Source organism: Priestia sp. FSL P4-0332 (assembly GCF_038005845.1).
Taxonomy (GTDB): Bacteria; Bacillota; Bacilli; order Bacillales; family Bacillaceae_H; genus Priestia.
In genome coordinates, this window is sequence record NZ_JBBOUA010000001.1 from 1,171,716 (window position 1) to 1,402,401 (window position 230,686).

The 230,686-nt window shown below is 38.3% G+C and carries 236 protein-coding genes, 2 pseudogenes and 8 riboswitches (1 of these 246 running past the window's edge); of the genes and pseudogenes, 162 read left to right on the forward strand and 76 right to left on the reverse strand.

The features are described from left to right. Positions 1-50 precede the first annotated feature (50 nt). A complete protein-coding gene (locus MKY06_RS05955) occupies positions 51-521 on the forward strand; it encodes a MarR family winged helix-turn-helix transcriptional regulator (protein WP_029325046.1) in 471 nt (156 codons plus the stop codon). A gap of 15 nt (positions 522-536) precedes the next feature. After that, on the forward strand, positions 537-854 hold the full coding sequence (locus MKY06_RS05960; protein WP_013082157.1) for a hypothetical protein: 318 nt from the start codon (positions 537-539) through the stop codon (positions 852-854). A gap of 56 nt (positions 855-910) precedes the next feature. Here MKY06_RS05960 and MKY06_RS05965 read toward each other — a convergent pair whose 3' ends face one another. Further along, positions 911-1,228 carry an iron-sulfur cluster biosynthesis family protein gene (locus tag MKY06_RS05965; RefSeq protein WP_013055888.1) on the reverse strand — a complete coding sequence of 106 codons (318 nt, stop codon included), beginning with the start codon at positions 1,226-1,228 and terminating at the stop codon, positions 911-913. 517 nt (positions 1,229-1,745) lie between these two features. Between MKY06_RS05965 and MKY06_RS05970 the strand changes: the two genes are divergently transcribed. Genes MKY06_RS05970 through MKY06_RS05985 form a run of 4 tightly spaced genes read left to right on the forward strand, consistent with a single transcriptional unit; the run spans position 1,746 to position 6,524 of the window. Then, positions 1,746-3,440: a DUF6583 family protein gene (locus MKY06_RS05970; RefSeq protein WP_098322000.1), complete on the forward strand. Its 1,695-nt coding sequence runs from the start codon at positions 1,746-1,748 to the stop codon at positions 3,438-3,440. 14 nt (positions 3,441-3,454) lie between these two features. Further along, on the forward strand, positions 3,455-4,678 hold the full coding sequence (locus MKY06_RS05975) for an ABC transporter permease (protein ID WP_098476400.1): 1,224 nt from the start codon (positions 3,455-3,457) through the stop codon (positions 4,676-4,678). After that, positions 4,675-5,817, forward strand: a complete 1,143-nt coding sequence (locus MKY06_RS05980; RefSeq protein WP_078081587.1) for an ABC transporter permease — start codon at positions 4,675-4,677, stop codon at positions 5,815-5,817. The genes MKY06_RS05975 and MKY06_RS05980 overlap by 4 nt, the downstream gene beginning before the upstream one ends. After that, positions 5,814-6,524: an ABC transporter ATP-binding protein gene (locus tag MKY06_RS05985; RefSeq protein ID WP_013055892.1), complete on the forward strand. Its 711-nt coding sequence runs from the start codon at positions 5,814-5,816 to the stop codon at positions 6,522-6,524. The genes MKY06_RS05980 and MKY06_RS05985 overlap by 4 nt, the downstream gene beginning before the upstream one ends. A 52-nt stretch (positions 6,525-6,576) precedes the next feature. On the opposite strand, the gene MKY06_RS05990 is transcribed toward MKY06_RS05985, so the two are convergent. The 3 genes from MKY06_RS05990 to MKY06_RS06000 all read right to left on the reverse strand — a co-directional run bounded on the left by MKY06_RS05990 (position 6,577) and on the right by MKY06_RS06000 (position 8,785). Then, entirely contained in the window at positions 6,577-7,932 is a 1,356-nt protein-coding gene (locus MKY06_RS05990) for a hemolysin family protein (protein ID WP_029325050.1), read from the reverse strand. A gap of 59 nt (positions 7,933-7,991) precedes the next feature. After that, a complete protein-coding gene (locus tag MKY06_RS05995; RefSeq protein WP_013055894.1) occupies positions 7,992-8,357 on the reverse strand; it encodes a MerR family transcriptional regulator in 366 nt (121 codons plus the stop codon). A 227-nt stretch (positions 8,358-8,584) separates the two neighbouring features. Next, positions 8,585-8,785 (reverse strand): hypothetical protein, encoded by a 201-nt coding sequence (locus MKY06_RS06000; protein ID WP_029325051.1) that lies wholly within the window; start codon positions 8,783-8,785, stop codon positions 8,585-8,587. Between the two features lie 147 nt (positions 8,786-8,932). Between MKY06_RS06000 and gloA2 the strand changes: the two genes are divergently transcribed. Together gloA2 and MKY06_RS06010 are read left to right on the forward strand one after the other, a co-directional pair. Continuing rightward, positions 8,933-9,331: an SMU1112c/YaeR family gloxylase I-like metalloprotein gene (gloA2, locus tag MKY06_RS06005; protein ID WP_014461134.1), complete on the forward strand. Its 399-nt coding sequence runs from the start codon at positions 8,933-8,935 to the stop codon at positions 9,329-9,331. A 5-nt stretch (positions 9,332-9,336) separates the two neighbouring features. Beyond that, positions 9,337-10,203 (forward strand): gamma-glutamylcyclotransferase, encoded by an 867-nt coding sequence (locus MKY06_RS06010; protein ID WP_013082166.1) that lies wholly within the window; start codon positions 9,337-9,339, stop codon positions 10,201-10,203. Positions 10,204-10,347: 144 nt separating this feature from the next. On the opposite strand, the gene MKY06_RS06015 is transcribed toward MKY06_RS06010, so the two are convergent. Then, complete coding sequence (locus tag MKY06_RS06015; RefSeq protein ID WP_029325052.1) at positions 10,348-11,223, reverse strand: aldose 1-epimerase family protein; 876 nt, start codon at positions 11,221-11,223, stop codon at positions 10,348-10,350. A 140-nt stretch (positions 11,224-11,363) separates the two neighbouring features. Here MKY06_RS06015 and MKY06_RS06020 point away from each other — a divergent pair, with 140 nt between their 5' ends. Next, positions 11,364-11,810: a YndM family protein gene (locus MKY06_RS06020; RefSeq protein ID WP_016763336.1), complete on the forward strand. Its 447-nt coding sequence runs from the start codon at positions 11,364-11,366 to the stop codon at positions 11,808-11,810. Between the two features lie 36 nt (positions 11,811-11,846). Here the strand turns inward: MKY06_RS06020 and lepB are convergent, their stop codons facing one another. The 3 genes from lepB to MKY06_RS06035 form a co-directional block, all read right to left on the reverse strand. Then, on the reverse strand, positions 11,847-12,398 hold the full coding sequence (gene lepB / locus MKY06_RS06025) for a signal peptidase I (protein ID WP_013055900.1): 552 nt from the start codon (positions 12,396-12,398) through the stop codon (positions 11,847-11,849). A 190-nt stretch (positions 12,399-12,588) separates the two neighbouring features. Next, positions 12,589-12,924 (reverse strand): LapA family protein, encoded by a 336-nt coding sequence (locus MKY06_RS06030; protein ID WP_013055901.1) that lies wholly within the window; start codon positions 12,922-12,924, stop codon positions 12,589-12,591. 394 nt (positions 12,925-13,318) lie between these two features. Further along, positions 13,319-13,657: a YmaF family protein gene (locus MKY06_RS06035; protein WP_098278356.1), complete on the reverse strand. Its 339-nt coding sequence runs from the start codon at positions 13,655-13,657 to the stop codon at positions 13,319-13,321. A 255-nt stretch (positions 13,658-13,912) separates the two neighbouring features. Between MKY06_RS06035 and MKY06_RS06040 the strand changes: the two are divergent. Then, positions 13,913-14,337: pseudogene (locus tag MKY06_RS06040) on the forward strand (DUF1259 domain-containing protein). A gap of 212 nt (positions 14,338-14,549) precedes the next feature. On the opposite strand, the gene MKY06_RS06045 reads toward MKY06_RS06040, so the two are convergent. Beyond that, positions 14,550-15,302, reverse strand: coding sequence for a M48 family metallopeptidase (locus MKY06_RS06045; RefSeq protein ID WP_078081588.1), 753 nt, complete (start codon positions 15,300-15,302; stop codon positions 14,550-14,552). Positions 15,303-15,603: 301 nt separating this feature from the next. On the opposite strand from MKY06_RS06045, the gene MKY06_RS06050 reads away from it, so the two are divergent. From MKY06_RS06050 to MKY06_RS06070, 5 genes are all read left to right on the forward strand, one after another. After that, positions 15,604-15,798, forward strand: a complete 195-nt coding sequence (locus tag MKY06_RS06050) for a hypothetical protein (RefSeq protein WP_223272336.1) — start codon at positions 15,604-15,606, stop codon at positions 15,796-15,798. Between the two features lie 203 nt (positions 15,799-16,001). After that, positions 16,002-16,508: a GNAT family N-acetyltransferase gene (locus tag MKY06_RS06055; RefSeq protein ID WP_013055906.1), complete on the forward strand. Its 507-nt coding sequence runs from the start codon at positions 16,002-16,004 to the stop codon at positions 16,506-16,508. A gap of 47 nt (positions 16,509-16,555) precedes the next feature. Further along, the gene (locus tag MKY06_RS06060) at positions 16,556-17,710 is read left to right on the forward strand and encodes a M20 peptidase aminoacylase family protein (protein WP_098278357.1); all 1,155 of its coding nucleotides are present in this window, start codon (positions 16,556-16,558) and stop codon (positions 17,708-17,710) included. A gap of 63 nt (positions 17,711-17,773) precedes the next feature. Next, a riboswitch (SAM riboswitch) is annotated at positions 17,774-17,875 on the forward strand. A 67-nt stretch (positions 17,876-17,942) separates the two neighbouring features. After that, positions 17,943-18,185 carry a hypothetical protein gene (locus MKY06_RS06065; RefSeq protein WP_028414204.1) on the forward strand — a complete coding sequence of 81 codons (243 nt, stop codon included), beginning with the start codon at positions 17,943-17,945 and terminating at the stop codon, positions 18,183-18,185. A gap of 469 nt (positions 18,186-18,654) precedes the next feature. Beyond that, on the forward strand, positions 18,655-20,268 hold the full coding sequence (locus MKY06_RS06070) for a M20/M25/M40 family metallo-hydrolase (RefSeq protein WP_029325056.1): 1,614 nt from the start codon (positions 18,655-18,657) through the stop codon (positions 20,266-20,268). Positions 20,269-20,286: 18 nt separating this feature from the next. Here MKY06_RS06070 and MKY06_RS06075 read toward each other — a convergent pair whose 3' ends face one another. Together MKY06_RS06075 and MKY06_RS06080 are read right to left on the reverse strand one after the other, a co-directional pair. Beyond that, complete coding sequence (locus tag MKY06_RS06075) at positions 20,287-21,084, reverse strand: VOC family protein (RefSeq protein WP_029325057.1); 798 nt, start codon at positions 21,082-21,084, stop codon at positions 20,287-20,289. A gap of 147 nt (positions 21,085-21,231) precedes the next feature. After that, a complete protein-coding gene (locus MKY06_RS06080; protein WP_098476401.1) occupies positions 21,232-21,636 on the reverse strand; it encodes a CotG/ExsB N-terminal domain-containing protein in 405 nt (134 codons plus the stop codon). A 113-nt stretch (positions 21,637-21,749) separates the two neighbouring features. Between MKY06_RS06080 and MKY06_RS06085 the strand changes: the two genes are divergently transcribed. Continuing rightward, positions 21,750-22,196 (forward strand): GNAT family N-acetyltransferase, encoded by a 447-nt coding sequence (locus tag MKY06_RS06085; RefSeq protein WP_013055913.1) that lies wholly within the window; start codon positions 21,750-21,752, stop codon positions 22,194-22,196. On the opposite strand, the gene MKY06_RS06090 is transcribed toward MKY06_RS06085, so the two are convergent. Further along, positions 22,124-22,447, reverse strand: coding sequence for a hypothetical protein (locus MKY06_RS06090; RefSeq protein ID WP_116299042.1), 324 nt, complete (start codon positions 22,445-22,447; stop codon positions 22,124-22,126). The two genes, MKY06_RS06085 and MKY06_RS06090, sit on opposite strands and share 73 nt — an antisense overlap. A 23-nt stretch (positions 22,448-22,470) precedes the next feature. Then, positions 22,471-23,640 carry an MFS transporter gene (locus MKY06_RS06095; protein WP_013055914.1) on the reverse strand — a complete coding sequence of 390 codons (1,170 nt, stop codon included), beginning with the start codon at positions 23,638-23,640 and terminating at the stop codon, positions 22,471-22,473. A 174-nt stretch (positions 23,641-23,814) separates the two neighbouring features. Between MKY06_RS06095 and MKY06_RS06100 the strand changes: the two genes are divergently transcribed. Continuing rightward, on the forward strand, positions 23,815-24,009 hold the full coding sequence (locus tag MKY06_RS06100; protein WP_013082184.1) for a hypothetical protein: 195 nt from the start codon (positions 23,815-23,817) through the stop codon (positions 24,007-24,009). A 31-nt stretch (positions 24,010-24,040) separates the two neighbouring features. Here the strand turns inward: MKY06_RS06100 and MKY06_RS06105 are convergent, their stop codons facing one another. The 3 genes from MKY06_RS06105 to MKY06_RS06115 all read right to left on the reverse strand — a co-directional run bounded on the left by MKY06_RS06105 (position 24,041) and on the right by MKY06_RS06115 (position 27,228). Further along, positions 24,041-25,342 carry an NCS2 family permease gene (locus MKY06_RS06105; RefSeq protein ID WP_013055916.1) on the reverse strand — a complete coding sequence of 434 codons (1,302 nt, stop codon included), beginning with the start codon at positions 25,340-25,342 and terminating at the stop codon, positions 24,041-24,043. A 219-nt stretch (positions 25,343-25,561) separates the two neighbouring features. Continuing rightward, entirely contained in the window at positions 25,562-26,512 is a 951-nt protein-coding gene (locus tag MKY06_RS06110) for a sensor histidine kinase (RefSeq protein WP_340960445.1), read from the reverse strand. Between the two features lie 17 nt (positions 26,513-26,529). Continuing rightward, on the reverse strand, positions 26,530-27,228 hold the full coding sequence (locus MKY06_RS06115) for a LytR/AlgR family response regulator transcription factor (protein WP_029325060.1): 699 nt from the start codon (positions 27,226-27,228) through the stop codon (positions 26,530-26,532). 175 nt (positions 27,229-27,403) lie between these two features. Between MKY06_RS06115 and MKY06_RS06120 the strand changes: the two genes are divergently transcribed. From MKY06_RS06120 to msrA, 6 genes are all read left to right on the forward strand, one after another. Further along, on the forward strand, positions 27,404-28,141 hold the full coding sequence (locus tag MKY06_RS06120) for an ABC transporter ATP-binding protein (RefSeq protein ID WP_013055919.1): 738 nt from the start codon (positions 27,404-27,406) through the stop codon (positions 28,139-28,141). A gap of 1 nt (position 28,142) precedes the next feature. Next, positions 28,143-29,309 carry an ABC transporter permease gene (locus MKY06_RS06125; RefSeq protein WP_064471459.1) on the forward strand — a complete coding sequence of 389 codons (1,167 nt, stop codon included), beginning with the start codon at positions 28,143-28,145 and terminating at the stop codon, positions 29,307-29,309. Between the two features lie 370 nt (positions 29,310-29,679). Next, positions 29,680-30,477: a phosphotransferase family protein gene (locus MKY06_RS06130; protein ID WP_223272338.1), complete on the forward strand. Its 798-nt coding sequence runs from the start codon at positions 29,680-29,682 to the stop codon at positions 30,475-30,477. A gap of 137 nt (positions 30,478-30,614) precedes the next feature. After that, positions 30,615-31,115, forward strand: coding sequence for a MerR family transcriptional regulator (locus tag MKY06_RS06135; protein WP_289912326.1), 501 nt, complete (start codon positions 30,615-30,617; stop codon positions 31,113-31,115). Between the two features lie 201 nt (positions 31,116-31,316). Continuing rightward, on the forward strand, positions 31,317-31,745 hold the full coding sequence (locus MKY06_RS06140; protein ID WP_013055923.1) for a MarR family winged helix-turn-helix transcriptional regulator: 429 nt from the start codon (positions 31,317-31,319) through the stop codon (positions 31,743-31,745). A gap of 153 nt (positions 31,746-31,898) precedes the next feature. Then, positions 31,899-32,861, forward strand: a complete 963-nt coding sequence (gene msrA, locus MKY06_RS06145; protein ID WP_013055924.1) for a peptide-methionine (S)-S-oxide reductase MsrA — start codon at positions 31,899-31,901, stop codon at positions 32,859-32,861. A gap of 25 nt (positions 32,862-32,886) precedes the next feature. Here msrA and MKY06_RS06150 read toward each other — a convergent pair whose 3' ends face one another. Genes MKY06_RS06150 through MKY06_RS06160 form a run of 3 tightly spaced genes read right to left on the reverse strand, consistent with a single transcriptional unit; the run spans position 32,887 to position 36,644 of the window. After that, positions 32,887-34,011: a GerAB/ArcD/ProY family transporter gene (locus MKY06_RS06150; RefSeq protein WP_029325065.1), complete on the reverse strand. Its 1,125-nt coding sequence runs from the start codon at positions 34,009-34,011 to the stop codon at positions 32,887-32,889. A 12-nt stretch (positions 34,012-34,023) separates the two neighbouring features. Further along, a complete protein-coding gene (locus MKY06_RS06155; RefSeq protein WP_029325066.1) occupies positions 34,024-35,109 on the reverse strand; it encodes a Ger(x)C family spore germination protein in 1,086 nt (361 codons plus the stop codon). A gap of 14 nt (positions 35,110-35,123) precedes the next feature. Next, positions 35,124-36,644: a spore germination protein gene (locus tag MKY06_RS06160; RefSeq protein WP_098278361.1), complete on the reverse strand. Its 1,521-nt coding sequence runs from the start codon at positions 36,642-36,644 to the stop codon at positions 35,124-35,126. A gap of 202 nt (positions 36,645-36,846) precedes the next feature. Here MKY06_RS06160 and MKY06_RS06165 point away from each other — a divergent pair, with 202 nt between their 5' ends. The 5 genes from MKY06_RS06165 (at position 36,847) to sigI (ending at position 45,296) form a co-directional block, all read left to right on the forward strand. Beyond that, entirely contained in the window at positions 36,847-38,502 is a 1,656-nt protein-coding gene (locus MKY06_RS06165; protein ID WP_340960452.1) for an alkaline phosphatase, read from the forward strand. A gap of 702 nt (positions 38,503-39,204) precedes the next feature. After that, positions 39,205-39,948 (forward strand): LytR/AlgR family response regulator transcription factor, encoded by a 744-nt coding sequence (locus MKY06_RS06170; RefSeq protein ID WP_340960455.1) that lies wholly within the window; start codon positions 39,205-39,207, stop codon positions 39,946-39,948. Positions 39,949-40,092: 144 nt separating this feature from the next. Next, positions 40,093-43,131: a PAS domain S-box protein gene (locus MKY06_RS06175; protein WP_098287382.1), complete on the forward strand. Its 3,039-nt coding sequence runs from the start codon at positions 40,093-40,095 to the stop codon at positions 43,129-43,131. A 76-nt stretch (positions 43,132-43,207) separates the two neighbouring features. Further along, a riboswitch (yybP-ykoY riboswitch) is annotated at positions 43,208-43,303 on the forward strand. Positions 43,304-43,399: 96 nt separating this feature from the next. Next, a complete protein-coding gene (locus MKY06_RS06180; RefSeq protein WP_013055931.1) occupies positions 43,400-44,215 on the forward strand; it encodes a TerC family protein in 816 nt (271 codons plus the stop codon). A 361-nt stretch (positions 44,216-44,576) separates the two neighbouring features. Then, the gene (sigI, locus tag MKY06_RS06185; RefSeq protein WP_223268951.1) at positions 44,577-45,296 is read left to right on the forward strand and encodes an RNA polymerase sigma factor SigI; all 720 of its coding nucleotides are present in this window, start codon (positions 44,577-44,579) and stop codon (positions 45,294-45,296) included. Positions 45,297-45,346: 50 nt separating this feature from the next. Here sigI and MKY06_RS06190 read toward each other — a convergent pair whose 3' ends face one another. The 3 genes from MKY06_RS06190 to phaQ all read right to left on the reverse strand — a co-directional run bounded on the left by MKY06_RS06190 (position 45,347) and on the right by phaQ (position 46,809). Continuing rightward, positions 45,347-45,544, reverse strand: coding sequence for an alpha/beta-type small acid-soluble spore protein (locus tag MKY06_RS06190; RefSeq protein WP_013055933.1), 198 nt, complete (start codon positions 45,542-45,544; stop codon positions 45,347-45,349). A gap of 143 nt (positions 45,545-45,687) precedes the next feature. Next, positions 45,688-46,200 (reverse strand): polyhydroxyalkanoic acid inclusion protein PhaP, encoded by a 513-nt coding sequence (phaP, locus tag MKY06_RS06195; RefSeq protein WP_013055934.1) that lies wholly within the window; start codon positions 46,198-46,200, stop codon positions 45,688-45,690. Positions 46,201-46,368: 168 nt separating this feature from the next. Continuing rightward, positions 46,369-46,809, reverse strand: a complete 441-nt coding sequence (gene phaQ, locus MKY06_RS06200) for a poly-beta-hydroxybutyrate-responsive repressor (protein ID WP_013055935.1) — start codon at positions 46,807-46,809, stop codon at positions 46,369-46,371. 392 nt (positions 46,810-47,201) lie between these two features. On the opposite strand from phaQ, the gene phaR reads away from it, so the two are divergent. From phaR to MKY06_RS06235, 7 genes are all read left to right on the forward strand, one after another. Continuing rightward, a complete protein-coding gene (gene phaR, locus MKY06_RS06205; RefSeq protein ID WP_013055937.1) occupies positions 47,202-47,801 on the forward strand; it encodes a polyhydroxyalkanoic acid synthase subunit PhaR in 600 nt (199 codons plus the stop codon). Between the two features lie 81 nt (positions 47,802-47,882). Further along, positions 47,883-48,626: an acetoacetyl-CoA reductase gene (locus MKY06_RS06210; protein WP_013055938.1), complete on the forward strand. Its 744-nt coding sequence runs from the start codon at positions 47,883-47,885 to the stop codon at positions 48,624-48,626. Between the two features lie 76 nt (positions 48,627-48,702). Then, a complete protein-coding gene (locus MKY06_RS06215; protein WP_013055939.1) occupies positions 48,703-49,791 on the forward strand; it encodes a class III poly(R)-hydroxyalkanoic acid synthase subunit PhaC in 1,089 nt (362 codons plus the stop codon). 120 nt (positions 49,792-49,911) lie between these two features. Further along, on the forward strand, positions 49,912-50,091 hold the full coding sequence (locus tag MKY06_RS06220; RefSeq protein ID WP_098322007.1) for a hypothetical protein: 180 nt from the start codon (positions 49,912-49,914) through the stop codon (positions 50,089-50,091). A gap of 223 nt (positions 50,092-50,314) precedes the next feature. After that, positions 50,315-51,694 (forward strand): TrkH family potassium uptake protein, encoded by a 1,380-nt coding sequence (locus tag MKY06_RS06225; protein ID WP_255256020.1) that lies wholly within the window; start codon positions 50,315-50,317, stop codon positions 51,692-51,694. A gap of 290 nt (positions 51,695-51,984) precedes the next feature. Further along, on the forward strand, positions 51,985-52,143 hold the full coding sequence (locus MKY06_RS06230; protein ID WP_025749458.1) for a hypothetical protein: 159 nt from the start codon (positions 51,985-51,987) through the stop codon (positions 52,141-52,143). Positions 52,144-52,145: 2 nt separating this feature from the next. After that, complete coding sequence (locus tag MKY06_RS06235; RefSeq protein WP_013055943.1) at positions 52,146-52,319, forward strand: hypothetical protein; 174 nt, start codon at positions 52,146-52,148, stop codon at positions 52,317-52,319. A 27-nt stretch (positions 52,320-52,346) separates the two neighbouring features. On the opposite strand, the gene MKY06_RS06240 is transcribed toward MKY06_RS06235, so the two are convergent. Beyond that, on the reverse strand, positions 52,347-54,116 hold the full coding sequence (locus tag MKY06_RS06240; RefSeq protein WP_013055944.1) for a B12-binding domain-containing radical SAM protein: 1,770 nt from the start codon (positions 54,114-54,116) through the stop codon (positions 52,347-52,349). Positions 54,117-54,309: 193 nt separating this feature from the next. On the opposite strand from MKY06_RS06240, the gene MKY06_RS06245 reads away from it, so the two are divergent. From MKY06_RS06245 to MKY06_RS06280, 8 genes are all read left to right on the forward strand, one after another. Next, positions 54,310-55,029 (forward strand): FadR/GntR family transcriptional regulator, encoded by a 720-nt coding sequence (locus tag MKY06_RS06245; protein WP_013082207.1) that lies wholly within the window; start codon positions 54,310-54,312, stop codon positions 55,027-55,029. 138 nt (positions 55,030-55,167) lie between these two features. Then, positions 55,168-56,688: a nicotinate phosphoribosyltransferase gene (locus MKY06_RS06250; protein WP_013055946.1), complete on the forward strand. Its 1,521-nt coding sequence runs from the start codon at positions 55,168-55,170 to the stop codon at positions 56,686-56,688. Positions 56,689-56,723: 35 nt separating this feature from the next. Then, a complete protein-coding gene (nadE, locus tag MKY06_RS06255; RefSeq protein ID WP_013055947.1) occupies positions 56,724-57,554 on the forward strand; it encodes an ammonia-dependent NAD(+) synthetase in 831 nt (276 codons plus the stop codon). A 481-nt stretch (positions 57,555-58,035) separates the two neighbouring features. Beyond that, positions 58,036-58,755: a (Fe-S)-binding protein gene (locus tag MKY06_RS06260; RefSeq protein WP_029325071.1), complete on the forward strand. Its 720-nt coding sequence runs from the start codon at positions 58,036-58,038 to the stop codon at positions 58,753-58,755. Between the two features lie 17 nt (positions 58,756-58,772). Then, positions 58,773-60,212, forward strand: a complete 1,440-nt coding sequence (locus MKY06_RS06265; RefSeq protein WP_013055949.1) for a LutB/LldF family L-lactate oxidation iron-sulfur protein — start codon at positions 58,773-58,775, stop codon at positions 60,210-60,212. Beyond that, the gene (locus MKY06_RS06270; protein WP_029325073.1) at positions 60,187-60,903 is read left to right on the forward strand and encodes a LutC/YkgG family protein; all 717 of its coding nucleotides are present in this window, start codon (positions 60,187-60,189) and stop codon (positions 60,901-60,903) included. The genes MKY06_RS06265 and MKY06_RS06270 overlap by 26 nt, the downstream gene beginning before the upstream one ends. A 443-nt stretch (positions 60,904-61,346) precedes the next feature. Next, positions 61,347-63,503 carry a PAS domain S-box protein gene (locus MKY06_RS06275; RefSeq protein ID WP_213019893.1) on the forward strand — a complete coding sequence of 719 codons (2,157 nt, stop codon included), beginning with the start codon at positions 61,347-61,349 and terminating at the stop codon, positions 63,501-63,503. Positions 63,504-63,521: 18 nt separating this feature from the next. Then, positions 63,522-64,025, forward strand: coding sequence for a methylated-DNA--[protein]-cysteine S-methyltransferase (locus MKY06_RS06280; RefSeq protein WP_098278364.1), 504 nt, complete (start codon positions 63,522-63,524; stop codon positions 64,023-64,025). Here the strand turns inward: MKY06_RS06280 and MKY06_RS06285 are convergent, their stop codons facing one another. The 4 genes from MKY06_RS06285 to MKY06_RS06300 form a co-directional block, all read right to left on the reverse strand. Further along, positions 64,026-64,190, reverse strand: a complete 165-nt coding sequence (locus MKY06_RS06285) for a hypothetical protein (protein WP_013055953.1) — start codon at positions 64,188-64,190, stop codon at positions 64,026-64,028. It abuts the gene before it with no gap. A 133-nt stretch (positions 64,191-64,323) separates the two neighbouring features. After that, positions 64,324-65,382, reverse strand: a complete 1,059-nt coding sequence (gene mtnA / locus MKY06_RS06290; protein ID WP_013055954.1) for an S-methyl-5-thioribose-1-phosphate isomerase — start codon at positions 65,380-65,382, stop codon at positions 64,324-64,326. Positions 65,383-65,417: 35 nt separating this feature from the next. After that, positions 65,418-66,590 (reverse strand): S-methyl-5-thioribose kinase, encoded by a 1,173-nt coding sequence (mtnK, locus tag MKY06_RS06295; protein WP_029325077.1) that lies wholly within the window; start codon positions 66,588-66,590, stop codon positions 65,418-65,420. Between the two features lie 135 nt (positions 66,591-66,725). Beyond that, a riboswitch (SAM riboswitch) is annotated at positions 66,726-66,876 on the reverse strand. A 91-nt stretch (positions 66,877-66,967) separates the two neighbouring features. Further along, a complete protein-coding gene (locus tag MKY06_RS06300; protein ID WP_029325078.1) occupies positions 66,968-67,750 on the reverse strand; it encodes a carbon-nitrogen family hydrolase in 783 nt (260 codons plus the stop codon). A 112-nt stretch (positions 67,751-67,862) separates the two neighbouring features. Between MKY06_RS06300 and MKY06_RS06305 the strand changes: the two genes are divergently transcribed. The 10 genes from MKY06_RS06305 (at position 67,863) to MKY06_RS06350 (ending at position 78,273) form a co-directional block, all read left to right on the forward strand. Beyond that, on the forward strand, positions 67,863-69,035 hold the full coding sequence (locus MKY06_RS06305; protein ID WP_053487010.1) for a pyridoxal phosphate-dependent aminotransferase: 1,173 nt from the start codon (positions 67,863-67,865) through the stop codon (positions 69,033-69,035). 130 nt (positions 69,036-69,165) lie between these two features. Then, positions 69,166-69,272: riboswitch (SAM riboswitch) on the forward strand. Between the two features lie 79 nt (positions 69,273-69,351). Further along, a complete protein-coding gene (mtnW, locus tag MKY06_RS06310; protein ID WP_098278365.1) occupies positions 69,352-70,596 on the forward strand; it encodes a 2,3-diketo-5-methylthiopentyl-1-phosphate enolase in 1,245 nt (414 codons plus the stop codon). Beyond that, a complete protein-coding gene (locus MKY06_RS06315; RefSeq protein ID WP_013055959.1) occupies positions 70,593-71,258 on the forward strand; it encodes a 2-hydroxy-3-keto-5-methylthiopentenyl-1-phosphate phosphatase in 666 nt (221 codons plus the stop codon). Before mtnW ends, MKY06_RS06315 begins: the two co-directional genes overlap by 4 nt. Then, positions 71,255-71,893 (forward strand): methylthioribulose 1-phosphate dehydratase, encoded by a 639-nt coding sequence (locus MKY06_RS06320; protein ID WP_289912384.1) that lies wholly within the window; start codon positions 71,255-71,257, stop codon positions 71,891-71,893. Before MKY06_RS06315 ends, MKY06_RS06320 begins: the two co-directional genes overlap by 4 nt. A 15-nt stretch (positions 71,894-71,908) precedes the next feature. Beyond that, entirely contained in the window at positions 71,909-72,424 is a 516-nt protein-coding gene (locus MKY06_RS06325) for a 1,2-dihydroxy-3-keto-5-methylthiopentene dioxygenase (RefSeq protein WP_013055961.1), read from the forward strand. Positions 72,425-72,546: 122 nt separating this feature from the next. After that, positions 72,547-73,623, forward strand: coding sequence for a sugar ABC transporter substrate-binding protein (locus MKY06_RS06330; protein WP_098322008.1), 1,077 nt, complete (start codon positions 72,547-72,549; stop codon positions 73,621-73,623). 16 nt (positions 73,624-73,639) lie between these two features. Beyond that, on the forward strand, positions 73,640-75,145 hold the full coding sequence (locus MKY06_RS06335; RefSeq protein WP_029325083.1) for a sugar ABC transporter ATP-binding protein: 1,506 nt from the start codon (positions 73,640-73,642) through the stop codon (positions 75,143-75,145). Further along, positions 75,142-76,176, forward strand: a complete 1,035-nt coding sequence (locus MKY06_RS06340) for an ABC transporter permease (protein WP_063670934.1) — start codon at positions 75,142-75,144, stop codon at positions 76,174-76,176. Before MKY06_RS06335 ends, MKY06_RS06340 begins: the two co-directional genes overlap by 4 nt. Positions 76,177-76,262: 86 nt before the next feature. Beyond that, positions 76,263-77,603, forward strand: a complete 1,341-nt coding sequence (locus tag MKY06_RS06345) for a CoA-disulfide reductase (RefSeq protein WP_098278367.1) — start codon at positions 76,263-76,265, stop codon at positions 77,601-77,603. A 430-nt stretch (positions 77,604-78,033) separates the two neighbouring features. Beyond that, positions 78,034-78,273 carry an aspartyl-phosphate phosphatase Spo0E family protein gene (locus tag MKY06_RS06350; RefSeq protein WP_013055966.1) on the forward strand — a complete coding sequence of 80 codons (240 nt, stop codon included), beginning with the start codon at positions 78,034-78,036 and terminating at the stop codon, positions 78,271-78,273. A gap of 64 nt (positions 78,274-78,337) precedes the next feature. Here MKY06_RS06350 and MKY06_RS06355 read toward each other — a convergent pair whose 3' ends face one another. Both MKY06_RS06355 and MKY06_RS06360 read right to left on the reverse strand, forming a co-directional pair. Next, entirely contained in the window at positions 78,338-79,069 is a 732-nt protein-coding gene (locus tag MKY06_RS06355; RefSeq protein ID WP_029325085.1) for a ZIP family metal transporter, read from the reverse strand. A gap of 156 nt (positions 79,070-79,225) precedes the next feature. Further along, complete coding sequence (locus MKY06_RS06360; protein WP_063670938.1) at positions 79,226-79,993, reverse strand: DUF4931 domain-containing protein; 768 nt, start codon at positions 79,991-79,993, stop codon at positions 79,226-79,228. Between the two features lie 199 nt (positions 79,994-80,192). Between MKY06_RS06360 and MKY06_RS06365 the strand changes: the two genes are divergently transcribed. Together MKY06_RS06365 and MKY06_RS06370 are read left to right on the forward strand one after the other, a co-directional pair. Next, entirely contained in the window at positions 80,193-80,663 is a 471-nt protein-coding gene (locus tag MKY06_RS06365; RefSeq protein ID WP_013055969.1) for a MarR family winged helix-turn-helix transcriptional regulator, read from the forward strand. A 170-nt stretch (positions 80,664-80,833) separates the two neighbouring features. Further along, positions 80,834-82,528, forward strand: a complete 1,695-nt coding sequence (locus MKY06_RS06370; RefSeq protein WP_098239393.1) for a M3 family oligoendopeptidase — start codon at positions 80,834-80,836, stop codon at positions 82,526-82,528. Between the two features lie 23 nt (positions 82,529-82,551). On the opposite strand, the gene MKY06_RS06375 is transcribed toward MKY06_RS06370, so the two are convergent. Then, positions 82,552-84,135: a PAS domain S-box protein gene (locus MKY06_RS06375; RefSeq protein ID WP_098322010.1), complete on the reverse strand. Its 1,584-nt coding sequence runs from the start codon at positions 84,133-84,135 to the stop codon at positions 82,552-82,554. 340 nt (positions 84,136-84,475) lie between these two features. On the opposite strand from MKY06_RS06375, the gene MKY06_RS06380 reads away from it, so the two are divergent. After that, the gene (locus tag MKY06_RS06380; RefSeq protein ID WP_013055972.1) at positions 84,476-84,742 is read left to right on the forward strand and encodes a hypothetical protein; all 267 of its coding nucleotides are present in this window, start codon (positions 84,476-84,478) and stop codon (positions 84,740-84,742) included. Positions 84,743-84,793: 51 nt separating this feature from the next. Here MKY06_RS06380 and MKY06_RS06385 read toward each other — a convergent pair whose 3' ends face one another. Next, positions 84,794-86,908, reverse strand: a complete 2,115-nt coding sequence (locus tag MKY06_RS06385) for an ATP-dependent Clp protease ATP-binding subunit (protein ID WP_098322011.1) — start codon at positions 86,906-86,908, stop codon at positions 84,794-84,796. Positions 86,909-87,329: 421 nt separating this feature from the next. Here MKY06_RS06385 and nhaC point away from each other — a divergent pair, with 421 nt between their 5' ends. From nhaC to MKY06_RS06400, 3 genes are all read left to right on the forward strand, one after another. Beyond that, positions 87,330-88,712, forward strand: a complete 1,383-nt coding sequence (nhaC, locus tag MKY06_RS06390) for a Na+/H+ antiporter NhaC (RefSeq protein ID WP_029325088.1) — start codon at positions 87,330-87,332, stop codon at positions 88,710-88,712. A 293-nt stretch (positions 88,713-89,005) separates the two neighbouring features. Further along, positions 89,006-89,887, forward strand: coding sequence for an alpha/beta hydrolase family protein (locus tag MKY06_RS06395; protein WP_013055975.1), 882 nt, complete (start codon positions 89,006-89,008; stop codon positions 89,885-89,887). Between the two features lie 87 nt (positions 89,888-89,974). Further along, a complete protein-coding gene (locus MKY06_RS06400) occupies positions 89,975-90,100 on the forward strand; it encodes a DUF6254 family protein (RefSeq protein ID WP_013055976.1) in 126 nt (41 codons plus the stop codon). 65 nt (positions 90,101-90,165) lie between these two features. Here MKY06_RS06400 and MKY06_RS06405 read toward each other — a convergent pair whose 3' ends face one another. Further along, positions 90,166-90,885, reverse strand: coding sequence for a 3-ketoacyl-ACP reductase (locus MKY06_RS06405; RefSeq protein WP_098278371.1), 720 nt, complete (start codon positions 90,883-90,885; stop codon positions 90,166-90,168). 207 nt (positions 90,886-91,092) lie between these two features. Here MKY06_RS06405 and MKY06_RS06410 point away from each other — a divergent pair, with 207 nt between their 5' ends. The 9 genes from MKY06_RS06410 to MKY06_RS06450 all read left to right on the forward strand — a co-directional run bounded on the left by MKY06_RS06410 (position 91,093) and on the right by MKY06_RS06450 (position 98,851). After that, complete coding sequence (locus MKY06_RS06410; protein WP_013055978.1) at positions 91,093-92,691, forward strand: spore germination protein; 1,599 nt, start codon at positions 91,093-91,095, stop codon at positions 92,689-92,691. 24 nt (positions 92,692-92,715) lie between these two features. Beyond that, positions 92,716-93,915: a Ger(x)C family spore germination protein gene (locus tag MKY06_RS06415; protein WP_098278373.1), complete on the forward strand. Its 1,200-nt coding sequence runs from the start codon at positions 92,716-92,718 to the stop codon at positions 93,913-93,915. An 11-nt stretch (positions 93,916-93,926) separates the two neighbouring features. After that, a complete protein-coding gene (locus tag MKY06_RS06420; RefSeq protein ID WP_013055980.1) occupies positions 93,927-94,163 on the forward strand; it encodes a hypothetical protein in 237 nt (78 codons plus the stop codon). Positions 94,164-94,189: 26 nt separating this feature from the next. Beyond that, a complete protein-coding gene (locus tag MKY06_RS06425) occupies positions 94,190-95,311 on the forward strand; it encodes a GerAB/ArcD/ProY family transporter (protein WP_029325092.1) in 1,122 nt (373 codons plus the stop codon). Positions 95,312-95,381: 70 nt separating this feature from the next. Beyond that, positions 95,382-95,425: riboswitch (PreQ1 riboswitch) on the forward strand. Positions 95,426-95,655: 230 nt separating this feature from the next. Next, the gene (gene queC / locus MKY06_RS06430) at positions 95,656-96,321 is read left to right on the forward strand and encodes a 7-cyano-7-deazaguanine synthase QueC (protein WP_013082241.1); all 666 of its coding nucleotides are present in this window, start codon (positions 95,656-95,658) and stop codon (positions 96,319-96,321) included. Further along, positions 96,321-96,761: a 6-carboxytetrahydropterin synthase QueD gene (gene queD, locus MKY06_RS06435; protein WP_013055983.1), complete on the forward strand. Its 441-nt coding sequence runs from the start codon at positions 96,321-96,323 to the stop codon at positions 96,759-96,761. The genes queC and queD overlap by 1 nt, the downstream gene beginning before the upstream one ends. Further along, positions 96,754-97,485: a 7-carboxy-7-deazaguanine synthase QueE gene (queE, locus tag MKY06_RS06440; RefSeq protein WP_013055984.1), complete on the forward strand. Its 732-nt coding sequence runs from the start codon at positions 96,754-96,756 to the stop codon at positions 97,483-97,485. Before queD ends, queE begins: the two co-directional genes overlap by 8 nt. 98 nt (positions 97,486-97,583) lie before the next feature. Further along, positions 97,584-98,081 (forward strand): preQ(1) synthase, encoded by a 498-nt coding sequence (gene queF, locus MKY06_RS06445; RefSeq protein WP_013055985.1) that lies wholly within the window; start codon positions 97,584-97,586, stop codon positions 98,079-98,081. Between the two features lie 68 nt (positions 98,082-98,149). Next, entirely contained in the window at positions 98,150-98,851 is a 702-nt protein-coding gene (locus MKY06_RS06450) for an NAD(P)H-binding protein (RefSeq protein WP_013055986.1), read from the forward strand. A 33-nt stretch (positions 98,852-98,884) separates the two neighbouring features. On the opposite strand, the gene MKY06_RS06455 is transcribed toward MKY06_RS06450, so the two are convergent. Both MKY06_RS06455 and MKY06_RS06460 read right to left on the reverse strand, forming a co-directional pair. Then, positions 98,885-99,112 carry a hypothetical protein gene (locus tag MKY06_RS06455; RefSeq protein WP_063670951.1) on the reverse strand — a complete coding sequence of 76 codons (228 nt, stop codon included), beginning with the start codon at positions 99,110-99,112 and terminating at the stop codon, positions 98,885-98,887. Positions 99,113-99,428: 316 nt separating this feature from the next. Further along, a complete protein-coding gene (locus MKY06_RS06460; RefSeq protein WP_013055988.1) occupies positions 99,429-99,614 on the reverse strand; it encodes a YkvS family protein in 186 nt (61 codons plus the stop codon). A gap of 307 nt (positions 99,615-99,921) precedes the next feature. Between MKY06_RS06460 and MKY06_RS06465 the strand changes: the two genes are divergently transcribed. From MKY06_RS06465 to MKY06_RS06480, 4 genes are all read left to right on the forward strand, one after another. Next, positions 99,922-100,767: a patatin-like phospholipase family protein gene (locus tag MKY06_RS06465; protein WP_098278374.1), complete on the forward strand. Its 846-nt coding sequence runs from the start codon at positions 99,922-99,924 to the stop codon at positions 100,765-100,767. Positions 100,768-100,784: 17 nt separating this feature from the next. Further along, positions 100,785-100,979: a hypothetical protein gene (locus tag MKY06_RS06470; protein ID WP_013055990.1), complete on the forward strand. Its 195-nt coding sequence runs from the start codon at positions 100,785-100,787 to the stop codon at positions 100,977-100,979. 147 nt (positions 100,980-101,126) lie between these two features. Continuing rightward, positions 101,127-101,453, forward strand: a complete 327-nt coding sequence (locus MKY06_RS06475) for a hypothetical protein (protein ID WP_013055991.1) — start codon at positions 101,127-101,129, stop codon at positions 101,451-101,453. Positions 101,454-101,765: 312 nt separating this feature from the next. After that, on the forward strand, positions 101,766-102,467 hold the full coding sequence (locus tag MKY06_RS06480; protein ID WP_053487018.1) for a cell wall hydrolase: 702 nt from the start codon (positions 101,766-101,768) through the stop codon (positions 102,465-102,467). Between the two features lie 25 nt (positions 102,468-102,492). Here the strand turns inward: MKY06_RS06480 and MKY06_RS06485 are convergent, their stop codons facing one another. Then, positions 102,493-102,852 (reverse strand): YueI family protein, encoded by a 360-nt coding sequence (locus MKY06_RS06485; protein WP_014461047.1) that lies wholly within the window; start codon positions 102,850-102,852, stop codon positions 102,493-102,495. A gap of 675 nt (positions 102,853-103,527) precedes the next feature. Here MKY06_RS06485 and MKY06_RS06490 point away from each other — a divergent pair. The 5 genes from MKY06_RS06490 (at position 103,528) to MKY06_RS06510 (ending at position 106,604) form a co-directional block, all read left to right on the forward strand. Beyond that, a complete protein-coding gene (locus MKY06_RS06490; RefSeq protein ID WP_221780608.1) occupies positions 103,528-103,803 on the forward strand; it encodes a hypothetical protein in 276 nt (91 codons plus the stop codon). A gap of 230 nt (positions 103,804-104,033) precedes the next feature. Next, on the forward strand, positions 104,034-105,332 hold the full coding sequence (locus MKY06_RS06495; RefSeq protein ID WP_013055996.1) for an NCS2 family permease: 1,299 nt from the start codon (positions 104,034-104,036) through the stop codon (positions 105,330-105,332). A 240-nt stretch (positions 105,333-105,572) separates the two neighbouring features. Continuing rightward, a complete protein-coding gene (locus MKY06_RS06500; RefSeq protein ID WP_328098981.1) occupies positions 105,573-105,881 on the forward strand; it encodes a cbb3-type cytochrome c oxidase subunit I in 309 nt (102 codons plus the stop codon). A 204-nt stretch (positions 105,882-106,085) separates the two neighbouring features. Further along, entirely contained in the window at positions 106,086-106,349 is a 264-nt protein-coding gene (locus MKY06_RS06505; RefSeq protein WP_013055998.1) for a hypothetical protein, read from the forward strand. Positions 106,350-106,397: 48 nt separating this feature from the next. Beyond that, entirely contained in the window at positions 106,398-106,604 is a 207-nt protein-coding gene (locus tag MKY06_RS06510) for a hypothetical protein (protein WP_013055999.1), read from the forward strand. 57 nt (positions 106,605-106,661) lie between these two features. Here the strand turns inward: MKY06_RS06510 and MKY06_RS06515 are convergent, their stop codons facing one another. The 3 genes from MKY06_RS06515 to MKY06_RS06525 all read right to left on the reverse strand — a co-directional run bounded on the left by MKY06_RS06515 (position 106,662) and on the right by MKY06_RS06525 (position 113,122). Then, entirely contained in the window at positions 106,662-107,459 is a 798-nt protein-coding gene (locus MKY06_RS06515) for a Cof-type HAD-IIB family hydrolase (protein ID WP_013056000.1), read from the reverse strand. A 380-nt stretch (positions 107,460-107,839) separates the two neighbouring features. Further along, positions 107,840-111,283, reverse strand: coding sequence for a methionine synthase (gene metH / locus MKY06_RS06520; protein ID WP_013056001.1), 3,444 nt, complete (start codon positions 111,281-111,283; stop codon positions 107,840-107,842). After that, positions 111,284-113,122 (reverse strand): bifunctional homocysteine S-methyltransferase/methylenetetrahydrofolate reductase, encoded by a 1,839-nt coding sequence (locus tag MKY06_RS06525; protein ID WP_013082256.1) that lies wholly within the window; start codon positions 113,120-113,122, stop codon positions 111,284-111,286. 107 nt (positions 113,123-113,229) lie between these two features. Then, positions 113,230-113,336: riboswitch (SAM riboswitch) on the reverse strand. A gap of 344 nt (positions 113,337-113,680) precedes the next feature. Between MKY06_RS06525 and MKY06_RS06530 the strand changes: the two genes are divergently transcribed. From MKY06_RS06530 to ptsP, 9 genes are all read left to right on the forward strand, one after another. Further along, positions 113,681-114,715 carry a YkvI family membrane protein gene (locus tag MKY06_RS06530; protein WP_013056003.1) on the forward strand — a complete coding sequence of 345 codons (1,035 nt, stop codon included), beginning with the start codon at positions 113,681-113,683 and terminating at the stop codon, positions 114,713-114,715. A gap of 107 nt (positions 114,716-114,822) precedes the next feature. Continuing rightward, positions 114,823-114,973: riboswitch (FMN riboswitch) on the forward strand. 278 nt (positions 114,974-115,251) lie between these two features. Continuing rightward, complete coding sequence (gene ribE, locus MKY06_RS06535) at positions 115,252-115,911, forward strand: riboflavin synthase (RefSeq protein ID WP_013056005.1); 660 nt, start codon at positions 115,252-115,254, stop codon at positions 115,909-115,911. Between the two features lie 16 nt (positions 115,912-115,927). Then, entirely contained in the window at positions 115,928-117,121 is a 1,194-nt protein-coding gene (locus MKY06_RS06540; RefSeq protein WP_013082259.1) for a bifunctional 3,4-dihydroxy-2-butanone-4-phosphate synthase/GTP cyclohydrolase II, read from the forward strand. 91 nt (positions 117,122-117,212) lie between these two features. Next, positions 117,213-117,683: a 6,7-dimethyl-8-ribityllumazine synthase gene (gene ribH / locus MKY06_RS06545; protein WP_013056007.1), complete on the forward strand. Its 471-nt coding sequence runs from the start codon at positions 117,213-117,215 to the stop codon at positions 117,681-117,683. A gap of 436 nt (positions 117,684-118,119) precedes the next feature. Further along, positions 118,120-118,992 (forward strand): hypothetical protein, encoded by an 873-nt coding sequence (locus tag MKY06_RS06550; protein WP_029325101.1) that lies wholly within the window; start codon positions 118,120-118,122, stop codon positions 118,990-118,992. 131 nt (positions 118,993-119,123) lie between these two features. Further along, positions 119,124-119,972 carry a glucose PTS transporter transcription antiterminator GlcT gene (gene glcT, locus MKY06_RS06555; RefSeq protein WP_013056009.1) on the forward strand — a complete coding sequence of 283 codons (849 nt, stop codon included), beginning with the start codon at positions 119,124-119,126 and terminating at the stop codon, positions 119,970-119,972. A 270-nt stretch (positions 119,973-120,242) separates the two neighbouring features. Continuing rightward, entirely contained in the window at positions 120,243-122,297 is a 2,055-nt protein-coding gene (gene ptsG, locus MKY06_RS06560; protein ID WP_013056010.1) for a glucose-specific PTS transporter subunit IIBC, read from the forward strand. Positions 122,298-122,315: 18 nt separating this feature from the next. Next, positions 122,316-122,582, forward strand: coding sequence for a phosphocarrier protein HPr (locus tag MKY06_RS06565; protein ID WP_013056011.1), 267 nt, complete (start codon positions 122,316-122,318; stop codon positions 122,580-122,582). Then, complete coding sequence (ptsP, locus tag MKY06_RS06570) at positions 122,582-124,303, forward strand: phosphoenolpyruvate--protein phosphotransferase (RefSeq protein WP_013082261.1); 1,722 nt, start codon at positions 122,582-122,584, stop codon at positions 124,301-124,303. Before MKY06_RS06565 ends, ptsP begins: the two co-directional genes overlap by 1 nt. 41 nt (positions 124,304-124,344) lie before the next feature. On the opposite strand, the gene MKY06_RS06575 is transcribed toward ptsP, so the two are convergent. The 3 genes from MKY06_RS06575 to MKY06_RS06585 all read right to left on the reverse strand — a co-directional run bounded on the left by MKY06_RS06575 (position 124,345) and on the right by MKY06_RS06585 (position 126,913). Continuing rightward, entirely contained in the window at positions 124,345-125,031 is a 687-nt protein-coding gene (locus MKY06_RS06575; protein WP_013056013.1) for an LrgB family protein, read from the reverse strand. Beyond that, positions 125,028-125,396 carry a CidA/LrgA family protein gene (locus tag MKY06_RS06580; protein ID WP_013056014.1) on the reverse strand — a complete coding sequence of 123 codons (369 nt, stop codon included), beginning with the start codon at positions 125,394-125,396 and terminating at the stop codon, positions 125,028-125,030. The genes MKY06_RS06575 and MKY06_RS06580 overlap by 4 nt, the downstream gene beginning before the upstream one ends. Before the next feature lie 641 nt (positions 125,397-126,037). After that, the gene (locus MKY06_RS06585; protein ID WP_013056015.1) at positions 126,038-126,913 is read right to left on the reverse strand and encodes a LysR family transcriptional regulator; all 876 of its coding nucleotides are present in this window, start codon (positions 126,911-126,913) and stop codon (positions 126,038-126,040) included. 240 nt (positions 126,914-127,153) lie between these two features. Here MKY06_RS06585 and MKY06_RS06590 point away from each other — a divergent pair, with 240 nt between their 5' ends. Continuing rightward, a complete protein-coding gene (locus MKY06_RS06590; RefSeq protein ID WP_013056016.1) occupies positions 127,154-127,930 on the forward strand; it encodes a hypothetical protein in 777 nt (258 codons plus the stop codon). Positions 127,931-128,227: 297 nt separating this feature from the next. On the opposite strand, the gene MKY06_RS06595 is transcribed toward MKY06_RS06590, so the two are convergent. Then, a complete protein-coding gene (locus MKY06_RS06595; RefSeq protein WP_289912457.1) occupies positions 128,228-128,923 on the reverse strand; it encodes a GNAT family N-acetyltransferase in 696 nt (231 codons plus the stop codon). A 144-nt stretch (positions 128,924-129,067) separates the two neighbouring features. On the opposite strand from MKY06_RS06595, the gene MKY06_RS06600 reads away from it, so the two are divergent. Then, complete coding sequence (locus MKY06_RS06600) at positions 129,068-129,853, forward strand: SDR family oxidoreductase (protein ID WP_029325103.1); 786 nt, start codon at positions 129,068-129,070, stop codon at positions 129,851-129,853. Between the two features lie 36 nt (positions 129,854-129,889). Here the strand turns inward: MKY06_RS06600 and MKY06_RS06605 are convergent, their stop codons facing one another. From MKY06_RS06605 to MKY06_RS06625, 5 genes are all read right to left on the reverse strand, one after another. Further along, positions 129,890-130,501, reverse strand: a complete 612-nt coding sequence (locus MKY06_RS06605; protein WP_013056019.1) for a nitroreductase family protein — start codon at positions 130,499-130,501, stop codon at positions 129,890-129,892. 153 nt (positions 130,502-130,654) lie between these two features. Continuing rightward, a complete protein-coding gene (locus MKY06_RS06610) occupies positions 130,655-131,818 on the reverse strand; it encodes an aminotransferase A (RefSeq protein ID WP_078081607.1) in 1,164 nt (387 codons plus the stop codon). A gap of 96 nt (positions 131,819-131,914) precedes the next feature. Next, entirely contained in the window at positions 131,915-132,136 is a 222-nt protein-coding gene (locus MKY06_RS06615) for an IDEAL domain-containing protein (RefSeq protein WP_013056021.1), read from the reverse strand. A gap of 204 nt (positions 132,137-132,340) precedes the next feature. Beyond that, positions 132,341-132,535, reverse strand: coding sequence for a hypothetical protein (locus tag MKY06_RS06620; protein ID WP_013056022.1), 195 nt, complete (start codon positions 132,533-132,535; stop codon positions 132,341-132,343). A gap of 113 nt (positions 132,536-132,648) precedes the next feature. Further along, on the reverse strand, positions 132,649-133,248 hold the full coding sequence (locus MKY06_RS06625) for a TetR/AcrR family transcriptional regulator (RefSeq protein WP_029325105.1): 600 nt from the start codon (positions 133,246-133,248) through the stop codon (positions 132,649-132,651). A gap of 296 nt (positions 133,249-133,544) precedes the next feature. On the opposite strand from MKY06_RS06625, the gene MKY06_RS06630 reads away from it, so the two are divergent. Next, on the forward strand, positions 133,545-134,450 hold the full coding sequence (locus MKY06_RS06630) for a chemotaxis protein (RefSeq protein ID WP_013056024.1): 906 nt from the start codon (positions 133,545-133,547) through the stop codon (positions 134,448-134,450). 50 nt (positions 134,451-134,500) lie between these two features. On the opposite strand, the gene MKY06_RS06635 is transcribed toward MKY06_RS06630, so the two are convergent. Continuing rightward, positions 134,501-134,968, reverse strand: a complete 468-nt coding sequence (locus MKY06_RS06635) for a YkyB family protein (protein ID WP_013056025.1) — start codon at positions 134,966-134,968, stop codon at positions 134,501-134,503. Between the two features lie 255 nt (positions 134,969-135,223). Continuing rightward, on the reverse strand, positions 135,224-135,736 hold the full coding sequence (locus MKY06_RS06640) for a L,D-transpeptidase family protein (protein WP_013056026.1): 513 nt from the start codon (positions 135,734-135,736) through the stop codon (positions 135,224-135,226). A 109-nt stretch (positions 135,737-135,845) separates the two neighbouring features. Between MKY06_RS06640 and MKY06_RS06645 the strand changes: the two genes are divergently transcribed. Both MKY06_RS06645 and MKY06_RS06650 read left to right on the forward strand, forming a co-directional pair. After that, positions 135,846-137,372 (forward strand): Ppx/GppA family phosphatase, encoded by a 1,527-nt coding sequence (locus MKY06_RS06645; protein ID WP_098278378.1) that lies wholly within the window; start codon positions 135,846-135,848, stop codon positions 137,370-137,372. Positions 137,373-137,445: 73 nt separating this feature from the next. Beyond that, the gene (locus tag MKY06_RS06650; protein WP_098278379.1) at positions 137,446-139,569 is read left to right on the forward strand and encodes an RNA degradosome polyphosphate kinase; all 2,124 of its coding nucleotides are present in this window, start codon (positions 137,446-137,448) and stop codon (positions 139,567-139,569) included. A gap of 39 nt (positions 139,570-139,608) precedes the next feature. Here the strand turns inward: MKY06_RS06650 and MKY06_RS30705 are convergent, their stop codons facing one another. Both MKY06_RS30705 and MKY06_RS06660 read right to left on the reverse strand, forming a co-directional pair. Next, positions 139,609-139,947 (reverse strand): hypothetical protein, encoded by a 339-nt coding sequence (locus MKY06_RS30705; RefSeq protein ID WP_029325109.1) that lies wholly within the window; start codon positions 139,945-139,947, stop codon positions 139,609-139,611. 145 nt (positions 139,948-140,092) lie between these two features. After that, positions 140,093-140,959 (reverse strand): metallophosphoesterase, encoded by an 867-nt coding sequence (locus tag MKY06_RS06660; protein ID WP_013056030.1) that lies wholly within the window; start codon positions 140,957-140,959, stop codon positions 140,093-140,095. Between the two features lie 171 nt (positions 140,960-141,130). On the opposite strand from MKY06_RS06660, the gene fadH reads away from it, so the two are divergent. The 3 genes from fadH (at position 141,131) to MKY06_RS06675 (ending at position 143,842) form a co-directional block, all read left to right on the forward strand. Next, on the forward strand, positions 141,131-141,895 hold the full coding sequence (fadH, locus tag MKY06_RS06665) for a 2,4-dienoyl-CoA reductase (protein ID WP_013056031.1): 765 nt from the start codon (positions 141,131-141,133) through the stop codon (positions 141,893-141,895). A 105-nt stretch (positions 141,896-142,000) separates the two neighbouring features. Continuing rightward, on the forward strand, positions 142,001-143,212 hold the full coding sequence (locus tag MKY06_RS06670) for an EAL domain-containing protein (protein ID WP_013056032.1): 1,212 nt from the start codon (positions 142,001-142,003) through the stop codon (positions 143,210-143,212). 156 nt (positions 143,213-143,368) lie between these two features. Then, positions 143,369-143,842: a DUF3993 domain-containing protein gene (locus MKY06_RS06675; RefSeq protein WP_029325111.1), complete on the forward strand. Its 474-nt coding sequence runs from the start codon at positions 143,369-143,371 to the stop codon at positions 143,840-143,842. A 41-nt stretch (positions 143,843-143,883) separates the two neighbouring features. Here MKY06_RS06675 and MKY06_RS06680 read toward each other — a convergent pair whose 3' ends face one another. Continuing rightward, positions 143,884-144,120, reverse strand: coding sequence for a glutaredoxin domain-containing protein (locus tag MKY06_RS06680; protein WP_013056034.1), 237 nt, complete (start codon positions 144,118-144,120; stop codon positions 143,884-143,886). A 280-nt stretch (positions 144,121-144,400) separates the two neighbouring features. On the opposite strand from MKY06_RS06680, the gene MKY06_RS06685 reads away from it, so the two are divergent. The 6 genes from MKY06_RS06685 to MKY06_RS06710 all read left to right on the forward strand — a co-directional run bounded on the left by MKY06_RS06685 (position 144,401) and on the right by MKY06_RS06710 (position 148,876). Then, positions 144,401-144,637: a YkuJ family protein gene (locus MKY06_RS06685; RefSeq protein ID WP_013056035.1), complete on the forward strand. Its 237-nt coding sequence runs from the start codon at positions 144,401-144,403 to the stop codon at positions 144,635-144,637. Positions 144,638-145,019: 382 nt separating this feature from the next. After that, positions 145,020-145,475 carry a cyclic-di-AMP-binding protein CbpB gene (gene cbpB / locus MKY06_RS06690; RefSeq protein WP_013056036.1) on the forward strand — a complete coding sequence of 152 codons (456 nt, stop codon included), beginning with the start codon at positions 145,020-145,022 and terminating at the stop codon, positions 145,473-145,475. A gap of 99 nt (positions 145,476-145,574) precedes the next feature. Next, positions 145,575-146,453: a LysR family transcriptional regulator gene (locus tag MKY06_RS06695; RefSeq protein ID WP_013056037.1), complete on the forward strand. Its 879-nt coding sequence runs from the start codon at positions 145,575-145,577 to the stop codon at positions 146,451-146,453. 129 nt (positions 146,454-146,582) lie between these two features. Further along, complete coding sequence (gene dapD, locus MKY06_RS06700; protein ID WP_013082280.1) at positions 146,583-147,302, forward strand: 2,3,4,5-tetrahydropyridine-2,6-dicarboxylate N-acetyltransferase; 720 nt, start codon at positions 146,583-146,585, stop codon at positions 147,300-147,302. 144 nt (positions 147,303-147,446) lie between these two features. After that, complete coding sequence (locus MKY06_RS06705; protein ID WP_098278381.1) at positions 147,447-148,574, forward strand: N-acetyldiaminopimelate deacetylase; 1,128 nt, start codon at positions 147,447-147,449, stop codon at positions 148,572-148,574. Between the two features lie 56 nt (positions 148,575-148,630). Further along, a complete protein-coding gene (locus MKY06_RS06710; RefSeq protein WP_013056040.1) occupies positions 148,631-148,876 on the forward strand; it encodes a YkuS family protein in 246 nt (81 codons plus the stop codon). A 35-nt stretch (positions 148,877-148,911) separates the two neighbouring features. Here MKY06_RS06710 and MKY06_RS06715 read toward each other — a convergent pair whose 3' ends face one another. Next, positions 148,912-149,775 (reverse strand): mechanosensitive ion channel family protein, encoded by an 864-nt coding sequence (locus tag MKY06_RS06715; RefSeq protein ID WP_013056041.1) that lies wholly within the window; start codon positions 149,773-149,775, stop codon positions 148,912-148,914. A 356-nt stretch (positions 149,776-150,131) separates the two neighbouring features. Between MKY06_RS06715 and MKY06_RS06720 the strand changes: the two genes are divergently transcribed. From MKY06_RS06720 to MKY06_RS06745, 6 genes are all read left to right on the forward strand, one after another. After that, the gene (locus MKY06_RS06720) at positions 150,132-150,680 is read left to right on the forward strand and encodes a peroxiredoxin (protein WP_013082283.1); all 549 of its coding nucleotides are present in this window, start codon (positions 150,132-150,134) and stop codon (positions 150,678-150,680) included. Between the two features lie 102 nt (positions 150,681-150,782). Further along, positions 150,783-151,229: a redoxin domain-containing protein gene (locus MKY06_RS06725; RefSeq protein ID WP_013056043.1), complete on the forward strand. Its 447-nt coding sequence runs from the start codon at positions 150,783-150,785 to the stop codon at positions 151,227-151,229. A gap of 187 nt (positions 151,230-151,416) precedes the next feature. Beyond that, a complete protein-coding gene (gene gnd, locus MKY06_RS06730; RefSeq protein ID WP_013056044.1) occupies positions 151,417-152,313 on the forward strand; it encodes a phosphogluconate dehydrogenase (NAD(+)-dependent, decarboxylating) in 897 nt (298 codons plus the stop codon). A 385-nt stretch (positions 152,314-152,698) separates the two neighbouring features. Beyond that, the gene (locus MKY06_RS06735; protein WP_013056045.1) at positions 152,699-154,435 is read left to right on the forward strand and encodes an ABC transporter ATP-binding protein; all 1,737 of its coding nucleotides are present in this window, start codon (positions 152,699-152,701) and stop codon (positions 154,433-154,435) included. 15 nt (positions 154,436-154,450) lie between these two features. Continuing rightward, entirely contained in the window at positions 154,451-156,256 is a 1,806-nt protein-coding gene (locus MKY06_RS06740) for an ABC transporter ATP-binding protein (RefSeq protein WP_340960479.1), read from the forward strand. Between the two features lie 151 nt (positions 156,257-156,407). Continuing rightward, entirely contained in the window at positions 156,408-157,070 is a 663-nt protein-coding gene (locus MKY06_RS06745) for a potassium channel family protein (protein WP_340960481.1), read from the forward strand. Between the two features lie 42 nt (positions 157,071-157,112). Here the strand turns inward: MKY06_RS06745 and rnjA are convergent, their stop codons facing one another. Beyond that, the gene (rnjA, locus tag MKY06_RS06750; protein ID WP_013056048.1) at positions 157,113-158,780 is read right to left on the reverse strand and encodes a ribonuclease J1; all 1,668 of its coding nucleotides are present in this window, start codon (positions 158,778-158,780) and stop codon (positions 157,113-157,115) included. Between the two features lie 5 nt (positions 158,781-158,785). Next, positions 158,786-158,995 (reverse strand): DNA-dependent RNA polymerase subunit epsilon, encoded by a 210-nt coding sequence (locus MKY06_RS06755; RefSeq protein WP_013056049.1) that lies wholly within the window; start codon positions 158,993-158,995, stop codon positions 158,786-158,788. A 549-nt stretch (positions 158,996-159,544) separates the two neighbouring features. Here MKY06_RS06755 and MKY06_RS06760 point away from each other — a divergent pair. Then, entirely contained in the window at positions 159,545-160,327 is a 783-nt protein-coding gene (locus MKY06_RS06760) for a Cof-type HAD-IIB family hydrolase (RefSeq protein ID WP_013056050.1), read from the forward strand. A gap of 28 nt (positions 160,328-160,355) precedes the next feature. Here MKY06_RS06760 and def read toward each other — a convergent pair whose 3' ends face one another. Continuing rightward, positions 160,356-160,910: a peptide deformylase gene (def, locus tag MKY06_RS06765; RefSeq protein ID WP_013056051.1), complete on the reverse strand. Its 555-nt coding sequence runs from the start codon at positions 160,908-160,910 to the stop codon at positions 160,356-160,358. A 174-nt stretch (positions 160,911-161,084) separates the two neighbouring features. After that, positions 161,085-161,195 (reverse strand): YjcZ family sporulation protein, encoded by a 111-nt coding sequence (locus tag MKY06_RS06770; RefSeq protein WP_078081608.1) that lies wholly within the window; start codon positions 161,193-161,195, stop codon positions 161,085-161,087. Between the two features lie 169 nt (positions 161,196-161,364). Here MKY06_RS06770 and MKY06_RS06775 point away from each other — a divergent pair, with 169 nt between their 5' ends. The 6 genes from MKY06_RS06775 (at position 161,365) to MKY06_RS06800 (ending at position 168,017) form a co-directional block, all read left to right on the forward strand. Then, the gene (locus tag MKY06_RS06775; protein ID WP_289912512.1) at positions 161,365-162,030 is read left to right on the forward strand and encodes a YkyA family protein; all 666 of its coding nucleotides are present in this window, start codon (positions 161,365-161,367) and stop codon (positions 162,028-162,030) included. 580 nt (positions 162,031-162,610) lie between these two features. After that, positions 162,611-163,726, forward strand: a complete 1,116-nt coding sequence (gene pdhA, locus MKY06_RS06780) for a pyruvate dehydrogenase (acetyl-transferring) E1 component subunit alpha (RefSeq protein ID WP_013056054.1) — start codon at positions 162,611-162,613, stop codon at positions 163,724-163,726. A gap of 3 nt (positions 163,727-163,729) precedes the next feature. Continuing rightward, entirely contained in the window at positions 163,730-164,707 is a 978-nt protein-coding gene (locus MKY06_RS06785) for an alpha-ketoacid dehydrogenase subunit beta (protein ID WP_013056055.1), read from the forward strand. Between the two features lie 102 nt (positions 164,708-164,809). Continuing rightward, positions 164,810-166,108 carry a dihydrolipoamide acetyltransferase family protein gene (locus MKY06_RS06790; protein ID WP_013056056.1) on the forward strand — a complete coding sequence of 433 codons (1,299 nt, stop codon included), beginning with the start codon at positions 164,810-164,812 and terminating at the stop codon, positions 166,106-166,108. 3 nt (positions 166,109-166,111) lie between these two features. Beyond that, positions 166,112-167,524 (forward strand): dihydrolipoyl dehydrogenase, encoded by a 1,413-nt coding sequence (lpdA, locus tag MKY06_RS06795; RefSeq protein ID WP_013056057.1) that lies wholly within the window; start codon positions 166,112-166,114, stop codon positions 167,522-167,524. 250 nt (positions 167,525-167,774) lie between these two features. Beyond that, positions 167,775-168,017 carry a hypothetical protein gene (locus tag MKY06_RS06800; protein ID WP_016763437.1) on the forward strand — a complete coding sequence of 81 codons (243 nt, stop codon included), beginning with the start codon at positions 167,775-167,777 and terminating at the stop codon, positions 168,015-168,017. Between the two features lie 48 nt (positions 168,018-168,065). Here MKY06_RS06800 and MKY06_RS06805 read toward each other — a convergent pair. Next, positions 168,066-169,588 (reverse strand): annotated as a pseudogene (locus MKY06_RS06805) (glycine betaine uptake BCCT transporter). Between the two features lie 393 nt (positions 169,589-169,981). On the opposite strand from MKY06_RS06805, the gene MKY06_RS06810 reads away from it, so the two are divergent. After that, positions 169,982-170,107, forward strand: coding sequence for a GapA-binding peptide SR1P (locus tag MKY06_RS06810; protein ID WP_013056059.1), 126 nt, complete (start codon positions 169,982-169,984; stop codon positions 170,105-170,107). A 37-nt stretch (positions 170,108-170,144) separates the two neighbouring features. On the opposite strand, the gene MKY06_RS06815 is transcribed toward MKY06_RS06810, so the two are convergent. Next, positions 170,145-171,620: an aminotransferase class I/II-fold pyridoxal phosphate-dependent enzyme gene (locus MKY06_RS06815; protein ID WP_013056060.1), complete on the reverse strand. Its 1,476-nt coding sequence runs from the start codon at positions 171,618-171,620 to the stop codon at positions 170,145-170,147. 530 nt (positions 171,621-172,150) lie between these two features. On the opposite strand from MKY06_RS06815, the gene MKY06_RS06820 reads away from it, so the two are divergent. Next, entirely contained in the window at positions 172,151-172,420 is a 270-nt protein-coding gene (locus MKY06_RS06820; protein WP_013056061.1) for a UPF0223 family protein, read from the forward strand. A gap of 49 nt (positions 172,421-172,469) precedes the next feature. On the opposite strand, the gene MKY06_RS06825 is transcribed toward MKY06_RS06820, so the two are convergent. After that, a complete protein-coding gene (locus MKY06_RS06825; RefSeq protein WP_013056062.1) occupies positions 172,470-173,105 on the reverse strand; it encodes a YktB family protein in 636 nt (211 codons plus the stop codon). Positions 173,106-173,372: 267 nt separating this feature from the next. Between MKY06_RS06825 and MKY06_RS06830 the strand changes: the two genes are divergently transcribed. Both MKY06_RS06830 and MKY06_RS06835 read left to right on the forward strand, forming a co-directional pair. Continuing rightward, the gene (locus MKY06_RS06830; RefSeq protein WP_013056063.1) at positions 173,373-173,558 is read left to right on the forward strand and encodes a hypothetical protein; all 186 of its coding nucleotides are present in this window, start codon (positions 173,373-173,375) and stop codon (positions 173,556-173,558) included. A gap of 195 nt (positions 173,559-173,753) precedes the next feature. Beyond that, positions 173,754-174,560 carry an inositol monophosphatase family protein gene (locus MKY06_RS06835; RefSeq protein WP_013056064.1) on the forward strand — a complete coding sequence of 269 codons (807 nt, stop codon included), beginning with the start codon at positions 173,754-173,756 and terminating at the stop codon, positions 174,558-174,560. A 108-nt stretch (positions 174,561-174,668) separates the two neighbouring features. Here MKY06_RS06835 and MKY06_RS06840 read toward each other — a convergent pair whose 3' ends face one another. Beyond that, a complete protein-coding gene (locus tag MKY06_RS06840) occupies positions 174,669-174,854 on the reverse strand; it encodes a YlaF family protein (protein ID WP_016763441.1) in 186 nt (61 codons plus the stop codon). A 113-nt stretch (positions 174,855-174,967) separates the two neighbouring features. Here MKY06_RS06840 and typA point away from each other — a divergent pair, with 113 nt between their 5' ends. Together typA and MKY06_RS06850 are read left to right on the forward strand one after the other, a co-directional pair. After that, complete coding sequence (typA, locus tag MKY06_RS06845; RefSeq protein ID WP_013056066.1) at positions 174,968-176,806, forward strand: translational GTPase TypA; 1,839 nt, start codon at positions 174,968-174,970, stop codon at positions 176,804-176,806. 159 nt (positions 176,807-176,965) lie between these two features. Next, positions 176,966-177,283: a YlaH-like family protein gene (locus tag MKY06_RS06850; RefSeq protein ID WP_013056067.1), complete on the forward strand. Its 318-nt coding sequence runs from the start codon at positions 176,966-176,968 to the stop codon at positions 177,281-177,283. Between the two features lie 26 nt (positions 177,284-177,309). Here MKY06_RS06850 and MKY06_RS06855 read toward each other — a convergent pair whose 3' ends face one another. Beyond that, positions 177,310-177,744, reverse strand: a complete 435-nt coding sequence (locus tag MKY06_RS06855; protein WP_013056068.1) for a hypothetical protein — start codon at positions 177,742-177,744, stop codon at positions 177,310-177,312. Position 177,745: 1 nt separating this feature from the next. After that, entirely contained in the window at positions 177,746-177,946 is a 201-nt protein-coding gene (locus MKY06_RS06860) for a YlaI family protein (protein WP_013056069.1), read from the reverse strand. Positions 177,947-178,131: 185 nt separating this feature from the next. Between MKY06_RS06860 and MKY06_RS06865 the strand changes: the two genes are divergently transcribed. Next, positions 178,132-178,587, forward strand: a complete 456-nt coding sequence (locus MKY06_RS06865) for a pyridoxamine 5'-phosphate oxidase family protein (protein WP_098278384.1) — start codon at positions 178,132-178,134, stop codon at positions 178,585-178,587. 26 nt (positions 178,588-178,613) lie between these two features. On the opposite strand, the gene MKY06_RS06870 is transcribed toward MKY06_RS06865, so the two are convergent. After that, entirely contained in the window at positions 178,614-179,213 is a 600-nt protein-coding gene (locus tag MKY06_RS06870) for a YhcN/YlaJ family sporulation lipoprotein (RefSeq protein ID WP_013056071.1), read from the reverse strand. 216 nt (positions 179,214-179,429) lie between these two features. Between MKY06_RS06870 and MKY06_RS06875 the strand changes: the two genes are divergently transcribed. After that, entirely contained in the window at positions 179,430-180,758 is a 1,329-nt protein-coding gene (locus MKY06_RS06875; protein ID WP_098278385.1) for a PhoH family protein, read from the forward strand. Between the two features lie 37 nt (positions 180,759-180,795). Here the strand turns inward: MKY06_RS06875 and MKY06_RS06880 are convergent, their stop codons facing one another. Next, entirely contained in the window at positions 180,796-181,296 is a 501-nt protein-coding gene (locus MKY06_RS06880) for a hypothetical protein (protein WP_078081611.1), read from the reverse strand. Positions 181,297-181,577: 281 nt separating this feature from the next. Between MKY06_RS06880 and MKY06_RS06885 the strand changes: the two genes are divergently transcribed. From MKY06_RS06885 to pyc, 3 genes are all read left to right on the forward strand, one after another. Further along, complete coding sequence (locus MKY06_RS06885; RefSeq protein ID WP_370506486.1) at positions 181,578-181,844, forward strand: YlaN family protein; 267 nt, start codon at positions 181,578-181,580, stop codon at positions 181,842-181,844. A 143-nt stretch (positions 181,845-181,987) separates the two neighbouring features. Further along, the gene (locus MKY06_RS06890; RefSeq protein WP_029325117.1) at positions 181,988-183,178 is read left to right on the forward strand and encodes an FtsW/RodA/SpoVE family cell cycle protein; all 1,191 of its coding nucleotides are present in this window, start codon (positions 181,988-181,990) and stop codon (positions 183,176-183,178) included. Between the two features lie 133 nt (positions 183,179-183,311). After that, positions 183,312-186,761: a pyruvate carboxylase gene (pyc, locus tag MKY06_RS06895; RefSeq protein WP_013056076.1), complete on the forward strand. Its 3,450-nt coding sequence runs from the start codon at positions 183,312-183,314 to the stop codon at positions 186,759-186,761. Between the two features lie 39 nt (positions 186,762-186,800). Here pyc and MKY06_RS06900 read toward each other — a convergent pair whose 3' ends face one another. Then, positions 186,801-187,703 (reverse strand): COX15/CtaA family protein, encoded by a 903-nt coding sequence (locus MKY06_RS06900; protein ID WP_013056077.1) that lies wholly within the window; start codon positions 187,701-187,703, stop codon positions 186,801-186,803. 504 nt (positions 187,704-188,207) lie between these two features. On the opposite strand from MKY06_RS06900, the gene cyoE reads away from it, so the two are divergent. From cyoE to ctaG, 6 genes are all read left to right on the forward strand, one after another. Beyond that, the gene (gene cyoE, locus MKY06_RS06905; protein WP_057274571.1) at positions 188,208-189,146 is read left to right on the forward strand and encodes a heme o synthase; all 939 of its coding nucleotides are present in this window, start codon (positions 188,208-188,210) and stop codon (positions 189,144-189,146) included. A 137-nt stretch (positions 189,147-189,283) separates the two neighbouring features. Further along, positions 189,284-190,339: a cytochrome c oxidase subunit II gene (gene coxB, locus MKY06_RS06910; RefSeq protein WP_013056079.1), complete on the forward strand. Its 1,056-nt coding sequence runs from the start codon at positions 189,284-189,286 to the stop codon at positions 190,337-190,339. A gap of 34 nt (positions 190,340-190,373) precedes the next feature. After that, positions 190,374-192,239 carry a cytochrome c oxidase subunit I gene (gene ctaD / locus MKY06_RS06915; RefSeq protein WP_013056080.1) on the forward strand — a complete coding sequence of 622 codons (1,866 nt, stop codon included), beginning with the start codon at positions 190,374-190,376 and terminating at the stop codon, positions 192,237-192,239. Continuing rightward, a complete protein-coding gene (gene ctaE, locus MKY06_RS06920; RefSeq protein WP_013056081.1) occupies positions 192,239-192,859 on the forward strand; it encodes a cytochrome c oxidase subunit III in 621 nt (206 codons plus the stop codon). The genes ctaD and ctaE overlap by 1 nt, the downstream gene beginning before the upstream one ends. A gap of 4 nt (positions 192,860-192,863) precedes the next feature. Beyond that, positions 192,864-193,196: a cytochrome c oxidase subunit IVB gene (ctaF, locus tag MKY06_RS06925; RefSeq protein ID WP_013056082.1), complete on the forward strand. Its 333-nt coding sequence runs from the start codon at positions 192,864-192,866 to the stop codon at positions 193,194-193,196. A gap of 57 nt (positions 193,197-193,253) precedes the next feature. Further along, positions 193,254-194,192 (forward strand): cytochrome c oxidase assembly factor CtaG, encoded by a 939-nt coding sequence (ctaG, locus tag MKY06_RS06930; RefSeq protein ID WP_289912553.1) that lies wholly within the window; start codon positions 193,254-193,256, stop codon positions 194,190-194,192. Positions 194,193-194,228: 36 nt separating this feature from the next. Here ctaG and MKY06_RS06935 read toward each other — a convergent pair whose 3' ends face one another. Beyond that, positions 194,229-194,588 (reverse strand): YugN family protein, encoded by a 360-nt coding sequence (locus MKY06_RS06935; RefSeq protein WP_013056084.1) that lies wholly within the window; start codon positions 194,586-194,588, stop codon positions 194,229-194,231. Positions 194,589-194,773: 185 nt separating this feature from the next. Between MKY06_RS06935 and MKY06_RS06940 the strand changes: the two genes are divergently transcribed. From MKY06_RS06940 to MKY06_RS06955, 4 genes are all read left to right on the forward strand, one after another. Next, positions 194,774-195,193 carry a CBS domain-containing protein gene (locus MKY06_RS06940; RefSeq protein ID WP_013056085.1) on the forward strand — a complete coding sequence of 140 codons (420 nt, stop codon included), beginning with the start codon at positions 194,774-194,776 and terminating at the stop codon, positions 195,191-195,193. 190 nt (positions 195,194-195,383) lie between these two features. Beyond that, complete coding sequence (locus tag MKY06_RS06945) at positions 195,384-196,400, forward strand: CAP domain-containing protein (RefSeq protein WP_029325123.1); 1,017 nt, start codon at positions 195,384-195,386, stop codon at positions 196,398-196,400. An 84-nt stretch (positions 196,401-196,484) separates the two neighbouring features. After that, the gene (locus MKY06_RS06950) at positions 196,485-197,261 is read left to right on the forward strand and encodes a sporulation protein YpjB (RefSeq protein ID WP_013056087.1); all 777 of its coding nucleotides are present in this window, start codon (positions 196,485-196,487) and stop codon (positions 197,259-197,261) included. 64 nt (positions 197,262-197,325) lie between these two features. Continuing rightward, entirely contained in the window at positions 197,326-198,003 is a 678-nt protein-coding gene (locus MKY06_RS06955; protein ID WP_013056088.1) for a zinc metallopeptidase, read from the forward strand. Between the two features lie 30 nt (positions 198,004-198,033). Here the strand turns inward: MKY06_RS06955 and MKY06_RS06960 are convergent, their stop codons facing one another. After that, positions 198,034-198,900 (reverse strand): YitT family protein, encoded by an 867-nt coding sequence (locus MKY06_RS06960; protein WP_098399740.1) that lies wholly within the window; start codon positions 198,898-198,900, stop codon positions 198,034-198,036. Between the two features lie 312 nt (positions 198,901-199,212). Between MKY06_RS06960 and MKY06_RS06965 the strand changes: the two genes are divergently transcribed. The 19 genes from MKY06_RS06965 to MKY06_RS07055 all read left to right on the forward strand — a co-directional run bounded on the left by MKY06_RS06965 (position 199,213) and on the right by MKY06_RS07055 (position 216,998). Further along, complete coding sequence (locus tag MKY06_RS06965) at positions 199,213-199,542, forward strand: nucleotide pyrophosphohydrolase (protein ID WP_013056090.1); 330 nt, start codon at positions 199,213-199,215, stop codon at positions 199,540-199,542. 13 nt (positions 199,543-199,555) lie between these two features. After that, the gene (dapB, locus tag MKY06_RS06970; protein ID WP_013056091.1) at positions 199,556-200,356 is read left to right on the forward strand and encodes a 4-hydroxy-tetrahydrodipicolinate reductase; all 801 of its coding nucleotides are present in this window, start codon (positions 199,556-199,558) and stop codon (positions 200,354-200,356) included. 12 nt (positions 200,357-200,368) lie between these two features. Beyond that, on the forward strand, positions 200,369-200,767 hold the full coding sequence (mgsA, locus tag MKY06_RS06975; RefSeq protein WP_013056092.1) for a methylglyoxal synthase: 399 nt from the start codon (positions 200,369-200,371) through the stop codon (positions 200,765-200,767). A gap of 10 nt (positions 200,768-200,777) precedes the next feature. Continuing rightward, a complete protein-coding gene (gene bshB1, locus MKY06_RS06980) occupies positions 200,778-201,488 on the forward strand; it encodes a bacillithiol biosynthesis deacetylase BshB1 (RefSeq protein ID WP_053487028.1) in 711 nt (236 codons plus the stop codon). Then, a complete protein-coding gene (gene bshA, locus MKY06_RS06985; RefSeq protein ID WP_098278389.1) occupies positions 201,489-202,616 on the forward strand; it encodes an N-acetyl-alpha-D-glucosaminyl L-malate synthase BshA in 1,128 nt (375 codons plus the stop codon). 15 nt (positions 202,617-202,631) lie between these two features. Further along, entirely contained in the window at positions 202,632-203,825 is a 1,194-nt protein-coding gene (locus MKY06_RS06990) for a CCA tRNA nucleotidyltransferase (protein ID WP_289912573.1), read from the forward strand. Next, positions 203,810-204,799 (forward strand): bifunctional biotin--[acetyl-CoA-carboxylase] synthetase/biotin operon repressor, encoded by a 990-nt coding sequence (locus MKY06_RS06995; protein ID WP_013056096.1) that lies wholly within the window; start codon positions 203,810-203,812, stop codon positions 204,797-204,799. Before MKY06_RS06990 ends, MKY06_RS06995 begins: the two co-directional genes overlap by 16 nt. A gap of 272 nt (positions 204,800-205,071) precedes the next feature. Continuing rightward, entirely contained in the window at positions 205,072-205,905 is an 834-nt protein-coding gene (gene panB / locus MKY06_RS07000; RefSeq protein ID WP_028407963.1) for a 3-methyl-2-oxobutanoate hydroxymethyltransferase, read from the forward strand. A 1-nt stretch (position 205,906) separates the two neighbouring features. Then, positions 205,907-206,764: a pantoate--beta-alanine ligase gene (gene panC, locus MKY06_RS07005; protein WP_063670986.1), complete on the forward strand. Its 858-nt coding sequence runs from the start codon at positions 205,907-205,909 to the stop codon at positions 206,762-206,764. After that, positions 206,765-207,148, forward strand: a complete 384-nt coding sequence (panD, locus tag MKY06_RS07010) for an aspartate 1-decarboxylase (protein WP_013056099.1) — start codon at positions 206,765-206,767, stop codon at positions 207,146-207,148. A gap of 202 nt (positions 207,149-207,350) precedes the next feature. Further along, positions 207,351-210,152 carry an ATP-dependent DNA helicase DinG gene (gene dinG, locus MKY06_RS07015; protein WP_013056100.1) on the forward strand — a complete coding sequence of 934 codons (2,802 nt, stop codon included), beginning with the start codon at positions 207,351-207,353 and terminating at the stop codon, positions 210,150-210,152. An 89-nt stretch (positions 210,153-210,241) separates the two neighbouring features. After that, on the forward strand, positions 210,242-211,039 hold the full coding sequence (locus MKY06_RS07020; protein WP_098278390.1) for a hydrolase: 798 nt from the start codon (positions 210,242-210,244) through the stop codon (positions 211,037-211,039). A gap of 188 nt (positions 211,040-211,227) precedes the next feature. Further along, the gene (locus MKY06_RS07025) at positions 211,228-211,398 is read left to right on the forward strand and encodes a YpmA family protein (protein WP_013056102.1); all 171 of its coding nucleotides are present in this window, start codon (positions 211,228-211,230) and stop codon (positions 211,396-211,398) included. Between the two features lie 11 nt (positions 211,399-211,409). Then, positions 211,410-211,898: a cell wall elongation regulator TseB-like domain-containing protein gene (locus MKY06_RS07030; protein WP_013056103.1), complete on the forward strand. Its 489-nt coding sequence runs from the start codon at positions 211,410-211,412 to the stop codon at positions 211,896-211,898. 133 nt (positions 211,899-212,031) lie between these two features. Then, positions 212,032-213,216, forward strand: a complete 1,185-nt coding sequence (locus MKY06_RS07035; RefSeq protein WP_013056104.1) for a pyridoxal phosphate-dependent aminotransferase — start codon at positions 212,032-212,034, stop codon at positions 213,214-213,216. Between the two features lie 155 nt (positions 213,217-213,371). After that, the gene (gene asnS / locus MKY06_RS07040; protein ID WP_013056105.1) at positions 213,372-214,664 is read left to right on the forward strand and encodes an asparagine--tRNA ligase; all 1,293 of its coding nucleotides are present in this window, start codon (positions 213,372-213,374) and stop codon (positions 214,662-214,664) included. Between the two features lie 336 nt (positions 214,665-215,000). Beyond that, the gene (locus tag MKY06_RS07045) at positions 215,001-215,708 is read left to right on the forward strand and encodes a DnaD domain-containing protein (RefSeq protein ID WP_016763459.1); all 708 of its coding nucleotides are present in this window, start codon (positions 215,001-215,003) and stop codon (positions 215,706-215,708) included. A gap of 140 nt (positions 215,709-215,848) precedes the next feature. Further along, entirely contained in the window at positions 215,849-216,520 is a 672-nt protein-coding gene (gene nth, locus MKY06_RS07050) for an endonuclease III (RefSeq protein WP_098278391.1), read from the forward strand. Continuing rightward, on the forward strand, positions 216,507-216,998 hold the full coding sequence (locus MKY06_RS07055; protein ID WP_013056108.1) for a YpoC family protein: 492 nt from the start codon (positions 216,507-216,509) through the stop codon (positions 216,996-216,998). The genes nth and MKY06_RS07055 overlap by 14 nt, the downstream gene beginning before the upstream one ends. Before the next feature lie 35 nt (positions 216,999-217,033). On the opposite strand, the gene MKY06_RS07060 is transcribed toward MKY06_RS07055, so the two are convergent. Next, the gene (locus tag MKY06_RS07060) at positions 217,034-219,868 is read right to left on the reverse strand and encodes a transglycosylase domain-containing protein (RefSeq protein ID WP_098287400.1); all 2,835 of its coding nucleotides are present in this window, start codon (positions 219,866-219,868) and stop codon (positions 217,034-217,036) included. Between the two features lie 63 nt (positions 219,869-219,931). Then, entirely contained in the window at positions 219,932-220,531 is a 600-nt protein-coding gene (gene recU, locus MKY06_RS07065) for a Holliday junction resolvase RecU (protein ID WP_013056110.1), read from the reverse strand. A 73-nt stretch (positions 220,532-220,604) separates the two neighbouring features. Here recU and MKY06_RS07070 point away from each other — a divergent pair, with 73 nt between their 5' ends. After that, positions 220,605-221,600 (forward strand): DUF2515 family protein, encoded by a 996-nt coding sequence (locus MKY06_RS07070; protein WP_013056111.1) that lies wholly within the window; start codon positions 220,605-220,607, stop codon positions 221,598-221,600. An 11-nt stretch (positions 221,601-221,611) separates the two neighbouring features. Here MKY06_RS07070 and MKY06_RS30710 read toward each other — a convergent pair whose 3' ends face one another. Next, positions 221,612-221,713, reverse strand: a complete 102-nt coding sequence (locus tag MKY06_RS30710) for a hypothetical protein (protein ID WP_016763465.1) — start codon at positions 221,711-221,713, stop codon at positions 221,612-221,614. 227 nt (positions 221,714-221,940) lie between these two features. Between MKY06_RS30710 and MKY06_RS07075 the strand changes: the two genes are divergently transcribed. Beyond that, positions 221,941-222,195 carry a hypothetical protein gene (locus tag MKY06_RS07075; protein WP_013056112.1) on the forward strand — a complete coding sequence of 85 codons (255 nt, stop codon included), beginning with the start codon at positions 221,941-221,943 and terminating at the stop codon, positions 222,193-222,195. Between the two features lie 45 nt (positions 222,196-222,240). Continuing rightward, entirely contained in the window at positions 222,241-222,591 is a 351-nt protein-coding gene (locus tag MKY06_RS07080) for a YppE family protein (RefSeq protein WP_013056113.1), read from the forward strand. Positions 222,592-222,684: 93 nt separating this feature from the next. Here MKY06_RS07080 and MKY06_RS07085 read toward each other — a convergent pair whose 3' ends face one another. Both MKY06_RS07085 and MKY06_RS07090 read right to left on the reverse strand, forming a co-directional pair. After that, positions 222,685-222,855 carry a hypothetical protein gene (locus tag MKY06_RS07085; protein WP_013056114.1) on the reverse strand — a complete coding sequence of 57 codons (171 nt, stop codon included), beginning with the start codon at positions 222,853-222,855 and terminating at the stop codon, positions 222,685-222,687. 125 nt (positions 222,856-222,980) lie between these two features. Next, positions 222,981-223,175, reverse strand: coding sequence for a YppF family protein (locus MKY06_RS07090; RefSeq protein ID WP_013056115.1), 195 nt, complete (start codon positions 223,173-223,175; stop codon positions 222,981-222,983). A gap of 229 nt (positions 223,176-223,404) precedes the next feature. Between MKY06_RS07090 and MKY06_RS07095 the strand changes: the two genes are divergently transcribed. Beyond that, the gene (locus MKY06_RS07095; RefSeq protein WP_053487029.1) at positions 223,405-223,818 is read left to right on the forward strand and encodes a YppG family protein; all 414 of its coding nucleotides are present in this window, start codon (positions 223,405-223,407) and stop codon (positions 223,816-223,818) included. A gap of 31 nt (positions 223,819-223,849) precedes the next feature. Here the strand turns inward: MKY06_RS07095 and MKY06_RS07100 are convergent, their stop codons facing one another. Both MKY06_RS07100 and MKY06_RS07105 read right to left on the reverse strand, forming a co-directional pair. Beyond that, on the reverse strand, positions 223,850-223,996 hold the full coding sequence (locus tag MKY06_RS07100; protein ID WP_013056117.1) for a hypothetical protein: 147 nt from the start codon (positions 223,994-223,996) through the stop codon (positions 223,850-223,852). 144 nt (positions 223,997-224,140) lie between these two features. Further along, a complete protein-coding gene (locus tag MKY06_RS07105) occupies positions 224,141-224,647 on the reverse strand; it encodes a CotG/ExsB N-terminal domain-containing protein (RefSeq protein WP_340960498.1) in 507 nt (168 codons plus the stop codon). A 171-nt stretch (positions 224,648-224,818) separates the two neighbouring features. Between MKY06_RS07105 and MKY06_RS07110 the strand changes: the two genes are divergently transcribed. The 5 genes from MKY06_RS07110 to MKY06_RS07130 all read left to right on the forward strand — a co-directional run bounded on the left by MKY06_RS07110 (position 224,819) and on the right by MKY06_RS07130 (position 230,601). Beyond that, positions 224,819-225,904 (forward strand): CotH kinase family protein, encoded by a 1,086-nt coding sequence (locus MKY06_RS07110; RefSeq protein ID WP_098278403.1) that lies wholly within the window; start codon positions 224,819-224,821, stop codon positions 225,902-225,904. A 130-nt stretch (positions 225,905-226,034) separates the two neighbouring features. Beyond that, positions 226,035-227,207, forward strand: coding sequence for a spore coat protein (locus MKY06_RS07115; RefSeq protein WP_098399741.1), 1,173 nt, complete (start codon positions 226,035-226,037; stop codon positions 227,205-227,207). Positions 227,208-227,271: 64 nt separating this feature from the next. Beyond that, the gene (locus tag MKY06_RS07120; RefSeq protein ID WP_013056121.1) at positions 227,272-227,934 is read left to right on the forward strand and encodes a hypothetical protein; all 663 of its coding nucleotides are present in this window, start codon (positions 227,272-227,274) and stop codon (positions 227,932-227,934) included. A 167-nt stretch (positions 227,935-228,101) separates the two neighbouring features. Beyond that, a riboswitch (SAM riboswitch) is annotated at positions 228,102-228,219 on the forward strand. Between the two features lie 71 nt (positions 228,220-228,290). Further along, positions 228,291-229,436 carry a trans-sulfuration enzyme family protein gene (locus tag MKY06_RS07125; RefSeq protein WP_013056122.1) on the forward strand — a complete coding sequence of 382 codons (1,146 nt, stop codon included), beginning with the start codon at positions 228,291-228,293 and terminating at the stop codon, positions 229,434-229,436. Next, positions 229,420-230,601: a trans-sulfuration enzyme family protein gene (locus tag MKY06_RS07130; protein ID WP_013056123.1), complete on the forward strand. Its 1,182-nt coding sequence runs from the start codon at positions 229,420-229,422 to the stop codon at positions 230,599-230,601. Before MKY06_RS07125 ends, MKY06_RS07130 begins: the two co-directional genes overlap by 17 nt. Positions 230,602-230,636: 35 nt before the next feature. Here the strand turns inward: MKY06_RS07130 and MKY06_RS07135 are convergent, their stop codons facing one another. After that, on the reverse strand, positions 230,637-230,686 hold the final stretch of the coding sequence (locus MKY06_RS07135) for a hypothetical protein (protein WP_078081621.1). The gene runs 217 nt beyond the window's last position; the window shows 50 of its 267 coding nt (coding positions 218-267); its start codon lies beyond the right edge, outside the window — the gene reads right to left on this strand; the stop codon is at positions 230,637-230,639.

Genomic DNA, 230,686 nt, shown 5'->3' on the forward strand with positions numbered 1-230,686 from the left:
AGTATACTGATAAGAAGATACTCAGAGCGTAGAGAAAGCAGGTGACATAAATGGACGAAAATAAGAAGCAGCAAATGAATGATGTGCTGGCTTTATTTTATTTTGCCTATAAAACGTTTACGGAGGAGCCGGATCAAATTATTCAAAAGTATGGAATTCAGCGCGTTCATCATCGTATTTTATTTTTCATTGCGAGGTTTCCGGGACTTAGTGTGAACGAGCTGTTGGCATTGCTAGAAGTCACAAAACAAGCGCTGCACGGTCCAATGAAAAAATTGGTTGAAAAAGAATTAATGATTAGTGAAGAAGCAGCGCATGATCGTCGAGTAAAGCAGCTGTTTTTGACGGATGAAGGACGGGAATTAGAAAAAGAATTAAGTAATCGACAGCGTGAGCAGTTATCGGCTATTTTTTCTGAAGCTGGTGAAGGTCATGAACAAGCGTGGTTCGATATTATGGAAAAACTATCAAAAACTCGTTCCGGCTATGAAGCATGGAATATAAAAAAAGAAAATAAGTAAGGAGAAACTAGAGATATGAAAGACAATCAACAGATTACAGCTCTTATTGCTGCACAAGTGGAGAAGTTAGCACGTCAATTTGGCTATGACTTTTTATCTGAAAAACAAGGGAATCAAACGCTTTGTCAAATTCTTCAGCGAGATGAAGACGGATCTATTTTGGCAACGCCGCTCAGTTTTCATTTACATATGAATGAAGACAAAGGAACGGGAGATATTATTTACTATCATGAACAAGGAGAATTTAAGCGTCAGCAGGTGAATGTATATGAAGAAAATAGCCTTGTGAACGTGTTGTTATTTATCCAAGAGCGGTTAAAGGTCAATCGATAGAAGCGAGTTTACTAACATATGCAAGGAAAAAAAGCAGGGAAGTTCCCTGCTTTTTTCTATGAATTAATATAGCGCAATCCTACGCGGTTATTAAAGATTTGGTTGTGATTTTTGAAGACAAAAGCACCTGCTGCGTGATCAATCACCAGCTCATTGTCGTATACTTCTTCCATGTCATCATCAACAATAAATTCTAAGTCTTCAACCGTTACAACTTTTTCATAGGGTTGAAGGCTGCGCTTTGAGATGATCTTCATTTCATAAATTGTATTAACAATATCGCAGCTTCCTCGATCAAAAGAAAGCTGAATCATTTGATTTTGTTCTACGTTCTGCAACGCTTCTTTTGCAGAAGGAGTGACGCGTATATTCATAATGATATCCTCCTTTTTCTATCCTCAAATTAAATTGTGTAAAATATATTTAACAATACTTTATTCGATTTTTATATCACCGGCAAGAAAAAAGCTTTCTTATATTTATTATTTCCCTTTCGAACTAGAACAAAACGCTGCTTTTTTATCATCTTTTCATAAAGATGTACATAGATATCACCTGTATGTGATTAAAGGAAAAAGAGATCGACTATAGAAAAAACGCCGATTCGTAATTCTTAGGTGTAAATGCTTAAAAATAGGAATATATTGTAAAGAAATAAGAAGTTAAGTCATTTACCTATTTTAATAGTTATTGAGATAGTTTTGAATAATTGGTTTTATTTTCAATATATTGGGTACTTAAGTAGAGTACTTTGCACACGATATTGCACCGAAAGACATCGGTTTATCGGACTAATTATTGTCTTATTTTGTCGAAGTAGTAGAATTTATGGAAACCATTCCTTATCATGTACAAAGTGACTAACAAAATACATAGGAGGTTCTGGTGTAGATGAGTGAGAAAGATCAAAACAGAACAACAGACGAAACAGCGGCTTCGCTAGAAACAGCGCCCGCTCCCAAAAAAGCGCCGGCTAAATGGATTATCATTTTAGCAGCTTTAATTGTTATTATTGGAGGAGCAATTACATTTGCTACGGTATTTAAAAAATCTCCTAAGCAATTATACTTAATTTCTGAAGTAAATACGTATCAAAAAGCAGCTGATGAATTAGAAACAAAGTACAGTGAAACGATGGCTTATCAGGAAAAAGCGATGAAGCAGCCTTCTACTACAAATGCTACTATCAAAGGCGGCTTTAACATGGATTCACTTTCGTATGATCCAAGCTTTAAAATGATTCAAGATCTTATCAGTAAAGCTGAAATTAAAATTAAAGCGGAACAAGATCCGAAAAAAAGTGAAGGATACGGTTCACTGGCTCTTAATATCGGCGGTTCAAAAGCGCTTGACCTAGAAGGTTTTCAAACGAAAGAAAGAATAGGCTTTAAAGCCCCGATTCTAGCAAATGAATATTTCTATTTAAACCTAGACGAATATGGACAGGTAGCGCGTAAGTTCGATCCTTCTTATTCTGGTCCTGAAACGCTTGATATTAACACAAGCAACGTGAGTTTAGAAGACTTAAAGTTAACGGAAAAAGAAAAGACCTACATTGCAAAAGAGTACGGAACGTTCATTTATGATGAGTTAGACAGCGATTATTTTACAAAAGAAAAAAATGTGGATTATAAAACAAATGGCAAAACGCTTCAGTTAACAAGCGTGACGCTTAACATGTCTGATAAAGAAACAAAACAATTTATGGATAAGCTTATTGCGAAAGTAGCAAAAGATGACAAGCTTCATACCATCTATGCAAATCACGTATCTAAGCTGTTTAAATCTTCGGCAGCAACGAATCCAGAATTAAAAGATATGGCAGATCCAAAAGAATTGAAAAAATCAGTAAAAGAAAGTCTTCAAGACTTCCAAAAAGAAGCAAAAGATACGACTTACCCTGGCGGTGTGAAATCAACTGTGTACGTTCAAGATGATGTTGTGGTAGCTCGCGATATGAACATGGGCGTAAAAAATGCTTCTAACGATAAAGGCAAACTTAACGTGGTGACTAAAAATATTCCGTATGAAGATAACAAAACGGCTAAGCAGTTTAAAGCAGTTCTAGCGGATAGCACTACCGATGATGCGTTTACGTTTGATATGAAAAATGACGTAACAACGGAAAGTGAAAAACGAAAAGAAAACATGTCTATTCATTTGTTAACAAAAGATTCAAAAGATGAAGACACGAATATGACGTTTAAAATGAATTCGGTAATCAATGGTAAAACCGATGCGAAACAAACGGCTGACCGTACTTTCTCTTTAGACTTAGGTGATCAAGAAGATCTAGTAGTAAATGGGGAAGTAAAGCAGAATCAAGCAATCAGTGCTTCAAAAGGAAAAGCAGATTATTCGTTTGATATTCGTACAAAGATAGGACCAAAAGCAGATCCGGCAAACGTTACGTTAAAAATTGCCTCTGCTTCTCAATTAAAAAAATCAGCAACTATTCCAGAGCTTGACGCATCTAATGCAACAAACGTAAAAGATGTAACGCCTGAAGATATGCTGTCGATTCAAGAAAATTTCGCTAAAAATGTTCAAGGTCTCATGATGAATATGGGAACCGCTGGTTACTAAAAGGTGCAAAGCAGATGAAGATATATTTCTCTTTGACTCTTTTTACATGTAAAGCTCTATTGAAAAATATAAAATCTCTCATACTGCTAATAATGATCCCTGCTCTGTTTTTACTTGGAGCAGGGATCATTATTAGTCAGACCATGCAAGGTGAGGAGAGAGTAAATCGGTTCCCCGTGGCAATTGTGGATAAAGATGATACTGCACAAACGAAGTACGTCATCGAACAGCTGACTGAAGGTAAGCTTCGCAAGATCATGAAGCCTCTTTACACGAATGAACAGAAAGCTAAACAGCTGCTGCAGCAAAATAAAGTGGCAGCCATTGTGACGCTGCCAAAAGGTTTTAGTCACGATATTGCTCATGGAAAAAATCAGCCTTTACACGTCATTGGAAATAGCAATAAGCCGCTTCAGTCACAGCTGTTTCGCTACGTGATGGAAAGTGCAGCTGACTACACGTCAGCTGCTCAAAGCGGTATTAATACGGTTGATGCCTTTTTAGAAAAAGAAAATGTTTCCGATAAAAATAGACGCGCAGAATTTAAGAAGAGCTTGGTGACGTTTGGGCTTCACGTACTAGATAGAGGAAGTTTATTTGATGAACAAATAGAAACGAGTTTCTTTCAGCAGGATATGAAGCAATATTATGTCCTGTCTTTTGCTGCTTTGCTGCTTATGATTTGGAGCTACGGCGGATGGCTGCTTGCTAGTGAAACGCAGACTTTTCCCGTGCTGGCTCGAATGAAAACAAGAGGTGTATCGTTTGTTCACATTTATTTAGCACAGCTGACGGCTCTGTATGTTCTTTTGCTACCGGTCTCTGTCGTTTTGTTTGGAAGTCTCATTAAAGAACTGAAACTGCCTGTAACCGGTACGTACGGAGAGCTTTTTTTAGGGGTAAGCGGAAGTTTGTTTGCTTTTTTATGTTTGTTTTTACTGCTTCGGGTTCTTTTTTTATCACAAAAAGCTTATCAAATAACCGGTTTGCTGTTTATTTTGCTGAGTGCGATTTTAAGTGGACATGTTGTGCCGGTCGTCTATTTACCGGACTGGGCGAGTGGTTTTCAGAAATGGTCACTCAACACCAGAGTCTTGGAATTGTTATTTTATGAATTTGATGGATATAACACAAACGAAGCTTTTCTTTACCTTAAGCCTATTCTCATTACGGCAACAGGAAGTTTTGTTCTTGCTGTTGGCTACGTGATGACTTTGCAAAGGCGGTGGAGAAAATGATTAGTGAAAAAATAAAGCAGCTGCTGAAGCGCCCTATGCTTGTTATCATGATTTTCTTTTTACCTTTAATAGGAACGATTATTAGCAGCTCATTTTTAGCAAAAGTACAAAGTGATTCAAAAATACCCGTTGCTCTTGTCGATCAAGATCACAGCAACATGTCTAAACAAGTGATGGATCGACTACAGAAAACAACAGAAATTCAGTTTCTTTCTCTGAACGAAGAACAAGCGAGAAAGGAGCTGGCTAAAAATAAAATTGACAGCATTTTTATGTTTCCTAACGGATTTCAACAAGAAGTAGAAGAGGGGAATTATCAAGGAGTCATTGATTTGCTCACGCTGCCTTCTTCAGTTGCCACAGAAGCGGTTCGAGAAGTCGTGGCGAGTGAAGTGACAAGGTTAACGACAAATGTTAAAGCGGCAAATGAAGTGCGTTTTTTATATAAAGTTTATAACATTCATGCGGGACCGGATTTATGGAAAGAAGCGTATCGTTATACCGATAACCAGTGGAAGCCAAAGCCGCTGATGACAATTGATTACGAGGCGCAAGGAACGAAGCATACGAAGCAAGGGAACGTTCAAATGACCGGATACGTGCCGCTATGGGGATTCTTTACGCTTTTACTTTGCTGCATTACATCAGATTGGATGATTAAAGAGCGGAGGCACCTTTTCAAACGAATGAAAACGATGCAAAAAGGACTTTACGGTTATATTCGAAGCGTCAGCGCTGCTTATGCTGTGCTATACGTGCTTCAAGCTCTCATAAGCTTTGCTCTATTTAAATGGCTGTATGGAGTAGAGTCTTACGGTGTGCTGCTGTATATGTGTATCTATGTGATTGTGTGCGTTGCTTTTAGCACATGGCTTGCAAGTGAAAGTCAGCGAGTTGGATCTTATTATATGATCAGCGTTGTCATGGTCACAGGACTCAGTATAATAGGAGGGAGCTTTTTCCCGGTAGGAGAGCTTTCTGCAACGATTGAAAGAATAAGTCAGTGGCTTCCGCAGCATCTGCTTCTGTATCAGCATGCACTGCCGCTTACGTTCATTTGGAAAGAGATAGCTGTTTCCATTGCATGTATATGTTTGTGCGCATTTAAAATAGTGTGGAATGTGAGGAGCATCAAATGATTGAAATTAACAATGTTAGCAAAACATACGGAAAAAAACGTTCGTTAGCAAATGTTACGCTGACCGTAGAAAGTGGAGAAGTCATTGGTCTTTTAGGACCAAACGGCGCTGGTAAGTCGACGCTTCTGTCTATTTTGTCTACCATCACGGCTCCTTCAAGCGGGAATGTCACGATTGGAGGCTTATCGCTTAAGAAAAATCAAAAAGCGATTCGAGAAGTCATTGGCTACGTTCCACAAGACATAGCGCTGTGGGAAGAGCTTAGCGTAAAAGAAAACATGAAAATGTGGAGCAAAATGACTTCACGCTCTCTGTCGAATGAACAGCTTCAGTCTCTTTGCTCAGCTGTACAGCTCGAAGGAAGATGGAAGGAAAAAGTAAAAAATTTATCAGGAGGCATGAAGCGAAAGCTAAACATAGCCGTTTCACTTATTCATGAACCGTCCGTTTTGTTAATGGACGAGCCGACAGTCGGAATTGATTTGCAGTCCAAGCTTGAGATCATTCGTTATATTAAACAGCTGGCGGCAAAAGGAAAGACGATTATCTATATTACCCACGATTTGAATGAAATCTTAGACGTGTGTCATCGGTTTGCGGTCTTAAAGGAGGGAAAGCTGGAATTTGTCGGCACCATGGACCAGGCGAAGGAAAAGACTGGGGAAGAGGCAGAAGAGAACGTTGTGTATAAGCTGCTACATGATTAAGATAAAGCAATAATAAAAAAAGAGCCGGTTCATAAAGAAGCGGCTCTTTCTATTATGCTTGTGTAACTTCTTGTTCTGGTGAATGACTTTCAGACTGCACGCGTTCTTCTTCAGGAAGGGCACGTACTTCTACTTCTTTCATTTGGTGACCGTCCATTTCTTTTGCAATAAACTCGTATCCAAAAAGTTTGAACGATTCGCTTTCCTGGATATCGATATTTTGCATTAGCATCCAGCCGCCGATTGTATCGATATCGTCGTTTTCAATTTCGATATGAAGCACTTCGTTAACTTCTTCAAGCAGTACTTTTGAGTTAAAGACAAAATGCTGATCGCTGATTTTTTGAACAAGCGGCTTTTCATCTGTATCAAACTCATCTCGAATTTCTCCAACGATTTCTTCTAAAATATCTTCAACGGTAACGATACCAGCCGTACCGCCGTACTCGTCAATCAACACAGCCATATGCGTACGTTTCTTTTGCATCGAGCGCAATAGGTCTTGAATCGCTACAGTTTCAATTACTTGAATAATAGGATTCATATAAAGCTTCACGCTTTGCTTTTTTAACGCATCGTTAATTACGACATCGTTTAGAATCTCTTTGACGTTGACTAATCCAATAATGTTATCTTTGTCTCCGTCAACGGTAACAGGGTAACGGGTGTAGCGATCTTCTACAGCAAGCTTTAAGAAATCTTCAATGCTGTCGTCTTCAGAAACAGCTGAAATTTCTGTTCTTGGTACCATGATTTCGCGAGCAACACGGTTATCGAATTCGAAAATGTTGTTCACGTACTTATATTCAGACTGGTTAATTTCCCCGCCTTTAAAACTTTCTGATAAAATGATGCGCAGCTCTTCTTCACTGTGCGCAAGTTCATGCTCTGAAGCTGGCTTTAATCCAAACATTCCAGTTAATAAACGGGCAGAACCATTTAGTAACCAAATGAAGGGGAACATAATTTTATAGAATAAAATTAACGGACGAGCAAACAATAACGTAACTGTTTCAGCTTTTTGAATCGCAAATGTTTTTGGCGCTAATTCACCAACTACTACGTGAACAAACGTTACAAGCGCAAATGCGATAATGAATGAAAGAATATGTGTTAAAGATGCAGCAACACCCATTTTGTCAAACAGGGGTTCTAAAATCTTCGCAACAGTCGGTTCTCCTAACCAACCGAGTCCTAAAGCAGTAATCGTAATACCAAGCTGACACGCAGATAAATACTCATCTAAGTGTGTCGTCACGGTTTTAACCGCATTCGCTCCTTTTTTTCCTTCAGCAACAAGTTGATCTACCCGTGAACTACGAAGCTTCACAATTGCAAACTCTGAAGCAACGAAAAAAGCAGTGAGTACAATTAAAATCGCAAAAATAATTAAGTTAATGGTTATCAATGAATATACTTACTTTATAGTGCTATAAAGTAAGTAAACACCTCCTGTAAATAATAAATTTACGACAGCAGCAGCAGTAAAGAGTGCAAAAGAGTGACGCTTTCTGGTGAGAGCCGATTCATCATTACTTTTCGATCTTCTTCATTAAGCTTTTCCATAAGCGGTGCAACTTCTTTTAAACTGTCGTTTAGTACGTAAAATTTGGATGCTAATTCGTCTTTGGAGTGGCTATTCTCGGATTGCTCTATAGAAAATAGAGAAGAAATCTCTTCAAGAGAACGGCCTTCGCTTTTTAATTTTTCAATTAAGTAAAGACGTTTCAGCGCTTCTTCGTTATAAAAGCGATAGTTAGAAGCAGAGCGTTCTGCTTTTAACAACCCAATGTTGGTATAATAGTCAACAGTGCGTTTCGTTACATGTGCCATCTCTGCAAGTTCGCCAATTTTGTATGTCGCAACCCCATCAGAATACCACCTCCTTTAACTATGTCAACCATCACGTGATGGTTTTCATCTACGTAACTATTTATCTTTTATCCTATCGTAATTAAGTATACGCGCGTAAGATCAAAAAGTTTCATTTTTTTATTAGCATTCAGTATATCTTAAAATAAGGTAGTTTGACAAAGATTTTATAAAAAAACTCGCTTATATTAAGCGAGTTTTTTAGTAGGATGACGTACGATAATGTGCATGCGTTCATACACATATTGAATACGTTCAGTATATTCTATGAACTCAGGGCTCATTGGAGATAGCTGATCAGCAATACGGTGCATAATAGCAGCTTCTTCTTTTAACGAATCTAAATTTTGAGTTCGGTCAATTCTTGCTTTAAATGTTAACGAAATCATGTTATTCACCTCGTTGTTATGTTACTTGTTATGAGGCGCCATGTCCGTGACTTTTATCACTCTAGTCAAAGGTGATAACGTAATTATTTGATGTTTGCCGGCATTTTGTGTAGGATGATTAGAAAAGGGTTTTTATGGGAGAATGAAATGAATTTAAAACGAATGCACCACGTAGCCATTATAGGAAGTAATTATGAACGTTCAAAAGCTTTTTATGTAAATGTGTTAGGATGCAAGATTATAGAAGAAACATATAGAAAAGAAAGAGATTCATATAAGCTAGATTTAGAAGTAGCTCCTGGCTATCAAATTGAGTTGTTCTCGTTTCCAAATCCGCCACAACGTCCTTCAAGACCTGAAGCGTGCGGCTTACGCCATTTAGCTTTTGCGGTTGAAAGCGTAGAGGATTCCAAGCGTGAACTAGAGCAGCAAGGGATTGATGTGGAACCTATTAGGGTAGATGAACTAACGGGAAAAAAATTCACTTTTTTTGCTGATCCGGACGGGTTACCGCTAGAGCTTTATGAAGAGAAAGAGGGGGAATAAGGAGTATGTGCAATTATTTATTTGTATACGGAACGCTTCTTGAAGGAGAAGGTAATCACGGATTGCTGCATCATGCGCGCCCTATTGCCAAGCAGGCAAAAACGAAAGGGAAATTATATGACACAAAGCAAGGCTATCCTATGCTTGATATCGACAGTGAACATATTGTGTACGGAGAAGTATATGAAGTGACCGATCAGCTTATGTGGAAGGCTCTTGATGAATTAGAAGGATACATTCATGAAGGTCATAAAGACAATGAATATGATAAAGTTGTGCAAACGGTTGAAACGGACCAAGGTGAATTTGAAGCCGTTGTTTATGTGGCAAGCGATCGTTCGCTGCTGCACGAATTTATCCCGAGCGGAAACTGGCGCGTGTGGAAAGAAGATTTATTAGAAGGTATGCTGTATTTTGCTTACGGTTCATGTATGGATAACGATCGTTTTATTAAGCACGGGGTGGATCAGCATTTCCAAGACTGTCTCGGCAGAGCTGTTTTTAAAGGCTATACGCTTCGATATAACCACGTTATTCATGACGGAGGACGTGCAGACATGGTTGAAGAAGGCGGAGTCGTTGAAGGCAAACTATACCGCGTCCCGCCTGAAGCCATTACGTACCTGTATGGCAGAGAAGGCGTAGATAATAACGGTTATCGTCCTGCTATTATTTCTGTCGAGCATGAAGGTAAGATGGTGGATCATGTTCTTACTTTTTTTGTGTTAAATAAAGAAAAAGAAGTCGCACCTCCGGATCACTATTCGACTGAAATTATTCGAGGAGCAACAGGTGTACTCAGCGAAGAATACGTTCAGAAGCTAATAGAGCAAGTCCATGCGCTAAAAAATAGTGATGTTGTAAATAACTAATATAAAAAGAAGCAGAGACAAAAGTAGTTTAGTTTAAGAAAGCTCCGCACGAGTAATCGTTTGGAGCTTTTCATTATTATGGTGAACGAAGATCTATTTAACTGCTTCTAGCTGTTGATTGGATTGATTTTGTTATGTGTTGCATTAGCTAAAGGAAACAGAGAACTCTGTTTGAAATACACCGTCTTTTGATAAACGGTTGATGCCTAATTTTTCTTTAAAATTTCCGTTGTGATCATGCGTATCTGCAATTCCAAACCAAGGTTCGATGCAAAGAAAAGGAGCGATTGTATGATTTTCTGCATCATACTTTGACCAAATACCGACATACGGGAAATCATTGAACTGAACGTTAATTTGATTTTCATTAACCGTCGATTTAATCGTAATTCCGTCAATATCACTAAAAATTAACGCATCATTTGCAAATAAATCTGCGCTTAGCGGCAGCTGGTGCAAATTTTCTGCAGCCCCTTTTTCATGAATAAGAGCGTCTTTTAATACAAATTCCTTTGGCGTAGTTTCAGAAGGCTCTATTTCTAAAAAGTAATCAGAAATCTGCTCGTTTTCACGTAACGGAATACGAAAAGCAGGGTGGGCTCCAATTGAAAAATACATATCGCCTTTATCTTCATTTACTACTTTCCACTGAAACGTTAATCGGTTGTTTTCCAGACGATAGCTGATTTCAACTGAACATTCAAACGGATATACGTCTTTAAAGCGGCCATTTGTAGCAAATTGCAGCCGTGCTGTTTCGTTTGTTTGTTCGATCACGCTGAAAGTAGAATCACGTAAAAAACCGTGCTGAGGCAAAGAGTATACGCGCTGATCAACGGTATACTGATCATTCTTTAATCGGCCTACAATCGGAAACAATACGGGCGATACTCGTCCCCAATAAGCGGGGTCGCCGCTCCACATAAACTGCAGGTCTTTTTCTTTATGAAATACTTCTACAACTTCCGCCCCTTTTTCTTGAATGCTGACTTTCATTTCGTTGTTTTCTAGTACAATCATTACAACATCTCCTAAATTATTCTTGTACGCTAGAGCAGTCTCAAACGTACTGGCTTTGCTTATATTATACCCTTCTTGGCAAAAAAGGTATTAATTTCCCTATTTTTGTTCAAATTAAATAGAAAAAGGAGGGTTCAAATATGAATCATGCAACATTATTGCTCATTAAATTTGCAGCGGCACTTATTGCGTTTGGTATAGGCCTTGATTTGTTTTTTGATGCAACCATCGGAGACATTATTTCCTTTAGCTTGCTAACGACAGTTGTGACATATTTAGTAGTGGATCGAATTGTACTGCCTCGAGTGGGCAACCGTGATGCCATTATTGTTGAATTTGTTCTAACCTATATGAGCGTATGGATTTTTGGCACATTGTTATTAGACAGCTACGTTCAAATTGCTTGGGGAAGTATTATTTCTGCAGCTATTATTACATTCGCTGAGGTTTTTGTTCACCGCTACTTATTCAACCATATTGAAACGAAACATACAGCAAGAACGCGTCCCGCTTTTAAGCGAAAACTAGCATATGACACAGAATTTGCTGAAGAACAGCATGTAGAAAACAAGGAAAATCCAAAATAAAAAGAAAGCTCACTTTCGAGCTTTCTTTTTTTTGTGTTAATGCATAAAAGTCATTTCCTTTAAAGGCCAGTATTTCATATTGACTTCTCCCATGATCGAAGAAATCGGAGTGAGGCCGAAATGCCTGCCATCTCGGCTAATGCGTCTGTTGTCACCTAGCACTAATACGTATCCATCCGGTATCGTGCCGTCTGGAGACAGTTCGTAAGTTGAAAAGTTTTCAGTAAATCGCTCGTAAGCGGGTACTTTGGATAAATATTTATGAAGATGCGGCTCTTTTTTGACTTTGTTATTTATATACAGAACATCATCTTTGTATTCCACCGTTTCTCCTGGTAAGCCCACAATACGCTTTACTAGAAAATCACTGCTATAGGGAGCTTGTAAAACGACAATGTCAAAGCGCTCCAGCTTGCTGTGTTTGTTAATAATAATTCGATTGCCTTCGTGTAAAATAGGCTTCATCGAATCGCCTTTTACAGTGTAGGGCTGAAACCAATAGTGCTGAACAACAACAGAAAGCAAAACGGTGCCGAGGATGACGCTTGTGTATGTAAGAATTTCACGCTTTATTTTTTTATTGACCATAATGGATGAACACCTTCTTAACGGTAAGACTGTCAATTTAAGTTTTTCATAGAGATATAACAGTGTTGATTGTACCACTCAGAACTAAAGTTTTCCATATCTATCTGTTTATGCGTGTATGCCAAAAATATGCGTGAGGGAACAAAAAATGAAAAAAGCCGTTATTCTAGAGAATAACGGCTCTTCTTTATTATAACTGAGCGCGCTCAGTTCGAGTAGCTGGTTGATTTGGTTCTTCTTCCACAACAGGCTCAACAGGCTTATGCTGCTTGATGTCTTCTTCAAGTTCAGCAATTCGCTTGTTTTTCTGTTTCACTTGTCCTCTTAGTTGAACAATTTTTACAAAGCTCAATGAAGCAGCAACAACTCCTCCAAACACGGCCGTTGTTAAGATAATTAAAATAAGAGGCCATTTTTGTGAACCAAATACATAGTTAAATTGTACCGGATCGTTGTTAATTACAGCTAAAACAGCAATGATAAGAGCAAATATAAGTCCTAAAATAAAAAAGCTCTGTCCTTTCATAAGCTGCACTTCCTTTCTTTACATGGTCATTACAACTTTTATAGCGTAACCACCCATCTTAAGTGTTTGCTATCTTGCTTATAGGTATACGTATCCACATTTAAACAAAATCAAACATTTTCTTGATTATATATATCTTTCTTTTAAAACACAATATATCGATTGGTGTAGAAACTTTGACATGTGCAAAGACCTGGTATGTCGAATTTTTGGAATAAAGAGCTCGCGTATCCTTTTTTGCTTAAGCAGAGGGAGAGACTTGCATTTAACTCATATATGTACAAAGAGACCTTTATCTATTAAAGGTCTCACTTTTAATAAAGGGGTATATAAACACAAGATATAAATCAGTACAGAAGCTGAGACTTTGTCTTAAGTGCATTAAATTATTTCATTATCTATCGCCCGGAGCAGGGTGGTCTACACCTTTGACATGATGTCGATGCTGGTTGTCTTCGCTGGTATAAAAGTCATAATAGTGAACGTGCATACCGTTGCCAATGGGAATAGCGGGACCAGAGTAGGCTTTGTAATGATGTGTATGTCCGTCTTCAAAAACAACATAGCCTTCTGTATAGTGAATGTGGCTTCCATCCTCGCTTTGAATTGGAGGAGACGTTACATCGAGGCACTGATGGACATGTCCTGACGCAACAGAAGTGTAGTCCACTGAGCCATGATTATGATGAGGAACAAACCCTGAAATAAAATCATCTTTGCCTACTTTTTTCATTTTACTTCCCCCTACAAATTCAATTTAAAAAAACTGTTTAAGTAAATTCTTTAAATGAGCATCTGAATTTCTCTTTTTAGTTAAATTCAAAAATACATGCTATTGATATGAACAAAGAAAAATAAATATGACTTTTGATAATCCGGATTTATAAAATGGGTAGTTTTCCTGTGTGTGTTTGCCGTTTCTACTTGATAACTTTCACATATATTTATTAAGGAAGGACAAGTTATTATAAGAGAGGAAGTCAGCATAATGAGTTGGGAAAATAAAAAGAGTCTATGTCAGGAGTTTGCGAGAATTCTAGGTGGACAAGGCAGTTTAGATGAAAATGGCGTTTGTTTGGTACAAAAGTTTCGTACGATTCGTTTTAAAATTTTAGGGCGTCCAACACGCTCTCCATTAGTTACTCCTCAATTTTTCACTTTTAAAGATTTAGATAGCAAAGGAAGAGCGCTAAATCTAGGTGAAACCGTGCTTTTGCAAGAAGAGGTATTTTGCAAGAAGAGGTAAATCCATTATTAACGGAGCTTAGAAAAAGAGATATTAAGGTTACAGCCGTTCACAACCATTGGCTATTTGAAGAACCGAGAGCAATGTATATGCACTTTGAATCCGTAGAGCCACCGTTAGATTTTGCACGAAAAGTAAGAGAAGCGTTTAGAGTATTAAAAGGATAGAAAGCAGTTTTTAATAGAATAAGTTTAGTCTTACTTACTGCTTTTAAAATTAGGTTAATAAAACTTTAAACATGTATATTATATATTGGTTTATAAGATGCACTTGAATGAACCTATCAGGTTAACTAATTTTTGAGCAGTGAGATTATTCGAGTACTTCTATCAAAATAAAAAAAGCACGCGTTCGCCGCGTGCTTTTTTTATGTATAAACTTAAAATGCGTTTAGGGTGTTATCGCTTAACCACTGTTTGCGTTCAGCTGCATCTTCGAATAACTCATCTGCATTTGTAAATTGAGAAGCAATGACATATTCAATTGTTGCAAGAGGAGCTGTTAGCAAACGCCAGTTTAATACGATTGTATTATCTTGAGTCGTAGCGTATTCTTCACCTAACTCGTCCCACTTAACAGATTCAGGAGCATTGTCTGCTGCTTTTTTAACAGATTTCAAAGCTTCTTGGAATTTTTCACCTGCGCGGCCTTGGTACCATTCTGTTAATAGTTGTCCAATACCTTCATTTATTTGCTGCTCGTTCCAGCTCTCAGGTACTGTAGCAATGAATTTTGCACGGAATGTCATTTCAGCCTTTGCTACATCTCCACGAACGATGTTTAAGCGGTATTGACGTCCTAGGTAAGGGAATTTGTCTCCTTCTTCAAAAGAACCAGTTTTAGCTGCAGAAGCTGCTGCTTTAGGAGCCTCTTTTTTAGCTGTTTCTTTTTTTACTGCTTCTTTCTTTGGAGCAGCTGGCTTTTCCTCAGCTGGCTGTGAACCGTTTAGTTGTTTTAAAATCCATGTTGCTTTGCGTGCGATGATTGAACGCACATTATTTTCATTAAGACCTCTCGGGATAATAACTTTTACCCCTTCTTTGTCACAAATTTGCACCGTGATATCGGTTCTATTTGGAACGACTTCAATTTTGTAGTCAATTGTTTGATTGCCTGTTTGATACGTATACATAAAATTTTTCGTACTCCTTTCTACAAATCTTCATTTTATAAGCAAAGGTAGAGGTTGGTCAAATAAAAGAATAATCAGACAGTTATCAACTGCTGTTGCAGCGCCTTGCAGAATGATATGTATTCCAATATTTAGTGGAAAAGCGCCAATAATAATTGCTTCAATTTTTCTTTAGTTTTTACAAAAACATATAAAAATATGCCGATACTACTAATATAGATTAGACATTCTATTTCTTTAGATGGTATAGGAAATGAAAAATAAAAAAAGCGTTTCAAAGTTTACATGTGAAATGCTATATATGATGGTCATAACACTTACTGTAATTGAAGTGACAAATTATTATCTTATTATGAAACAAGAGCAAGCAGCCTCGATTATGCTAGTGATTACATTTCTGTTTGCTTTTCTTACAACTACCGTGTTCTATTTTATCATACGTCGCTCTATAATTGCGGTTGAAAATTTAACGAAAGTAATGAAAGGGGTTTCGTAAGGGGATTTATTGATATTTGTTCAGTATAAGAAACTGTAAGTATTGGTTTTTATGATAGCTTTCATAGAAAGAGATAATGAAAATTGACACGTTATAAAAGCAGTTGTATAGTGAGTACGCAAGGCGGCAGTCTGTCTTTTTTAATTCTTAGTAAACTTATAAGTTAAATAAAATATTTAAACACTGCATAAGGAGACGAAGAGATGAAGAATGAATTCCGTTTGGCAACAAATGACGACGCAGATAACTTATTGAACTTAACTCTACAAGCATATAAGCCTATTCGAGAGCGAGGCATTCCTTTCTTAGCAGCTACTGCTGATCTTGCCCTTGTTAAGAAAAATATTTCTCAAAACCTTTGCTATGTATATGAAGAAGATAAAAGAATCGCTGCAACTGTATCTATACGAATGCCTTGGGGAGAACATCCAGGTCCGTTTGCTGTTCCGCATCTTTGGTGGTTTGCAGTGGACCCGTCGTTTGCCAGGAAAGGCGTTGGTTCTAAGCTGCTGCATCTAGTAGAGGAAGAGGTAATAAAAAATACGTTTAAATCACCAGGTGTGTCTTTAGGAACAGCAAAAGAACATCCTTGGTTAGTTGAGATGTATGAACGAAAAGGATATGTTCAAGCTAAAGAAAAGCACCTTGCAGAAGGTTATACGACCGTATTTCTTTATAAAAAATTCAATGAGGTACACTATTTGTCGTAAAAGATAGAGAAGTGATCCAAATTAAGAAATGTGAAAGAGTGATAAATATGACCGATCAATTACTACTAAATAAACTAATAGACATACGCCGTGAGCTGCACCGGTTTCCAGAACTTTCAATGAAAGAATATGAAACAACTAAACGTATTAAAAAGTGGTTAAAACACTATGATATTTCTATAGCGGATGAATTCCAATTAGACGTAGGAGCAGTAGCAGAAATTGTGGGAGGAAAGCCGGGACCTATTATCGCTATTCGAGCTGATATTGATGCGCTGCCAATTGAAGAAAAAACCAATCTGCCATTTGCTTCTGAAGTGAACGGTGTTATGCACGCATGCGGCCATGATTTTCATACGGCTTCTATAATCGGAGCAGCTATCCTTCTTAAAGAGCGTCAGCAGGAGCTTTGCGGTACGGTTCGATTTATCTTTCAGCCAGCCGAAGAAACGGCTTCTGGGGCAAAAATGCTAGTTGAAAAAGGTGTGCTCGAAGGAGTGGAAGCGATATTTGGGATGCATAACAAACCGGATCTTCCTGTAGGGACCATTGGTATCAAACCGGGACCTTTAATGGCAAGTGTTGATCGTTTTGAAATTGACGTCAAAGGAGTAGGAGGTCACGCAGGTATCCCTGAAAAAACAATAGACCCAATTGCTGCTGCTGGTCAAATTGTTACTAGTTTACAAACCATTGTCAGCCGTAATCTCAGCCCCTTTCAAAATGTTGTTGTCAGCATAACTCAAATCCATGGAGGGAGCTCGTGGAACGTCATTCCTGACAAAGTAACGCTTGAAGGAACTGTGCGTACCTTTCAAGAAGAAGCGAGAGAAAAAATACCGGCTCTTATGAAACGAACTGCTGAAGGGATTGGCGCAGCTTTCGGGGCTTCAGTAGACGTTAAATGGTATCCATATCTTCCTGTAGTAAACAATGATGATACGCTGGAAAAACTAGTTACTAAAGCGGCAGAGGATCTTAGTTATCAAGTCGTAGAAGCTGAACAATCGCCTGGAGGAGAAGATTTTGCCGTATATCAGCAGCATGTACCAGGATTTTTTGTATGGATGGGTACAGCTGGAGAATATGAATGGCACCATCCTTCTTTTTCATTAAATGAAGAGGCATTACTTGTAGCAGCTTCTTATTTTGCTAATCTAAGCTTTCATTTTTTGAATTCATTCCATTACCAAAAAAATTAAAATATTTTTATTTTTCTATTTACGGGGATGGAATTGTTTGATAAAATAAATTTTAAATTAAAAAAGTTATCACGAGTGGACGAGAGATCTGGCTCTTTGACTCCACAGCAACCTACGAATGTAAGGTGCTCCTACCAGCAAAGCATGTGCTTTGGGTGATAAAACGGGTGAAAAACTCATTTTGCATCAAAGCAAAATGAGTTTTTTTATTTTTCTAAAAGGAGAGGGTTTTATGAGCCATACAGCAGTTGCAGCACATACAGGAGAGAAAGCATTAAAGGAAGCAGTGAAATTATTAGGAAAGCATTATCAAGTAGCTTATCGGGAATTAGAAACATTTTATGAAATTGTGGTCGAAAACCATGTTCGTACATATGCTGTAGGCATAGATATTAAAGATGTACAAAAAGCAAATGAACTAGAAATTTATTCATCATGCTGTTCCAAGCTTGAGCGAGTAGGCTGTCTTTTATAGAAGAAGTCTGCTCGCGCCTCTATTTTTTAAGTGTTTTTAAATAGAAAGCATGGTTTTTGACAAGCAAAGAATCTGGTGGGTATAATCAATACTCAACAGGTTTTAAAATTAATCATAAATTGTCGAAATTTTTACACAAATTAAAGGTTACATTCGAAATGAATTGTGGTATGTTATAAAACAAGAATATTTTATGAAAGGAGCATTGAAATGGAAATGTCTCTTGAACACGGAAACGATGCAGGAAGCGAACAGCTTATTGATCGTATCCTAGACTTTTTAGAAGATGACGAAAAGTAAAAAAAGAGTGTGCGGTGCTATCCCTAGCCGCACACTCTTTTTTTATCATGTGCGTAAAGGCAGCGCCATACTATGATACATAGGGATAGAATGAAAGAGTCTCTGTCAAAGGGATTGACGAATGGTTTTGTTTGATAGAAAATTTAGAAAAAGGAAAGAGATGAAGGTTATGTCGAACAAAACATCTTTGTATCAAACAAAAGAACAGTTAAAAAAACTTGTAAGCGAATTGGTTTCTATACCTAGCGTGACAGGAACGATGGCAGAAGTGGAAATGGCTGAATCGATAGCGTCTTATTTATTGAAGCTGCCTTACTTTCAAAAAAACGAGCAAGTCGAGCTTCATTCAACAGGAGACGGGCGATCGATTGTCACAGCTTTTGTTCAAGGGAAAAATACGAATAAAACAGTTGTACTAGTAAGTCATTACGATGTAGTGGATGTACAAGATTATGGACAGTGGAAAAAGGATGCTTTTCACGCTGATACATTAACGAGTACTTTTTATAACCATATGGAACAAGTTCCGGCGCACGTACAAAAGGATATGATAAAAGGAGACTGGCTTTTTGGCAGAGGAACGATGGATATGAAAGCAGGCATTGCTCTGCATATCAGTATGGTTGAACGAGCATGCAACGGAGAGTTTGACGGAAACATCCTGCTGCTGTCGGTGCCGGATGAAGAAGTAAATTCGCTTGGGATGAGAAAAGCAGTGCCTGTTCTTTTAGAACTTGCCCGCAAACATCAGCTGGATTTTTCTCTCATGCTAAATGCAGAACCAGTGTTCAGCCGCTATCCTGGAGATCAAACGAACTATGTGTACTCAGGATCGATTGGGAAGATCATGCCAAGCTTTTTGTGTTATGGAAAAGAAACTCATGTAGGGGAACCGCTAGCTGGTTTAAATGCTAATTTACTAGCTTCTTATTTAACAAAAGAAATAGAATTAAACGTTGATTTTTGCGAAAAAGTAAGAGAAGAAACGAGTCCACCTCCTACGGTGCTGATACAAAAAGATTTAAAAGAAGAGTATTCAGTTCAAGTTCCGCACTCTGCCGTTGTATTATTTAATTTATTTATGTTAAACCGCTCTCTTAAAGAAGTAACAGATCTGCTGTTGAAATCGGCTGACAAAGCGGCTTTGAATGTGAAAAAACACTATAATAAAGCCGCTAGGCAGTACGCTGCGGGAATGGAGGGTTCATCTCTTGACGTGAACGTATGGACGTATGAAGAACTTTATACTCATGCAGTCAAACAGCATGGTGAAAAATATGTGCAAGAAATGGAAGCAGCACTTTTGGCACAAGAGGATGATGATAGAAATAAAACCATTAAATTAGTAAACTCTTTAGCTGGTTTATGTAAAGAAGCAGCTCCGATGATGGTCTTATTTTTTACGCCGCCTCTTTATCCGGCCGTTTGTTCACATGATGATCCGTTTGTACAAGAGATTTTGTCAAACGTACAGGCAATTGCCAAAGAGCAATTCCAAGTGGAGCTAGTTGAACAAAGTTATTTTGGCGGAATTTCGGATTTAAGCTATGCCAGCCTGCAGCATCCGCTTCATACATTTAACACGTTGGTAGCAAATATGCCGCTATGGAATAAAGGGTATCATATCCCGCTAGAAGAGCTAGAGGAGCTGAAGATGCCGGTGCTGAACATTGGACCGCTGGGAAGAGATGCGCATCAATGGACCGAAAGATTAGACGTTCAGTATTCCTTTGAAATTTTGCCTCATTTCATTTATCAAGCTATAAAGGAAGCACACAAATAAACATCCGTCTGCGGATGTTTATTTGTTGAATTTAAAAGAAGCTCCTTGTACGGTAATTTGTTGCGGTGTTAGAGCGTGATCTAATTCAACCAAAAATGGACGCTCTCCAACTTTTTTTAATGTATCATGGACAACACCTTGTGTTCCGCTGCAAAAAATAAGGTTTCCTCCATTGACATATAGTTTTTGACAACGTGCATTAAGTAAAGAGTCTTTGTAGCTTTCGGCAGACTGAATGTCCAGCAGTTTCGTCCACTTGCTGATGGATTCTTCGAGGTTATGTACAGCACAGTAAATATTTTTTAGCTGCAGCTGACCAGCTTGGTGAGAAGAAAGAGCCGCTAGCTTTGGCTTGCGTTTTTCTTCTGGTTCACCCCATTCAATAAAAAAAGGAAGAGGCAGGGAATCGTGGTCAGCTTCAATAAAACACATTTTCCATTCAAGTCTTTCTCCATCATTGGTTTGACGAGAACCCGCTACAGGACCTTTTACAGTGACATTCTTGCTTTCCAACTCTTTTATTAGCAAATCCATATCATCTGTACGGAGTGCAAATCGACCAAAATGACCAACCGGTGTATGTTCGTTAACAAGCTGCTGAATAAGGTCATTATCTGTAACAGTTTGAGCTAACGCGATATCTCTAAGCCCAAGCCATTCAATATAGCTGAGGTTAAAATAAGCCAACGTGTTAAAAGTGCCCCATTTTTCATGGATGCCGCCTTTAACGACATTTATTCCGTATTCGTTTAGTTCTTTCTGAGCTTTAATAGGATCAGGTGAAAAATGAACAAGATGATCAAAAGATAAGTGCATGGATAGGCCTCCTTTTAAGAGAGATTCTTTCCCATTATTATACGTTGTTTTCTTTTTTTAGAAGAGTAAAACGAATGATTATGTAAAACAAAAATCTTAAAAAAAGCAAGCCGCGTATGTTTTAAACTCGACTTGCTTTAGATTTATTTAGCGACGACAGCCATGCCCTTTAAAGCAGCCAAATGATTTATTAAACCATGGATATGAGCAGCAAGGTGAACCGCAGCGACAGCGGCGACGGCTAGAACGACGAGTAGAACGACGAGTAGAACGACGAGTAGAACGACGAGTAGAACGGCGAGTAGAACGACGAGTAGAACGGCGAGTAGAACGGCGAGTAGAACGGCGGGTAGAACGGCGAGTAGAACGACGAGTAGAACGGCGGGTAGAACGGCGAGTAGAACGGCGAGTAGTGCGGCGAGTAGTGCGACGAGTAGAACGACGACGAGAGCGTCTGTGACGAGCAGTTGGCTCTTGGTACATAAATGTTTCAAGCTCAGTAGAAGCAATCGCTTCTGTTGCTTCTCTAATTCTTTCAGCATTGATATGCATATAAACACCTCCTGGCTAATTCGGTACATAATACAATATGTACAAGGAAGGCGTTTGGATATAGTGAAAACATGGAATTAGTCTAAATTTGTGAAAGAAATGGAGTGGTTTTCATGCTTCAAATCCTCGAACATCAAAGAGTGGATATCGCTCTTCAAATAGTAGCTGTGCAAGTAGAAGCTTATCAAGAAGAAGCAAGGCTCATTGGTTTTTCAGATATTCCTCAGCTTACAGAAAGCAAAGAAGATATTATGAAAAGCAAGGAAGTGTTTATCGGAGAAATGATTGAAGGTAAGCTAGCAGGAGTGCTGTCGTTTGAAAAAGAAAATGAGCGATTAACGATTTGCCGCCTCGTTGTGCGTCCTCGGGACTTTCGAAAGGGAATCGGAAGCCGTCTTTTAACACATGTACTTCAAAGATATTCTGAATGTGAATGTATCGTGTCTACAGCCGAAAAAAATACACCTGCGATTAAGCTATACGAAGCTCATCGGTTTTCAATTATAAAACGTACTGCAGCTGCTGATAATCTTGTGTTAGTAACGATGAAAAGAGATTGAGACATCGCTAAATTAATCCAAAGACCAACAAATGAGCTACATGCGCTAGTAGGAATCCGCTGCTGATTTCCGTGCAAGACTTCGCTTTCCTCGGGCGGCCGCTGAGCCTCCTCGTCGCTTCCGCTTATCCCGCAGGAGTCTCCGCCTTGCTCTCCAATCAACACAGCTAGTATACTCATAACAATAAAAAAATCCGAACGCGTTGGATTCTCCATCAAGAATCTCGATTCATCGTTCGGATCTTCTTTCAACTAAAATAATGTTTTCCCAGCCTCTACGATGAGAGTGTTTGCTCAGAATAATCTAGAGCTGTATGGCGCTGAATCAGCAGTAAAGCAGCTAAAGTGACAACTGCTCCGATAATAAAAGGCAGCGTCATATTGAGTTTAAAGGCAAATGCACCAAGCAGAGGGCCAAAAATACGCCCTAAGCTATCCATTGAGGCAGTTAGCCCTGAAGCAGAGCCATATCCTACTTTGGTTCTCATCGTAATTAATGAGAGGACACAAGGACGAATAAGGGCATTTCCTGCTGTAAATATGCACAAAAATAAGGTAGCATTAACGGCACTAGAAGATAACAAAATAGACGTAAATCCTATTGCTGAAACCAATAAGCCAATGGCCATCAGCTTTTTTTCATTTCCTTTTTTAAATCGCTGCAGCACACCGCCTTGAATCAGCGCTTGAGTTAAACCGCTCGCCATAAACATCCATCCGATTGTGGTAGGAGTAGCATTAATTTTCGCTATTTGAAAAAATTGAAAAGTAGCTTCTAAACCAGCGAGCGTAAAAGTCGCTAAAAATGAAAGAACATATAAATACTTCATAGCTCCTTGAAAATCTGACGTGAAGTCATGCCATCTCGATGTCTGTACTTTGGCAGCAGATTCTTTTCGTAAAGATTCTTTTAACGTAAAGAATGAGAACGCTGTCATAATCAGTGACAAGATACCAGAGATAACGAAGGGAACAAACAAGCCGAAAGATGAAAGGACGCCGCCTAATGCCGGTCCAAAAATAAAGCCTAAGCCAATCGACATTCCTAACAGTCCCATTGCTTTCGTGCGGTTTTCTTCATCTGTACTATCAGAAGCATATGCAAAAGCACAAGGAATAACAGCTCCTGCGAACAAACCTCCGATGATGCGCGACGTATACATTAAAGTCAGAGAGTTTTCTGCCACCGAAAAAAGAAAAAAGCTTGCGCTGAAGCCGAGTAAGCCCCAAAGTAATATGGGACGCCGGCCTTTTATATCGGAAAGCTTCCCCCAAAAAGGTGCAGTAATAAAAGATGCGATCGAATAGCTAGCCATTAGTATTCCTAAATTGACCGTGCTTGCACCCGTGGCACGAATAACTTCAGGTACGATGGGGATGATCACTCCAAAGCCGACAAATACCATAAAAATAACAAACATTAACGTTCCAAGCTGTTTGTTCATATGCAATTAAGCCCCTTTCTCTGTAGAACATGCTGTGAGTTTAGTATACCAAATACAAAGAAGTTTTTTACGTATATTTGGTAAAAAGCGTTTTATTTACAAATGGATAACTATGTTAATATTTACCTGTTGTGCTGAGAATGATACAATTAAAAGAAAAAGGACGTGAAGCGATTGCCAATATGGATTGTATTTGCTGGGATCATAGGCGGTCTTTTAGGGTTTGGGGCGCTAGTGGATTATATAGCTAAAAAGAGAAGTATCGAGTTAGATCCAGAAGAAGGAATAAAGAATGCTTCTGATGCAGAACAAATCTATGTGGAAAATTATCTTTATCAAACAAAAGAAAATAACAATCACTTTCAATAAAAAAAGCTTGGAGACGAATCTCCAAGCTTTTTTAATGCGGTAAAAAGATGAGCTGATAGAGAAATAAAACAGCAAAGACATACACAAGCGGATGGACTTGTTTGCCTTTTCCTTTTACCAGCTTCATTAACGGATAAGAAATGAAACCAAGCGCAATTCCTGTGGCAATACTTGATGTAAGAGGCATCGCTAGAACAACTAAAAAGGCAGGGAACGCTTCATCAAAGTCATTCCAATTAATTTTAGCTACAGCGCCCATCATCAAGCTTCCGACAATAATTAATGCAGGTGAAGTAATAGCTGCTACGCCAGAAACCGAGCTTACAACCGGACTAAAGAACGCTGCAACAATAAATAAAATGGCTACCGTCACACCCGTTAGACCTGTACGTCCGCCTGCTGCTACACCAGATGAAGATTCAACGTAAGCTGTTGTTGGGCTTGTACCAAATAAAGCTCCAATCGTTGTACCAAATGAGTCAGCAAGCAATGCTTGACGTACGCGAGGCATCTTATTACCTTTCATAAGACCGGCCTGTTGAGCTACTCCTACCATTGTACCTGTTGTATCAAAAATTGTAACAAGTAAGAAAGAAAAAACAACTGTGTACAAATCATGATGAATAACATCTCCAAAAGCAGCAAAAGGATTTGAAATCATTAAGCCGTCTGGAAGGTGAGGAGAAGCAAACAAACCTTTATCAAATGAAAGCTGTCCTCTAAAGAAAGCAATTAATCCCGTAATAATCATACCGAAGAATAAAGCGCCGTTTACATTTAGCGTATATAAAATGATTGTAATCGCAAGTCCAATCAGTGTTAAAACTACTTTTTCAGACTGCAAATCACCAAGTCCAATTAAATTTGATTTATTTGCAACAATAATACCGGCTGAACGAAGCCCGATAAAAGCAATAAATAAACCGATACCAGCACTAATCGCGTGCTTTAAATTGTTTGGAATAGCTTCAATTAATTTTTCACGAAACGATGTTAACGATAGGATGATAAAGATAATACCCGCTACGAATACAGCTGAAAAAGCAGTAGCATAGTCGATGCTTCCATTTGAACCAACAACTAAAGCAGCAAAGTATGCATTCATTCCCATACCGGGAGCAATAGCGATTGGATAGTTAGCTGCAAGAGCCATCCATAGCGTAGCTACGACTGCTGAAATAATAGTAGCTGTAAATACTTGATCAAAAGGAACGCCGGCGCTGGACAAAATAACTGGGTTCACAATGACGATATAAATCATGGTTAAAAACGTTGTAATACCAGCTAAAATCTCCGTTTTAGCATCCGTGTTATATTCTTTTAACTTAAACATAAGTAACCTCCAAAAATAACGAACATTAAAAGCAACATGATATATAATATTCGTTTTTTACTTGAAATGCAATAGATTTGCATATAAAAAATCAAAAACTAAAAAAGTGACGATAAAAGAGCTAAAACAAGTGTGAAATATTTCTTATTTTCGGTGCTTTTTATAGTGTGTGCGTATCGAAGAGGCTCATACGAAAAAAAGCCGCTTGGGCTACAGCGGCTATGTTGCTTGTTTTGAGGCAACGACTATCGGAAATTTTATTTTAATGGAAAGAGTTAAATCGTGATACGTATATTCCAAGCGTCCGTGGTAGTTGGAAACAAGTTCAGAAATGATCCACGTGCCAAGGCCTTCGTGGCGTTCTTTCTTTTCTGTAACATGAAAAGAAGTAAACAAGTGATCTTGACGCTCTCGTGATAAAGGAGCGGTAGAATTGCTGACTTCTAAAATGTAAATGCCACTTCGAATCATACTCGAAACAGTTATCTCTTTTTTCTCAGAAGAATGAGCGGCTTCTAAAGCATTATGCAGTAAATTCATGATGAGATTCATTTGGTCAAGGTGCTTTAAAGGCAGCTGTGATAACGGTGAATCTAATTGAACATTCATATGTATTCCCCACGTATGTGCTTGATTCTTGCATTGATGTACAACAGAAGCGACGTGCGAATGTTCACCTTGAATATATGAATGTGTATCATTCAAAGCTTCAACGTAATCTTGAATGTACTCTTGTGCCTGCTGTCTTTGATTTGTTTCTAGAAGATAGGATACGGCACTGACATGTTTGATAAAATCATGTTTTTCAGCCCTTAACGCTTGAAAAAGCTCATTGTTCTTTTGAATTTCACGCGAAGCACTGCTTTCCCGGTTGGTTACAAATATGTATTGTTGATAAGAAGAAAACATGTCGGTCATGTAACCAATCATTGCGATAACGGTTAGGCCAATACTAAAAGGTGAAGATAGGCTAAATAAAAGCAGGAAAAAAGACGTGATTACGATTGCTTTTTTTATATTTATTAAAGGAGCCGTTTGATATTTCTTTCTCCATATAAAAAATGAACCAATTATAAAAGAACTAAGTAGGAGATGTAAACTAACAGGCAGGTCTTTAAAAAAGAGGAGCACGAAAACAGTTAGTAAAACTAGTATGTAAAATAGTTTCATTTTAGATAGTCCCTCCTTTAAAAGTATTCTTTTTGCAAGATGTCTAAATTTGTTTTCGTGATTAAAGCTGTTTTTTCGGTGCTTTGAAACATCACTGAGTAGGAGTGCTTAGTATACAGGGAGAAATTTTGAATATAGGAAATGTTGACGATAAAAGCTCGATGAGACCTTAGAAAATGACTCCCTGTTAATTCTTTTTCAATTTCGTTTAATGATTGATAGGTACTAAACTCTCCATTTGTCGTTATGATTGTGGTAGAGCGACCCGTTCGTTCTGCAAATATAATATCTTGTTTGTTCAGCACCTGCATTTCGGTTTTTTGTTTTAAAATAAGCTTATCTCTTGTGTCAGTTGATTGTTTTTTTTGATGAAAACGCTGAATGCCTTTTAACAGACGCTCTTTAGAATAAGGCTTCATAATGTAGTCTAAAACGTTGAGTTCAAATGCATGAACGGCAAAGCCGCTGTGCCCAGTGACAAAGATGACTTGAATATCAAGTGCGTAAGCATTGATAAAGTCTGCAAGCTCATAACCTGATAGCTTTGGCATTTCAATATCTGTAATTAATAAATCAATTTCATTTTTTTTAATTTTGTTATAAGCTTCCTCTGCGCTGCTAGTCGAAAAAAGTATGTCTATATCATCTTCTCTTTCTAAAGAAATCCTCAATTTCTCTAAATCATATGAATGATCGTCCACTAATCCTACCTTCATAAATAAAAACCCTCTTTGTTTCATTCTATTGGATATTACCACACTATTTTACCATGATTTTCAAGATGGAAAGGACGTTTCGCGACATAAAAAACCCTCTTTATGACAAGATGGAAGATGCTGTATGAAAAATAAGCTAAGATATAGTCAATCACAGTAAAAGGGGAGAGCGGATATGATTGAAATCAAAGGTGTTACGAAATATTTTAAAGAGAAAAAGCAAACAATTGCAGCTGTTCAAGATATTCATGTAACCATCGCACAAGGAGAAATTGTAGGGCTATTAGGTGAAAATGGAGCGGGGAAAACAACTCTTTTACGTATGCTGTCGACTGTACTTGAACCATCGGAAGGTAATATGTTCATTCACGGAATTAACATTCATAAACAGCCCGATAAAATAAAACAAAGAATTGGCGTGCTTTTTGGCGGTGAAACAGGCTTATACGACCGTTTGACCGCTCGTGAAAACTTAGCTTATTTTGCCAAGTTTTATGGCATGAGCAAACATGAAACAAAGATAAGGGTTGAGGAACTGGCCAAACGTTTTGGAATGAAAGACTACTTGGATCGCCGCGTCGGAGGCTTTTCAAAAGGAATGCGTCAAAAAGTAGCCATTGCACGCACTATTCTCCATAACCCGGACGTTATCCTATTTGATGAGCCGACTACAGGATTAGATATTACATCGGCAAACATGTTTCGTGAGCTTATTAAAAGTCTGCAAAGAGAAGGGAAAACGATTATTTTTTCCAGTCACATTATGGAAGAAGTGGAGATGCTGTGTCAGTCTATCATCATGATTCATAAAGGGAAAATGATTTATCAAGGAACAAATGAACAGCTTTATAAAGAAGAGGAAAGCACAGATTTAAACTACATCTTTATGTCGCGTATCGTGAGGGGGGCTTAATATGATTTGGCATATTTATAAAAAAGAGTTAATTGATTGTTTGCGAGATCGCAAAACGATTATCTTTAGCGTGTTGATTCCGATTCTGTTAAATATAGGGATGCTGTTTTTTGTAGATAGAATGATGTCTAGTAATCAACCTGATGGTATGTCCATAGCTGTTGAGAAAGGCTCAGATACAAGTGTAGTGGAATGGTTAAAGGAAGATAGAAACCTTCAAGTTGTGGAAAGCGAAGATCCACTTCAAACAGTAGAAAAAGGCAAAGCATCAGTAGCTTTAAAGGTTGATAAGAAATTTTCTGATAAAATTCTCCATATGCAATCGCCGGACGTAATGATTTATACAAGTCCAGATAGCGTAGAATCTTCACATACAACAGAGTACGTTACAGCTATATTAAATAAACAGAGGGACGGCATTATAAAAGAACGTTTAACACAATTAAATATTAATGATCAAACGATTCAGCCCTTCTATGTCAAGGAACAAAGCCTTTCAAATAAAGATAATAGTTCATTAATTATGGTGGCAATTTATGCTCCTATGATTATTGCTATAGGGGTGTTAGGAGGTATTGTACCTTCCGCTAATGATATTTTTGCAGGAGAAAAAGAGCGAAAAACGATGGAAGCTCTACTCATGGCTCCTATTAAAAGACTACATTTACTAATAGGGAAGTGGTTCACTATTTCTACATTTGGGGTCTTAAGCGGAGTGCTTTCTACTATTTCATTTGTGCTTTTTGTACGCTACTTTACCGTGACGTTAAATGATGCCTTGAACCTAAATAATCATCTCATTGCTTTTAGCGCTTCATTACTAGTGGCTATCACTTTGTTTGCCTTATTAGCAGGGCTAATTCTTTGTATCTTTAGTCTCTTAGCAAGTTCCGTTAAAGAAGCGCAAAGCTATACATCGCAAATTGTTACAGTAGCGATACTGCCATGCTTTTTACTGATGGGAAAATCCGTAAACGAGCTGCAGTCCAATGTCTTTTTAATTCCTATTTATAACGTATTTGCACTCATGAAACAGCTTCTCTACGGCGTCTATGACATGCAAAGTCTTACTTATACAATAGGCAGCTTGTCGGTTTGCATTATTGTTTTATTTACGATTGGTTATACGATGTTTACGAAAAGCCGCTGGGTGCTTGGTAAAGGTTAAGAGACTGGGCAAAAGTAGTTTAGTTGAAGGAAGGTCCGAACGAGTAATCGTTCGGATTTTTTTATTGGAATGGTGAACGTATGTTTCAAGTATGTAGTTAGCTGCTTCTAGCTGTTGATTGGAGGGAAAGACGGAGACTCCTGCGGGAAAAGCGGAACAGGTGAGAACCCGCTGTAGCGGAAGCGACGAGGAGGCTCACCGGCCGCCCGCGGAAAGCGAAGTCTTGCACGGAAATCAACAGCGGCGTAACAAGCGCTTCATAACAGCTCATTTACCACATTTGTTTGTTTCTAGATTAAAGTGATTTCGTTATGTCTTATCCTTTTTGTAGGGAAAGAGCAATCAAAAGAGAATGTAGAAAGAAAGGAGAGTGAGACAGTTGCAGCCTATTCCTATTATAGTAGAAGAAATTCCTGACTCTATAAAAAAGTATGTGAAACAAATCGAAAAAGTGACGTTTCCAAAGCAGGGATGTACGTCGGATGTTGGTATCCTTCATACCGCTAAAGGAAGGTATGTTTTAAAGCGGACAAAAGGGGAAAAGTACAGAAAATGGTTATATAAGGAATATTGTGTATTAAAGAATATACAAGCACTGACAGATTTTCAAAGCCCGAGAGCTTACAAGTTTGTTCAAACAGCAGAACAAAGCTGGCTGCTGCTAGAATTTTTTGAAGGAAAGACGGTAAGAGAGTATTTAGAGAAAGAAGATAATGAAAAAAAGCGCGAGTACATTGTCTATGAAATGGGGCGTCTTCTTGCTCGTATTCACGATGCGAAGTGTCCAGAACAATTAGTGAGTAAGCAGCTGTGGATCCACCGAATGCTGCAAGAGGCAGAGTACAATTTAATCCACTATAAGGTAGACGGAAATCAACAGCTGCTAAAACAACTGCAGAAGCAAAACATGATATGCAAACAAGAGGTGCTTATTCACGGAGACTACACGATTGATAATGTACTTGTGCACGACGGTCGGATAACAGCTGTTATTGACTGGAGCGGAGGAACTTGGGGAGACGCTCGTTATGATATGGCGCTTGCTGTGCGCTTTGAAGACGGAATCTTTACAGGTAAAGAACGCTCGGCTTTTTTTAATGGATACGGCAAGGGGATTTCACAGCACGAATTTTGTTATTTTGCAGAAGGATTGTACGAGTTTTTCTAAGCAATAATGACATCATTTTCTTCATTTGTTGAACGTCCACTTTCTTTGACGAATTCATACTAGTTTTGTCACGTATGAAGGGATTTAAAAATTTCTCTCGAAATGGCTAGTAAATGAAAAAAATGGAGGGATGGAACATGACGATGAAAACGGTAGATGTGGCAAAGTCGCTGGGAATACATCCAAGTACGGTATTAAAATGGGTTAAAATAGCCGATATCGAGCTAGAGAGAAATGAGTCGGGACACTGTGAGTTTACAGAAGAAAATGTTGAAGCACTTAGAAAGTTTCAAAAAAACCGCAATCGTCAAGCCGTCGTCAAAGTGGTAGAAAAAGTAGTAGAAAAAGAGGGAGTCGTTATATCTGATGAACGTGCGCAAGACATGCAAAAGCAGCTTGATCAGCTTTTTTTAAGGCTGATTGAAAATGAAAAGCGTACAGAAGAAAAAGCAGGAGAAGTAGTGACGTTTCAAATTTTAGAGCATCGTTCAGAAATCGATCGATTAAATAAAGTTATTACGAAATTAGAAAATCGAGTAGTTGAACTTGAAAGTCAGTTAAAAAGTGAAGATAGCTTAAAAGCCAAAAAGCCTGTTCCTAGATGGAGAAGCTTTTTAACCGGTATTTTTAGCTACTAGCAGCGATTTACCATAACGGTAAATCGCTTTTTTATGGAATTTTATGAAAAATACATCAATTCGTACAGGTTTGTGGAAAAAAATCTCAATAATAGTTGACGAAACGCTTAGTAATTTGATAAAACTAATTAAGTTAAGAAAGTGAAATACTTTCGTAAATACATATTCGTTATCATGTGATAGCGTTAAGGAGAGTGACAAGTGAAAAAAAGAGAAGAGCTCGTTCAAGAAATGGAGACGCTGTTTCGCTTTGTGTTCAGACAGCTTCGCCAAGAAATTAATGAAGTATACAATTCAGAGCTATCAACAAATGAATTTATGGTGCTTCGTATGCTGGTTGATTCCGGCAGGCAGCGATCAACTGATTTATCAAAGTATCTTCAAGTGTCAGCAAGCCACATTACGGCAGTAACCGACTTGCTTTTATCAAAAGGCTACATTGCACGCAAACGGTCTGAAAACGATCGGCGTATTATTGATATTGAACTGACCGAGGAAGGACAGGATATTTTTAATGCTATTCAAGAGAAGAAACGAGCCTATTTCCTTGAGCGTTTTGAGCACTTTACAGATAAAGAAATTGAAACGGTAAATAAACTGTTTCACAAAATTAAAGGCGATCAAAAATAAAGCGCTTTAAATACGGAAGAATAATCAGTGAGTATGAGCTTCACTGATTATTTTTTTGTTTTAAAGCGCAAAGAGTATAAAAGGCAAGTTAGTTGGTGAGAACATAAAATCAGCGTATAATAATAGAAAGAACACATGAAGGAGGTCATCTTTTTGACAGAACAATATGAAGTAGCAACTTTTGCCGGAGGCTGTTTTTGGTGTATGGTGAAGCCATTTGACGAACAGCCAGGCATTATAAAAGTTGTATCTGGCTATACAGGCGGTCACAAAGAGAACCCGACGTACAAAGAAGTATGCTCAGAAACAACGGGCCATTATGAAGCGGTCCAAATTACATTTGACCCAGAAGTTTTTCCATATGAAAAGCTTTTAGAACTATACTGGCCTCAAATTGATCCAACGGATGCAGGCGGACAATTTGCGGATCGAGGAGATTCATATCGAACAGCTATTTTTTATCACAATGAACACCAAAAGACACTAGCTGAAGAATCTAAGCAACAATTAGAAGCAAGCGGCCGTTTTTCTGAGCCGATTGCTACACAAATTCTACCGGCAAAACCGTTTTATGAAGCGGAAGAATACCATCAAGGTTACTATAAGAAAAATAAATTCCGCTATGCTATGTATCGACGCGGGTCTGGACGTGATCGTTTTATTAAAGAAAACTGGAAAGACTTTGGACGCGACGAGCAGCTGAAAACGACATTAACGCCTATTCAATATGAAGTTACTCAAAATGACGCAACGGAACCTCCGTTTCGCAATGAATTTTGGGACCATACAGAAGATGGTATTTATGTAGATATCGTATCAGGAGAGCCGTTGTTTAGTTCAACTGATAAATATGATGCCGGATGCGGATGGCCGTCTTTCACAAAAGCGATTAATAAAGATGAAGTAAAAGAAAACATGGACGTTAGTCATAATATGGTTCGTACAGAAGTACGAAGCAAAACGGCTAACTCTCATTTAGGCCATTTATTTGATGATGGTCCACAAGATGCAGGCGGCTTGCGCTACTGCATCAACTCAGCGGCTCTTCGCTTTGTTCCGAAGGAAGATTTAGAAAAAGAAGGATACGGGGAATACGCTGTTTTATTTAACAAATAAAATAATATGAAAGAAAGAGCGTGATTCAACTTAAAGTTGGCTCACGCTCTTCTTTTTGTGCTTTCTTTTGTTTTATTTTGGCTCGAATAAGGCTATAGAGAAAAAGGAAAGGAATGTAGCCATAAATAAAGTAAAAGCCGGTCATGGATAATCGTGTATTAAGCTGATCGATGGTTTCTCTATCATCAAAGAAAATAGAAAAGCCAAGAAGAGCAATAAGAACTAATATGAGAAAAATCGTAGGCGGCTTATTAAATGTTTTACTAAATCCACGAATTGTACACCATACGCTGACAGCAATAGTAGGAAGAACGACTAAAAGCCACAGAGAAATTAAAATATATTCAAAACGCTGTAAAAATGGGATTTCAATAATTTTAGCCATTGTTAAAGTTGGCCAGATGGTATGGCCTAACTGTCCTTGACTAAAGTAAGCAAATGACACTAATGCTGTGCACAAATATAAAAAAGTACTGAACAAAACGCCATATTGCCCCCACTTCTGACTAGTAGCGCCATTTTTTATAAATGGATAGAAAAAAAGCACGGATTCAAATCCCAAATTCTCAAAGGTCATCATTTTAGTTGAAATTAAAAATTCCCATATTGTGTGGTCAAATAAAGGAAATAAATTATTAAGGTGCCCATACTTTAACGGATAGAGTAAGGCAAATACGAGCGGCAAGGGAAGCATGATTCCAAAAAAGGCAATTCCAGTAATCACACGAAATCCACCGGAAACTGTGTAGTAAATAATAGGCAGGTATACAAGTGATACCACCCATGTTTCTAACTGTGGAAACATCCATATTTGCAAAATCTCTACATATGTTCGGTAAATCGTTAATGCAAAGATAAAATAATAAATGGAAGCGGCAAGGGTTAAAGCCCCTCCAAGGTATTTTCCAAAATATAGCCGGTGAATATCAATAATATCGCTGTTTTCACGGGTTAAAATATTAAAAATCATTGCCAATAAAATACAGGTGCTGATCGCTGCAAGGATGATAGATATCCATGCTTCATATCCGGCACCTTTAATAATATAACGCTGAAATCCTAGTATTCCAACGCCAATCTGAGTAGAGTGAACTAAGAAAAAAAGAAAAGAAGGGGAAACTTGATTTTCTTCTTTAATTGTATTGTGCATCTTTTCTTCCTCCTAGTTGCTAATACCGGTTTGAATAAGATGAACGCGAGATTTTACTTCAATATTCATATCCGGATATTGCGATTTGAATTTTTCACTGTTAAACCCGCGTGTTTTACTTCGAACATAATCTGTAAAACAAATGGGATCGATTTTGTGCTGCTGAAGCTTCTTAATAAAGGCATCCCCATCTTTTTCAATATCTTTTTGAAGCATTTTTTCAACCATTTTAATACTAGCCGGGTCTGTTAAATCTATCCATCCGGGAAACTCTTTTACAAGGCCGTCGACAGTTAAGTGTGCAACAATACTTGGATGTTGATGATTTCCTTTAATTTCATACTTTGTTTTGGTGCGCAAGTTTTGAAGAATGATCTCGCCCTTACGGTCACTCTCTTTAATTTTTACTGAGTAGCGGCCGTGCTTTGTTCCGCTTGTTAGCAGCTTAAATAAAAACGTTTCTTTCATTCCGATAGTTGTAACGACTTTTTGTTCTTTAAATAGCGCCAGGCCCTTTAACTTAATGGCATCCTTTTCCTGAGCTAAAACAGGAAGGTACGGGTCGCGGTCGTCACTAAAAAAACTAAATAAAAAAATTTGTAAATTGGTGTTAGGTAAATTTTCTGTGCGGATATTTTGTTCAATTAAATTAGAAATAAACTGATAGTCCTTAATTTTCTTTTTGGTAACGGAACTCAATAATTCATGTGCGTTGCCATCTACAATGCTTAATTTAATATTACGTCCAAGGTCTGGATTTCTAGCAATTGTGTTTACTAATTCTTCCACGCCATGTGTTGCAAATTCTTTTCCCATGACGATGCTCCTTAACTGCCCAAAAGCGACCGGAAGAGATGATTTATTGTTTAAGCGAAGTGGAATATCAAACGATGAATTAGCAGTAGCCGCAATGATACTTGGCTCTTCCGTTGGGCCGTATTTATAGATAGGGTATAAAATGGTTCCTCTGACTTTATTGCTTTGAGGAATATAATCATATCCTATGGAGTTAACTACTTGAATTTCGTCAATCGTTTCACGGTCTGCACAGCTCGTTAAGAAAGTAAGGCAAGTGCATAAAATAAGTATTCTCTTCATAACGTTTCCCCGCTTTACTCATTATCTAAATTACTTTTTCGTCTAGTCTTATTCGCTTTATTAGGGTTATAGCGAAAGCGTTCTAAAGGACGCAAGTAACTTGGACGCTTTGCTGTATGACTATAGGGCAATCGCAGAAAGGTATCCCTATACTCTGTTGGACGAAACGGAAAAAGCGGAACAAGATAAGGCATGCCCAAAGATTTTAAACGAAGCAAGTGAACCAGCAAGAAGCAAAAGCCAAAGGTGATGCCGACTAAACCAAACGCAGTAGCAAACAAAATAAACGGAAAACGTAATAACCGGATGGTATTAGACATTTTAAAAATAGGCGTTGTAAAAGAAGCTAAAGCTGTCAGTGAAACAATAATAAGCAAAATATTGCTTGTTAACGCCGCTTCGACTGTTGCTTGCCCAATAACAATCCCGCCTACGATTCCCAGCGTTTGACCTACTTTTGTTGGAAGCCTGGCTCCAGCTTCTCGAAGCAGTTCAATGGTGATTTCTAAAAAAAGTACTTCGATGACCGGTGGAAAAGGAACGTTTGTCCTTGAAAAAATAATAGGACCCAGCAAATCTTTTGGAAGCATCTCATAATGATACGTAACAATGGCTACATAAAGAGGCGTAGCAAAAATAGAGAAAAAGACGCCCAAAATACGAATAACCCGGAAAAATGACCCTAGAATCCACGGTAAATAGTAGTCTTCAGGTGAAATAAAGAAGTCAAGCAATGTTGAAGGTCCCGTAACTGCGTAGGGTGAACCACTCGAAAAGAAGGCAACTTGCCCGTTTAACAGACTAAACAAGACTCGATCAATCCGCTCTGTTGTTAAAAAAAGCGGAAACGCCGTAGAAGAATTATCGGAAATTAATTGATCAAGCATTGTACTATCAAAAATGACATCGAAATCTATATCTTCAAGGCGCTGGGTCATGGTGTCTACGTGCTGAGGGTTCGTTACGCCTTCTAAGTAAACAAGCACCACGCGCGTTTTCGATTTATTTCCTACGGTGAGTTCTTTAAAAATAAGGTTTTCGGAAATGACTGTTTTTCTCATTAAATAGAGATTGACATCTAAATCCTCTACAAAACCAATTTTAGGACCAACGACGCTGAACTCATTTTCTGTTTCGTTTTCTTTTCGAAACCCCGTATCAAAGCTTTGAACTTTAATAAGAGCTACTAGCTTATCGTCTTTATGCAGTTGAAACATCACATAGCCGCGCAGCATCTTTTCTAAAATTTCTTTTGTATCTTTTGTGACTGAAATATCTTCAATCGGCAGAACATTTTCAACTTCATATATACTGCTTAACGTGAAGTCTAGTTTTTGAAAAGGCTCAAGTATTTTATCTTCAACACTTTGCATGTTTACGAGCTGTTTAAAATAAGTAATGATGTATTTTCGGTGCTGCGAGCCAATGGCTAATGTTGTAAAATCACTTGATTTTTTGAATTGGTTAATCAGTTCATCCAATGATTTTTTGGGCTGATCGTCTGCATTTTTTCTTTTAAATAAATGTTTAAACATAACCGTGCCCCTCGCTTGACTTTCTATTACTGGTAGTTTGTTCATGTACTTCCTTTTTATTCGACTATTTTTTCTTAAGAAGAAAGGAAGAATATAAAGACAAACTTTACACTCTTTTACAGCAGATAAACAGTGGGTTTACGTTTGAATGGTAACTTTAGACATGTCGAAGACAATTAAATAAAGGAGCGGGTACATTTATATGAAGAAAAAATTAGCAGGTATTACACTGGCAGGAGCAGTAGCATTGGCCTCGTTTGGTGTAGGAAACTCACTTATTCAAACGGAAGCAAAAGTGGAGCATAAGTCAGCTAAGAAACCTCAAAATGTCATTATGATGGTAATGGACGGGACGAGTTCAAATGCTACTACACTCGCAAGATGGTACAAGGGAAAACCGTTACATATGGATCAGCTGATGGCCGGGGGAGTACGTGCGTATTCGGCAGAATCTGCTATTACAGATTCCGCTCCGGCAGCTACTGCTTTAGCAACAGGAAATAAATCAAATTCAGGTTATGTAGGTGTGCTTCCTTCAGTAGTGAATACACCTGGGGTTAAATCCGTAGAAAAAGAAAATCAATTTCGTCCCGTAGCAAACGTTCTAGAAGGAGCAAAGCTTTCAGGGCGCGCGACAGGAATTGTGGCTACTTCTGAAATCCAGCACGCCACACCAGCTGGTTTTTCAGCCCACAACTATAGCCGTGATGATTTTCAAACGCTAGCGGAGCAGCAAGTGTATCAAAACATTGATGTAGTGCTTGGAGGAGGTAAGCAATCTCTTCTTCCAGGAAAAGAAGAAAAAAGCCGGAAAGACGGTGAAAACTTAGTCAATGTATTGAATAAAAGAGGATATGACTTTGTAGAAAATAAAAAGGAATTAGAGCAGTCACGCGCCAAAAAAATCTGGGGGAGCTTCGCCGACCGAGACTTAGCCTATGATATGGACCGACCGCAGACAAAAGCAGAACAGCCAAAGTTGTCCCAGATGACAAATAAAGCAATAACAACACTATCCAAAGATAAAGACGGTTTTTTCTTATTTGTTGAAGGAAGCAAAACCGATTGGGCAGCTCATGCAAATGATCCAATAGGAATGATTAGCGATGTACTAGCGTTTGATGAAGCAGTGGGCAAAGCAGTAGAGTTCGCTAAAAAAGATGGAAATACGATGGTTATTGCGATTGCCGATCACGGAAACAGCGGTCTTTCAATTGGTAATGCAAATACAACAAAAGGATACGATACCACACCTGTTTCTGCTTATATTGATCCATTAAAAAAAGCAAAAATGACGTTAGAAGGTGCTATGTCTAAATTAAAAGAAGATTTATCAAATAGAGAAGAAGTAGCTGCTTTGTATGGTTTATCAAATCTAACTTCAGAGGAAAAAGCGCAGCTGACTAAAACAAGAGATAAAAAAGAAATCAGTGCTACACTATCGAAGTTATTAGCCAACCGAGCAAACCTTGGATTCACAACAGGCGGTCATACGGGTGAGGATGTATTTCTGTATTCATACGGCGTAAATCGACCAACGGGGCACTTTGATAATACGGATATTGCCAAACATATGGCTAAATCAATGAATATTAACTTAAATGAGTTAACAAATGAATTATTTATTGAAGCGAATAAAGCTTTTAAAGGCTCAAAGGTAGCGGTTGACTCAAAAGACAAAAACAACCCTGTGCTGGTTGTTACAAACAATAAGCGAACGGTGCGTTTCCCAGTAAATAAAAATATTGCTATTGTAAATGGAAGAGAAATTCAAATGGACAGCGTAGTGGTACAGGATAAAAAGAATCGCTTCTTTGTATCGAAACAAGCACAGCAAATTGTAAAAAATGAAAAATAAGAAATGAATGCAAAACAGGCCGGGTTATAACTTTAGGCCTGTTTTTTTACAAATAATAGCTGGTTAATTAGGTTATGTAGCCGTTATAGAGGAATGAAGCTATTTATTTTACAAATAAATAGCTTGGAACACTTAAAGAAATGGAAAGTCTTCACGTTTAACTATATGTGATTTATACTATGAAATGGTATAATAATCATAGTTTTAAAGGGAACTAGTTCGGAATACATATGTAAGTTCATAACTTTGTATGCTAAAATTTTTATAATAAAATGAATAAAAAATACATAAATTCTTCTGGATGAAATCACAAAGTCAAGGTTATTAAGGACATTATGCAAGTAATTACCTTGAAAAAAAGTAAAAAATTAATAAAAGTATGAGTGAAAGAGCGTGCCGCCTTTATCGAAAATGTTAAATAAAGATTTTGGCATGCTGATTTACAGATTATAAAAAGGGTATTAAATCATTGTTAGGAAAATAAATGATAATAGATAAACGGTTTTTATGTCTTCTTCTAGAAAACCTACAATTATTGCAATATTCCCCATGAACAATCGTTGTGCGTTCCATTAACGATTAGCGTCCGTGTAGATCATTCATCTCAACATAAAAACACTATAACTATGTGTAGACATGCATAAACCAGAATGGGCAATAGTTCGTACTATACTTTAACATTGTATCCTAGGGGGAGTCAGGATGAACAAAATTAACTTAATTATTGCCGATGATAACGAAGATTCGGTTGAAATTTTAGATTATTTTATAGAACAGCTTCCGGAATTTGAAGTGATTAGCATCTGTAAAGACGGAGAGCAGCTTGTACAGGAAGTGATGGCTAAGAGTCCAGACCTTTTGCTCGTCGACATTAATATGCCTACGATTAACGGTGTAGATGCAATAAAAAAGTGCCTGCGCATTAAGCCGAATTTAAACTTCATTTTTATCACTGGTTATGATGAATTTGCGGTGAAGGCATTTGAGTTGTCAGCATTGGATTACATTGTAAAACCGATTGAAAAAACAAGGCTTTATATGGCGTTAGAGCGGGCAAAAAACTCCATTGGAATTGATAGAAATCAGTCAAAAAAGCCAGGTGAGCAATTAAAAAGACTGCCTGTAAAATTTAATGGATCTATTTACTACATTCCAATTGATCAAATTATTTTTATCGAAAAATCCGGAAAAAAATGCTTGATCTATACTCAATCACGTGTCTATGAGACATATGAAAATATTAGTGATATCTATACGTATTTGAACCCTTCTGTATTTAGTCAAACACACCGTTCTTATATCGTGAATTTACAGAAAGTTTCGCACATCACACCAAAAAACGAAACATATCTTGTTTATTTCTTAGAAATTGATGAATATGCTCATATCTCAAAATTAAAAATACAAGACGTTCAAAAACAGCTGCATCAGTTAATGATGAATTAAGAGATGCTGCTGCTTCTAAAATAGCTATGCTGATGAAAGGACGAAGCTTATGTAAGTTTCGTCTATTTCATGTGTCTGCTTTCGGAATAAATGATCGTAATATAGTTCTTATGAGGAGAGTTAGATAGAAGAAGTAACGTTGAAGTGAAAGGAAAGAAAATGATTTCAATTACTGGTCACTATAATGAATTTACCGTATTTCTTGCTGTCATTGTAGGAATTCTTGCCTCTTATACAGCACTTGATATTATGAGTAAAATGATGAAAAAACAGCGGAACAATTATTTATGGCTTACACTGTCAGCGGCTTCAATGGGAATTGGAGTGGGGGCGATGCACTATATTGCGATGCTTGCTTATTATGTGCCTGTTAGCTTTCATTTTAATGCTGTACTTTCTGTCATTGCTTTAATAATAGCGATTAGCGGATCACTAGGTGCGTTTTGGACATTTTGGAAATGGGGCACGTCGGTATGGTCAGGGCTCATTTTGGGAAGCAGTATTCTGGGTACACATTATATCGCCATGGCAGCAATCGAAACAGAAGCACACATCCATTATGCCGTGCTATCTGTTTTGCTTTCCATCATCATCGCCCTGGTCGTTGCATTTTATGCGATGCACTTGTTTTTTCGTTCGAAAAGCGTGAAAGCTAATCCGTTTCTCAAACTTGTTAGCTCTATTTTGCTGGGCATTGGAATTTCAGCTATGCATTTCATCAGTATGTATGGAATGAAGCTGCATATTGAACACTCAGTTGTCAGAAGATGGGGCCAGTGGCTGCCTTATCAAGCGCCATTTTCCAATATGATTGCAAGTATCACGATTACGCTACTCATTGTCTTTCTGCTCGTTGCTGCTTTTAAGCGCCAGGAAGAAGTGAGGGATAGTCAACTAAAAGAAGAGTATTATCAATCTCTTTTTAACTACAATCCCAATATTGTGTGTGCGGTTGATTTGTACGGCAATATTCAAACGATTAATCCAAAAGGAATAGAACTAACAGGATACACGTTGCATCAAATGGAGAAAATTCCGTTTCCCTATATGTTTAGAGAAGCTGAAAAAGCTGAAGAATATATGTGGAAATCCCTGAACGGAGACTCTGTTTATTATGAGGCAACGCTCATTCGCAAAGATAATCAGCCTGTATATGTTGAAGTAACGCAAATGCCTATTATTGTTCATGGTCAAATTAAAGGCAGTTACGTCATTGCCAAAGATGTGACAGACCGAAAAAAGGCGCAACAGCAGCTTCTGGATTTACAAGAAGATTTAAAACGCACGCTTTCACAGCAAGATGGCGCTATTTTTAAATTTGTGAAAAACGATGAAGGGTATATTCATACCATGTGCGAAGGCAAAATGATTCGTGAAATGGGATATGAGGAAATAGATGTTGTCGGTAAAACACTTGAAGAATTTTTACCTGAATCCTACGCAAAAGAAAATAAGGGGTACTATGAGAAAGCATGGGCGGGAGAGAAGGTATCGTATGAAGTACTTTTGAACGATTTTGCTTACTATACGAAGTTAATACCTCATATTTACAAAGGAGAAGTAAAAGAAGTTATTGGTTCTATAGTAGATGTTACCGATCTTCACGAAGCAAGAGAAAAGCTGGCTAAAAGTGAAAGCATGTATCGCTCCGTTCTTTCTACGATGTCAGAAGGGGTTGTGTTTCATGATCTTGAAGGAAACTTAATTGCTGCTAATGCGTACGCTGCCAAAATCTTACAAGTGCCCTATGATGAGATATTATTAGTTAATCCCTTTGGTTTAGACTGGGAAATCATTCATCCTGACGGCACACCTTTTGCACTGGAAGACATTCCATCTGTTCGATGTCTTCGTACAAAAGAGCCTGTGCGAAATACAGTTATGGGCATTTATTTAAATGAGAAAAAGTTGACTTGGCTTTCGGTGAATGCTGAACCTCTTCAAGAAAGCAAATATTATAAAGGCGTAGTTGTCACGTTTTATGATATTACAAAACAGCAGGAACAAGAACAAGATTTGCTTCATTCTAATCAGCAAATGATTATAGCAAAAGAAGAAGCTGAAAAAGCAAATCAAGCCAAGTCTGAATTTTTATCAAAAGTAAGCCATGAGCTTCGTACGCCTTTAAACAGTATTTTAGGTTATGCACAGATATTGGAAGAGCAAGGGGAAAAAGATTTAACAGAAAAACAATTGAATCGTATACGAAAAATTTTAAAAGCAGGTAATCATCTTCTTTATTTGATAAATGAAACGCTTGATTTATCGAAAATTGAATCAGGTCACTTAGCGATTAACCTTGAACCGGTGTCGGTAAAAGAGGCGATTGAAGACGCGCTTAAAATTATGAAACCATTAGCAAAAGATAAGCATAGTATACTTTATACTCGCTTTCATGCATACCAAGAAGTCTTTGTTGAAGTAGATGAACTTCGGTTTCAGCAGATCTTATTAAATCTGCTTACAAACGCCATTAAATATTCGCCCGCTTATCGCGATATCACTATCTATACCGAGATCACTCAGCATCACGTAACCATATTGATTGAAGATAGGGGCTTTGGAATTCCAGCTTCAGAATTGAATCGGATTTTTGAGCCTTTCTACCGTGTAAATAGACTAGAAAAAGACGGAACAGGGATTGGATTGGCGCTTGTAAAGCAGCTTGTTGTATTAATGAATGGTACGTGCGGAGTGCGAAGTGAAGAAGGAAAAGGCAGTACATTTTGGGTGCGTTTTCCCTTAGCACATCCACCTGTTCCTAAACGATTATCCAGTGAAGGAGAAGCCGAGCCGTTTTTAGGTTTTTCCATGCCGACATCAATTGTATATATTGAGGATAACGATACAAATATTGAGCTTATGCAATCGATTCTTTCTCCATATAAAAACGTTAAGCTTTTAGTTGCCAAAACAGGAGAAAACGGCATCGGGCTAATCAGGTCCATTTCACCAGATATGATCTTAATTGATATTGATCTGCCTGATATGAATGGTTTTGAGGTATGCACACAGCTGCAGCTAGAAAAAGAATTGAAGCATATTCCGCGAGTCGCCCTGAGTGCAAGCGCGATGCAAAGCGATATTGATCAAGCTTTTTTAGTCGGCTTTAGTGAATACGTAACAAAGCCTATTCATATTTCAACGTTTTTGAATGTATTAAAACGCTTAACAAAAGCTTAACAAAAGTTTAGAGGGCTTTTAATTGACTTATTAGTGAACCTTTTATAAAATAAAAACAACTTAATACATTTACTTCTTACGGAGTAAAGGGGAGTAGCGTCAGGGAAACCTGAAACAAAGTCGTCATTACATGGAGTATTCCATCGGCTTTGTTGGCATAATGATTATGCTTAGCAAGACCTTTGCCATATTTGGCAAAGGTCTTTTTGTGTTTTATTCCGGTAATGAGGATAAATAAACTTATATAAAGAAACGAGAGGGGATTTTTATGGATGCATCGCTTTTGTTAGAGTATGGATGGGTATTGCTAGTTCTGGTTGCATTAGAAGGAATTTTGGCGGCGGATAATGCTCTTGTGATGGCCATTATGGTCAAACATTTACCGGAAGAAAAACGCAAGAAGGCATTATTTTACGGACTAGCCGGTGCCTTTATTTTTAGATTTGGTTCATTGTTCTTGATTTCATTTTTAGTCGACGTATGGCAGCTTCAAGCTATAGGAGCCATTTACTTGTTGTTCATTTCCATTAATCATATTGTGAAGCGATATGTGAAAAAAGACGATCATGAAAAAGTGAAAGAAGCAGACGAGAAAAAGGGCTCAAGTTTCTGGATGACGGTTTTAAAAGTAGAAATAGCAGACATTGCTTTTGCCGTTGATTCAATTTTGGCCGCTGTGGCTCTCGCCGTTACATTGCCAACAACAGATCTTCCTCAAATTGGCGGACTCGATGGGGGACAATTCTTGGTGATTTTCGCCGGAGGAATTATGGGATTAATTATTATGCGTTTTGCTGCAACTTGGTTCGTCAAGCTATTAAATACGCGCCCAGGCCTAGAAACGGCGGCTTTTGCTATTGTAGGGTGGGTAGGGGTTAAGTTAGCGGTTTATACCCTTGCTCATCCGGAGTTAGGTATTATTAATGAACATTTCCCTGAATCAAAAGTGTGGAAAATTACGTTTTGGATTGTGTTACTTGCCATAGCAGCTTCAGGCTGGTTTCTATCTAAAAATAAAGAACAAACTGATCTTGAAGGCTCAGAGAAAGAAAAAGAATCGTTAAAAAAAATTGAAAATCAATAATAAAAAACGCGCCTTCAATGCTAATTGAAGGCGCGTTTTTTATTATTGAGACAAAATACCTAGTTTAGATTGTTTAGATAAAGGGTAAAAGAACTAACTACTGTTTAATTACTTTATATCCGAATGTTTTGCTTTTTCGTTCATATTCTGTAGAGAACAGAAGCAGCCGTGAGTAATTCAGTTCAATGAAGTTTATTTCAGTTTATAAACATATATTTCAAATGTATGTTAATTGGTAAAATTGAGCTATTATGGGTTATAATAAAGGGAAATTAAGAGGAGCAGAGCGCTTCTAAACCCTGTTCGTCATCAAAAGAATGGATATTAACAGGGTATAAAGTAATTGAGTATAGTAAAAGAGGTGAAGCCAGTGCTCACAAAAGTTCAAACGCCTCCATCGCTTGAAACGCTTGTACTGACGATTCAGCAAGGGGATAAACAATTACATAACGAAATGATTCAACAATATAAACCGTTTATTGCTAAAGTTGTTTCAGCTGTATGTAAACGTTATATAAGTGAAGCTGACGATGAATTTAGCATTGGTCTGATTGCATTTAATGAAGCCATTGAAAATTACACAATCCAAAAAGGCAGATCCCTTCTTGCATTTGCGGAACTTATTATTAAAAGAAGAGTAATTGACTATATTCGAAAAGAAAAGAGAAATCAAACGCTGCTCTATAACCGAATTGAAAATGAAGGTTTTATTCAAGGTAAGGTAGAAAGGGATATATCGCTTTCTAACTATAAAAGGCAAAGTGAAACTTCATATATTCAAGAGGAAATGACTTATTTTTGTCAGACGCTAGAATTGTTTAAATTAACTCTTGAAGACATTATTAACACGTCTCCTAAACATAAGGATGCAAGGGGAAATGCAGTGGAAGTTGCATCCTTTATCGTCAAGGAAAAAGAATTAAAAGATAAGCTGTTTTTAAAGCGGCAGCTTCCTATTCGCTTGATTGAAAAACATGTGAAAGTGAGCCGGAAAACAATTGAAAGAAACCGTAAATATATTATCGCGATGGTTATTATATTAGCGGGGGACTACGTGTATTTAAAAGACTATATTATGTAAGAAAAAGGCACACGCAGGTGCCTTTTTTAGCCATGTTATGAAATTATGTTTTATTTTTGTGTGCTGCCGCTTAAGTGAGCTTGAGCTTGTTGCACCAAGCGTTTTGTGATTTCTCCGCCTACTGAACCGTTGCTGCGTGCAGCAGTGTCAGAACCTAGAGTTACCCCAAATTCTTGAGCGATTTCATACTTATATTGATCTAAAAATTGTTCTACACCTGGTGTTAATAGTTTATTTGTTCTAGCCATGATTAGTCATCTCCTTTTTTAGTGGTACAGCAGTTTACTGCTGTACCTGTATTATTTGTTGTTTCCTATTTTGCATACTGGTAATGGTTTGCAAGAAAGTATAAAAAAGCCCAGCTTTCAAAGAAGCTGGGCTTTTTTATATATTATTTTACAACTGCATATTGCTCAAGAGACTGAGCAAATGACTTTTGAAGAGATTTTACTTGTTCTACGTATGCATCAGATACGTGTTGGAATTCTTGGCGCGTTTTCTTTTGCTCTTCTACTAATTGTGTTACTACTTGATGATATTGTTCTTGAGCTTGCTTTACTAAAGAATAGCTTGATTTGCTTTGGTTAAGAGAAAGCTCTTGTAATTTATTTAATGCTTCATGCGTGCGGTTTGTCCATTCTTCATAAGAATCGGCAACAGCGTTTCCAGCTGTTTTACGTAAGTTTTCAACTGTTTTTTGTTGAAGATCTTCTAATTCAGCTTTCCATTGTTTGTCTGTTGCTTGAAGTTGTTCAACTGCTTTTGTTACAAATTCTTGCTGTTGCTCAAGTGCTTTTAACGTCCATTGCTCAATTTGTTTGTTTCCTTCTGCAATGTTTTGTAACCCCTTTGTCCATTGTTCCCACATTGCATCAATTACTGTATCATACTTTACTGTTGACATAATCAAATTCCTCCTTGAATAATTTGGTCTGGCGAACAGTTATCGTAATGAACAAAACGTTAAAGAAGAAATTCGTAGTTGTGTGATAAACCTAACATTCCGCGCTCGCTGGTTGACCGTGAAATTTAACATTATATTAGGAAACGCAGATGTACTGCGTGAATCCCTTTAATCGTTTTCTTCCTCTTTTGATTCTTTTGACTTTTTAGAAGAAGAAGAGCTAAAAGGGAACAACATGTCGGTATACATGTGAAAAAATGAATCTAACATGTTTTGATACTGTTCAAGTGAATTAGCCCACATGCTTAAATATTGTTCGCCGGCATCTGTTAATGAATAAATCCGGCGTGCAGGTCCTTCAGCTGACGTATCCCATTGCGATGTAATCAAGTTGTCTTTTTCAAGCTGTCTCAGCGTGCGGTAGACATTTCCCTGATCAACTGATGTGAATCCAAAGCTCATTAGTTGCTGAATGAGCTTGTAACCATGTAGATTCCAACCTCTTAAACTTAAAAGAAGAAAAGGAACCATCAAGTTTTTTGGTGCACCGCTAATCGATTTTTCTAAGTTGTTTGAATTAGAGGTGTTATCTTTTTCACTTGATCCCAAGGTAATCACCCCTTCGAAAAAAGAGAATTTGTTTTCTATATGTGTAATTTACACCTAGATGAAAAAATTGTCAACACTTTAAAACAGGTCTTTCAAATACAGGAAAAAAGAACGATTTTTTGGATTTCGACAAAAAGCGTCAAAAAAATTCAAAAATAAACAAAGATTTAGAATTGTTTATTTTGGAAAACGAATTTATAATAGTACATGTAGGTAATTTTTATAACATTTATAATTTGTTGGTAAGTGAATTGTGAAAAGATTTACATTATCCAATAAATAAACGCAAAATTGGTTGCGTTTACTTAGAGCTTCTAATATGTCGCTTGTCACATTAAGTGTCCATATTGAAAGCCATCACTTTTAACGTACACAAGAAAGGAGATGGAGTTTTGGAACAGCAAAAAGTATTTGATCCGTTTCAAGCATGGAAAGACGTATATGACAAAACCGAATCTTACTGGGGTAAAGTTATTGGGGACAATATGAATCGTGAAGAATTTTCCCAGCTCATGGGAAATGTGCTAAATATGAACCTTCAATATCAACAAGCAGTAAATGAAGTAACGGGGCGCTATCTGCACCAAGTAAATGTACCAACAAAAGAAGATGTAGCAAACGTTGCGTCATTAGTCATCAATGTGGAAGAAAAAGTAGAATTATTAGAAGAGCAATTTGACGATCGTTTTGATGAATTAGAAGCACAGCAAGAAAGTGCATCTGCTTTGAAAAAAGATGTCACTAAGCTGAAATCTGATGTCAAATCGTTAGACAAAAAACTCGATAAAGTTTTATCTCTTCTTGAAGGGCAGCAAAAAACACAAGACGAGTTAAAAGAAACTATTCAAAAACAAATTAAAACTCAAGGTGAGCAGCTTCAGGCTCAGCTGTTAGAAAAACAAGAAAAATTAGCTGAAAAGCCAAAGGCAGAAGCTAAATCTGAAGCAAAACCATCAAATGCTCAAAAAACTGAGCAGCCGGCTCGCAAGTAAGGTATAGGGGATTTTATAACAACATTAACTGCTGTATTTACAGTAAAAATCATCGCTGAAGAAGCAAGGGGGAAATTTTTCATGACAACATTACAAGGTAAAGTAGCAATCGTAACAGGCGGATCTAAAGGTATCGGGGCAGCAATTACACGTGAGCTTGCTTCTAATGGAGTAAAAGTAGCAGTAAACTATAACAGCAGTAAAGAATCTGCAGAAGCAATCGTAAAAGAAATTAAAGACAACGGCGGAGAAGCTATTGCGGTTCAAGCTGACGTGTCTTATGTAGATCAAGCAAAACACCTAATCGAAGAAACAAAAGCTGCGTTTGGTCAATTAGACATTCTAGTAAACAATGCTGGAATTACGCGCGACCGTTCATTCAAGAAGTTAGGTGAAGAAGATTGGAAAAAAGTAATTGATGTAAACTTACATAGCGTATACAACACAACATCAGCTGCGCTAACGCACCTTTTAGAATCTGAAGGTGGTCGTGTTATCAATATTTCATCAATTATTGGTCAAGCGGGCGGATTTGGTCAAACAAACTACTCAGCTGCTAAAGCAGGTATGCTAGGATTCACTAAATCATTAGCTCTTGAACTAGCTAAGACAGGCGTAACAGTTAATGCAATTTGCCCAGGATTTATTGAAACGGAAATGGTGATGGCAATTCCTGAGGATGTTCGTGCAAAAATTGTTGCGAAAATTCCAACTCGTCGCTTAGGCCATGCTGAAGAAATTGCACGTGGAGTTGTTTATTTAGCAAAAGACGGCGCGTACATTACAGGACAACAGTTAAACATTAACGGCGGCTTATACATGTAATAAATGCTGGCCCTGACTTTTGTCGGGGCTGTGCTTGTTAACTAACTACTAATGGAATGAAAGGGTGTGTATATTCGTGGCAATTCCTTACGTGCAAGAGTGGGAAAAATTAATCAAATCAATGCCAAGTGAATATAAAAGTTCTGCAAGACGTTTTAAGCGTGCATATGAAATTATGACAACAGAAGCGGAACCGGAAGTTGGATTAACACCAAAAGAGGTTATTTGGAAAAAGAACAAAGCGAAATTATATCGCTATACGCCAGTAAAAGATAACCTGCATAAAACACCAATCTTACTCGTATATGCATTGATCAATAAACCGTATATTTTGGATTTAACACCTGGAAACAGCCTTGTTGAATACTTATTAAACCGCGGTTTTGACGTGTATTTGCTTGATTGGGGAACTCCTGGGCTTGAAGACAGCAATATGAAGCTAGATGATTATATTGTAGATTATATTCCAAAAGCGGCGAAAAAGGTGCTGCGCACTTCTAAATCTCCTGATTTGTCTGTTCTTGGTTACTGCATGGGCGGAACTATGACATCTATTTTTGCTGCATTAAATGAAGACTTGCCGATTAAAAACTTAATTTTTATGACAAGTCCATTTGATTTTTCCGATACAGGTTTATACGGAGCATTCCTAGACGATCGCTACTTTAATTTAGATAAAGCAGTAGATACATTCGGAAACATCCCTCCAGAGATGATTGACTTTGGAAACAAGATGTTAAAGCCAATCACGAATTTCTACGGCCCATATGTAACGTTGGTGGACCGTTCCGAAAATCAGCGGTTTGTTGAAAGCTGGAAGCTAATGCAAAAGTGGGTTGCTGACGGAATCCCATTTGCTGGTGAAGCTTATCGTCAGTGGATTCGTGACTTCTATCAACAAAATAAATTAATCAATGGTGAACTTGAAGTTCGCGGACGCAAAGTAGATTTGAAAAATATTAAAGCTAATATTTTAAACATTGCTGCTAGCCGTGATCATATTGCGATGCCGCATCAGGTGGCAGCTTTAATGGACGCTGTTTCAAGTGAAGATAAAGAGTATAAATTGTTGCAAACAGGTCACGTATCTGTTGTATTTGGTCCAAAAGCAGTGAAGGAAACATATCCTTCAATCGGCGATTGGCTAGAAAAACGCTCTAAATAAAATAAAGACGCGGCTGGTACAAAAGTATTTTAGCCGAAGTGAAAAACGAACCACTGATATCAGTGGTTCGTTTTTTGTTATGGTGAACGTAGGTTTCAAGTATGTCGTTGCTTCTAGCTGTTGATTGGAGGGCAAGACGAAGACTCCTGCGAGAAAAGCGGAACAGGTGAGACCCGGCAGGAGCGTCAGCGACGAGGAGGCTCACGGGCCGCCCGCGGAAAGCGAAGTCTTCCACGGAAATCAACAACGGTGTCACAAGCGGTTCAGCTCATGTATCCCATTTGTTCGTCTTTAGATTGATTCATTTAATTATGTCGCAACCTCGTTTTTTTGTGTAAACCGATAATATTGAGTGACGATCCTTTATGCGGGCTGCTGGGATTTATGATATCTAATGACAAGTGAGGTGACTTCTTTTATACTAATGTAGTCACCTTCTTGAACATGGGATTTTTTACATGGATATTGCAATCCGTGTAACAATGAGTATGCTTTGGGAAGAAAGAAGAAAACTATTAGTATTATAACAAAAAAGGAATGTCAGATTATGCCGCAACCATGGAAACGACGAGTAAGGCAGATGTCTTCAGCTCAAATTATTGTTACATTTTACATAGTGGCTGTTACGCTTGGATTTCTATTACTTAGTATCCCAGAAGCTTTAAAGCCGGGAGTGAAGTTAGCATTTATTGATCGCTTATTTATTGCCGTCAGTGCGGTAAGTGTAACAGGGCTGACACCTGTCTCTACTCCGGATACATTTAGTACGACGGGCTATTTTTTGCTCGCTTTTATTTTTCAAATCGGTGGTATTGGTGTAATGACACTCAGTACATTTATTTGGATGATTTTGGGTAAAAAAATCGGTTTAAAGGAACGTCAGCTCATTATGACAGACCATAACCAATCCCGTTTATCAGGATTAGTTGACTTGATGAGAAATATTTTATTTATTATTTTTGCCATTGAACTAGTTGGCGCCATTATTTTAGGATTACATTTTCTCCGTTATTACTCAAGCTGGACAGATGCTTTTCTGCATGGGTTCTTTGCTTCTGTCAGCGCTACAACAAATGCTGGCTTCGATATTACAGGATCTTCATTTATTCCGTATGCCCATGATTATTTTGTACAAGTGGTAACCGTTATTTTAATTACGCTTGGAGCGATTGGATTCCCTGTATTAATTGAAATTAAGCACTATTTTTTAACATTTAAAGATAAGCGTAAATTTCAATTTTCGCTATTTACGAAGCTAACGACCATCATGTTTTTTCTGCTGTTAGCAGGGGGAACAATCTTGATTCTTGTGCTAGAGCATTCAGGATTTCTAGCAGATAAGTCTTGGGATGAATCGTTTTTTTATGCGTTTTTCCAATCTGCTGCCACAAGGAGCGGAGGAGTGGCGACCATGAATATTAATGAGTTTTCGCTTCCTACGTTAATTATGATGAGTGCGATGATGTTTATCGGTGCTTCACCGAGCTCAGTAGGGGGAGGAATTCGTACGACGACGTTTGCATTAAATATTCTTTTCCTGTTTTATTACGTAAGAGGAAATAAGACGATTAAAATCTTTCGCCGCGAAATTCATGAAGATGACATTATTAAATCAGTAGCTGTATCGATGTTAGCCGTAATCATTTGCTCGATTTCGCTTCTTATTTTAAGTATTACAGAACATTTTTCTCTCATTGAGCTTATTTTTGAAGTGTGTTCAGCTTTTGGGACAACAGGTTTATCAATGGGAATTACAGGAGGGCTTTCTGATATCGGTAAATGCGTTATTATGATTTTAATGTTCATTGGCCGAATCGGCATGTTTTCATTTATTTTAATGCTTCGCCGTCCAACGTCTGGACCGGATTATCACTATCCGAAAGAACGTATTATTATTGGATAAAAGAGGCTGGGACACAAATATTTTAGTTGAAGGAAGATCCGAACGAGTTTGTTTCTTGATTAAGAATCAAACTCGTTCGGATTTTTTTATTATGATGGTGAACGCAGGTTTCATGTAGCTGGGTCACAAGAGGGTCAATCCATTTATCTCATTTGTTCGTATTTCGAGTAAAATGATTTCGTTATGTTTCAACCGCTTTTTTACAGCTTTTTCTGCTTATATTACGCATCAGAAAGTGCATTCTAAGAAAAGGAAGTTCAATGGACTTCCAAGCATAGGAGGGATATATGATGGCAAAGCGTAAAGTAGGGTACAAATCAGCACTGACTAACAATAATACACCAAAAGAGAGCCTTTCAGATGCAGAATTTGCTGCTGAATATGCTGGCGGCGAGGAGCCGGCTAAAGGCGCGAATCGCAATTCGAAAAAAGGAAAGCAAGGTAAATAACGATGAGCAAACATAAACAAAATAATAAGCATATCGCAAGCACTGAAGCAAAGCAAAAACAGTTACTGCAAGAAGAGTTCGGAGCGGAAATGGGCGATCCCAACGCAGCTAAAATATATGAATCCTTAGGAAAGACAAAGTCTGATAAAGAGCAAAAAAAGAAAAAAGAATGTTAAAGAAAAAAACCTCGGGTATCCGAGGTTTTAGCTTACAACTGGAAGGCCAAATGCCTCTACAGGTGCTGAATAAAGTTTTGTATCATTTGCTTTTTGATCATAATAAGCAAGAAGAACAGATGGTTGTTCATTTATTTTTCCTGTTTGTTTATAATACATATAGTCAAATGGAAGAATTTCTAAAACGGTGTGTTTGTATAATTCTTTTTCAGCAAGCTGTTCAGCTTCAAAAGCCTGTCCCATAATAGAAGGATTAGCAAGCATTTGCTGATAGTAATGAGAGCGGACTTGTTTTTCTACTTTATCGTCCCACCAAGGTTTACGAGGCTTATGCTTTTGGTTTTGTAAATAATCAATTTTCATAAACCCTTCAATCATTTCTTCATTTGAAAAATTCTCTGTTTCAATATACTGTCTAAGGCGTCTGAATAAATCTTCAAGCTGATGGCCGATTCGAACCCAGCCCATTTCATCCCAATACGTCCCGAAGTTTTGGAAGAAATCAAAAGGTGTATCGTAGCAGTGCTCTACTAAAAACTCTATTGTTTCATCCATTCGATGGTCATTCCAAAACTTTTCTAAAATATCTTCTACATGTTTGATACGTACGACATCTGAAAATGGCAAGACGTTATTGCTTAAAATTTCATAAGGCGATTGATCCATGTATTGATAATTATAGCGAGATGCACTTAAGCGTAAGCCGGTGCCGCGAAGCATTTTTAAAAAGCCCAGCTGAAGCTCTTCAGGACGAAGTGCAAATACATCATTAAACGTATTTTTAAATGAGTTATAATCTTCATCTGGAAGTCCCGCAATCAAATCTAAATGCTGGTCGATCTTTCCGCCTTCTTTTACCATCGTTACGGTACGGGTTAATTTTTTGAAATTTTGTTTGCGTTTAACTAATTCATTAACGGCATCATTTGTAGACTGCACGCCAATTTCAAAGCGGAATAATCCTTTTGGCGCATTGTCGTTTAAGAACTGAATGACTTCAGGGCGCATAATATCGGCCGTAATTTCAAACTGAAATACCGTACCTTCACGGTGTTCATCAATTAAAAATTGGAACATTTCCATGGCATAGCTGCGGCTGATGTTGAACGTGCGGTCTACGAACTTAATGGTGCGCGCTCCGTTATCCATCAAATAGCGAATATCCTCTTTTACTTTTTCTCTGTCGAAATAACGAACGCCTACTTCAATAGAAGAGAGACAGAACTGACAGCTAAACGGACAGCCGCGGCTTGTTTCAATATACACAACGCGTTTTGAAAGTTCTTGGCGGTCTTCTTCAAAACGGAAAGGAGAAGGCATTTCGCGCAGGTCAATTTTATTGCGCTGCGGGTTAACAACTGGTTTGCCGTCTTTTCGGAAAGCCACGCCGCTTACATTTTCAAACTGACGGTCTCCGTGAAGTTCATCTAAAAGCTGCTTGAATGTTTCTTCTCCTTCACCAATAGCGATAAAGTCAGCTTCAGGAATGCGCTCTAGCCAGTGAGTCACATCATAGGTTACTTCTGGTCCACCGAATATAATGATGAGCTCGGGGTTAATTTTTTTAAGCATTTGTGCGACTTTAATTGTTTCTTCAATGTTCCAAATGTAACAGCTGAAACCAATAATATCAGGGTTGCGTTTATATAAATCCGTGACAATGTTCATAGCAGGATCTTTAATCGTATATTCGGCCATATCCACTTTATAGTCAGGCTCGGCATAGGCTTTTAAACATCGAAGGGCTAAAGAAGTATGGATATACTTCGCATTCAATGTACTGACAACAATGTTCATTCAAAAAGCTCCTTTTAACTCGTAATATGAAATCAATTTACTATTTTAGCACATTTGAGAAATAAAGTATAAATACCTTGCCACTTTTGTTGTGGAGGGGAAAGGATTTCGGTAAAATGTAACAGAAACGTAAAAGAAGAAAAAGTCTCGGTTAATGTAAACCTTGGTGAACGAAAAAAATGAGGTGGAAAACGTGGAATATAAGCGAATTAAGCCAAAAAAAATATACGAAGAAGTAGCCGAAACGCTTCTTGAGAATATAAAAGAAGGCAGTTTAAAGCCTGGTGACCGTTTGGATTCAGTGCAGCAGCTGGCGGAAAACTTTCAGGTAGGGCGCTCAGCTATTCGTGAAGCTCTTAGTGCTTTGCGGGCGATGGGGCTGCTCGAGATGAAGCAGGGGGAAGGCACATTTGTACGAGAGTTTAACTCCGATATGCTGTCTTTGCCTGTAACTAGCGCTGTATTAATGAATAAAAATGATATTGAACATTTGCTTGAAGTGAGAAAGGTATTAGAAATTGGGGCTGTTCGTGCTGCAGCTCAAAAGAGAACAGATGCGGACCTCAAGCAGCTGTCCGATAGTCTGGAACAAATGAAAGGAGCGTTTGGCAATGAAGAGCTGGGAGAGAAAGCAGATTTTGCTTTTCATTTAGCCATTGCTAAAGCCTCGCAAAACCCTCTTTTAGTGAAGCTTATGAATAACGTATCAGAAATGATGATTGAAACGATGAAAGAGACAAGACGCATCTGGCTTTATGCAGAAGAGAAAACGGCTGAACGGATTTATAAAGAGCATCAGCAAATTTATGAAGCTATTCTTTCTCAGCATGCAGAAGACGCTCAGCATTTTATGATGAGTCATCTTGATAATGTTGAACATGTGTTAATGAAATACATACCCGAAGAGAAATAATGCCATTTCAGGTAGAAAAGTGTGCACCAAATAACAGAAAAACTAAAATTCAAGCACCTTCTGATAATTTATGCTTGCTCTATTGTGAAAAGATTTACATAATAGAAACTAGGATTGTCAAATGGAGGGTTACAAAGTATGAAAAAGCAATATAGAGATGATAGTTTAGCTTTGCATACAGATTTATATGAACTGAATATGGCACATACGTATTTTAAAGACCATATTCATAAACGCCGTTCTGTATTCGAAGCTTACTTTCGTCGGATGCCGTTTGAAAGCGGTTATGCTGTGTTTGCCGGGCTAGAAAGAGTAATTGATTTTATTGCTAATTTTAGGTTTAGCGAAACGGACTTAGATTATTTATATGAAGAATTGCATTATGAAGCGGAGTTTATCGACTATTTAAAGCAAGTTCGCTTTAGCGGTAATGTTCGTTCGGTTGTAGAAGGCGAAATGATTTTTGCTAACGAACCAATTCTGCAGATTGACGCTCCTTTAGCGGAAGCGCAGCTTATTGAAACGCCGCTTTTAAATATTTTAAATTTCCACCCGCTGATTGCGACAAAAGCATCGCGTATTCGCCTAGCCGCGGGAGAAGATAATTTATATGAGCATACGGGTACGAATCAGCTTATGGAATTTGGTTCAAGAAGAGCACACGAGATGGATGCTGCATTTTACGGGGCAAGAGCTGCTTATATTGGAGGCTTTGATGCAACCAGTAATGTAAGAGCGGGGAAAGTATTTGGAATTCCCGTGTCTGGTACTCATGCTCACGCGCTTGTTCAAGTCTATCGTGATGAATACAGCGCGTTTAAAAAGTATGCGGAATCACACCGTAACTGTATCTTTTTAGTAGATACATATAATACGTTAAAATCAGGTATTCCCAATGCTATTAAAGTAGCAAAAGAAATGGGAGATCGCATTAATTTTATCGGTATTCGATTAGATAGCGGAAGACTTCCATATCTTTCTCAAGAGGCAAGAAAAATGCTTGATGAAGCTGGCTATCATGATGTGAAAATTTTTGCTTCGAATGACCTTGATGAGTACAGCATTCTAGATTTGAAAGCGCAAGGTGCCAAAATTGATGGATGGGGAGTTGGAACAAAGCTCATGACCTCTTTTGATCAGCCTGCGCTAGGAGCTGTGTACAAGCTGGTTTCTATTGAAGATGATTATGGAAACATGGTGGATACGATTAAGCTGTCAGAAAATCCAGAGAAAATTTCAACTCCCGGCCTAAAAGAAGTATATCGAATTGTAAATCAAGTGAACCACAAATGGGAAGGCGATTATATTACGATGCAGGACGAAGTGCCGAACGAAGAGCAGCATTTAAAAATGTTTCATCCGATTCATACGCACGTCAGCAAGTTTGTAACGAACTTTAACGCACGTAAAATTCACCAGCCAATCTTTGCACAGGGAAAGCTTGTGTATGAGCAGCCTACCATTGAAGAAATGAGAGCCTACTGCTTACAAAACTTAAAGCATCTATGGGATGACTATAAAGTTATTACAAAGTCGAACGAAGATGTATTTCGTCCTACAGAGTATCCGGTAGACTTGAGTACGAGCTGCTGGGATAACAAAATGCAAAATATCGAAGAGACTAGAAGCAAGTTACTATCTGATACAGTGCTTGTGTAGATTCCATCAGCTAGTAATGAGAGGAGAGTTTTTTTATGAAAGAGCTACAAAAGCAAATTATTGAAGAAATGAACGTACAAAAAGAAATTAATCCCGTGGAAGAAATTCGCCGCAGCGTTGATTTTCTGAAATCCTACATGAACAAATATCCTTTTTTACGTTCGTTTGTACTAGGTATTTCCGGCGGCCAAGATTCTACGTTAACTGGAAAGCTGGCGCAGCTAGCGGTTAATGAGTTGAATGAAGAGGCCGGAGAAGAGCGCTATCAGTTTATTGCTGTTCGTCTTCCATACGGTGTGCAGGCAGATGAAGCAGACTGTCAAGATGCACTTGCTTTTATTCAACCAACAAAATCTATTTCTATTAACGTAAAACCAGCAGTAGATGCTATGCTTTCTGCTGTTGAAGAAGCGGCAGATGATAAAGTTTCCGACTTCAACAAAGGAAATGTAAAAGCACGTGAACGAATGATTGCGCAATATACGGTAGCGGGCATGTACAGTGGAGTCGTACTCGGAACGGATCACTCTGCTGAAGCTGTTACAGGATTTTATACAAAATTCGGTGACGGAGGAGCTGACTTAGTCCCTATCTTCCGTCTGAACAAGCGACAAGGAAAACAAATGCTAAAAGAATTAGGCTGTCCCGAGCATCTATATATGAAAAAACCAACGGCTGATTTGGAAGAAGATCGTCCACAGCTTCCGGATGAAGAAGCGCTTGGCGTAACGTATGAGCAAATCGACGATTATTTAGAAGGCAAAGATGTAGGTGAACATGCAAGTAACGTCATTGAAGGTCACTTCTTAAAAACGCAGCATAAACGCCAATTGCCAATCACAGTATTTGATGATTTTTGGAAATAAATAAGTAAGAAGCTAAGACAAAAGTAGTTTAGTTGAAGGAAGATCCGAACGGTGAAGATTCTTGATAGAGAATCTTCACCGTTCGGATTTTTTTAATGTTATGGCAAACGTAGGTTTCACGTGTTTCGTTTCTTCTAGCGGTTGATTGGAGGGCAAGACGAAGACTCCTGCGGAAAAAGCGGAAGGGATGAGACCCCGCAGGAGCGGAAGCGACGAGGAAAGCGAAGTCTTGCACGGAAATCAACCCCGGTGTAACAAGTAATTCACATTAAATCATTTATCCAATTTGTTCGTCTTTAGACTGAAATGATTTAGTTATGCCTCAATTTCCTAGTTTTTATGAAAAAAAGATAGCAAACAAAGAAAGGTATTTTTGAAAAACTAGTGAAATTAGAAAAACATAGGAGTATAATAGCATTAAGTCATCTGATGACCTGTTAACTAAAAAGAAGTAAAATGATCAGCTTGGAGGGAGCAAATGATGAAAGTATCTTTATTTGCCACATGTTTGATTGATATGTTTCAAACAAATGTAGGAAAAGCGACGGTAGAATTGTTAGAACGATTAGGCTGTGAAGTGGATTTTCCAAAGAGTCAAGTTTGCTGCGGGCAGCCTGCGTATAATAGCGGTTACGTAAAAGAATCAAAAGAAGCGATGAAAAACATGATAAAAGCGTTTGAGCATGCAGAGTACGTTGTATCTCCGTCTGGATCGTGTGTGACAATGTTCAAAGAGTATCCTCATCTTTTTGAAGGTGATGCTGCATGGCATGAACCTGCCGTGAAGCTTGCTGATAAAACGTATGAGCTAACAGATTTTATTGTAAACGTTTTAAAAGTGGAAGATGTAGGAGCCAGCTTAAATGGGAAAGCCACTTATCATTCTTCCTGTCATATGACGCGTTTGCTGAACGTAAAAAAAGAACCTTTTACACTATTAAACAATGTAAAGGGTCTTGAAATGGAGAACCTTGAAAACAGTCATAACTGCTGCGGATTCGGTGGGACGTTTTCGGTTAAAATGGGGCAAATCTCTGAACAAATGGTCGATGAAAAAGTAGGCTGTATAGCTAAGACAAACGCAGAGTACTTAATTGGAGCTGACTGCGGCTGTCTTATGAATATTGGAGGAAGAATTGAACGAAAAGGACAGCCTGTAAAAGTGATGCATATCGCTGAAGTATTAAATAGCAGAATGTAAAGAAAGGAGAATACCGAATGTCTATGAAAATAGGAAATGATCAGTTTAAAAAACGCGTCGATGATGGAGTCAATAATGCGTTTATGCGCTTTGCAGTTTCAAGTGCTCAAGAGCGCTTAAGAAGCCGCAGATTAGATGCGGCAGAAGAGCTAGGAAACTGGGAAGAATGGAGAGCGCTTGGCGAAGAAATTCGTCAGCATACGCTTGAAAATTTAGATTACTATTTAGAGCAGCTCACTGATAATGTAGCTAAACGCGGAGGCCACGTTTTTTTCGCTCAAACAGCTGAAGAAGCGAATGAGTACATAAAAAATGTAGCGAGGAAAAAACAGGCAAAGAAAGTGGTTAAATCCAAGTCAATGGTTACAGAAGAAATTCATATGAACGCTGCTTTAGAAGAACTAGGCTGTGAAGTTATTGAAACGGACTTAGGAGAATATATCCTGCAAGTAGATGATCACGATCCGCCTTCTCATATCGTAGCTCCTGCGCTTCATAAAAATAAAGAACAAATTAGAGATGTATTTCAGGAAAAGCTTTCTTATAAAAAGACAGAAAAACCTGAAGAACTAGCTCTTCATGCCCGGGAAATGCTGAGAAAAGAATTTTTATCAGCAGATATTGGCATCACAGGATGTAATTTTGCGATTGCAGAATCTGGATCTATTTCACTTGTTACCAATGAAGGAAATGCAAGGCTAACGACCGCCCTTCCTAAAACGCAAATTACGGTTATGGGAATGGAACGAATTGTGCCAACATTTGAAGAGTTTGAAGTGTTGGTAAGTCTGTTAACTAGAAGTGCAGTAGGTCAGCGGCTTACAAGCTACGTAACGGCACTTACGGGACCTAGACTTCCAGGGGAAGTAGACGGACCGGAAGAATTTCACCTAGTGATTGTAGATAACGGACGATCTGCGATTTTAGGAACTGAGTTTCAATCTGTTTTACAGTGTATTCGCTGTGCGGCATGTGTGAATGTATGTCCCGTGTATCGCCATATTGGAGGACATTCATATGGATCTATTTATTCAGGGCCGATTGGAGCTGTATTATCTCCTTTACTTGGAGGCTATGAAGACTACAAAGAGCTTCCATATGCCTCAACGCTATGCGCAGCCTGCACAGATGCCTGTCCGGTCAAAATTCCGCTGCATGAGCTATTGCACAAGCATCGTCAGCGAATTGTTGAAAAAGAAGGAAAAGCACCTATTTCGGAAAAGCTGGCGATGAAAGCATTTGGCTTGGGAGCAGCTTCTTCTTCTCTATATACAGTGGGCGCTAAAGTAGCACCGGCAGCTCTTACTCCTTTTATGTCAGGAAGTAGTATTTCCAAAGGGCCTGGTCCATTAAAAGCGTGGACGGAAAGCAGAGAGTTTCCAGCGCCTACAAAAGAGCGCTTACGAGATTGGTTTGATAAAAGGAGTGATGATGATGAACGGAAGCATTCAAAATAGAGACAGTTTTTTAGACAATGTTGCTGCTAATCTTAAGCGAAGCAGGCGAACAGGCGGTGTAGTAAAGCCACAATGGAGGCATGCTCCTCAGCATGAGGTCTACCGCAACTATTCGCCGGATCAATTAAAGAAAGAGCTTGAAAACCATTGCGAACGTATTCATACTCGCTATGTAGAAACCTCATCACAACACTTACCAGATGCCCTTGAGGAAGCCGTAGCGAACTATGGAAATGGTCTTGTCTGCACGTGGAATGATCCCAGGTTTTCTGAATATGGATTGAATCCGCTGATGGAGAAATGGGAAACAAACCGTAACCTTCACGTATGGAATTCAGTAAAAGGCGATGAGAATGTTAAACTAGCTGAACAAGCAAACGTCGGCATCACGTTCAGTGATTTGACGCTAGCGGAATCTGGAACAGTTGTTTTGTTCAGCAGTGCTGCAAAGGGACGAGCGGTAAGCTTGCTGCCCGCCACTTATATTGCAATCATACCTCAAAGCTCAATTGTCCCTCGCATGACACAAGCCGCTGAAATGATTCATGAAAAAGTAGAGCGAGGAGAAACGATTGCTTCTTGCATTAACTTTATTACGGGACCGAGTAATTCAGCTGATATTGAAATGAATTTAGTAGTTGGTGTGCATGGGCCTATTCAAGCAACTTATATTGTAGTGAATGATCGATGAGGCTGGGACAAAAGTATTTTAGCCCAAGTGAAAAACGAACCATTAATCAACGTGTTTGATTAATGGTTCGTTTTCTTTGTTATGTTGAGCGTAGGTTTTATCTGTTTCGTTCCTTCTAGTAGTTGATTGGAGGGCAAGCGACGAGGAGGCTCAGCCGCCGCCTGCGGAAAGAGAAGCCTTGCACAGAAATCAACGGCGGTGTAACAATTGATCTATACTAGGGCGCTTATCCAATTTGTTCGTTTTTAAATTAGATTGGTGTAGTTATGTCCCAGCCTCTTTTATTCATACTTTCTTTCTAAATAGCGGGATAATGTGAAGAAATGTCGCATTTTGAATAAACGTGCCTAATTTTAAAAAGGTAAAAAGCAAATCTTGTAGAATACTAAGTCTATAGATAAAAGGTGGGGAAATGGGAAGTGCAAAAGAAAGGAGCAATGAGCATGTCACCACATAGAGAATTAACATCTGAAGCTGCGCAAAAGCAGCAAGGTGAATTACAGCAGCTACGAGCTATTTTTAATGACGTATTAGATGCCATTGTCGTATTTGATGAGTATTTTCAAGTTATAAATGCAAATGAATCAGCCTGCGGGCTGTTTGAAAAAACAAAGGATGAGCTATTAACGCATCAAATGAAAGATTTTCTGATGTATTTTCCGTATGACATGATTGAAGCGTATTATCCTGCACTGTTAGAAGAAAGCTATTTCAAATATGAAGGCGCGATGACGCTTCGAAGCGGCATGATGAAACATGTTGAATTTACTTCACACAAACATAGTCACATGTCGGGCATTATTGTGTGTACATTTCGAGATATTACGCAGCACAAAATGATGGAAAATGAACGGTTTATTAGTCATCATATGTTTATGGATGTATTTAATGAAGCGGTAGACGGAATTGTCATTTTTGATCGAACGGGTCAGCTTATCGACGCGAACCCTTCATTTTGCGAACGATTAAATTATACAAGAGCACAGCTTCTAACCAAAACATTAGAAGAGCTTGTAGAACCTACTTATCATTATAAGGTGAAAAAATTATGGAGAACTCTGCATCAAGAAGGAAAGACAAGCGGTGAGCTACCGATCAGGCTCGAAAATGGAGACGTTACTTTTTTTGAATTTACCACAACGGCTAATATATACAGTCAATACTATATGTCCATTATGAGAGACGTGACGGAAAAACGGCTGATGGAGCAGCAGCTGTTGAGAAGCGAAAAAAATTTCAGGGCTATTTTTGAAAATGCGATTGAAGCGATCTTGATTTGGAGAGACGATGGTGAAATCTTGAACGCTAATCTTGCTTCTTCGCGTACATTTGAGCTGCCGTTAAACAAATTAATTGGAAGCAATTTGTATACGTTTATCGATACAAAAAGCTTTAGTGCGTTAAAGGTGCTCCAAACGTTTCAAACAAAAGGAGAAATTCGCAATCAGCTTCCTTTTTACATGCCAAATGGAGAAATCAAACAGTTGGAATTCACAGGGAAAAAAGGCATTATAGAAGGAGACCATTTAACGATTTTTCGAAACATCAGTGAACGTACAAAAATCGAACAGGAGCTTCGGAATAACGAAGAGAAATTCAGACAGATTTTTAATGGTTCGATCGATGGGTTAGTTTTATGGGACGGCAAGCGAAATATTATTGATGTAAATTCTTCTCTTTGTGATATTCTAGAACTCAGCAAAGAGGAGATTTGTGCGCACTCCATGGAGGATTTTATTTCTTCAGCGAATTTAGATGTGGTCATTGAGCATAAAGAAACGATTGAGCAAAAAGGGGAAGCTGAAGGAGAGATTACGTACGTTACGGGGAACGAAAAAGTTAAAAATATCGAATTTTCTACGAAAAAAGATATCTTGCCAGGTCTATATATGACGCTTTTAAGAGACGTAACGGAACGAAATCAAATGCAAGAGCAGATTCGGAAATCGGATACGCTTCAAGTAGTCGGACAGTTAGCAGCTGGGATTGCGCATGAAATCCGCAACCCGATGACGGCTTTAAAAGGGTTTGTTCAGCTGTTAGAAAGCAGCATTCAAGAAGATCACTCTCTTTATTTTGATATTATTAAATCTGAATTAAAAAGAATTGAAACCATTATTACAGAGTTTCTAGTACTCGCTAAGCCACAGGCCGTAAAGTTTGAAAAGAAAAATCTAGCTGCGGTTGTTAAAGAAACGATTGATTTATTAAATGCTCAAGCGCTTTTAGAAAATATTCAGTTTGAACTAAGTGTGTCTCCTCAGCTGCCAATGGTGTACTGCGAGCCGAACCAGATTAAGCAAGTACTAATAAATGTAATTAAAAATGCAATTGAAGTCACGTCAAACGGAGGAAGAATTATTGTTGAAGTTTACTCTACAGAGCCGCACTACGTGACGGTCTCCATTCGAGATCAAGGAGACGGAATGCCCGAAGAGCGCATCAAGCGCTTAGGAGAACCATTTTATACGACAAAAGAAAAAGGAACGGGACTCGGTTTGATGGTCTCATATAAAATTATCGAAGAACATAAAGGGCGAATTGAAGTGGAAAGCAAAATAGGAGAAGGCACAGCTTTTCATGTTATTCTTCCAGCTTAATTAGAAAGGATAAAAAATATGTACTACGGAGAAATGAATTTATTTTCTGATTTAAAAATTTATATTGTAGCCTCGGAAAAAGGGGTTCAACATATTTGGTTTGATAGCGATGATCATAGCGAGCAGCTTAAAAAACTTGTCCATGATGAGGATTATCACCATGTGAAAGAAGCAAAGAGACAGCTGCAGGATTATGCTACAGGGCGCACGCTAACATTTGATTTGCCTTTGGATGTAAAAGGAACAGACTTCCAAAAAGAAGTGTGGTTAACGCTTAAAGGTATACCTTATGGACAAACGTGGTCTTACAGTGAGGTAGCGGAGTCTGTTAATCGCTCTAAAGCCGTAAGGGCTGTGGGACAAGCGAATCGTCGAAATCCACTGCCTATTATTTTACCTTGTCACCGTGTGATTGGAAAAAATGGAGCATTAACAGGTTATGCAGGCTCCCAAACTCATATAAAAGAGAAACTATTAATGCTTGAAAGAAATGTAGCAAAAGGCGCTCTGGAGTTGAAATAACTATTCACCGTCTAATTTCCAGCCTTCTCCTTGCACAAAAACACCGTCAATTTGTTGAGGAGAAGGGAGGGAATTTAGTTCTTCATCTTTGGATAAATCGAATAGCTGATATTGCTGCTTACGATTCAGCGCTTTGTTTTTATCCGTTTTTTGCTCTGAACTCATATTTACTCCCCCTTATTCAAAAAGAATCCCCTATAATATATGTAGAAAAAGAAGAGAGTACTGTTACAATTGTGTTACAAATGCAGTTGGAAACCAGTGCTCAACAAAAAAAGCCGCATAGCAGCGGCTTTTTTTATTGAGCAGATTGCAGCAAAACTTTTTGAATGGATTCAAAAGACGGAGAATGGATAATTCCATGCTCTGTAATAATGGCCGTAATCAGTTCGCTTGGCGTCACATCAAAAGCTGGATTGTACACAGAGATTCCGTCTGGAGCAATTTGTGTATCTCCAATGTGCGTTACTTCTTTAGGTGAACGTTCTTCAATAGGGATGCTGCTGCCGTCTTGAATAGATAAATCAAATGTGGACTGCGGCGCTGCTACGTAAAATGGAATACCGAATGCTTTCGCTAAAAGAGCAAGTCCATATGTTCCAATTTTGTTAGCCGTATCGCCATTTGCTGCAATGCGGTCAGCACCTACAATAATCCCATTAATTCCTTTTGTTTTAATTGTATGAGCAGCCATATTATCCGTAATCAGCGTCACGTCCACTCCCGACTGCTGAAGTTCCCATGCTGTTAAGCGAGAACCTTGAAGAACGGGTCTTGTTTCACAGGCAAATACTTCAAGCGGAATATCGCGCTGCTTAGACAAGTGAAAAGGTGCTAATGCTGTTCCATAATAAGCTGTAGCAATTGAACCAGCATTACATATTGTCATGATTTTATCTTTCTTTTTAAATAAAGAAAGAGCATGATCTCCAATTCGGTAGCACGTTTCTTCATCTTCTACTTGAATTTGAATAGCTTCATGAACAACTTTTGTTTTAGCTTCATTAACGGACGAAGCGGATTCAGCGCTTTTCGCTACGCGCTCCAATGCCCAAAATAAATTGACGGCAGTAGGGCGTGAACTAGCTAAATACTGTTGATCAAGAGCTAGCTTTTTGTTAAATTCCTTGACTGAATCTGTGTCATAGCTAAGCGCAGAAAGAGCAAGACCAAAAGCCGCCGTAATGCCGATTGCAGGGGCTCCGCGTACTTTCAAGGTAGTGATAGCATCCCATACGTCTTTAATGGTTTGCAGCTTAATATATTCAACTTTGCCAGGAAGCTGCTGCTGATCTAATAAAGTAATATATGATTCATTCCATTCCACTGAGCGCGGAAGTGATAGTGTATTTGTCATGCTGATACCGATCCTTTCATTGTGTACATTATTCGTTATCGAAGTAAATGTTCAAATTCATTTGGTGAAACGTCTTGTTGGTGCAGAAGCAAATAACGTCCAATTTTTAACGCAGTACGTTTAGCGTTAATTTTTCTTTCCTCTGAAGAAATTTCGTCTAAGTCCGCCACGTGAGCTAAGCCAATCGTACGTCGAATGATTTCACATCCTGCATATCCAACAGCATCTTGCCACGTTTGCGTTAAAATTTCATGTAATAAGCGCTCATCTTTAGCGAAAGGTTCAGTGTTTTCAGAATGCCAAAGCGCAGTAAAGGTATCTTTGAATACGTTCCATGTGTTCGTAATGTGTGCAAATAACGGTTCACGATTTGTTTCTCGAGAAAGAGCATTTAAAAATAAATTCGCAACAAATTGCCCTAAATCGAATCCAAACGGACCGTAAAAAGCAAACTCTGGATCAATCACTTTCGTTTCTTGACTGCTAGCAAAGATGCTGCCTGTATGTAAATCACCGTGGATTAGCGTTTGCGCATTTGTTAAAAATTTATATTTTAATTTTGCTGCTTGTAGCTTTACATCACCATCATTCCACAATTCTTCTACATCAGGACGCAGCGCTTTTTCAAATTCATTTGTATCAATATCAAAAAAAGGATCTGTAAACACTAAATCTTCCGTAATATTGCATAAGTCCGGGTTGCTGTACTTAACAACTTCTTCTTTTTTATCCTGAGGCTTTAAGGCGAAATCAGACGTTTTGAACGCAATATGTCCTAAAAAAGAACCGATATGCTGTGAGAGCAGTGGATAACTTTCACCTTGAATAAGTCCGGCGCGAGAAATCGTTAAATGAGACAGATCTTCCATGACCGTAACAGCAAGCGTTTCATCGTGGTAATAAACAGCGGGCACAAGTTCTGGCGTAAATGCACCAAATTGCTTGAGCGCATTGCTTTCAATTGTGGCACGGTTCAATGATAGAGGCCAGCTTTCGCCTACAACTTTTGCATAGGGAAGTGCTTGTTTGACGATAATGGATTTATTCGTTTGATCATTTATGATGTGAAAGACGAGATTTAAGTTGCCGTCACCAATTTCACGGGCAGTCAGCGCTTCTGTGGCATCAAAAAGACCTAGCTTTTTCACAAGTTTGATTGCTGAAATTTCTGTTAAAGGCTGATACTTCTCTGTTTTTGTTGTTGACATCGGAATCCCTCCATAGTTTATTAAACTGATTTGTTTACTAAGTTAATAGGTTTAAGAATATATGGAGGCTTTTATAATTTTAGAAAATATAAAAGCCTCTTTCGTTGGAAAGAGGCTTGATTGTAGTGTTCAAACCTCTTATCTGCCAGAAAGAATTACTTTCTGTTGGAATTAGCACCGTGCCTTTGTAAAAGATGTTTTACGGGTGTGATCCATCTTAGGATGGAATGACGGTCGGTTGCTGGGCTTCACAGGGCCAAATCCCTCAGCCAACTCTTGATAAGAGTACGATTACTTATTCAATTTTGATTTGTTTGAATATTTTATAATATCTGGTGAAAATCGTATCATGCAAAAAAACGGCTGTCAATACATAATTAATAAAATTCTGTGCGGCGATCTGTAAAGACAGGAATTTGTTTACGAATTTCTTTTACAAGTTCCAGGTTAACGTCAGCACTTAAAAGTTCTTCGCTATCGCCAGCTTCAGCGATTATTTCTCCCCACGGATCGATAACTAAGGAATGTCCGGCAAATGTGTTATTAGGATCTTGGCCTACACGATTACACGCGATTACATAGCATTGATTTTCGATTGCACGGCTAATGAGCAGGGCTTTCCAGTGGGCAAGTCTTGGAGCCGGCCACTGAGCGACAACAAACAAGACTTCTGCTCCGCTGCTAGTATGAACCCGAATCCACTCTGGAAAACGAATATCGTAACAAATAACTCCTGCGCACAGTGACTGTTCAAGTGTAAAAAGATTTTTTGCTGTTCCTGCTTCGAGATAGAGGTGTTCATCCATTAATTTAAATAAGTGCAGTTTACTGTATTCTGATACTTCACGACCTTTTCGGTCAAAAATATACATCGTATTCGTGACGCCTTGCTCTGTTTTTTTTGCAATCGAACCTGCCACAATATTTACTTCGTTTGTTTTAGCAAACTGAGAGATTAATTGCTTGGCTTGCTGCCCTTCATCATCTGCAATTTCGTCTAGCCGCGTCAAATCATAAGCTGTATCCCATAGCTCCGGAAGCACAAGGATATCAGGGTTTTCTTTCAGGGCTTCCGTCATTTTTTGTTCGATATATTTTCGGTTTTTAGTTGGGTTTCCAAACGCAATATCAAGCTGCAAACACGTAATTTTTACACTCACTTTATCATCCGTCCTTTTTTTAGTAGTTGAAAAAAATGACTTTACAAGTTGAGTATTACAATATATTATTTGTGACTAGAATTTCAAGAATTTTTTGAGAAGGTGTGCGATGATGAAACAATTTGAGCAATCGGAACTATTAAAAAGTTTACCAAAACAATTTTTTGCATCACTTGTAGGCAAGGTAGGAAAAGTAATGGCCCAAGGGCACGACGTTATTAACTTAGGGCAGGGAAATCCTGATCAGCCTACTCCTTCACATATTGTAGAAACACTGCAAAAAGCAAGTGCTAATCCTATGCATCATAAATATTCTCCATTTCGGGGGCACCAGTTTTTAAAAGAGGCTGTGGCGACTTTTTATAAGCGAGAATATGGCGTCGATGTGGATCCTGAAAAAGAAGTAGCCATTTTATTTGGCGGAAAGGGTGGACTTGTTGAAATCCCGCAGTGCTTGTTAAACCCTGGAGATACGGTGCTGGTTCCGGATCCTGGATATCCTGATTACTGGTCTGGAGTAGAGCTTGCAAAGGCAAAGATGGAAGTGATGCCGCTCACGGCTGAAAATCATTTTCTACCCGTATACGAAGAGATAAGTGAAAGTGCTAAAGAACAGGCAAAACTCATGTTTTTAAACTATCCGAATAATCCTACTGGTGCAGTGGCAACGGCAGAATTTTTTGAAGACACCGTGGCATTTGCTGCCAAGCACGATATTTGTGTGGTACACGACTTTGCCTACGGAGCAATTGGATTTGATGGTAAAAAGCCAATCAGCTTTTTACAGACTTCCGGTGCAAAAGAGACGGGAATTGAAATTTATACTCTTTCTAAAACGTATAACATGGCGGGATGGCGAGTTGGATTTGCTGTAGGAAATGAAAGTGTAGTAGAAGCTATTAATCTTCTTCAAGATCATATGTATGTCAGTCTCTTTGGGGCGGTTCAAGAGGCAGCAGCCGCAGCTCTGTTGGAATCTCAACAATGTGTGAATGATTTAGTTAAGCGCTATGAATCTAGACGCAATACCTTTATTCAAGGGCTTCGAGAAATTGGTTGGGATGTTACATCTCCAGCAGGCTCCTTTTTTGCATGGCTAAAAGTTCCTAAAGGATATACTTCCGAACAGTTTTCAGATTTACTTCTTGAAAAAGCGCACGTTGTAGTTGCGCCTGGTGTAGGCTTTGGAACATATGGTGAAGGCTATGTGCGCGTAGGACTGCTGACGGATGAAGAGCGCATGAGAGAAGCTGTATCTCGAATAAAAAAATTAAATTTATTTTAAAAACGCATTGACAACTCTTTTTGAGTTGGCTTAATATGTAAGAAGTTAACGAGATTAATAACCTATAAATCCTAGCGGTATTTTTTATTTAGTATATAATCTACGAATTCAATTTAAATAAATAGCAACTTTCTTATTAAGAGTAGGTGGAGGGACTAGCCCGATGAAGCCCGGCAACCGACTTAACGCATGTTAAGCACGGTGCTAATTCTTGCAGCAGCAGCTGAGAGATAAGAAGAGCAACGAAAGCCTCTTCTTAATCACAGAAGAGGCTTTTTTATTAACGATATTAAACAGCAAGGGAGTTTTTAGCATAATGAGCGAAATCGTTGCAAGCTACTTACTACATGATAATAAAGGGAATTTTCATAAAAAAGCGGAAGGAATCGCTTTAGGACTAACCGTCGGCTCATGGACAGATCTGCCGCTTTTAGATCAACAGCAGCTTCAAAAGCATAAAGGGCGCGTCGTGTCAGTAACTGAGCTTCAAGATTGCGAACGTGTAAACGGATATTTAGGCGGAGAAATTAAGCAGGCTATTGTCAAAATTGCTTATCCAACTGCCAACTTTTCAAAAGATTTACCGGCTATTTTAGTTACGGTTTTCGGAAAACTATCACTTGATGGAAAAGTGAAATTATTAGACTTGGATTTTCCTGATGAATTATTAGCTGAATTCCCAGGACCGCGCTTTGGAATAGAAGGTATCCGAGAGAAATTAGGCGTTTATGACCGTCCGCTTGTGATGAGTATTTTTAAAGGCGTGATTGGAAGAGGTATGACGTACTTAACAACTCAGCTGCGTGAGCAAGCGCTTGGCGGAGTGGATTTGGTTAAAGACGACGAGATTTTGTTTGATAGTGAACGAACACCTTTTGAAGCTCGTGTTACAGAAGGGAAAAAAGTACTGAATGAAGTATACGAAAAAACGGGACACCGCACGCTGTATGCTGTTAATTTAACGGGACGAACGTTTGAATTAAAAGAAAAAGCGAGAAAAGCAGCTGAGCTAGGAGCCGATGCTCTTTTATTCAACGCATTTGCTTACGGGTTAGACGTACTGCAGGAACTTCGAGAAGATGATGAAATTAACTTGCCGATTATGGCACACCCAGCTGTTAGCGGAGCGCTTACGCCATCAGAATTTTACGGTTTTTCAAATTCATTACTGCTTGGAAAGCTATTGCGCTTAGCCGGAGCAGATTTTTCACTGTTTCCATCACCATACGGAAGCGTAGCGCTTTCTCTTGAAGATACGACAGGCATTGCCTACGAATTAACGCGTCCTGTATACAAATATAAGCAGTCTTTCCCGGTTCCTTCAGCAGGAATTCATCCTGGAATGGTACCGCAGCTTATGAAGGACTTTGGAATCGACAGCATTATTAATGCAGGAGGCGGAGTTCACGGTCATCCAGACGGAGCTATCGGAGGAGGAAAGGCATTCCGTGCGGCGATAGATGCAGTACTCTCTCATCAAACACTAGCCGAAAAAGCGGAAGAATCAAAAGAGTTGCAAAAAGCCTTAGAACTATGGGGAACAGTAGAGGTGAAAGCATGACATCGTTAAAAATCTTTTGTGACTTTGATGGAACAATCACAAATAGCGATAACATTATTGCTATTATGAAGCAATTTGCTCCTCCGGAGTGGGAAAGTATTAAAGACGACGTGTTGGCACAGCGCGTCTCCATTCAAGAAGGAGTAGGGCAAATGTTTGCCTTGCTCCCCGTGGAATTAAAGGAAGATATTATTTCTTATATTTTAGAGACGTCTGCTATTCGAGATGGATTTGATGATTTTATTGCCTATACAAAAGAGCACCATATTCCGCTTTATATTGTAAGCGGAGGAATTGACTTTTTTGTAAAACCACTTTTGGGAAATCGAGTTGCAGAGGAAATGCTCTACTGCAACGGATCTGATTTTTCCGGTGAGCGCATTTCCATTACGTGGCCTCATACATGTGATAAACAGTGTACAAATAACTGCGGCTGCTGTAAGCCAACGATTATTCGCCATCTTGCAGATGAAAGAGATCATACGGTTGTTATTGGCGATTCCATTACGGATTTGCAGGCTGCCAAATTAGCTGATACGGTCATTGCACGTGACTTTTTAATCAAAAAATGTGAAGAGCTATCTCTACCGTATCGTCCTTTTTCTACTTTTTATGATGTGATTCATCATTTACAAGAATTAACAGAAGAGGTGAAAGCATGAGTATCATGGCTCAGCAAAGATTGCATGAGCTTGCGGATATAAAAGATGAGCTGGCAGAGCGCGATTGGTTCTTCGGTACAAGCGGAAACTTAGCAATTAAAGTGGATCAAAATCCGACAACTTTCTTTGTATCAGCAAGTGGAAAAGACAAAAGAAAACGTACAAATGAAGATTTTTTATTAGTTGATCAATACGGAAAGCCTGCAGAAGACACGCATTTAAAGCCTTCTGCTGAAACGCTTTTGCACGTTAAGATTTACGATTTAACGAATGCTGGGTGCAGTCTTCATGTACATACAATCGACAACAACGTGATCTCTGAACTGTACGGAGATGAAGGCGTTATTTCATTCAAAGGTCAAGAAATTATTAAGGCGCTAGGCATTTGGGAAGAAGATGCGGAAATTACTGTTCCGATTATTCCGAATTACGCAGATATTCCGACACTAGCAGAAGAGTTTTCTCACCATATAAAAGGCGACCAAGGCGCGATTTTGATTCGTAACCACGGAATTACAGTATGGGGGAAAAATGCATTTGAAACAAAAAAAGTGCTAGAAGCCTATGAATTTTTATTTAGCTACCATATTAAACTACTGTCACTTAAAGGCCTTAAGCCAAAAGTGCATTTATAAAAGGAGGAAGCAACAATGGCGCAAATTCGCTTACATGTAAACAATAAAAGAATTGAAACTCAAGAGGAAGTATCAGCTTTTCTGGCAAACAATGAAGTTATTTATGAAAACTGGGATATTACAAAACTTCCAGAAAATCTTCGTGAAAAATATGATTTAACTGATGAAGAAAAAACAGAAATTTTAAACGCTTTTGGTGAGGATATAAAAGATATTTCTGAACGCCGCGGCTATAAAGCTCAAGATGTTATCTCGCTATCGGAATCTACACCAAATATTGATGAATTGTTAAAAAACTTTCAGCGCAAGCATATTCATACAGATGACGAAGTTCGCTTTATTGTAAGTGGTCATGGAATTTTTGTTATTCAAGGAAAAGACGGCGAATTTTTTGATGTTGAATTAGAGCCGGGTGATTTAATTTCAGTACCAGAAAACATTCTTCATTACTTTACACTAATGGAAGATCGTAAAGTAGTCGCTGTCCGAATTTTCGTGACAACTGAAGGATGGGTACCTATTTACGCATAACAATTACTTGTAAAGCATAGGTCATCATCACCCCGCTTTTACATCTAAAAGCGGGGTATTCTTTGGATTATTATAAAACTAACTATTTTTATGTGAATAATAAGTTTAATGGGAGGAACACCATGAAAAAGAGTAAAAAAATGCTGTGGCCACTTACTTTGCTCGTGCTTCTAGTCTTTGCGCTGGCTGCCTGCACGAAAGAACAGCCAAGTCTAAACGAGAAAGCACAGGCAACTCCAGCGCAGCAAGCGGCTTCTGCTAAGCCTGTACAGCAAGAAGGAAAAAAGGTTACGAAAGATACAAAAATTGCGCTTATTTCTGAATTTACGTCAGGCACTCATGCTGCTCAATATATAACAGGTGTGACAAAAGCGGCTAAAAAAGCAGGAGTACAGCTATCCGTTTCTGATTCAAACAATGATCAATCCAAAATGGCTGCTTATTTAGACACGGCTATTAACCAAAATGTTGACGGTATTATGATTGACCACGGCCGGGCTGAAACTCTTGAACCTGGTGTGAAGCGCGCGATTGCAAAAGGAATTCCCGTTATTGCAACAGACGTAGAATTAAAAGTAGAAGGCGTTACAACCATCGATCAAGACGATTATATGCTTGCGCTCCAGGGCTTGAAACAAATGATGCAGGACATTAACGGAAAAGGAAACATTGTATATGCGTTTGTTGGAGGCTTTGCGCCGATGGAAAAGCGCGACAGCATTTATAAAATTATGATGAATCGCTATCCAGATGTAAAACAAATTGCCACGTTCGGAAGCGCAACGGACAATACCTCATTAGACACACAAAATAAAATGGCAGCTGTGTTGAAGCAGTATCCAAATAAAGGAGACATTGCGGCCGTTTGGGCACCTTGGGACGAATTTGCAAAAGGAGTAACAAGAGCGATTAAAGAAGCAGGACGAGACGAGATTAAAGTGTACGGAGTAGACTTATCTGATGAAGATTTGCAAATGATGCAGGCAAAAAACAGCCCGTGGAAAGCGTCAGCTGCCGTAAATCCAGCTTCAGTAGGAGAAAAGCAAGTTGATCTGCTTCTTAAAAAGATTTCCGGTCAAGACATCCCTCGCTATTATTCCTTTGATCCGGTTTTAGTCAAACAAACAGACTTGCCTAATCAAACGATTAATATGGATCAGCTTAGTCAGTACGTAGAAGAATGGGGTAAAAAAGAATAGAAGTGGAGGGATAGAGATGACGAACGAGCTTTCAATGAAGAACATTATAAAAAACTTTGGTTCTTTTCAAGCCCTGAACAAAGTTGATTTTACTGTTCAAAAAGGGGAAATTCATGCTTTATTGGGAGCCAATGGTGCTGGTAAAAGTACGTTGATGAAAATATTGTGCGGAGCTTACGACGAATACGAAGGAAAGATCTATAAAGACGGAGGTGAAATCTCCATTTCTTCTCCTAAAGAAGCTAAGCGCCACGGCATTGGCATTGTGCATCAAGAAGTCGATGTAGCGCTGATTCCTTCGCTATCAGTAGCTGAAAACATCGTGCTAGATGTGCAGGCTTCTAAGAAAAGTAAGACATTTGTAAACTGGAAATCTATTTATAAAAAAGCGGAAGAAGCTCTTGCTTTACTTGGTTCTTCTCTATCCGTTAGAAAAAATGTTGTTGATTTAACTCTATCAGAGAAGCAGCAGGTGCTTATTGCACGTGCAATTGTACAGAACGTTGACTATTTAATTTTGGATGAACCAACCGCACCTCTTAGTGTGGAAGAGACGAAACAATTGTTCTCTGTGATGAGAGAGCTGAAGAAAAATGGAGTAGGTATTATTTACATTTCACATCGTCTTCAAGAAGTGGTAGATATTTGTGACCGCTTAACGGTTTTAAAAGACGGACGCTATGTAGCCACAAAAGAAACTTCACATACCTCGATCGAAGACGTGATTACACTTATGTTAGGAACGGCTTCTGTAAAGCAGTGGGTCAAAAAATCAGTAGAAGTTGGAAACCAACTTTTACACGTAGAAGCATTATCTCTTCCAGGGCGGCTTTCTAATATCTCTTTTCATGTAAAAGAAGGAGAAGTAGTCGGTATTGCAGGGCTTGTGGGAGCAGGGAAAACGGAGCTTTGCCGAAGTCTATTTGGATTGGAGCAATATGTCAGCGGCAGTGTTGAGTTAAAAGGCAAGAAATTAAAGTTGAATAAGCAGCCGTATTATTATATTGCACAAGGTCTTTCTCTTGTTCCTGAAGAACGAAGAAAAGAAGGGATTTTTGTCCATGAATCGATTGCGGATAACTTAGTTTTGCCAAGTCTGTCCCGCTTTACAAATTATTCGTTTCTAAAGCGAGGAAAGATCAAAGAAAAAGCGCAGAAAACGACTGGGCAAGTTGGAGTAAAGTCTCATTCTATCGAGCAGTCAGTTGGAACGTTAAGCGGTGGAAATCAGCAGAAAGTAGCAATCGGAAAATGGCTTGTTACGGACTCTGACGTACTGTTGTTCGATGAGCCAACTAAAGGGGTCGATGTAGGCTCCAAGCGAGAGATATTTGATTTAATTACAAATCTTGTGTCACAGCAAAAAGGAGTTGTTTATGCAACCTGTGAATTCGAGGAGCTGCTAGGGGTAGCGGATCGAATTTATGTTATGTACAACGGAAAAATCGTGAAAGAATTATCCAAAGAAGAAGCAACTAGTGAAAAATTATTTTATTATACAGCAGGAGGAGTAAAAGGATGAGTGCGGAGTATATAACAGAACCTGTAGCGAAACCAAAGAGAAAAATAAGCGTTTTCGACTTTTTTTATAAATATGGGACAGTCTTAATGATTTTTGTTATTATGATTATTTTTTCCATTGCCACACCTAACTTTTTAACAGGAGAAAACATTAGTGATATCCTGCGCTCTATTTCCATTGTTACCTTAATCGCGCTTGGTGTAACGATATCGTTAACCGTCAACGGACTCGATTTATCTGTAGGGTCTACGGCTGGATTAGCCACTATTTTATCAGCCTCTATGCTTGTTTTACACAGACAAGAAATTGCAGTCGCTATCATTGTTCCGATTATTGCATCGCTTCTTATCGGGTTAGTAAATGCTTTTTTAGTAGTGAAAGTAAAGATTCCTGATATTTTAGCTACTCTTTCAATGATGTTCATCGTACAGGGGATTTTATTAACGTATACAAAAGGCTCAGCTATTTATACCAATATGCCTTTACCAAGCGGAGACAGAGCTCCGGGAATTTTTATTCCATCTTTCCTTGCGCTAGGGCAAGGTCACTTTCTAGGTATTCCTGTTCCTGTTATCATTATGCTGCTGACTGTGCTGCTTGTTCATATCGTTTTTTCCTATACGAAGTTTGGGCGTTTTTTCTACGTAACAGGAGGGAACATAGAAGCTGCAAGACTTTCGGGTGTACCGGTTAACCGTTACCGTATGTATGCCTATATGTTTTCAGGTTTGCTTGCTGGAATTGGAGGAGTCGTTTTAGCTGCCCGTATTGGAGTAGGAGAAGTGAACGCCGGCTCACCATTTTTAATGGATGCCGTAGCTGCTACATACATTGGCTTTTCCGTATTTGGAGCAGGGAAACCAAATGTATTCGGGACGCTGATTGGCTCTATTTTAATTGGTGTGCTGTTAAATGGGTTAACAATGCTAAATGTTCCGTATTATATGCAAGACATTATTAAAGGAGCTGTATTAGCAGGAGCCTTGGCTTTGACGTATTACCGCTCGAAACAAACATCTACGGCTGTGTGAACAGCCGTTTTTTTTCGTTTGAAATCGGGAAGAATAAGGAAAAACAATAGTATAGCCTATTATTTATGTAGAAAGAGGGAGTATAGATGAAACGTGTCGTCATTATAGGAGGAGTAGCCGCCGGAATGAGCGCAGCTTCACAGCTTCGCCGGATGAAAGAAAAAGAAGAAGTGGAAATCCTTGTGTTTGAAAAAGGTGGAGATATCTCTTACAGCGCATGCGGCATGCCTTACTATCTGTCAGGTGTTGTAAAAGAAAAAGACGATTTGATTGCTCGGACGAAACAAGAATTTGAAGAGCGAAACATCTCCGTCCATCTTTTTCACGAAGTTAAAGAAGTAAATCATACAAAAAAATACATAGTAGTGCAAAATGTAAAGAGGCAAACGGAAAAAGAGATAACATATGATGAACTCATCATTGCAACTGGAACAACGGCTGTTAAACCCAATTTTATGAGTGATAACATGCCGAATGTATGCACATTAAAGTCATTAGAAGACAGCGAAAGAATCTATACATATCTACAGGCTCACTCCGTAGAGAAAGTCACCATTATCGGCGGAGGATATGTCGGAATGGAAGTAGCTGAAGCAATGAAGGCTTTGGGAAAAGAAGTACGGGTTATTGAACAGGGAAAGCAGATTCTATCTATTTTAGATCAAGAAATGGCAGAACATTTACAAAAGCAGTTAGATGACGATATTTTATTTCATTTCGAAGAAGAAGTGGAAGCATTGCTGCATTCAGATGGTTCCGTCACTCACGTTCAAACAAACCGTCAAACGTATCAAACAGATTTAGTGATTGTAAATGTAGGAGTTCGTCCGAATACGCAATTCTTAGAAAGAAACGGACTAAGGATGCTTGAAAATGGAGCTATTTTAGTAAACGAGAAGTTGGAAACCAACGTGCCTCATGTCTACGCAGCAGGAGATTGTGCAACGAGCTATCACCGCGTATTAAAAAAAGATGTTCATATTGCTCTTGGAACCATTGCCAATAAGCAGGGAAGGGTTCTTGGTTACCGATTAGGGGGAGAAAATAGAGAATTTCCGGGTGTTGTAGGTACAAGTATTGTCAAAGTGATGGATTATGAAATTGGGAAAACCGGCATTTCAGAAAGAGAAGCAAGAGAAAATTCTCTTTTATACAAAGCCATCACGGCCGAAGCTCCGAGTCATGCGTCTTACTATCCAGGAGCTGAAAAGATTGTAATAAAACTTGTTTATCATCCTGAAACAAAAGAGATTTTGGGGGTTCAAATGATTGGTAAAGAAGGAGTAGCAAAACGAATCGATGTATTTGCGACAGCTATTACTTGCCGCCTCACAACAGATGAAATAACCATGCTAGATCTTTCGTATGCTCCTCCTTTTGCTACGGTATGGGATGCTGTACAAATTGCTGCTCAGAAAGCTGAATAGAAAAAGATGGAGGGACAAAAGTATGAAGATCCGAACAAATTGATTCTTGATTAAGAATCAACTTCGTTCGGATTTTTTTGTGGTGATGGTGAACGCAGGCTTCATATATTTAGCTGTTGATTGGAGGGCAAGGCGAAAACTCCTGCGAGACAAGCGGTTCAGCTCATGTATCCCATTTGTTCGTTTTTAGATTGTATTGATTTCGTTATGTCTCAATCTTTTTTCTATTCGACAAGCAGCATCTTTTGTCGAAAAACAAGTTGTAAAAAAAAGATAAATGGTATTCCTATAGTAATGTAAGCGTTTTTAAATTCCGACAAAATAATTTTTTTGCAAAAAAAATGTCTATTATTGCGACTCTATTTACATATTTAGTAGAATTTGTAATAATGCGTTATAAGCTAATTTTTTTGTCATAGGAGAGGATTTTGTGTTTGGAGTGAGAAATAGAACGAAATCAGAGAGATTATTAGTAGAAATCGTCCAAAAAAGACAAAAGATGGTGCAGATCGGAGAAGAAAAAGGTTTGACTAATGAAGAAACCGTTACCTGTAGTCAAGAGCTTGATCAGCTCTTACTCGTTTATCAAAAGCAGCGTTTAAAAGAAGAGGAAGAAAAGACATCGTTTGCCACACTGATTAGCCGCTTTTTATCTTTTTCAAAGCTGTAATGCAGGACAAGCATTCGGGATCGGGCAGTAAAACAATTATGCTGCCCGTGGCCTCTCTTCACCTTTAAAAAATGTTAATTAAAAAGATCATAAACAAAATACCAAAAATAAACGAATAAGTAGCAAATCTTTCGTTTCCATCGCCGTGACTTTCTGGAATCAACTCTTTATAAATAATAAAAAGCATGGCTCCAGCAGCAAAAGCTAATCCATATGAAACGAGAGAATCAACAAAATTAGTTAAATAAAACCCGAGTAAAGACGTTACAATCTCAACGGAGCCTGTAAGGGTAGCAATTAAAAATGCTTTTATTTTATTGATATTTTGCTGAGCTAAAAATAGCGCGACCAACAGTCCTTCAGGCGCATTTTGAAGACCGATTGCAAGGGCGATTAAGTTCCCTGTATTTTCAACATTTGAAGCGTAGCTAACACCAACAGACAGTCCTTCAGGAAGGTTATGCAAAGTAATAGCGGAAACAATTAAAAGTGCTTTTTCGTCAAACTGAATGCCGGTTTTAGAATGCTCAAGGTCAATGTGAGGAATATTCTGCTCCAAGAGTGTTAATGTTACAACTCCAAGCAGTAAGCCAATGGCTAAGGGAAAAAATCCGCCGCTTTGAAGAGATTCTGGAATCAAGCTCATAGTAGAAGCAGCTGTCATAATACCTGCAGTGAGCGCAAGAAGTATATCTTTCCACCGATGAGTGAGTTCTTGATTCAAAAACAGAATAGGCAAAGCGCCTACTCCAGTCGATAGTGCAGAAAGAATGCTTCCAATTAGTACCTCAGTCATAAACCGTCTCCTTTTACGTATTCTTCTTTTTATCCTCAATTCACATCGTTCTTTTAGTGTATGTTTTTTGTTTTCTATGAGCATGACTATTTTAAAAATGAATAGCTTTATGCAATAACCTTACAAAAAAAGTTGAACCAGTGAAGGTTCAACTTTTTAGGTAAAGTACAGCTCCTGAACTTGGTTAGCAATGTGCTCAAGCTTATTGGAAACTTGAGGAATGCCATATCCTACATACAAAGGAGATGTGGCAAAGCGAGGAATGATTTTCGCCGCAATTTTGCCGTTTTTAAGATTATAAAAAAATAAGTTGTAGCTCGTGCAGCTACGATGAAAATGATTTAATAAATAGTGAGCAGCCGTTTGAAGATAATCTGCAAATGTGTGCAGCTCTTTGTCAAGCTTATCCGTTATCACGTTAAATTCAAAAAAGCCCATTCTAGGTTTTACAGATAAATTAAATGTGACGTGTTCATTTTTGGCAATTGTGACTCCTTCAAACTGTTCTAGCTTCACATTTTCATTTACATCCATCTCATTTAAACCAATAATTTGCATATGAGGATGCCGTAACGATCCTCCGGACATAGGTCCATGGTTTTTGAAGAAAAGAACAGAAGCATATTCACCGCTGTTCATCATAGATATCCATCGTTCAGTAGCGAAGCTCAGCAAGGTGTACAGATGTTCTTTTGGATAAACAGATAGTTCCGAGGAACATTCATCGGTCTCAATAATAACCGTCTGATAAGCATCTTGCAGAACAGGAAATTTATTCTTTAGCCAAATGATAGGTCCTTGTTTTTCAATGATGCCTGTGAGAGATTCAACGTCACAAAATGGACAGGGATTTTGCCGGTTAACGATTGTTTCAGGCTTTTGTGAACCAATCGCGGAATTAAATAATAAATGGGTTGGTTTCATAATCATTCACCTTTTTATGTAATGGTCATATGTTTATTGTATTAAAAGCATATGTATAAATCCACTTATATACATTTTTTATCAAAAAAATTGTACAAGCGGAGAGAATAACCGATGAAATAAGCCTGCTTTGATTGACTTTGAAGGGAAATTTTAGTATTATCTTGATATCAAGATAATATTAAAGGAACTGATTAAAATGACGAATGATGTAACTAGAGAAGAGTTAGACCAATCTCTTAAATTATTTATTGTACTATCTCGTGCCAATCGTTCAATTAATGATCATGTGCATAAATTTATTCAACAGCATGGAATGAATCCAACCGAATTTGCTGTCCTAGAGTTATTGTATCACAAAGGTCAACAGCCTCTGCAGCAAATTGGCGGAAAAATTCTACTCGCAAGCGGCAGTATTACTTATGTAGTAGACAAACTTGAGAAAAAAGGCTTCTTAGAGCGCGTTGCTTGTCCGAACGATCGCCGCGTAACCTACGCAGCGATCACTCCGCAAGGCAAGGAAATGATTGAAAGTATGTTTCCGAGTCATGAAAAAAGAATTCATGATATTCTATCCGTTTTATCTAGCGAAGAAAAGGAAGTTGCTATTTCGATGCTTAAGAAACTGGGGCACTATGCAGATGAATTTTTACCGGAATCGACTAATTAACTAAGGAAAGCTCGTTTGTTTCTGTTGAACAAACGAGTTTTTTCTATGACTTCTTTCATAACCAATCGACATAAAAAATAAAAAGTTACAAAAAATTGAAATTAACAGGAATACAGCTGGATAAAAACGAATTAGGTTACATACAGACAATAGAGGAAGGGGAACAAATGATGAAATTTGAGAATTATACATATACGCGACCTGATATGAATGAAATTGAAAAGCAGTTTGAAAAGGCCATTACACATTTTACGGAAGCAGCGTCAGTCAGTCAGCAAAACGAGGCAATTCGTCTAGCAAACGATGCGTATTCTCAGTACAGCACAATGGGGAACATCTGCTATATTCGTCATTCTATCGACACAGCGAATGAATTTTATAAAGAAGAACAAGACTATTTTGATGAAACACAGCCGCTTTTAGAAGGATATGTAGAGAAATTTTACAAAGCGTTAATCTCTTCGCCTTTTAAAGAGAAACTAGAAGAAAAGTGGGGCAAGCAGCTGTTTTCTCTTGCTGAAATGCAGTTGAAAACGTTCTCTCCTCAAATAGTAAAAGAGCTGCAGGAAGAAAATAAGCTATCGTCTCAATATACGAAACTAGTGGCGTCAGCCAAAATTTTATTTGAAGGAGAAGAAAGAACGTTAGCTCAGCTCGATCCGTTTATGGAGTCCCCTGATCGAGAAATGAGAAAAAAAGCAGCAGAAGCGAAGTTTCAATTTTTCACCGATCACCAAGAGGAATTTGATGATATTTACGACAAGCTTGTAAAAGTGCGGACCAAGCTTGCTGAAAAATTAGGCTATAAAAATTTCGTAGAAGTGGGCTATGCTCGTATGTCTAGAATAGGCTACGATGCTGAAATGGTTGCCGCTTTTCGCAAACAAGTAAAAGAGTATATTGTTCCCCTTACTGAAAAACTAAAAAAGCGTCAGCAGGAAAGAATTCAAGTAGAGAGCTTAACTTATTATGATGAACCGTTTCAGTTTGAAACAGGAAACGCAGTGCCAAAAGGTGATGAAAAGTGGATTATTGAAAATGGACGGGTAATGTATAAGGAGCTTTCTAAAGAGACGGACGAATTTTTTTCATTTATGCTTGAAAATAATTTGATGGATTTAGTCGCTAAAAAAGGCAAAGCAGGCGGAGGCTACTGTACGTTTATTGAAGAATACAAAGCGCCGTTTATTTTTTCAAATTTTAATGGAACATCAGGCGATATTGATGTGTTAACGCATGAAGCAGGGCATGCTTTTCAAGTGTATTCCAGCCGAGATATGGAAACCAATGAGTATCACTGGCCTACGCATGAAGGAGCTGAAATTCATTCGATGAGCATGGAGTATTTTACATGGCCTTGGATGGAGTTGTTCTTTAAAGAAGACAAAGATAAATACCAGTTTTCTCATTTAAGCTCAGGCTTAACTTTCTTGCCTTACGGGGTAGCGGTAGATGAATTTCAGCATGCTGTATACGAACGCCCTGAGATGACGCCTTCGGAACGAAAACAAACGTGGCGAGAAATCGAAAAGAAATATATGCCTTCTAAAAACTATGACGGCCATCACTATCTAGAAAGCGGGGGCTTCTGGCAGCGCCAGCTTCATATTTACACGTCTCCGTTTTATTATATTGATTACACGCTCGCTCAAATTTGTGCATTTCAATTTTGGAAAAAAGATCGAGAAAATCACGAACAAGCATGGCAAGATTACGTTCATTTGTGTAAGCTTGGCGGAAGTAAGCCGTTTTTAGAATTAGTAGAGGAAGCGAATTTGATCTCTCCATTCGAAGAGGGCTGCGTGCAGTCTGTAGTAGATGAAATTGAAAACTATCTAAATAGTATTGATGATAAAAAGCTATAAAAAAGCCGCGTTTGCGGCTTTTTTTATTGACATGTTCCTTCTTTCCATAGAGGAATCGTAAGGGTAACGCTGGTTCCTTTGCCAACAGTGCTTTTAATCTCAAATGTTCCTTTATGCTGATACAAAATGTTTTTAATCACAACAAGTCCAAGACCGGTACCTGAGGGCTTCGTGGTAAAAAAAGGCTTTTGAATGTGCGTAAGCAAATGTGAAGGAATGCCGACTCCTGTATCTTTAATGAAAATAGTAAGATCTTTAGTATGCTGAGTAACGTTTAAATGGATTTCTCCTCCGCTAGGCATAGCTTCGAGCGCATTTTTTAATAAATTAATGAGTACTTGCTTAATTTGATTTGCATCACAGCAGATGTATGTATGCGGGGCTTCCACCTGCGTTTTAACTACGACATTTTTTAATATACATTCTGATTCATACAGAAGAATAACGTCATTTAAAATAGTAGAGAATGCCTGCTTTTTCATAACCGTATCATGAGGTTTAGCGAGCAATAAAAATTCTCCAACGATTGAGTTAATACGATTCAGTTCGCTCAGCATGATGGTTGTATAAGAATGATAGCGGCTGCTGTCTTCATGAATAAGCTGAATAAACCCATTCAGAGAAGTAAGCGGGTTTCGAATTTCATGAGCGATTCCCGCTGCCATTTCGCCGGCTAAAGATAACTTATCGGTTTGGCGAAGAAATTTTTCTGTTTCCTTTTCTTCGGTAAGGTCCCGTGAAATACCAAAAAGCGCAACGACCTGTTTATCACGATTAAAAATAGGTGAAACAGTGATTTCTACATCAATTATTTTTCCGTCTTTTCGCTTATCTTGGGTTTCAAAGGCTACCAGCTTTTCTCCTTTTTTAACCCTTTCCAATCGGCTTTCAGCGCCGCCTTTTGAGCCAGCAGGAATAAATGGAATGGCTTTTCCGACAATTTCTTCCGCTTTCCATCCGTATATTTGCTCAAAAGCATCGTTTACTTTAATCACTTTGCCATCTAGGCTGAACACGGCAATGGCGTCGCGATTGTATGTAAAAAAAGATTGTAAATACTCTTGAGCTGAGTACAGTTCATCTTCGGTTTTGTTCATTTTGATCGTGGTAATAGCAATCAGCTTTTTAGAGAAATGAGCACAGTACAACAAAATAATCATTGTGATCAGCGTAAACAAAATAAAATAAACAATATCTAATTTTACGAAGGTCACAGATGTAAAAAGAGTGTTGCTTACATAAAAGTACAAAACAATCACAATAGACATCAATGTAGAAATTACAATAGCGATATAGCTATAATAAATAAAGCTAACAATAATTCCAAGAAACAAAAATAAATAATTAATAACAGCAGGTTCAATAGATGTCATGTACGCAATATAGGCATAATAGCATATAAAAAAAGAATACATAATGATGATAGGATGAAAACGAAAGTAATACATAGCCGTCACTACCAATAATAAAATTCCTCCGCTTATAAAAACAATCAAATGAGGGTCAGCTGCAATGAAGTGGTATAACACAATGTGGACAAAATATAGCAGCCAAAAAATAAGTAAAAGAATAAAATTCCGTTTTTTTATGAGGTTGTGTGATTCCATAAAAAATCCCTTTCTTAAATGGTGAATAATTTTATAGGAGAATAACTTTATAGTCAGCTAGTTGCACGATATAGTAATATATCACTCATATTAGCATAGTTACAACTGTGTGAATAGCCGAATTGAGCACTTAGACCAAGGAAGATAGATCTAGAATGTAGCTGGTCATAAACTATTAAGGAAATATGAGGGGAATATGGACGAAATGAAGGGGATGTAAAGCTTTTGTGATAACCTTGTAAAAGTGAACTTTTTTCTAATTGGATAGGCTATACTGCCAGTAGAGCCATATGAATGGTAACTACATAGAGGCTCAGATGATTCGAAAGGAGACGGTAAAATGAACAAAAGTTTATTAGTCAAGTTATTTGGATCACTTCTAGCAATTATGTTAATCACAGCATGCAACTCACAAACGGATGAAAAAGATGCCACAGAACAGCAAACAGAACAGTCGGATGATACTCAAGCGGAGGATACAACTACAGATGATTCACAGGAAACAATGAAGCAAGACGAAGCAGATGATTCATCTGGGGATGAAGCAGCTGATGATCAAGAAGAATCAACGGATAGTGCTGACGAAAAAACAGATGAAAGTAAATAAACGTAAGTATTTCTATAAAAAAAAGCGACTCAAGTAGAGTCGCTTTTTCTATTAGTTTTGCACGGTGATTTCGCTTGCTTCATTTAACGTTACGTTCACTGTAGATACGTCTGCGTCATCTAACAGTAAGTCTGTAATTCGATCTTCAAGCTGTTCTTGAATTGCTCGGCGGAGCGGTCTAGCACCGAATGCAGGGTGATAGCCAAGTTCAGCCAGTTTTTCTTTTACCTCATCTGCTACGCTCAGCGTGATGTTTTGTTCTTGTAATGTTTCTTTTAATTCAGCAAGCATAAGGTCAACGATTTTAATCAAGTTATCTTTTTCAAGGTGATTAAATTCAATGATTGTATCAAATCGATTTAAAAACTCTGGTTTGAAATAAGATGAAAGTGAATCTAAAACGGATGCCTGTTTAAGTGCGTCATTTTTTGCGTCAAATCCAACCGTAATTTTCTTTTCACCTACACCAGCGTTACTTGTCATAATGATAACTGTGTCTTTAAAGCTTACTGTGCGACCTTGACTATCTGTCAGACGTCCGTCTTCTAGAATTTGCAGAAACATATGCTGAACGTCTGGATGAGCTTTTTCAATTTCATCTAGTAAGATGATGGAATAAGGATTACGACGTACTTTCTCTGTTAATTGTCCTGCCTCTTCGTGACCTACGTAGCCAGGAGGTGAACCAATTAATTTAGACACCGCGTGTTTTTCCATGTATTCACTCATATCTAGACGAACCATAGCATCTTTTGAGCCAAATAGTTCTTCAGCTAATGTTTTGGTTAACTCTGTTTTACCGACACCTGTTGGACCGACAAATAAGAATGAACCAATTGGGCGATGCTTCGCTTTTAATCCAGCGCGAGAACGTCGAATCGCTTTTGCTACTTTTTCTACAGCTTCCTGCTGTCCGATTACTTTTTGAGCTAAGTGCTCTGCTAAATGCTTCATTTTTGCTGATTCATTTTCTTGAAGTTTACCAACAGGGATACCCGTTTTCTTTTCAATAATTGCTTGAATGTCAGCAATATCCACATTCATTTTTTGCTGTTCTTCGTTCAATTGTTTTTCAAGAGCAGCTTCTTCATCGCGCAGTTTTGCCGCTACTTCATATTTTTCATTCTTTAACGCCTGCTCTTTTTCTTTTGTAATTTCTTTTAAGCGAGCGGCCGCGTCGTCTTTATTTGTAATGCCTGCCTGTAAATTCATTTTTGAGCCTGCTTCATCTAGCAAGTCAATTGCTTTATCAGGCAAGAAGCGATCTTGAATGTAGCGGTGTGATAAATTTACACAAGCGCGGATCGCTTCATCTGTATAGCTAACGCCGTGATAATCTTCATATTTACTTTGAATTCCTTTTAGAATTTCAACGGCTTCTTCTACAGACGGTTCGTGAACCATAACCGGCTGGAAGCGTCGTTCAAGAGCCGCATCTTTTTCAATGGAACGGTACTCTTTTAAAGTTGTAGCTCCGACTACTTGAAGTTCGCCTCGTGCAAGAGCTGGTTTTAAAATATTGCTTGCGTCCATTGAACCTTCCGCTGAACCAGCTCCTACAAGAAGGTGAATTTCATCGATAAATAAAATCACGTTTTTTCGCTGTTGAAGCTCAGAAATTAACTGCTTCATGCGCTCTTCAAATTGACCGCGCACGCCCGTATTAGCTACGAGAGATGCTACATCTAATAGATATACATCTTTATTTAACAGCTTGGCAGGAACTTTTCCTTCCGCGATTTTTAAAGCTAACCCTTCGACTACAGCCGTTTTACCAACACCGGGTTCTCCGATTAGTACAGGGTTGTTTTTGTTTCGTCTATTTAAAATTTCAATGACGCGCTCTACTTCTTCTTCGCGGCCAATAACAGGGTCAATCAATCCCGTTTTCGCAATTTGAGTTAAGTTTCGACCGAACTGGTCTAAAAATCCGCTGCCGCCATTTCCTTGCTGCGGCTGTTCCGGTGCAGCTTGTTCTTGTGACATTTGCTTGAATAAATCATCGATGTTCATAAAGCCGCCACCTCCAAAACCTGATGGGATTTTATGTTCGTTCATTAGTGCTTGATAACATGTATGACATAAACGATATTGAGATTTTTGATTATTTGTTTGTACATTTAATTGAATAGATGCTTCACGTTTATTACAGTTTTGACAAATCATTTAATTAGCCTCCCTAAATGATTTTAATCGAAGATCAGCAGGTGTTTGACCTTTATTGACCTTTCGTAATCTCATTATACTTTGACCTTTTTTGACTTTCAAGTCTTTTGCTTAAAAAAATTTTTGAGGGAAGTTCCTCTCTTATGTACAAAAGGTAGTACATTAAAAAAACGTGTGTTTTGTGTGTACCCGTTTTATATATGTAAAAACATTAGAAGCATTTTGTACAATAATTTGCTTAGATAGAGAACAAATATTAATAAGAAGAAAAGTGGACAAAATGAGTGCAGAGCTTACCGTTGGATAAAATAAGTTATTGACAGCAAGAAGGATAAAAATTATACTCAAGAAGGTTTGCACTTAACTGCGTAAAAGCATAAAAGCGTTTAAGTGAAAAAGAAAGATAGAAAGGGAATACCTCATGAAAAAAGAAATTTCATTTATACAATCAATAGCGGTGGTTTTGGTGCTATTAGCTATTATTTTTGTTTCATTATTTACGTTAAAGCTGCCGCCTCATATTCCGCTGATATTTGGTGTAGCATTTATTAGTGTGATTGGCTTTTTGTTGAAATATAAGTGGACAGAAATGGAGAAAGGGATTTTAGACGGTGTTAGACTGGGCATTAAGCCTATCCTTATTTTAATGCTGATCGGGATGCTTATTGCGATTTGGATGGTAGGAGGAACGATACCGACGATTTTATCCTACGGCTTCCACTGGATTTCACCGCAGTACTTTTTAATTAGTGCTTTGGTTATTACCGTATTAGTTTCAACATTCACGGGAAGTTCATTAACAACCGTCAGTACGGTAGGGGTCGCTTTATTTGGGGTAGGAACTGCTATTGGTGTACACCCAGGGCTAGCAGCGGGGATGATTGTTTCAGGAGCTGTGTTTGGAGATAAGATGTCTCCCTTGTCTGATACAACAAATTTTGCTTCTGGTATCGTTGAAGTGCCGCTTCCTAAACATATTCAGCACATTACGTGGACGACGGTTCCAAGTATTGTTATTACCGCAATTATTGCATTGGTCATTGGGATGAACGGAAATCATGAAAGCGTCAATTACGGGGAAATCCAAGGAATTCAAGACGCATTAAAGCATACGTTTAATTTACACGTGTTAACGTTGCTTTCTCCACTTTTAGTTCTTATTTTTTCCATGAGAAGAGTCGATGTATTGCCAACGTTAGTTTTAGGGATTGTCACGGCCATTATTACAGGAATGATTACACAGCATGAATTTACGCTGAGTCAATTGCTAGGCGTTCTTCAAAGCGGGCCGGCAGTAGAGTCAGGAAATAAAGTAGTCGATGCGATTGTAAACAAAGGCGGATTACAGTCCATGATGTTTTCTATTTCTCTTATCATGATTGCCTTGTCGCTAGGTGGCTTGATGAGAGCGGTTGGAATTATTGATGCTTTATTAGAAGGATTAGCAAAACAAATCCGCCGCAGCGGAGACGTTATTTTTGCTACGCTTCTATCTTCAATTGGAGTGAACGTTATTACAGGCGAACAGTATTTATCGATTCTTCTGCCTGGGCAGACGTTTAAGCCACTGTATGAAAAGTGGAACTTAGACCCGAAAAACTTATCACGAACGCTTGAAGACGGTGGAACGGTTATTAATGCTATTATTCCGTGGGGTGTCAGCGGCGCTTTTATTTCAACTGCATTAAATATTCCCGCGGCTGACTATATTCCATTTACATTCTTTAGCATTCTCTGTCCGATCTTTTCAGTTATTTTAGCATATACAGGCATTGGTATTGCCAAGAAAAAAGCTCAGTCTTAACTGGGCTTTTTTCTTTTTGAAAAAGGACAGGTAAAAAACGACAAAAAAAGTATCATTCCACTTTTCAAATCTATAATTTAATAATACAATTTACTATACGTCTTTCTTGTTAATGTATTTGTATGAATTCTTATTTCTTTACAGATGAAGAAATTTGGGTTTTGCGGTATGATAAATAAGCTGTATTGGCGATGGGATGAATGCCCTTTTTAGCAAACATTTAAGAAGGGTAAAGCCAAATGAAAACACTCATTATAAAAGAGAAAAGATATTTATTGAGGAGAGGGTTTCTGTTGAAAAAATGGGGCATCATTGCATTAATCACTGTAGCTGTGCTCGGTGTGACAGCGGTTTTCAACCGAGCTGAAAGTGATGATGTAAATAAAGAAAAATTGAATTTATTATCGCCTTATTCAAATAAAGTAGATGTATATAGCATTACGTATCCTAGTGATAATTTAAAGATAAAAGGGTTTTTAGTACAGCCTAAAGACATTGCAGACAAACATTATCCGCTTTTAGTATATAATCGCGGAGGAAATCGCGAACATGGCATGATTCGCGCAAAAACACTTCAGTATTTGTCATACTGGGCAAGTAAAGGCTACGTCGTTGTTGCGACTCAATACAGGGGAAATGGCGGAAGTGAAGGAACAGAGACGTACGGCGGTAAAGATATTGACGACGTATTAAATCTTATTAAATGGGGAGAACAGCTTCCTTATGTAAATCACCAGCAAAAGGTAGCGCTAGGATATTCACGCGGCGGCATGATGACGTATTTAACGATGAAAAACGGCGTTAAATTTGATGCAGTTGTCGTACAATCAGGTATTACCGACATGTTTCAATTCTATGATCAAAGAGGGCCTGAAATGAAACAAGTGCTGCGGACAATTGTAGGAGATCCGGCGCAGTATCCAGAGAGGTATAAAAGTCGTTCTGTTGTCTATTGGAGCGATAAAGTAAATTCACCTCTTTTAATTTTACAGGGTGATCATGATCGTAAAGTTCACCACACTCAGGCTGAAAAGCTTGTGAAACAACTAGATGAGCAGGGAAAAGAATACAAATACGTACTGTACAAAAACGGAGACCATCCGCTAACTGCTTATTATGATCAATATAACGCGGAAATTGATAAATGGTTTAAAGTACATTTAGCTAAGCAGTAAAGAAATTGGAAGCAGTTTTGATGAATGGAAAAGAGCACCTTGTTTTATCCTACTACATGTAAGCATATAAAAAGGGGATGAAGCAAAATGACTCAGTCTAAAAGTCAAAAAGAGCGTCAGTGGAATGTACGAAAACAATCACAAAACCCATCGCATGGAAAAGTAAAATCTTTTGAAGAACTATCACAAGAAATCACGCCTAAACGTAAATAAGGTAACCATCATATAAAGGAAGACACAAAAAAGGAGAGCTGAAGCTCTCCTTTTTCTATGTTTGTTTATGGATTTGTGGACCACATGCCCGCAGATTTGATAAAAATACGCGGATGCAGTTTTAATTGTGCTACCATAATTTCTGCTAGGTCTTCAGGCTGCATCACTTTATCAGGATTGCCATCCGTTAAGTTTTCTTTATATGCTAATTCCGTTGCTACTGTACTAGGTGTTAGCGCTGTTACACGAATATTGTGTTTGCGCACTTCTAGCGCTAGAGATTCAGTTAAGCCGAGCACGCCAAATTTTGAAGCGCTGTAAGCACTTGTAACGGGAGCGCCTTTTTGACCAGCAGTGGAAGAAATATTGATGATGTCTCCACCATTTTTTTCGATTAATTGAGGTAGAACGGCGCGCGTTACGTAGTAAACGCCCATTAAATTCACATCAATGATTTGTTTCCACTCATCTGGGTCTAGCTCTAAAAAGCTTCCGAATTTACCGATTCCTGCATTGTTGATTAAGATATCCGTTGCCCCTAATTTTGTATGTAGATGCTCAACTGCTGCGTTTACTTCTTCCATAGAAGAAACATCTGCTGTTGCATAAGCAACCTGTACATCAAATGCTTCTAGTTCAGAAGCAACAGCCTTTAAATCTGACTCTGTACGAGCAATTAAACCGATATTTACGCCTTCTTTTGCTAATTCAATCGCAGTTGAACGACCGATACCTTTTCCTGCTCCTGTAATAAGAGCTACTTTGCCTTTAAGTGATTGTGCCATGTATAGACTCCTTTCAATGTTCCGCATAAACATTCTTCATAATAACAAAGAATTATCCATTACTATCCTATAGAAATGCACAAATGATGTCAAAAATAAAGATTATTAAAATGGCTTCAAGTATAAATTTCCTTTTCATACAAAAACTATAGAGACTAAAAAGAAGAAATTCGGTTTCTTTTCGTTCAATGTAGTGGAGGATGAACAATGCGTATAAAAAAACTATCTGAGTTAACGAATAAATCCAAGCAGCGGAAAGAAAAAGCTGATGAATCGAAGGACTCTAAGGAAACTAGTGCTTCTTCTACACAGGAAGAGCAGAAATTATCGGAGAGGGTGGGAGATAATTTATCCCGCATGAAAAAAGCACTGGGACAGAGCACGGATTTAGTTGTGCGAGAGTTTCGAATTTCGATTGAAGAAAAATTCACTTTAGGTGTTGCTTACATCGACGGATTAGTAAATAAAGACGAAGTTGAACACTATGCGCTGGACTCCATTATGCACTATCACGATGAACATTTAACACATGATGATGGCATCGTTAATATGTACGAATTGATTAAAAGCTATAGTTTGGCAGCGGGTGAAATCATGGAAGCAAAGACATTGGATGATGCTCTTCTTCATGTTTTATCAGGAGATACCGTACTGTTTTTAGAAGGGTATCAAACGTGTATTGTGGCAAGTACAAGAGGGTGGAGAGACAGGGCTGTTTCTGAACCACAATCTCAGACCGTTGTAAGAGGGCCTCGAGACAGTTTTACAGAAACACTGCGAACGAATACCGCATTGATTCGGCGCCGAATAAAATCTCCAAAACTTTGGATTGAATCTCAGCAAATAGGAGAGTTTACAAAAACGGATATTGCGCTCGTTTATATAGACGGCATTGCGGATGAACAGGTCATTCAAGAGGTAAAGGAGCGTCTTTCTAAAATTGATATAGACGGTATTTTGGAGAGCGGATATATCGAAGAGTTGATTCAAGATGAAGATTATACACCTTTTCCTACTATGCATAACACGGAGCGTCCAGACTCTGTGGCAGCAGGTCTTTTAGAGGGACGAATAGCCATTTTAGTAGACGGTACACCTTTTGTATTAATGGTTCCTGCCCTATTTATTCAATTTTTTCAAGCGGCCGAAGATTATTACCAGCGCGCAGATATTAGTACATTGATTCGCTTAATGCGCTACATGGCATTTTTCTTAGCCCTTTTAACACCTTCTGCTTATATTGCTTTAACTACTTTTCATCAAGAGATGCTTCCTTTTGCTTTGTTAATTAGTATTGCAGCTCAAAGGGAAGGTGTTCCTTTTCCTGCTATTATTGAAGCGTTTATTATGGAAATCACGTTTGAAATTTTGCGAGAAGCGGGAGTACGATTGCCTCGAGCAGTAGGTTCAGCTATTTCGATTGTGGGAGCACTCGTTTTAGGAGAAGCCGCCGTACAAGCGGGATTAGTTTCACCTGCAATGGTTATCGTTGTATCCATCACCGCTATTAGTAACTTTGTGTCACCTGTGTATGATATGGCTATTGCAGTAAGGATGCTGCGCTTTATTTTAATGGTTTTAGCAGCTACTTTTGGCTTGTTCGGTATTATCCTGGGGTTAATTTTAATGATTTTACATTTATGCAGTTTAAGGTCATTTGGAGTCCCTTATATGACACCTATGGCTCCATTTGTGAAGCGTGATCAAAAGGATGTTCTGATTAGACGTTCGATCAAAAAAATGAAAACAAGGCCAAAGCTGATTAACGAGAAGAATATTTCACGTCAAAAGACGCAAAAAAACTAAACTGTGTAAAGGTGGCCGTTTACTATGAAAGCATTTCTAATGTTATGTATCTGTTCATTGCTATTAAGCGGCTGCTGGAGCAGTCGAGAGTTGAATGAGCTAGCCATTACGGTTGCTGTCGGAATTGATAAAGCAGAAGATGGCATCATTGTTACAGTTCAGCTGATTAACCCTGGTGATATTCAGGCCAAAACCCCTACAAACGGGCCTTCTGTTACCACATTTTCTATTAAGGCTTCGTCTGTAATGGAAGGGCTAAGAAAAATAACGACGAAATCCCCGCGGAAAATTTATCTTTCTCATTTACGAATGCTAGTCATTAGCGAAAGCATGGCGGAAGAGGGTATTGCTGAAGTGCTTGATTTCTTTGCTCGGGATCATGAAGTGCGTACCGATTATTTTGTTGTTGTTGCTAAAAATACGAAAGCATCGAGCGTTCTGAACGTATTAACAACAATCGAAAAAATACCAGCTAACCATATGTTTGCTTCATTAGACGTGTCACAGCGTATTTGGGCACCTACTAGAGGAGTAAAGTTAAATGAACTGATCAGCAACTTAACCAGCGAGGGAAAGCAGGCGGTATTATCAGGGGTATTGGTGAAAGGCAATGTAAAAAATGCAGGAGATATGTCGAGCATTTCTCGCACCAATCTTTCCACACTGCTCAATTTCAAAGGATTAGGTGTCTTTCAAAATGATAAGCTTATCGGCTGGTTCAATGAAGACGAAAGTAAAGGATATAACTATATTACAGGAAATGTAAAAAGTACGTTGATTGTTATTCCATGCAAAAAAAAAGAAAAAAAGCATGATATTATCGGAGTAGAAATGCTTCGAACGAATGTCAAGGTGACAGCTACTATGAAAAATCATAAACCTCATATTCACGTTGATTTAAAAGGAGAAGCTAACGTAGCTGATGTAGAGTGTCAAGTAAATTTACAGGACCCAGCTGTAATCAATATGCTCGAACGAAAAACAGCAGCCGACGTAAAAGAAAAAATGAATGATGCAGTAGAAAAAGCTCAAAAAACCTATAAAAGCGATATCTTTGGTTTTGGCGAAGCGTTTTACAGACAAGATGTAAAGAGATGGTACAAAATGAAAAGAGACTGGAACAGAATTTACGCAGAGGATTTAACCGTCGATTTAGATGCAAAAGTTCAAATCCGTCGCTTAGGCACGTTAAATAACTCATATATGAAGCAAATGAAGCATTAAGGAGAAAGAAAATGGAGGGATTTATCGCCTTACTTGTACTGCTTGCTTATTTGACTAAAAAAATAATGATCAACTTCCGAAAGGAAAAGTATTATCGTGAAATAGTCGTCTACCTTTGTCTCATAGGTTTGGGTCTATTCTTTTGGGGAGCGATTACACTCCGTAAAGAAGTTCCTACGCCTCTGTACTTTTTAGAGGCACTAATTAAGCCTCTTACTAGAACCGTTCATCATCTGTTATTCACGTGAGCAAGCATGTAGGAGAGAAGGTGTGTATGATGCAAATAAAAGAATTTATTAGTCCAAAACAATTTCTTTTTCTAATTTATGTTTTTTGTATCGGAAGCGCCATCTTGGCAGTTCCGGCTACATTATTAGAGACGAATAGACAAAATGCGTGGTTTTGCGGTGTGCTTGCTATTGGCTTTGCACTTTTAATCGTTGCGGTGCTTTTATGGCTGATTCAGCGTTACCCTCAGCAAACATTCATTCAAATAGCTAAAAAGGCGCTAGGTCGTTATGCCGGAACGTGTATTTCTCTTATTTACATTTTCTTTATGTTCATTCAATCTACGTTTTCGCTTCGAGACATCAGTACATTTATGACGACTCAAATTGTCCCTGAAACGCTGCCTACGTGGATTCATGCGCTTGTTCTTTTAGCTGTTATATACGGAGGGTATCTAGGTATTGAAGTGGTAGGGAGAACCGCGGAAATCTTTTTGCCGTGGATTGTGGTCCCCTTTTTATTGTTAATTGTTTTAAATATTCCTCAAATGAAAATTGATCGTCTTTATCCTTTTTTTGAATTCAGCATGGGTGATTTAGTATTAGGGACCACTTATTTTTTAGGAAACCCGTTTATGGAATTGGTTTTTATTCTAATGATTACGCCTCATGTAAAAGGTGGAAAAAAGGTAAAAAGAATGTTTGTTATCGGCACTGTCGCATCGGGCTTGACGATTACGATTGCAGTTGCGGCTTGTATATTAGCTCTTGGCGCGAATATTGCATCGATGCACAGCTACCCAGTTTATTTATTAGGAAAAATGATTTCGTTAGGTGCAACGATTCAGCATGTCGAAGTATTAGTAGCTATTATTTGGATGTTATCTATCTTTTTTAAAGTTGTCATTGTGTTCTATGCTATTCAGTTAAGTATCGTCCAACTGTGTAATTTACGGGTGCGCAATTTTTTAAGCTTTCCTTTAGGTCTAATTATTACAGGCGTGGCGTATTACATTATTCCCAATACAGCGTACTTCAATTATTTTGAAAAATATTACTGGCCGTTTTATTTATTTGTACTAAGCGTCTGTTTTCCGTTGTTATTTATTGCGCTTTCTTATATAAAGAAAAATAAGGCAGCTAAAGGCGATAGAAGCCAACAAACATAGCATTATTTATACGCATGTGGTATAATACGAGGACAATTCAAGAAGAAACTCCGTGCACGTTTGTATATGTACGGGAGAGGTTCGAAAACTCCCTCTATAAAAAACTAAGATCATCGTTGATGACAAAAGACACGGTTTTAGCGTGTCTTCTTTCACGTGCTTTTCTATCAACGCGTCTTTTTGACGTGTATGCTGGCGAGGACGTGTATCTTAGTTGCTTTTTAGGGAGATTGCTGGAAAAGAGCAGTCTCTTTTTTGTGTTATAAAATTAGTCACAAAGGGAACGAACGGTTCAATAAAGTTTCTTCTTCTTTTGATTTCAATCAAAAAGGAGACGAACAATAATGATGAAAAATGAAAAAGCTATTGTTGTATTTAGCGGAGGTCAAGATAGTACAACATGTCTATTTTGGGCTTTGAAAAACTTTAAAGAAGTAGAAACGGTTACTTTTCAATACGGTCAGCGTCATAGTCAAGAGATAGAGGTAGCAAAAGCTATCGCAGCTGATTTAGGTGTGAAGCATACCGTACTAGATATGTCACTTTTAAATCAATTAGCACCAAATGCCTTAACGCGAGATGATATTGAGATCGAGCAAAAAGAAGGAGAGTTGCCTACAACGTTTGTGGACGGCCGCAATCTGTTATTTTTATCATTTGCAGCCGTACTGGCTAAAAACAGCGGAGGCCGTCATATCGTAACAGGCGTGTGTGAAACTGATTTTTCGGGATATCCAGACTGTCGAGATGTATTTGTAAAATCGTTAAACGTCACGCTTAATTTATCAATGGACTTTGAATTTGTGATTCATACGCCGCTTATGTGGATTGATAAAGCAGAAACGTGGGCGTTAGCGGATGAGCTAGGGGCGCTTGAGTATGTGCGTGAAAAAACATTAACATGCTACAACGGTATTGTTGCTGATGGATGCGGCGAATGTCCCGCATGTCAATTGCGAAAACGCGGGTTAGATCAATACATGCAAACAAAAGAAGGAGGAGAGGAATAATGCTGCAACAAATGTATCCTCAAGTATTTCATGACTATGAATATGAACTGAACAAAGATATGCAGTTTGCTGCGGCACACTTTGTTCCTCACACAGAAGCAGGAAAATGCCGTCAAGTCCATGGACATACGTATTTTGTAAACCTAACTGTTGCCGGAGATACATTAGACGAAGCGGGCTTTTTAGTAAACTTTGCGCTATTGAAAAAAATTGTTTCTGGTCAATTTGATCATACATTATTGAACGATCATTCTATCTTTAATGAAGAAAATCCAAATGATTTTCCTACAACTGAAGTTGTTGCTCGTAAAATTTATGAGTTGGTTCAAGAATATCTAGACACACTACCAAATAAGCCTTCTTGCGTACAAGTATTCGTGCGGGAAACGCCGACAAGTTACGTAGTTTACCGCCCAAAGAAGGTGAAAAAACGTGGCTAATACAATTCCAGTACTTGAAATATTCGGACCAACGATTCAAGGGGAAGGAATGGTTGTAGGACGTAAGACGATGTTTGTTCGTACCGCGGGCTGTGATTATTCCTGCAGCTGGTGTGATTCAGCTTTTACATGGGATGGATCTGCTAAAAACGATATTCGTCAGCTAACAGCAGAACAAATTTGGACGGAGCTAAAAGAAATTGGAGGAGAGTGCTTTGATCACGTCACCATTTCTGGAGGAAACCCTGCGCTTATCAAGGCGATTGGTTCACTTGTAGAGCTTTTGCACAGTCATGGGGTAAAAGCAGCTCTTGAAACACAGGGAAGCCGTTATCAGGATTGGTTCCTAAAAATCGATGATTTAACGATTTCTCCTAAGCCTCCAAGTTCATTAATGAAAACAAATTTCTCCGTATTAGACGATATTATAGAGACATTAATAAAGGAAAAACGCATGGCGCATATAAGCATAAAAGTCGTTGTATTTAATGATGATGACTTTGAGTATGCAGCCTCTGTTCATGAACGTTATCCTGAGGTTCCATTTTTTGTTCAGGTAGGCAACGAGGACTTAACGACGATCGATAATGCGTCGTTAACACAAGAATTGCTTAAAAAGTATGAGTGGTTAATCGATAAGGCAGTGGCAGCTAAAAACATGAACGATGTAAGAGTTCTGCCGCAGGTTCACGCCCTTGTTTGGGGAAATAAACGAGGCGTGTAAGCGCATAGCAAAAAATTTACAAAGAAAAATAAAAACAGATATATACAAAATAAAAAAACGCTGTTAGAATGACAATCGTAGAAAGAGAGGAAATGCAAATGAGCGGTCGAAAAGATGAAGAATTAGAAGGTGTATCACTCCTTGGAAATCAAGGAACAAACTATTTGTTTGAATATTCACCAGAGATTCTAGAAGCATTTGATAACAAACATCCAAATCGTGATTATTTTGTGAAATTCAACTGTCCAGAATTTACGAGCTTATGTCCAAAAACAGGTCAGCCGGATTTCGCAACCATTTATATTAGTTACATTCCAGATGAAAAAATGGTTGAAAGCAAGTCGTTAAAGCTTTATTTGTTCAGCTTCCGTAACCATGGAGATTTCCATGAAGACTGTATGAACATTATTATGAATGACTTAATTAAACTGATGAATCCAAGATATATTGAAGTATGGGGAAAATTCACACCACGCGGCGGGATTTCAATTGATCCATATACAAACTATGGGCGTCCCGGTACGAAGTATGAAGAAATGGCTAATTATCGCCTGATGAATCATGATTTATACCCAGAAACAATTGATAATCGTTAATTCGAACAAACAGGTTGTGTATGCAACCTGTTTTCCATTGCAAAAACAACAGGTGAGAAGGTGAAAGAATGTCACAGAGATCAGCATTAGTATTAGGTGCAAGCGGACTTGTTGGTCAAGAACTTTTAAAAATGTTATTAAGCAACAGCTTATATAACCATGTGACAGTGTTTGTTCGAAAAAAGCTACCAATCGAACACACAAAGCTACGTCAGCTTGAAATTGATTTTTCAGAGCTTGATAAGCACGAAGAATGCTTTGCAGTTGATGATGTATATTGCTGTTTAGGCACGACAATGAAAAAAGCAAAAACAAAAGCGAAATTCATTAAAGTGGACTACGAATTTCCTTTAAAAGCGGCTAAATGTGCAGAAAAATATCGCTGCAAAAACTTTTTAACGATTACAGCAATTGGTGCTGATCTTCGTTCGCCATTCTTTTACAGTAAAGTAAAGGGGCAAGTAGAAGAAGATATCGCAAGCTTGTATATCCGTTCTACTCACTTTTTCCGCCCATCGTTATTATTAGGAAAGCGCCAAGAGTTTCGCCTATTTGAAAAGATTGGGGGATACACGTTAAAGTCGTGTTCATTTTGCCTTGTAGGAAAGTGGAGAAAGTATCGTCCAATTAAAGCGTATAACGTAGCCAAATCGATGATGAAAGCTGCCCTTGAAGATAAATGTGGCGTTCATGTACATGAAAGCCAAGACATTTATACAGGTGAATGCTATTATTCGTTTACCAACGGTAAGCGAGTATTATCAAAATAAAGAAAAGCCTCTTCATAAGAAGGGGCTTTTTTTCTATCTTCCGTCACCATCCGCATCTCCACCGCCATCTCCATCGCCATCGTGATCGTGGTTAGAAGCAGATTCACTCCAGCTTGTGTAGGAGTTAGAATCTTCTTCGGCATAATTCATGGGTTCAACGGATGTTTTTTTATTTGAAGTTTGTTTGCGTTTAAAAACGAACTGCACGATGAAAAAAAGAATGACAATAAGAGCAACGATAAACAATACAGTATCAAACATGCTAGTAATTCCTTTCGGTAAGAAGATAGTAGTAGCTTGTTCTTATTGTCACACGAAAATAAGCCCCTTTCAAGAAAAAATGGGGCCTGTTTTTGTTTCTTTAAGGAAACTTTTTTTATCTCAGCCATATATTATTGTATAAAGAAACATTTTAGAAAAGAGGGAGTACAGTGAAAAAAAGTTCGAAGGATGTTAAGGTGCAACAGTATATTTACCTCATGTATAAGCTGGGGATTATTACAGAAGAACAAAAGAATCAATTCTTTCAAAATCAATAAAAAAGCAACCGCTTTTGCTTTCCGGCTGCTTTTTTCCTTTACATAGCTGGATTAATGATGGTGTAGTTTTTGTGGTTGACAACAGTTCGCTGTTCTAAGTCTAAATCGCGGTAGTTTGTCATGTAAGTCAAATCTACAATCACGGAGTTTTCATTTACTTTTTCGACAATGCCCTGTAAGCCATTTTTAAATTCTATCAAGTTTCCTACCTCTGCTATTTTCATGATTCATCGCTCCTTTGTTTTAAATTAGTTCATTATAAATTTTTTCAATAATTTTAATTTTAAAAATAGTAAAACTAGTTAGCGTTTTCTTTTTTACAATTTTGCCTTAAAACTGGGAATTAGTAAAGGGTTTTTTGAAAAAATATAAAATAAAATTGAAAAAATAAGTAAAATGTGCTGAGAAATAAAAGGAATTGGTAGCTTTAACGAAAGAGAGAAGCAGGACAGTTCCATCTTTGTTCATCTTTCGTTATAATAAACGAGGTATAATCTTGTCATAAATTATAAGAATTAGAAGGTGTAGAAATTGAAAGATACTGGACTCGTGCTCGAAGGAGGCGGTATGAGAGGCCTTTATACAACTGGAGTTTTAGATTACTTTATGGAAAGAAATCTGTATCTTCCGTATGTAATTGGCGTTTCAGCCGGCGCTTGTCATGCCACTTCTTATTTATCTAGACAAATAGGAAGAAGTCGCAAAGCTAATTTAGATTTTTTAGAGGATCCTCGCTACTTGTCGTGGAAAAATTATTTTAAAACAAAAGAGATATTTGGAATGGATTTCGTTTTTGATGAAATTCCTAATCAGCTTCTTCCATTTGACTTTGAGGCATTTGCTGAGCGTACAGAGAAGCTTGTAGTAGGAGCAACGGACTGCGTGACGGGAGAACCTGTTTATTTTGATGAGTATGACCGGGACATTTTGACAGCGGTTCGCGCTTCTAGTTCCCTTCCATTTTTAGCACCTGTCGTTACATATAAAGGAAAAAAGCTGTTAGACGGAGGAATCAGTGATCCGATTCCAATCAAAAAAGCAGTGCAGGATGGATATAGAAAAAATATTGTTGTGCTAACGCGAAACGAAGGATATCGAAAAAAGAAATCAAATATGCTTTGGTTATTGAAGCGCAAATACCGTCATTATGATGGGCTGACTCGTGCGCTTGAGAACCGCTATAAATTGTATAATGAAACATTGTCATATATTGAAGAACAGGAAAGACAGGGGAATATCTTTGTGATTCGTCCGCAAACCCCTCTTGTAGTAGGGCGAATTGAGAAGAATCGTGAGCGTCTCGACGCTCTTTACAACCAAGGATATAAAGAAGCTGAAGCTCAATTTGCATCTCTGCAAAATTGGCTGAACAGTTAAAAGCGAGGTGAAACTGAATGGATGAACAAACAGCAATAAACATGTTGAATGAGTTAAGTGAAGGAAAAGTAACCGAAATTAAAGTTAAAAAAGAAGACTTTCTTGCTTTTCGCCCTTTTTTAGTAAATCGCCCTGATTTCAAACATTTTCGTGGAATAGCTGGACGCGGTGGAGATTTCACCTATACGTATCTAGAAATTCCTAGGAGCTAAACGAAATGATGGCATTATTTGATTATGCCTTATATAATGGATGTATGAGCCTGTACAGTAGAGAATATACTGTTACAAGTGCTTGTGCGTTTATTTAGTAACGTACGGTAAGAGCGAATAAACGTGTTTAGTTATAGGAGGGATATTATGGATGAGTTTCGAAAAAGTACAGCACCTTTTTATTTTGCAGATCATATATGGAAAGATAAAAATGGAATGACGACTTATGGGATGCTGTTAACGAACCGGCCCGAAGATGACGGGGACTATGACCTCCATTCGTTATTAGAAGAAGCATATGTAGATCATAAAAAAATTCTAATTACTACTGTTTACGACAACAGTGAACAGCAGTTGAGCGGATACGTGATACATTTATCAGATGATCAAGACGTCTTTACGTTTATGGATGATACGGGTGCTAAGCTAGTGATTGATTTCTATGATGTTGTAGAAATTGAGATCGAAGATTAAAAAGAGCTGAATGTTGATTACAACATTCAGCTTTTTTGTGTAAAAGTAGATGAATTTAAATGTTTATCATAAGAATTATAAGGGAAAAACAAACGAAGAAATTTCTGATTAAACTGAAATAAAGCGGGAAAATATACCTGCATTTTAGAAAAATTACCGTGATTATGACAAAAAAAAAGGTACAATGTCATAATTGTGTTTCGAACGTAATTTTGTTCATCAAATTTAAAGAAATGTAACTGAATCGTTCGGTGAAACCCCTATATAGCTATGATAGAGTAATACCATACGAAATTTCAGGAGGTATTACCTATGAAACATAGTTATATGAAATCAATGGTAGTAGCTTGTTTAGCTACTCTTTCATTTATAGGTTTTAATGCAACAGCTACGGCTGCAACTAATTATAAAGTAGTCAAAGGCGATAGTCTTTGGAAGTTAGGTAAAAGATATAGTGTAACAATTGACGATATTAAAAAAATAAACAATCGTCAAGGAGATATGATTTATATTGGTGAAACATTAGCGATTCCGAGTGAGACAAAAGTGCTGGCTGCTGAAACAACGGAACCTTCAACGGCAGCACCGGCTAATACGGTTAAGCCAGAAGCAAAACCCGCAGAGCAGGAAACACCTGCAGTTTCGATCTCTGCAAGTGAAAAAGATTTATTAGCTCGCTTAGTAGAAGCTGAAGCAAAAGGCGAATCATATGAAGGAAAAGTAGGGGTAGCAACAGTGGTGTTAAACCGTGTAGATTCTCCGAAGTTTCCAGATACGGTAACAGGAGTTATTAAACAAGTTGTCGGAAAAGCATACGCTTTTTCACCGGTCCAAAACGGATCAATTAACAAACCTGCTTCAGAAGATTCGAAAAAAGCAGTAGAGCAAGCATTGACTAGAAAAGATCGTTTAGACGATTCCATTTACTTTTATAATCCAAAAACAGCTACCGATAACTGGATTCGTTCACGTGCTGTAATTAAAACAATTGATCATCATGTATTTGCCAAATAAAAAAGAGCCGTTCTGGCTCTTTTTTTTAGTCTAAAAAGATATCTCGTTCCAAACTGCCTTCAGAACCTGTTAAAACCAGACCAATATCGGTATCAGCTTCTAAGTTCTGAACGATAGTAAAAGGCACTTTATGTTGGTTAGCCGCTTGAATATAGGGGGAGAGGTATGAATAAGACAAGGAGCCATTTAAAAACAAATGACCGTCTTTCACTTTTTTTAAAAGAGGCTTTATTTTTGCTGCATCCTTTTTCATGACTTGCCCTTTTTTTAGTGCAATTTCAATATTTTCACGTAGAGCAGTTAGGAAATATCTTCTTTCGTCTCTTTTTGTTTCCTTTGCTCCGTACATTCCTCGTTCTAAGTATTCTTCTAGTTGATCAGACATTGCGTCACTTCCTTTCGTTATAAACTATAAACGATTATGGCTATAAGTAAAAGGCTTAGGAAAAAAGGAAAATCACTGTGCTATATCACCTGTTTTTTTGCTGAGTACAAAGAAAAACAAAAAATGTGTTGAAATTTAGCCTGAAATATTGTTTAATGTAAATAGATAGAAAATCATATCGGTTTTTTATTAAAGGTTTGTAAGCGATTACAGATATACATACATAGCAGCGTTTGGGGAGACGCTCCTATGATTTTATGTTCAAAGCGCATTGTATAAAAAGGGGATTATATAGCTTTAGGGCATATACGGTCAAGCAAAGGGTCAGATAAATTAATAAAAAATCGCTATGTATTTTCATAAGAAGAACGGTCAACATTTTTGTTGAGCGTTCTTTTTATGCGTTCATATTATGTTTATTCCTCATTGCAGCAGGTGCTGAAAATTGTAAAGGTGCATTCCTCGTTTCATCTCTCTTATTTTACATAAGTTACATGTAGTATGTTTCAAAGCCTTAAAAAATATATGTTTGTACGCTTGTTTAATCCTAATGAGGTAGTAGAAAAGGAATATTTTTTAAGAAATCACAAAAAAAGAGGCGATTGCCTATGCAAGAAGTAGGTGAATAACATATGTAATAAAGAGAATGAAATATAATTTGAGGAGGCATGTATCATGCAAGAATTTGATATTAATGACATAAGAAGACCATTCGGTGGTTTTGGAGGCTTTGGAGGCTTTGGTCGTCCAGGATTCGGTTTCGGTCGCCCAGGTTTTGGTTTCGGCCGTCCTGGTTTTGGTTTCGGCCGTCCGGGGTTCGGCTTTGGCTTTGGAGCTCCATTTCTTGGAGGATTAGTTCTTGGAAGTGCACTAGGAGGTCCAGGTTATTACGGTTATCCACCACCATATTATTATCCGCCGTACCCACCATATTACCCTTATTATTATTAAAACAATGAGCGCTGATAAAGCGCTCTTTTATTATGTCCAATCCAAGGTATATATAGAATGAATGGAAGACGTTACGTTTAGAAAATGATAACAGTTTTAAATAAGGAATGAACGCTTAAGCTAAAGGAGACAAGTTTTCCTTGCAACAATTGTTGATTTTGCTATAATAACTTCGGTGGCATTTTTGATCACTGGGTGGGCGAGGGATAGATGAAAAGAAGGAAATTAGATTGAACGCATTATTTGAAAAGTTGTTTCGTTTAAACGACCACCAAACAACTGTTGGAAAAGAAAGCTTAGCTGGGGTCATTTCATTTCTTTCCATCGTGTATATTATTGCTGTTAATTCAACCATTTTGTCTGATGCCGGTATTCCGCTTGAAGCAGGAATATTCGCAACAGTAGCTTCGGCTTTTGTAGGCTGTGTTATTATGGCTTTTTGGGCAAATGCGCCTCTCATCCTGGTGCCAGGTATGGGGATTAATGCATTGTTTACGTATACGATGGTTCAATCAATGGGGTTATCTTGGCAAGAAGGGTTATTAGCAGTAGTGATATCCGGCTTTCTTTTTATAGCATTAGCTTTTTCACGACTGTCTGCCAAAATTGTCTCTTCGATTCCGCATTCGCTAAAAGAAGCGATAACAGTCGGTGTTGGCTTATTTTTAACATTTATCGGTTTGCAAAAAGGGAAGCTTGTAGTTCCAAGCGAAAACACTTTTGTAGCACTTGGAGACTTGTCAGATCCGTTTGTGATCAGTACGCTGTTGACGTTAATTATCACAATCGTACTGTTTATCCGAAATGTGAAAGGTAACTTTTTGTTAAGCATGATTGCTGGATCAGTCCTTGCCTTCTTACTTGGTGTAAGAAGCGGTGCAGAAAAAGGACAGTCGGCTGGGAGCGTGAACGACTTCTTTAGCAGCTTTGGCACATTGTCTTTTGGAGCTATTGGAGACGTTGCGTTTTGGGCAGCTGTCTTTTCATTAACAATGGTATTGATTTTTGAAAATATCGGTTTGCTGCATGGTCAGCTAGGTATGATGAATCAAGATAGCAAATTTCCGCGGGCCTTTCAAGCAACAGCCGCCTCAGCTTTGCTAAGCGGCGTGTTTGGAACAAGTCCAACGGTGTCTTCTGTAGAAGGAGCATCTGGTATTGCAGCTGGAGGGCGAACGGGTTTAACATCGCTGATTACAGGAGTTTTATTTTTAAGTTCACTTCTGTTTATTCCATTTATCAAGCTGGTGCCAGATAGTGCTATTGCACCTATTCTTATTGTTATTGGAGCATTGATGATTCAAAATATCAAAAACATCAATTTACAGGACTTAACAGAAGGTTTCCCTGCATTTTTAATTATTGCGCTTATTCCTCTTACGTACAGCATTGCTGATGGAATTGCATTTGGGTTCATTGCGTATCCACTGCTTAAATTATTCCTTGGTAAAATGCGTGAAGTATCGATGTTTATGTATGTAAGCGCGCTGTTGTTTTTCTTGAATTTTGTGCTGCATTATATTGCTTAAAATAGACAGCTGAGTACTTTTGCTCAGCTGTTTTTTGTGTTTGCGGTAAAGAATCCTCTTTTTAGATATCATACTCCGTATTTCGTGTCCTTTGGCTAATCTGCCGCTTCTAAAATGACGTTTCCTGCGTAAAGTAGTACAGAAGTCGTAGGGGGATATAAGGGGGAGAAAACGATGGGAATTAAATTAATTAAAATATCAGCCGTTTATTTTTGAATTGGCATCATATTGGGGTATTATATGTCAATTGTTCACAGCTACGCTTTGACACCTGTTCACGTGCACATCAATTTATTAGGATGGACATCGCTTACGTTAGCGGGAATTATTTATTATTTGTTTCCTGCGTTTAGCGAAAGTAAATTAGCCAAACTGCACGTATGGTTGCATAATATAGGATTACCGGTCATGATGATTGGTTTATTTTTCATGATCGTACTAGAAAACCAAGCTTTTACACCCGTAGTGGCAGCAGGAGCAACATTTACGGCTATTGGCGTTTTAATTTTCGTATATCACATCCTTAAAAATTTGAAATCTGAACGATGAACGAAGAAGGTCGTTGACGATGGCTGCTAATTTCAAAAGGAAAAAGAACCAGCTATAGCGAATATACATGTAAACAAGGTGAAAGTGTGATTTACATAAAGATGTGCTAGGCATCTTTATAAGGAGGGGTAAGCTGCAGGGATTTCTAGCTCTTATAAAAGCCAATAAAAGGGCTGATTATAAGTTTCTTGCGGCGGAGATACTATGGGAGAACATCAACAATTAGTGCGTGTTAGGGAGCTAGCAAATGAAATTATTCGACTTCGTCTTCAAGACCGTACGACTTATGACGAATTAGAGTTGCAAAATAATGTAGAGTTGTTGTCTCGTTCTGTGGTTGACTTAGTAAACATTATGTTAGCCGAAGATGTGGATTCGTCTACGTCTTTAAAAGCTACAGCTTCTAAAATGAAAATGGTGTATAATAACATGCATCAAGCTGAGAAAAAAGATTATTTGCATTTCTAATTGCTAGGCTCCTTTTCGCCACAAACGAAATGGAGGTGTACGAGGCAGATGCTATCGTCACTAACGACTTCTGAAGCTATTGTAGCATCCGTTCTTGCACTGGTTGTCATTGCCGTTTCCATTATCTTTTTTGCCACTCTTATTATGGTTGTTGTTCGACGAGAAAGAATCAGCAGCTTGGTTAATCACGGAGAGCATGCAGATGGGAAGCAAAAAAGCTTAGGTGAATTTTTTCGTTCTTTACGAAAAAAATAACTACCGTTTTCTTATTAAATAGATAAAAGCGGTCAATTTAAACGTTGACCGCTTTTTTTAGGTTGTTTGCTTATTTTTTTCTAAAACAATACGCGCTGCTTCACTAACTGATGACACAACAGCAGAGGCGTGGCGCTGAACAGCTTCAGGAGCTGTAGCCATAGCGAAACTGTTCGGCGTTAATTGGAACATAGGAATATCATTAAATGAATCCCCCACACATGCAATTTCCTCTGGTTTTAGCTGAAGATGATTTAATAAAATTTCAATGGCATTTCCTTTGCTGATATGTTTAGGCATAATATCCAAACACTGCTTGGCAGAAATATATGTATCAATATAATCACCAAACTCTTCGTTCACTTCTTTTTGCAGAGCTACCATTTCATCATGATCTCCAAGAACCGTGATTTTAGATGGAGAAAGAGCGTGACCAAATGAATCTGTCATTTCAATTTGTTCTTCGATAGGGAAAAACATGTGAGTTTCAATTGCTTCAATAATTTCATTTCGCTGCTCTACATAATTGGTGTCGTTTGAACAGACAAGCGTAATACGGTTAGGATCTATCGTTTTTTTATAAAGTTGAACCGCTAAATCATCTTCAAACACTTTTCCATGAAGTTCTTGATTTTCTTTGGTCCACACAAATCCTCCGTTTTGGCTTATGCGATGAAATGTATTGTTAATATCAGTAGAAATTTTTAAAATTTCCGTATCCATTCGTCCAGAAGCAAGACAAACCTCTACTCCTTGGCGCTGAAGTTCACTAAGTGCGTCTGCATTATGCTGTTCTACGTATTTTTCTTCGTGTAAAAGAGTGCCATCTAAGTCGCTTACAAATAATTTGATCATTTCTTGAAAATTCCTTTCCCTGAAAAATTTGCTGTGATAAGAGTGTTACAAATTTATTACATTCCTTATTCTATCAGTGTTTCCCAAGAAACTCATAAAAAAAGCTCAAACCGGCGGTGAATTCAAAGAGATTGAGACATAACTACATCAATTTTTCCCGCAGGAGTCTTCGCCTTGCCCTTCAATCAACAGCTAGAAACAGCTACATGAAATCTAGTTCACCATCATAATGAAAAAATCCGAATGGAGTTGATTCTCAGTCAAGAATCTGAATTCACCGTTCGGATCTTTCTTCAGCTAAAATACATTTGTCGCAGCCTTTTTTTCAGATTTGTTCACTGTAAAAAAACAGCCGCGGTCTAAAAGACCGCGGCCATATTTTATAATACGTTAAAATATTTCGCTTCAGGATGTGCAAAAACAAGGGCTGTAACAGAAGCTTCTGGTTCCATCATGAAACCGTCTGTTAACTGAATGCCGATGTCTTCAGGTTTAAGTAATTTAAACAGTTTTGCTTGGTCCTCAAGGTCTGGACATGCAGGATATCCGAATGAAAAACGCTGACCTTGGTATTTGGCTGAAAAACGCTCCGCCATTGTAAAGTCAGGCGAATCGGGGAATCCCCAGCGGTCACGAATTTGCTGATGAACACGTTCTGCTAATCCTTCAGCTAGTTCAAGCGCAAGAGCTTGGAACACGTGACTCTTTAAAAACTCGCCGTTTTCTTTGAATTTCGCGGCGCGTTCGCGAATGCCTGTTCCTGCTGTTACAGAGAAGAAACATACATAGTCCATCTCTTTTTCTTTAGGTTTTGCAAAATCAGATAAGCACAGGAACTGTCCTTTTGCTTGTCGAGGGAAGGTAAAGCGTTCAATTTCTGTTTTTTCATCAGCAGGATCATAAATAATTAAATCATTTCCGTCTGCTTGAGCAGGGAAGAACTGATAAATAACCGCTGGCTTAATTAAATTTTCTTTTAGTGCCAGTTCGAGCAGGTCATCAACGGTTTCTTTTAATTGAACAGCACGCTCGTCTTTTTCAGCAAGCAGCTTATTCACTTTTCCTTTTAGTCCTAAGTGATGGCCTAAAAGCATCTGCCAGTTAATATACGGAAGAACCTGTGCCAAATCGTAGTGTTTGACAACGTGCCGCTTTAAATCAGCCGGTACAAAAACAGGAGCGTCCGTTGAAATGGCGGATCTTTCTAAAACAGCCGTAGCTGCTTGAGCGGTTTGAGGCTGGCGTTCTCGAACCGCTACTTTCTTTTCTTGCCGCGTTTTTAAATCTGCTAAAAGCTGAATAACTTCTTCTTTGTTCTGCAGCTTATTTGCTAACGCTAATCCGTCCATCGCATCTTTGGCGTAGAGGACCGCACCTTCATATTCCGGGGCAATTTTAAAGTCAGTAAATTTACGGGAAAGGGCAGCGCCTCCTACCATAATTGGAACATCAATGCTTGATTGTGTTAAATCTTGGGCAGTCAAAACCATTTGCTGAGCTGATTTTACTAGAAGACCTGACAGGCCAATGATGTCTGGCTTTTCTTCTTTTACTGCTTCAATCAGCTGCTGCGGCGTTACTTTAATCCCTAAATCAATTACTTTAAAACCATTGTTGCTTAAAATGATGTCTACTAAGTTTTTACCGATATCATGCACGTCGCCTTTAACCGTTGCAAGAATAACTTTGCCTTTTCCAGAATCATTTTCAGTTGCTTCCATATGAGGTTCTAAAAAGGCAACGGATGCTTTCATCACTTCCGCACTTTGAAGCACTTCTGCTACAATCAGCTGGTTGTCATTAAACAAACGTCCAACTTCCGCCATGCCCTTCATAAGCGGTCCGTTAATAATATCTAACGGATCATCATATTGAGCTAAAGCCTGTTCTAAATCAGGAAGCAATCCTTCTTTTGTACCTTCGACAATATACATTGCCAATCGTTCTTCGAGTGTTAACGTAGAAATTTCTACTTTTGCTTCTTTCTTTTTATCACGATAAAAGTCGGTAAACGTGCTTAACGTTTCATCAGTTGTGTTAAATAATAACGCATTAGCAAGCTCAATTTCAGCTTCTGGAATAGAAGCATAGCGCTCTAACTTTTCGGTATTGACAATGGCATAATCGAGTCCAGCCTGCGTACAGTGATAAAGGTAAACGGCATTTAGTACTTCACGTCCGACTGGAGGAAGACCGAATGACACGTTACTTACGCCAAGAATGGTCAGGCAATCAGGCAGGGCTTCTTTAATCATTTTAATTCCCTTAACTGTTTCTTCAGCAGAACCAATATATTGTTCATCACCAGTCCCTACAGGAAACACAAGAGGGTCAAAAATAATATCTTTTGGATTAAAGCCATGTTTTTCAACAAGCAAATCATGTGAGCGTTTAGCAATCTCTACTTTTCGTTCTGCAGTAACGGCCATGCCTGTTTCATCGATTGTACCGACAACCAGAGCTGCACCGAATTTTTTTACTAGCGGTAAGATTGCATCAAAACGCTCTTCACCATCTTCTAAGTTAATGGAGTTAATAATGACCTTACCTTGTGAGTACGTTAAAGCTTTTTCAATAACTTTCTCGTCCGTTGAATCGATTACAAGAGGAACCTTCACTTTTTTTACAACTTCTTGAATAAATTCCTCCATGTCTTCCATTTCTTCACGGTCTGGATCTGCTAAGCAAATATCAATAACGTGAGCACCATTTTTAACTTGAGCACGCGCAATTTCAGATGCTTCTTCAATTTTTCCTTCTGCAATCAGACGCTTGAACTTGCGAGAACCGATTACATTCGTACGTTCTCCCACAAAAAGAGGGCGCATAGAATCGTCATATACAAGTGGTTCAATACCGGTTACAGCATGGTTATGCTCGGAGCGATCGAGCGAACGAGGCGCAACCTCTTTTACCGCTTCAGCCAGTGCTTTAATATGAGCAGGCGTTGTACCACAGCATCCGCCTACAAAGTTCAGCCAGCCTTTATCAGCAAACCCTTTAATTTTTTGAGCAAGCAGCTCAGGGGATTCATGATAATTGCCTTCTTCATCCGGAAGTCCAGCGTTTGGATAACAGCTAACTGCTGAAGTGGCTAGGTCTGAAAGAGAGCGAATATGATCCGTCATAAATTCAGGGCCTGTCGCGCAGTTAAGTCCGACTGAAAGAGGCTTCATGTGTTCCAGTGATAAGTAAAAAGATTCGATATCTTGACCAGCGAGAGTTGTTCCCATAGGCTCAATTGTTCCTGAAATCATAATAGGAACTTCGGTTTTTAGTTTTTCAAACGCCGCTGTAATCCCTAGAAACGCGGCTTTTACGTTCAGCATGTCTTGACAGGTTTCGACTAAAAGTAAGTCAACGCCGCCGTCTAACAAACCCCGAACTTGCTCTTCGTACGATTCTACTAACTCAGGGAATGTAATGCCTCCGGTAACAGAGAGAGTTTTAGTGGTAGGACCGATAGCTCCAGCTACGAACCTAGGCCATTCGGGAGTTGAATATTTATCGCGGGCTGCACAAGCAAGCTTCACAGCTTCGATATTCAATTCATAAGCCAAGTGACCTAAATCGTATTCATCAAGTACGGTAGATGTTGAGCCAAACGTATTGGTTTCAATGATGTCGGCACCTGCTGCAAAGTACTCTTCATGAATGCGCTGAATCACATGAGGCGCTGTTCGAGTCAAATATTCGTTACAGCCTTCATATTCTTCGCCGCCAAAATCTTCAGCGGTTAAATCAGCATCTTGAATCATCGTTCCCATTGCTCCATCGATGACGAGTATTCGCTTCTTTAGTTGTTGTTCGATAAGTGAGCTCATTTATATCTTCCTTTCTGATGTAACAAGTTGCTTGTCATGAATATAGCGTGTTAGAATCTCGGTCATTTCATAGCGCATAAACGGCGTAATTAAGTAAATACCGTCAAATAACTCATATGCTGTATCAATTAAGTTCTTTGCAATCGCAAGACCTTCGACTTCACCGCGAATCCGGTCATTTCCCGTTGCATCCATGCGTTCTAGAATATCTTCTGATAATTTAATTCCAGGTACTTCATGGTGAATAAATCGAGCATTTCTTGCGCTTGTTAACGGCATGATCCCGATGTATACCGGTGTTGTTAAATGTTTGGTTGCTTCATATACCTCTTCAATTTGCTTAGTTGAATAGAGAGGCTGAGTAATGAAATAGTGAGCCCCGCAGTCGATTTTCTTTTCCAAACGCTGAACGGCTCGGTCTAAGTGACGCACGTTTGGATTAAAGGCAGCTGCGATGGAAAAATTGGTTTTTTGACCAAGCGGTTTACCGGAATAAGATAGTCCTTCATTAAACTGAGCGATTAAACTAATCAAGTCAAATGAAGATAAATCGTAGACCGAAGTGGCGCCAGGGAAATCGCCAACTTTTGACGGATCACCGGTAATTGCAAGCACTTGATTCATTCCTAGCGTATGAAGTCCCATTAAATGAGATTGAAGTCCAATTAAATTTCGGTCGCGACAGGTAATATGAATAAGCGGTCGTGCTTTTGTTTCTTGCTGCATCAGTGTTGCCATTGCCAAGTTGCTGATGCGAGGTGAGGCAAGAGAATTATCAGCTAATGTAATAGCATCTACGCCGACTTTATCAAGTGCTTTTGCGCCTTCTAAAAATTTCGTCGGACCAAGCTGTTTAGGCGGATCTAGCTCGACGATAACCGAGCGGCGCTTCTTCACAATTTCATGCATATGAGGTTTATCCTGCTGCTCACGCTCTTGAACCGTAACGGCTGGTCTCATTTTAACGACTTTGCTTGTAATCGGAGGCAGGTCTTTTAAGGCAGATGACATTGCGCGTACGTGAGCTGGTGTTGTACCGCAGCATCCTCCAATTAAGCGAACCCCTTGTTCGCGGAATAAACGCGCGCTTTCTACAAAGTAGTCTTCATTAGTTTCATATTCCAGCTTTCCTTCCACATACGCCGGAAGGCTGGCATTAGGGTAAGCAGATAAGAAAGCACGATCAGGAAGCGGTACTTCTTCAAGAGACTGAATCATATGATAAGGACCTAAGCGGCAGTTTAGCCCGACAACATCTGCTCCCAACGCTTCTAATTCTTTTAATGCATCTGCTAAAGGACGGCCATCTTGCAGCACGCCAATATCATGCAGGGAAACGTGGGTAATAATAGGCTTATCCGTTTCTTTTCTTGCCAGTGTAAGAACGGTCTTTAATTCTTCGAAATCATAGTATGTTTCAAATAAAAGGCCATCCACGCCTTCATTTAAAAGCCAAAACATTTGTTCACGAATGCTTCGCTTAACCTCTTCTAAACTAATAGCGTTTTTTTGGAAAGAACGAATTCCGCCGAGTGTACCAACCACGTAAGCCTGATCTTTTGCAGCTTGTTTCGCTAATTTTACACCAGCAACATTGATGTCTTTGACTGAATCTTCTAATCCATAACGGGCAAGTTTTTGATAATTAGCAGCGTACGTATTTGTTTGAATAACGTTTGCACCAGCTTCTACATAGGCTCTGTGAATACGAGAAACCTCTTCTGGTTTGGTGATGTTTAGTTCTTCAAAACAGCTGTCAATACCGTGTGAGTAAAGGAGGGTACCAGTGGCACCATCCCCAATTAAAATTTTAGACTTTAAATCTTCAAGTAACCCCATGTCAAAACCTCCTTAAATTGTTCCGCTTCTATTTCACGAGTGATTCGTTTTATGCAATATGCCGATAAAATAGAAAAAGTCTTCTTAAGAAGAAGACTTTTTTCGCCTTCTTATCTTCCAAGCAATAAATTGCTTGCTGGATTTAGCACCATGTCTCTAACGACTGGTTGCTGAGGTTTCAAAGGGCCAGTCCCTCCACCTCTCATGATAAGAATCAATTGTATATAATTGAAACATATTTTTTTAAATAGAAAGAATACTTATTTAATAATTTATCTGATTTTTAGAAATTATACAACAGTAAATTGTGAATTTCCAGCAAATATTGAGGGAAATTTAAAAGCTAAAGGGAAAATATCCGTATATTTTGTTTAAAAATGACTGTTATGTTAGGGGTTAAGGAGTTTTTTGTGAGAAATACAAAAAGAAAATGAAAAATAAAAAATAAACGAAAAGGCACAAGCGCTGGGATATGCGTAGATTTACACGTAAAAAGGCTCGTCTTTTTTTAATCGTTTCTACATATAGTGAACTATGAAGGGTAGAAGGGTGATGGGCATGAAAAGGTGGAAACTCACGCTGCAGGTTGCTGCTACGTATGTAGGCACCGTTGTAGGAGCCGGTTTTGCAACAGGCAAGGAAATCGTTCAATTTTTTACACAGTACGGGGAACTTGGAATGGTCGGAATTTTGGTCAGCGGCTTGTTTTTTATTTGGCTAGGTTCAAAAATGATGCTGCTTTCGCACGCAATTGGGGCTTCTTCTTATCAGCAGCTTAATACATATTTATTTGGTGATGTGCTTGGAAAAGCGGTAAACGGTGTAATGATTGTCATTTTATTTGGAGTAACTTCAGTCATGCTAGCGAGTACGGGGGCAATAGGAAAAGAACAGTTTGGACTGTGGCCTCCTGTTGGGATGATTTTTACAATTGTTTTAACTTATATATTTATCGCAAAAGGAATTAACGGTATTTTAATGGTTAATTCTCTTGTTGTGCCGATGATGCTTTCATTTGCTTTTATCATCTTTGTGCCAAATATCAGCTATTTCTCACTGATTCAAACGAAGCCGGATTTAACGCTCGTCACGCAGTGGAAGTGGGCGGTTAGTCCCTTTTTATATATTTCCCTAAATCTAGCTTTGGCTCAGGCCGTTTTGGTTCCATTAGGAAGCTCCGTGAAGGATAGGAGCGTGATTAAAAAAGGGGCCGTAATAGGAGGGTGTGTACTTACGTTTATGCTTGTTTCTACTCATCTTGCCCTTTCCAATTTGCCTTATTCATTTCAACTTGATATTCCGATGAGTGCCGTTGTTAAAAATATCTCAGCGTGGGTGAATGTTTTATTTACGGTAGTTGTGTTAGGCGAGATTTTTACTACATTGATTGGAAATGTATTTGGAATCGCTAAGCAGCTTCAGTCATTTCTTCCCCTGAATGACAAACAAGCTTTTGCGTTTATTATCTTGGCCTGCTTTATTATTGGGCAATTCGGATATGCCCAGCTTCTTGAGTTTTTGTATCCGATATTTGGCTATATTGGACTAGCTTTTGTATGGATGCTATGTATTAAAAAAGAAAAAATAAGCTAAAAGCTGGATTTTAAAGAATAGATGTGAAAAAACGAAGTTAAATGATGTGACAAGTCGATTTTACTTTGCTATAATGTAAAACAAATAAGACTATAGCAGTCGAATATATTATCCTTCGGGGTCGGGTGTAAGTCCCAACCGGCGGTGATAAAGCGTATGCTTTTAAGCCCGTGACCCGTTTTCATACGATGTATGTTAGCGGTGGATCTAGTTAAAATCTAGAGCCGACAGTAAAAGTCTGGATGGGAGAAGGATCAGGAAGCACAGTTGTTTTTTTGTGTTGAATTAATAAGGGACACGTTTGCCTTTTTTAAAGCTACCCTTGTTTTTGTACACAAAATATAACTGTTTATTTCGTATACAATTAGCGGAATTTTGCATAGATAAAACTGATTCAGCTCAGCCGACCCCTTGGACATTTGTTCAAGGGGCTTTTTTATTTTCAGTGGTTGGGGGAAAGATAAATATGAAAAAAAAGCAGCTGCTATTTCAAAACGGTATAAGAAGTTGGAATAGCGCCAAAGCAGGTGAAGAAAATGTTCACAGGTATCATTGAAGAGATTGGAAAAATAAAACGTATTCAAAAGGCCACAGAAGCAATTGTTCTTACGATTGATGCGAAGACCGTGTTAGAAGATGTGAACTTAGGGGACAGTATTTCAGTTAACGGCGTTTGTTTAACCGTAACGGCTTACTCTCAAAATGAATTTACGGTCGATGTCATGCCGGAGACGATTAAAGCAAGTACCCTTCAGCTTCTAACCGTTGGATCACGTGTTAACTTAGAGCGGGCGATGGCTGCAAATGGCCGGTTTGGAGGGCATTTCGTTAGCGGACACGTTGATGGAATTGGAACCATTGTAAGCAAAACACGTAAAGGAAATGCCTTTTATTATGAAATTCAAGTCGATCCCGAACTTCGTGAATTTATGATGTTAAAAGGGTCTGTTTCCGTAGACGGAACAAGTCTTACTATTTTTGATGTCAGCAACCAATCATTTACTATTTCTCTTATTCCTCATACGGTGCTTCACACAGTCGTTGGAGACAAACAGCGAGGAGACAAGGTGAATATTGAATGCGATATGTTAGCTAAATATATGCATCAGATGATGACAAATAAGTCAACCCCTGGCGCCTCGAATCGTTCAGGTAACATGAAGGATTTATTGCAGCAGCATGGTTTTACAAATTAACAGTGAGGTGAAAGAGATGTTTCATAAAGTAGAAGAAGCCATTGAAGAGTTAAAAAAGGGAAAAGTGGTTATTGTATGCGATGATGAAGATCGAGAAAACGAAGGAGATTTTATTGCATTAGCCGAAAAAACGACGCCTGAGGTTATTAACTTTATGGCTACTCATGGAAGAGGATTAATTTGTACACCTGTTAATGAAGAAATTGCGCATAAATTGAATCTTCACCCGATGGTAGCGAACAATACGGATGTACATGGAACAGCATTTACAGTAAGTATTGATCATATTTCAAGTACAACAGGTATCAGTGCATACGAACGCTCTGCTACGGTTATGGCTCTTGTAAATGAAGCGACGGTAGCAAGTGATTTTCAACGCCCAGGACATATTTTCCCATTGATTGCAAAAGACGGGGGCGTTCTGCAGCGTGCAGGTCATACAGAGGCTGCTGTTGATTTAGCAGTATTAGCAGGAGGAAAGCCTGCGGGTGTTATTTGTGAAATTATGAATGAAGATGGAACAATGGCACGTGTACCGGATTTAACAAAAATTGCAGAGCAATTTGATTTAAAAATGATTACAATAAAAGATTTGATTGCCTACCGCCGCAAACATGACCAGCTTATTAGCCGTGAAGTAGAAGTGAGCTTACCTACGGCATTTGGTGAGTTTAAAGCTGTAGGATATACAAATAAACTTGATAATAAAGAACATGTGGCTCTTATCAAAGGTGATATTGATCATAATAGCCCCGTTCTCGTTCGCGTTCACTCTGAGTGTTTGACTGGAGATGTGTTTGGTTCTGAACGCTGCGACTGCGGTCCTCAGCTTCACGCAGCTCTTACGCAAATTGAAGAAGAAGGACGCGGCATTCTGCTGTATATGCGTCAAGAGGGCAGAGGTATTGGCTTACTAAATAAGCTAAGAGCATATAAGCTGCAGGAAGAAGGATACGATACCGTAGAAGCGAATGAAAAACTCGGGTTTGCGGCGGATCTGCGAGAGTATGGAATCGGTGCTCAAATCTTAAAAGACCTTGGAGTCAAACAAATGAAGCTTTTAACGAATAACCCTCGTAAAATTACTGGGCTAAAAGGCTACGACCTTGAAGTGATCGAGCGAGTGCCTCTTCAAATGCCGGCAGTGGATGCCAATAAAAAATACTTAGATACAAAAGCTAAAAAATTAGGTCATTTATTACATTTATAATTTTACACTTTTTTTCGTTATAACAAATGAAGCTAATTCATGAAAAGAAATGTAAATAACTATATATTAATACTAGCAGGAGGAACAAAAGATGAATCATTTATATGAAGGAAATTTAGTAGGCACAGGATTAAAAATCGGAATCGTGGTAGGGCGTTTTAATGAATTTATTACAGGCCGTTTACTTAGTGGAGCAGAAGATGCGCTCAAACGTCACGGCGTAGCTGATGAAGACGTAGACGTGGCTTGGGTACCGGGCGCTTATGAAATCCCATTAATCGCCAAAAAATTAGCTGAATCTAAAAAATATGATGCAGTGATTACGCTAGGAACCGTTATTCGAGGAGCTACTCCACACTTTGATTTTGTATGTAATGAAGTAGCAAAAGGCGTTGCATCTCAAAGCTTACAAACAGGCGTGCCAATTATCTTTGGTGTATTAACAACTGAAACAATTGAGCAAGCAATTGAACGTGCAGGAACAAAAGCAGGAAATAAAGGATGGGAAGCTGCAGCATCAGCTATCGAAATGGCTAACCTTTCAAAAATGATTGAAGGATAATAGATACCATTCCAGTTTTTATAAGCTGAAGAGTTAAAAGAGGCTGAAACAAAAGTATGTTAGTTGAAAGAAGATCCGAACGATGAATCGTTCGGATTTTTTTCATTGGCATGGTGAACGTAGGTTTCGGGTATGTAGTGGCTTCTAACTAAAGGGTAAGGCAAAGACTTCTGCGGGAAAAGCGGAAGAAGTGTGACCCCGCAGAAGCGGAAGCGACGAGGAGGCTCAGCGGCCGCCCGTGGAAAGCGAAGTCTTGCACGGAAATCAACTGCAGTGTAGAAAGCGATCCAAACTATCTCATGTATCCCGTTTGTTCGCCTTTAGATTGGATTGATGTAGTTATGTCTCAAGCTCTTTTGAATAGAAGCTAGCTATGTATAATTTGGCTAAAACGTCTTACTCTAAGTAATAATTAGGTCGTAAAAGGGAGACGTCTATGCCTCATTATACTGCTTTTTTTGCATTGATTATTATCAGCACAGCCGTTTTGCTTACAGTATTCATACGTAAAAAAGATAAAAAGCTAGTCGTTTTGCTTTTTTTTATCATTGGAATGGCTTATGTACTAGAGTATGTTGTATTCGTGTTGTTTGAAAGTTACGATTACGATCCTGATTTTATGACCAATGAATATTTTGATAATTTGTTTGGTTCCTTAACTTCTCAAGCGTTTGCTTTTCCAATCATGGCTATGGTGGTAGCTGCTTATCAATTAAAATTCCGCTATATTTTATTCATTTCAGCTATATTTATGGGGATTGAAGAATTATTTTTACACTGGGATATTTATACACATCACTGGTGGAAAACAATTTATACAGGCGTTTTAATGACCATAGGCTTTAGCATTTCAAAGATTTGGTATGTATGGCTAACAGAACGGTATATGACATTTGTGCATTACGCTACATTTTTTCTCGGGATGCTCGCCATTACTTCTACTATTATGTTTATGCTGTTAGCATATTTTCATAATAATTGGTTTTATACGGGATGGTTTGCGTCGGCTACTCATGATTCCGTAAATGCCACGATGATTTACGTTTGTATTGTTACGATTCTCCTCGTTTGGAGTGTAGCCAAAGAATTTTTTGTTGGAGCTGGAATGATTATAGCGGGGCTGCGTATAGTAGATATTTTGCTGATTCACTATGGGATTTTGCTGGTATCTATTACCACTTCACTTGTTCTTTTTACGCTTTTACAAGCGGGTGCATTCATTCTGAGCGTTATGCTTCAAAACTTTATTATGAAAAATTGTTATGGGACGAGCAAAAAAGACGTTGCGTTTCCAGCGAAGAACTACTAAGATAATACGTAACTCAAATAGTTTAGTTCAATAATATTTGAAACAAAGAAAAATGAATTGACGGTTATGCGTATTATTTGTAAGATAGGAAAGCAAATAATAGAAAGCCGAAACAGGGGAGTGAAGGATTCGTGAAAGAGTCCTTTTTTGTAGAAAAGGTACTTAATAATAATGTATTAATTGCTAAACACCTTACCTATGATGAAGTTGTGCTAATTGGGAAAGGAATAGGGTTCAATAAGAAAAAAGGCGATGAAATCGATGCAAAAGCCGTGGAGAAAATGTTTTTGTTAAAGAGTGAAGAAGAGCAAGAACAGTACAAGCAGCTTTTAGCTCAGGTAGATGAAGACGTGATTGAAATGATGAATGATATTGTAACGCACATTCAAAAGCGTGTTAACATTCCTTTGAATGAGCATATACACATTTCATTGACGGATCATATCGCGTTTGCGATAAAACGTTTTCAGCAGGGAATGGGGCTTAAAAATCCATTTTTACTTGAAACAAAAGCTTTATATCCAGAGGAATATACGATCGCATCTGAAGTGGTAGAAATTATTAGTCGCAAAATAGGCGTGCAGCTTCCAGTAGGAGAGATTGGTTTTATTGCGCTTCATATCCACAGTGCGCTGACTGAAAAAAACCTGCTGGAAGTGAATCAAGACTCGCAGCTTATTCAAACGATTATTAATGTGATTGAAGAATCGCTTCATCTGCAGGTAGACAAAGAATCTGTGCACTATATGAGATTGATTCGTCATTTGCATTTTGCTATTGATCGAGTAAAAACAGGAGAAAAAATAGAAGAGCCAAAAAAAATTGCTTTGCTATTGAAAGAAGAATATCCCCTGTGTTACAATGTGTCTTGGAAAGTGATAAAAGTAATGCAGCAAGCCTTACATTTACCTGTATATGAAGCAGAAGCAGTTTACTTAACGATGCATCTGCAGCGACTTATAACAAAAACGGATTTATAAAATCATTTCAATACGTGTTACTGATACGATCAGGCATGAGTGAGAAATGAAGCGATGTGTAATTGGATGAGTGTATCCATTTATCGTTTCTTTTTCCTCATGCCTTTTTTGTTATAAGAAAGCGCAATCATTTAAAGCTTAGGCTTCAGGACACCAGGAGATGTAATGAGTTTTCTAGTTAAAGAAAGCGTTTTATGAAAGCGCGTTAATGATTCACGTATCAAATAAATAGCTTGTTGCACACTAAATATATAAAAGGAGGTAAGCGCCATGTTTAAAAAACTTTTTGGAGTATTACAAAAAGTCGGAAAAGCGCTTATGTTGCCGGTTGCGATTTTACCGGCAGCAGGGATTTTACTTGGAGTAGGGACAGCGCTTCAAAACCCTACATTGTTGGATGCAGTACCGGCACTTGGTGCAGACTGGGTTCAATTGGTTTCAAATGTTTTGTCGCAAGCGGGTCAAATTGTATTTGACAACTTATCGCTATTGTTTGCCGTTGGTGTTGCCGTTGGTTTAGCTGGTGGTGACGGTGTAGCAGGTATTGCTGCAATTGTAGGCTACTTAATTATGAACAAAACGATGAGCACAATCTTAGTTGCTACAGGACAACTAGATCCTGACAAAATGGGTGCCAATCCAGCTTACACTAGCATCTTAGGAATTCCTACGTTAGCTACAGGTGTATTCGGGGGTATCATAGTAGGTATTTTAGCTTCATCCATGTATAATCGTTATTTCAATATTGAATTACCATCTTATTTAGGGTTCTTTGCAGGAAAACGATTTGTACCAATCATTACTGGGGTATTTTCAATTGTTTTAGGTGTTATTATGATTTTCATTTGGCCGCCAATTCAAAGCGGATTAAATGCTTTCTCTACTAACATGATTGATGCAAACCCAACTTTATCAGCTTTTGTATTTGGATTGATTGAACGTTCATTAATTCCATTTGGACTTCATCACATATTCTACTCTCCGTTCTGGTTTGAGTTTGGTGATTACGTTAATAAAGCAGGTCAACATATTCACGGTGACCAAAAGATTTTCTTTGCTCAATTAGCAGATGGCGTGCCTTTAACAGCAGGAACATTCCAAGTTGGTAAATTCCCGTTCATGATGTTCGGATTGCCAGCAGCAGCTCTTGCGATTTATCACGAAGCTCGTCCTGAAAACAAAAAATATGTAGCTGGTATCATGGGTTCAGCTGCTTTAACATCTTTCTTAACGGGTATTACAGAGCCGCTTGAGTTCTCGTTCTTATTCGTAGCACCAGTACTATTTGCAATTCACGCAGTATTTGCTGGTTTATCATTTATGGTTATGCAATTATTAAATGTTAAAATCGGTATGACGTTCTCAGGTGGGGTTATCGATTACGTTCTATTTGGAGTTATGCAAAACCGTACAGCATGGTGGCTAGTTATTCCAGTAGGTTTAGTTCTAGCAGTTATTTACTACTTCGGTTTCCGCTTTGCAATCCGTAAATTTAACTTAAAAACACCGGGTCGTGAAGATAAAGAAGAAGGAGAAGAAGATGTAAAAGTAGAAGCAGCAGAGCTTCCAACAAATGTTTTAGCTGCACTTGGCGGTAAAGAAAACATTACACATTTAGATGCTTGTATTACGCGTTTGCGTGTATCAGTAGATGATGTAGGTAATGTTGATAAAAACCGCTTGAAAAAACTTGGAGCAGCTGGTGTTCTTGAAGTTGGTAACAATATTCAAGCTATTTTCGGTCCGAAATCTGACACGTTAAAAGGTCAAATTCAAGACATTATGAATGGCAAAACACCGGTTGTCACAAAAGAAGAGACAAAAACAATTGAAAAACCTGTTGCAACATCTGAAGTAGGAAGCGATAATGGTAATGATATTGTTTCACCGATTGAGGGAGAATTGGTACCTTTATCGGAAGTACCAGATCAGGTATTTTCACAAAAATTAATGGGTGACGGTTTTGCGATTATTCCGAAAACAGGCACAGTAGTTGCACCAGTGGACGGAAAAATAGTAAACTTATTCCCGACGAAACATGCTTTAGGTATTGAATCAACGACTGGACGTGAAATTTTAATTCACGTTGGTATTGATACAGTTAATTTAAAAGGCGAAGGTTTTGAAGCTTTAGTTGCCCAAGGCGATGAAGTGAAAAAAGGACAGCCTCTATTGAAAATTGATTTAGACTTTGTAAAAGAAAATGCGCCATCGACGATTACGCCGATCATTTTCACGAATTTACAAGCTGATGAAAAAATTGATATCTTAAAGCAGGGCCAAGTTTCTCAACAAGAAGCAAATATTATTAACATTTCAAAGTAAAAAGGAGATTGATTTAACATGGCACAAAAAACATTTACAGTAACAGCAGACTCAGGAATTCACGCACGTCCAGCAACAACTTTAGTACAAGCAGCAAGCAAATTTGATTCTGATATCAACTTAGAATTCAACGGTAAAACTGTAAACTTAAAATCAATCATGGGCGTTATGTCTTTAGGTATTCAAAAAGGCGCTACAATCACTATCTCTGCAGAAGGTTCTGACGAAGCAGATGCACTTGCTGCTCTTGAAGATACAATGAGCAAAGAAGGATTAGGCGAATAATGACAAAGGAAATTCAAGGCATTGCCGCTTCTAGCGGCATTGCTATTGCTAAAGCATTTCGTCTAGAAAATCCAGAATTAACCGTTGAAAAAAAATCAGTAACTGAAGTTGAAGCAGAAGTAGCACGTCTAGAAGCTGCGCTAGAAAAGTCAAAATCAGAACTTGAAATTATTAGAGAGCACGCTCGTAAAGAACTTGGAGATGACAAAGCAGAAATCTTTGAAGCTCACTTATTAGTTCTAAGCGATCCTGAACTTATTAATCCAATTAAAGATAAAATTACAAATGAAAATGTAAACGCTGAACATGCACTTGATGAAGTAGCGGCAATGTTTATTAATATGTTTGAGTCAATGGACAATGAATATATGAAAGAACGTGCTGCTGATATCCGTGACGTAACAAAACGTGTATTAGCTCATCTTTTAGGTGTAAACGTTTCAAATCCAAGCTTAATCTCAGAAGAAGTTGTCATTATCGCAGAAGATTTAACGCCGTCTGATACAGCACAGTTAAATCGTAAGTTCGTAAAAGGATTTACAACAGATATTGGCGGACGTACTTCTCACTCAGCAATTATGGCGCGTTCAATGGAGATCCCAGCTGTTGTAGGTACAAAAACAGTTATGGAAGACATTCAAAACGGTGTATTAGTAATTGTTGATGGTTTAGATGGCGAAGTTATCGTTGATCCAAGCGAAGAAACAGTAAAAGCTTACGAGAAAAAAGCTGCTGAGTATGCAGAACAAAAAGCTGAGTGGGCTAAGCTTGTGAATGAAAAAACGGTTTCAGCTGATGATCATCACGTTGAACTTGCAGCTAACATTGGTACACCAGAAGATGTAAAAGGCGTATTAGAAAACGGCGGCGAAGGCGTTGGCCTTTATCGTACAGAATTCTTATATATGGGCCGCGAAGATCTTCCGACGGAAGAAGAGCAGTTTACTTCTTATAAAACAGTTCTTGAACGTATGGAAGGCAAACCAGTGGTTGTTCGTACTCTTGACATTGGTGGAGACAAAGAGCTTCCTTATTTAAATCTACCAAAAGAAATGAACCCATTCTTAGGATTCCGTGCCATTCGCTTATGTCTAGAGATGCAAGACATGTTCCGTACACAGCTTCGTGCGCTTCTACGTGCAAGCGTATACGGTAATCTGAAAATTATGTTTCCTATGATTGCTACTGTTGATGAGTTCCGTCAAGCAAAAGCTATTCTTTTAGAAGAAAAAGCTAAACTTCAACAAGAAGGCGTACAAGTTTCAGAAGACATCGAAGTAGGGATGATGGTAGAGATTCCTTCCTCAGCGGTAATCGCAGATTTATTTGCTAAAGAAGTAGATTTCTTCTCTATCGGAACAAACGATTTAATTCAATACACGCTTGCTGCTGACCGCATGAATGAGCGCGTGTCTTATTTATACCAACCGTATAACCCAGCGATTCTTCGCTTGGTGAATATGGTAATCAAAGCGGCTCACAAAGAAGGTAAGTGGGTAGGCATGTGCGGAGAGATGGCAGGAGATGAGATTGCAATTCCAATTCTTTTAGGTTTAGGCTTAGATGAATTCTCAATGAGTGCAACATCTATTCTGAAAGCTCGTTCTCAAATCCGTCAATTATCAAAAGCTGATATCGAACCTCATTTAGATACAATTCTATCAATGTCTTCTACGGAAGAAGTTATTGAGTTCGTAAAATCAACTTTTCATATTGGATAATAAAAAGGTGTGATCATATATGATCACACCTTTTTTATCTTTTAAGCGAAAATAGTAGGCAGAAGCATATTCGCAAACAGCATTGTAAGAAGTGCTGCTACGATCATGCCAAGGCTAGAAAAAGTACCTTCAATTTTTCCAAATTCAAAAGCTCTTGCTGTACCTGTCCCATGAGAAGCTACTCCTAAAAGAAGACCTCTTGCTAGAGAAGAGTGCAGTGCGAGGAGCTTAATCAGTTTTGGAGCGACCATACATCCTACTACACCGGTTATAATCACAAACATAATGGTGATATTTGGATCTCCTCCTAGCGTCTGAGATACATTAACAGCAATAGGAATCGTAACCGATCTTGGAATCAAGCTATGAACCAGCGTTGATTGTAAATGAAACACTAATGCTAACAGCATGGAAGATATCATGGCAGCAAACGTGCCGAGCCCTACGCTTAAGCTGATTTCAACACGATGTTTTTTGAGTAAATCAAAATACTTAAACATAGGAACAGCAAAAGCAACGGTTGCTGGTCCAAGCATAAAGCTAATAGCACTGGCACCTTGCTTATAATGATCATAAGAGCCATTCGTTACTAATAAGATACCAATTAAAAGAATGGGGGCTAGTAAAATAGGGGAAACTAGCATAGACTTATATTTTTTATAGAGCACTTTTGTGCCGACATAAACGAGCAGTGTAAGCGGAAGAGCAATCCATGTGAGTAATGTCATTTTAGCGAACCTTCCTTTCTTCTTGAAATATGTTCTGCAATGATTCCCGTTATAGACATCACAATAATCGTACTGATTGTGATAATAATCACAATCTGGATTCCAAAATGCATCAATACATCTCCATAATTGATGAGTCCAACGACGGCTGGTATGAAAAATAGTAATAGTTCTCCCACTAACAGTGTTCCACCTTGTTCAACCCAGCTTAATTTAATTACTTTAAAGTACAGTAAGAAAAACAGTAAGAAAAATCCGATGATACTACCTGGCACTGGGAGGTCAAACCACTGTGAAATACTTTCTCCTATTAAAAACAGAGCCGTTAGTAATAAAATCTGTAAAATCACTATAATCAGTTTCATGATTAGCCTCCTTTATTTATGTTTTTATTCATTCATTCCTAGTTTGTTGAGACAATAATGGAGTCGTCTATGCTGAAAAGACGACTCCATCATGGGAAAAGAGAAACTATTTGGATTTTGCAAATGGGGATACAACTTAAGTAAATGAATGCTACACACATATCTTACAAAAAAACGACTATAATATGAAATATATAATAACTATGATAACTATTCTTTTTAGTTATAGTTAAAAGAAATCTCTTTACAAATGCGTTGGTAACCTTTTCAAAAAAAGAGTTTGTGAAATATAAGGTCTAATTATTTAATAAAAGGCAATTAAAAAAAAGAGATGGAGACATGCTTAAATCAATTCAATCTAAAGACGAACCAATGGGAAAAATGATTTAGTATGAATGACTTATTACACCGTTGTTGATTTCCGTGCAAGGCTTCGTTTTCCGCGGGCGGCCCCTGAGCCTCCTCGTCGCTTCCCCTTTTCCCGCAGGAGTCTTCCCCATGCTCTCCAATCAACAGCTAAAAGCCGCTACATATATGGAACCTACGTTCACCACCATAAAAAAAATCCGAACGAGTTTGATTTTCTATTAAGAATCAAACTCATTTGGATTTTTAATTAAACTACTTTTGTCTCAGCTTTGTTAAACTGTACTTTTAATATAATCAATAAAAGCCTGTGTAGCATAAGAGATATAGCGATCTTTTTTAACGATTAAAGCAATTTCCCATGGAATAGCATTCTCGAGATTAATTACTTTCACATGCTCCAAATCAAGCTTTTCACATAATGAATAAGGGAAAAGAGCAATGCCGAGATTAGCAGCTACCAACTCTCCAATGAAGTCCCACTGAGAGCTTTTAAAAGCAATATTAGGTGTAAATCCATTTTTTAAACATTCGTTATAGACCATTTCATGCATGGTGAAGTCTTCATGAAAGGAAATAAGCGTTTCGTCTTTTAACTCTTTTAATGAAATCGTAGAATGCTGAGCTAACGGATGAGATTTATGAACAACAAGCTGCAGTGTTTCTCGGGCTAAAGGAGTCGTAAAAAACATGTTTTCATCAACTGGAAGTAAAACTACGCCCACATCCACTTCTCCTTGTTCCACAAATTTTTGCATTCTTTTAGCGCCATATTCCACTAATTGAATATGAATCTCAGGGTATTGCTCTCGAAATGCTTTAATAATAGTAGGAAAAAACAATGTACCAATAATAGGGGGAATGCCTATTTTGATGGTTCCTCTTTTTAAATGCATTAAATCATAGAGGGAATCCGATAAATCTCGGAGAGAAGATAAAATGCTTTCTGCTTGCTCGTACACAATTATTCCTGCATCGGTAAGCTGAACTTGTTTGCCAGCGCGATCAAACAAAGGTGTGCCGAGCTCTTCTTCTAATGATTTAACCATTTTACTGAGAGAAGGTTGCGAAATATGCAGCGCTTCAGAAGCTCTTGTGAAATTTTTATGTTTAGCCACTTCTGTTAAGTAATGCAAATGGCGAACATCCATTTTGTATACCTCCGTGTTCATACATGCTAATTAATAAGATACACACATTCTACCACATTCACAATCAGCTCTATACCTTTCTTTCCTATCAAATAAAATGATCAGTAGAAGAGGAGTGAATACGAAAGAAATTGCCAACAATATATATTTACACATTGTTTATTTTAGAAGTATAATATATAAATCAGTAGAACGGTTACATATCGATCACAGAATCAATCAATAAGGTGGTTAGAACGGTTGAGTAAAGCAGATGAAATAAGAGATATCGTTTATATTAATGGCCATGTAAATAAAAAATGCTTTATTACATATGGAATTGAATTTAAAGAGTTTTATCATTCCCTTCCTACGCCGCTTGCAAATATATTATTGTTAAAGCACGGTTTTGAAGACAGTGATTACCATTACCAAACCCATATGGACTACGTAGAAGAAGAACAAATTCATCTTTTAGCAGAAGATGATGTTTATAATTATGGTGATTTTTGTTGGATTGATTTTGAGGATGTATCTTCGTTGGATTTGTTAGAACCTCAAGATATTGCAGCGCTGCTGTATTTAGGTCATTTAAAAAAACCGCTCAACTCGCCATTTAATAATAAACTCGGTAATCAATTTGTTTATTTAGCTCATGATGATGGATTTTACAACAAAATCTATTTTCGAGACGTGTATGATATGAAGCATATTTTAAGCCGAATCATTCCGTTGAAAATGTCAGAAATTAAGCAAAAAAGATTTGTATTTAGAAGGAAAAAGTTAGAATATCCAATATTGCCTCTAGTGTTAGCAAATACGCTTCTTACTTTAACGAATGACGGTTTGTTTATTGATTTTGAACACATGGTGCAATCCCGTAGAGATATTAAAATTCCTTTGTATACAATCGGTGACTTTGACGACATGAATGAAATGTATAATGATCGGTTTGAGCACAAAGAGATGAGTAAATTGCAGGCGCATCTTGTTCTCACTCATAAAGAGCTAGAGTGGAGCATTGAAGAAGTTCAATAATCTAAAAAGAGGTTGAGACATAACTAAATGAATCCAACCTAAAGACGAACACATGTGATACATGAGCTGGACTGCTTATTACACCGCAGTGGATTTCCATGCAAGGCGTCGCTTTCCGCGGGCGGCCGCTGAGCCTCGTCGCTTCCGCCCCTATAGGGTCTCACTTCCCGCAGGAGTCTTCGCCTTGCTCTCTAATCAACTGCTAGAAGGAACGAAACAGATAAAACTATATTCACAATCACAAAAAAACGAGCCGTTAATCAAACCTGTTGATTAACGGTTCGTTTTTCACTTGGGCTAAAATACCTTTGCTCCAGCCTCTTTTTGAATAGCCGTATAAAATGGATTTTTCCATTCCATTAGTACGGCGTAGTTGTGTGAATCTTCATCTTCAATATAGTTTGCTGCGAGACCAATAGGCGTTCTGCCACAGCGCATTAAAAAGGTCATAACCGGGTCGTAGAGAGTTCCGGCTGATACAAGGTTCATGTATTCAACGGGCGTGTACAAGGAAGACACTGATGCGTATCCAGGGATGCGGCACCCGCCGAGCAGCCTTTCTAACTTGTAATGAATCACGACTTCATATAAAGACTGCAAAAGCAGCTTCCCAAGCCCAATCGATCGATGCGAAGGAATGACGCATACGTCCACTACATAAAGCGTATTACCAGAAGGGTCGTGCGTATGAATATATCCGCTTCCTGTTACTTCATCCCATGTGTGAGCCTCATTTCCTTCCACTGAAACAATCGCGCTTGTGATAGATCCGCATATTGTCCCGTCTATCTCCACGCATAGCGCTCCATCCGGAAATAGGGAAACATGGTTATTTAACTGAGCTTTGCTCCATAATAATTCAGAAGGGAAAGGAGGGGGGAAACTTTCTTCTTGAATCCGAATCAGCTCATCGAAGTCATTTGATGTATATGATCGTACCGTACATGTTACAGGCTTATTTTGATGAAAGACAAAGCATTGCTTTTTATACACTGCTTTTTTGCCTCCTTTAAGAAATAATTTTCAGATAATTAAGTATACCATATGGAAAAAAGAAATTATTTCATATTTATTGAAGAATTTGACGAGAACGTGATAAAGTTAAAAAGATTCAAACTATTAGACGAGGTGAAAGAAATGGATGTTGAATTAAAAGGAAAAACAGCGCTTGTATTTGCGGCCAGCCAAGGGCTCGGCAAAGCGATTGCTGCCAGGCTCGCAGAAGAAGGCGCAAACGTTATGATTGCAAGTCGTTCAGAAGAGAAACTAATCCAAGTAGCGGAAGAGATTTCATATCTTGGAAGCGGACAAGTGTTACATAAAACGGCAGATGTCACGAAAACTCAAGACATTCAAGATGTTATTCAATATACAGTAGATACGTTTGGAACCATTGATATTTTAATTAATAATACAGGAGGTCCTAAAGCTGGGAACTTCCTTTCGTTAACAGATGATGATTGGAAGCATGCATTTGAGTTAAATCTCCTCAGCTATATTCGTATTATTCGTGAGGTAGTGCCCGTTATGAAAAAGAGCGGAGGACGTATCGTCAATATTGCTTCTTCTTCCATTAAAGAGCCAATTGCTGGACTTATTCTGTCAAATACTTTCCGTACAGGAATCGTGGGACTTACCAAAACACTTGCTTCAGAACTAGCAGAGGACGGTATCTTAATTAACACGGTTGCGCCAGGAAGAATTGCAACAGACCGAGTGAAAGAGCTAGATACCATTCGTGCTGAAAAACTGGGAGTAGACGTTTCAGAAATTGAAGAAGAGATGAGAAACCAAATTCCTCTTAAACGCTACGGTCAGCCTGAAGAGTTTGCTAAAGCCGTTGCTTTCTTTGTTTCGGGAGCGAATTCATATATGACAGGCCAGTCGTTTCTAATCGACGGAGGCATGGTGAAATCCATTTAGTTACATAGAAAAACCCTGCAGTTGCAGGGTTTTTTGTTAAATCCAAGTTGTAACTTGATCTAATGGTAAACGATCGCTAGCGTGAGCTTCTTTAGCCGCTTTTCCCACTGAGATAAGCATAACCGGAATGTATCGATCCTCAATTTTGAATTCTTCTACAAATTTTTGAGCGTTAAATCCGCCCATTGAGCAAGTGTCTAATCCTTTTGCTTTTGCTGCAAGCATGAATGTCATAGATGCAAGAGAAGCATTCGTAAACGCTGCATCCCGGGCAAAAGCACCGTTTTTATAAGCGCCGTTAATTTGTCCTGACAAAATATTTTTTACGTCTTCTGTCATGTGACCTGCTTCGACTAGTGGATTGTACACCTCATCTACATTTTTATTGGCTTCTAAATCACCTAAGACAGCTACTACAGCGCCTGCTTCTGTAATTTGTTTTTGGTTGTAAGCAATTGGAAGTAGACGTTCTTTCGCATCTTGGTCTGTAATAACAACGAAATGCCAGTGCTGTAAGTTCCAAGCTGATGGTGACTTCACTGTTGCTTCTAAAAGTTCCGTTAATTCTTCTTTGCTTAATTTAGCTGAAGAGTCATATTCTCGAATCGATGTACGTTCATTTACCACATCAAAAAAATCTTTTGTCATAATAAAAACCTCCGTTAAAAGTATGTATTTCTTTAGTGAATCGATGCACATTTTATAATGATACACTATTGAAGTCAATTTATATGCTTCTAGTATACCCGCTCTTATGTGCTATCACTCACAAAAAAAATGCATACACTTCTTACCATCGGCTTAACGTGATTGACGAGAGGTAAGATAAGCTTCAATTCGATCACAGGCTTCACGCAGCGTGTTCATGGAATACGCATACGACAGGCGTACATATCCTTCACCGTGGGAAGAAAAAGCGCTGCCGGGTACTAGTGCAACACCCGCTTCTTTTACTAACTCCAGGGCAAAATCAAATGAATTACTGTGGAAGTTCTGAATAGAAGGGAAGATATAAAAAGCACCCGTCGGCTTTTCTACGTCAAATCCCATGTTTACTAGCCGGTCATAAACATAATTCAGTCTTTGTTCGTATTCTTTTTTCATATCTACCGCATCATTTTTTCCTGCTGTCAGTGCCTCGAGTGCAGCTGCTTGAGAGACAGAAGAAGCACAGCTCACGTTGTATTGATGAACTTTTAAAATATGTTTGGCTAAATAAGAAGGAGCAAATAAAAGGCCAATTCGCCAGCCTGTCATGGAATGAGACTTTGATACTCCGTTAATAACAATTGTTTTCTCTTTCATAGATGAAATGGAGGCAATGGACTGATGTTTTTTATCAAAAACGAGCTCGCTGTATATTTCATCAGATAGTACAAAAATATTTTTATCGCTTAAAAGAGCAGCAATTTCTTCTAATTCTTGCTGTGACAACGTCACGCCTGTAGGATTAGACGGATAAGGTAAGATGACGCATCTTGTTTTAGACGTCAAATGTTGTTGGATTAAATCCGCTGTTAGTCGAAATCCTGTTTCGGTTGTATCAATATGTACAGGTTTAGCGCCGTTTAACCGGATAAGCGGTTCGTATCCTGGGTAAACAGGTCCAGGTAAAATAACTTCGGAGTCTTCTTCTAAAATGGTGCGAAGAGCAATATCAATTGCTTGACTAGCTCCAATGGTCACAATCACTTCATCAGCTGGGTTATAGTGCAAGTCATATTTTTCTTTGACAAATTGAGCTGCTGCCTCGCGCAGTTCTATCGTTCCAGCATTGTGGGTATAAGAAGTTTGGTTATCATCAATTGCAGATTTTGCCGCTTCTTTTACATGCTGTGGTGTTAAGAAGTCAGGTTGTCCAATTGTGAGGGATAAAACATCTTGATATTGTGAGACCATATTATAAAATGTACGTATTCCTGATAATTCAATTTCTTTGACACGTTTATTGATTAAGTGCTCCATAGTTTCAAATCCTTCCGCGTATTTTCAACTCATTTTATCACAATGAAAATAGGTAAAAAACCACTATTTGCGCATTTTGCAAATAGTGGTTTTAAGTTAGGTATTATACAGCTTATTATAAGCTGTTGTTAGTTCATAAAATTGTTCTTCATCTCTGTTATCTAACGCATCGTCGATAAGAGATTTCAAATGCTGTTTATTAAAGTTTGTACTCATAGTCGTTAAAATACGATCAGCTTCTTTCGCGTAATAGTGTTGGTAAGGTGTGTACTGAGATGAGTGAGGATAGTGATTCATATTTTTTCGATAAGAACTCATAACATAAACCTCCTTTTTTAAAATAAAACGCAGCTTCTATTACTTGAAATGTACCCTTTCTATATAGTTGTTAACCCTGTTTTTTAGCTGCGAATGTGCTAAGGTATGTGTGAGGAAATCAGAGGTTCCTCGCTTCACGTTCAATTCTAGATTCAAAATAATAAGCGCATAAAAAGACCTGCATATATATGCAGGTCTTGTATATTAGTCAGTGTGTATTTGGCCTTCACGCCAATAAACGGGGGAAACGTAGCCAAAATCAACTTCATGATCGTCCAATGTTACAACGCAGTGATCAGAGCCTTCTTGTTCTTTAATATCTTGATATACAGCTTCTTCTACGTTTTCAATAATGGTCATTTCATTATCGTCATTAAAAAGAATGACGGAGCCTTTCATATTACGAACACCTTCTTTTAAGATTATTCATTCACTTTGTGTAGTATAAACCGTTTTGGCTGTAGAGTCCACAGCTATCTTCGATTTCTTGTTAAAAATTTGTGAACAGGCTTTTAGGAATGAATAAGAAACCCTCTAAATAGAAGAGTAACCGACTTGTCTATTCTTTCTTGAAGGGTAGTAGAGTCGGGGTGGTTGGTACACCAGTAGAGAAGTGTGCCAAAAAAATTAAGTATAGCAATGGAAGCCATTTCTTCGGCAGGAATATCGACTATAAGTTCACCTCGGTCTTGTCCTGTTTGAAAAACTTTTGTAAAATGAGCGCGCATTTTTTCAATTTGAAGAATTTCAGATTGTTGAAAGGAACTGTTGGTAATAGCAATATGAAACCAAGAACGGATTAGGTGAGGGTTCGCTTCTTCGTTTGATTGCGCTAGTAATAAAAACAGTTGTTTAACAATAGAAGCAGTTGATTCTTCTGTTTGAAGGAGCTGTTCTAATTTATAGGAGATACGGTTTGTGAAATTAATTCCAAGGTAGTGAAGAACTTCTTCTTTTGTTTTGAAGTAATTAAAAAATGTACCCTTTGCTACACCCGCTTCATGGGTAATTTGAGACACAGTCGTTTTTTGATATCCCTGCTGTTGGAATAAAGAAATAGCGGCCTTTTGGATGCGTTTTTTTGTTTCTTCTTTTTGTAATCCTCTGTTCATAAATTACACCTCGTTTTAATAGGAGTAGTCGTTTGACTCAAGTTCATAAGCTAGTATAGAGAAGTAAAGTAGAGCAAGTAAAAAACTGAGCAGAGGATGAGACGAAAGGGATCAACGCTCATGTTTTTATATAGTATATAATATTCTGTCAATTCATAAAACAATATTTTATGTATATGTTTTAGGAGAAAAGGATACCAAAATAAGAAAATTTTTCTTTACGGATATAAGAGGCGGTCACTATAATAGGAAATATGGACTATTAGATAAGCAGGTGAGATGAGAGGAGTAAGTATATGAATCGAGATAAAGGAATTTTGTTGGAAAGTGGCACAAACGAACTGGAAATTGTCGAATTTGAGATAGGAAATGTTTGGTTTGGCATCAATGTAGTAAAAGTTAGAGAGATTATTAATCCCGTATCTATTACACCTGTTCCAAATGCGCATTCTTACATAGAAGGTATTACAGAGCTAAGAGGGGAAGTACTTCCTGTTGTTGACATAGCAAAAGCGTTAAAAATGGAACCTTCAAATACGCCGGAAAAAGATAAGTTAATTGTTACAGAGTTCAATCAGCAAAAAATTGTCTTTCATACCCATGCAGTGACGCAAATTCACCGTATTTCTTGGAAAGAAATTGAGAAGCCTTCAGATTTGTATCAAGGTTTGGAAACACAGATTACTGGAGTGGTGAAATTAAACGGTCAAATGATTCTGCTGTTAGACTTTGAAAAGTTGATTTCTGACGTGAACCCTGATGCGGGTATTAATCAGTCGAAAATAAAAAAGCTAGGGGCTAGGGAACGCTCTAATAAAAAGATTGTCGTGGCTGAAGACTCGCCGCTGCTGCGCCGAATGATTGAAGATACTCTTGCACAAGCAGGTTATGAGAACACGGAATTTTTTGAGAACGGTGAGGAAGCATGGAACTATCTAAGCTCGGTGATCGATGAAGGAGTGGAAATCAGTGATCAAGTCCAGCTGCTTATTACAGATATAGAAATGCCGCAAATGGATGGGCATCATTTAACTAAAAAAGTAAAAGAAAATCCTCAGCTTTCTGTACTTCCAGTCATTATCTTCTCTTCTCTTATCACAGAAGATTTACGTCACAAGGGAAAGATGGTAGGAGCGGAAGGACAAGTAAGTAAGCCAGAAATCGGAGAGCTTGTTGAGTTGATCGATCTTTATATTTTGTAGAATCACAAAAAAGTGCCTGAAAGCAGATCGCTCCACTTCAGGCACTTTTTTTAAAAATAACTTTTACCCAGCGGTTTAAACACAGGTGCTTGCCGTTTTCTTGGAGTCGAAACAGGGCTTTTAGCCGGCTGTACGAGATGACCCGTATATTTAGATAATAAGCGCTTCGCATAAGATAATGACATAGTCGTTTTGGGATTTCGATACTGATGGTTTAAATGGCCGAGGTGTGATAACTCTTTGAAGTCTTCTTTCTTTGGAGGCATATGGAAAAAGTAGTCTCCAACTGATACAAGTACATCTGATTTTTGTTGACTTTTACCAGGGTTTGGCGAAAAGTGAAGTCCTTCTTTTTTGGCTTTTCCTTCTAAAATTAGTTGATCTAATGCAATTTTCTTTAACGTATATAACTGCTTAGGATCAGGAGCAGCTTTTGCGTGACGATTTACAGTGAAAATAGCTTGTGCAATCTCAGATACAGACGGGGTCAAAGAGCCTTGTCCATTTGCTTGAGACATACGTTCACTCCCTTTCTATCATATCAGCTGTTCAACCTATAAGGTGAAAGCTGATACGTTCATTATAGCGTGTCTTGTCCCATTTGAAAATAATTACACGAAGAAGTATTTTGGTAATTAATGAAATTTCCTATGTATAGGGTTTGTTTTGTTACGCTTCCTTATACAAGTAAAGTGGAACAGCAAGCCATACTTTCTATTTTTAAAAAAATGCTGCTCCCACAGTTAAACAATTATTGATTAGTAAATCCCGAACTATTGAGCCATTCGTCGAGAAGGTCGAATATAAACACCAGTCCCATTTGGCACAATTTTAGCTAGCTCATTTACTTGGGCATTATACATGCGAATGCATCCTTTGGATACGGCTTTTCCAATAGAACTTGGATCATTTGTTCCGTGAATGCCATATGACTTTTTAGACAAGCTTAGCCACATTGTGCCAAAAGGCCCCCCGGGGTTTGGCTCCCGGTTAACGATAATAAAGTCTCCAGTAGGGGTTGCGCTCAGCATTTTTCCTGCTGCAATGGGATAGACTTTTTGTATGATATTATTTCTTCGTAATTCAAGCTGCTTTTCAGCAATAAACACGTGGATCGTGTAAGGAATGAGCTCTTTATCAGGGAGGTTTGGAATGATGATTACTTGCCCAGGCTTCAGCGTACTATGGCTTACAAAAGGATTAGCCATCCACAGGTCTTCAACCGGAATCCGGTAGTCACCTGAAACGCTTTGCCAGGTTTCACCGCGCTTTACTATATATCTCATTAACTTCGCTCCTTTGATATATGACTATGTTGTAACAGTATACGATTGAAAAAAGTAAAAGTGACTTTTGTGAGCATAAAGTTATTTTGAAAAAGGTGTTGAAATTACATTGACTTATAAACATGGACTGATTGATATAGGTTCAAATACGATACGCCTTGTTATTTATGAATACAAAAAAGGCAGAGGGTTTAAGCAAATTGAAAACGTGAAAGTAGCTGCACGGCTTCGAAATTATTTAAGTAAAGAAGGAGTGTTAACGACTAAAGGAATATGTACCTTGCTTGATACGCTTGAAACGTTTGGAGTTATTACCAAGCATCAGCAGCTGCCGCACGTTACCTGTGTGGCCACAGCTACCATCCGTCAAGCGGCTAATGCAAAAGAAGTTCTAGCGCTTGTAAAAAAAGAAACGGGCTTTTCTATTCAACTATTGTCTGAATATGAAGAAGCGTATTACGGCTTTGTTGCCGTTATTCATTCCACTTCGATCGAAGAAGCCATTACAATTGACATTGGTGGGGGAAGTACGGAAGTTACGTATTTTCGCAATCGAGAGTTAGTGCAGTACCACAGCTTTTCGTTCGGTGCCTTATCTCTGCGTCTGCAGTTCGTCAAAGGCAATATTCCCACTGCAGAAGAAAAAGTAAAAATCCGCGATTTCGTGATCCGGCATTTCCATACTGTCCCATGGCTTTTAAATCGCCAAGTTCCGATTGTAGCAATTGGAGGAAGTGCAAGAAGTATGGTGCAAGTGCATCAAGGTTTTATCCACTATCCTCTCGCCGGGCTGCATCAATATGAAATGAATTTAGCTGATATATTGCATGTGAAATCTGCTATAGGCTCATTGTCTTATCACAATCTTCAAAAGCTAGACCGCTTGTCAAAAGATCGTGCGGATACAATTTTGCCAGCGATTGAAGTATTTCAATCATTATATGAAACAGTCAACGCGACTCGTTTCATCTTAAGCCGCAAAGGCTTAAGAGAAGGGGTGTTATTTAAGGAGGCTTCTGATGCTAATATCCAGCCAATGTACCCCGATGTCATACAGCAAAGTTTTCAAGAAATAATGGAAGAGTTTGAAGTAAATAAAGATTATGTCAAACAGCTTACGCGCACAGCTATTATGATGTTTCAGCATCTTAGGGAGCAGGGACCGGTTGATTTAAAAGAGGATGACTTAGCGCTTCTTATAAAAGCTGCGCAAGTGTATGATATAGGAAAGTATATTGATGCGGAATCAAGCAGCCAGCATACGTTTTATGTGCTTGCTAATCGTACAATCGATGGAATTTCACATAGAGAACGTTTAAAGCTGGCACTTGTTTCTTCATATAAAGGGAAGTCTTCTTTTAGGCAATATGTTGCTCCTTTTAAAAAGTGGTTAACAAAAGAAGAACAAAAAAAAGTCCAGCTGCTCGGTGCGGTTTTAAAAATAGCTGACGGTTTACATGCAACAAAGCGAAATGTTGTTCAACATATTGACATGAAAAGCAATGAAAACACAGTTACGATTAAACTATTATGTACAAAAACCTTTCGTCCTGAACAATATCAGGCTGAAAAACAGAAAAAGCATCTAGAAAAAGTAGTGAAAAAAAATATTGTTCTTGAATTTACTAAGCTTTAGAATAACGCTGGATCGGTTAGAATATTCAGTATAGCTAACTAGATTAAATCCATTATCCTGGAAGGTGAGGCTAGTGTTAGAAAGTAATCGCACTTATAAGCAAACCATACAAGTGGCTGATTCAGCTTATTACAATAATCGTGAATTGAGCTGGCTGGCTTTTAACAAGCGGGTGCTGGAAGAAGCAGTAGATACGAAAAACCTTTTGCTTGAGCGGTTTAAATTTCTAGGAATTTTCAGTTCAAATCTGGATGAGTTTTTTATGATTCGGGTAGCCGGATTAAAAGATCAAGTGAAAGCTGGATTTAGCAAACCTGAAAACAAAGCAGGCTTAACTCCTAAACAGCAGCTATTTTCTATCTCCAAACAAAACCACGATCTAGTCAAGCAGCAGTATGATACGTATATTCATACACTTCTTCCCGAATTACAGAAATACGGCGTGGAAATCATTACGGTTGAAAAGCTGGAGAAATCAAATCTAGATAAGCTTGAACAGTATTTTGACGAGCAAATCTTTCCCGTATTAACTCCTATGGCTATTGATACCTACCGGCCGTTTCCTATGTTGATGAATAAAAGCTTGAACTTAGTAGTCGTCCTTTCAGAAAATTTAAATGATGAGCAGCAAATTGCCGAGATAAAAGAAAGACTAGCTATCGTTCAAGTACCTTCGGTGCTAACGCGCTACATTGAAATAGCCACGTCAGATTCTACCCGTCTATTTGTATTGCTAGAGGATGTAATTGCCTATTTTATTAAAAAGTTGTTTAAGGGATACCGCGTTTCATCCGTTTCTCAATTTCGAATTACCCGCAACGCAGATATGACTATTCACGAAGAAGACGCTCAAGATTTACTAAAAGAAATTGAAGAAGAGTTACAGAAGCGAAAATGGGGAGCGGCTGTTCGGCTTGAGATTAAGAGTCCATATGATCAGGGTGTACTAGCGTATTTAAAGTCAGTACTTGAAATTGACGATGAAGATGTGTATGAGATCGAAGGACAGCTGGATTTAACCAGTTTATTTTCGTTTTATAGATTACTTAAATCTACGCATGAAGAGTTGGCTGACAAAGCCTTTATTCCTAAGCTTACAACAGAGTTACATCCGGATCAAAATGTTTTCGACCAATTGATTCAAAGAGATATTTTGCTTCACCATCCTTATGAATCGTTTAAGCCGGTACTTGATTTTGTTAACGGTGCAGCAGACGATGAAAATGTGCTCGCTATTAAGCAAACGTTATACAGGGTAAGCGGAGATTCTCCCGTTATTAAAGCATTAAAACGAGCAGCTGCAAAAGGTAAACAAGTGACGGTACTAGTTGAACTAAAAGCGAGGTTTGATGAAGAGAATAATGTGCAATGGGCTAAAGAGCTAGAGCGGGCAGGGTGCCACGTGATATATGGAATGACTCATTTAAAAACGCATGGTAAAATTACGCTCGTGGTGAGAAGAGAAGGAGAGCATATTAAACGGTTTGTTCATCTTGGTACTGGGAATTACAACGATGCGACGGCAAAGATCTATACGGATATAAGTCTTTTTACTGTCAATCGAAACATCGGGATAGATGCGGCCAATTTTTTTAATTACTTAAGTGGCTATACGCAAAAACCAGTATATCATCATTTATCCGTTGCACCATTTGATATAAGAAATGATTTTTTGCATCTCATTGATAAGGAAATCCATTATCACAGACGGTATGGCAATGGAAGAATCATTGGGAAAATGAACTCATTGACGGATAAAATTTTAATTATGAAGCTATATGAAGCTTCTATAGCTGGTGTGACAATCGAACTCATTGTTAGAGGAACGTGCTGCTTGCGCCCTCAAATTCAAGGCGTTAGCGAGAATATAAGGGTAAGAAGCATTGTCGGACGATTTTTAGAGCATAGCCGAATCTATTATTTTCATCATAATAAACAGGAAAAGTTTTTCTTGTCATCTGCAGATATGATGACAAGAAATATGGTGAAACGAGTAGAAATTTTATTTCCTATCTTGGATACACATTTGAAAAAAAAAGTGTGGAAGTGGCTTGAAGTTATGCTTGCTGATAATTTAAAAGCACGAGAACAAGATCAAGAAGGGAATTATCATTACGTCATAAAAAAAGAACATGAGCTCTCTATTAACAGTCAAGAGATCTTTTGTCAATATGCTCTTTGCGACGACCAAGAATAACATAAAAAAAGCCGAGTGCTCGGCTTTTTAGTCATGTTATTATCTAGGAATGGGACCACCAGGACCGTATCCAGGTCCGTAGTATGTGTTATAAACAGGAGCACCGCCTCCATAACCGGCACCAGGGTAGCCTCCTCCAGAAAATCCAACGCCTCCATAGCCGGCACCAGGATAGCCTCCTCCAGGAAATCCACCGCCGTAAAACGGAACTGGATAAGGATAAGGTGGTGGACAGCACCCAGGTCTGCCTCCAAAACCGCCAACAGCTAGTCCGCCAAGCAGCCCACCAGCTAAGCCAGCAACAAAAGGAAATCCAAAAAAGCGCTCGTCACCATTTGGAATATTACGATATCCTGTATAGGGATATTGATAGTACATAATTTAACCTCCTTGTCAGTTGTCTTTGTAGTGTATGGCTGAACGGAAGCTTTTGAGCCTGGTTTATTTCTTTAAGACTAGAATTAGGCGGTCATGATCAGCTAAAAAAAGACAAAAAACATAAAAACGCCCCGTAAGGGCGTTTTTATGTTTTTTGCAAGGTGAAAAGCGTAATTTCAGGCGTAGCTAAAAAACGAAAAGGAATGCGAGTGGTTCCTAAGCCTCTGTTCACATAAAGCTTCATTTTAGAATCTCCAACTTCGTACATTCCTTCAGGGTAAACCGTCCCAAAGGGCGGTGTAATCAAAGGACCGTAAAAAGGAATTTGAATTTGGCCTCCATGACTATGGCCGGAGAGCTGAAGATCTACTGGAAAAGGAGCTGCTTTGACAGCAACATCAGGTTCATGAATCATAGCAATAGAAAAGATATTCGGCTGTAATTGCCCTAGCGTTCCCTCATATTGTGGATTCCCAAGCATAATATCATCGAGTCCACAAATATGAATGTAGCTTTTATCAGGCATGGAAACCGTATCAACTTCATTTACTAGAAGTCTAAATCCTGCGTCTTCAATGGCTTGTTTGTAGATATTTGTTCCATACCCTCCATGATCATGGTTTCCATATATTGCGTATTTTCCAAGAGGAGCCTGAAGCCTCTGTAAAATTGGGGGGATTCTTTCTGGATGCGGGTATTCATTAGGTACATCCATTAAATCTCCGGTAAATAATATAATATTAGGCTTCAAATTATTTATGGTCACCATAAGCTGTTCTAGTTGTAATAAATCGTAAGAGAGTCCAAGGTGAATATCACTAAATTGTAAAATTTTTATTCCGTTAAAGCTTTTCGGAATGTTTTTAGAAGTAATTGTATGACGAACAATTTGCAGACGTCTAGGCTCAATATATTTGGCATATGTATACCCAAAAGACGTGGTGAGCAAAGACCCTAACGAAATAGACGCTAGTCCTTTCAAAAAAGATCGTCTTGTATACGTCTTTTTCATGCAAAATCAACCTATTCCTTATAGTTTTCAAGTTTTCATTATAGCATTGTTTTTTTTATCATCACAACGAGAAGTCTGCTTTTAAGTTAAATAGATAAAAGTTTCACTTTATTCAGAAAAAATAGTAAAATGATAGTTGTAAAACACTTATGTTTTGGGGAGGAAGATAAATTGAAGAACAAGGTCGTAATTGTTACTGGCGGTTCAAGTGGAATGGGAAAACATATGGCGAAGCGATTTGCAGAACAAGGTGCTCATGTGGTAATCACAGGTAGATCAGCCGATCGATTACAAGAGACAGAAAATGAAATTAAAACGTTTGATGGACAGGTACTTTCAGTGGTAATGGATGTACGCAATCCAGAAGATGTGGAACGTATGGTTCAAGAAACAGACAAGGCATTTGGACAAATTGATTTTTTAGTTAATAATGCTGCAGGCAATTTTATATGTGCAGCTGAAGACTTATCCATTAACGGATGGAACAGCGTAATTAATATCGTATTAAATGGTACATTTTATTGCAGTTCTGCAGTAGGGAAATATTGGATCGATAAAGGTACAAAAGGGGTCATTACAAACATTGTGGCTACATACGCCTGGAACGCAGGAGCAGGCGTTATTCATTCAGCTTGTGCCAAGTCAGGAGTTTTAACCATGACGCGCACGCTTGCAGTAGAGTGGGGGAAGAAATATGGTATACGGGTGAATGCGATTGCGCCAGGACCGATCGAGCGAACAGGAGGAGCTGATAAATTATTTGAGTCAGAAAAAATGAAAGCGCGTACATTAGATTCTGTACCATTAGGACGCCTTGGAACTCCTGAGGAAATAGCAGGATTAGCCAGTTTCTTATTCTCCGATGAAGCGTCTTATATCAATGGGGAATGCATTACAATGGACGGGGGACAGTGGCTAAATCAGCATCCTTTTTAAAGGTGGGTACGCACTAAAAAGTACAAAGCAAACTGAGAAGGACTAGCAAAATTATGCTATTCGTATTATACTAACGTAAAGTGAACAAGGAGAGGGGAGAGTTGAGTGGACCCGTTAGATGTATTAACAAACATAGAGAAAACTCTTCCGTATTATCAAGCAATTTTTAGTGCAGATGGACATAGAGTAATTGGCTATGAAGTGTTGGCCAGGTTTCAAAATGAAGGGGAAATTGAAAGTCTCGGCCCATTCTTTCATGATGATGCGATTCCGGATGAATATCGCATAGAAGTTGATTATGCTGTTTTAACACAAGCGCTCGAGCATATGTTGACCCAGGAAGAACAATTTTTAATTTTTATTAATCAGAACCCTAATTTATTAATGAACGATCATGGAGAATCCTTGCTAGAATTATTGCAACTTTTCGAAAATAAAGGATTATCTCTTGATCGAATTGTTCTCGAAATTACAGAACACAATTTTAGTGGAGATTTGGAATCACTTCAACACTTACTAAAGTATTATCAAACATATGGTATTAAGATTGCAATTGATAATATAGGAAAAGAAAGTAGTAATCTAGACAGGATTGGGTTGCTTTCACCAGATATCTTAAAAGTAGATTTACATATTCTGAGACAAACGGACATGGCGCAGTCGTATCAAGACGTATTGTATTCTTTATCTCTGTTAGCAAGAAAAATGGGTGCTACGCTTCTATACGAAGATATAGAAGCCTCCTATCAGCTGCAATATGCATGGAGAAACGGAGGCAGATATTTTCAAGGTTATTATTTACATAAGCCGGCTGCTGAACTTGTCGATCCGAACATCTTAAAGGATAAACTAAAGGAACGTTTTGAAATGTATATCGCTCACGAAAAGAAAAAGCTGCTTGCTGTTTACCAGCTGACAGAACGCTTTCAAGATAAAATGCAGCAGGTAATGACAAAGTGCAGAAAGCTAGAAACGTATGACGATATGCTGCCTGTTATTGCAGAAGAACTATCCAACGTGTGTTTTCGCCTTTACATCTGCGATGAAAATGGATTTCAAAAGTCTTCTAACTATGTAAAGAAAAACGAGGATTGGATTCTTGAACCTGAATATGTAAAGAAAAATTGGAGCTGGCGCCCATATTTTCTTGAGAATATTATTCGAATGAGCTATGAAAAAAAAGGCATATTATCAGATTTGTATAATGATATTGAAACAGGTGAGAATATCCGAACTTTTTCGTATCCGATTGATAATATGCACTATATATTCCTTGATATTTCATATTCTTTTTTATACGAAAGAGACGTTTTGTAGAGAATAAATAAGTTGAAGTTAAACCGGCAACCCGCAAAAGTGGTTGCCGGTTTTTTATGTTTTTTTAGAGGAGAAGGACAGTCGGTTATAGAGATATGCATAGGCAGAGAAAATTTCGGAATTCTAATAAAAAAGAAGTTAAGGAGCTGATTTAATTTGAAGAAAATATGCTTACTTGTCTTTTTGCTGATTGTCTTGTACTCAGGAAAATCTGTTCATGCAGAAGTATCAGGAGAGATTAGGCATGAAATCTTTATAAATTTGCAGGACGCTTATCAGGCTCAGCTAAGAGCTGCGTCTGCCCATACTAATCAAGACGCTGTTGTTCGTGAGCTGAAATTGTTTTTAGATGATGAGTATGCATCTGTGTTTTTTAATGAGGCTCTCTTACAAAAAGCTCAAGGGTATGTTGGAGAGGGACCTGAATATTTAACACACTACATCCCTTTCTTTTCTTTTGATGAACAGACGAAGGTAGCTCTTCATTCCGACCAAAACAAAGCTTATGTCTATCAATTTTTTCCGGCTGTGCATAATGAACGGGTAAAATACCAAGATCATTACGAAATGATCACGTTAGTAAAAAAACAGGAGAAATGGAAAGTGCAAAAGTTTATATATAGTAAGTAACACTCAAAATAGCCGAGGAAAGCTTATTTTGAGTGTTTCTGTTACCCGATGTTAAGAAGCTTCTCAAGCGCTTGAAGGTCAAATCCTCTGATAATTTCCTGGTCAACACGAATGGTCGGAGTGGAATAAGACTCTAACTCAGTAGTCATTCGTTTTCGAGCAGAAGCATCTTTAGATACGTCAAATTCTTTATAGGAAACGTGATGATGCTGTAAAAACTGTTTAACAATTTCGCAAGGTGGGCAAGCTGGTTGTGTGTACAACTCTATAGATCTCAATGAAAGCACCTCCCTATATTAAAATGAATGGTGTTAAAGTAGAATGAAGTTTTGTATGATACATAGTATATCGCTATGTTATTATAATAAAAAACGACATATATCGCTATAATAAGGCATTTTCTTATGAAAAATCACGTAAAGTACTTGTGTTTTTTTAGTATGTGGCATATAGTGAAATGGTGTCTTTTAAGTATTAGTTTAGATAAAGTATTTATTTGAATTGATATTGTAGAAAAGTCGAATGCGTAATGATGTAATAGGTGAAAGGAGAGATTATATGTCACAATTACAAGGTATTTTAACTCGTCTTGTGAATCTCCGTGAGCAAGCAAGTGGAAGTGAAGCGCCACAACGCTTCTTCGAAGTAGAGGGAAAAAGAATTTGCAGCGTGAAATATCATGCAAAAACTGAAACATACGAACTTGAAGTATATCAAGATGGTGAAAAGCCAGCCGTTTATCAATTTGATAACGTTGATATGATTGCAATTGAAATTTTTGAACTTATTCATTAAGGGATAAAGCAAAACGAATGCCGCAAAGGATTTTATACTTTGCGGTATTTTTTTGTTACTGCGTATGGAGTTTTTGCGGTGGCTTCTGCCCTATTTTCCCGAGAAATATCGACAAAGTCATAGCGGATTTTCTGATAAATGGAAGGAACGGGTCGAATGCTGTAAAAAAATCAAAATAAAAAATTCAGATAATTATGAACTTTCGTTGACACTTGTTTTAAAAAAATCTAGACTTAACATATAAGGGAGAACATCGAGTGTGTCTGCTTCTATTCCCTCTTAAAAGTTCGCATTTACGTAAGCAAGCTATTTTCATTTTGTAGCTTGTTCTTTTTCTCTTTACACACGTGGAAGTTATGAGAAATGGAAGGAGAATGTATAAATGATTGATATTGATCACAATCAGTTAAATCAAATTGAACTTCGAGATTTGCTTGTCACTTCTGATAAAGTTGCTCATGTTCAAGTGGGAAATAATTTAGAACATGCTTTGCTTGTGTTAACAAAGACTGGCTATACGTCCATTCCCGTATTAAATCCAAGGTTTCAGCTGCAGGGGTTCGTGAGCATGACGCTTATTTTAGATTCGATTTTAGGATTAAAGCGCATTGAATTTGAGCGATTAGAAACCATGAAAGTAGAAGAAGTTATGAATCAAAATGTTCCTCGTGTCTCCATGAAAAAATCCGTATTAAAAGTCATAAATGCCATGATTAACCATCCTTTTTTGTGCGTAGAGAATGAAGATGGCATTTTTGAAGGGATTTTAACACGAAGAAATTTGTTAAAGTCATTAAGAAGGCAGTCCATCATTCTCCCGAAAGAGTCATTTCAATAATTTTTTTAAGAAATCGTGTTTCAGCCTATCTTTCTCCGTTTTTTTCTTATATGATAAAGGTAAAATGAAAGTAAAAAGAGGCTTGAAAGGAATAACTGAATGCAATTAATAGAATGTCGAATGCTCGTTGTATTAGCTCAAGAATTAAATATGAGAAAAGCTGCAGAGAGATTATTTGTATCGCAACCAGCTTTATCACAGAGGCTGCAAACCATTGAAAAAGCATGGGATACACAAATCTTCATTCGTTCGCAAAAAGGACTGTCATTAACGCCTGCTGGAGAAAAGATTGTTCAATTTGCAAAAGAAGTGGTAGAAAAAGAAGATCGGGTTCGTGAGGACCTGCATCATTTAGATAATGAAGTATATGGTACACTCAAATTAGCGGTGGCTTCGATTATTGGACAGCACTGGCTGCCGGCGGTTTTAAAACGCTATATGGATCGTTACCCACATGCTAAAATCTCTCTTGTAACCGGCTGGAGCAGTGAAATGCTTCGCTATCTGTACGAAGATGAGGTACATATTGGAATCATACGCGGAAATCCGGATTGGAAAGGTGTCAAAGAACATTTGTTTACAGATCCTCTTTACCTAGTTGATTCAGAAATTGAAAGGGCAGCGGAAGTAGTAAATACTCATCGACCATTTATTCAATTTAAAAGTGACTCAACGTATTATCAAGAAATTTTAGAATGGTGGCATCGAGAGTTTCATACTACACCGAAGCGTACGATTGTAGTGGATCAGATTGAGACGTGTAAGCAAATGGCTTTAAATGGTCTTGGCTTCGCTATTTTACCATCGATTGCTATTAAAGAAGCTGGAAGCCATATTCACCGGACGCCGCTTCTGAAAGCAAATGGAGAGCCAATTACTCGAGACACTTCTTTAGTTGGATATGAATCAGCGTTTAAACTGAAGCAAGTTCGAGCATTTGTTGATATTGTACGTGAATATGTAAGAGAAACGGTCTAAAGCGAGCCTAGATGCTCGCTTTTTTTATTTGCAATCGTTATCTTTTTATTAAAACGATAATGATGCTTGTCATTGTGAAAGCATTTTGTTACATTAAATGAGACATTGCTTACTTAGGAGGAATACATAATGAAAATGATGGATGCTAATGAGATTATCTCATTTATTCAAAACAGCACAAAATCAACACCGGTAAAAGTTTACGTAAAAGGTGAAGTAGAAGGAATTGACTTTGGTTCATCTTCTAAAACATTCGTAACGGGCAACACAGGTGTAGTATTTGGTGAATGGAAAGAAATCAAAGCTGCTATTGAAGCAAACGAAGGAAAAATTGAAGACTACGTAATTGAAAACGATCGTCGCAACTCTGCGATTCCTTTATTAGATATGAAAGGAATTAAAGCTCGTATTGAGCCAGGCGCTATTATTCGCGATCAAGTTGAAATCGGCGACAACGCTGTTATTATGATGGGTGCATCTATTAACATCGGCTCTGTGATCGGTGAAGGAACAATGATCGACATGAACGTAGTACTTGGTGGTCGTGCGACAGTAGGTAAAAACTGTCACATTGGCGCAGGTTCTGTATTAGCTGGTGTTATTGAGCCACCTTCTGCAAAACCAGTTGTAGTAGAAGATGATGTAGTAATCGGTGCTAATGCTGTTGTTCTTGAAGGTGTAACAGTAGGTAAAGGTGCCGTAGTTGCTGCAGGTGCAATTGTGGTAGAAGATGTAGCTCCTTACACAGTAGTAGCAGGTACGCCGGCTCGCGTTATTAAAGAAATTGACGAAAAAACAAAGTCTAAAACAGAAATCAAGCAAGAATTGCGTCAATTAAACGAAGAATAAGAAAAACGATCAGTTTGCGCTTTTTCTTTGCTGAATTAATAGGTTTTAGCGATTGGGATACTGAATCCTTGAACGTATCATATGGACAAGTTGGAAGCGTGGGCAACCACGCTTTCTTCTTTATTTCGTGAGGAGGACATACACATGGCTGAAAATGAATTTGTGAAAATAAGAAGAGAGCTACATAAAATTCCTGAATTAGGGTTTCAAGAGGTGAAAACACAGCGTTTTTTGCTTGATTATATTAACACTCTTCCACAAGAGCGCTTAGAAGTAAAGACGTGGAAAACAGGACTCTTTGTTAAAGTACATGGTACAAATCCAACTAAAACAATAGGCTACCGAGCAGATATTGACGGTCTTCCTATCACGGAAGAAACGAATTATTCTTTTCAATCACAGCATGAAGGACTCATGCATGCCTGCGGACATGATATGCATATGGCCATTGGGTTAGGCGTATTGACTTACTTTGCTCAGCATGAAATCAAAGATAATGTACTGTTTATCTTTCAACCTGCAGAAGAAGGTCCAGGAGGAGCACAGCCAATGCTCCAAAGCGACATCATGAAAGAATGGCTTCCAGATTTCATCTTCGCCCTTCACGTAGCGCCTGAATATCCGGTTGGGTCGATTGCGCTGAAGGAAGGGTTACTATTTGCTAACACGTCTGAGCTATTTATTGATTTAAAAGGAAAAGGCGGCCATGCTGCTTATCCACATACAACAAATGATATGGTAGTTGCGGCATGCCAGCTCGTTTCACAGCTTCAAACTATTGTTGCTCGCAACGTTGATCCGCTAGACAGCGCTGTAATTACAGTAGGAAAAATTCAAGGCGGGACGGTTCAAAATATTATTGCGGAGCGAGCTCGCATAGAAGGAACCATTCGCACGCTATCTCCTGAATCAATGACGCGTGTTAAAGAACGAATTGAAGCGATTGTTAAAGGAGTAGAAGTAGGGTACCAGTGTGAAACAGCCATTGATTATGGTTGTATGTATCATCAAGTATATAATCACCATGAAGTCACGCGAGAGTTCATGGAATTTGCCAAAGAGCAAACGGACGTGGAGGTCATTGAGTGCAAAGAAGCAATGACAGGCGAAGATTTTGGCTATATGCTAAAAGATATTCCTGGATTTATGTTTTGGCTTGGCGTTCAGTCTGAATATGGGCTTCATCATGCAAAGCTGCAGCCTCATGAAGGCGCAATAGATATTGCGATTTCACTTATTACAAAATATTTTGAACATAAAGGCAATCAATAAATCGTATAATCATTTTTCCTTATGGCTAAATTAATACCATGAGGAGGTGGGCAACGATGGCACGAATTGGTGTAGAATACGGTTTAACAGATGTACAGGCTGCACTTCAGCAGCTCGGACATGAAGTGGTACAATTACGCAACGAAAGTGATGCACAAGGGTGCGATTGCTGTGTTGTAACAGGACAGGATTCAAACGTAATGGGGATTTCTGATGCAGTAACGCAAGGCTCAGTTATTACAGCTAGCGGATTAACGGCAGAAGAAATTTGTCAGCAAGTAGGCAACAAGGTACAAGGATAAAAGAAAGCCGAAGGAATAAATCCTTCGGCTATTTTTTATGCATGCTGAGGCTGCTTGACATCTTCAGGCTGCTTTTTATCAATATTTACTTGATGAGGGAACGGAATATCAATACCGTTTGCGTCAAACGCTTCTTTAAATTCTTTGCGAAGCTGACGTTCAATCCCCCACTGTTCACCGTTTTTAGCTTTGCCAACTACACGAAGCACAACGTCCGATGCGCCTAGACCTTGAACTCCTATCACGTTTGGTCCTTCTACAATATTTTCATTTGTTGCAGCAACGCGCTCGCATACTTTTTCTAGTACGGAAATAGCTTTGTCAATATCATCATCATACGAAATGCCAATATCAATTAACGCGCGCATATTGCCTCGGGAATGATTGCTTAAGCTTGTAATTTCACGGTTAGGCACATAGTGCAGAGTTCCATCAAACCCGCGAATTTGAGTAGTACGAAGACCTACTGATTCGACAATTCCTGAAAAACTTCCGGTTGTTACATAGTCGTCAACATCAAGCTGTTTTTCAAGAAGTAAAAAGAAACCTGTTACAACGTCGCTAACCAGTCCTTGAGCACCGAACCCGATTGCTAGACCCACAACTCCGGCACCAGCTAATAGAGCCGTGGCATGGATATTTACTGCTTCAAGCAGCATAACGACAAAAATAAAAATAAGTACATATGAAAACACATTAACGGTTAAACTTTTGAGTGTGAGCATACGTCCGCGCGTAGCATTTTCGCGCTCACTCATTTTTTCAAAGGAACGTTCAATAACTTTTTTACCAATTGCTCGTACAAGTAAAAATACAATGGTAATGGCAATGAGTTTTAACACAATAACTCCAGCATTGGTAAGAAGCTGTTCCCAGTTGATGTCTTGCATCTTAAACATTAGTTGTTCATCCTTCCTATGTTCTGTTTCAATATTAATAAGTGGGAATTTATTCTGTGGAAAAGATTTTGTAAGAGTATGAGCACATTTGTTTATTCCCGATATTAGACATGCTAAACTGAGAAGGTAAATAAATGCAACCCTTTTATAGCATTTTTTTGCTGGAATCAGGGTTTAATTTGCCCTAAAGGCGGGCATAACAACTATGTCACCATTATAAGATGTTGTTTAAATTCATTCTTAATTAATATTGACTAAAAAAACAATATCCATTATAATGAAAACCGTTATAACAGTACATAAGTGAGAATGTTTTATACATTTTCTCATTTAATAATTATTTGGAGGGATCATGTATGCCAGAACGTATGGTAGGTAAACAAGCTCCACGCTTTGAAATGGAAGCTGTATTATCAAACAAAGAATTCGGTAAAGTTAGCTTAGAAGAAAATATTAAAAATGACAAATGGACAGTATTATTCTTCTATCCAATGGACTTTACATTTGTATGTCCAACAGAAATCACTGCACTTTCTGACCGTTATGATGAGTTTGAAGATCTTGACGCAGAAGTAATCGGTGTTTCTACAGACACAATCCATACACACTTAGCTTGGATCAACACTGATCGTAAAGATAATGGTTTAGGTGATCTTAAATATCCATTAGCAGCTGATACAAATCACGTTGTTTCTCGTGAGTACGGCGTTTTAATTGAAGAAGAAGGTGTAGCACTTCGCGGTTTATACATCATCAGCCCAGAAGGCGAATTACAATATTCAGTTGTAAACCACAACAATATTGGCCGTGACGTTGATGAAACTTTACGTGTTCTTCAAGCGTTACAAACTGGCGGACTTTGCCCAGCTAACTGGAAACCAGGTCAAGCTACTTTAAACGCGTAAGCACAACGTTTAAAAGGTCTAACGTCCACGTTAGGCCTTTTTTTCATCGGATAATAAAGAACATATAGTTAATAATAGTGAAAATAAGGGAGGCTTTTATTCATGAAATTACGTCAGCCAATGCCTGAGTTAACGGGCGCTACAGAATGGTTAAACGGAGAGGTTACAAAAGAGCAGCTAATCGGCGAAAAGCCAACGCTTATTCATTTTTGGTCAGTAAGCTGTCATTTATGTAAAGAAGCAATGCCTCAAGTAAATGAATTTCGCGACCAGTACAAAGATCAATTAAACGTAGTAGCAGTTCATATGCCGCGCTCTGAAGATGATTTAGACTTATCAAAGATTAAAGAAGTAGCAGCAGAACATGATATTACGCAGCCAATTTTTGTAGACAGTGAGCATAAATTAACGGATGCATTTGAAAATCAATATGTACCGGCATATTATGTATTTGACAAAACAGGTCAGCTACGCCACTTCCAAGCTGGTGGAAGCGGTATGAAAATGCTTGAAAAGCGCGTGAATCGTGTATTAGGCGAGAACGAATAAATACAGGCAGTTGTAACAGGTGAAAAGCATTCGATGCTTAGTAGAACTTGCATCGAATGTTTTTCTTTTTTGTGTGTAGGAAGTAACTGATAAAGGAAATATAAAAATGTGGATTTTTTCTTGTGAGTTTACACCATACTAACACTAACAACATGATACGAAACTTACTATTGGAGGTAATTTACATATGAAATTAGGTATGATTGGCTTAGGGAAAATGGGAGCAAACTTAGTATTGAATTTACTAGATCATAACCATTCTGTGGTAGCATTCGATGTGAACAACGAAGCCGTACAGAAAGTAGCAGAAAAGGGAGCAGAAGGCGCTTCTTCCATTAAAGAATTAGTGAGCAAATTAGAAAAACCACGCATTGCTTGGGTAATGGTTCCGGCTGGGGAGCTCACAGAAAAAGTAATTTCTGAGCTCCAAGAACTACTTGAAGAAGGAGATATGATTATTGAAGGCGGTAATTCCAAGTATAAAGATTCTGTACGACGTGCTGCAGCTTCTGCTGAAAAAGGAATTCACTACTTTGATGTTGGAACAAGCGGCGGAATGGAAGGTGCCCGAAACGGCGCTTGTATGATGATTGGGGGAGATAAAGAAGCATTTGCTACAATCGAACCTATTTTCCGCGACATCAACGTAGAAAACGGCTATCTCTATTCAGGTGCAGCAGGAAGCGGCCACTTCTTGAAAATGGTTCATAACGGAATTGAGTACGGTATGATGCAAGCAATTGCTGAAGGTTTTGATGTGTTAGAGAAAAGTGAATTTGACTATGACTATGAAGCTGTAGCCCGCGTATGGAACAATGGCTCTGTTATTCGCTCATGGTTAATCGAATTAATGGAACGTGCATTTTCAAAAGATGCAAAACTTGACAGTATTAAAGGAGTTATGCATTCTTCCGGTGAAGGAAAATGGACGGTTGAATCAGCTTTAGATTTACAAGTGCCAACGCCAGTTATTGCTCTATCGTTAATGATGCGCTATCGCTCACTTGAAGACGATACGTTTACAGGTAAAGTAGTTGCCGCTCTTCGCAATGAGTTCGGCGGACATGCAGTAGAAAAACAATAAAAAAAGAGGCTGGGACAAACGTATTTTAGACGAATTGAAAAACGAACCATGGATCAACATGTTTGATTAGTGGTTCGTTTTTTTGTTATGGTGAATAGTTTCGTCTGTTTAGATCTTTCTAGCAGTTGATGGGAGGGCAAGACGAAGGCTCCTGGGGGGAAAGCGAAGTCTTGCACGAAAATCAACTGTGGTATTACAAGCAGTTCAACTAATGTATTCCATTTGTTCGTCTTTAGATTGAATTCATTTAGTTATATCCCAACCTCTTTTTTTATGACTATTTACCTTTTTTTGAAAAATTATCTAAAAATTATGGTAATTTATTTCGGGAACCGATATATTTAAATATGTGTGCCACATTTTAGCCAAAGGAAGGACGGGGTATATGGAAACGTTTAAAAAACTAAAAGATTTTTATTTGCCGTACCGAATGTACTTTTTTTATTCTGCTATTTGCTTGTTGTTTGTAACCTCCATCACTGTGATTTACCCTATTGTGCTGCAATATACGATTGATCATATTGTGTTAGGGAAACAATATCAGCTAGTCGATAATGTAGCATTTATTTTTATTGGGCTGATGATTGTCAAAGGAATCTTTACATATATTCAGCAATATTACGGCGACTTATTTGGAATTAAGTCCGTGTATACTCTTCGCAATAAACTTTACCGCAAACTTCAGTATTTACCGTTTTCTTACTATGACAATGCTAAAACAGGGGACTTGATGTCCAGGTTGACAGCTGATGTAGAAGGATTTCGTTTTTTTCTATCTTTTGGCTTCTCAGAATTAATTCGCTTCGTTATTTTACTTACTGCCAGCTTTTCCGTTATGTTCTATTACTCTATTTCACTCACTTTTGTCACAATCTTCCTGCTGCCTTTTTTGGGTGTAGCTGTTTATCGTTTTGATAAACGCGTTCATCCAGCGTTTCGCTTAATTCGCCAATCGTTTGGGGAACTTAATACAAATGTTCAAGAAAATATAAGCGGCATACAAACGGTCAAGTCATTATCAAGAGAAAAATTTCAAACTTCTAAATTTAACGACTCCAACGGAGTTTATAAAAATCGAAACATTGAAACCGCGAATGTGTGGGCAACTTATTTCCCGTTAATGGAGTTTATAGGAAACTTATCTATTGTTGGTCTCCTTGCGTACGGAGGAGCACTTGTTATGAACGGAAGTGTACGTCCGGGAGAGCTTGTTGCTTTCTTTAGCTTAACCTCTTATTTAATGTGGCCTATTATGAATCTAGGGTTTGTTATCAATATGTTTTCACAGTCTAAAGCTTCAGGTGAAAGGCTGCTAGAAATTTTAGAAGAAGAAGAAAAAGTCCATGAGCATGCCGGAAGTTTCTCTATTAATGGAACGGTCGAGTTTCAACATGTTAGCTTATCCTATCCAAACGAAGAAAAAAAGTCGCTTGAGAACATATCATTTTCTGCTTCTAAAGGAAAAGTAGTAGGTTTAATTGGAGCAACTGGAGCCGGCAAAACAAGCTTAACACAGCTGCTCACGAGGTTTTACGAACCAACTTCAGGAAAAATCTTAGTTAACCATCGTCCTATTAAAGAGTATCCGCTCCCTGTTCTTCGGAAAGAAATTGGCTTTGTACTTCAAGAAACGTTTTTGTTCTCAAGCAGTATAGGAACCAACATCTCCTATGGCGTGCCGGGTATTTCTAGAGAAGACATTATTGATGCTGCAAAACGAGCGCAGGCGCATGACTTTATTATGGAGCTTCCAGATGGGTATGACACGATGCTGGGAGAGAGAGGCCTGGGGTTATCAGGCGGACAAAAGCAGCGCATTGCGATTGCACGAGCGCTTATCTTAAACCCTAGCATCTTAGTATTAGATGATGCCACGAGTGCTGTTGATATGAAAACAGAAAGAGAAATTCAATTGGCTTTAAAAGAAGTGATGAAAAATCGTACTACGTTTATTATCGCACACCGCCTTTCTTCTTTGCGACATGCCGATGAAATCTTAGTCTTGCATGAAGGTCAAATAAAAGAGAGAGGAAGCCATGAAACGCTCATTCAAAAGCAAGGGATTTATAAAAATATTTATGACATTCAATATGAAAGCAATACGTCAGTGATGAACGTATAACAAGGGAGGAATAGAATGGAAGCCGAAAAAAATAAAGTTGTGCGAGAGCGCTTTTATTATCAAACAGATCAAATCATTGATAAGATGTTTAACTGGAAGCAAATGGCCCGCTTGTTTCGTTATCTTCATCCATATCGAAAAAACTTGCTTCCTTTCTCGTTTCTTATGGTCATTATCACGACGGTCATTAGACTCGCTATTCCTATTTTGATAGGTGTATATACGCTTGATCATGCTGTAAAAGATAAGAATAGCACGCTGCTCATGCAGTTAGTTTTCATAATCTTTAGCTTGTATGTACTATCTTATATTTCGAATATCTTTCGAATTAAATGGATGAACCAACTCGGGCAGCACGTTATATATGATTTAAGAAAACATTTATTTACGCATATTCAAGGGCTGTCGCACCGGTTTTTTGATACGCGTTCAGGAGGCTCTATTCTTGTAAGGATCATGAATGATATTAACTCTCTTCAAGATTTATTTACTAACGGGGTAGTTAACCTGTTTATGGACCTCTTATTGTTAGTTGGGATTGTAATTATATTATTTTCTCTCAGTCCTGCTTTGACATGTGCTGTTTTAATCATTTTACCGATTATGTTCTTGATTTCCACAAAGCTGAGAAGAAGAATTCGTCGGTCGTGGCAAGTTGTTCGTATGAAGCAGTCAGTATTAAATTCACATTTAAATGAGAGTATTCAAGGCATTCGCGTCACTCAATCATTTGCTCAAGAACAAGAAAATATGCTGTTTTTTGAGCGCATAAACAGTGAAAATTACGAGAGCTGGAGGCAAGCTACTCGAAAAAATGCCATGTTTCGACCGTTTGTAGAACTCACAAATGCTGTCGGAACGGCTATTTTAATTTGGTTCGGTGCTGTACTTATTCAAGATGAACGGCTAACAATTGGTATTTTTGTATCATTTGCTTTTTATCTTGGAATGTTTTGGGAACCGATTTCTCGTTTAGGGCAAGTGTATAATCAATTATTAATGGGAATGGCTTCATCCGAGCGTATTTTTGAATTTCTAGATGAAAAACCTCTCGTCGCAGATTTGGAAACCGCTACGTCTTTAGAGGATATGAAAGGAAAAGTTGAGTTCAAGCACGTCTCATTTTCTTATGATGGGAAGCGGAAAGCTCTAAACAACGTATCAATTGACATAAAAGAAGGCCAGACGGTTGCTTTAGTGGGGCATACTGGATCTGGAAAAACATCCATTGCTAATTTAATCACACGTTTTTATGATGTAAACGAAGGGCAGATTTTAATTGATAATATGCCTATTCAAGATATTACGTTAGCGAGTTTACGAGCGCAAATTAGTATTGTGCTGCAAGAAACCTTTATTTTTTCAGGAACCATTATGGAAAACATTCGGTTTGGAAAACCGGATGCTACTGATGATGAAGTGATTAAGGCCGCAGAAGCGGTAGGGGCTGCAGATTTTATAAAGCGTCTGAAAAAAGGTTATGATACGGAAGTAGAAGAGCGAGGAAACGTCTTATCCGTGGGAGAGCGTCAATTGATTTCATTTGCTCGAACGCTGTTGGCTGATCCTCGTATTATCATTTTAGATGAAGCGACAGCAAGCATCGATACAGAAACAGAAGTGAAGATTCAACAGGCGCTTAAAACGCTGTTAAAAAACAGAACTGCCATCATGATTGCTCATCGGTTATCTACTATACGAGAAGCAGATAACATCATTGTATTAGATCACGGAAGCATTATTGAAACAGGGAATCACGGGGAACTAATGCAGCAAAAAGGCGTATATTATTACCTTGTTCAAACCCATGCTACAGCTTAAAAACAGAGGGAGCTGATCCTTCTGTTTTTCTATGAGTGTGAGAAATAGTAAAGAGATATAAGTGTTAACGGGAAAATGAGGTTGATACAAAAGAATTGTGGTAAAATAACGGTAGTTCAGATTTTTTCCTGTACATAATGGAGGAATTCAAATGAAAAAAGAATTTGCAGTCATCGGATTAGGTAGATTTGGAGGAAGTATTTGTAAAACATTAAGCGATCAAGGAATGGAAGTTCTGGCGATTGATATTGATGAAGAAAAGGTAAATGAGTATGCTAACGTTGCTTCCCATGTAGTAGTAGGCGATTCAATGGATGAAGGGGTTCTAAAAAGTTTAGGAATTCGTAATTTTGATCATGTTATCGTAGCTATTGGTGACAATATTCAGGCAAGTATTTTGACGACCCTTATTTTAAAAGAGCTGGGCGTTGAAAAAATAACGGTAAAAGCGCAAAATGATTATCACGCCAAAGTATTATCAAAAATTGGCGCTAATTTTATCGTGCATCCCGAACGAGATATGGGACGAAGAATTGCTAATAACATGATTTCAAACAGCGTTCTAGATTATTTAGAGCTATCTGAAGAACACAGCATTGTCGAATTAGTAGCGAGCAAAAGAATGGCTGGCAATACGCTGATTGAGTTAGACATTCGTGCAAAATATGGCATTAACATTGTAGCCATTAAGCGTGATCGAGATATCATCGTTTCTCCTCAGGCGTCCGAAACGATTCAAGAAGGGGATGTGTTGATTGTTATTGGAGCAGATGCAGATATTAACCGCTTCGAAAGTAAATTTGCCAGTGCTTAATAAAAAAGAGCAGATGCAATTGCATCCGCTCTTTTTCTTTTATTAAACCTCCATAATGATTGGTAAAATCATTGGACGGCGCTTTGTTTTTTCGTAAAGGAATGGAGCCAATGTGTCTGTGATTTCATTTTTAATCTCAGACCATTGTGACGTACGACGTTCCATCACTTTGTTCAAGTGTTTTGTAATGAGGGACTGTGCATCATTAATTAAGTCGCCAGATTCGCGCATATAAACAAAACCACGAGAGATAATGTCTGGACCAGCAGCGATCTTGAAGTCTTTCATATTGATGCTTACAACCACAATAACAAGACCTTCTTCAGATAAAATGCGGCGGTCACGAAGTACGATATTTCCAATGTCACCAATTCCGCTTCCGTCAATATATACAGAGCCTGAAGGGATTTTGCCGGCTACTGAAGCTTCGCTGTCGCTTAAAGCTAGCACCTCTCCATTATCCATAATGAAGCAGTTTTCTTCAGGAACTCCACAGTCTGTTGCAAGTTTGATGTGCATCTTCTGCATGCGATACTCACCGTGAATTGGCATAAAGTATTTTGGTTTCATCAAACGAAGCATTAATTTTTGCTCTTCCTGTCCGCCGTGTCCAGAAGTATGGATATCGTTTAGAGCACCGTGAATAACCTCTGCTCCTGCACGGAATAGCATATCAATTGTTTTGCTAACACTTACTGTATTTCCTGGAATAGGTGAAGATGAGAATACAACCGTATCTCCAGGGATAATTTGAATTTGGCGGTGAGTACCGTTTGCAATTCTAGATAGCGCTGCCATCGGTTCACCTTGGCTGCCTGTACATAAAATAGTCACGCGGTTAGCCGGAATTCGGTTAATTTGAGAAGGCTCAATGAACGTATCTTTTGGACATGAAATATATCCAAGCTGTTGGCCAATCTCAATAGCTGCTTCCATACTGCGTCCGAATACAGCAACTTTACGGTTATGCAATACGGCTGCTTCCACTACTTGCTGTAAGCGGTGAATATTTGAAGCAAACGTTGCAAAAATAATACGGCCGTCTACTTTACGGAAAATGTCATGAATGCTGTCACCTACGCGGCGCTCAGACATCGTAAAGTTAGGAATTTCACTGTTTGTACTGTCTGAAAGCAAGCATAGAACGCCTTCTTTACCGATTTCAGCCATTTTTGTTAAGTTAGCCGGTTCGCCCACTGGTGTAAAATCAAACTTGAAATCTCCTGTATGTACGATTTGTCCGTTTGGTGTTTTTACCACAATTCCGTAAGAATCAGGAATACTGTGAGTTGTGCGGAAGAACGTTACCGATGTTTTACGGAATTTAATTACGTCATCTTCAGTAATTTCATGAAGCTGAGCTGTACGAAGCAACCCATGCTCGTCTAATTTATTGCGAAGAAGCCCAAGGGCTAATTTCCCTGCATAAATAGGAATGTTTAATTCTCTTAATAAGTAAGGAATTCCGCCGATGTGATCTTCATGACCATGTGTAACGAAAAGGCCACGGATTTTATCTGCATTTTTTACTAAATAACTGTAGTCAGGAATAACGTAGTCAATTCCTAAAAGCTCATCTTCAGGGAATTTAATTCCTGCATCAATAAGAATAATTTCATCTTGAAACTGTACGGCATACGTATTTTTACCGATTTCGCCTAGTCCACCCAGGGCGAAGACTGCCGTTTGATTATTTTTTACAAATTTCATTTTCATCATATCTCCAATACTTTAAAATCTTCATGCTGTTGTTCATATTCTAGATAGTCTCCAGTCACTGCTTGAACAAACTCAATATTAATTGAACGCGCTTTTAACTTTTTACGAACGTCACGCTCAGAATCTGCGTTCACATACACTGTTTTTGTATTTTCACGTACAGCTACTTCACTCATTTTTTCTTGAAAATAAACTTTAAAAATCATAACAAAAATCTCTCCTTAATTCCGAAATTCAAATAACTTATTTTATTATATTATAAAATGTGTATGTATTTCATGTATTTTCTAAAGAAACTTGCTTTCACTACATTTTAGTCATCTAAATATAACAAGTCAATTAATTATAGAATAATATTAATAGGAAACGGATACAAGACTATATTTTCCGGGCGTATAAAAAATAAGGGCTATTCCATTGTACGATGCAGACACACACTCTGCAAATTTTACAACAGAAAGCCCTAAAAAAATCGATTATGCCATCGTTTTTTTACGCAATAATTCATTCCAGCGTTTTAGCAGCCTTTTTCGAAAATCTTTTAACATGATTTTTCAGCTCCTTTGTTTTTTTGCGATACCTGCCTGTCTCTCTCTGTACTTTTATTATATGATGAAAAGGGAGAGGTTTCTCGTGGTTAAATATGGAAAAAATGTAAATTGGACCGTCCATTTATAGAGAAACCAGCGCTTGTTTGATATAATTGGAAAGGCTTAACAAAGAGATAAAAAATTATAAAAAATAAGGTGATAAACGTGGAACGAAAGATTATTTTTTTTGATATTGATGGAACGTTATTGGATCATGATAAAAAACTACCTGCTTCTACAAAAAAAGCTGTCCGGCTGTTAAAAGAGCAGGGGCATGAAGTGGCAATTGCAACTGGAAGGGCTCCTTTTATGTTTAAAGATCTGCGTGAAGAGTTGGATATTCAAACATATATTAGCTTTAATGGTCAGTACATTGTTTTAAATGGAGAAGTTCTTTACAAAAACCCGTTAAATAAAGAAGAGCTTCAAGATTTAACAGCTTTTGCTGTTGAGCATGATCACCCTGTCGTATACATGGATCATGAAGATATGAAATCAAACATTGAATTTCATGACTATATCGAATCCAGCATCAGCACGCTGAAAATTGGATTTACCCACCCTCACCACGATCCTACTTATTTCAAAGGGCGTGAAATTTATCAATCCCTCTTATTCTGTACAGCGGGAGAAGAAGCTCCTTATGAAGAAAAATTTAAGAAATTTGACTTTATTCGCTGGCATGAATTTTCAACTGATGTTCTGCCAAAAGGTGGATCAAAAGCGCGAGGAATTGAGACCATGATTGAAAAGCTTGGCTTTGACAAAAAAGATGTATATGCATTCGGAGACGGCTTAAACGATATCGAAATGCTGGAATTTGTGGGAAATGGCGTAGCCATGGGAAATGCGGAAGAAGTCGTGAAAGAAGTTGCTAATCTTGTTACAAAAGATGTAGCAGAAGATGGTATTCTCCACGGATTAGAGCTAGTAGGATTATTAAAGTAAGAAAAACGCGAGCTCTAGCTCGCGTTTTTTAGCGTTCATATGGAAAAGCATTTTCAGGTTCTTGAAATGGATTTTCTTTATTAATGTAATCATAAAACATAATGCCGTCTAAATGATCAATTTCGTGCTGAAATACAACAGCAGGAAGACCTTTCAAACGAATTTTCACTTCTTCGCCTTCCAGCGTTGTGCCTTTTACTGTGATACGTGCATATCGAGGAACAAATCCTGGGATATCTTGATCGACAGACAAGCAGCCTTCACCGCCTGTAAGGTATGTCTTTTCAACTGAGTGGCTAATGATCTTAGGGTTAAATAATGCATAGCTGTATAGCTTGCCTTTTTCATCCGTAACGTGTACCCCAATCATTCGTTTTGATACATTAATTTGAGGAGCGGCAAGCCCGATACCAGATCGCAGTCCATATTTAGCAGCAATTTCAGGATCTTGGCTGTTTTTTACATATTCTAATAAGCTATGTAAAATCTTTTTGTCTTCTTCAGAAGCAGGTAACGGTACTTCTTTTGCTACTTCTCGCAGCGTTGGGTGTCCGTCTTGAATAATATCGTTCATTGTAATCAACTTTCACATCTCCCTAGGCTATTTTATAGGTATAAAGTGTACCAAATCCGTATAAAAAAGTCATTACCTCCACCTTGAACACATAAATGTTTCTACTAATTATATGTATCACGCATATGGAAAAACATGCATAAGAAAAAATAAAAGCGACCGTTAGCCGCTTTTATTGTATAATTACCAGCCGCCACAGCTGCAGCCAATAATAACTAATAAAATGAACAGTACGATTAATAAAACAAACCCTTTATTAGAACCGCCGTAGCCATATCCACCGTAACCCAACATAATATAACCTCCCGTAGTTATCAATCCCAAGGTAAAAAGTCATAAACTCCCTTTTTTTCACGATTGGGTTAGTATAATATATTAAAAGGTGGAAAAAGGGTGTAGAGAAATTGCTAATTTCCTACAAAAATTGTATAATGACCCATGAATAAGGGAGGATTTACTTGATATGAAATGCGTCGGAAGATATATAATTATCGGCATTGCTGCTATGTCACTAGCAGGCTGCGCAGAAGGCTCATCGCCTGAACTTGAGGTATATAATGGATTAGAAAAAGTGGTAGCACAAGAAAAACAATTTGCTGATCAGCAAAAACCGTTAGCTGATTTAGAACAGCAAGAAAATGCGATATACGACCAAATTGTTGAGCTAGGGATTAAAGATAAAAAGAAAATAAAAAATAAAGCACAAAAAGCGCAGCAGTTATTAGATGAGCGTGAAAGTAAATTACAAAAAGAAGAAAAAAGCATCAGCGCTTCGCAAAAACAATTTGAAGCGACAGAGCCAAAGATCCAAAAACTAGAGGATGGCAAAGCAAAAGAAGAGGCGCTTGAACTATCTTCGTTAATGAAGAAGCGTTATAATGCCTACCAGTCCTTACATGATGCCTATCTTCATTCCATTGAATTAGATCGTCAGCTATATACGCTCTTTGAAAAAGACAATGTGAAATTAGAGAATCTTGAAACACAAATCGCTTCGATCAATGCTACTTATAAAGAAGTTGAAAAGAAAAAAGAAACGTTTAACACATTAACAGCTGACTATAACAAAGCCAAAGAGGATTTTTATAACAAAACGAAGTTAAAGGTGAAAAATAGCGAGGATAAATAAGAAGGCCTGTGAAGTTTACAGGTCTTTTTTTTGGCTGAAAAGGAAGGTTTTCTGAAATAAAGAAAGAGTTTCGACATGATTCAAGTAAAAATTACAAAAGGTTATTGTTTTAAAAAATCGTTTATTTGTGGCAAGATAGGAGATGTGCAGACGTAAAAAAAGAGAAGGTTATTATAAAACATATAATACAGTTTGTATCTGTGTAATAGTACAGCATGTCTTTTTTATGTGTTTTATTTCACAAACTAAAAAAGCGTAATTTCTTGATGTAAATGCATTGACGAACTGTTTTAGTGTATTGTAAACTAGGTAGCGTAGTAAGTGTTGTATTAATCATTTTTGCAAAATAATTAATACAGTTTAACGAAACGTTCGTTTCGCTTAAACTTTCCTTTTACGTAAATGTTTGCACAGAATTCGCTGGGGAATACATAGAAATGTTAAGGATTAGCGAATTCAAAAAGCTACTCGACAAAATATGACTTTTACTTGTCCATTTGGGACATTCTAAAAGCGTGTATGTTTGTTTGATTAGTAAAATGAATTTATACGGCTTAAATGAAAGGAAGAGGTGACTTAGATGGCTGCTAAAACTAAAAAGGCTATTATTGATGTATCAAAGCAACTTGATAAAATCGCTGAGCAGTACCAAACGTTCCAAATTCTTAATGAAGAGGGCGAAGTAGTAAATAAATCAGCGTTGCCAGATTTATCTGACGAAAAATTAAAAGAGTTAATGACTCGCATGGTATACACTCGTATTCTTGATCAACGTTCAATTTCATTGAACCGTCAAGGTCGTTTAGGTTTCTATGCACCAACTGCTGGGCAAGAAGCTTCTCAAATCGCTTCACATTTCGCATTAGAAAAAGAAGACTTCATTTTACCTGGGTACCGTGATGTGCCTCAGTTAATTTGGCATGGTCTTCCACTATATCAAGCGTTCTTATTCTCTCGTGGTCATTTCCACGGTAACCAAGCGCCAGAAGGTGTAGATGTACTTTCTCCACAAATCATCATCGGTGCACAAATCGTGCAAACTGCTGGTGTGGCACTAGGTCTTAAAAAGCGCGGTAAAAAAGCAGTAGCGATCACTTATACAGGTGACGGCGGAGCTTCACAAGGTGACTTCTACGAAGGTATGAACTTCGCAGGTGCATTCAAAGCTCCAGCAATCTTTGTTGTACAAAACAACCGCTTTGCAATTTCAACACCAGTTGAAAAGCAATCTGCAGCACGTACAATCGCTCAAAAAGCAGCGGCTGTTGGTATCCCAGGCGTTCAAGTAGACGGTATGGATGCACTAGCAGTATACGTTGCAGTAAGCGAAGCTCGTGAGCGTGCAGTAAACGGTGAAGGTCCAACTTTAATTGAAACATTAACTTACCGTTATGGTCCACATACAATGGCTGGTGACGATCCAACTCGTTATCGTACAGCTGAGCTTGACACTGAGTGGGAAAAGAAAGATCCACTTGTTCGCTTCCGTAAATTCTTAGAAGCTAAAGGCATCTGGAATGAAGAAGAGGAAAACAAAGTAATCGAGCAAGCTAAAGAAGATATCAAACAAGCTATTAAGAAGGCTGACGATTATCCAAAACAAAAAGTTACAGATTTAATGGAAATCATGTACGAAACTATGCCTTCAAACTTACAAGAGCAATATGAAATCTACAAAGAGAAGGAGTCGAAGTAAGCCATGGCGCAAATGACAATGATTCAAGCGATTACTGATGCGTTACGCACAGAAATGAAAAACGACGAAAACGTATTAGTTTTTGGTGAAGACGTTGGCGTAAACGGTGGAGTATTCCGTGCGACTGAAGGTCTTCAACAAGAATTCGGCGAAGATCGCGTATTCGATACGCCATTAGCTGAATCTGGTATCGGTGGTCTTGCTGTGGGTCTATCGACTCAAGGTTTCCGTCCGGTTCCTGAAATTCAATTCTTTGGTTTCGTATACGAAGTACTTGATTCTGTATCAGGTCAAGCTGCACGTATGCGCTACCGTTCTGGCGGTCGCTGGAATGCACCAATCACATTCCGTTCACCATTTGGTGGAGGCGTTCATACACCAGAACTTCACGCTGATAGCTTAGAAGGTATCGTAGCATCTCAACCTGGTTTAAAAGTTGTAATTCCTTCAACTCCATACGATGCAAAAGGTCTTTTAATTTCATCAATTCGTGATAACGATCCGGTTGTATACTTAGAGCACATGAAGCTTTACCGTTCATTCCGTCAAGAAGTACCTGAAGAATCATACACAATTGATTTAGGTACAGCTGATGTGAAACGTGAAGGTACAGACGTAACGCTTATCGCTTACGGTGCAATGGTACACTCATCATTAAAAGCAGCTGAAGAACTAGAAAAAGAAGGTATCTCTGCTGAAGTAGTGGACTTACGTACAGTTCAACCTTTAGATATCGATACAATTCTTGCATCAGTTGAAAAAACTGGTCGCGTAGTAGTAGTTCAAGAAGCTCAAAAACAAGCTGGTATCGCAGCTAACGTTGTAGCTGAAATTAACGATCGTGCAATCTTAAGCTTAGAAGCACCAGTATTACGTGTAACAGCACCGGATACTGTGTTCCCATTCTCTCAAGCTGAGGGCGTATGGTTACCAGACCACAAAGATATCGTTGAAACAGCTAAGAAAGTACTTGAATTTTAATTAGCATTTTACTGTGATAGAAATCAGCTTTGTGCTGATTTCTGTCTTAGATAAAATAAACACTAACAAATTGAACGCAACTAACTAGGAGGGTGAAGACACGTGGCATTTGAATTTAAACTGCCGGATATCGGTGAAGGTATCCACGAAGGTGAAATTGTAAAATGGTTCGTAAAAGCTGGAGATGAAATTGATGAGGATGATGTACTAGCAGAAGTACAAAATGACAAAGCTGTTGTTGAAATCCCATCTCCTGTAAAAGGTAAAGTATTAGAAGTAAAAGTTGACGAAGGTACAGTAGCTACTGTAGGACAAGTTATCGTTACTTTTGATGCTCCTGGATACGAAGACTTAAAATTCAAAGGTGACGATCATGATGATGCACCAGCAGAAGAAGCTAAAGAAGAAGCTTCAACTGAAGAAGTGACTGAAGAAGCAACAGCTCCTGCAGCACAAGCTGATGTTGATCCTAACCGTAAAGTAATTGCTATGCCTTCAGTGCGCAAATATGCTCGTGAAAAAGGTGTAGACATTAAAGCTGTTCCTGGTTCAGGTAAAAACGGACGTATTGTTAAAGATGACATCGATAGCTTCCTATCTGGTGGTTCTACAGCTACAGCAACTGCTGAAGCTCCAGCTAAAGAGGAAACTGCTTCAGCTGAACCAAAAGCAGCAGCACAAGCTATTCCTGAAGGCGACTTACCAGAAACTCGCGAGAAAATGAGCGGTATCCGTCGTGCAATCGCAAAAGCTATGGTTAACTCTAAACACACTGCTCCACACGTAACATTAATGGATGAAATCGATGTAACAGCTCTTGTTGCTCATCGTAAAAAATTCAAAACAGTTGCAGCAGATCAAGGTATTAAATTAACATTCTTACCTTACGTGGTAAAAGCGTTAACTTCAGCACTTAAGAAGTTCCCAGCTCTTAACACTTCAATCGATGACTCTACAGATGAAGTAATTCAAAAACATTACTACAACATCGGTATCGCTGCTGACACTGAAAAAGGTCTTTTAGTACCAGTTGTGAAAAATGCTGACCGTAAATCTGTGTTCGAAATTTCTGATCAAATTAACGACCTTGCTGGAAAAGCACGTGATGGTAAATTAGCTCCTGCTGAAATGAAAGGCGCTTCTTGTACAATCACAAATATCGGTTCTGCTGGTGGACAATGGTTTACTCCTGTTATCAACCACCCAGAAGTTGCAATTCTAGGTATCGGACGTATCGCTGAAAAACCAGTTGTACGCGACGGTGAAATTGTAATTGCTCCAGTATTAGCATTATCACTAAGCTTTGACCACCGTATTATCGATGGCGCAACAGCTCAAAACGCTCTTAACCAAATCAAGCGTTTATTAAATGATCCAGAATTATTATTAATGGAGGCGTAATAAATGGTAGTAGGAGATTTCCCAATCGAAACTGATACTCTTGTCATTGGTGCTGGCCCTGGTGGCTACGTTGCAGCAATTCGTGCAGCTCAATTAGGTCAAAAAGTTACAATCGTAGAAAAAGGTAACCTTGGAGGCGTATGCTTAAACGTTGGTTGTATTCCTTCAAAAGCATTAATCGCTGCAGGTCACCGTTTTGAACACGCTAAACATTCTGAAGACATGGGGATTATCGCTGAGAATGTAACAGTTGATTTCTCTAAAGTTCAAGAATTCAAAAACGGCGTTGTAAATAAACTTACTGGCGGTGTTGAAGGCCTTCTTAAAGGTAACAAAGTTGACATCGTAAAAGGTGAAGCTTACTTCGTTGACAGCGAAACTGTACGTGTAATGGATGAAAATTCTGCACAAACGTACAAATTCAAAAATGCTATCCTTGCAACTGGTTCTCGCCCAATCGAGATCCCTGGATTCAAATTCTCTGAGCGTGTAATCAACTCTACAGGTGCATTAGCGCTTAAAGAAGTTCCTAAAAAATTAGTTGTAATCGGCGGAGGTTACATCGGTACTGAGCTTGGTACTGCTTTTGCTAACTTCGGTACAGAAGTTACATTTGTAGAAGCTGCTGATGAAATCTTAGCTGGTTTTGAAAAACAAATGAGTTCACTTGTTAAACGTAACCTTAAGAAAAAAGGAAACGTTGAAATCTATACAAAAGCAATGGCTAAAGGTGTTGAAGAAACTGCTAACGGCGTACAAGTTACGTTTGAAGTAGGCGGAGAGTCAAAAGTAATCGATGCTGACTACGTATTAGTTACTGTAGGTCGTCGTCCTAACACTGATGAGCTTGGTCTTGAGCAAGTTGGCGTTAAAATGACTGACCGTGGTCTTATCGAAATCGATAACCAAACTCGTACATCTGTAAGCAACATCTTTGCAATTGGTGATATCGTAACTGGACCTCCACTTGCACACAAAGCTTCTTACGAAGGTAAAATCGCAGCTGAAGTAATCGCTGGCGAACCTGCTGAAATTGACTACTTAGGAATTCCAGCAGTTGTATTCTCTGAGCCTGAGCTTGCATCTGTAGGTTATACTGAAGCACAAGCGAAAGAAGAAGGATTAGCTGTTAAAGCTTCTAAATTCCCATTTGCTGCTAACGGACGTGCGCTTGCACTTAACGCTGCAGAAGGCTTCTTAAAGCTTATCACTCGTAAAGAAGACGGAGTAGTTGTTGGTGCTCAAATCGCTGGACCTAGCGCATCTGACATGATTGCTGAGCTTGGTCTTGCTATCGAAGCTGGCGTAACAGCTGAAGATATCGCATTGACAATTCACGCTCACCCAACATTAGGTGAAATCACAATGGAAGCTGCTGAAGTAGCTATTGGAAGCCCAATTCACATTGTAAAATAATGTTTTTAAAAAGCTGATGCGTATGCATCGGCTTTTTTTTTTGAAGAAAACGGTTTTCCTAAAGTATCAGATGCTTGTCATACAGCTTTTGTTGCTGATGAGTATACTCTTTTAGAGGAAACGTGTAAAAAGCGCTGAGGCAGTCTTAAATGAGCTCTAGATGCATACATATGAAGTGGGACGTGCTTTCCTTATAGGTAGATAAAAAATTGCTCTTTTGGATAACGAATGAAAAGGCGGCGAAGGGGCTATGAAGACGTATTTCGTTTGGAGCTTACACATTGTTATTTGGATGGGTTATTCACTGGTTGAATTGCTATCAAAACGTGATCAGTTGACATCTAAAATTATTTTATTTTTAGTATTTGCTTATTTAGCTTACGGCATAGCAGAAATGAACGTCAAATCTAAAAGACTGGCGCTTATGATGACGGGTACAACTTCAGCTGTCTGCTTGACATGTTATCAACTAATTTTATTTTGCACGGCGTAAGATTGCATAAAAAAAGCGTTAGCTTATATAAGCTAACGCTTTTTTGTCTTACACAGATTTCTTTTCTCTTTTCAATGCGCCTTCTTCTTTAAATGCTTTCATTAAAGAGAAGACCGTTAGCACCAGCACAATTGAGAATGGAAGTGCTGCTATAATCGCAGCTGTTTGGAGCGCATCCAAACCACCTGTCCAAAGCAGAATGATTGCTGTTAACGATTGAATTAAGCCCCACGTAAGCTTAATAGAGCCTGAAGGATTTAGATCACCATTTGTTGTCTGCATTCCTAAAACAAATGTAGCTGAGTCAGCTGATGTAATGAAGAATGTAGCAATTAAGCAAATAGCGACAATGGACATGAACGTACCAAATGGAAACTGTTCAAGTACATAGAATAAAGCAACTTCTGTTCCTTTATTGTTGATAACATCCATAACAGGAAGATCCTTGAAAAAGTCTAAGTAAACCCCAGAACCTCCTAATACGGAAAACCATAATCCACCAAATACGGTCGGAACAGCTAGTACACCAATTAAAAATTCTCGAATGGTTCTACCTCGTGAAATACGAGCAATGAACGTACCAACAAACGGTGCCCAAGCGATCCACCATGCCCAGTAGAAAATTGTCCAATCTTGAACCCAGGTACTGTTATCAAACGGGCTCAATCGAAAACTCATCGACGGCAAGTTTTGAATGTAGCTGCCAATTGTTGTAACGAATAAGTCCATAATAAAGTTGGTTGGACCTGCAAATAACAAGAATAGCATTAACAGAATAGCTAAAACAATATTAATGTTACTCAAATACTCTTAATACCTTTGTTCAAACCCGTCTGTGCTGACAGCATGAACAAGAACGTCACGATAATAATAACAATTAATTGAGTCGTGAAATTATTATCAATACTTGGCGACAAGTAAGAGGCTCCACCGGTAATTTGAATAGCGCCCAGTCCTAGAGATGTTGCCACCCCAAAAACAGTTGCAAATACGGCGATGACGTTTATGATCGTTCCAAGAGGTCCATCAACACGTTTTCCTAATAGTGGACGTAAAATATTACTGATTATGAACGGGTAACCTTTTCTAAATTGAAAATATGCAAGGGCCAGTGCAAGAACGGAATAAATAGCCCAAGGATGTAAACCCCAGTGGGAAAACGAATAACGTAGAGCTGCGCGAGCTGATTCTGCTGTACCGCCTTCACCACAAGGTGGAGTATGAAAATGATTGATTGGTTCTGAAACACCCCAGAATACAAGTCAAATCCCCATACCAGCACTAAATAACATGGCAAACCATGAGACATAACCATACTGAGGCTTTTCGTCAGGTTTACCTAGTTTAATATTTCCGTACTTTGAAAAAATTAAGTACAGCGTAAAAACTAAGAATAATGTAGCTGCTAATAAGTAATACCAGCCAAATTTCTCGATGATAAAACTATGTATTGCCGATATGACAGGTGTAAGCGCTGCGCTTCCTAGCACAGATTCCGGAATAACACCCCATACGATAAATACTGCAGCAATAATAACCGAAATGATAAAAACAGGAGTCAGTTTTTTCATCGATTATCACTTCTTTCCTATTCTATTTTACATAACATGTTTTCTCATATAACCTTTTTAGCTATACATGAAACCACATGGTTATACATTCTAGTAAAGTTTGTATGAAATGTCTACCCTATTAGTAAGAAAAAACGGCAAGAGCTCAAATTCTTATTTTTCGTAATTATTTTAAAGTGCTGAAATAGATGTGAAATTAGACATTGTTTTTTCATATAAATAGAGATGATGCTAAGCGTTCAGCTTTTTGAAAACAAATATAACATTTATGAGAAAAATATTTTTAATGTGACATACTAATTAGTTGTTGACATATTTAATGTGACATAATAATATAATATCAAGAGTTGTAAAACGCTTACAAAAAAAGACGGTTAAAGGGGAGTTTACAAAATGGGAACAATCGTATGTCAAACATGTAACTGCACAATTGATCATTTCGAAGATGAGAAAGTGACGCGATTATACTCAACATGTAAAAGCGGAGAATGTCAAAAAGCAGATGAAGATTTAGATTAATTCAATAAAAAAAGGTGCGGAAATTCGCACCTTTTTTTTATTGAATTGCTTTATGTTCTTTAATGACACGAAATGTTTTTAATTCAAAATCTTCCGGACCCTGCACTGGTAAACCTGCCTCTAAGTTTGTTTCAATGTAGGTTAAATTTTCCTCAGTGATGATTTCCCCAGGAATAAAAATAGGAATACCAGGAGGATAGACCATCACAAATTCCGCAATAATACGACCTGCCGACTCATGAAAAGGTACCACTTCTGTTTCAGCGTAAAAAGCATCGCGAGGTGTTAAAGCCAATACAGGAATATCAGGCAATAAAATAGCCGGTTTTGCCGTTGTTTCAGAAAGATTATGGAATTTTGCAGATAATTCACGCAGAGCTGTGACCAGACGTAACAGATCTTCTTCTGTATCTCCAGGCGTGATAATACATAGAATATTATAAAGGTCAGACATTTCAACTTCGATATTATGAGCTTCACGCATCCATTTTTCTACGTCATAGCCCGTAATTCCTAAATCTGAAACAGAAATAATTAATTTAGTAGGGTCTAAATCATACGTAGCTTTTGTCCCTAAAATTTCTCTGCCTATACATCGGATATGCTCAATTGTATTAATTTCTTTTCGTGCTTTTTCAGCAAGAGAAATTGCACGTTCAGCCAGCTCTTTTCCTTCTGTAGCTAAACGTTTTCGTGCAACATCTAAAGAAGCCAGCAGCAGATAAGATGTTGATGTTGTTGTGAGCATGCTTAAAATAGACTGTACACGTTTTGGAGAAATTAAGCCTTCGCGTATGTTTAGAATTGAACTTTGCGTCATAGAGCCCCCTAATTTATGCACGCTTGTTGCTGCCATATCTGCACCGGCCTGCATAGCAGACAGAGGCAAATCATCATGGAAGTGAATATGAACGCCGTGAGCTTCATCAACAAGTACAGGCACTTGATACGAGTGGGCAATTTCTACGATTTTACGAAGGTCTCCAGAAATTCCAAAATAAGTTGGATTGATAACAAGCACTGCTTTTGCTTCAGGGTGCTGCTTTAAGGCTTTTTCTACAGAGTCCGATGTAATACCGTGAGAAATGCCAAGATTTTCGTCAATTTCAGGGTGAATAAAAATAGGCGTAGCTCCTGAAAAAACAATCGCACTCATAACAGATTTATGCACGTTTCTAGGAACGATAATTTTATCTCCAGGACCACATGTCGCCATGACCATTGCCATAATTGCTCCGCTCGTTCCTTGAACAGAGAAAAAAGTATGGTCAGCACCAAATGCTTCTGCAGCTAAATCCTGCGCTTGTTTGATAATGCCTTTTGGCTGGTGAAGGTCATCAAGAGGACCGATATTAATTAAATCAATGGATAAAGCATCATCGCCAATAAATGAGCGGAATTCAGGATCCATTCCATTTCCTTTTTTATGTCCAGGGATATGGAATTGTGTTGGGTTTTTCTTAGCGTGATTAACCAATCCAGTAAATAATGGAGTTGAAAATTGAGAAGACAACTTTGCTATACACCTCTTTTATCATAAATTGTCAGTCCCTCTAAGCAAAGCTTAGAGGGACTTTGATTGTTTTTTATCAAATTACAGCATTCAATTTTATATACCAAAAACTAGTGGCTGTTGAATTCTACATATTAAAATATCAGATCTTTTTTCTATAAAAGAAATTCAACAGAAATTCTACTCGGCAGTTTTCTTGATTTTAACCATTATATAAATGAATGAAACGTGTATGTTTACTACTGTTTGATAATATAAATACAATTTTTAGTTAAAAAAATACAAGTAATTGTAAACTGTTTATTACTTATTATTTTATAGTTCTTTATGTTTTGAAAATCCCCATAAAACAAAAGAATTATAGCACTTATTAACCCATTTGCAAAGATATTTTAAAGAGAAAATAAAAAGAAAAAAAAGGAGAAATTCTTTTGTGTGAAAAGAGAATAAATTTTGTGTACATTATAGATTGTGATAGAGTTAAGAATATAGATATACATAGATTGAAGAAATAAATGGAGTGATGAGAAGTGGAATATCAATACCCTATCTCCCTTGATTGGAGTACAGAAGAAATTATTGATGTAGTGAAGTTTTTTGAAAGCATTGAACGAGCTTATGAAAAAGGTATTGAGCGTGATCACCTAATGGCAGTCTATCGCCGATTTAAAGAAATTGTGCCAAGTAAAGCAGAAGAAAAAACAATCTGTAACGATTTTGAAGATCAAAGCAAATATTCTTCTTATCGAACGATTCAAAAAGCAAAGGCTGCTTCTTCTGGAGACATCATAAAAATGTAAAAAATGGAGCCAAGCTTGGCTCCATTTTTTTTATATCAATTCGTTAAAATTATGCATATGCTTTTTTAGTTAGTTCATATAATGGAGTTACCGTATGAAATGTTTGTTCAATACGAGCTATCCATTCTTCGCCGTTCATTGCAATCGCTTCTTCTTTTGGAATTGTAATGCCGCATAGGATCTCAGCTTTTTTAACCGTCTCTAGACGTTCAAACAAACTCTCTAAGTCTTCAGAAGATAAGTCGCCCATTTTGTCACTATCAGGTTTTGTATGATCTTTCGACCAAACAAACGAGGCTGGGATATTTTGACGAATCTCCTCAATGTTTTGTTTTAGCAGCTTTCCAAATTGTTCTTTAATAGGTGATTCGTAAATGACGGCGAACCACACAAAGACATGTGTTTCCCAAAGGCCAATTTGAAAATGAGGGAGCTTTTTATACCCGCGTTTACTGTTAGCAAAGGCTACCCACGTATCTGCTGGCGGGTTAACTGTTCTTCGTGCATGTTTGGCAATGTGTACGAACATTTCATCTCCACAAAGTGAAGAAAGAGTAGGAGCAAAATGATTGCTCAATTGTTCGAATTTTGGGCGTATCGTTGTCTTGATGGCTTCCATACGTGCATCAAGTCCCTCGATACGGAATACGTTAAAGTCATCTTGTGAAAATCCTGAGAATGCCATGTGAAACCTCCGTTTTTTAGTGAATATGTATAGCTGCTGTGCATCTATGCAAGTAAGTATGATTTACGCGAAGATTCTACCACATGAAAAGCATAAACACCAATTAATTCGCATATGCTTGTCAAAACGTGTCTATCATTTTTTTATAGGTAATCACACAATTTAGTTACATGAGATTAGGTTTCGACATAGACTATATCAATCAAAATATCTGAAAATTTAGTTTTCTATAAGCGGGTTCAATAATTTGAGAGGGGTGTTTGAAACATGAAACAAGTGGTGAATATGTATAAGAAGAATGATGGACAAAAAAGATTAGGTGTAATTCGTTTGGAGTTAGATTACGAGTTAGCAACGTTATATGAAGCCATGATGGAGAATAATGAGGAACAAAAACAAAAATGTAAGCGAAAGCTCGAGAAACTTCGTGAAGAAATGATATCTCTTCAGTAGCAGATACGGGAATAAAATAGAACAAATAAGGGTAAACTGTAAAAAAGGATTAAACTGAATGAGCAGATTCATAAGTGGTAACAGAGCACGTGGGAGAAGAAGCGGCAGTTCTTCTCCCACGTGCTCTGTTAATTGACATCTTGCAGAGGTTTTTTTAAGCTTAAATAAGAGACGTATTTTTGAGGGGGAATTGAGATGACGCAACGCTGGAAAGAAATTGATACATACGTTAAAGAGTGGCTAAAAGAAGCTGGACAAAAAATTCAACAGTCGTTTAGTAAAGAACTTCTCATTCAAACGAAATCTAATCCAAATGATTTAGTAACAAATATGGATAAAGAAATTGAACAGTTTTTTATCTCAAAAATCAATGAAACCTTTCCGGAACATCATATTCTCGGAGAAGAAGGATATGGAGAAGAGCTTGAATCAGACGAAGGAACGATTTGGATTATCGATCCAATCGACGGTACGATGAACTTTGTTCATCAGCAGCGAAATTTTGCTATTTCCATCGGTATATTTGAAGATGGTGTAGGACAAGCAGGTTATATTTACGATGTTATTCATAATGAGCTGTATCATGCTTTAAAAGGACAGGGCGCGTTTATGAATAACATCCAATTGCCGAAACTTGAACCTGTACCAGTTGAACAAGCTATTATTAGCCTAAATGCAACATGGGTGACGGAGAACCGCCGTATTGATCCTTCCGTATTAAGTCCGCTTGTGCGTAAAGTAAGAGGGACCCGTTCATATGGATCCGCAGCTATTGAGCTTGCTTACGTAGCGGCTGGACGCTTGGATGGATACATTACTTTACGCTTGGCTCCATGGGACTTTGCTGCCGGTAAAGTATTGATTGAAGAAGTTGGAGGAGTTATGACGGATTTAGAAGGAAAGCCGTTAGAGATTCTTGAAAAAAGCAGTGTATTTGTAAGCAAACCAACATTACATGACGAAATCTTTCGTACGTACCTTGAAGGAAAGTGGAATAAATAAAATAGAAGTGAAGACTTACGTGTAGTCAAAGAATTTTGTGATGAAAAAACGTCATGAACCATTTTGATGTTGCAAATGGCCATGACGCTTTCAATCATCGCAAAAAAATTACAGCTGCCCTTTTTCTCGCATTTTTTTCTTAGTCGTAAAGCCAAGGCCCATTACAACAATTAAAGCTGCGATAGCTAAAATGACCCCGAGAGCGCTTCCTTCTCCGATAAATATGCCGATTGACATAATTGCCGCAGTTGCGATAAATGCATATAAAACAAATACCCACTTAATGTTTCTCATGTTGATTCCTCCCATTTATAACGGATATTTATAGTGTACAACAAAATCATTCTGCAATTCTAGAGTTAGTGTGATATAATAGCTTAGTTATTACAAGCATAGGAGTGAAATGCGTGAACATTCGTAAAGATTTACGTAATATTGCCATTATTGCCCATGTAGACCATGGGAAAACAACGTTAGTAGATAAATTATTACATCAGTCCGGAACATTCCGTACTAATGAGCATGTTGAAGAACGTGCGATGGATTCAAATGACCTTGAGCGTGAGCGTGGAATTACAATTTTAGCGAAAAACACAGCTATTAATTATAAAGATACGCGTATCAACATTATGGATACGCCAGGACATGCTGACTTCGGTGGAGAAGTTGAGCGTATTATGAAAATGGTAGACGGTGTTCTACTTGTAGTAGATGCATATGAAGGATGTATGCCTCAAACTCGCTTTGTATTGAAAAAAGCATTAGAGCAAAACTTAACGCCGATTGTTGTTGTTAACAAAATTGACCGTGACTTTGCTCGTCCAACTGAAGTAGTTGATGAAGTAATTGACTTATTTATTGAACTAGGTGCAAGCGAGGAACAAATTGAGTTCCCTGTTGTTTATGCTTCAGCAATCAACGGAACGGCTAGCACGAACCCTGAAAAGCAAGATGAGAACATGTCATCTCTATTTGACTCAATCATCGAGCACATTCCAGCACCAGTAGACAACAGCGACGAACCACTTCAATTCCAAGTGGCAATGCTTGACTACAATGACTATCTTGGTCGTATCGGTGTAGGTCGCGTATTCCGCGGAACAATGAAAGTAGGCCAGCAAGTTGCATTAATGAAGCTTGACGGTACGGTAAAACAATTCCGTGTAACAAAATTATTCGGTTTCCTAGGCTTAAAGCGTGTTGAAATCGAAGAAGCAAAAGCAGGAGACCTGATCGCTGTATCAGGAATGGAAGACATCAACGTAGGTGAAACCGTATGTCCGTTTGACCACCAAGATGCACTGCCAATTTTACGTATTGATGAACCTACTTTACAAATGACGTTCTTAGTAAACAATTCACCGTTTGCTGGTCGTGAAGGTAAATTTGTTACATCTCGTAAAATTGAAGAGCGCTTAATGTCTGAACTTGAGACGGATGTAAGTTTACGCGTGGAAAATACTGATTCACCGGATGTATGGGTTGTTTCAGGACGTGGAGAACTTCATTTATCTATTTTAATTGAAAATATGCGTCGTGAAGGATATGAGATTCAAGTATCAAAACCTGAAGTAATCGTTCGTGAAATTGATGGCGTTCGCTGTGAGCCAGTTGAGCGTGTGCAAATCGACGTGCCTGAAGAACATACGGGTTCTATTATGGAATCAATGGGTGCTCGTAAAGGTGAAATGGTTGATATGATTAACAACGGCAGCGGTCAAGTTCGTCTGATCTTTATGGTTCCTGCACGTGGTTTAATCGGTTATACAACTGAGTTCTTATCGTTAACTCGTGGATTCGGTATCATTAACCATTCATTTGATAGCTACCAGCCAATGCAGCAAGGTCAAGTTGGAGGTCGCCGTCAAGGTGTGCTTGTTTCTATGGAAAGCGGTAAATCATCTACTTATGGAATCCAAGGCGTAGAAGACCGCGGCACAATTTTCGTTGAGCCAGGTACAGAAGTATACGAAGGTATGATCGTAGGAGAACACACTCGTGAAAATGATATCGTTGTTAACATCTGTAAAATGAAGCAAATGACGAATATGCGTTCTGCTAATAAAGATCAAACAACAGGTATGAAAAAACCTCGTATTATGTCTTTAGAGCAATCACTTGAATATTTAAACGAAGATGAATATTGTGAAATCACACCAGAATCTATTCGTCTACGTAAAAAAATTCTTGATAAAAATGAACGTGAAAAAGCAGCGAAAAAGAAAAAGTACGCTGACACGAAATAATAAAAAAAGTAAGTCGTTAGCTCTATCTGCTAGCGGCTTGTTTTTTATCTATTATATCAGAATTTTCTATTTTTGAAAGCGTTTTATAAATAAGGAATTTGGAAAGGAAAAAGGTGGCTTATATCGAATAATGTAAAGTAAGGAATAGGGGGAAGAAGTATGGATGTAAAAGAACACCTTTCATTTTTTGCTGCTCTGTATCAAGTAGATGAACATGCAAAAATAGGAATGTGGCTGTTATACTTTACCATTTTAGGGCTATCTGTTCTCGTGTACAAACTCGGGTTTGCAAAGAAGCTGCCGCTTTTAAAATCTGTGGTTATTTATCTATTTTTAGCTTTTGGATGTACGATCTTAACGTTTTTAGGCATTTTTTTACCTGTAGCTGAAGGGCTTGTGGTTGCAGCGCTTGTATTAATTATTTATAAAATACGGCTGTATCAGGCTAAAAAGCAAAACTCCACGTTGGGTTCATAAAAGACTACATAAAAAGACGCTTGTAGCTACAAGCGTCTTTTTAGTATGATATAGCCGAAGACAAGAGCGGCTGCGAAAATTAAATGGCCAGCTGTCCAATAAAAAATCGCTACTGCGTCATCCACCGCAGGCGTAGGCTTAAGCGCAAGCAGCGTCAACGGAAAATACAAAGGAATGGTTGGAAGTGTTAATAAAAAGGAACACAATACGATTTTTCGAATAGACATATTATTTAATTTACCTACTATGTAAACAAAAACGATCCCAATTGCAACGGCAATGAGTAAATGAAAAACAAACTCTACCCATTCAGGCCATTGAATAGGGCCAATGATAGGAATAAAATCAACATTTAATAAAAGGGTATAAACTTGTTTGCCGGTTAGCCATTCTATCCATTTTAAACATAACCCAAGGATAATCCCGCTTAACATGCCAATACTTATTCCTAATCGGAGCACCTTACCAATCCTCCTCTGTCTTTTTCGACTCATATAGTTTAAAGTTACCAGTAGCTATGCGTTCTTTTGTTCGTTTTTCAATCCGTTCAGAACATTCATTGCACATATATGTATGGATAGGACGGTTGCGCAGTCGTTTTGCCACAAGCGTTTCATCCTCAATTGTTTCAATTTTATCGCACATGACACATTGTACTCTCATTTCTATCACCTCAACTTCTCTATACATCATTCTAGCCGAAAATTCTTGTTTTATAAAGTTTTTTTGCGGTGCTATCTCTCAGTAGAAAAGGAACGATAGGAAAACATTCCTAAAGAAGCAGGTAATTTTGCTTGTTAGCTCGAAGATAGTAACTAGTAAGTACATAAACAGTAGGAGGGATGAAAATGGCCAACGAAGTCGAGACTCAATTAGTAGATGCATTATACGATGAGCTACAGACAGAGAGATTTGCAACCATTTCAACTATTGATTTTGAAACAAACGGTCCAAATGTTAGTGCCATTTCGTGGTTAGTAGCTCCGACTAAACAAAAAATTCGATTTGCCGTAGATGTCAAATCGAGGATTGTAGAAAACATTAAACATACGAATAAAGCAGTGGTAAATATTCTTGCTAATGAATCATGCTACTCAATCAGCGGAATAGCTAAGGTAGCGCAAGAAAAGTTAGAAGGAGTAGCTTTAAAGCTGGCGCTAATTGAACTAGATATTAATGAAGTAAGAGATGTCATGTTCTATGGTTCTAAGATTTCAGTAAACCCTTCATATGAAAAGACCTATGATCCAGTAGCAGCTGCTAAACTCGATAAGCAAGTAATTGAAGCGATAAAAAAAGCTTAGCAGCAGCCTGCCGCTAAGCGACTTTCTTATTCATTTTTTTGAAGATGATTATTAGATTGTTTTTCCTGCTCATTCTTTAAATTTTGCTCTTGTTTATTATTTAATTTTTGATTGTTTGTATCTGTTGAGCTAGGATTTCGGCGAATTTCTTCTGCAAATTCAGGCATCACTCGGTTTACAATGGCTGCTAACTCATCTAAAAATCCTGTAACCGGCCGACCTTTGCGAATTTCATTTCCAATTTGTTTTAGCCGAGCGACCGTATCAGGATCTGCAATAACAACAGAATTAGCGCCGTACGGATCAGCTTTCAGACCTTCGGCAACTGTATATTTGATTGAACTTACCTCTGAACGATCAATATCTTTGCCGACGTCAATGCCTACGATTGCATACTTACCAAGCACAATGGCAGTAGCATCATTTACATTCGGAACGCTTGAAGCCAGTTCAACTAAATGAGCTGATATTTCATTAGCAGTACGCTTGTGAGAGCGTTCAGGAGATGAATTTTTGACCTGTACAATTCGATCTGTTTTTTGTCCTTCTTCAACGTCTGCTTGGTTATTGTTACAGCCGGTTAGTGTAATAAAACATAAGCTAATGGATAGAAAAAATTTGTTCATGTGGGAGACTCCTCCTTATGAATGACTCATTTTTTGTAGTAATTTGTATTTAGTTTCTAATAGTTCTTCTATCTTTATACACGTGTTCATATATTTAAAGAAAATGGTCCGTCCATTTAAGGTCACTTCACACATGTGCGTTACATAGTATATAAATGGATGGGTGCCTTGTTTCACTCCTTACAGGAAAAACAATCGGAGTAGGAGGCTGAATTATTGGGAAAAATTTATGTATTAGATACGAATGTTTTATTACAAGATCCGCATTCAATTTTTTCATTTGATGATAACGAAGTAGTGATTCCGGCCGTTGTGCTAGAAGAAGTTGATTCGAAAAAAAGAAATATGGATGAAGTCGGACGAAATGCAAGGCAGGTATCCAAACTCATTGATAACTTGAGACAACATGGAAAGTTATATGAGAAAATCCCTTTAGAAAATGGGGGCCATTTGCGAATTGAACTCAATCATCGCTCTTTTCAACAGCTTCAAGAAATCTTTGTGGAAAAAACAAATGATAATCGAATTTTAGCGGTTGCTAAAAATCTATCTCTTGAAGAGGAAACAAAAGAAGATGGACGTGAAGTGATACTAGTGAGTAAAGATGTGTTGGTACGTGTGAAGGCTGACGCAATCGGCTTAAGAGCAGAAGATTTTTTAAGTGATAGAGTAGTGGAATTCAATAGTATTTATACAGGCTTTTCGGAAGTCTATATTGCAAAAGAACTGCTGAGTCAATTTTACGAAAAAGGAGAGCTGCTAACGTCTCAAATTGCGAACTACTCCTTTTTTGCAAATCAATTCTTAGTGATGAAAGATGCATTTGGGGGATCCGGATCAGCCATCGGCATTGTCGATCAGACAACAACGAAAGTAAAAAAGCTTTTATTTGAATATGATCATATCTGGGGAATCAAACCTCGAAATGTTCAGCAAATTATGGCTTTAGAACTTCTTCTTAGAGACGACGTTCAACTGGTCACGTTAATTGGAAAGGCAGGTACGGGTAAAACGCTGCTTGCTTTAGCTTCAGGACTTATGCAGACGGAAGATCTAGGATGTTTTAAAAAGCTACTTGTAGCTCGTCCTATTGTTCCTTTAGGGAAAGATATTGGATTCTTGCCAGGAGAAAAGCAGGAGAAGCTTCGTCCATGGATGCAACCAATTTATGATAACCTAGAGTACTTATTCAACACTAAAAAGCCTGGAGAACTGGATGCGATTCTAGCGGGGCTCAGTTCAATAGAAGTGGAAGCCTTGACGTATATAAGAGGCCGAAGCATTCCGGAACAGTTCATTATTATTGATGAAGCGCAAAATTTAACGAAGCATGAAATTAAAACAATTTTAACAAGGGTAGGGGAAAAGAGTAAAATTGTCCTTATGGGAGATCCGGCTCAAATTGATCATCCTTATTTAGATGAGTATAACAACGGATTAACGTACGTAGTTGAAAAGTTTAAAGAGCAAAAAGTATCGGGCCACGTTCGGTTAATCAAAGGAGAGCGCTCCGGGCTAGCACAATTAGCAGCTGATATTCTTTAAAAGAAGCGGGGTTCCTTTTGGAACCCCGCTTCTTTTATTATGTAACGATGATTTCTTCCACATATTTAATAGGGTTATTTCGGTTAGATCCGTCAGGTAAATAGACATATATAGGCCCATCTTCTCTAAGAGGCTTTCCATCTTGGCTGAAACCAAAGATTAGTTTTTGAGCTTCTTCTAATGAAAAAGAAATCAGCGCGTCTTTTGTTTTAAATGAAACGTTGGTAGCTTCTTCAGTAGGTGAAGCGTTTGCTAGAAAAGGTGCAAATAAAATACCAAATGTTCCATTTACTAGCTCCTGTTTTTTGAATTTCTTTTCGGTTTTTAACGTAGGAGGAAAGACGGCTCCCTCTTGAATTTCACGGTCCCAATGCTTCGAAACAGCCTTTGTGTACGCTTCTGTCTCGTCTTTTTTCTCCGGTGGATGTTCAAAGAAAACGTCCATATCGAGCTTGCGGTCATCGAAAATCCACACGCTTGGGTCGAGTGTCAGCGTATATTTTACTTTTCCTTTTAACATAATAATTGAATTCATCATAAATGCCCCCTTGCTAAAAGTATAAGCGCTTTCTACTTATTTGTCACTTTGATGAAAAAATTTAGTTGAGAGTGATTCTCGTATGATATAATGTAAAGGTCAACGAAAGTGCGAAATTTCCTACATCTATGGTAACGGTTTTGAGAAAGTAACAGTATAAAAAAGACGGCCAGCCTCACGGACATGTTTATCCTTGCTTTTTTGGAGCATAGCCTTTAAAATTGAGAGATAGATTAGGTAATCGCTCGCGAACGGAGGGATTGAGTTTGACGCCTGAGACAATGATAGATCATCGTGAAAAAGCGTATGCGTTGTTAAAAGCTGATGCAGATAAGATTTTGCAATTAATTCAAGTTCAAATGGATAACTTAACAATGCCACAATGTCCTCTTTATGAAGAGGTTTTAGATACACAAATGTTTGGTTTATCAAGAGAAATTGATTTTGCAGTTCGTCTTGGTTTAATTGATGAACGTGTTGGAAAAACATTGCTAGACCGCCTCGAGCGTGAACTTTCTGCACTGCATGAAGCGTTTACAAAAAAATAAAAATCACGCGATCGAAACTCAAACTATATACAAACGTAGTTTGAGTTTTTTATTACAGGTGGTTGAAATTTCCTAATTTACTTAAATTTGTACATAAAAGATGAAACGAAACAGAAACACGTCATTTTTAAAGGAAGAGGGTTATGGTAAAAAAAATATTTAGGCATTTTGACTATTCAATTGTAATTCCAGTGCTGCTTCTTTGTGCGGTTGGACTAGTTATGGTTTACAGTTCAAGTATGATTGTAAGTATTACAAGATATCATACGTCAAGTGATTTCTTTTACAACAGACAAAAAATGTGGCTTGCTTTTACGCTTGTATTGTTCATTTTAACAATGCTAACACCTTACAAGCTGTATCCTAAAATACTGCCTTATGCGATTCTGGGCATTTTTGTACTGCTTTTGCTTGTGTTTGTAATGGGGCATACGAGTAACAATGCGCAAAGTTGGCTGCAGCTTGGCGGGGCAAACATGCAGCCGGCTGAGTATGCCAAGCTTGTTGTCATTTTATACTTATCGTATGTTTTGTCTAAAAGGCAAGAGTATATTGACAACATCAAAAAAGCTTTTTTTGGACCTATGGGTCTTGTATTTCTAATATTAGGCTTTGTAGCGATTCAGCCTGACCTTGGAACGGGATCAATTATTTTTGCTATTGCCGTTACCATTATGCTATGTTCGGGAATCTCTAAAAAAACCTTTTTCCGCATGCTAGCACTAGGTATCATTTTACTTACGGTAATTATTACGATTGGTTTTTTTACAGGGCAGTTTACTACCAATCGAATTGGCCGTTTTACCGGTGCATCAGATCCGTTTGCCAATGCTCAAGGAACCGGTTATCAGCTGGTTAATTCATATTTAGCAATAGGTACAGGAGGCTTAAAAGGCCTTGGTTTAGGAGAAAGTGTACAAAAGTATGGTTATCTTCCGGAGCCCCATACCGATTTCATTATGGCTATTATTGCAGAAGAATTAGGGTTCTTTGGAGTTATGCTCGTGCTGGGCCTTTTAGGCTTCTTAATTTTCAGGATTTTAATGTTGGCTAAAAAATCTCAGGATCCGTTTGCTAGCATGATTTGTATTGGAGTAGCCAGTATGATAGGTATTCAGACAGGCATTAACCTTGGAGGGCTTACGGGACTCATTCCGATTACCGGCGTCACGCTTCCGTTTATCAGTTACGGAGGGTCTTCGCTGCTGACGCTGATGGTATCTATGGGAATTATTGTAAATATTTCGTTTTTCGTAAATTATCAAAATAAAAAACAGAAAAATACGGAAAATATTGTGCTACATCCGAACAATACACCAACAACGAGCGATTGATTTTCGTGAAAAAATTGTGTAAAAAAAGCAAAAATTTATTGGGATTTTATCATTTTCCATTGATTTTTGCTTTTCTTTTATCTAATTTTGCTATATATTGAAGTTTATACGAAATTGAGAGGAGATTAGCAACATGAGTTTTGTAACTAAAAAAATCAAAAAAGTATTAGTAGCAAACCGAGGAGAAATTGCAATTCGTGTATTTCGAGCATGTACTGAACTGAATATTCGGACTGTTGCGATTTATTCTAAGGAAGACGCAGGCTCTTATCACCGTTACAAAGCGGATGAAGCCTATTTAGTAGGAGCGGAGAAAAAACCGATTGATGCTTATTTAGATATAGAAGGCATCATCGACATTGCTAAGTCTCATGATGTAGATGCTATTCACCCTGGCTATGGTTTTTTGTCAGAAAATATCCAATTTGCGAAACGTTGCGAAGAAGAAGGCATTATTTTTATTGGCCCAAAATCCAAGCATCTTGATATGTTTGGCGATAAAGTAAAAGCACGTCATCAGGCTATTCAAGCAGATATTCCCGTTATTCCTGGTACGGATGGTCCTATTGATTCAATTGACGAAGCAAAAGAATTTGCTAATCAGCATGGATATCCTCTAATGATCAAAGCGGCTTTAGGCGGAGGCGGTCGAGGCATGCGTATCGTTCGCGATGCAGACAGCCTGAATGAATCTTATGACCGTGCCAAATCAGAAGCAAAAGCGGCTTTTGGTAATGATGAAGTGTATGTCGAGAAATTAGTTGAAAATCCAAAACATATTGAAGTGCAAATTTTAGGTGATGAACAAGGAAATGTTGTGCATCTTTATGAACGCGACTGTTCTGTGCAGCGTCGTCACCAAAAAGTAGTAGAAGTAGCACCAAGTGTTTCTATAGATGAAGGCTTACGTCTCCGCATTTGTGAAGCAGCTGTGCAGCTGATGGAAAAAGTGCAGTACATAAATGCTGGTACAGTAGAATTTTTAGTATCAGGAAACGATTTTTATTTTATTGAAGTAAATCCACGTGTTCAAGTAGAGCACACAATTACTGAAATGATTACAGGTATTGATATCGTTCAATCGCAAATTTTAATTGCAGACGGTTACGCGCTTCACAGCAAGGAAGTGTCCATTCCTGCACAAGATCAAATTCACGTACATGGATATGCGATTCAATCTCGTGTAACGACAGAAGATCCGTTAAACAATTTTATGCCGGATACGGGTAAGATTATGGCTTATCGTTCTGGTGGCGGTTTTGGCGTACGTTTAGATACGGGAAACAGCTTCCAAGGTGCTGTAATTACGCCTTATTATGATTCACTGTTAGTAAAAGTAACAACATGGGCATTAACATTCGATCAAGCCGCATCAAAAATGGTACGGAACTTAAAAGAATTTCGTATTCGTGGAATTAAAACAAATATTCCGTTTCTTGAAAATGTAGTGAAGCATGATAAGTTCTTAACAGGTGCTTATGATACATCATTTATTGACACAACGCCTGAACTTTTTGTTTTCCCGAAGCGAAAAGACCGCGGAACTAAGATGCTTACATACATTGGGAATGTTACGGTAAACGGATTCCCAGGTGTATCGGAAAAGAAAAAGCCGATCTTTACGAAACCGCGCGTTCCTAGTGTGGATATAAGCAAACCAATTCAAAACGGAACAAAGCAGATTTTAGATGAAAAAGGTGCAGAAGGTTTAGTAAATTGGGTGAAAGAACGCAAGGAAGTGCTATTAACGGATACAACCTTCCGTGATGGCCATCAGTCTCTTTTAGCAACGCGTATCCGTACAAACGACTTAAAACAAGTAGCTAACCCAACTGCACGCTTGCTTCCAGATTTATTTTCTATGGAAATGTGGGGGGGAGCAACGTTTGATGTCGCTTATCGATTCTTAAAAGAAGATCCGTGGGATCGCTTGCTTACTTTACGTCAACAAGCGCCAAACGTTCTTTTCCAAATGCTTCTTCGCGCGTCAAATGCGGTTGGATATAAAAACTATCCTGATAATGTAATTAAAGAATTTGTTGAAAAATCAGCTTATGCAGGTATTGATGTTTTCCGTATCTTTGACAGCTTAAACTGGGTGCAAGGAATGACTCTTGCAATTGACTCCGTTCGTCAAACAGGAAAGATTGCAGAAGCAGCGATGTGTTATACAGGTGATATTTTAGATCCGACGCGCCGTAAGTATGATTTGGATTACTACAAGAACTTAGCAAAAGAGCTTGAGCAGTCTGGAGCACATATCCTGGGCATTAAAGATATGGCGGGTCTTTTAAAACCACAGGCAGCTTATGATTTAGTATCGGCTCTAAAAGAAACGGTTGATATTCCAATCCACCTTCATACGCATGATACAAGCGGAAACGGTGTATACACGTATGCAAAAGCAATTGAAGCAGGTGTAGACATTGTAGACGTAGCCGTAAGCTCAATGGCAGGCTTAACGTCTCAGCCAAGTGCTAACTCTCTTTATTACGCATTAGAAGGTGCGGACCGCAGACCAAATCTGGATATTAAAAATCTAGAACAGCTTTCTTACTATTGGGAAGACGTGCGAAAATATTACCAAGACTTCGAAAGCGGCATGAACGCTCCTCATACGGAAGTGTACGAGCATGAAATGCCAGGGGGTCAATATAGCAACTTACAGCAACAAGCAAAAGCAGTTGGTTTAGGAAACCGCTGGGATGAAGTAAAAGATATGTATTCACGCGTGAATTTGTTATTTGGTGATATTGTAAAAGTTACGCCATCATCAAAAGTAGTTGGAGATATGGCATTGTTTATGGTTCAAAACAACTTGACAGAAGAAACGCTGTTTGAGCGCGGTGAAACGCTTGACTTCCCGGATTCAGTTATTGAATTGTTTGAAGGGTATTTAGGGCAGCCTCACGGGGGATTCCCTAAAGAGCTTCAGCGCATCATTCTAAAAGGCAGAAAACCTATTACAGTTCGTCCTGGAGAATTGTTAGAAGATGTGGACTTCGATGCAGTGAAAGAGAAGCTGTTTAAAGACTTAAATCGTCAAGTAACGAGTTTTGATGCCATTGCTTATGCGCTGTATCCAAAAGTATTTATGGATTACCACAAAGCAGTCGAACAATACGGGGACATTTCTGTTCTTGATACACCGACTTTCCTATACGGCATGCGTTTAGGAGAAGAGGTTGAAATTGAGATTGAAAAAGGAAAAACCTTAATTGTCCGCCTTGTATCCATTGGAGAACCGCAGGCAGACGGTACGCGAGCGGTATACTTTGAATTGAACGGTCAGCCTCGTGAAGTCGTGATTAAAGACGAAAGTGTCAAAACAACCGTTACGGCAAAACAAAAAGCCGACCAAGGAAATCCGGCCCACATCGGCGCTTCAATGCCTGGAACCGTTATTCGAGTAGTAGTAGAAAAAGGCGATAAAGTCTCGAAAGGTGATCACTTAATGATCACAGAAGCAATGAAAATGGAAACAACCGTGCAAGCACCATTTGACGGCGTGATTAAACAAGTACACGTGTCGAGTGGAGATGGCATCCAGCCGGGAGATCTGTTAATTGAATTAGAAAGCTAATTAAAAAAGGTACGAGCTCTGAGCTCGTACCTTTTTTGATCAATTATGTGTATGACGCGTTGCAAGTAAGGTTAAGTAGCTTAATACACCGAATAGGAAAGAGATAATTAAAGAATGAGCAAGCGCGAGCTCTAGCTGCAAACGTGTGACAACAACAAGCATACCGGAAACCGCCTGAAAAATAACTAGAATGAGAGCAGTTAACCATCCGTAAAAAATATTTTTTTGATGGCGATAATATTTAACTGCATGGATAAAGGCAGCTAAAATCCATACAAACGTTAAAACAGCAGCGAATCGATGTCCCATTTGAATCCACTGATTCAAATCAACAGGTAGCCAACCGTTTCCGTTTGAACAAAATGGAACGTCTGGACAAGCCAAGCTAGCTTCTTTATGGCGAACAAGCGCGCCCGTGTACACAACAGCATATGTGTACAAGATAACCCCGTAAATGTGTTTTTTCATTTTAGAGCCTAGCTGTATATTAGTTGCGTCGAGCTTTTGATCCACTTCAAAGATAATAAGTGTTAACAGCAGCACAGAAGCAAACGAAATAAGGGAAATACCAAAATGAAGAGCAAGCACTGCATCTGATTGCCCCCACATAACGGCAGCAGCCCCAATTAATGCTTGCAGTACTAGGAAGAAAAAAGAGATAAATGCTAAAGGTCTAACTTCTTTTATATGTCCTAGTGAAATCCATGCCCATACGCATAAAGCGAGCACAAGAAAGCCCGACACGCCAGAAACTAAACGGTGGCTTAGTTCAACAACGGTTTCAAATGTTAAAGGGTCAGGAATGAGCTGTCCATTACACAGAGGCCAAGAATCTCCGCACCCGTCTGCTGAACCAGTTTTCGTGACAAGGGCACCGCCAAGTAGAATAAGTAACATGGCCATGCTCGTTACAACGGATAAAAATTTTAATCCAAGTCGCACAATAATCACCATCCTAAAAGCAAAGTAAGTAATATAACGAGCTAAACAATTTATCCTAATCTTTTTGTATATTAAACATAAATTTCATTTATTCTCCATAAACTTGATTGAATTTGTTATAATGGTAGAAAGTGTAAGGTTTATTCATGAGTTTGACTCTGCAGATATGTAAAAGGTACCGTACAGAAAACTATTTTACTTGCACAAATATCTTTTAACAAGTGACAGGGACATGCATTTAGCTCATGTCAAAAAAAATCCATATTTTTTTCATGAATTCTTCACAAAGTAGCGGCAAAATATGGTTTAATAAACATGAGAAATAGATATTTCTCTACTATTTTATCGTTTACATGTGAAGCTTTTAAGTAGCTTTGGTGAGAGGAATATGACTTCTTTGTGAACAAAGAGGAGATTTTTGTAAAAATATGTTGAAAACGCCTTCATTTATAGACTCTTTATTTACTAGATAAAAGTCTGTGGATGAGTAAAGGAGGACGCGCCATGGAAGATTCAAAAATGGTGGAAGATTCAACGCTTTCTGCATCGCCTAACACAGCTCATGTAAGCGAAAATAGCTCCATTTGGTCAGATTTTTTAGCTACGATTAAAATTGGAATAGTCAATTCAAATTTCATCACCACCTTTACTGGTTTTTGGCTAGCTCTTTTCTTCAACGAACAACACTTCTTAGAAAACCTGGATAAAGCATTTTTTACTTTAATAGGTTCTTCACTTATCATCGCCGGTTCATGCAGTTTGAACAATTACATAGATCGTGACATTGACCCTCTAATGGAACGAACAAAGGGACGACCTACAGTGACAGGAAGTTTTACACCTTTGACGGTCCTTGGGATTGGAATCGGTTTTACGTTAACCGGCTTGCTTATGCTACTAGTTGTTTCTTCCGTAGCCGCTCTCATTGGATTAGCAGGAATACTTACATATGTAGTTCTTTACACCATGTGGTCCAAAAGACTATACACAATTAATACAGTAATCGGAAGTATATCAGGCGCTGTCCCGCCTTTAATTGGATGGGCCGCTATCGATCCCAACTTACATGTAGTGGCTTGGGTGTTATTTTTAATCATGTTTATTTGGCAGCCGCCTCATTTTCTAGCTCTTGCTATGCGAAGATGTGAAGAATACCGGGCAGCGGGAATCCCTATGTTGCCTGTTGTACACGGTTTTGAGCTTACAAAACGACAGATTCTCATTTGGATTGCTTGTTTGTTGCCATTACCTCTTTATTTATACGAATTAGGCACTCCATTTCTAATTTTGGCCACTGTTTTAAACATAGGATGGCTATTTTTAGGATTTGCTCAATACAATAAACAAGAAGACACAAAGTGGGCTAGCATGATGTTTGTCTACTCACTAAACTATTTAACTATTTTATTTGTCTCAATGATTGTCGCAACGCTTTTTGCCTAGATAAAATCTTTCACTGAATGCGACACTGCACAAGGGGGATTTCTTCTACATGTAGAATTCATTATAGAAGGAATAAGTTTTATGCTCAAGAGGGCATAGATGAAATCACGTCAATGAAAGAGAGGTTGGGGAATGGTATGAAAAAATGGCGATTGAACTTTCGTGTTTTGTCGTTATTTACGCTGCTTGCATTCGTGTTATCGGCCTGTGGAAAACCGTTTTTGTCAACACTTAAGCCTGCAGGTGAGGTAGCTGAAGAACAATATTCGCTTATGCTGCTTAGTACAGCCATCATGGTTTTAGTTATTATTGTTGTCACCATTATCTTTATATTTGTTATTCTGCGCTTTCGTCGTCGCAAAGGCGAAGAAAATGTGATTCCAAAGCAAGTAGAGGGAAGCAGAAAGTTAGAAATTATATGGACAGTGATCCCTATCTTGCTGCTGATTATTTTGACTGTTCCAACGGTCATCTCAACATTTAAGCTAGCGGACGTAAAAGGAATGAAGGACAAAGATGCTGTCGTAGTAAATGTGCGCGCTAACTTGTACTGGTGGGAATTTGAGTATCCTAATCAAAAAATTATTACATCGCAAGATCTAGTTGTGCCAACGGATAAAAAGGTCTACTTTAATATTAAAGCTTCTGACGTCAAGCACTCATTCTGGATTCCTTCAGTTGGAGGAAAGCTCGATGCTAACACAGAAAATGATAATAAATTCTGGCTAGTGTTTGATTCTAAAAAATCGAAGGAAGCTAACGGGGTTTTCTACGGAAAATGTGCTGAGCTTTGCGGTCCATCTCATTCTCTTATGGACTTTAAAGTACGGGCTGTATCAAGCGGTGAATTTGATACGTGGGCAAAAGATTTGAAAAAGGCAAAGCCTGATGTAGAAACAGCATCCGCAAAAGCTGGTCAAGAGGTCTTTAATGAAAGCTGTATCGGATGTCATGCTGTTGACGTCAAAGACAATCGTCCAGAGCAAGCTCGTCAAGCACCAAACTTAGCCGGTTTTTCTGAACGTGAGCGTGTAGCTGGGGTGCTTCCTCACAACAAGGAAAATATCAAAAAATGGTTAAAAGACCCTGAAAAAGTTAAGCCGGGTAATAAGATGAGTGGTACATATCCTGACTTAACAGATGAACAAGTGAATGAGCTAGCAGACTATTTAATGAGTTTAAAAGAAAAATAAACGTCCAGTCGTTTTTAAAAGGGGAGGTTTAGCGATGAGTACACTCAGTCAAAAGAAGGGTGTAGGTGGAACAATTTGGGACTTTATGACAACCGTTGACCATAAGAAAATTGCCATTCTTTATTTAATTGCCGGCGGTATCTTTTTTCTAGTCGGAGGAGTGGAAGCGCTATTTATACGTATTCAGCTGGCTATACCAAGCAATGACTTTGTCAGTGCAGGAACGTATAATGAAATTTTAACAATGCATGGAACAACGATGATTTTCTTAGCCGCAATGCCGCTTCTTTTTGCCATGATGAATGCAGTTGTTCCGCTGCAAATTGGAGCTCGAGATGTAGCATTTCCATTTTTAAATTTGTTAGGTTTTTGGCTGTTTGCCTTTGGGGGACTCTTTTTAAATCTAAGCTGGTTTTTAGGAGGAGCACCTGATGCAGGTTGGACATCATATGCTTCGCTGTCTATTGCATCACCTGGTCACGGAATTGATTTTTATGCGATAGGTTTGCAGATTTCGGGAGCCGGGACATTGATTTCAGGTATAAACTTTCTCGTGACAATCATTAACATGAGGGCGCCAGGTATGACTTATATGCGTATGCCGCTGTTTACGTGGACGACGTTTGTTGCATCAGCTCTTATTTTGTTTGCGTTTCCAGCACTAACGGTTGGATTGTTTTTAATGATTTTTGACCGCTTATTCGGTGGAAACTTTTTTGACGCCACAATGGGTGGAAACACCATTATCTGGGAACATCTTTTCTGGATATTCGGTCATCCGGAAGTATATATTTTAATTCTTCCAGCGTTTGGTGTCTTCTCTGAAATTTTACCTACTTTTTCAAGAAAGAGATTATTCGGGTACTCGTCGATGGTTTTTGCTACCGTATTAATCGGATTTTTAGGGTTCATGGTGTGGGCTCACCACATGTTTACAACCGGACTTGGTCCGATTGCAAATGCCATTTTTGCTGTCGCTACGATGGCTATCGCCGTTCCAACTGGAATTAAAATTTTCAACTGGCTGTTTACGCTTTGGGGAGGAAGTATTGAGTTTACGTCTCCAATGCTGTATGCTGTCGCCTTTATTCCATCATTTGTTATCGGGGGAGTAACAGGAGTTATGGCAGCTGTAGCACCTGCAGATTATCAATTTCAAGATTCTTATTTTATCGTTGCCCACTTCCATTACGTTATCGTAGGCGGTGTCGTATACGCTATATTAGCGGGTGTCACATACTGGTGGCCAAAAATGTTTGGGAAGATGTTAGATGAAAAGTTAAGCAAAGCAACGTTCTGGCTCTTTTTGATTGGTTTCCACTTAACGTTCTTTATTCAGCATTTCTTAGGTCTAATGGGGATGCCTCGCCGCGTATGGACGTTCTTGCCTAATCAAGGTCTCGACCTTGGGAATGCAATCAGTTCATCAGGAGCTGCTTTCATGGCGGTTGCTACGCTCATTTTACTGTTTAATATTATAAAAACAACTGCCAAAGGACAAAAGGTAGGAGGAGACCCTTGGGGAGACGGACGTACATTAGAATGGGCTATTTCATCTCCGCCTCCAGAGTATAACTTTAAACAAACGCCGCTTGTACGCGGTTTAGATGCATATTGGATTGAAAAAATGGCAGGAAATAAAGAAATGACGCCAGCCGAACCTCTTGGTGATATTCATATGCCAAACTCGTCGTTTATTCCATTTATGATCTCGCTTGGAATGTTTATTGCAGGGATTGGATTTTTGTATCGAAATGACCATGCGTGGGGAGATATTGTGGGGATTACCGGAATGATCGTCATGTTTTTATCGATGTTCTTCCGTTCATGGATTGATGATCACGGCTTTCATATTCATAAAGAAGACTTAGTTGATGATGACAAGGAGGCGAAGATGTAATGGAGACTGAACAAAAGCTAACTGCTGAAACTTTCCCTGCTTCGCCTGAAAAAGCAACGCTCGAAGGGAAAAATAAATTTACTGGCTTTTGGCTCTTTTTAGGCGGAGAGACGGTTTTGTTTGCTTCACTTTTTGCTACTTATTTAGCTTTGCGCAACTCAACGATGTCAGGACCTAAGCCGGAAGAATTGTTTGATATTAAGCTTGTTTTTGCAGCCACGATGATTTTATTAACAAGTTCACTAACAAGCGTATATGCTATGTATCATATGAAAAATTTTGAATTTAAAAAGATGCAGCTATGGTTAGGCGTTACGTGGCTTTTAGGTTTAGCTTTCTTAGGATTAGAAATTTATGAGTTCAGGCATTATGTTCATGAAGGGCATACGTTCACAAGCAGCGCATTCGGTTCTTCTTTCTATGCGCTAGTTGGAACTCACGGAGCTCACGTAACGTTTGGATTGCTTTGGATTGGTTCTTTAATGATTCGAAATGCGAAGCGGGGGTTAAACTTATATAACGCCCCAAAATATTATGTAGCAAGTTTATACTGGCACTTTATCGATGTTGTGTGGGTCTTTATTTTCACGGTTGTATATTTAATGGGAATGGTGGGATAAGCTGATGACGACAAATCAATCAAACTCAGATAACCCAAGGCTCAATTTAGAGTATCGCAAAAAAAGAAATGCAGAAGATATGAAAATGCAAGTTGTCTCTTTTGCGATGATGCTGTTTTTAACACTAATTGCTTTTTTTGCGGTTTATCAAGAGTTTAGCGGATGGTACATTATGCCGGTGATTGTGCTCTTGGCAGTTGTTCAAGTCATCTTTCAACTTTATTATTTCATGCATATGAACCACAAAGGACATACCATACCAGCATTTTTCTTGTATTCAGGCGTATTGGTAGCTCTTTTAACCATTTTAGCTTTTGTAACCATTATTTGGTGGTAAAGAAAAGGGCTGGCATGCGCCAGTCCTTTTCATCATCTGTAGAAGGAGGAATAGACGTTGATTAACAATTTGCGGATGTTTGGTTTTGAAGCACTTTGGAGTCCTTATTATTTTCTAACTATTTGTCTGGTGACCGTCTTATATTTTTTCATCGTTGGTAGATGGAGAGGGAATTTTATGGGAGCGGAGGCCGTAAACAGAAAAACAAAAGCGTATTTTATTATTAGCATGGTTCTTTTATATATATGTAAAGGAGGACCCGTAGATTTACTAGGGCATTTTATGTTTAGTGCTCACATGACGCAAATGGCCATCGTTTACTTGGTGATTCCTCCGCTTTTTATTTTAGGAATTCCGCCGTGGCTAGCTCGTTCTGTTATTTATGTAAAAGGGGTTAAACATGTTTTTAAATTCTTTACAAAGCCTTTAATTGCTCTGCTATTATTTAATGGGTTATTCTCTTTGTATCATATTCCGCTGCTTTTTGATGTTATTAAAACGAATATGATGCTCCACGGAATCGTGAGTGTTGTATTATTTATCGCTGCATTTTGCATGTGGTGGCCACTCGTTAATCAGCTAGAAGAAGAACAAACGCTAAGTTCTTTAAAAAAACTTGGATACATTTTTGCAGATGGTGTACTCCTTACTCCAGCATGCGCGCTGATTATTTTTGCAAATCACTCTTTATATGCGACGTATACAGACTCAAGCGCTTGGGTACAAGCTCTTTCCCTTTGTGTACCATCTTCTATGATTGCAAGTTTAGGGCAGCTTGCTCCCGAGATGTTTAATACGCTGCCGCCCGTGGAAGATCAGCAGCTAGGCGGTGTTATTATGAAGATCATTCAAGAAATTGTGTATGGAACGGTTTTAGGATTTATTTTTTTTCAGTGGGCTCGAAAAGAACGAGAGAAAGATACGTACATGCCCGATTTTACTGAGCCTCAAGATATAAAACCAAAGGAATTTCCGTCTACTCCTCCTTTGAATTAAAAAAAGCGCAGTGTGATTACTGCGCTTTTTCTAATTCTATAGCTGAACGGTTTCAAGCTGTGATTTGATTTGTGTTAATATCTTTTCACACTGTTCTACAAGGGATGGCGGAAAGTATTCGCCGTCTCCATATTCTACACCGTGAGGATAATAATGTTTGCCTAGTAGAGGTGTCATAAGATGAATAACAGCATGCCTGCCCCCTACATCGCCTGAAATAGCATGTCCTTGGACTCGCAAATAGAAGGTATCTCGCTGAAACTCGAATTTTCGATCGTACGTGACGCGTTCATAATCCCATTGTCCGGCGCGGACCAGACCAAATTGATGCATAATCTCATCTAATAAATCTAAATCAACCTTTAATGAATCAAATTTTGCATATTCAAATTTCATATGAACTCCCTCCCAAAACAGATATACCCCAATTAAATCATAAGCCGAATGGATAAAACTTGCAATATCTAATAAGGAAAAATGTAAACGTTATCTATTTTTATTTAAACGTTTTAAATACGAAAGTTTACTAAAAAGTTGGTCACACTATAAAACGAACACACGATGTAAAGGAGGATAAAACAATGAAAACTGTACAAGAGGTAATGACAGCTGATACGGAAACATGCACCACGCTTGATAACGTATATGAAGTAGCAGTGAAAATGAAGGAATGGAATGTAGGAGCAATTCCAATTGTCGATAGAGATCAGCTAGTAGGAATGATTACAGATCGAGACTTAGTTATAAAAGGCATTGCAGAAAAGAAGCCAAATTCAAGTAAAGTAACGGATGTTATGAGTGAAGAGCTTATAACTATTACAGCGGAAGCCTCTGTAGAAGAAGCTTCTAAGCTTATGGCTCAACATCAAATCCGTCGTCTTCCCGTTGTGGAAAATCAAAAGCTAGTAGGGATTGTATCGCTAGGTGATTTATCAACGTTTCGCTATGCAAATGAACGTGCAGGAGAAGCGCTCTCAGACATTTCACAACAAACGCATTAAAAAGCGAAAGCCAACTGTTTGCAGTATATTCGTAAATAGTTGGCTTTTTCTTTTGTTTCCTTCATACCGATAGCTATTTTTTTTTGAATGCATGTATAATAGAGATAAAAATAAGTTAAACAGGTAAAGAAAACAGGTGTAAGGAGAGGAAGAAAAGCTGAAAAAAGTTATTTTTATTCTCGTATTAATAGTGGCATTTGTATACGCGGAGGATTATTTACCTCAGCTAGAAAAATATCTAACGGGTCAAAATATTGAGCAAAACCAAACGGATTCCAAAAGTCAGCCCACACAAGAAGTGGCTTCTTATGAAAAACAAAGTGAAAATATGATGAGGCTTATTGGAGATCATTCAGAACAGTTAATTGGAATGCTTGGAGAGCCGGATCGTATTGATTCTTCTGCATATGGCTATGACTGGTGGATTTACAAAAAGAATCGTCAAACGTATGCGCAGGTAGGAGTAGAAAATAATCAAGTCGTATCTGTATACGTCATTGGCTCAAAAACAAATACAGATCCTTTTGAGATTGGTGAGAAGCGAGAGGAAGTAGAAAAAAGAGTTTCACTTTCATCCGAACTCACGCTTCAAAAAGACGGAAATGAATACCGATTTCGTCTGAGTGAAGAGGATATGAAAATGCGTCCCATTATTAAATATGGAGATGTATACGTCCAACTATATTTTGATCAGTTCCTTAATACAATCTCAAGTATTCGAATTATGGACATGGACACGCTATTAAAACAGCGCCCGTACGAAATTGTTTATCGCGGCGAGCTTCCAACAGCTCCGTCATTGACATCGGAGGAGTGGAAAAGTGTCCAAGAAGGAGAAGAGCAGCAAATTATCGATATTACAAATGTAATTCGAGACCGGTTTCAGCTGTCACCTTTAGCTTGGGACGAAGCCACTGCTGGAGTAGCTTATTTACACAGCAAAGAAATGAGCGACTTAAACTATTTCTCTCACGTTTCACCAGCACAAGGTGATTTAGGCAACCGTCTGCAAAAAGGTGATGTAGTATATCGTATCGCGGGCGAAAATATTGCCTCGAATTATCAGGATGGAATCGCTGCGGTTGAAGGGTGGCTTAATAGTGAGGGACATCGTAAGGCTTTACTCAATAAAGAGTTTACGCGTCTTGGTGTAGGTGTATATGAGAAATATTACACGCAAAACTTTATCACTCCGATGAATGAATAGTAAGATTAAAACTTCCTTTTGAAAATAGGTCTACTCTTGTCCTCTTTCTCATAAGTTTTAGTAGAGGTTAGAGGAGGGACGAGAATGAAAGGAAGAATAGTAGGAATATTGCTCGTACTTTTCTTTGCATATACGACTACTGTACATGCAGCTGAAGGGCAGTGGGAAAAGCTTGATAACTTATCTGATCAAACGCTATCGCTTGTAGAGCAAAAGGAGTATAAAGCAGCCCAACATTTGTTCAGAAACTTTTCGAATGAATTTACCAGTCTCAATACAGCTTCTTTGGGCGTATCGGCCGAAGATATACGTATTTTAACTCTTTGTTATGAACAGGTAGAAAGGTCTCTTTTATCTTCTGATTCCAGTGATGAAGAACGTCTTCAAAAAGCTACTCAATTTCGATTGTTAGTCGATGCGCTGCACAGCAAGCATCAGCCTATGTGGACTGAGCTCGAAGGCAGTATGCTAGCAACATTTAAAGAGATGCGAAATGAAGCGGTAAAAGGAGAACAAGCGGCTTATGAAGCGCAGCTTAAGCAATTTTTGAAGGAATATGATATGATCTTACCGAGCGCGCAGGTAGACGTGTCGTCTCCCTACGTACAGCGTGTGAGCGCGGACGTTCACTTTTTACAAACTGAAGGAACGCCAAGTGAGATTAACGATGAGCAGTTTAACCAAATGGAACAAAACTTAAAAGATTTTTTTGAACAAGTAAAAGAAAATCGTACAGACCCGTCTTTTATTTGGGTTACAATTACCACCGGAAGTATTATTATTGCTACACTTTTTTATGTAGGAGCGCGAAAATATTTTGCTGACCAGAAAAGAAAGTCAGCTAGAGGGCGTAATGATTGACGTAAAAGCGCAGAATTGTCTAAAATAAAAGAGTAGTCAAACACATAATGAAAGGTGTGGGTAAATGAGCTTTTTGATTTATTTTCTCATTATTATCCTTGTGCCAATTTGGGCACAGTTTAAGGTGAGAAGTGCTTACAAAAAATATTCACAAGTAAGCAACTCATCAGGAATGACAGGCGCAGAAGTGGCAAGAAAAATTTTGGATGAAAACGGGTTGTACAACGTTCACGTAGAGCCTGTAGGCGGATTTTTATCGGATCACTACGATCCTCGTTCAAAAGTAATTCGTTTATCAGAAGACAACTATTACGGAACGTCTGTTGCGGGCGCTGCCGTTGCGGCTCACGAAGTGGGACACGCGATTCAAGACAAAGAAAACTATTCGTTTTTACGTCTTCGCCACTCCCTTGTGCCGGTGGCAAGCCTTGGATCAAACGCTTCTTGGATTTTAATTATGATTGGAATTATCGCGTCGATTAAGCCGTTGCTATTGTTAGGTATTATTTTCATGGCAGCAGCGGTCGTATTCCAAGTTGTAACACTGCCTGTTGAATTTAACGCTTCAAGCCGAGCGATGACGCAAATCGTCTCAGTCGGAGCGATTCGAAATGACGAAGAGCGCGAGACGCGTAAAGTGCTTAACGCAGCGGCTTTAACATACGTAGCAGCCGCAGCAGTAGCAGTTCTTGAGTTGGTTCGTTTAATCATGATTTATACAGGAATGAATAACGACGACTAATAAAAAAATACCGCATTAGCGGTATTTTTTTTATCTTTCAAGCGGTTTTTTATTTTCATCAAGGGTAAATCCTTCGCCTAAGACATCATGAACATCCGTAACTGCAACGAATGCGTGTGGATCTACAGAAGTAATAACTTGCTTTAAACGGAAAATTTCATTTTTACTAACCACGCAGTATAGCACGTTGGTATCTTGCTTAGAAAAAGAACCTTGTCCTTTTAAAATCGTCACGCCTCGATCCATTTCTTTCATAATTTTATCCGATATGGCTTCGTTATGATTTGAAATGATCGTTGCTCCTTTCGCGGCATACGCGCCGTCTTGCATAAAGTCAATAACCCGTGCAGCGACAAAGACTGCAACAAGTGTGTACATAGCTTCTCGGTAGGATAAATAAATGAGAGACGCACTAATCACAATAAAGTCAAAAAGAAACATCGTTTTTCCCATATTCCACCCGATATATTTTTGAACAACACGTGCGATGATATCGACTCCTCCTGTTGTTCCTCCAAACCTGAAAATAATGCCAAGACCCACTCCAATAAAAACACCGGCAAAAAGAGCTGCTAGAGTCATATCATGACGCAGGGGCATATTCACCGGGAAGCGCTGGAATATCCATAAAAATAGCGATAAGCTAATGACTCCGAGCATGGTATAAATAAATGCTGTTCTCCCTAATAGTTTCCACCCTACAAAAAACAAAGGAATATTTAACACTAAGTTAGAATAAGAGGGATCAATGTTAAATAAGAAAAATAAAAGCAGGGTAATGCCTGTGAATCCACCTTCAGCTAAATTGTTTTGCATGTTAAAATTAACAAGTCCAAACGCAAATATGGCAGCACCAAGCAGTATAAAAATAATATTTTTAAATCTGAGACCTTTCATACTTACAAACCTCCTATGACCGTTTTTGCACTACCTTATCATAAAGGAATATATTTCATTTCGTAAATAACTATCGAAAAGATTTTTGAAAATAGTAAAAAGTGATGATGTTTCTTCGAGTGCTATGTATTAGTAGTATCCTCAATTCGTAAAATATAGACAGATTTTTGAGAATTAAGGGAAACGCGAGAAATATTGTGAAAGAGCATCTGACAAAGGCTTGGTAAGAAGAAGTAATTACACTAAATAATTTGAAGTAAAGATGTTATAATAGTAAGCTGAGTGTACTTCTAAAAGAGGTGAAATAAAAAGATGTCAAAAAAAACGATGGAGCAAATGCAGCAAGAAGTTGATGCATATATTAGCCAATTTAAAGAAGGATATTTTAGTCCTCTTGCTATGCTTGCGCGAATGTCGGAAGAAGTGGGCGAATTATCGCGCGAAATTAACCACTATTATGGTGAAAAGCCGAAGAAAACGACTGAAGCAGAACGTACGGTCGAAGAAGAAATGGGCGACATTTTATTTGTATTAATTTGCTTTGCAAATTCATTAAATATTGATTTACAAGAAGCGCATGATCGCGTTATGAATAAATTTAATACGCGTGACAAAGATCGCTGGACGAAAAAAGAAGACTAAGGAGAGAAAAAGAATGGACAAAATTCGAATTGTACTTGCAGGACCAAGAGGTCGTATGGGAAAAGAAGCTGTATTATTAATAGAAGAAACAGAGCATTTTGAATTAGTAGCAGCGGTAGATCGTATCAATGAAGGAAAATACATAAGTGATATTGAAGGAATGCCAAATGTACAAGCGCCAATCTACACGGATATTGAAAAATGTTTTCAAGACGTTAAGGCAGATGTTTTAGTTGACTTGACAACACCTGAAATTGGGCGCGTTCATACTAAAACAGCCCTAACATATGGAGTAAGACCTGTTGTAGGAACCACTGGCTTTTCAGAAGAAGATTTAAAAGAATTAAAGCAGCTTGCTGAAGAGAAGGAACTTGGCTGTATCATTGCACCTAATTTTGCGATTGGCGCTATTTTAATGATGAAGTTTTCACAAATGGCAGCTAAATACTTTGATGATGTTGAAATTATTGAAATGCATCACGATCAAAAGTTAGATGCACCATCAGGAACAGGCTTAAAAACAGCGGAGCTTATCAGTGAAGTTCGTGAAGCAAAAAAACAGGGTCATCCTGAGGAAAAAGAATTGCTAGAAGGGGCGCGCGGCGCAGATTATGAAGGAATCCGCCTACATAGCGTACGCCTGCCAGGGCTGATTGCTCACCAAGAAGTAATGTTCGGAGGATTTGGACAAACATTAAAAATCCGTCATGATTCATACAACCGTGCTTCTTTTATGTCAGGTGTGAAGCTAGCTGTTGATACAGTTATGAACGTAGACACACTTGTATATGGATTAGAAAATATTATTGACTAAGGAGCGAGAAAAATGAAAATCGCCTTAATTGCACATGATAAAAAGAAAAATGATATGGTACAATTCACAACAGCCTATCAAGCGATTTTACAGGAACATTCGCTGTTCGCAACAGGAACAACAGGAACGCGTATTTCAGAAGCAACAGGTTTGAAGGTTCATCGCTTTCAATCAGGGCCGCTTGGAGGAGATCAGGAGATAGGAGCTTTAATTGCTCAAAATGAAATGGATATGGTTATTTTTTTCCGCGATCCGTTAACAGCTCAGCCTCATGAACCTGATATTTCAGCTCTGATGCGCCTATGTGACGTCTATGCGGTTCCTCTTGCAACGAATATGGGAACAGCAGAGATTTTAATTCATGGACTTGAACGAGGCGATTTGCATTGGCGTTCAATTATAAAAAAATAGGGTGAAGATAATGAAAGAAACAATAGATATCCTTGCCTTTGGTGCTCATGCCGATGATGTAGAAATCGGTATGGGTGGAACCATTGCAAGAATGAGTGAACAAGGTTTGAAGGTAGTTATTTGCGATTTGACGCAAGCTGAACTTTCTTCAAATGGAACGGTTGAAATTCGAAAACGAGAAGCGTCCAAAGCTGCTGATGTCTTAGGTGTTCATGAGCGAATTCATCTGCATTTGCCAGACAGAGGTTTGGTTTTAAAGGCAGAGTATATAGCTGAAATTGCATCAGTCATTCGCACGTATCAACCAAGGATTATATTTGCTCCTTACTTTGAAGATCGTCATCCTGATCATGGAAATTGTGCAAAGCTTGTAGAAGAGGCCATGTTTTCCGCTGGCGTTAAAAATTATATCGATTATAAAAAGCAAAAAGCTCATCGTGCTGAGTCTCTTTATTTCTATATGATAAATGGATTTCATAAGCCAGATTTTATCGTAGATGTATCAAGCACGTTTCAAAAGAAAGTAGCTAGTCTAGAGGCTTATGAAAGTCAATTTATAAAAACAGCAGATACGTTTGATACGCCGCTGGTAAACGGATATATTGAAACGGTAGAGAGCAGAGAGAGATTATTTGGCAAAGAAGTCGGGGTAGCATACGGTGAAGGTTTTTTATCTAAAAAACCGATTTTGATGTACGACGATTTAGTAGGTGGAAAATAAATGAAGTTAAAAATTGGTATTACATGTTATGCTTCCGTTGGAGGTTCAGGAGTGGTAGCAACGGAGCTAGGGAAGCTGCTGGCTGAAAAGGGGCACGAAATTCATTTTATTTCCTCTAGCATGCCTTTTAGATTGACGAAAGTATATCCAAATATTTATTTTCACGAAGTAGATGTAAATCAGTACTCCGTCTTTAAATACCCTCCGTATGATCTCGCTTTATCCAGTAAAATGGCTGAAGTGGCTAAAAGAGAAAAGCTTGACATTATTCATACGCACTATGCAATCCCCCATGCCGTTTGCGGGATTTTAGCTAAACAAATGGTGGAGCACGAAGTGAAAATTGTGACGACTCTTCATGGGACAGATATTACGGTTCTAGGAGAGGATCCATCGTTAAAAGATTTAATTAAATTTGGAATTGAGAAATCAGATGCAGTGACTGCTGTATCTCAGTCACTTGTTGATCAAACTCACCATTTAATTAGTCCAGATAAAGAAATTGAAACGATGTATAATTTTATTGATGAACGAGTTTATCATAAAAAAGAAGTGCAGTATTTAAAAGCGGAGTATGGCATATTAGAAAATGAAAAAGTCGTTATTCATATTTCAAACTTTCGTCAAGTCAAACGAGTTACAGATATAGTCAAAACATTTGCTATTATTAATAAAAAGCTTCAGTCTAAGCTGCTGCTTGTAGGGGACGGCCCTGAAATGACGGTTGTGTCTCAATTAGTAAGAGATCTAAATCTTCAAGATTCTGTGTTATTTCTTGGGAAACAAGAAAATGTAGCAGAATTATATTCGATTAGCGATTTAAAACTGTTATTATCTGAAAAAGAAAGCTTTGGGCTTGTACTTTTAGAAGCTATGGCTTGTGGTGTTCCATGCATCGGAACAAATATAGGCGGAATTCCCGAAGTAATTGAACACGAAAAAACAGGATATATTTGCGAAGTGGGAGACGTCGAAGAGGCAGCGAGCAAAGCAATTCAGCTACTTGAAAATGAACAGCTGCATCACCAAATGAGGGAAGCGTCTCTAAGCGCAGTTAATCATAAATTTCATTCAACAGAGATTGTGAGTCAATATGAAAAACTTTATTATAAATTGGTACAGGGTTGAAGAATGGAGGAAGTTATGAAAGAACCGTTCATTCATCCGCTTTATATTATTGAAAAGCTGGAGACAGCCGGTTACGAAGCGTATTTTGTTGGAGGAGCGGTCCGGGATCTCATTTTAAATCGGACGATTGGAGATATTGATATCGCTACGTCAGCTAGGCCTGAACAAGTGATGGAACTCTTTCCTAAGACGATTCATGTAGGAATCGAGCATGGTACGGTTGTCGTTGTCCATGAGAACGAGACCTATGAGGTAACCACTTTTCGCTCTGAGGGAGAATATGATGATTTTCGTCGTCCCTCGTCCGTTACGTTTATTTCGTCTCTGATAGAAGATTTGCAGCGTCGCGATTTTACAATCAATGCAATGGCTATGAATGCAAAAGGAGAAATTATTGATCCATTTAATGGAAGAGAAGATTTGCGAAACCAGTTAATTCGCACTGTCGGAAATGCTAAAGAACGCTTTCATGAAGATGCTCTTCGTATGATGAGAGCCGTTCGCTTTGTCAGTCAGCTGGCGTTTTCGCTGTCTGATCAAACTAAAAGAGCCATTCAGCAATATGGTGAACTGCTGAGGCATGTTTCTATTGAACGCATTACAGTTGAATTCGAAAAAATGCTGAGCGGAAAGCGTCCGTCTTTAGCATTAGCACTTGTAGCAGATACGGAGCTGTATCGCTACTTGCCCCAATTGAATGTAGATCCGCAAAAATTCCGATCTGTTTGTGCACACGATTGGATGATGCTTCAGCGAGTATCGGAGTCATGGACACTTCTGGTACATCTACTCGACATTCAAGACAAGCAGGCATTTTTTAAAAGCTGGAAATTATCTAATAAGCAAATTAAAGATATTCAGCTTCAGTCTATTGGTCTTCGAGACGTTTTGGAAAATGGATGGTCAAAGCGCATCATGTATACAATTGGAGAGCAGGCCAGCGTAAGCGTGAATCGTATTTTACAACTTCTTCGAAGCAATGAGTATATGAATGAACATGAGCTTCTTTACATCTATAACGAGCTGCCTATTCATTCTTTAAAAGATTTAGATATAAATGGTCAAGATCTTTTAGTGTGGACAGGTAAAAAGGGTGGTCCATGGGTGTCTCAACTGTTAAAAGAAATTGAGGAGAAAATTCTATACAATGAGTTAATGAACACGAAATCTTCAATAAGAAAGTGGGTGCAGTCTTGCAGTCAGATATAAGAAGAACGCTGCTTGAAATGTTTACGAACGCAGATGGGGACTATGTGTCCGGCCAAAAGATCAGCGATTTATTAGGCTGTTCAAGAACAGCTGTATGGAAGCATATCGAAGAGCTGCGAAAAGACGGCTATGAACTTGAAGCTGTTCGTAAAAAAGGCTATCGCATTGTTGGGAAGCCGAACAAAGTAAGCAGCAACGAGCTTTTATTAGGGCTCCAAACAACAAAAATCGGTCAGTATATTCATTATGAGGAAAGCGTGCATTCTACTCAAAAAATTGCTCATCGAATTGCTCAAGAAGGAGCCAAAGAAGGAACGGTTGTAGTTGCTGAAGAGCAAACGGCAGGGAGAGGAAGACTTGATAGAGCGTGGTATTCCCCAAAATATACTGGTGCCTGGATGAGTATTATACTGCGTCCTTCTATCCCTCCGCAGCAGGCTCCTCAGCTGACTCTACTATCAGCAGTGGCTGTTGTACAGGCCATTCAAGAAGTGACGAACCTTTCTCCAGACATTAAATGGCCTAATGATGTTTTATTAAATGGGAAGAAGCTAGTGGGGATTTTAACAGAAATGCAGGCTGATTTTGACCGGATTCATTCGGTCATCATTGGAATTGGCATCAATGTGAATCAGCAGGAAACGGATTTTAATGAACAAATCAAACACATTGCCACATCTTTACGTATTGAAAAAGGTGAAGAAATTAATCGTGCGGCTTTGATGCAAGCGTTTTTCTTAAAGTTAGAAACCCTTTACGAAGAATACTTAAAAAATGGCTTTGGTTTAATTAAAGTTCTTTGGGAAACGTATGCGATCAGCATTGGCAAGCGAATTATAGCACGCACGATGACAGCCAACATTGAAGGCTTTGCAAAAGGTATAACGGATGAAGGCGTTTTATTGATTGAAGATGATGAAGGAGTTATACACCGAATTCATTCTGCAGATATTGAGCTCTCTGCTAAAAAATAGTAGAAAAATAAAGGAATTTTTATTATAATACGAGTATCAAGGTAGTATCGCAAGAACTTCACTTGATACTCGTTTGTTTATTTTTAATACGACAATAAATCTGCCTTGATCCATTAAGGACTAGGACAGAGGGATGACGCGTAGGTAAGCACATTAGGTAAAGTGTGCTTTTTATAGATGAAGTCTGTCAAAGTCCTTCTTCCTTTTATAGGTAGAAGGACTTTTTGTGTGCAGACGTGCGCTCATCTCCTCTGAGAAGGAGGAGAAAGTTAGTGAAAACAAAATTAGATTTTTTACGTATGAAACAGAACAATGAACCAATTGTGATGCTGACTGCGTACGATTATCCGTCAGCTAAGTACGCTGAGGAAGCAGGCGTAGACATGATTTTAGTAGGCGATTCTCTAGGAATGGTCGTTTTAGGATATGACTCTACCATTCCTGTAACGGTAGATGATATGATTCATCATACAAAAGCGGTTAAAAGAGGAGCTGCTGATACATTTATCGTCACCGACATGCCATTTATGTCCTATCACGTGTCGAAAGAAGACACGATGAAAAATGCTGCTCGTATTATGCAGGAAAGCGGAGCTCATGCTTTAAAAGTAGAAGGTGCAAAGGATGTTCTTTATACAATTTCAGAATTGACGCAAGCTGGTATTCCGGTTGTTGCACATCTCGGGTTAACTCCTCAGTCTGTCGGTGTCCTGGGCGGTTATAAAGTGCAGGGAAAAGAAGCGAAAGAAGCCAAACAGCTAATCCAAGACGCTATCAAGTGTGAGCAGGCGGGAGCTATTGCTGTTGTATTAGAATGTGTTCCTAAACAAGTAGCAAAACAAGTAGCTGAACGCTTGAGCATTCCAACAATCGGAATTGGAGCAGGAGCTGATACGGATGGTCAAGTACTTGTATACCACGATGTATTAACGTACGGAGTAGAGCGTGTGCCAAAATTCGTTCAGTCATTTGCGAAAATAAATGAGCCTATTTTACAGGGACTTTCTCAGTATGTAAGTGAAGTGAAAAAAAGAGAGTTTCCGAAAGAAGCACATACTTTTTCAATGAAAGAAGAGCAGTTAACGGCACTGTACGGAGGAAAATAAGATGAAAGTCATTACAACAATTAAAGACATGCAGCAGGAGATGAAAAAAGAAAAGCAGCTTGGACGTTCAATTGGATTTGTCCCGACGATGGGCTATTTGCATGAAGGCCATGCTACTTTACTTGGAGCAGCCCGCACAGAAAATGAAGTAGTGGCCCTAAGTATTTTTGTGAACCCGACTCAATTTGGGCCAAATGAAGATTTTGATACGTATCCAAGAGATTTTGAGCGCGATGAGCGCGTGGCAAAAGAAGCTAACGTCGACTATTTATTTTATCCTTCAGTAGAGGAAATGTATAAGCCAAGCCGTTCAGTTGCTATAACCGTGACAGATCGTGTAGACGTATTGTGTGGACAGAAGCGACCCGGCCATTTTGACGGAGTAGCCACGGTCCTAACAAAGCTTTTTCACATTGTAACACCAGATCGTGCATACTTTGGTAAAAAAGATGCACAGCAAGTTGCTGTAGTAGATGGCTTAATTGAAGACTTTAATTTCCCAGTGGAGCTTAGAGCAGTAGATACGGTGAGAGAAGCAGATGGCTTAGCTAAAAGTTCTCGTAACGTATATTTAACAGATAAAGAAAGAGAAGAGGCACCTGTTTTATTTAAGAGTTTACAAAGCGCTCTGCAGCTTCTTGAAAGCGGAGAGAAGCACGTAGAAATTATTAAACAGGCCATTCGAAAAGAAATTGAGCAATATACGAGCGGTAAAGTGGATTATATCGAGGTTTATACGTATCCAGAGCTAAAAACGATTAAACAAGCCGCTGGCAAAATCATCATTGCTTTAGCTGTTCAATTCTCTAAAGCTCGTTTAATTGATAATGTAATTGTAGACGTACAGGGGGATAACTAAATGTTTCGCACGATGATGAATGCTAAAATACACAGAGCTCATGTAACTGAAGCCAACTTAAATTATGTTGGCAGTATCACCATTGATGAAGATATCATCGACGCAGTAGGAATCGCAGCAAACGAAAAAGTCCAAATTGTAAACAATAATAACGGAGCTCGCTTGGAAACGTACGTTATTCCCGGCGAACGCGGGAGCGGCGTAGTTTGTTTAAATGGAGCTGCTGCAAGACTTGTGCAGCCTGGAGATATCATCATCATTATCTCTTATGCGCTCGTAGCAAATGAAGAAGTAGCTCACCATCATCCAACCGTAGCGATTATGAATGAGCAGAATAAAATCCAACAATTGCTTAAACAAGAACCAGCTGGTACAATTCTATAAGAACAGTCCCCCTTTATGAGGGGGATTTTTATTTGAATACATACGCTAGTAAGTGAACGGTATATACCTCTATACACACTAAAGTAAAACTTCTATGTATGGAAGCCTCTCTGTTTTTCACGAGAAGGAGTTGCGCTTTTAAAGCATATAGAGCAGGCTTTCACTTTATACTATAAAAAGACAGACTTGCGAGGTGTTGACCGTGAATAAACGCTTTGTTGTGGTAGATCTTGAAACGACGGGACATTCTCCAAAACAAGGAGATAAAATGATTCAATTTGCTGCTGTCATAGTAGAAGACGGCAAAATTGTTGAACGTTTTTCTAGTTTTTTAAATCCTGGTATGGATATTCCGCCTTTTATTACACAACTAACTAACATTCAAAATGATATGGTGAAAGATGCGCCTTTATTTGAAGAAATTTCACCTAAAATTATAGAATTGCTAGATGATGCTTATTTTGTTGCACATAATGTGGCATTTGATTTAACTTTTTTACAAGAAGAACTCTATCAGTGCGGAGAGGAGACGCTTTATAATTCAACCGTAGACACCGTCGAACTGGCTCGGATTCTGCTGCCTACAGTTGATGGGTACAAACTTAGCCAATTAGCTGAGTATTTACATATCGAACATGAAAACCCTCATCAAGCAGATAGTGATGCAGAAGTAACGGCACGTATTTTACTGTTACTAATTGAGAAATTAAAGAAGCTACCTCTAACAACCTTAAAGCAGCTGTATGCGCTAAGCTTGCACTTTAAAAGTGAAATTGGAGAACTGATTCAACAAGTTATAGATGATAAAAGTTATGCCGAGGATGGTTCTTATGAATTTATACATGGCATTGCGCTAAACAAATATCAGCCGCATTCAGCTAATGAAAAGCAGCACTCTCATACTTACGAAATATTTGAAACTGAAAAGCAAAAGCTGTTCCATCAGGCTCTGCCATTGTTTGAAGAACGAAAAGGGCAGTGGGAGATGATGAACTTTGTACAAGAGTGCTTTGCAGGTAATGAGCATGCTTTAATTGAAGCCGGGACCGGTATTGGTAAAACCTACGCTTATTTAGTTCCTGCCGTGTTTTATGCTTCTGTTCATCATCACCCAGTCATTATCTCGACTAACACGGTAACGCTTCAGCAGCAAATCATCGAAAAAGATGTGCCCATTCTAGAAAAGATTGTTCCGTTTCCTGTTACGGCAGCTGTTTTAAAAGGAAGAGAACACTACATTAGTATAAGAAAATTTATTCAGCTCTTAAAAGAGCGCAATAATAATTACGATGCGATCCTCACAAAAGCGAAGCTGCTTATTTGGCTGACGGAAACGGAAACGGGCGATAGCGATGAAATAAACCTGCCTTCTGGCGGCAAACTTTTTTGGGAACAGCTAAACGAAAGCAATCCGTCTCCAAGTGACTTTAAGCATCCTTGGAAACTTTATTCTTTTTATGAACGAGCGCAGAACAGAGCGCAAAATGCCCATATAGTAGTGACAAATCATCGCTTGCTGTTGATGGATGTGATGAGTAATCATGAGCTGCTGCCTGAGTATGAACAGATTATTATTGACGAGGCTCATCACTTAGAAGACATTGCTGGAGAAGAGCTGGGGGAGCGCTTAGATTATTTTGCGGTTCATGCGCTATTAAACCGAATCGGAACCATTCAAGACAAAGGGCTGTTAAAAAAAGTTCATCATACGTTTGTGAAATATAGTATCGAGCTTAACACTGAACTTCTTCAAAACCTGTTTGTGCAGCTTCATTCTGAGTGCGATGATTTATTTCGTTTGATTCATTCTTTTGTCCAAAAAAGAATCGGCAATCAGCAGGGCGAGATTGGAAGAAGCAGCTATCGATATAAAGTGGAAAAAGAGCATGGGCATTACTGGACGGCTATTCAAGAAGCAGCGTCGCGCATTCGTTTTTTAATTCACGATCTTTTTACATGGAATGATGGGGCAAGACATTCCTTAGAGGAACTATATGACAAAGTCACAAAAAATGAACAGTCGTCTCTTCATGAATTTCAAACGGCTGTTAAAGGATTTGAACACATATCTCAGCAAATAGAAAAGCTTTTGTTCAAACAGCAGAGTCATCACGTAACGTGGTTTGAGATTGAACCAAAAGGAGCAGCGAATGCTACGTATATCTATAGTCAGCCTACCTCCATTGCCGATACGCTGGCTGATGAATTTTTCGCTAAGAAACAAAGCGTTATTTTAACATCGGCTACATTGACGGTGAATGGAACATTTGATTATTTAATTCAAGAGCTAGGGTTATATGACTTTCAGCCTGCTCAACTCATTCTCCCTTCCGAGTTTGATTATGAGAAGCAAGCTAGAGTCTATATTCCTCAAGATATGCCTGCTGTTAACGAAGTATCATTATATGAGTATAGCGCTATGATGGCAGAAAGTATTCTTGACGTAGCTAAAGTAACAAATGGTCGTATGCTGGTGCTTTTTACTTCATATGACATGTTGAAAGCTACGTATGGTTATTTAAAAGAGTTAAACGATCTTGAAGAGTTTGTACTGCTCGGTCAAGGAGTCACAACTAGAAATCGTAATAGACTGCTAAAGGACTTCAGCCAGTTTGAGCATTCCATTCTATTAGGTACAAACAGTCTGTGGGAAGGAATTGATCTGCCAGGAGATTTATTATCATGTCTCGTAATTGTCAGACTTCCTTTTTCATCTCCAAATCAACCTCTGCTGACAGCTAAATTTGAGCAGATGAAAAAAGAAGGAAAAAGTCCTTTTATGAATTATTCACTTCCCCAGGCCGTTATCCGTTTTAAACAAGGATTTGGACGGTTGATTCGTTCCAAAAGTGACCGAGGAGCTATATTTATTTTTGATAATCGTATTACGCGAACAGCATATGGGTACCATTTCCTTCACTCACTTCCAAAAGTCCAGGTTGTTCAAAAAACGTTTTCGAATATATTACTGGACTACAAAGAATGGTGGAATGAAAAGACTTGAGCATACGCTTAAGTCTTTTTTTTATGCATACTGTTTCTTCACTTGAGAGACGATAGTAATATACTATGATAAGCAAATGAGGACAGTGTATGATTAAAATATTAATAAGTGCTGTACTGTTTTTTAGTTTTATGAACTGTTCGGTTTCAGCAGCCGTCATTAAAAACGTAGATTTTGGTTTACAAGCTGATGAAGTAGTGATCACCTTTTTACCTCTTTCAGCTGGAGAAGCGAGTCTGATTCAAGACGGAAGCGGTGAGACTATTTTAATAAATACCGGGAATGCATCTTCCTATCCCGAGCTAAAGAAGTGGTTGAAGCGATATAAAGTAAAAAAAATCAACCAATTAGTGATTACGAAACAGCAAAAGTACTATGATTCAAATGTTCAGCGAGCTGTGAATGATTATCATATAGAGCGTATTATTGTCCCGGCTCAGTACCAGGCGGAATTTCAAACAGAGAAGTGGAAAGAAAGTGATTTATTTCAGTTAACACATAATATACACGTTGATGTCTTGCATGCATCGAAGCAAAAAACAGCGGCTATGGATCTATTATTTACGATCGGAGAACATCGGATTCTATATGCAATGAGCAGCTCAGATGAAGTAGAAGAAAAGTTTTTACGCATTCCTCTTACCCATGTAGAGGTATTGAAAATTCCTAATTTTGGAGAGGGAACGTTTTTTTCGAATGCATTTTTGAAGCAATTAGATACACAGCTTGCGGTTGTGTTTACGAAACCAGGCCGTTCCTATTCCTCTCGACTGCTTTCAAATTTAACAGCTGAATGGATTGAATTATATGACGTAAGAGAGGGGAGCGCTTACTCTATTAAAATGTCGCTAAAATCCTATGATGTGATGAAATTTTCTGCAAAATAAATAAATTTCCTTTTGCAAAAAGAGGTAAATTCCTTATAATATTATATATGTTTACTTATTTATTCGGTTTTTACGCAAAACGTACAGATTGGATTGATGAGTGAAAAAGATGACGATGGTTTTTGATACCTGTTATAATACGGATATCGTCATTTTTGCGTCGTGATAGACGAGCTAGGAGGTTTACAATGGAAAGTAGGATTGAAGTATTATCAACTGTCCGCGTGGAAAATTCCTCGGATTTATATAAAATTGTTGATAGTTTGAATCGCACGTTGAAAAAGCAAGATTTGATGTTCGGATTAGCGTTAGATGAAGAAGATCAAAGCAAAGCTGTATTTACAATTTATCGTACATAAGTAGGGATTTTATGAAAAAGTTAATTATTGTAGCGGTAGCTGCTGTGCTTTTAATTATCGGGGGCATTTCTTTTAGCATTTATCACTCGTCTGTGAAGGATGTGCAGTCTGCTGAGGAAAAAGCAGCATCCCAAGCAAAAAAAGAATTTAATTTGAAATCTGTCACAAGCACCCAGCCATATTTCGGCAATCATGCATTTTATGTAGTAGAAGGTACAAACCGAAGCAATCAAAAGGTAATTGCTTGGATGCCTAAAAGCAAAAAACAAACAGCTGTTTTAAAGAAAGCAAGCAGCGGGATCACAAAAGAGAAAGCCATTTCCATTGTGAAAAATGATAAAAATCCGCAGGAAATTAAGTCGGTGCGCCTAGGCATTGAAAATAAAAAGCCGCTGTGGGAAGTAACATATGTGGATAAAGATAAGAAACATTTAACATACTATTATCTTGATTTCTCTAGCGGTGAATTTATAAAACGATACAGCTTATCTCAATCATAAATCGTTTATACCATATGAAATACCATATGTGTCATAATATAAGATTTCAGCGCTTTATGAAAATGAAGCCAATTTTTTATCTATAATCAGCCCGCGGGCTGATTATAGCTTTAGTTCATAGGGGGAGATTTTAGTGAAGTTAGCAAAACGTGTATCAGCATTAACGCCATCATCAACATTAGCGATTACAGCAAAAGCGAAAGAATTGAAAGCGGCTGGTCATGATGTGATTGGACTTGGAGCAGGGGAACCTGATTTTAATACGCCGCAGCACATTTTAGAAGCGGCTGTTACAGCAATGAATGATGGTCAGACAAAATATACGCCAGCAGGCGGCCTTGCACCATTAAAAGAAGCGGTAATTGAAAAATTCAAACGCGACCAAGGCCTGACGTATTCACCTTCTGAAATTATTGTTTGTACAGGTGCTAAGCACGCACTGTATACGTTATTTCAAGTTCTGTTAGACGAAGGTGACGAAGTGATTATCCCAACTCCTTACTGGGTAAGTTATCCTGAGCAAGTAAAGTTAGCAGAAGGTACACCAGTATTCGTTGAAGGTTCTGAAAATAACGAATTTAAAATCACACCTGAACAATTAGAAGCGGCTATTACTGCTAAAACCAAAGCTGTTATTATCAATTCACCAAGCAACCCAACAGGTATGATTTACACAAGAGAAGAGCTACAAGCTTTAGGAGAAGTTTGCTTGAAGCACGATATTTTTATCGTATCAGATGAAATTTATGAAAAGCTTGTGTATGGTCAAAATGAACATGTATCGATTGCACAGCTTTCACCAGCGTTAAAAGAAAAAACAATTATCATTAACGGTGTTTCTAAGTCACATTCCATGACGGGCTGGCGCATTGGATATGCAGCTGGTGATGCTACAGTTATTAAAGCGATGACAAACCTAGCGAGTCACAGCACGTCAAATCCAACATCTATTGCTCAATATGCAACAATTGCTGCTTATAACGGCACTCAGGAGCCGGTGGAAATGATGCGACAAGCTTTTGAAGAGCGTCTAAACGTAATTCATGAAAAGCTGATTAACATTCCAGGGTTCTCATGCTTAAAACCACAGGGTGCTTTCTACTTATTCCCTAATGCAATTGAAGCTGCAAAGTTAACTGGTTTTGATACAGTTGATGCATGGGTAGAAGCTATTTTAGAAGAAGAGAAGGTAGCGCTAGTGCCTGGTTCAGGATTCGGTTCACCTGAAAATGTACGTCTTTCTTATGCTACATCACTAGATCTGCTAGAAAAAGCAGTGGAACGCATCCATTCATTTATGACTCGTCATATGAAATAAAAAAGATTATATTTAAAAACAAAGGAGCCTTTTAGCACAAATCACACGTGTTAGAAGGCTCTTTTTGTTTGTTACTTGTTATTATGTTTGTCGAAATGTATAATAGGATGGCATACATAATTACGAAATGTAAGTTTTTTGGAGGGATATTAATCGTGAAAATTACGATTTCAGAAGCAAGCAAGCATGTAGGAAAAGAAGTAACAATTGGTGCTTGGTTAGCGAATAAACGTTCAAGTGGTAAAATTGCCTTTTTACAGCTGCGCGATGGATCAGGATTCATGCAAGGGGTAGTTGTAAAAGCTGAAGTAGAAGAAGAAACTTTTAAATTAGCTAAATCTATGACGCAAGAATCATCACTATATGTAACAGGTGTGGTGCGTGAAGATGAGCGCTCACCGTTTGGCTATGAGTTAACAGTTACAAGCCTTGAAGTTATTCATGAAGCTGTTGATTATCCAATTACGCCAAAAGAACATGGAACAGAGTTCTTAATGGATAACCGTCATTTATGGCTCCGTTCTAAACGTCAACATGCTGTTATGAAGGTTCGTAACGAAATTATTCGTGCAACGTACGAATTCTTTAACGAAAACGGGTTTACAAAAGTAGATCCTCCAATCCTAACAGGAAGTGCTCCTGAAGGAACAACAGAATTATTCCACACGAAATATTTTGAGGAAGATGCATATCTTTCTCAAAGTGGACAGCTTTATATGGAAGCAGCGGCAATGGCGCTTGGAAAAGTATTTTCATTTGGTCCAACGTTCCGCGCTGAAAAATCTAAAACACGCCGTCATTTAATTGAGTTTTGGATGATTGAACCAGAGATGGCTTTCTACCAATTCGAAGATAACTTGAAAGTACAGGAAGAGTATGTGTCTCATGTCGTACAGTCTGTTTTAACAAACTGTAAGTTAGAGTTAAATGTACTAGGCCGTGATACATCTAAGTTAGAACAAATTAAAGCGCCATTCCCTCGTATTTCGTACGATGAGGCTCTTAAATTTTTACATGAAAAAGGATTTACAGACATTCAGTGGGGAGATGACTTTGGAGCACCGCATGAAACGGCTATCGCAGAAAGCTATGACAAGCCGGTATTCATTACACACTATCCAACGTCATTAAAACCATTTTATATGCAGCCAGATCCAACAAATGAAGACGTAGTATTATGCGCAGACTTAATTGCACCAGAAGGCTACGGAGAAATCATTGGAGGCTCTGAACGTATTCATGATCAAGAGCTTTTAGCGCAGCGTGTAGAAGAGCACAAATTAGATACTGAAACGTATAAGTGGTATTTAGAGCTTCGTAAGTATGGCTCAGTTCCACATTCAGGATTTGGTTTAGGCCTTGAGCGTACGGTAGCATGGATTAGCGGCGTAGAACACGTTCGTGAAACGATTCCATTCCCACGCTTATTAAACCGTCTATACCCGTAAGGAAGTGAAAAAAGTATTCTGACTCTTGTAGTCAGGATACTTTTTTAGCTTTTTTTATGAATCATAAAAAGAAAAGAAAAACGAGGCTTTTACTTATATCATAAGGAAACAAAGGCAAACATAGAAAAGAGTCTAACTTAAAAGGGAGTTGCAATTCTCGAAAGAATAAGTTAGTGTAATATTCTTGGAAGGAAGTCATCGTTCGTATATATTTTATATGTGCAGAGCAATGGTACGGTTTCAGCGGAAAGTTTTACATAGAAGCTTTTTTAGCTTCGAATAATTATTACTTTGACTATAAACTTCATGATATACTAACTACTGAGGTGTTCGGATATGAAAAAAGAAACGTTAATTGAATGGTTTGAACAAGGCACAGTTTCAATTCCGAAGCTGCTGTTTAATCACTATAGCGATTTGGGAATGAACGAAACGGAATTCATGACGTTAATGCATATTTATGTTTCCATTGAAGGCGGTGAAGGTTTCCCGACACCTAACGAATTGGCGGCAAAAATGAGTATTTCAAGTGCTGTCTGTATGGATACGCTGCGAGCATTAATTCAGCGCGGCTTTTTATCTATTGAGCAAGATCAACAGCAAAACGCCCTTATTTGTGAACGTTATTCATTAAAACCGCTTTGGGAAAAGCTTATTCATCATATGATGCAAGAAACAAGAGAAGTAGAAAAAAGCGAAGAAGAACAAGAAGAGCTTAATTTATATACAATGTTTGAAAAAGAGTTCGGCAGAGCATTGTCTCCGTTTGAATGTGAAACGCTAGCGATGTGGATTGATCAAGATCATCATGATCCCATTATTATTAAAGCGGCACTAAGAGAGTCGGTGATGTCGGGAAAATTAAACTTCCGGTATATTGATCGTATTTTATTTGAATGGAAGAAAAATGGTATTCAAACCATTGATCAAGCCCGCAAGCATAGCCAAAAATTTCGTCAAAATCAACAGCCCAAAAAACTATCTTCTGTTAACCCTTCTCAGTCTACATCAGCCATTCCTTTTTTTAACTGGCTAGAGCAATGACAGGATAAAAAGCTGCTTCAAGATCCAAGTAATTGAATCTTGAAGCAGCTTTTTTAAAAGAATATGGACAAAAGTAGCATTTGACAGGAACCCTATTGTAAAATAGGAGGGAACTACCTGTAAGAAGAAGGAGAACTAGTATGTTAACGTTAAAACAAATCAGACAGTGCCTAGATGCTATGGCAGAAATGTTTCCTGACGCCCACTGTGAGTTAAATCATCGGAATTCCTTTGATTTAGTCATTGCTGTGGCGCTATCTGCTCAGTGCACAGATGCTTTAGTCAATCGCGTAACAGCGGATTTATTCAAGAAATATCAAACGCCTGAAGACTATTTAGCCGTTTCGTTAGAAGAGCTGCAGCAAGATATTAGATCAATTGGCTTATATAGAAACAAAGCTAAAAATATTCAAAAGCTCTGCCGTATGCTCATTGATGAGTACGGAGGAGAAGTTCCAAGAGATCGTGATGAGCTGACCAATCTTCCAGGAGTAGGGCGTAAGACGGCTAATGTTGTTGTATCCGTAGCTTTTGGAGTACCGTCAATAGCAGTAGATACGCATGTAGAACGTGTAAGTAAACGCCTCGGGATTTGCAGGTGGAAAGATTCCGTTTTGGAAGTAGAAAAAACGCTAATGAGAAAAGTTCCGAAAGATGAATGGTCAGTTACGCATCATCGACTTATCTTTTTTGGACGCTATCACTGTAAAGCACAGTCTCCTCAATGTCATGTCTGCCCGCTTCTTGATCTTTGCCGAGAAGGAAAGAAACGAATGAAAGGAAAAGAGAAGAAGACAGATGTTACCGATTGAAGTGCCGTCACATTTCATATGCGAACCATTCTATTCAAAAGAAGATCGGGTTCTTGAAGTGGGTGGAAAAAATTATTTTGCTTATGATATTTTATACGATGTACATAAAGAAACGAAAACACCTTGGAGGGATGTTCAAAAGAACATACGGCCATTTTTTGAAAAGTGGGAAACTCAAAGGGAAGAACTGTATACGCTTTTTTCTCTGCGAAAAGCAAAAGAAGCAGCCCCTTGTATGAAACAAGCTGCTGCTATGTATATTAGTTTACTGTTTTGGATTAACGGACAGCCCGTTCGGCGTTTAAATCGGCTGCAAGAAGATATAGCGGACTTAACCTATAAGCCTATTAACTGTGCTGAGAGACTTATGTTTTTGCTGCAGCGAGTTTCTTCTTATCAAGCGTATATTCAGCTGACAGAATTATTTAATGAGCTGCGTAAGCAGTATGCAAAAATGCTTATTCTTCACAAGAAATAAAGCCCCTACACGTGTAGGGGCTTTTTACTGCTACGTTAATTTTCAGTTGTTGGCTCTTGCTGCGGTGTAGCAGGAGTTGCCGGCGTCGATGGTGTAGCAGGGGTTTGTGGTGTTTGACTTCCTGAGTCACTTCCACCGTTGTCTGCTGGAGGAGTTGTTGTGCCTCCGTTATTACTGTTGTTGCCGCTATTACCATCGTTAGCATTGCCGCTATCATTATTGTTATTATCGGTATTGCCGCTATTGTTACCGCCGTTATTGCTGCCATTATTGCTGCCATTATTGCTGTTTTGGTTATCATCCGGCTGAGTAGATGAATCGTCACCTTGATCAGACCCGTTGTTTTGATCAGTGTTGCTATTGTCTTCATTTTGATTATCGTCCGTTGTTCCGTCATCTTCAGGTTTAGTAGAATCATCTTCGGTAGCTTGATCTGATGAATCAGGGACTTTTACAGAAGAACTAGCGCTTTCGCCCGTATTTGTTGTTACGGTGAAACTATACGTTGCGCCTGGTGCTGGGTTGGAAATTGTTTTTCCACCGGCTCCTGCGCCAGATGCGAGTTGTTCAGAACCGTTAGGAGATGACATTGTGACTGTAAAGGTCGTATCACTGGCTGCATTTGAAGCTGACCAGTTAACTGAAATTGCTCCTCCGCTATACGAAGCAGTAATTTTTGGCTTCACATCTTTATTGTCTTTTTTCTCTTTTTTGTCCTCTTTTTTATCTTCTTTCTTTTCTTCTTTTTCTTTCTTCACAAACGTTTGCGATACTTTTGTCGGTGCAGTGCCGCGTACAAAGTATTCTTTAGTAATTAAGCTCGAAGGAGTAGAGCCGCTTGGGCGTTTTAAGTCTTTGCCCGTTGGTTTTTCCACGGAACGTTCAACTACGCTGTCCGGCTGCTTGAAACTTCCTTTAGGTTTGCCTTCAGAAATATGAGTAATAACATGCTTAAAGATATTTTTTGCCATGCCGGTTTCATTAGCACTTAAAATATAGCCGTCTTTAGCAGTTTCATAGCCTGTCCATACGGAAATCGTATAGTTTGGCGTAAACCCATTAAACCAAACGTCTTTTTCACCAGCGTCTGGAATGTTGTATCGTTTTTTCTCGTCAGCACTAAAGTTCGAAGTTCCCGTTTTACCCGCAATTTCTAATCCTGGTGTACGAACAGCACGAGCTGTACCATATGATTCGTTTACAACAGATTTCATCATGTCCGTCATCATAAATGCCGTGTAATCTTGCATTGCGCGTTTTGATTTTGGCGTTAAATCAATTTCTGTTCCATCTGGGAATTTTACTTTTGTTACTGTATGAGGTGCGTTGTACATACCTTCATTTGCAAAAGCGCTATAGGCTCCAGCCATTTGTAGCGGTGTAACACCTGTACGGAAGCCTCCGATAGAATAAGATTCAGAATAAGCTTCGCCGTCTTCTTCGTCTAATTTTAGCCCAAGGCCCGTAGCAAACTCTTTTGCTTTGTCTGCCCCGGTTGCTTGAAACGCTTTTAAAGCAGGGATGTTCAGTGAGCGTCCTAAAGCTTCACGCGCTGAAACCCACCCTTTATAATTGCGTCCAAAATTTCGGATTGGCGTGCCGTTTGAATAATGATATTCTTCATCTTTTATCGGTTGTCCAGTGGACCACTTTAAGTTCTCAATCGCTGGGCCGTAATCTAAGATCGGCTTAATGGTTGAGCCGGGCTGACGTCTCATATTTGTTGCAAAGTTTAAGCCGCCTGACACACGATTACGTCCGCCTCCAATTGCTTGAATACCGCCTGTTTCATTATCTACAACGACAAGACCTGCTTGGAATTTATCGTTCGGGAAGTTGACTACTTTGTTATTCATCACATCATCCACATAGTCCTGAGCATTAGTGTCAAGCGTTGTATAAATTTCTAAGCCCGCAGAAAATGGATCTGCGTCTGTTTTCTTTTTTACTTCTTCGATTACTTGATCAATAAATACATCGTACTTAGATGTTGATTCAGTTTGTTTAGCTAAGTGAGCCTGTACATCTACTTGTTTTGCTTTGTCGGCCTCGGCTTGTGTAATGAAGCCGTTTTTAGCCATTAAGTTTAATACTGTGTTACGGCGTTTAGTAGCATTCTCTGGGTTTGTAACTGGGTTATAAGTAGTTGGCGCTTTTGGTAAGCCTGCCAACATAGCAGCTTCATCAAGAGTTAAATCTTTTACGCTTTTAACTCCGTAAAATTTCTCAGCTGCTCGTTCAATACCGTATACTTCACCTGATGCGAAATATATTTTGTTTAAATACATTTCAAGAATTTGTTGCTTGGAATATTTACGCTCAAGCTGGTAAGCTAACCACATTTCTTGTACTTTACGTTTAACCGTCTTCTTTGGTGATAAGAACGAATTCTTTACCACTTGCTGAGTAATGGTACTACCGCCCTCAGCACCGAAGCCGTTTTTAAAGTTCGCCATTAATGCTCCGCCAATACGGTAAAAGTCGACGCCGTGATGTTTATAAAAACGAACGTCTTCCGTAGCGATAAATGCGTTTTTGACGACTTGAGGGATTTCATCGTATTGCACATATGTACGTTTTTGAGCTCCAATTTCTTTTACAACTGTCTTTCCATCGTTTGCATATACTTTAGATGAAAAAGAGTTTTTTAATACCGAGTCATCAACTTTTGGAGCATCACTTATCATAGCAAAAAAAGTTCCCACTCCGGCAATGAGCCCGATGATTCCTATCAGTAAAACTGCGGCAACAATTTTACGAAATAGGCCTCCTTTTTTCTTCTTTTTCGGTTTTCCTTGAGATTTACCTTCTGGTTTGTTGTCATTCATAGCTCTTCGTCGTTCTTCACGAGAGCGATAATTATCTGACATAAAAACTCCTACCTTTCAACGCATTGTAAGAGAATGATTTCCGTAAACATATATATCATACTCTTAAAAGTATAATTTATCTATAGTTTTTATGTAATCGATTCTCGGATGGTAACCAAGTTCCATGAAATGTCCTTTTTTTTCAATATCTGCCTTAGGGATTGATTTTCGTCCATCTTTTTTCATGGCATCCCAATAAGGAAAAAGGAACTGTGCTTCGAACAAGTATATTTCTTGTAAAGTAGAGAACATTAATATAACGAAACAAATCCCGTTTTGTTTCACAATTTGCTTCATATGTTCAATTTGATGTTCATGAAAATTACGCAGCGGAAATGAGGTTTTATTTCTCGTTTCTTTTGCTTCAAAGTCAAGGTGTTTTCCTTTATAGACTCCATTGTAGTCTGTAGTAGAAGCCTGTTTAAAATAAGCTTCTTTGATAACAGCGGCACTTCTCTTCGGATAGTCTACTTTTACAATTTGAACAGGGGTTGGTTTTTTGTGAACAATGGCTATTCCTTTTGAAACATAGTATTCGTTTGTTTCGTTTAAATCGTCCTCCAGCGTCATACCACGATTGCTATAGCTAGCTTCTAGCTTTTTAGGGGAAGGACTGCTGGTATTCAATGGCTTATAGGCCTTTCCGTTAGGATAGCGAATCATAACCATCACTCCTTTAGTGTAAATCTATTAAACAAACAAATTCTATTATACCAAATCCTACAAATAAAAATAGATGAAAGAAGATGAAGAGATGTCACTCAATAGTTCGGAACAAGCGCTGTTGACGGCGATTAAAAAAACCACAGACAAGCTGAATATTGATAATATATCAAGAACCCAGGCTTATGCAACTTTTTATCATAGATATCCTGAAGTAAAGTGGGCATTTCTCGCAAGTATGGTATCACGAAACGCAGGATGGAATATGTGTGATTTGCAAGGGAAAAACATGAAAAAAGCGTTATCAAAGCAAACGCGCGATTTATTATTTTTGACGTATGAAAGAGCAAATTGGCTTATTTTTAAAGATGCCTTCCCTCAATTACTATTGTATGCTGTTTCGCGTAAAAAACATGTCTCTTACGTTCATTTACTTCCCTATTTAAATGTTTCATCTTTTATCGAAGAGAAGTGGAGACAATTTATGCAGAGACCTTGTGAACTGCAGCTTATTCATGCGTTAATTGTGAATGAGCAGCATGTTATTCAACAGCCCGTTATTGAACAGCCTTTTTATCAAGATAGAGTGTTTAAAAGTACCCTGTTTTTTTTTCAAGATATATTCCACTTTAGTTCCGTCCTTTTTCCTACTACAAAAGGGGAGCTATACGGTTGTTCTGTTCATGATTTTACAAAAGTAAATAATCGGATTGATTTGGGGAAGAAATTAGCGGCTTTATTATTTCATGAAAAGTATTATCCCTTGTTTTATGAATTTTCTTTGAAAACAAAGCATACGGGTTCGAGATACGATTATGAGCAGTATTTTGTGAATGAAACCATTTGCCGTACACCTGCTCTTCGAAAGGTGTATCCGGCTATTAGACATCATGAAAAGAAGAGAGAAGAGTGGTTTTTAACGAAAAAAGAGGAGCAAAAGCTCATGAAAAAGCCGTCTTTTCCAAAGAAAGTTCATTTTACAAAGTGGTATCTTCAAAAGCAAAAGCAGCTATATATATTAATGAAAGTAGCGCAAGTATTTAATGTAAATAAAAACGGTCACAAGTGACCGTTTTGTTCTTAAGTAGAAGGCTGGTTAGGACCGTTTAACTTTTTAGGATCACCGTAGGTTTTTGTTTCAGGCTTATTTTTAGGCTGTGATTTTTGCTGTTTGTTGGCCATATCTAGGCACCTCCTATCATGTTGTAATACACGTTCAGCAGCGGAATGTATCTGCTTAGCTGAAATGTCTATACTAGTGTTTTCAATATGTTCACTTTCGATTCACCATAAATGAAAATGTCGAAAACATCTTTCTTTGACGAATAGAAACTAGTTTTGTCATGTATGAAGGGACAATGAAGAAAAGAGAGAATACGTTATGCAAAGGAAAATTTGGAGGGATGGCGATGAAACAAAGTATGGTTAAAACAAGCGAAATGATGACTTTATTAGATAGCTTACTAGAGCAAGTAGATTTAGTGGATAAAACGATGTCTACATCTATAAATGAAGCATTTACACATTGTGAAGAAACATATATGGAACAAGTTCATCGCATTGACCAATCACTGCAAGAAATTGAAGTAGCTGTGTATGAAAGCATGCCTTCCGAAACAGAATGGAATAGAAGCCGAAGAGAAATGGTTCTTCATACAGTATAAAGACTGTTTATGTTACAATAGTCATCGTAGAGGTGACGAATAACGATGAATGAAGATGTGAAAAAAAGTACGGAGATCATGTTTCAATATAATGAAGTAGCTGTAGAACGATTAGCGTCTATTCAACAGGAAGAAAATTATGAAGTGAAATTTTTTGAAGAAGTAAAGCCTTATGGAGATATTTTCTTCAAAGAACTTGATGAATGGGCTAGTCTCGTAACGGAATGGCTGAAGAAAGAGCGACCAAAATATATTCATGTGAATCAAGTAGAGACGTTAAAAGAAAATTTACAAAACGTTGTACTACAGTCCTTTTATCCTGAGACGCGAGAAAAGCGATTTAAAAAGATGTATCACTCAAATAAGTATGTGCTCGAGTCGATATTGAATAATTAATCCCGGCCTTCCGTTGAGACTTATAAGGTGGGGATTTTCTATGTATGCCTAAAGAGCAAACTCTTTAGGCATTTTATCATTATCAATAAAAAGTTAATCAAAATCTTTTTGAGATTGGATAGAAACAGCTGGGTGATCTTGTGAAGCGACTGTATCGATATGATAATCAACTTTTTCAGTATGTTTAGAAGCAACGGCGTTATTTGTTTTAGTTACTGCACTTTGTCCTTGCTTTTTATGATCAAAATGTTTTCCACGACTCATAAGATAGACCTCCTTTATTGAATACTACGTTAAAGCTTTTATAGTATAAACAAGTCAAAAAAGAAGTATGTGTCCACTTTATAGGAAACAAAGAAACCACCGATTTCTCGATGGTAGTAAAAAAATTAATCATCTTGTGCACTAAAATCGGGCTTAGTAGCTCCAATTTGTTCGAGTTCACGTACAGCGGCTTTGTAATTCATAGGAGTTAAAAAACCTTTTAAATACTGCTGCTGAGCAAAATCGAGTAATTCATTACTTGACTGCGGCTCATACTGTTTCACCGCAATAAAAGCTTCTTGAAGTTCGTTCACATACATGTAAATTCCCTCCTAATCCCCATTTGTGCCACTACGTATCGTAGTATCACTTGTTCTTATCGTACCATATATTTAAATAATCTCGTTTTTTTGAAAAATTTAAACTTTCGACAGAAACCTACATATTTTTGAATGTGTTTTCCAAAAGTACAAGTAGACGAACGTCACCTCTTATTTCTGCATACATACTATATATTATGTAATATTAAAAAGGAGGTATTGATTTTGCATGTATACAAGTAAGCATTATCCGTATTATGAGCAACATCAACCAGAACGTTTTGATTTAAGTCAGGTACATCCATTTCCGCAGTATCATCAGCAGCCATGGACGGAAGCTTATATGCCGCAACATCCGTACGCTCAGCAACAAATGCCTTTTGGTCCTCAGCAAATTCCCTATATGAACGGAATGTACCAGCAGCCCCTGTACAATAATGCAGGTGCGCCTTTTAATCCATACCCTAAAGCTCAGCAACAAAAGCCTCAGCCTTCTCAATTTCAGTCATTAATGTCTCAGTTTAAATCGAGTGATGGCAATTACGATATGAACAAGATGATGAATACTGCGGGGCAGATGATGGGAGCCATGAACCAATTAACATCCCTAGTAAAAGGGTTTTCCGGGATTTTCAAAGTATAAGGACTAGAAGGTGTTTTCTAGTCCCTGCTTATTATTTTTTCTTTTGATTTTTCAAATAGGTTTCTCCAAGAAGTGTAAATACTTCATTGTAAGTTAATCCAGACTGAGCATTTAAACGTTTGACTTCTTCGATATCTGTTGTTGATGAAGTTGAAATTTGATGCTTGTTTTTTTTCATAAAACCTCTCCTTCTCTATGTAAAATGAATAACATCCCATCTTAGTATATTTCCAAATGTGCCCCTTCTATAAGTGGAAAAAAACGCCGAAGACACTCATGGTTCTTCGGCTTTTTTTGCAATAAAGATGAGTATTTAGAGAAATTAAGAACGGCGAGTAGAACGACGAGAACGGCGAGTAGAACGACGAGAGCGGCGAGTAGAACGGCGAGTAGAACGACGAGAGCGGCGAGTAGAACGACGAGAGCGGCGAGAGCGGCGAGTAGAACGACGAGAGCGGCGAGTAGAACGGCGAGTACCGCGGGTAGAACGACGAGTAGAACGGCGAGTACCGCGGGTAGAACGGCGAGTAGAACGGCGAGTACCGCGGGTAGAACGACGAGTAGAACGGCGAGTACCGCGGGTAGAACGGCGAGTAGAACGACGAGTACCGCGGGTAGAACGGCGAGTAGAACGGCGAGTACCGCGGGTAGAACGACGAGTAGAACGGCGAGTACCGCGAGTAGAACGACGAGAGCGGCCAGTACTACGAGAAGAGCGACGACGTCTTGTTAGTGGGCCGGCAGTTGGCTCTTGAAACATAAAAGATTTCAGTTCTGTACTTTCTAGGGCTTCAGCAGCCTCTTTAATTTTTTCAGCTGTAATATGCAATCCAAAAACCTCCTTGTCAATTGGACTAGGTCTTGCATTAATAGAATACGCGACGATGCTTGTCTTTGATATAAGTCAAAAGTGGAGTTTAAGGAAATAGTTGATATGATGGGGTATCATGGAGAATTTGCTCTTCATATACTTTAATAATTGAAGAAAGGTGGTCGAGTAATGAAGCAAAAAGAAATTCCTCAATACGCTCTGTTTGTGAATGTAAAAGATTTAAAGGAAATGCAAAGAGATATTTGGTCAGAAGAAGCTGTTCAGGCAACGATGAAGTTTAACAAAAAACGCTACGATATTGATTTGTTGCTAAGAGGCTCCCATATTCGGAAGATGAAGAAAAAGTCATATTATATTGAATTCTATTCTCCGAAAATATTTCAGCGTGCCAAAGAAATACACCTAAACGCTGAATATAAAGATCCATCGCTTATGCGCAACAAATTGTCCCTCGATTTTTTCTCCTCCTTAGACGTTTTATCTCCTCAGTCTCAGTTTATAAACCTCACAATTAACGGTAAAAATGAAGGAATATATCTTCAGCTCGAATCGGTAGATGAACTATTTTTGAAAAAAAGAAATTTGGGGGATGGATCCATATTTTATGCAGTAGACGGAGATGCTAATTTTTCTTTAATGAGCGACTTAGATAAAAAGCCGAAAACAACTCTGCTATCAGGGTATGAAGATAAAGCAGTGAAACAAGGAGATGAGGAAAAATTAGAGCAGTTTATATTTAATCTTAATACGTGGACAAATACAGAATTCGAACAGAATATTGAGAAGTATCTGCACGTCGACCGCTACTTATCTTGGTTAGTTGGTATTATTTGTATGCAGAATTACGACGGTTTTGTTCATAATTATGCCCTCTATCGAAACCATGAAAGTGGACGCTTTGAACTGATTCCATGGGATTATGATGCGACTTGGGGAAGAGATGTAAATGGAAAAGTAATGGAAGGGGATTACGTCCGTGCACAAGGATTTAACACGCTTACCGCTCGCTTATTGGCAGTAGATAGCATTAAAAAACGTTATATTAAAAAGATGAACAATGTTCTGAATAATCAATTTACAGTGGAATATATGAAACCCATCGTCTATCAAATGCACGAAGAGCTTAAGCCTTATATTTTGAAAGATCCTTATGTAAAAAACAATATAGAACAATTTTATGAGGAGCCGGCATTTATTTTATCCTTTATAAAAGACCGAACAGCATATATTAAAAATAATCTTCTTACTTTTTAGATACCATAGAATGATAGGCAGAAGTGGAATTTGTTAATAATAGGCAAATGTACGAAATCAATAGCTGTACATGATACGTATATATACAGTATGAATGACCAATATGGATGACTAACAAGGAGGAAAAAGAATGGAAAACTATTATTATTATTATGGGCAAAATCAAGGTCAAGATTCAAATCCAAACCGAAAACGCAGCCACAGCAAAAATGCAAATCGAACTGATAAAGGCTATTCTTCGCAGTTTAAACCTTTAAAAGGAAGAATGGTGACTGTTTATCGAGGAGGTCCTGAATCAAAAACAGGTTATTTACTTGATGTTCAGTCTGATTATTTAATATTAGCAGTAGAAAACGATAACAATAATAACAATGATGAAAATAATAATGAGGGAAATAGCAACCAAAACAACCAAAGCAACCAAAACAACCAAAATAATCAAAATAATCAACAAGAATATACTGTTGTATATTATCATTTATCCCATGTTAAGAGTATTACGGAAGATGCTATGTCAAATTCAGCACAGACGTTTACCGGGTTTGATAATGACGGTACTTTAGAGTTGTATAGAGGCAAGACATTTGCTAGTACTTTATCATTACTGAAAAGTAAATATGTTCAAATAAATCAAGGGGGTCCTGAGAAAAAAGCAGGCCAGCTCCTTGACGTATTAGGTTCGTCAGAGTCTGCTTACCTTGTATTACTGTCGGAAGATGATGGTATCGTCTATATCAATGTTGAACATGTAAAAAGTATAAGTGAATATCAAAACAATAATAACAATAATAACAATAATAATAACAATAATAACATTCAAATGAATAATCAATTTGCTACAAATCAGGAACCAACTTATATGAAATCAAAAAACTTTAATAATTTATTTACTCATCTATCACACAAATGGGTATCGATCAACGGCGGCGGTCCAGAAGCTGTAGAAGGTGTATTGGTGCAAAGTCGGAATGGTACTTTTACCCTTGTTCAGGACAATCAAGTATTACGCTTACAGCCAAGACATGTTAAAACCATTTGTGTAGGAGCAAAAGGATCTTTTAAACAAAATAATAATCAAGATGATGAGCAGAAAGAGGAAAATACAAATACTGAAGACGGAGGATCAACGGAAGGCGTTCCAGAAGGTCGTACAGGAAGAAGCCGCCGCACAGGTTCACACTCGTCAGGAAGAAGCCGCCGCACAGGTTCACACTCGTCAGGAAAAAGCCGCCGCTCAGATTCACACTCGTCAGCGTCAAGAGAGCAAGTCATCCAAACAAAAAATTATCGTTGGAAAGCATAATGAATAAGAACAAAAAAGGTGCTTATAAAGCACCTTTTCTGTCATATAGGAAAGAGGGAGGAGAATGAGTATAAATCGTTATATTAATAAAATTGTAGAAGTAGATATTTCAGGGAAAACTAAGTTTATTGGCAGACTTGTTGACTTAGGGTTAGATGTCATGATTTTGTATAATGGACATGATTATTTGTATATTCCTCTTTTACACATGCATCGTTTGCGAGAAGTATCAGAAGAAGACTATACGGTTTTACGTGAAATAGAAGAGAACTTGATAGAAGAAAGTCAGCGAATTTCTTATCGTAATATTTTACAGCAGGCAAAAGGGAAATTTATTGAAATTTATGTAACGGGAGGGAAATCATTGCATGGCTATATCACAAGCGTGCTGAATGATTATCTTGTGTTTTATTCTCCAGTGTATAAAAATGTCTTTGTTTCTCTACATCATTTGAAATGGCTTACCCCTTACAGTAATGAGTTAACCCCTTATTCTTTAAGTGACAAAGAGCTCCCGGTAAGGCCCGCCTCTGCACCTTTTGTCAGAAACTTTGAAGAGCAGCTTAAAAAATATGAAAATCAACTGGTCGTATTAGATTTAGGGGATCAATCAGAAAAAATTGGCGTACTTAAAGAAGTTTCTAATAATATTGTTGAACTAATTACGGCAAATGGAGAAAGTATGTATTGGAAGTTAGCTCACGTAAAATCTGTGCACTTGCCTTAGAAAAAGAGACCTGGCTGTCGTCTCTTTTTTTTATGTGCTTATCAGGACAAGTATATTGAATAAACAAATGAGATGATTTGAATTTTTTAGAAAATTATGTTGACAATAAAGAAAATCTTTATTAAAGTTATTAACAACAAACGTTAACCACCAACAATTATATAGAACTCTTATCAAGAGTGGCGGAGGGACTGGCCCTGCGATGCCCGGCAACCATCAAATGAAACATTCATTTGAACGGTGCTAATTCCTGTGGAACATCAGTATTGTTCTAACAGATGAGAGAAATCGTGTATAAACGAACACTCTTCCATCTGTGAAGAGTGTTTTTTATTTTGAGTTAAGGAGAGAAATAGATGAAAATTGAAACTTTATTAGTTCGTTCAGGAGTAGGTCGCGACCCTTCAACAGGTTCTATTACAACACCCATTTATCAAGCATCAACATTTGCTCATCCTGCTTTAGGGCAAAGTACAGGATTTGACTATGCACGTACGGCAAATCCTACTCGTACAGCATTGGAAGAAGCAATTGCTGCTTTAGAAAAAGGAGAAGTAGGAGTAGCATTTGCTTCAGGAATGGCGGGCGTAATGGCAGTTTTAGCACTATTTAAAAACGGAGATCATTTAATTGTATCAGAAGATTTATACGGAGGAACGTACCGAGTACTAAATGAAATCTTTTCAGAGCAAGGAATTACTGTTTCGTACGTCAACACAGCCCATCTCGAGCAAGTAAAAGATGCGCTTCGTCCCAACACGAAAGCTTTATTTATTGAAACACCTACAAATCCAATGATGCACGTGACTGATTTGCCCGAAGCAATTGCGTTAGCTAAACAGCATGATTTGCTTACTATCGTTGACAATACATTCATGTCCCCTTACTATCAGCGTCCTTTAGAGCTTGGAGCAGATATTGTGATACATAGTGCGAGCAAATACATTGGGGGGCATAATGATGTAGTTGCTGGTCTTGTAGTCGCTCGATGTAGTAGCTTAGGAGAGAAAATTCGTTTTTATCAAAATGCAGCTGGGGCAATCTTAGGTCCACAAGATAGCTGGTTGTTGTTGCGCGGTGTTAAGACGCTAGCGCTTCGTATGGAAAAGCATAACGAAAACGCACTGAAAATTGCAAATTGGCTTACTGCTCATGATCTCGTAGAAAAAGTGTATTACCCTGGTCTTGAAACACATCCAGGCTATGAAATCATGAAGAAACAAGCGACTGGATTTGGAGGCATGATTTCTTTTGCTGTCTCACACCCTGACATCGTGTCCACGCTTTTGGAAAATGTTAAAGTTATTACATTTGCAGAAAGCTTAGGAGGCGTGGAAAGTTTAATGACATTCCCAGCTCGTCAAACACACGCTGATATTCCCGAGGAAATTCGAAATCGTGTTGGAGTAACAAACTGTTTACTGCGATTATCAGTTGGAATTGAGCACGCAGATGATTTAATTAAAGATTTGAAGGAGGCATTTGATGCATACCAACAATAATAAACATAGATTCGGTACGAACTTAATTCATGCAAATACAGGAATTGACGGTCATTTTGGAGCGGTTAACGTACCTATTTATCAGGTATCTACATTTAACCAAGAAGATGAGACGAACAACGGCCGCTATGACTATTCTCGTTCAGGAAATCCAACTCGTGAGGCTTTAGAAAACACCATTGCTCAGCTAGAAAATGGATACGCTGGTTTTGCTTTTTCATCAGGTATGGCTGCTATCTCATCGGTGTTATCTATTTTTGAATCAGGGGATGAAATTTTAGTTTCACACGATACGTACGGCGGGACATATCGTGTATTAACACGGTTATTTTCAAAGTTTGGTATCAAAACAACTTTTGTTGATACAACGAAGGTTGAGAAAGTAGAAGAAGCAATCACAAAAGATACGAGAGCTATTTATATCGAAAGCCCTTCAAATCCATTTTTACAGGTAACGGATATTAAAGCAGTAGCAAGTTTGGCGAAGGAGCGCAATCTCCTTACAATTGTAGATAACACGTTTTTAACACCTTATCTACAGCAGCCGATTGACCTTGGTGTAAATATTGTGATTCATAGTGCTACAAAATATATCAGCGGTCACAGTGACGTCATTGGCGGTCTAGTTGTGGTAAGCGATGAAAAGCTAGCAGAAGAAGTAAAGTTTGTACAAAATGCTTTTGGTGCTATCTTAGGACCACAGGATTGTTTTTTACTGCTTCGAGGAATTAAGACATTAAAAGTTCGTTTAGATCAGCAGTTAAAAACAGCGCTGCAGTTTGCAAAGTGGCTTGAAGAACAATCTCTAGTAAGCTGTGTATACTATCCAGGCTTAGAAAGTCATCCAGACCACAAGCTGATTTCAGAACAAGCAAATGGATACGGAGCTATGATTTCTTTCCAAGTACAGGATGAAAAAGTAGCACGACATATTTTACAAGGAGTGAAATTGGCTTCAATTGGCGTTAGTCTAGGTGCAGTTGAATCCATTCTAACGCATCCTGCAACAATGTCTCATGCAAGTATCCCAAAAGAAGTACGTGAAGAAAAAGGAATTACTGATTCACTTCTTCGCCTTTCAGTAGGGTTAGAGGAATTCGAGGATTTGAAGCAAGACTTTGACGCCGTTTTTCAAAGCTTAGAAGAAAAAGCGTTAATTAAATAAAAAAAGGACTTCCATCAAGGAAGTCCTTTTTATCGTTATATACAGCTATCTAAAAGGTTTGTGTATAGGGACGTAAGCGCAACTT

Bases quoted from the DNA above. Each gene is read 5' to 3' on its own strand.
- MKY06_RS05955 (WP_029325046.1), top strand. From the start codon at position 51: ATGGACGAAAATAAGAAGCAGCAAATGAATGATGTGCTGGCTTTATTT.
- MKY06_RS05960 (WP_013082157.1), top strand. From the start codon at position 537: ATGAAAGACAATCAACAGATTACAGCTCTTATTGCTGCACAAGTGGAG.
- MKY06_RS05965 (WP_013055888.1), bottom strand. From the start codon at position 1,228: ATGAATATACGCGTCACTCCTTCTGCAAAAGAAGCGTTGCAGAACGTA.
- MKY06_RS05970 (WP_098322000.1), top strand. From the start codon at position 1,746: ATGAGTGAGAAAGATCAAAACAGAACAACAGACGAAACAGCGGCTTCG.
- MKY06_RS05975 (WP_098476400.1), top strand. From the start codon at position 3,455: ATGAAGATATATTTCTCTTTGACTCTTTTTACATGTAAAGCTCTATTG.
- MKY06_RS05980 (WP_078081587.1), top strand. From the start codon at position 4,675: ATGATTAGTGAAAAAATAAAGCAGCTGCTGAAGCGCCCTATGCTTGTT.
- MKY06_RS05985 (WP_013055892.1), top strand. From the start codon at position 5,814: ATGATTGAAATTAACAATGTTAGCAAAACATACGGAAAAAAACGTTCG.
- MKY06_RS05995 (WP_013055894.1), bottom strand. From the start codon at position 8,357: ATGGCACATGTAACGAAACGCACTGTTGACTATTATACCAACATTGGG.
- MKY06_RS06000 (WP_029325051.1), bottom strand. From the start codon at position 8,785: ATGATTTCGTTAACATTTAAAGCAAGAATTGACCGAACTCAAAATTTA.
- gloA2 (WP_014461134.1), top strand. From the start codon at position 8,933: ATGAATTTAAAACGAATGCACCACGTAGCCATTATAGGAAGTAATTAT.
- MKY06_RS06010 (WP_013082166.1), top strand. From the start codon at position 9,337: ATGTGCAATTATTTATTTGTATACGGAACGCTTCTTGAAGGAGAAGGT.
- MKY06_RS06015 (WP_029325052.1), bottom strand. From the start codon at position 11,223: ATGATTGTACTAGAAAACAACGAAATGAAAGTCAGCATTCAAGAAAAA.
- MKY06_RS06020 (WP_016763336.1), top strand. From the start codon at position 11,364: ATGAATCATGCAACATTATTGCTCATTAAATTTGCAGCGGCACTTATT.
- lepB (WP_013055900.1), bottom strand. From the start codon at position 12,398: ATGGTCAATAAAAAAATAAAGCGTGAAATTCTTACATACACAAGCGTC.
- MKY06_RS06030 (WP_013055901.1), bottom strand. From the start codon at position 12,924: ATGAAAGGACAGAGCTTTTTTATTTTAGGACTTATATTTGCTCTTATC.
- MKY06_RS06035 (WP_098278356.1), bottom strand. From the start codon at position 13,657: ATGAAAAAAGTAGGCAAAGATGATTTTATTTCAGGGTTTGTTCCTCAT.
- MKY06_RS06045 (WP_078081588.1), bottom strand. From the start codon at position 15,302: ATGTATACGTATCAAACAGGCAATCAAACAATTGACTACAAAATTGAA.
- MKY06_RS06050 (WP_223272336.1), top strand. From the start codon at position 15,604: ATGATGGTCATAACACTTACTGTAATTGAAGTGACAAATTATTATCTT.
- MKY06_RS06055 (WP_013055906.1), top strand. From the start codon at position 16,002: ATGAAGAATGAATTCCGTTTGGCAACAAATGACGACGCAGATAACTTA.
- MKY06_RS06060 (WP_098278357.1), top strand. From the start codon at position 16,556: ATGACCGATCAATTACTACTAAATAAACTAATAGACATACGCCGTGAG.
- MKY06_RS06065 (WP_028414204.1), top strand. From the start codon at position 17,943: ATGAGCCATACAGCAGTTGCAGCACATACAGGAGAGAAAGCATTAAAG.
- MKY06_RS06070 (WP_029325056.1), top strand. From the start codon at position 18,655: ATGTCGAACAAAACATCTTTGTATCAAACAAAAGAACAGTTAAAAAAA.
- MKY06_RS06075 (WP_029325057.1), bottom strand. From the start codon at position 21,084: ATGCACTTATCTTTTGATCATCTTGTTCATTTTTCACCTGATCCTATT.
- MKY06_RS06080 (WP_098476401.1), bottom strand. From the start codon at position 21,636: ATGCATATCAATGCTGAAAGAATTAGAGAAGCAACAGAAGCGATTGCT.
- MKY06_RS06085 (WP_013055913.1), top strand. From the start codon at position 21,750: ATGCTTCAAATCCTCGAACATCAAAGAGTGGATATCGCTCTTCAAATA.
- MKY06_RS06095 (WP_013055914.1), bottom strand. From the start codon at position 23,640: ATGAACAAACAGCTTGGAACGTTAATGTTTGTTATTTTTATGGTATTT.
- MKY06_RS06105 (WP_013055916.1), bottom strand. From the start codon at position 25,342: ATGTTTAAGTTAAAAGAATATAACACGGATGCTAAAACGGAGATTTTA.
- MKY06_RS06110 (WP_340960445.1), bottom strand. From the start codon at position 26,512: ATGAAACTATTTTACATACTAGTTTTACTAACTGTTTTCGTGCTCCTC.
- MKY06_RS06115 (WP_029325060.1), bottom strand. From the start codon at position 27,228: ATGAAGGTAGGATTAGTGGACGATCATTCATATGATTTAGAGAAATTG.
- MKY06_RS06120 (WP_013055919.1), top strand. From the start codon at position 27,404: ATGATTGAAATCAAAGGTGTTACGAAATATTTTAAAGAGAAAAAGCAA.
- MKY06_RS06125 (WP_064471459.1), top strand. From the start codon at position 28,143: ATGATTTGGCATATTTATAAAAAAGAGTTAATTGATTGTTTGCGAGAT.
- MKY06_RS06135 (WP_289912326.1), top strand. From the start codon at position 30,615: ATGACGATGAAAACGGTAGATGTGGCAAAGTCGCTGGGAATACATCCA.
- MKY06_RS06150 (WP_029325065.1), bottom strand. From the start codon at position 34,011: ATGCACAATACAATTAAAGAAGAAAATCAAGTTTCCCCTTCTTTTCTT.
- MKY06_RS06155 (WP_029325066.1), bottom strand. From the start codon at position 35,109: ATGAAGAGAATACTTATTTTATGCACTTGCCTTACTTTCTTAACGAGC.
- MKY06_RS06160 (WP_098278361.1), bottom strand. From the start codon at position 36,644: ATGTTTAAACATTTATTTAAAAGAAAAAATGCAGACGATCAGCCCAAA.
- MKY06_RS06165 (WP_340960452.1), top strand. From the start codon at position 36,847: ATGAAGAAAAAATTAGCAGGTATTACACTGGCAGGAGCAGTAGCATTG.
- MKY06_RS06170 (WP_340960455.1), top strand. From the start codon at position 39,205: ATGAACAAAATTAACTTAATTATTGCCGATGATAACGAAGATTCGGTT.
- MKY06_RS06180 (WP_013055931.1), top strand. From the start codon at position 43,400: ATGGATGCATCGCTTTTGTTAGAGTATGGATGGGTATTGCTAGTTCTG.
- MKY06_RS06190 (WP_013055933.1), bottom strand. From the start codon at position 45,544: ATGGCTAGAACAAATAAACTATTAACACCAGGTGTAGAACAATTTTTA.
- phaP (WP_013055934.1), bottom strand. From the start codon at position 46,200: ATGTCAACAGTAAAGTATGATACAGTAATTGATGCAATGTGGGAACAA.
- MKY06_RS06210 (WP_013055938.1), top strand. From the start codon at position 47,883: ATGACAACATTACAAGGTAAAGTAGCAATCGTAACAGGCGGATCTAAA.
- MKY06_RS06230 (WP_025749458.1), top strand. From the start codon at position 51,985: ATGGCAAAGCGTAAAGTAGGGTACAAATCAGCACTGACTAACAATAAT.
- MKY06_RS06235 (WP_013055943.1), top strand. From the start codon at position 52,146: ATGAGCAAACATAAACAAAATAATAAGCATATCGCAAGCACTGAAGCA.
- MKY06_RS06240 (WP_013055944.1), bottom strand. From the start codon at position 54,116: ATGAACATTGTTGTCAGTACATTGAATGCGAAGTATATCCATACTTCT.
- MKY06_RS06250 (WP_013055946.1), top strand. From the start codon at position 55,168: ATGAAAAAGCAATATAGAGATGATAGTTTAGCTTTGCATACAGATTTA.
- nadE (WP_013055947.1), top strand. From the start codon at position 56,724: ATGAAAGAGCTACAAAAGCAAATTATTGAAGAAATGAACGTACAAAAA.
- MKY06_RS06260 (WP_029325071.1), top strand. From the start codon at position 58,036: ATGAAAGTATCTTTATTTGCCACATGTTTGATTGATATGTTTCAAACA.
- MKY06_RS06265 (WP_013055949.1), top strand. From the start codon at position 58,773: ATGTCTATGAAAATAGGAAATGATCAGTTTAAAAAACGCGTCGATGAT.
- MKY06_RS06270 (WP_029325073.1), top strand. From the start codon at position 60,187: ATGATGAACGGAAGCATTCAAAATAGAGACAGTTTTTTAGACAATGTT.
- MKY06_RS06275 (WP_213019893.1), top strand. From the start codon at position 61,347: ATGTCACCACATAGAGAATTAACATCTGAAGCTGCGCAAAAGCAGCAA.
- MKY06_RS06280 (WP_098278364.1), top strand. From the start codon at position 63,522: ATGTACTACGGAGAAATGAATTTATTTTCTGATTTAAAAATTTATATT.
- MKY06_RS06285 (WP_013055953.1), bottom strand. From the start codon at position 64,190: ATGAGTTCAGAGCAAAAAACGGATAAAAACAAAGCGCTGAATCGTAAG.
- mtnA (WP_013055954.1), bottom strand. From the start codon at position 65,382: ATGACAAATACACTATCACTTCCGCGCTCAGTGGAATGGAATGAATCA.
- mtnK (WP_029325077.1), bottom strand. From the start codon at position 66,590: ATGTCAACAACAAAAACAGAGAAGTATCAGCCTTTAACAGAAATTTCA.
- MKY06_RS06305 (WP_053487010.1), top strand. From the start codon at position 67,863: ATGAAACAATTTGAGCAATCGGAACTATTAAAAAGTTTACCAAAACAA.
- mtnW (WP_098278365.1), top strand. From the start codon at position 69,352: ATGAGCGAAATCGTTGCAAGCTACTTACTACATGATAATAAAGGGAAT.
- MKY06_RS06315 (WP_013055959.1), top strand. From the start codon at position 70,593: ATGACATCGTTAAAAATCTTTTGTGACTTTGATGGAACAATCACAAAT.
- MKY06_RS06320 (WP_289912384.1), top strand. From the start codon at position 71,255: ATGAGTATCATGGCTCAGCAAAGATTGCATGAGCTTGCGGATATAAAA.
- MKY06_RS06325 (WP_013055961.1), top strand. From the start codon at position 71,909: ATGGCGCAAATTCGCTTACATGTAAACAATAAAAGAATTGAAACTCAA.
- MKY06_RS06330 (WP_098322008.1), top strand. From the start codon at position 72,547: ATGAAAAAGAGTAAAAAAATGCTGTGGCCACTTACTTTGCTCGTGCTT.
- MKY06_RS06335 (WP_029325083.1), top strand. From the start codon at position 73,640: ATGACGAACGAGCTTTCAATGAAGAACATTATAAAAAACTTTGGTTCT.
- MKY06_RS06340 (WP_063670934.1), top strand. From the start codon at position 75,142: ATGAGTGCGGAGTATATAACAGAACCTGTAGCGAAACCAAAGAGAAAA.
- MKY06_RS06345 (WP_098278367.1), top strand. From the start codon at position 76,263: ATGAAACGTGTCGTCATTATAGGAGGAGTAGCCGCCGGAATGAGCGCA.
- MKY06_RS06355 (WP_029325085.1), bottom strand. From the start codon at position 79,069: ATGACTGAGGTACTAATTGGAAGCATTCTTTCTGCACTATCGACTGGA.
- MKY06_RS06360 (WP_063670938.1), bottom strand. From the start codon at position 79,993: ATGAAACCAACCCATTTATTATTTAATTCCGCGATTGGTTCACAAAAG.
- MKY06_RS06365 (WP_013055969.1), top strand. From the start codon at position 80,193: ATGACGAATGATGTAACTAGAGAAGAGTTAGACCAATCTCTTAAATTA.
- MKY06_RS06370 (WP_098239393.1), top strand. From the start codon at position 80,834: ATGAAATTTGAGAATTATACATATACGCGACCTGATATGAATGAAATT.
- MKY06_RS06375 (WP_098322010.1), bottom strand. From the start codon at position 84,135: ATGGAATCACACAACCTCATAAAAAAACGGAATTTTATTCTTTTACTT.
- MKY06_RS06380 (WP_013055972.1), top strand. From the start codon at position 84,476: ATGAACAAAAGTTTATTAGTCAAGTTATTTGGATCACTTCTAGCAATT.
- MKY06_RS06385 (WP_098322011.1), bottom strand. From the start codon at position 86,908: ATGATTTGTCAAAACTGTAATAAACGTGAAGCATCTATTCAATTAAAT.
- nhaC (WP_029325088.1), top strand. From the start codon at position 87,330: ATGAAAAAAGAAATTTCATTTATACAATCAATAGCGGTGGTTTTGGTG.
- MKY06_RS06400 (WP_013055976.1), top strand. From the start codon at position 89,975: ATGACTCAGTCTAAAAGTCAAAAAGAGCGTCAGTGGAATGTACGAAAA.
- MKY06_RS06405 (WP_098278371.1), bottom strand. From the start codon at position 90,885: ATGGCACAATCACTTAAAGGCAAAGTAGCTCTTATTACAGGAGCAGGA.
- MKY06_RS06410 (WP_013055978.1), top strand. From the start codon at position 91,093: ATGCGTATAAAAAAACTATCTGAGTTAACGAATAAATCCAAGCAGCGG.
- MKY06_RS06415 (WP_098278373.1), top strand. From the start codon at position 92,716: ATGAAAGCATTTCTAATGTTATGTATCTGTTCATTGCTATTAAGCGGC.
- MKY06_RS06420 (WP_013055980.1), top strand. From the start codon at position 93,927: ATGGAGGGATTTATCGCCTTACTTGTACTGCTTGCTTATTTGACTAAA.
- MKY06_RS06425 (WP_029325092.1), top strand. From the start codon at position 94,190: ATGATGCAAATAAAAGAATTTATTAGTCCAAAACAATTTCTTTTTCTA.
- queC (WP_013082241.1), top strand. From the start codon at position 95,656: ATGATGAAAAATGAAAAAGCTATTGTTGTATTTAGCGGAGGTCAAGAT.
- queD (WP_013055983.1), top strand. From the start codon at position 96,321: ATGCTGCAACAAATGTATCCTCAAGTATTTCATGACTATGAATATGAA.
- queF (WP_013055985.1), top strand. From the start codon at position 97,584: ATGAGCGGTCGAAAAGATGAAGAATTAGAAGGTGTATCACTCCTTGGA.
- MKY06_RS06450 (WP_013055986.1), top strand. From the start codon at position 98,150: ATGTCACAGAGATCAGCATTAGTATTAGGTGCAAGCGGACTTGTTGGT.
- MKY06_RS06455 (WP_063670951.1), bottom strand. From the start codon at position 99,112: ATGTTTGATACTGTATTGTTTATCGTTGCTCTTATTGTCATTCTTTTT.
- MKY06_RS06460 (WP_013055988.1), bottom strand. From the start codon at position 99,614: ATGAAAATAGCAGAGGTAGGAAACTTGATAGAATTTAAAAATGGCTTA.
- MKY06_RS06470 (WP_013055990.1), top strand. From the start codon at position 100,785: ATGGATGAACAAACAGCAATAAACATGTTGAATGAGTTAAGTGAAGGA.
- MKY06_RS06475 (WP_013055991.1), top strand. From the start codon at position 101,127: ATGGATGAGTTTCGAAAAAGTACAGCACCTTTTTATTTTGCAGATCAT.
- MKY06_RS06480 (WP_053487018.1), top strand. From the start codon at position 101,766: ATGAAACATAGTTATATGAAATCAATGGTAGTAGCTTGTTTAGCTACT.
- MKY06_RS06485 (WP_014461047.1), bottom strand. From the start codon at position 102,852: ATGTCTGATCAACTAGAAGAATACTTAGAACGAGGAATGTACGGAGCA.
- MKY06_RS06490 (WP_221780608.1), top strand. From the start codon at position 103,528: ATGCAAGAATTTGATATTAATGACATAAGAAGACCATTCGGTGGTTTT.
- MKY06_RS06500 (WP_328098981.1), top strand. From the start codon at position 105,573: ATGTCAATTGTTCACAGCTACGCTTTGACACCTGTTCACGTGCACATC.
- MKY06_RS06505 (WP_013055998.1), top strand. From the start codon at position 106,086: ATGGGAGAACATCAACAATTAGTGCGTGTTAGGGAGCTAGCAAATGAA.
- MKY06_RS06510 (WP_013055999.1), top strand. From the start codon at position 106,398: ATGCTATCGTCACTAACGACTTCTGAAGCTATTGTAGCATCCGTTCTT.
- MKY06_RS06515 (WP_013056000.1), bottom strand. From the start codon at position 107,459: ATGATCAAATTATTTGTAAGCGACTTAGATGGCACTCTTTTACACGAA.
- metH (WP_013056001.1), bottom strand. From the start codon at position 111,283: ATGAGCTCACTTATCGAACAACAACTAAAGAAGCGAATACTCGTCATC.
- MKY06_RS06525 (WP_013082256.1), bottom strand. From the start codon at position 113,122: ATGGGGTTACTTGAAGATTTAAAGTCTAAAATTTTAATTGGGGATGGT.
- MKY06_RS06530 (WP_013056003.1), top strand. From the start codon at position 113,681: ATGAAAAGGTGGAAACTCACGCTGCAGGTTGCTGCTACGTATGTAGGC.
- ribE (WP_013056005.1), top strand. From the start codon at position 115,252: ATGTTCACAGGTATCATTGAAGAGATTGGAAAAATAAAACGTATTCAA.
- MKY06_RS06540 (WP_013082259.1), top strand. From the start codon at position 115,928: ATGTTTCATAAAGTAGAAGAAGCCATTGAAGAGTTAAAAAAGGGAAAA.
- ribH (WP_013056007.1), top strand. From the start codon at position 117,213: ATGAATCATTTATATGAAGGAAATTTAGTAGGCACAGGATTAAAAATC.
- MKY06_RS06550 (WP_029325101.1), top strand. From the start codon at position 118,120: ATGCCTCATTATACTGCTTTTTTTGCATTGATTATTATCAGCACAGCC.
- ptsG (WP_013056010.1), top strand. From the start codon at position 120,243: ATGTTTAAAAAACTTTTTGGAGTATTACAAAAAGTCGGAAAAGCGCTT.
- MKY06_RS06565 (WP_013056011.1), top strand. From the start codon at position 122,316: ATGGCACAAAAAACATTTACAGTAACAGCAGACTCAGGAATTCACGCA.
- ptsP (WP_013082261.1), top strand. From the start codon at position 122,582: ATGACAAAGGAAATTCAAGGCATTGCCGCTTCTAGCGGCATTGCTATT.
- MKY06_RS06575 (WP_013056013.1), bottom strand. From the start codon at position 125,031: ATGACATTACTCACATGGATTGCTCTTCCGCTTACACTGCTCGTTTAT.
- MKY06_RS06580 (WP_013056014.1), bottom strand. From the start codon at position 125,396: ATGAAACTGATTATAGTGATTTTACAGATTTTATTACTAACGGCTCTG.
- MKY06_RS06585 (WP_013056015.1), bottom strand. From the start codon at position 126,913: ATGGATGTTCGCCATTTGCATTACTTAACAGAAGTGGCTAAACATAAA.
- MKY06_RS06600 (WP_029325103.1), top strand. From the start codon at position 129,068: ATGGATGTTGAATTAAAAGGAAAAACAGCGCTTGTATTTGCGGCCAGC.
- MKY06_RS06605 (WP_013056019.1), bottom strand. From the start codon at position 130,501: ATGACAAAAGATTTTTTTGATGTGGTAAATGAACGTACATCGATTCGA.
- MKY06_RS06610 (WP_078081607.1), bottom strand. From the start codon at position 131,818: ATGGAGCACTTAATCAATAAACGTGTCAAAGAAATTGAATTATCAGGA.
- MKY06_RS06615 (WP_013056021.1), bottom strand. From the start codon at position 132,136: ATGAGTTCTTATCGAAAAAATATGAATCACTATCCTCACTCATCTCAG.
- MKY06_RS06620 (WP_013056022.1), bottom strand. From the start codon at position 132,535: ATGAAAGGCTCCGTCATTCTTTTTAATGACGATAATGAAATGACCATT.
- MKY06_RS06625 (WP_029325105.1), bottom strand. From the start codon at position 133,248: ATGAACAGAGGATTACAAAAAGAAGAAACAAAAAAACGCATCCAAAAG.
- MKY06_RS06630 (WP_013056024.1), top strand. From the start codon at position 133,545: ATGAATCGAGATAAAGGAATTTTGTTGGAAAGTGGCACAAACGAACTG.
- MKY06_RS06635 (WP_013056025.1), bottom strand. From the start codon at position 134,968: ATGTCTCAAGCAAATGGACAAGGCTCTTTGACCCCGTCTGTATCTGAG.
- MKY06_RS06640 (WP_013056026.1), bottom strand. From the start codon at position 135,736: ATGAGATATATAGTAAAGCGCGGTGAAACCTGGCAAAGCGTTTCAGGT.
- MKY06_RS30705 (WP_029325109.1), bottom strand. From the start codon at position 139,947: ATGTACTATCAATATCCCTATACAGGATATCGTAATATTCCAAATGGT.
- MKY06_RS06660 (WP_013056030.1), bottom strand. From the start codon at position 140,959: ATGAAAAAGACGTATACAAGACGATCTTTTTTGAAAGGACTAGCGTCT.
- MKY06_RS06685 (WP_013056035.1), top strand. From the start codon at position 144,401: ATGTCACAATTACAAGGTATTTTAACTCGTCTTGTGAATCTCCGTGAG.
- cbpB (WP_013056036.1), top strand. From the start codon at position 145,020: ATGATTGATATTGATCACAATCAGTTAAATCAAATTGAACTTCGAGAT.
- MKY06_RS06695 (WP_013056037.1), top strand. From the start codon at position 145,575: ATGCAATTAATAGAATGTCGAATGCTCGTTGTATTAGCTCAAGAATTA.
- dapD (WP_013082280.1), top strand. From the start codon at position 146,583: ATGAAAATGATGGATGCTAATGAGATTATCTCATTTATTCAAAACAGC.
- MKY06_RS06705 (WP_098278381.1), top strand. From the start codon at position 147,447: ATGGCTGAAAATGAATTTGTGAAAATAAGAAGAGAGCTACATAAAATT.
- MKY06_RS06710 (WP_013056040.1), top strand. From the start codon at position 148,631: ATGGCACGAATTGGTGTAGAATACGGTTTAACAGATGTACAGGCTGCA.
- MKY06_RS06715 (WP_013056041.1), bottom strand. From the start codon at position 149,775: ATGTTTAAGATGCAAGACATCAACTGGGAACAGCTTCTTACCAATGCT.
- MKY06_RS06720 (WP_013082283.1), top strand. From the start codon at position 150,132: ATGCCAGAACGTATGGTAGGTAAACAAGCTCCACGCTTTGAAATGGAA.
- MKY06_RS06725 (WP_013056043.1), top strand. From the start codon at position 150,783: ATGAAATTACGTCAGCCAATGCCTGAGTTAACGGGCGCTACAGAATGG.
- gnd (WP_013056044.1), top strand. From the start codon at position 151,417: ATGAAATTAGGTATGATTGGCTTAGGGAAAATGGGAGCAAACTTAGTA.
- MKY06_RS06735 (WP_013056045.1), top strand. From the start codon at position 152,699: ATGGAAACGTTTAAAAAACTAAAAGATTTTTATTTGCCGTACCGAATG.
- MKY06_RS06740 (WP_340960479.1), top strand. From the start codon at position 154,451: ATGGAAGCCGAAAAAAATAAAGTTGTGCGAGAGCGCTTTTATTATCAA.
- MKY06_RS06745 (WP_340960481.1), top strand. From the start codon at position 156,408: ATGAAAAAAGAATTTGCAGTCATCGGATTAGGTAGATTTGGAGGAAGT.
- rnjA (WP_013056048.1), bottom strand. From the start codon at position 158,780: ATGAAATTTGTAAAAAATAATCAAACGGCAGTCTTCGCCCTGGGTGGA.
- MKY06_RS06755 (WP_013056049.1), bottom strand. From the start codon at position 158,995: ATGATTTTTAAAGTTTATTTTCAAGAAAAAATGAGTGAAGTAGCTGTA.
- MKY06_RS06770 (WP_078081608.1), bottom strand. From the start codon at position 161,195: ATGTTGGGTTACGGTGGATATGGCTACGGCGGTTCTAATAAAGGGTTT.
- MKY06_RS06775 (WP_289912512.1), top strand. From the start codon at position 161,365: ATGAAATGCGTCGGAAGATATATAATTATCGGCATTGCTGCTATGTCA.
- pdhA (WP_013056054.1), top strand. From the start codon at position 162,611: ATGGCTGCTAAAACTAAAAAGGCTATTATTGATGTATCAAAGCAACTT.
- MKY06_RS06785 (WP_013056055.1), top strand. From the start codon at position 163,730: ATGGCGCAAATGACAATGATTCAAGCGATTACTGATGCGTTACGCACA.
- lpdA (WP_013056057.1), top strand. From the start codon at position 166,112: ATGGTAGTAGGAGATTTCCCAATCGAAACTGATACTCTTGTCATTGGT.
- MKY06_RS06800 (WP_016763437.1), top strand. From the start codon at position 167,775: ATGAAGACGTATTTCGTTTGGAGCTTACACATTGTTATTTGGATGGGT.
- MKY06_RS06810 (WP_013056059.1), top strand. From the start codon at position 169,982: ATGGGAACAATCGTATGTCAAACATGTAACTGCACAATTGATCATTTC.
- MKY06_RS06825 (WP_013056062.1), bottom strand. From the start codon at position 173,105: ATGGCATTCTCAGGATTTTCACAAGATGACTTTAACGTATTCCGTATC.
- MKY06_RS06830 (WP_013056063.1), top strand. From the start codon at position 173,373: ATGAAACAAGTGGTGAATATGTATAAGAAGAATGATGGACAAAAAAGA.
- MKY06_RS06835 (WP_013056064.1), top strand. From the start codon at position 173,754: ATGACGCAACGCTGGAAAGAAATTGATACATACGTTAAAGAGTGGCTA.
- MKY06_RS06840 (WP_016763441.1), bottom strand. From the start codon at position 174,854: ATGAGAAACATTAAGTGGGTATTTGTTTTATATGCATTTATCGCAACT.
- MKY06_RS06850 (WP_013056067.1), top strand. From the start codon at position 176,966: ATGGATGTAAAAGAACACCTTTCATTTTTTGCTGCTCTGTATCAAGTA.
- MKY06_RS06860 (WP_013056069.1), bottom strand. From the start codon at position 177,946: ATGAGAGTACAATGTGTCATGTGCGATAAAATTGAAACAATTGAGGAT.
- MKY06_RS06865 (WP_098278384.1), top strand. From the start codon at position 178,132: ATGGCCAACGAAGTCGAGACTCAATTAGTAGATGCATTATACGATGAG.
- MKY06_RS06870 (WP_013056071.1), bottom strand. From the start codon at position 179,213: ATGAACAAATTTTTTCTATCCATTAGCTTATGTTTTATTACACTAACC.
- MKY06_RS06880 (WP_078081611.1), bottom strand. From the start codon at position 181,296: ATGATGAATTCAATTATTATGTTAAAAGGAAAAGTAAAATATACGCTG.
- MKY06_RS06885 (WP_370506486.1), top strand. From the start codon at position 181,578: ATGATAGATCATCGTGAAAAAGCGTATGCGTTGTTAAAAGCTGATGCA.
- MKY06_RS06890 (WP_029325117.1), top strand. From the start codon at position 181,988: ATGGTAAAAAAAATATTTAGGCATTTTGACTATTCAATTGTAATTCCA.
- pyc (WP_013056076.1), top strand. From the start codon at position 183,312: ATGAGTTTTGTAACTAAAAAAATCAAAAAAGTATTAGTAGCAAACCGA.
- cyoE (WP_057274571.1), top strand. From the start codon at position 188,208: ATGGAAGATTCAAAAATGGTGGAAGATTCAACGCTTTCTGCATCGCCT.
- coxB (WP_013056079.1), top strand. From the start codon at position 189,284: ATGAAAAAATGGCGATTGAACTTTCGTGTTTTGTCGTTATTTACGCTG.
- ctaD (WP_013056080.1), top strand. From the start codon at position 190,374: ATGAGTACACTCAGTCAAAAGAAGGGTGTAGGTGGAACAATTTGGGAC.
- ctaE (WP_013056081.1), top strand. From the start codon at position 192,239: ATGGAGACTGAACAAAAGCTAACTGCTGAAACTTTCCCTGCTTCGCCT.
- ctaF (WP_013056082.1), top strand. From the start codon at position 192,864: ATGACGACAAATCAATCAAACTCAGATAACCCAAGGCTCAATTTAGAG.
- MKY06_RS06935 (WP_013056084.1), bottom strand. From the start codon at position 194,588: ATGAAATTTGAATATGCAAAATTTGATTCATTAAAGGTTGATTTAGAT.
- MKY06_RS06940 (WP_013056085.1), top strand. From the start codon at position 194,774: ATGAAAACTGTACAAGAGGTAATGACAGCTGATACGGAAACATGCACC.
- MKY06_RS06950 (WP_013056087.1), top strand. From the start codon at position 196,485: ATGAAAGGAAGAATAGTAGGAATATTGCTCGTACTTTTCTTTGCATAT.
- MKY06_RS06955 (WP_013056088.1), top strand. From the start codon at position 197,326: ATGAGCTTTTTGATTTATTTTCTCATTATTATCCTTGTGCCAATTTGG.
- MKY06_RS06960 (WP_098399740.1), bottom strand. From the start codon at position 198,900: ATGAAAGGTCTCAGATTTAAAAATATTATTTTTATACTGCTTGGTGCT.
- MKY06_RS06965 (WP_013056090.1), top strand. From the start codon at position 199,213: ATGTCAAAAAAAACGATGGAGCAAATGCAGCAAGAAGTTGATGCATAT.
- dapB (WP_013056091.1), top strand. From the start codon at position 199,556: ATGGACAAAATTCGAATTGTACTTGCAGGACCAAGAGGTCGTATGGGA.
- mgsA (WP_013056092.1), top strand. From the start codon at position 200,369: ATGAAAATCGCCTTAATTGCACATGATAAAAAGAAAAATGATATGGTA.
- bshB1 (WP_053487028.1), top strand. From the start codon at position 200,778: ATGAAAGAAACAATAGATATCCTTGCCTTTGGTGCTCATGCCGATGAT.
- bshA (WP_098278389.1), top strand. From the start codon at position 201,489: ATGAAGTTAAAAATTGGTATTACATGTTATGCTTCCGTTGGAGGTTCA.
- MKY06_RS06990 (WP_289912573.1), top strand. From the start codon at position 202,632: ATGAAAGAACCGTTCATTCATCCGCTTTATATTATTGAAAAGCTGGAG.
- panC (WP_063670986.1), top strand. From the start codon at position 205,907: ATGAAAGTCATTACAACAATTAAAGACATGCAGCAGGAGATGAAAAAA.
- panD (WP_013056099.1), top strand. From the start codon at position 206,765: ATGTTTCGCACGATGATGAATGCTAAAATACACAGAGCTCATGTAACT.
- MKY06_RS07020 (WP_098278390.1), top strand. From the start codon at position 210,242: ATGATTAAAATATTAATAAGTGCTGTACTGTTTTTTAGTTTTATGAAC.
- MKY06_RS07025 (WP_013056102.1), top strand. From the start codon at position 211,228: ATGGAAAGTAGGATTGAAGTATTATCAACTGTCCGCGTGGAAAATTCC.
- MKY06_RS07030 (WP_013056103.1), top strand. From the start codon at position 211,410: ATGAAAAAGTTAATTATTGTAGCGGTAGCTGCTGTGCTTTTAATTATC.
- MKY06_RS07045 (WP_016763459.1), top strand. From the start codon at position 215,001: ATGAAAAAAGAAACGTTAATTGAATGGTTTGAACAAGGCACAGTTTCA.
- nth (WP_098278391.1), top strand. From the start codon at position 215,849: ATGTTAACGTTAAAACAAATCAGACAGTGCCTAGATGCTATGGCAGAA.
- MKY06_RS07055 (WP_013056108.1), top strand. From the start codon at position 216,507: ATGTTACCGATTGAAGTGCCGTCACATTTCATATGCGAACCATTCTAT.
- MKY06_RS07060 (WP_098287400.1), bottom strand. From the start codon at position 219,868: ATGTCAGATAATTATCGCTCTCGTGAAGAACGACGAAGAGCTATGAAT.
- recU (WP_013056110.1), bottom strand. From the start codon at position 220,531: ATGATTCGCTATCCTAACGGAAAGGCCTATAAGCCATTGAATACCAGC.
- MKY06_RS07070 (WP_013056111.1), top strand. From the start codon at position 220,605: ATGAAAGAAGATGAAGAGATGTCACTCAATAGTTCGGAACAAGCGCTG.
- MKY06_RS30710 (WP_016763465.1), bottom strand. From the start codon at position 221,713: ATGGCCAACAAACAGCAAAAATCACAGCCTAAAAATAAGCCTGAAACA.
- MKY06_RS07075 (WP_013056112.1), top strand. From the start codon at position 221,941: ATGAAACAAAGTATGGTTAAAACAAGCGAAATGATGACTTTATTAGAT.
- MKY06_RS07080 (WP_013056113.1), top strand. From the start codon at position 222,241: ATGAATGAAGATGTGAAAAAAAGTACGGAGATCATGTTTCAATATAAT.
- MKY06_RS07085 (WP_013056114.1), bottom strand. From the start codon at position 222,855: ATGAGTCGTGGAAAACATTTTGATCATAAAAAGCAAGGACAAAGTGCA.
- MKY06_RS07090 (WP_013056115.1), bottom strand. From the start codon at position 223,175: ATGTATGTGAACGAACTTCAAGAAGCTTTTATTGCGGTGAAACAGTAT.
- MKY06_RS07095 (WP_053487029.1), top strand. From the start codon at position 223,405: ATGTATACAAGTAAGCATTATCCGTATTATGAGCAACATCAACCAGAA.
- MKY06_RS07100 (WP_013056117.1), bottom strand. From the start codon at position 223,996: ATGAAAAAAAACAAGCATCAAATTTCAACTTCATCAACAACAGATATC.
- MKY06_RS07110 (WP_098278403.1), top strand. From the start codon at position 224,819: ATGAAGCAAAAAGAAATTCCTCAATACGCTCTGTTTGTGAATGTAAAA.
- MKY06_RS07115 (WP_098399741.1), top strand. From the start codon at position 226,035: ATGGAAAACTATTATTATTATTATGGGCAAAATCAAGGTCAAGATTCA.
- MKY06_RS07120 (WP_013056121.1), top strand. From the start codon at position 227,272: ATGAGTATAAATCGTTATATTAATAAAATTGTAGAAGTAGATATTTCA.
- MKY06_RS07125 (WP_013056122.1), top strand. From the start codon at position 228,291: ATGAAAATTGAAACTTTATTAGTTCGTTCAGGAGTAGGTCGCGACCCT.
- MKY06_RS07130 (WP_013056123.1), top strand. From the start codon at position 229,420: ATGCATACCAACAATAATAAACATAGATTCGGTACGAACTTAATTCAT.